This window comes from Micromonospora sp. R77, assembly GCF_022747945.1.
Lineage (GTDB): Bacteria > Actinomycetota > Actinomycetes > Mycobacteriales > Micromonosporaceae > Micromonospora.
Map to the genome: position 1 here is coordinate 3,533,641 of NZ_JALDST010000001.1, position 227,593 is coordinate 3,761,233.

Annotated in this window: 196 protein-coding genes, 3 tRNA genes and 17 pseudogenes (2 of these 216 running past the window's edge); 124 read left to right on the top strand and 92 right to left on the bottom strand. The window is 72.9% G+C overall.

Going from position 1 to position 227,593, the window contains the following annotated elements; all coding sequences use genetic code 11:
• The 5 genes in view from MRQ36_RS16605 to MRQ36_RS16625 are tightly spaced (at most 53 nt apart) and all read left to right on the top strand, a layout consistent with a single transcriptional unit that may run on beyond the window.
• Nucleotides 1–321 carry the 3' portion of a SigE family RNA polymerase sigma factor gene (locus MRQ36_RS16605; protein WP_242796595.1) on the top strand. Its footprint begins 777 nt before the window's first position, so only the last 321 of its 1,098 coding nucleotides appear in the window; the start codon falls outside the window, past its left edge; it ends in the stop codon at nt 319–321.
• The gene (locus MRQ36_RS16610; protein ID WP_242796597.1) at nt 276–1,451 is read left to right on the top strand and encodes a hypothetical protein; all 1,176 of its coding nucleotides are present in this window, start codon (nt 276–278) and stop codon (nt 1,449–1,451) included. The genes MRQ36_RS16605 and MRQ36_RS16610 overlap by 46 nt, the downstream gene beginning before the upstream one ends.
• Nucleotides 1,452–1,460: 9 nt before the next feature.
• Nucleotides 1,461–2,324: a PHP domain-containing protein gene (locus MRQ36_RS16615; protein ID WP_242796599.1), complete on the top strand. Its 864-nt coding sequence runs from the start codon at nt 1,461–1,463 to the stop codon at nt 2,322–2,324.
• A 31-nt stretch (nt 2,325–2,355) separates the two neighbouring features.
• A complete protein-coding gene (locus MRQ36_RS16620; RefSeq protein ID WP_242796601.1) occupies nt 2,356–2,970 on the top strand; it encodes a MarC family protein in 615 nt (204 codons plus the stop codon).
• Between the two features lie 53 nt (nt 2,971–3,023).
• Nucleotides 3,024–3,953: a RecB family exonuclease gene (locus tag MRQ36_RS16625; RefSeq protein WP_374250287.1), complete on the top strand. Its 930-nt coding sequence runs from the start codon at nt 3,024–3,026 to the stop codon at nt 3,951–3,953.
• Nucleotides 3,954–3,975: 22 nt separating this feature from the next.
• Here MRQ36_RS16625 and MRQ36_RS16630 read toward each other — a convergent pair whose 3' ends face one another.
• Together MRQ36_RS16630 and MRQ36_RS16635 are read right to left on the bottom strand one after the other, a co-directional pair.
• Nucleotides 3,976–4,833, bottom strand: a complete 858-nt coding sequence (locus MRQ36_RS16630; RefSeq protein WP_242796603.1) for an oxygenase MpaB family protein — start codon at nt 4,831–4,833, stop codon at nt 3,976–3,978.
• Nucleotides 4,834–4,893: 60 nt separating this feature from the next.
• Nucleotides 4,894–5,322, bottom strand: a complete 429-nt coding sequence (locus MRQ36_RS16635) for a Fur family transcriptional regulator (RefSeq protein ID WP_242796605.1) — start codon at nt 5,320–5,322, stop codon at nt 4,894–4,896.
• 192 nt (nt 5,323–5,514) lie between these two features.
• Between MRQ36_RS16635 and MRQ36_RS16640 the strand changes: the two genes are divergently transcribed.
• Entirely contained in the window at nt 5,515–5,997 is a 483-nt protein-coding gene (locus MRQ36_RS16640; RefSeq protein WP_242796607.1) for a DUF2231 domain-containing protein, read from the top strand.
• A gap of 41 nt (nt 5,998–6,038) precedes the next feature.
• Here the strand turns inward: MRQ36_RS16640 and MRQ36_RS16645 are convergent, their stop codons facing one another.
• Nucleotides 6,039–6,383: a hypothetical protein gene (locus MRQ36_RS16645; protein ID WP_242796609.1), complete on the bottom strand. Its 345-nt coding sequence runs from the start codon at nt 6,381–6,383 to the stop codon at nt 6,039–6,041.
• A 41-nt stretch (nt 6,384–6,424) separates the two neighbouring features.
• On the opposite strand from MRQ36_RS16645, the gene MRQ36_RS16650 reads away from it, so the two are divergent.
• The gene (locus MRQ36_RS16650) at nt 6,425–6,625 is read left to right on the top strand and encodes a hypothetical protein (protein WP_242796611.1); all 201 of its coding nucleotides are present in this window, start codon (nt 6,425–6,427) and stop codon (nt 6,623–6,625) included.
• A gap of 40 nt (nt 6,626–6,665) precedes the next feature.
• Here MRQ36_RS16650 and MRQ36_RS16655 read toward each other — a convergent pair whose 3' ends face one another.
• The 3 genes and pseudogenes from MRQ36_RS16655 to MRQ36_RS16665 all read right to left on the bottom strand — a co-directional run bounded on the left by MRQ36_RS16655 (nt 6,666) and on the right by MRQ36_RS16665 (nt 8,458).
• Nucleotides 6,666–7,235 (bottom strand): flagellar biosynthesis protein FlgA, encoded by a 570-nt coding sequence (locus MRQ36_RS16655; RefSeq protein WP_242796613.1) that lies wholly within the window; start codon nt 7,233–7,235, stop codon nt 6,666–6,668.
• 164 nt (nt 7,236–7,399) lie between these two features.
• The gene (locus tag MRQ36_RS16660) at nt 7,400–7,732 is read right to left on the bottom strand and encodes an FmdB family zinc ribbon protein (RefSeq protein ID WP_242796615.1); all 333 of its coding nucleotides are present in this window, start codon (nt 7,730–7,732) and stop codon (nt 7,400–7,402) included.
• Between the two features lie 61 nt (nt 7,733–7,793).
• A pseudogene (locus MRQ36_RS16665) lies at nt 7,794–8,458 on the bottom strand (5-formyltetrahydrofolate cyclo-ligase).
• 84 nt (nt 8,459–8,542) lie between these two features.
• Between MRQ36_RS16665 and MRQ36_RS16670 the strand changes: the two are divergent.
• The 6 genes and pseudogenes from MRQ36_RS16670 to MRQ36_RS16695 all read left to right on the top strand — a co-directional run bounded on the left by MRQ36_RS16670 (nt 8,543) and on the right by MRQ36_RS16695 (nt 14,908).
• Nucleotides 8,543–10,743, top strand: a pseudogene (locus MRQ36_RS16670) (diguanylate cyclase).
• A gap of 9 nt (nt 10,744–10,752) precedes the next feature.
• Entirely contained in the window at nt 10,753–11,706 is a 954-nt protein-coding gene (locus MRQ36_RS16675; RefSeq protein WP_242796617.1) for a UTP--glucose-1-phosphate uridylyltransferase, read from the top strand.
• The gene (glp, locus tag MRQ36_RS16680) at nt 11,703–13,016 is read left to right on the top strand and encodes a gephyrin-like molybdotransferase Glp (protein ID WP_242796619.1); all 1,314 of its coding nucleotides are present in this window, start codon (nt 11,703–11,705) and stop codon (nt 13,014–13,016) included. The genes MRQ36_RS16675 and glp overlap by 4 nt, the downstream gene beginning before the upstream one ends.
• Entirely contained in the window at nt 13,013–13,657 is a 645-nt protein-coding gene (locus tag MRQ36_RS16685; protein ID WP_242796621.1) for a GNAT family N-acetyltransferase, read from the top strand. Before glp ends, MRQ36_RS16685 begins: the two co-directional genes overlap by 4 nt.
• Before the next feature lie 178 nt (nt 13,658–13,835).
• Nucleotides 13,836–14,631: pseudogene (locus MRQ36_RS16690) on the top strand (hypothetical protein).
• 203 nt (nt 14,632–14,834) lie between these two features.
• Nucleotides 14,835–14,908, top strand: a tRNA-Ala gene (locus MRQ36_RS16695).
• Nucleotides 14,909–14,994: 86 nt separating this feature from the next.
• On the opposite strand, the gene MRQ36_RS16700 is transcribed toward MRQ36_RS16695, so the two are convergent.
• Nucleotides 14,995–15,888 (bottom strand): hypothetical protein, encoded by an 894-nt coding sequence (locus MRQ36_RS16700; RefSeq protein ID WP_242796623.1) that lies wholly within the window; start codon nt 15,886–15,888, stop codon nt 14,995–14,997.
• Between the two features lie 289 nt (nt 15,889–16,177).
• On the opposite strand from MRQ36_RS16700, the gene MRQ36_RS16705 reads away from it, so the two are divergent.
• Genes MRQ36_RS16705 through MRQ36_RS16715 form a run of 3 tightly spaced genes read left to right on the top strand, consistent with a single transcriptional unit; the run spans nt 16,178 to nt 18,396 of the window.
• Complete coding sequence (locus MRQ36_RS16705) at nt 16,178–16,789, top strand: dihydrofolate reductase family protein (RefSeq protein WP_242796625.1); 612 nt, start codon at nt 16,178–16,180, stop codon at nt 16,787–16,789.
• Nucleotides 16,790–16,794: 5 nt separating this feature from the next.
• On the top strand, nt 16,795–17,148 hold the full coding sequence (locus tag MRQ36_RS16710) for a YciI family protein (protein WP_242796626.1): 354 nt from the start codon (nt 16,795–16,797) through the stop codon (nt 17,146–17,148).
• 3 nt (nt 17,149–17,151) lie between these two features.
• Nucleotides 17,152–18,396 (top strand): RNA polymerase sigma factor, encoded by a 1,245-nt coding sequence (locus tag MRQ36_RS16715; protein WP_242796628.1) that lies wholly within the window; start codon nt 17,152–17,154, stop codon nt 18,394–18,396.
• A gap of 64 nt (nt 18,397–18,460) precedes the next feature.
• On the opposite strand, the gene MRQ36_RS16720 is transcribed toward MRQ36_RS16715, so the two are convergent.
• The 5 genes from MRQ36_RS16720 to MRQ36_RS16740 all read right to left on the bottom strand — a co-directional run bounded on the left by MRQ36_RS16720 (nt 18,461) and on the right by MRQ36_RS16740 (nt 24,402).
• Entirely contained in the window at nt 18,461–19,348 is an 888-nt protein-coding gene (locus tag MRQ36_RS16720) for a hypothetical protein (protein ID WP_242796630.1), read from the bottom strand.
• Between the two features lie 163 nt (nt 19,349–19,511).
• Nucleotides 19,512–20,168, bottom strand: coding sequence for a 4'-phosphopantetheinyl transferase (locus MRQ36_RS16725; protein ID WP_242796632.1), 657 nt, complete (start codon nt 20,166–20,168; stop codon nt 19,512–19,514).
• A 158-nt stretch (nt 20,169–20,326) separates the two neighbouring features.
• A complete protein-coding gene (locus MRQ36_RS16730) occupies nt 20,327–21,085 on the bottom strand; it encodes a peptidase (RefSeq protein WP_242796634.1) in 759 nt (252 codons plus the stop codon).
• 2 nt (nt 21,086–21,087) lie between these two features.
• Nucleotides 21,088–22,371, bottom strand: coding sequence for a VWA domain-containing protein (locus MRQ36_RS16735; RefSeq protein ID WP_242796636.1), 1,284 nt, complete (start codon nt 22,369–22,371; stop codon nt 21,088–21,090).
• Between the two features lie 261 nt (nt 22,372–22,632).
• Entirely contained in the window at nt 22,633–24,402 is a 1,770-nt protein-coding gene (locus MRQ36_RS16740) for a phospholipid carrier-dependent glycosyltransferase (RefSeq protein ID WP_278187527.1), read from the bottom strand.
• 11 nt (nt 24,403–24,413) lie between these two features.
• On the opposite strand from MRQ36_RS16740, the gene rsmI reads away from it, so the two are divergent.
• The gene (gene rsmI / locus MRQ36_RS16745) at nt 24,414–25,253 is read left to right on the top strand and encodes a 16S rRNA (cytidine(1402)-2'-O)-methyltransferase (RefSeq protein WP_278188368.1); all 840 of its coding nucleotides are present in this window, start codon (nt 24,414–24,416) and stop codon (nt 25,251–25,253) included.
• Nucleotides 25,254–25,319: 66 nt separating this feature from the next.
• On the opposite strand, the gene MRQ36_RS16750 is transcribed toward rsmI, so the two are convergent.
• A complete protein-coding gene (locus MRQ36_RS16750; RefSeq protein WP_242796642.1) occupies nt 25,320–26,018 on the bottom strand; it encodes a hypothetical protein in 699 nt (232 codons plus the stop codon).
• Between the two features lie 309 nt (nt 26,019–26,327).
• Between MRQ36_RS16750 and metG the strand changes: the two genes are divergently transcribed.
• Nucleotides 26,328–28,130, top strand: coding sequence for a methionine--tRNA ligase (gene metG / locus MRQ36_RS16755; protein WP_242796644.1), 1,803 nt, complete (start codon nt 26,328–26,330; stop codon nt 28,128–28,130).
• A gap of 54 nt (nt 28,131–28,184) precedes the next feature.
• Here metG and MRQ36_RS16760 read toward each other — a convergent pair whose 3' ends face one another.
• The gene (locus MRQ36_RS16760) at nt 28,185–29,036 is read right to left on the bottom strand and encodes an alpha/beta fold hydrolase (protein ID WP_242796646.1); all 852 of its coding nucleotides are present in this window, start codon (nt 29,034–29,036) and stop codon (nt 28,185–28,187) included.
• A 56-nt stretch (nt 29,037–29,092) separates the two neighbouring features.
• Entirely contained in the window at nt 29,093–30,343 is a 1,251-nt protein-coding gene (locus tag MRQ36_RS16765) for a hypothetical protein (protein WP_242796647.1), read from the bottom strand.
• Between the two features lie 81 nt (nt 30,344–30,424).
• Here MRQ36_RS16765 and MRQ36_RS16770 point away from each other — a divergent pair, with 81 nt between their 5' ends.
• From MRQ36_RS16770 to MRQ36_RS16795, 6 genes and pseudogenes are all read left to right on the top strand, one after another.
• The gene (locus tag MRQ36_RS16770) at nt 30,425–31,324 is read left to right on the top strand and encodes a TatD family hydrolase (protein ID WP_242796648.1); all 900 of its coding nucleotides are present in this window, start codon (nt 30,425–30,427) and stop codon (nt 31,322–31,324) included.
• 13 nt (nt 31,325–31,337) lie between these two features.
• Nucleotides 31,338–32,206: pseudogene (rsmA, locus tag MRQ36_RS16775) on the top strand (16S rRNA (adenine(1518)-N(6)/adenine(1519)-N(6))-dimethyltransferase RsmA).
• A gap of 84 nt (nt 32,207–32,290) precedes the next feature.
• Nucleotides 32,291–33,246: pseudogene (locus tag MRQ36_RS16780) on the top strand (4-(cytidine 5'-diphospho)-2-C-methyl-D-erythritol kinase).
• Between the two features lie 237 nt (nt 33,247–33,483).
• On the top strand, nt 33,484–35,286 hold the full coding sequence (locus MRQ36_RS16785; protein WP_242801163.1) for an ABC-F family ATP-binding cassette domain-containing protein: 1,803 nt from the start codon (nt 33,484–33,486) through the stop codon (nt 35,284–35,286).
• Between the two features lie 92 nt (nt 35,287–35,378).
• Nucleotides 35,379–35,834 (top strand): DUF4383 domain-containing protein, encoded by a 456-nt coding sequence (locus MRQ36_RS16790; RefSeq protein WP_242796649.1) that lies wholly within the window; start codon nt 35,379–35,381, stop codon nt 35,832–35,834.
• Nucleotides 35,835–35,947: 113 nt separating this feature from the next.
• A complete protein-coding gene (locus MRQ36_RS16795) occupies nt 35,948–36,424 on the top strand; it encodes a DUF4383 domain-containing protein (RefSeq protein WP_242801165.1) in 477 nt (158 codons plus the stop codon).
• A gap of 30 nt (nt 36,425–36,454) precedes the next feature.
• Here MRQ36_RS16795 and MRQ36_RS16800 read toward each other — a convergent pair whose 3' ends face one another.
• Entirely contained in the window at nt 36,455–37,141 is a 687-nt protein-coding gene (locus MRQ36_RS16800; protein ID WP_242796650.1) for a TetR/AcrR family transcriptional regulator, read from the bottom strand.
• 163 nt (nt 37,142–37,304) lie between these two features.
• Between MRQ36_RS16800 and MRQ36_RS16805 the strand changes: the two genes are divergently transcribed.
• The 9 genes from MRQ36_RS16805 (at nt 37,305) to cysN (ending at nt 45,937) form a co-directional block, all read left to right on the top strand.
• The gene (locus MRQ36_RS16805) at nt 37,305–38,261 is read left to right on the top strand and encodes a helix-turn-helix domain-containing protein (RefSeq protein ID WP_242796651.1); all 957 of its coding nucleotides are present in this window, start codon (nt 37,305–37,307) and stop codon (nt 38,259–38,261) included.
• Between the two features lie 8 nt (nt 38,262–38,269).
• Nucleotides 38,270–38,341: transfer RNA gene (locus MRQ36_RS16810), tRNA-Gln, on the top strand.
• 114 nt (nt 38,342–38,455) lie between these two features.
• A complete protein-coding gene (gene glmU / locus MRQ36_RS16815) occupies nt 38,456–39,991 on the top strand; it encodes a bifunctional UDP-N-acetylglucosamine diphosphorylase/glucosamine-1-phosphate N-acetyltransferase GlmU (RefSeq protein WP_308194876.1) in 1,536 nt (511 codons plus the stop codon).
• A 53-nt stretch (nt 39,992–40,044) separates the two neighbouring features.
• Nucleotides 40,045–41,025 (top strand): ribose-phosphate diphosphokinase, encoded by a 981-nt coding sequence (locus tag MRQ36_RS16820; RefSeq protein ID WP_242796652.1) that lies wholly within the window; start codon nt 40,045–40,047, stop codon nt 41,023–41,025.
• A gap of 277 nt (nt 41,026–41,302) precedes the next feature.
• Nucleotides 41,303–42,010, top strand: a complete 708-nt coding sequence (locus tag MRQ36_RS16825) for a 50S ribosomal protein L25/general stress protein Ctc (RefSeq protein ID WP_242796654.1) — start codon at nt 41,303–41,305, stop codon at nt 42,008–42,010.
• 100 nt (nt 42,011–42,110) lie between these two features.
• Nucleotides 42,111–42,701: an aminoacyl-tRNA hydrolase gene (gene pth / locus MRQ36_RS16830; RefSeq protein WP_242796656.1), complete on the top strand. Its 591-nt coding sequence runs from the start codon at nt 42,111–42,113 to the stop codon at nt 42,699–42,701.
• A gap of 101 nt (nt 42,702–42,802) precedes the next feature.
• Complete coding sequence (locus tag MRQ36_RS16835; protein ID WP_242796658.1) at nt 42,803–43,636, top strand: inositol monophosphatase family protein; 834 nt, start codon at nt 42,803–42,805, stop codon at nt 43,634–43,636.
• A gap of 79 nt (nt 43,637–43,715) precedes the next feature.
• Nucleotides 43,716–44,627: a sulfate adenylyltransferase subunit CysD gene (gene cysD / locus MRQ36_RS16840; protein ID WP_242796660.1), complete on the top strand. Its 912-nt coding sequence runs from the start codon at nt 43,716–43,718 to the stop codon at nt 44,625–44,627.
• The gene (gene cysN, locus MRQ36_RS16845; RefSeq protein ID WP_242796662.1) at nt 44,627–45,937 is read left to right on the top strand and encodes a sulfate adenylyltransferase subunit CysN; all 1,311 of its coding nucleotides are present in this window, start codon (nt 44,627–44,629) and stop codon (nt 45,935–45,937) included. The genes cysD and cysN overlap by 1 nt, the downstream gene beginning before the upstream one ends.
• A 112-nt stretch (nt 45,938–46,049) precedes the next feature.
• On the opposite strand, the gene galK is transcribed toward cysN, so the two are convergent.
• Nucleotides 46,050–47,228, bottom strand: a complete 1,179-nt coding sequence (gene galK, locus MRQ36_RS16850) for a galactokinase (RefSeq protein WP_242796663.1) — start codon at nt 47,226–47,228, stop codon at nt 46,050–46,052.
• Nucleotides 47,225–48,232 (bottom strand): UDP-glucose 4-epimerase GalE, encoded by a 1,008-nt coding sequence (gene galE, locus MRQ36_RS16855; RefSeq protein WP_242796664.1) that lies wholly within the window; start codon nt 48,230–48,232, stop codon nt 47,225–47,227. Before galE ends, galK begins: the two co-directional genes overlap by 4 nt.
• A gap of 143 nt (nt 48,233–48,375) precedes the next feature.
• Between galE and MRQ36_RS16860 the strand changes: the two genes are divergently transcribed.
• The 6 genes and pseudogenes from MRQ36_RS16860 to MRQ36_RS16885 all read left to right on the top strand — a co-directional run bounded on the left by MRQ36_RS16860 (nt 48,376) and on the right by MRQ36_RS16885 (nt 53,063).
• Nucleotides 48,376–49,401 (top strand): hemolysin family protein, encoded by a 1,026-nt coding sequence (locus tag MRQ36_RS16860; protein WP_242796665.1) that lies wholly within the window; start codon nt 48,376–48,378, stop codon nt 49,399–49,401.
• A gap of 33 nt (nt 49,402–49,434) precedes the next feature.
• Entirely contained in the window at nt 49,435–50,460 is a 1,026-nt protein-coding gene (gene trpS / locus MRQ36_RS16865; protein WP_242796666.1) for a tryptophan--tRNA ligase, read from the top strand.
• A 23-nt stretch (nt 50,461–50,483) separates the two neighbouring features.
• Entirely contained in the window at nt 50,484–51,068 is a 585-nt protein-coding gene (locus MRQ36_RS16870; RefSeq protein WP_242796667.1) for a 2'-5' RNA ligase family protein, read from the top strand.
• Nucleotides 51,069–51,125: 57 nt separating this feature from the next.
• A complete protein-coding gene (locus tag MRQ36_RS16875) occupies nt 51,126–52,073 on the top strand; it encodes a YhjD/YihY/BrkB family envelope integrity protein (RefSeq protein WP_242796669.1) in 948 nt (315 codons plus the stop codon).
• A 1-nt stretch (nt 52,074) separates the two neighbouring features.
• Nucleotides 52,075–52,434: pseudogene (locus MRQ36_RS33330) on the top strand (GntR family transcriptional regulator); the annotation flags it as partial.
• A gap of 185 nt (nt 52,435–52,619) precedes the next feature.
• Complete coding sequence (locus MRQ36_RS16885; RefSeq protein ID WP_242796671.1) at nt 52,620–53,063, top strand: hypothetical protein; 444 nt, start codon at nt 52,620–52,622, stop codon at nt 53,061–53,063.
• Nucleotides 53,064–53,210: 147 nt separating this feature from the next.
• Here MRQ36_RS16885 and MRQ36_RS16890 read toward each other — a convergent pair whose 3' ends face one another.
• Entirely contained in the window at nt 53,211–54,848 is a 1,638-nt protein-coding gene (locus MRQ36_RS16890) for a glycoside hydrolase family 13 protein (RefSeq protein ID WP_242796673.1), read from the bottom strand.
• A 203-nt stretch (nt 54,849–55,051) separates the two neighbouring features.
• Nucleotides 55,052–56,134 carry a LacI family DNA-binding transcriptional regulator gene (locus tag MRQ36_RS16895; protein ID WP_242796675.1) on the bottom strand — a complete coding sequence of 361 codons (1,083 nt, stop codon included), beginning with the start codon at nt 56,132–56,134 and terminating at the stop codon, nt 55,052–55,054.
• Nucleotides 56,135–56,332: 198 nt separating this feature from the next.
• Here MRQ36_RS16895 and MRQ36_RS16900 point away from each other — a divergent pair, with 198 nt between their 5' ends.
• The 9 genes from MRQ36_RS16900 to MRQ36_RS16940 all read left to right on the top strand — a co-directional run bounded on the left by MRQ36_RS16900 (nt 56,333) and on the right by MRQ36_RS16940 (nt 68,435).
• Nucleotides 56,333–57,589 (top strand): maltose ABC transporter substrate-binding protein, encoded by a 1,257-nt coding sequence (locus MRQ36_RS16900; protein ID WP_242796678.1) that lies wholly within the window; start codon nt 56,333–56,335, stop codon nt 57,587–57,589.
• The gene (locus MRQ36_RS16905; protein WP_242796680.1) at nt 57,589–59,229 is read left to right on the top strand and encodes an ABC transporter permease subunit; all 1,641 of its coding nucleotides are present in this window, start codon (nt 57,589–57,591) and stop codon (nt 59,227–59,229) included. Before MRQ36_RS16900 ends, MRQ36_RS16905 begins: the two co-directional genes overlap by 1 nt.
• The gene (locus MRQ36_RS16910) at nt 59,226–60,125 is read left to right on the top strand and encodes a sugar ABC transporter permease (RefSeq protein WP_242796682.1); all 900 of its coding nucleotides are present in this window, start codon (nt 59,226–59,228) and stop codon (nt 60,123–60,125) included. The genes MRQ36_RS16905 and MRQ36_RS16910 overlap by 4 nt, the downstream gene beginning before the upstream one ends.
• 209 nt (nt 60,126–60,334) lie before the next feature.
• A complete protein-coding gene (locus tag MRQ36_RS16915; RefSeq protein ID WP_242796684.1) occupies nt 60,335–62,146 on the top strand; it encodes a glycoside hydrolase family 13 protein in 1,812 nt (603 codons plus the stop codon).
• A 174-nt stretch (nt 62,147–62,320) separates the two neighbouring features.
• On the top strand, nt 62,321–62,662 hold the full coding sequence (locus MRQ36_RS16920) for a hypothetical protein (protein WP_242796686.1): 342 nt from the start codon (nt 62,321–62,323) through the stop codon (nt 62,660–62,662).
• A 277-nt stretch (nt 62,663–62,939) separates the two neighbouring features.
• A complete protein-coding gene (locus tag MRQ36_RS16925) occupies nt 62,940–64,010 on the top strand; it encodes a BMP family protein (protein ID WP_242801169.1) in 1,071 nt (356 codons plus the stop codon).
• Between the two features lie 264 nt (nt 64,011–64,274).
• Nucleotides 64,275–65,822, top strand: coding sequence for an ABC transporter ATP-binding protein (locus tag MRQ36_RS16930; protein WP_308194971.1), 1,548 nt, complete (start codon nt 64,275–64,277; stop codon nt 65,820–65,822).
• Nucleotides 65,823–65,920: 98 nt separating this feature from the next.
• Nucleotides 65,921–67,150, top strand: a complete 1,230-nt coding sequence (locus tag MRQ36_RS16935) for an ABC transporter permease (RefSeq protein ID WP_374251142.1) — start codon at nt 65,921–65,923, stop codon at nt 67,148–67,150.
• Between the two features lie 4 nt (nt 67,151–67,154).
• A complete protein-coding gene (locus MRQ36_RS16940; protein WP_242796691.1) occupies nt 67,155–68,435 on the top strand; it encodes an ABC transporter permease in 1,281 nt (426 codons plus the stop codon).
• Between the two features lie 182 nt (nt 68,436–68,617).
• Here MRQ36_RS16940 and MRQ36_RS16945 read toward each other — a convergent pair whose 3' ends face one another.
• The 4 genes from MRQ36_RS16945 to MRQ36_RS16960 form a co-directional block, all read right to left on the bottom strand.
• Entirely contained in the window at nt 68,618–69,577 is a 960-nt protein-coding gene (locus MRQ36_RS16945) for an AfsR/SARP family transcriptional regulator (protein ID WP_242796693.1), read from the bottom strand.
• Between the two features lie 203 nt (nt 69,578–69,780).
• Nucleotides 69,781–70,479, bottom strand: coding sequence for a hypothetical protein (locus tag MRQ36_RS16950; RefSeq protein WP_242796696.1), 699 nt, complete (start codon nt 70,477–70,479; stop codon nt 69,781–69,783).
• Nucleotides 70,480–70,517: 38 nt separating this feature from the next.
• Nucleotides 70,518–70,934: a hypothetical protein gene (locus MRQ36_RS16955; RefSeq protein WP_242796698.1), complete on the bottom strand. Its 417-nt coding sequence runs from the start codon at nt 70,932–70,934 to the stop codon at nt 70,518–70,520.
• A 17-nt stretch (nt 70,935–70,951) separates the two neighbouring features.
• Nucleotides 70,952–73,336, bottom strand: coding sequence for a glycoside hydrolase domain-containing protein (locus MRQ36_RS16960; RefSeq protein ID WP_242796700.1), 2,385 nt, complete (start codon nt 73,334–73,336; stop codon nt 70,952–70,954).
• Nucleotides 73,337–73,565: 229 nt separating this feature from the next.
• On the opposite strand from MRQ36_RS16960, the gene MRQ36_RS16965 reads away from it, so the two are divergent.
• The 4 genes from MRQ36_RS16965 (at nt 73,566) to MRQ36_RS16980 (ending at nt 77,071) form a co-directional block, all read left to right on the top strand.
• On the top strand, nt 73,566–74,045 hold the full coding sequence (locus tag MRQ36_RS16965) for a hypothetical protein (protein ID WP_242796702.1): 480 nt from the start codon (nt 73,566–73,568) through the stop codon (nt 74,043–74,045).
• A gap of 113 nt (nt 74,046–74,158) precedes the next feature.
• Nucleotides 74,159–74,866: a cytidine deaminase gene (locus tag MRQ36_RS16970; protein ID WP_242796704.1), complete on the top strand. Its 708-nt coding sequence runs from the start codon at nt 74,159–74,161 to the stop codon at nt 74,864–74,866.
• A gap of 136 nt (nt 74,867–75,002) precedes the next feature.
• Complete coding sequence (locus tag MRQ36_RS16975; protein ID WP_242796706.1) at nt 75,003–76,283, top strand: thymidine phosphorylase; 1,281 nt, start codon at nt 75,003–75,005, stop codon at nt 76,281–76,283.
• Nucleotides 76,284–76,390: 107 nt separating this feature from the next.
• Nucleotides 76,391–77,071 (top strand): DUF4272 domain-containing protein, encoded by a 681-nt coding sequence (locus MRQ36_RS16980; RefSeq protein WP_242796708.1) that lies wholly within the window; start codon nt 76,391–76,393, stop codon nt 77,069–77,071.
• A 6-nt stretch (nt 77,072–77,077) separates the two neighbouring features.
• Here the strand turns inward: MRQ36_RS16980 and MRQ36_RS16985 are convergent, their stop codons facing one another.
• The gene (locus tag MRQ36_RS16985) at nt 77,078–77,950 is read right to left on the bottom strand and encodes a putative RNA methyltransferase (protein WP_242801173.1); all 873 of its coding nucleotides are present in this window, start codon (nt 77,948–77,950) and stop codon (nt 77,078–77,080) included.
• A gap of 106 nt (nt 77,951–78,056) precedes the next feature.
• Between MRQ36_RS16985 and MRQ36_RS16990 the strand changes: the two genes are divergently transcribed.
• Nucleotides 78,057–79,133 (top strand): adenosine deaminase, encoded by a 1,077-nt coding sequence (locus MRQ36_RS16990; protein WP_242796710.1) that lies wholly within the window; start codon nt 78,057–78,059, stop codon nt 79,131–79,133.
• Here the strand turns inward: MRQ36_RS16990 and MRQ36_RS16995 are convergent, their stop codons facing one another.
• Nucleotides 79,134–79,589 (bottom strand): ATP-binding protein, encoded by a 456-nt coding sequence (locus tag MRQ36_RS16995; RefSeq protein ID WP_242796712.1) that lies wholly within the window; start codon nt 79,587–79,589, stop codon nt 79,134–79,136. It abuts the gene before it with no gap.
• Between the two features lie 342 nt (nt 79,590–79,931).
• Between MRQ36_RS16995 and MRQ36_RS17000 the strand changes: the two are divergent.
• The 4 genes and pseudogenes from MRQ36_RS17000 (at nt 79,932) to MRQ36_RS17015 (ending at nt 85,057) form a co-directional block, all read left to right on the top strand.
• Nucleotides 79,932–83,583 (top strand): annotated as a pseudogene (locus MRQ36_RS17000) (nitrate- and nitrite sensing domain-containing protein).
• Nucleotides 83,580–83,984 (top strand): roadblock/LC7 domain-containing protein, encoded by a 405-nt coding sequence (locus MRQ36_RS17005; RefSeq protein WP_013283992.1) that lies wholly within the window; start codon nt 83,580–83,582, stop codon nt 83,982–83,984. The pseudogene MRQ36_RS17000 and the gene MRQ36_RS17005 overlap by 4 nt, the downstream one beginning before the upstream one ends.
• Nucleotides 83,985–84,084: 100 nt before the next feature.
• Nucleotides 84,085–84,462, top strand: coding sequence for a DUF742 domain-containing protein (locus MRQ36_RS17010; RefSeq protein ID WP_109948040.1), 378 nt, complete (start codon nt 84,085–84,087; stop codon nt 84,460–84,462).
• 1 nt (nt 84,463) lies between these two features.
• Complete coding sequence (locus MRQ36_RS17015; protein ID WP_242796714.1) at nt 84,464–85,057, top strand: ATP/GTP-binding protein; 594 nt, start codon at nt 84,464–84,466, stop codon at nt 85,055–85,057.
• A 119-nt stretch (nt 85,058–85,176) separates the two neighbouring features.
• Here the strand turns inward: MRQ36_RS17015 and MRQ36_RS17020 are convergent, their stop codons facing one another.
• The 4 genes and pseudogenes from MRQ36_RS17020 to MRQ36_RS17030 all read right to left on the bottom strand — a co-directional run bounded on the left by MRQ36_RS17020 (nt 85,177) and on the right by MRQ36_RS17030 (nt 90,117).
• On the bottom strand, nt 85,177–86,403 hold the full coding sequence (locus MRQ36_RS17020; protein ID WP_242796716.1) for an ABC transporter substrate-binding protein: 1,227 nt from the start codon (nt 86,401–86,403) through the stop codon (nt 85,177–85,179).
• A gap of 133 nt (nt 86,404–86,536) precedes the next feature.
• Nucleotides 86,537–87,001 (bottom strand): annotated as a pseudogene (locus MRQ36_RS34460) (transposase); the annotation flags it as partial.
• Between the two features lie 219 nt (nt 87,002–87,220).
• A pseudogene (locus tag MRQ36_RS17025) lies at nt 87,221–89,149 on the bottom strand (transposase); the annotation flags it as partial.
• Nucleotides 89,150–89,190: 41 nt separating this feature from the next.
• Nucleotides 89,191–90,117, bottom strand: coding sequence for a DNA primase (locus MRQ36_RS17030; protein WP_242796718.1), 927 nt, complete (start codon nt 90,115–90,117; stop codon nt 89,191–89,193).
• A 148-nt stretch (nt 90,118–90,265) separates the two neighbouring features.
• Between MRQ36_RS17030 and MRQ36_RS17035 the strand changes: the two genes are divergently transcribed.
• A complete protein-coding gene (locus MRQ36_RS17035) occupies nt 90,266–90,607 on the top strand; it encodes a PadR family transcriptional regulator (RefSeq protein ID WP_242796720.1) in 342 nt (113 codons plus the stop codon).
• Between the two features lie 202 nt (nt 90,608–90,809).
• On the opposite strand, the gene MRQ36_RS17040 is transcribed toward MRQ36_RS17035, so the two are convergent.
• The 11 genes and pseudogenes from MRQ36_RS17040 to deoC form a co-directional block, all read right to left on the bottom strand.
• A complete protein-coding gene (locus MRQ36_RS17040; protein ID WP_242796722.1) occupies nt 90,810–91,475 on the bottom strand; it encodes a permease prefix domain 1-containing protein in 666 nt (221 codons plus the stop codon).
• Between the two features lie 55 nt (nt 91,476–91,530).
• Nucleotides 91,531–93,378, bottom strand: coding sequence for a thiol reductant ABC exporter subunit CydC (gene cydC, locus MRQ36_RS17045; RefSeq protein WP_374250308.1), 1,848 nt, complete (start codon nt 93,376–93,378; stop codon nt 91,531–91,533).
• Complete coding sequence (gene cydD, locus MRQ36_RS17050) at nt 93,375–95,057, bottom strand: thiol reductant ABC exporter subunit CydD (RefSeq protein ID WP_242796724.1); 1,683 nt, start codon at nt 95,055–95,057, stop codon at nt 93,375–93,377. Before cydD ends, cydC begins: the two co-directional genes overlap by 4 nt.
• On the bottom strand, nt 95,054–95,290 hold the full coding sequence (locus MRQ36_RS17055; protein WP_374250310.1) for a cytochrome d ubiquinol oxidase subunit II: 237 nt from the start codon (nt 95,288–95,290) through the stop codon (nt 95,054–95,056). The genes cydD and MRQ36_RS17055 overlap by 4 nt, the downstream gene beginning before the upstream one ends.
• The gene (locus MRQ36_RS17060) at nt 95,203–96,060 is read right to left on the bottom strand and encodes a cytochrome d ubiquinol oxidase subunit II (protein ID WP_242796725.1); all 858 of its coding nucleotides are present in this window, start codon (nt 96,058–96,060) and stop codon (nt 95,203–95,205) included. The genes MRQ36_RS17055 and MRQ36_RS17060 overlap by 88 nt, the downstream gene beginning before the upstream one ends.
• A 10-nt stretch (nt 96,061–96,070) precedes the next feature.
• The gene (locus MRQ36_RS17065) at nt 96,071–97,318 is read right to left on the bottom strand and encodes a cytochrome ubiquinol oxidase subunit I (protein ID WP_242796726.1); all 1,248 of its coding nucleotides are present in this window, start codon (nt 97,316–97,318) and stop codon (nt 96,071–96,073) included.
• A gap of 103 nt (nt 97,319–97,421) precedes the next feature.
• Nucleotides 97,422–98,327 (bottom strand): M56 family metallopeptidase, encoded by a 906-nt coding sequence (locus MRQ36_RS17070; RefSeq protein WP_242796727.1) that lies wholly within the window; start codon nt 98,325–98,327, stop codon nt 97,422–97,424.
• Between the two features lie 178 nt (nt 98,328–98,505).
• Nucleotides 98,506–98,860, bottom strand: a pseudogene (locus tag MRQ36_RS17075) (BlaI/MecI/CopY family transcriptional regulator); the annotation flags it as partial.
• Between the two features lie 254 nt (nt 98,861–99,114).
• On the bottom strand, nt 99,115–99,939 hold the full coding sequence (locus tag MRQ36_RS17080) for an aldehyde dehydrogenase family protein (RefSeq protein WP_242796728.1): 825 nt from the start codon (nt 99,937–99,939) through the stop codon (nt 99,115–99,117).
• On the bottom strand, nt 99,932–101,362 hold the full coding sequence (locus MRQ36_RS17085) for an aldehyde dehydrogenase family protein (RefSeq protein ID WP_242796729.1): 1,431 nt from the start codon (nt 101,360–101,362) through the stop codon (nt 99,932–99,934). Before MRQ36_RS17085 ends, MRQ36_RS17080 begins: the two co-directional genes overlap by 8 nt.
• Before the next feature lie 5 nt (nt 101,363–101,367).
• Entirely contained in the window at nt 101,368–102,327 is a 960-nt protein-coding gene (gene deoC, locus MRQ36_RS17090) for a deoxyribose-phosphate aldolase (RefSeq protein WP_242796731.1), read from the bottom strand.
• A gap of 138 nt (nt 102,328–102,465) precedes the next feature.
• On the opposite strand from deoC, the gene upp reads away from it, so the two are divergent.
• Together upp and MRQ36_RS17100 are read left to right on the top strand one after the other, a co-directional pair.
• The gene (gene upp / locus MRQ36_RS17095) at nt 102,466–103,098 is read left to right on the top strand and encodes a uracil phosphoribosyltransferase (RefSeq protein WP_242796733.1); all 633 of its coding nucleotides are present in this window, start codon (nt 102,466–102,468) and stop codon (nt 103,096–103,098) included.
• A gap of 229 nt (nt 103,099–103,327) precedes the next feature.
• Nucleotides 103,328–104,005, top strand: coding sequence for a GPP34 family phosphoprotein (locus tag MRQ36_RS17100; RefSeq protein ID WP_242796735.1), 678 nt, complete (start codon nt 103,328–103,330; stop codon nt 104,003–104,005).
• 108 nt (nt 104,006–104,113) lie between these two features.
• Here the strand turns inward: MRQ36_RS17100 and MRQ36_RS17105 are convergent, their stop codons facing one another.
• The gene (locus tag MRQ36_RS17105) at nt 104,114–105,781 is read right to left on the bottom strand and encodes a phospho-sugar mutase (RefSeq protein WP_242796737.1); all 1,668 of its coding nucleotides are present in this window, start codon (nt 105,779–105,781) and stop codon (nt 104,114–104,116) included.
• 49 nt (nt 105,782–105,830) lie between these two features.
• Nucleotides 105,831–107,907: pseudogene (locus MRQ36_RS17110) on the bottom strand (serine/threonine-protein kinase).
• Nucleotides 107,908–108,109: 202 nt separating this feature from the next.
• Here MRQ36_RS17110 and MRQ36_RS17115 point away from each other — a divergent pair.
• Entirely contained in the window at nt 108,110–109,693 is a 1,584-nt protein-coding gene (locus MRQ36_RS17115; RefSeq protein ID WP_242796738.1) for a methylmalonyl-CoA mutase, read from the top strand.
• 464 nt (nt 109,694–110,157) lie between these two features.
• On the top strand, nt 110,158–111,417 hold the full coding sequence (locus tag MRQ36_RS17120) for an amidohydrolase (RefSeq protein WP_242796739.1): 1,260 nt from the start codon (nt 110,158–110,160) through the stop codon (nt 111,415–111,417).
• Here MRQ36_RS17120 and MRQ36_RS17125 read toward each other — a convergent pair.
• Nucleotides 111,374–112,354, bottom strand: a complete 981-nt coding sequence (locus tag MRQ36_RS17125; RefSeq protein ID WP_242796740.1) for a DUF4349 domain-containing protein — start codon at nt 112,352–112,354, stop codon at nt 111,374–111,376. The two genes, MRQ36_RS17120 and MRQ36_RS17125, sit on opposite strands and share 44 nt — an antisense overlap.
• A 120-nt stretch (nt 112,355–112,474) precedes the next feature.
• Between MRQ36_RS17125 and MRQ36_RS17130 the strand changes: the two genes are divergently transcribed.
• The 4 genes and pseudogenes from MRQ36_RS17130 (at nt 112,475) to MRQ36_RS17145 (ending at nt 115,880) form a co-directional block, all read left to right on the top strand.
• Entirely contained in the window at nt 112,475–113,104 is a 630-nt protein-coding gene (locus MRQ36_RS17130; RefSeq protein ID WP_242796741.1) for an MBL fold metallo-hydrolase, read from the top strand.
• Between the two features lie 6 nt (nt 113,105–113,110).
• Nucleotides 113,111–114,048 (top strand): annotated as a pseudogene (locus MRQ36_RS17135) (hypothetical protein).
• Between the two features lie 62 nt (nt 114,049–114,110).
• Nucleotides 114,111–114,862: pseudogene (locus tag MRQ36_RS17140) on the top strand (hypothetical protein).
• Between the two features lie 52 nt (nt 114,863–114,914).
• Nucleotides 114,915–115,880 (top strand): GNAT family N-acetyltransferase, encoded by a 966-nt coding sequence (locus MRQ36_RS17145; protein WP_242796742.1) that lies wholly within the window; start codon nt 114,915–114,917, stop codon nt 115,878–115,880.
• Nucleotides 115,881–115,949: 69 nt separating this feature from the next.
• On the opposite strand, the gene MRQ36_RS17150 is transcribed toward MRQ36_RS17145, so the two are convergent.
• Nucleotides 115,950–116,405, bottom strand: coding sequence for a gamma-glutamylcyclotransferase (locus tag MRQ36_RS17150; protein WP_242796743.1), 456 nt, complete (start codon nt 116,403–116,405; stop codon nt 115,950–115,952).
• A 106-nt stretch (nt 116,406–116,511) separates the two neighbouring features.
• Here MRQ36_RS17150 and MRQ36_RS17155 point away from each other — a divergent pair, with 106 nt between their 5' ends.
• On the top strand, nt 116,512–117,915 hold the full coding sequence (locus tag MRQ36_RS17155; RefSeq protein ID WP_242796744.1) for an NAD(P)H-quinone dehydrogenase: 1,404 nt from the start codon (nt 116,512–116,514) through the stop codon (nt 117,913–117,915).
• A 52-nt stretch (nt 117,916–117,967) separates the two neighbouring features.
• Here MRQ36_RS17155 and MRQ36_RS17160 read toward each other — a convergent pair whose 3' ends face one another.
• The 9 genes from MRQ36_RS17160 to MRQ36_RS17200 form a co-directional block, all read right to left on the bottom strand.
• On the bottom strand, nt 117,968–118,804 hold the full coding sequence (locus tag MRQ36_RS17160) for an NAD(P)H-binding protein (protein ID WP_242796746.1): 837 nt from the start codon (nt 118,802–118,804) through the stop codon (nt 117,968–117,970).
• Nucleotides 118,805–118,844: 40 nt separating this feature from the next.
• Nucleotides 118,845–119,477 (bottom strand): DUF998 domain-containing protein, encoded by a 633-nt coding sequence (locus MRQ36_RS17165; protein ID WP_242796748.1) that lies wholly within the window; start codon nt 119,475–119,477, stop codon nt 118,845–118,847.
• A gap of 105 nt (nt 119,478–119,582) precedes the next feature.
• Nucleotides 119,583–119,915 (bottom strand): helix-turn-helix domain-containing protein, encoded by a 333-nt coding sequence (locus MRQ36_RS17170; RefSeq protein ID WP_242796750.1) that lies wholly within the window; start codon nt 119,913–119,915, stop codon nt 119,583–119,585.
• Nucleotides 119,912–120,280, bottom strand: coding sequence for a type II toxin-antitoxin system RelE/ParE family toxin (locus MRQ36_RS17175; RefSeq protein ID WP_242796752.1), 369 nt, complete (start codon nt 120,278–120,280; stop codon nt 119,912–119,914). The genes MRQ36_RS17170 and MRQ36_RS17175 overlap by 4 nt, the downstream gene beginning before the upstream one ends.
• Before the next feature lie 59 nt (nt 120,281–120,339).
• Nucleotides 120,340–120,948: a DedA family protein gene (locus MRQ36_RS17180; RefSeq protein WP_242796754.1), complete on the bottom strand. Its 609-nt coding sequence runs from the start codon at nt 120,946–120,948 to the stop codon at nt 120,340–120,342.
• A gap of 357 nt (nt 120,949–121,305) precedes the next feature.
• Nucleotides 121,306–123,237 (bottom strand): ABC transporter ATP-binding protein, encoded by a 1,932-nt coding sequence (locus MRQ36_RS17185; RefSeq protein WP_374251144.1) that lies wholly within the window; start codon nt 123,235–123,237, stop codon nt 121,306–121,308.
• A gap of 107 nt (nt 123,238–123,344) precedes the next feature.
• Entirely contained in the window at nt 123,345–125,078 is a 1,734-nt protein-coding gene (locus MRQ36_RS17190; protein ID WP_242796756.1) for an ABC transporter ATP-binding protein, read from the bottom strand.
• Entirely contained in the window at nt 125,072–125,593 is a 522-nt protein-coding gene (locus tag MRQ36_RS17195; protein ID WP_242801177.1) for a MarR family winged helix-turn-helix transcriptional regulator, read from the bottom strand. Before MRQ36_RS17195 ends, MRQ36_RS17190 begins: the two co-directional genes overlap by 7 nt.
• Before the next feature lie 63 nt (nt 125,594–125,656).
• Nucleotides 125,657–126,184 (bottom strand): MarR family winged helix-turn-helix transcriptional regulator, encoded by a 528-nt coding sequence (locus MRQ36_RS17200; RefSeq protein WP_242796758.1) that lies wholly within the window; start codon nt 126,182–126,184, stop codon nt 125,657–125,659.
• Nucleotides 126,185–126,242: 58 nt separating this feature from the next.
• On the opposite strand from MRQ36_RS17200, the gene MRQ36_RS17205 reads away from it, so the two are divergent.
• Nucleotides 126,243–127,865, top strand: coding sequence for an MFS transporter (locus tag MRQ36_RS17205; RefSeq protein WP_242796760.1), 1,623 nt, complete (start codon nt 126,243–126,245; stop codon nt 127,863–127,865).
• Between the two features lie 59 nt (nt 127,866–127,924).
• Here the strand turns inward: MRQ36_RS17205 and MRQ36_RS17210 are convergent, their stop codons facing one another.
• Both MRQ36_RS17210 and MRQ36_RS17215 read right to left on the bottom strand, forming a co-directional pair.
• Nucleotides 127,925–129,364: a GuaB1 family IMP dehydrogenase-related protein gene (locus tag MRQ36_RS17210; RefSeq protein ID WP_242796762.1), complete on the bottom strand. Its 1,440-nt coding sequence runs from the start codon at nt 129,362–129,364 to the stop codon at nt 127,925–127,927.
• Nucleotides 129,365–129,425: 61 nt separating this feature from the next.
• Nucleotides 129,426–130,025, bottom strand: a complete 600-nt coding sequence (locus MRQ36_RS17215) for a LysE/ArgO family amino acid transporter (protein ID WP_242801179.1) — start codon at nt 130,023–130,025, stop codon at nt 129,426–129,428.
• Nucleotides 130,026–130,102: 77 nt separating this feature from the next.
• On the opposite strand from MRQ36_RS17215, the gene MRQ36_RS17220 reads away from it, so the two are divergent.
• Nucleotides 130,103–130,999 carry a LysR family transcriptional regulator ArgP gene (locus MRQ36_RS17220; protein ID WP_242796764.1) on the top strand — a complete coding sequence of 299 codons (897 nt, stop codon included), beginning with the start codon at nt 130,103–130,105 and terminating at the stop codon, nt 130,997–130,999.
• Between the two features lie 114 nt (nt 131,000–131,113).
• Here MRQ36_RS17220 and MRQ36_RS17225 read toward each other — a convergent pair whose 3' ends face one another.
• Complete coding sequence (locus tag MRQ36_RS17225) at nt 131,114–132,865, bottom strand: biotin carboxylase N-terminal domain-containing protein (protein WP_242796766.1); 1,752 nt, start codon at nt 132,863–132,865, stop codon at nt 131,114–131,116.
• Nucleotides 132,866–132,997: 132 nt separating this feature from the next.
• Here MRQ36_RS17225 and MRQ36_RS17230 point away from each other — a divergent pair, with 132 nt between their 5' ends.
• From MRQ36_RS17230 to MRQ36_RS17245, 4 genes are all read left to right on the top strand, one after another.
• Entirely contained in the window at nt 132,998–133,624 is a 627-nt protein-coding gene (locus MRQ36_RS17230; protein ID WP_242796768.1) for a PadR family transcriptional regulator, read from the top strand.
• Nucleotides 133,625–133,744: 120 nt separating this feature from the next.
• Nucleotides 133,745–134,704, top strand: coding sequence for an ATP-binding cassette domain-containing protein (locus tag MRQ36_RS17235; RefSeq protein WP_242796770.1), 960 nt, complete (start codon nt 133,745–133,747; stop codon nt 134,702–134,704).
• Between the two features lie 17 nt (nt 134,705–134,721).
• Nucleotides 134,722–135,477: an ABC transporter permease gene (locus MRQ36_RS17240; protein ID WP_242796772.1), complete on the top strand. Its 756-nt coding sequence runs from the start codon at nt 134,722–134,724 to the stop codon at nt 135,475–135,477.
• Nucleotides 135,478–135,591: 114 nt separating this feature from the next.
• Nucleotides 135,592–136,917, top strand: a complete 1,326-nt coding sequence (locus MRQ36_RS17245; RefSeq protein WP_242796774.1) for a sugar MFS transporter — start codon at nt 135,592–135,594, stop codon at nt 136,915–136,917.
• 88 nt (nt 136,918–137,005) lie between these two features.
• Here the strand turns inward: MRQ36_RS17245 and MRQ36_RS17250 are convergent, their stop codons facing one another.
• The 5 genes and pseudogenes from MRQ36_RS17250 to MRQ36_RS17275 all read right to left on the bottom strand — a co-directional run.
• The gene (locus tag MRQ36_RS17250) at nt 137,006–137,659 is read right to left on the bottom strand and encodes an O-methyltransferase (protein ID WP_242796776.1); all 654 of its coding nucleotides are present in this window, start codon (nt 137,657–137,659) and stop codon (nt 137,006–137,008) included.
• A 9-nt stretch (nt 137,660–137,668) separates the two neighbouring features.
• A complete protein-coding gene (locus tag MRQ36_RS17255; RefSeq protein WP_242796778.1) occupies nt 137,669–138,325 on the bottom strand; it encodes a nucleoside triphosphate pyrophosphatase in 657 nt (218 codons plus the stop codon).
• A gap of 10 nt (nt 138,326–138,335) precedes the next feature.
• Nucleotides 138,336–139,406 (bottom strand): type VII secretion-associated serine protease mycosin, encoded by a 1,071-nt coding sequence (mycP, locus tag MRQ36_RS17260; RefSeq protein ID WP_242801181.1) that lies wholly within the window; start codon nt 139,404–139,406, stop codon nt 138,336–138,338.
• 1,468 nt (nt 139,407–140,874) lie between these two features.
• Nucleotides 140,875–141,324, bottom strand: a complete 450-nt coding sequence (locus MRQ36_RS17270) for a hypothetical protein (protein WP_242796780.1) — start codon at nt 141,322–141,324, stop codon at nt 140,875–140,877.
• Between the two features lie 103 nt (nt 141,325–141,427).
• A pseudogene (locus MRQ36_RS17275) lies at nt 141,428–141,634 on the bottom strand (acyl-CoA carboxylase subunit epsilon); the annotation flags it as partial.
• Between the two features lie 91 nt (nt 141,635–141,725).
• Between MRQ36_RS17275 and MRQ36_RS33945 the strand changes: the two are divergent.
• Nucleotides 141,726–143,727, top strand: a pseudogene (locus tag MRQ36_RS33945) (protein kinase).
• 89 nt (nt 143,728–143,816) lie between these two features.
• On the top strand, nt 143,817–144,047 hold the full coding sequence (locus tag MRQ36_RS17290) for a hypothetical protein (protein WP_242796784.1): 231 nt from the start codon (nt 143,817–143,819) through the stop codon (nt 144,045–144,047).
• Between the two features lie 93 nt (nt 144,048–144,140).
• Here MRQ36_RS17290 and MRQ36_RS17295 read toward each other — a convergent pair whose 3' ends face one another.
• The gene (locus MRQ36_RS17295; protein ID WP_242796786.1) at nt 144,141–144,893 is read right to left on the bottom strand and encodes a GH25 family lysozyme; all 753 of its coding nucleotides are present in this window, start codon (nt 144,891–144,893) and stop codon (nt 144,141–144,143) included.
• Between the two features lie 270 nt (nt 144,894–145,163).
• Between MRQ36_RS17295 and MRQ36_RS17300 the strand changes: the two genes are divergently transcribed.
• The 3 genes from MRQ36_RS17300 to MRQ36_RS17310 all read left to right on the top strand — a co-directional run bounded on the left by MRQ36_RS17300 (nt 145,164) and on the right by MRQ36_RS17310 (nt 147,465).
• Nucleotides 145,164–145,907 (top strand): M50 family metallopeptidase, encoded by a 744-nt coding sequence (locus MRQ36_RS17300; protein ID WP_242796788.1) that lies wholly within the window; start codon nt 145,164–145,166, stop codon nt 145,905–145,907.
• Between the two features lie 133 nt (nt 145,908–146,040).
• Nucleotides 146,041–146,541, top strand: a complete 501-nt coding sequence (locus MRQ36_RS17305) for a SigE family RNA polymerase sigma factor (RefSeq protein ID WP_242796790.1) — start codon at nt 146,041–146,043, stop codon at nt 146,539–146,541.
• Between the two features lie 294 nt (nt 146,542–146,835).
• Nucleotides 146,836–147,465 carry a hypothetical protein gene (locus MRQ36_RS17310; RefSeq protein ID WP_242796793.1) on the top strand — a complete coding sequence of 210 codons (630 nt, stop codon included), beginning with the start codon at nt 146,836–146,838 and terminating at the stop codon, nt 147,463–147,465.
• Nucleotides 147,466–147,533: 68 nt separating this feature from the next.
• On the opposite strand, the gene MRQ36_RS17315 is transcribed toward MRQ36_RS17310, so the two are convergent.
• On the bottom strand, nt 147,534–149,117 hold the full coding sequence (locus MRQ36_RS17315) for an acyl-CoA carboxylase subunit beta (RefSeq protein WP_242796795.1): 1,584 nt from the start codon (nt 149,115–149,117) through the stop codon (nt 147,534–147,536).
• A 110-nt stretch (nt 149,118–149,227) separates the two neighbouring features.
• On the opposite strand from MRQ36_RS17315, the gene MRQ36_RS17320 reads away from it, so the two are divergent.
• Together MRQ36_RS17320 and MRQ36_RS17325 are read left to right on the top strand one after the other, a co-directional pair.
• The gene (locus MRQ36_RS17320) at nt 149,228–150,103 is read left to right on the top strand and encodes a biotin--[acetyl-CoA-carboxylase] ligase (protein WP_242796797.1); all 876 of its coding nucleotides are present in this window, start codon (nt 149,228–149,230) and stop codon (nt 150,101–150,103) included.
• 79 nt (nt 150,104–150,182) lie between these two features.
• Nucleotides 150,183–150,755: a PH domain-containing protein gene (locus MRQ36_RS17325; protein ID WP_242796799.1), complete on the top strand. Its 573-nt coding sequence runs from the start codon at nt 150,183–150,185 to the stop codon at nt 150,753–150,755.
• 34 nt (nt 150,756–150,789) lie between these two features.
• Here the strand turns inward: MRQ36_RS17325 and MRQ36_RS17330 are convergent, their stop codons facing one another.
• Nucleotides 150,790–151,524 carry a GtrA family protein gene (locus MRQ36_RS17330; protein WP_242796801.1) on the bottom strand — a complete coding sequence of 245 codons (735 nt, stop codon included), beginning with the start codon at nt 151,522–151,524 and terminating at the stop codon, nt 150,790–150,792.
• 63 nt (nt 151,525–151,587) lie between these two features.
• Entirely contained in the window at nt 151,588–152,178 is a 591-nt protein-coding gene (locus MRQ36_RS17335; RefSeq protein WP_278188387.1) for a GtrA family protein, read from the bottom strand.
• A gap of 426 nt (nt 152,179–152,604) precedes the next feature.
• Here MRQ36_RS17335 and MRQ36_RS17340 point away from each other — a divergent pair, with 426 nt between their 5' ends.
• The 4 genes and pseudogenes from MRQ36_RS17340 to MRQ36_RS17355 all read left to right on the top strand — a co-directional run bounded on the left by MRQ36_RS17340 (nt 152,605) and on the right by MRQ36_RS17355 (nt 157,484).
• The gene (locus MRQ36_RS17340) at nt 152,605–154,449 is read left to right on the top strand and encodes a phosphoenolpyruvate carboxykinase (GTP) (RefSeq protein ID WP_242796805.1); all 1,845 of its coding nucleotides are present in this window, start codon (nt 152,605–152,607) and stop codon (nt 154,447–154,449) included.
• Nucleotides 154,450–154,489: 40 nt separating this feature from the next.
• On the top strand, nt 154,490–155,341 hold the full coding sequence (locus tag MRQ36_RS17345) for a hypothetical protein (protein ID WP_242796807.1): 852 nt from the start codon (nt 154,490–154,492) through the stop codon (nt 155,339–155,341).
• Between the two features lie 178 nt (nt 155,342–155,519).
• Nucleotides 155,520–156,682 (top strand): annotated as a pseudogene (locus MRQ36_RS17350) (geranylgeranyl reductase family protein).
• 31 nt (nt 156,683–156,713) lie between these two features.
• Nucleotides 156,714–157,484 (top strand): isoprenyl transferase, encoded by a 771-nt coding sequence (locus MRQ36_RS17355; protein ID WP_242796809.1) that lies wholly within the window; start codon nt 156,714–156,716, stop codon nt 157,482–157,484.
• Nucleotides 157,485–157,614: 130 nt separating this feature from the next.
• On the opposite strand, the gene otsB is transcribed toward MRQ36_RS17355, so the two are convergent.
• From otsB to MRQ36_RS17370, 3 genes are all read right to left on the bottom strand, one after another.
• A complete protein-coding gene (gene otsB / locus MRQ36_RS17360; protein WP_242796811.1) occupies nt 157,615–158,439 on the bottom strand; it encodes a trehalose-phosphatase in 825 nt (274 codons plus the stop codon).
• 69 nt (nt 158,440–158,508) lie between these two features.
• On the bottom strand, nt 158,509–158,862 hold the full coding sequence (locus MRQ36_RS17365; RefSeq protein ID WP_242796813.1) for a hypothetical protein: 354 nt from the start codon (nt 158,860–158,862) through the stop codon (nt 158,509–158,511).
• Between the two features lie 176 nt (nt 158,863–159,038).
• The gene (locus MRQ36_RS17370; RefSeq protein ID WP_242796815.1) at nt 159,039–159,479 is read right to left on the bottom strand and encodes an XRE family transcriptional regulator; all 441 of its coding nucleotides are present in this window, start codon (nt 159,477–159,479) and stop codon (nt 159,039–159,041) included.
• A gap of 263 nt (nt 159,480–159,742) precedes the next feature.
• Between MRQ36_RS17370 and MRQ36_RS17375 the strand changes: the two genes are divergently transcribed.
• The 6 genes from MRQ36_RS17375 (at nt 159,743) to MRQ36_RS17400 (ending at nt 165,186) form a co-directional block, all read left to right on the top strand.
• Nucleotides 159,743–160,087 carry a hypothetical protein gene (locus MRQ36_RS17375; RefSeq protein ID WP_242796817.1) on the top strand — a complete coding sequence of 115 codons (345 nt, stop codon included), beginning with the start codon at nt 159,743–159,745 and terminating at the stop codon, nt 160,085–160,087.
• A 91-nt stretch (nt 160,088–160,178) separates the two neighbouring features.
• Nucleotides 160,179–160,589 carry a hypothetical protein gene (locus MRQ36_RS17380; protein WP_242796819.1) on the top strand — a complete coding sequence of 137 codons (411 nt, stop codon included), beginning with the start codon at nt 160,179–160,181 and terminating at the stop codon, nt 160,587–160,589.
• 345 nt (nt 160,590–160,934) lie between these two features.
• A complete protein-coding gene (locus tag MRQ36_RS17385; RefSeq protein ID WP_242796821.1) occupies nt 160,935–162,350 on the top strand; it encodes a PhoH family protein in 1,416 nt (471 codons plus the stop codon).
• A gap of 287 nt (nt 162,351–162,637) precedes the next feature.
• Nucleotides 162,638–163,339: a lytic transglycosylase domain-containing protein gene (locus MRQ36_RS17390; protein ID WP_242796823.1), complete on the top strand. Its 702-nt coding sequence runs from the start codon at nt 162,638–162,640 to the stop codon at nt 163,337–163,339.
• A gap of 115 nt (nt 163,340–163,454) precedes the next feature.
• Nucleotides 163,455–164,111, top strand: coding sequence for a rhomboid family intramembrane serine protease (locus tag MRQ36_RS17395; protein WP_242796825.1), 657 nt, complete (start codon nt 163,455–163,457; stop codon nt 164,109–164,111).
• 106 nt (nt 164,112–164,217) lie between these two features.
• Nucleotides 164,218–165,186 (top strand): NAD(P)/FAD-dependent oxidoreductase, encoded by a 969-nt coding sequence (locus tag MRQ36_RS17400; RefSeq protein ID WP_242796827.1) that lies wholly within the window; start codon nt 164,218–164,220, stop codon nt 165,184–165,186.
• 12 nt (nt 165,187–165,198) lie between these two features.
• On the opposite strand, the gene MRQ36_RS17405 is transcribed toward MRQ36_RS17400, so the two are convergent.
• Complete coding sequence (locus MRQ36_RS17405; RefSeq protein WP_242796829.1) at nt 165,199–165,894, bottom strand: TetR/AcrR family transcriptional regulator; 696 nt, start codon at nt 165,892–165,894, stop codon at nt 165,199–165,201.
• Between the two features lie 143 nt (nt 165,895–166,037).
• Here MRQ36_RS17405 and MRQ36_RS17410 point away from each other — a divergent pair, with 143 nt between their 5' ends.
• Nucleotides 166,038–166,973, top strand: a complete 936-nt coding sequence (locus tag MRQ36_RS17410; RefSeq protein ID WP_242796831.1) for an NAD-dependent epimerase/dehydratase family protein — start codon at nt 166,038–166,040, stop codon at nt 166,971–166,973.
• A gap of 63 nt (nt 166,974–167,036) precedes the next feature.
• Here MRQ36_RS17410 and MRQ36_RS17415 read toward each other — a convergent pair whose 3' ends face one another.
• Nucleotides 167,037–167,969: a DMT family transporter gene (locus tag MRQ36_RS17415; protein WP_278188391.1), complete on the bottom strand. Its 933-nt coding sequence runs from the start codon at nt 167,967–167,969 to the stop codon at nt 167,037–167,039.
• A gap of 29 nt (nt 167,970–167,998) precedes the next feature.
• Nucleotides 167,999–169,030: a class II fructose-bisphosphatase gene (gene glpX / locus MRQ36_RS17420; RefSeq protein ID WP_242796835.1), complete on the bottom strand. Its 1,032-nt coding sequence runs from the start codon at nt 169,028–169,030 to the stop codon at nt 167,999–168,001.
• Nucleotides 169,031–169,413: 383 nt separating this feature from the next.
• Between glpX and MRQ36_RS17425 the strand changes: the two genes are divergently transcribed.
• Nucleotides 169,414–170,199 carry a DUF4245 domain-containing protein gene (locus MRQ36_RS17425; protein WP_242796837.1) on the top strand — a complete coding sequence of 262 codons (786 nt, stop codon included), beginning with the start codon at nt 169,414–169,416 and terminating at the stop codon, nt 170,197–170,199.
• A gap of 179 nt (nt 170,200–170,378) precedes the next feature.
• Nucleotides 170,379–171,239 carry a hypothetical protein gene (locus MRQ36_RS17430; RefSeq protein WP_242796839.1) on the top strand — a complete coding sequence of 287 codons (861 nt, stop codon included), beginning with the start codon at nt 170,379–170,381 and terminating at the stop codon, nt 171,237–171,239.
• A 61-nt stretch (nt 171,240–171,300) separates the two neighbouring features.
• On the opposite strand, the gene MRQ36_RS17435 is transcribed toward MRQ36_RS17430, so the two are convergent.
• Nucleotides 171,301–171,513: an exodeoxyribonuclease VII small subunit gene (locus MRQ36_RS17435; RefSeq protein ID WP_242796841.1), complete on the bottom strand. Its 213-nt coding sequence runs from the start codon at nt 171,511–171,513 to the stop codon at nt 171,301–171,303.
• 70 nt (nt 171,514–171,583) lie between these two features.
• The gene (xseA, locus tag MRQ36_RS17440; protein WP_242796843.1) at nt 171,584–172,825 is read right to left on the bottom strand and encodes an exodeoxyribonuclease VII large subunit; all 1,242 of its coding nucleotides are present in this window, start codon (nt 172,823–172,825) and stop codon (nt 171,584–171,586) included.
• Between the two features lie 155 nt (nt 172,826–172,980).
• On the opposite strand from xseA, the gene MRQ36_RS17445 reads away from it, so the two are divergent.
• Entirely contained in the window at nt 172,981–173,970 is a 990-nt protein-coding gene (locus MRQ36_RS17445; RefSeq protein WP_242796845.1) for a 4-hydroxy-3-methylbut-2-enyl diphosphate reductase, read from the top strand.
• A gap of 36 nt (nt 173,971–174,006) precedes the next feature.
• The gene (locus MRQ36_RS17450; protein WP_242796847.1) at nt 174,007–174,432 is read left to right on the top strand and encodes a hypothetical protein; all 426 of its coding nucleotides are present in this window, start codon (nt 174,007–174,009) and stop codon (nt 174,430–174,432) included.
• A gap of 301 nt (nt 174,433–174,733) precedes the next feature.
• On the opposite strand, the gene MRQ36_RS17455 is transcribed toward MRQ36_RS17450, so the two are convergent.
• The gene (locus MRQ36_RS17455; RefSeq protein ID WP_242796849.1) at nt 174,734–178,045 is read right to left on the bottom strand and encodes a S8 family serine peptidase; all 3,312 of its coding nucleotides are present in this window, start codon (nt 178,043–178,045) and stop codon (nt 174,734–174,736) included.
• Nucleotides 178,046–178,195: 150 nt separating this feature from the next.
• Nucleotides 178,196–179,386, bottom strand: coding sequence for a DNA recombination protein RmuC (locus tag MRQ36_RS17460; protein WP_242796851.1), 1,191 nt, complete (start codon nt 179,384–179,386; stop codon nt 178,196–178,198).
• 55 nt (nt 179,387–179,441) lie between these two features.
• On the opposite strand from MRQ36_RS17460, the gene MRQ36_RS17465 reads away from it, so the two are divergent.
• The gene (locus tag MRQ36_RS17465) at nt 179,442–180,287 is read left to right on the top strand and encodes a hypothetical protein (RefSeq protein WP_242796853.1); all 846 of its coding nucleotides are present in this window, start codon (nt 179,442–179,444) and stop codon (nt 180,285–180,287) included.
• 80 nt (nt 180,288–180,367) lie between these two features.
• On the opposite strand, the gene ppc is transcribed toward MRQ36_RS17465, so the two are convergent.
• Both ppc and MRQ36_RS17475 read right to left on the bottom strand, forming a co-directional pair.
• Nucleotides 180,368–183,154: a phosphoenolpyruvate carboxylase gene (gene ppc / locus MRQ36_RS17470; protein ID WP_242796854.1), complete on the bottom strand. Its 2,787-nt coding sequence runs from the start codon at nt 183,152–183,154 to the stop codon at nt 180,368–180,370.
• A 125-nt stretch (nt 183,155–183,279) separates the two neighbouring features.
• Entirely contained in the window at nt 183,280–184,326 is a 1,047-nt protein-coding gene (locus tag MRQ36_RS17475; RefSeq protein ID WP_242796855.1) for a hypothetical protein, read from the bottom strand.
• 79 nt (nt 184,327–184,405) lie between these two features.
• Between MRQ36_RS17475 and MRQ36_RS17480 the strand changes: the two genes are divergently transcribed.
• Together MRQ36_RS17480 and MRQ36_RS17485 are read left to right on the top strand one after the other, a co-directional pair.
• The gene (locus MRQ36_RS17480) at nt 184,406–184,813 is read left to right on the top strand and encodes a VOC family protein (RefSeq protein WP_242796856.1); all 408 of its coding nucleotides are present in this window, start codon (nt 184,406–184,408) and stop codon (nt 184,811–184,813) included.
• 33 nt (nt 184,814–184,846) lie between these two features.
• Entirely contained in the window at nt 184,847–185,887 is a 1,041-nt protein-coding gene (locus tag MRQ36_RS17485; protein ID WP_242796857.1) for a S66 peptidase family protein, read from the top strand.
• 32 nt (nt 185,888–185,919) lie between these two features.
• On the opposite strand, the gene MRQ36_RS17490 is transcribed toward MRQ36_RS17485, so the two are convergent.
• On the bottom strand, nt 185,920–186,834 hold the full coding sequence (locus MRQ36_RS17490) for a cyclase family protein (protein WP_242796858.1): 915 nt from the start codon (nt 186,832–186,834) through the stop codon (nt 185,920–185,922).
• 283 nt (nt 186,835–187,117) lie between these two features.
• Nucleotides 187,118–188,026, bottom strand: coding sequence for an AraC family transcriptional regulator (locus MRQ36_RS17495; protein WP_242796859.1), 909 nt, complete (start codon nt 188,024–188,026; stop codon nt 187,118–187,120).
• Nucleotides 188,027–188,164: 138 nt separating this feature from the next.
• On the opposite strand from MRQ36_RS17495, the gene mfd reads away from it, so the two are divergent.
• The 4 genes from mfd (at nt 188,165) to MRQ36_RS17515 (ending at nt 195,391) form a co-directional block, all read left to right on the top strand.
• On the top strand, nt 188,165–191,809 hold the full coding sequence (gene mfd / locus MRQ36_RS17500) for a transcription-repair coupling factor (protein WP_242796861.1): 3,645 nt from the start codon (nt 188,165–188,167) through the stop codon (nt 191,807–191,809).
• A gap of 53 nt (nt 191,810–191,862) precedes the next feature.
• Nucleotides 191,863–192,639 carry a hypothetical protein gene (locus MRQ36_RS17505; RefSeq protein WP_242796863.1) on the top strand — a complete coding sequence of 259 codons (777 nt, stop codon included), beginning with the start codon at nt 191,863–191,865 and terminating at the stop codon, nt 192,637–192,639.
• Between the two features lie 2 nt (nt 192,640–192,641).
• Entirely contained in the window at nt 192,642–193,631 is a 990-nt protein-coding gene (locus MRQ36_RS17510; RefSeq protein WP_242796865.1) for a nucleoside triphosphate pyrophosphohydrolase, read from the top strand.
• Between the two features lie 140 nt (nt 193,632–193,771).
• The gene (locus MRQ36_RS17515; protein WP_242796867.1) at nt 193,772–195,391 is read left to right on the top strand and encodes a DUF885 domain-containing protein; all 1,620 of its coding nucleotides are present in this window, start codon (nt 193,772–193,774) and stop codon (nt 195,389–195,391) included.
• A gap of 52 nt (nt 195,392–195,443) precedes the next feature.
• On the opposite strand, the gene mgtA is transcribed toward MRQ36_RS17515, so the two are convergent.
• The 3 genes from mgtA to MRQ36_RS17530 all read right to left on the bottom strand — a co-directional run bounded on the left by mgtA (nt 195,444) and on the right by MRQ36_RS17530 (nt 199,739).
• Entirely contained in the window at nt 195,444–198,053 is a 2,610-nt protein-coding gene (gene mgtA, locus MRQ36_RS17520) for a magnesium-translocating P-type ATPase (protein WP_242796869.1), read from the bottom strand.
• A 127-nt stretch (nt 198,054–198,180) separates the two neighbouring features.
• Entirely contained in the window at nt 198,181–199,050 is an 870-nt protein-coding gene (locus MRQ36_RS17525) for an NAD(+) diphosphatase (RefSeq protein WP_242796871.1), read from the bottom strand.
• On the bottom strand, nt 199,047–199,739 hold the full coding sequence (locus MRQ36_RS17530) for a hypothetical protein (protein WP_242796873.1): 693 nt from the start codon (nt 199,737–199,739) through the stop codon (nt 199,047–199,049). The genes MRQ36_RS17525 and MRQ36_RS17530 overlap by 4 nt, the downstream gene beginning before the upstream one ends.
• A gap of 244 nt (nt 199,740–199,983) precedes the next feature.
• Between MRQ36_RS17530 and eno the strand changes: the two genes are divergently transcribed.
• From eno to MRQ36_RS17555, 5 genes are all read left to right on the top strand, one after another.
• On the top strand, nt 199,984–201,267 hold the full coding sequence (gene eno, locus MRQ36_RS17535; RefSeq protein WP_242796875.1) for a phosphopyruvate hydratase: 1,284 nt from the start codon (nt 199,984–199,986) through the stop codon (nt 201,265–201,267).
• Nucleotides 201,268–201,295: 28 nt separating this feature from the next.
• Nucleotides 201,296–201,910 (top strand): septum formation initiator family protein, encoded by a 615-nt coding sequence (locus tag MRQ36_RS17540; RefSeq protein ID WP_242796877.1) that lies wholly within the window; start codon nt 201,296–201,298, stop codon nt 201,908–201,910.
• A gap of 14 nt (nt 201,911–201,924) precedes the next feature.
• Nucleotides 201,925–202,482, top strand: a complete 558-nt coding sequence (locus tag MRQ36_RS17545; RefSeq protein ID WP_242796879.1) for a DUF501 domain-containing protein — start codon at nt 201,925–201,927, stop codon at nt 202,480–202,482.
• Nucleotides 202,479–202,988, top strand: coding sequence for an amino-acid N-acetyltransferase (locus MRQ36_RS17550; RefSeq protein ID WP_242796881.1), 510 nt, complete (start codon nt 202,479–202,481; stop codon nt 202,986–202,988). Before MRQ36_RS17545 ends, MRQ36_RS17550 begins: the two co-directional genes overlap by 4 nt.
• Before the next feature lie 411 nt (nt 202,989–203,399).
• Complete coding sequence (locus MRQ36_RS17555; protein WP_308194972.1) at nt 203,400–204,341, top strand: Ppx/GppA phosphatase family protein; 942 nt, start codon at nt 203,400–203,402, stop codon at nt 204,339–204,341.
• Between the two features lie 4 nt (nt 204,342–204,345).
• Here MRQ36_RS17555 and MRQ36_RS17560 read toward each other — a convergent pair whose 3' ends face one another.
• Nucleotides 204,346–204,537, bottom strand: a complete 192-nt coding sequence (locus MRQ36_RS17560) for a hypothetical protein (RefSeq protein ID WP_278189083.1) — start codon at nt 204,535–204,537, stop codon at nt 204,346–204,348.
• Nucleotides 204,538–204,625: 88 nt separating this feature from the next.
• Between MRQ36_RS17560 and MRQ36_RS17565 the strand changes: the two genes are divergently transcribed.
• The 12 genes from MRQ36_RS17565 to MRQ36_RS17620 all read left to right on the top strand — a co-directional run bounded on the left by MRQ36_RS17565 (nt 204,626) and on the right by MRQ36_RS17620 (nt 214,347).
• The gene (locus tag MRQ36_RS17565) at nt 204,626–204,946 is read left to right on the top strand and encodes a hypothetical protein (RefSeq protein WP_242796885.1); all 321 of its coding nucleotides are present in this window, start codon (nt 204,626–204,628) and stop codon (nt 204,944–204,946) included.
• A 44-nt stretch (nt 204,947–204,990) separates the two neighbouring features.
• Nucleotides 204,991–205,323, top strand: a complete 333-nt coding sequence (locus MRQ36_RS17570) for a PadR family transcriptional regulator (protein ID WP_242796887.1) — start codon at nt 204,991–204,993, stop codon at nt 205,321–205,323.
• The gene (locus MRQ36_RS17575; protein ID WP_242796889.1) at nt 205,320–206,336 is read left to right on the top strand and encodes a hypothetical protein; all 1,017 of its coding nucleotides are present in this window, start codon (nt 205,320–205,322) and stop codon (nt 206,334–206,336) included. The genes MRQ36_RS17570 and MRQ36_RS17575 overlap by 4 nt, the downstream gene beginning before the upstream one ends.
• 99 nt (nt 206,337–206,435) lie before the next feature.
• Nucleotides 206,436–206,891: a hypothetical protein gene (locus MRQ36_RS17580; protein WP_242796891.1), complete on the top strand. Its 456-nt coding sequence runs from the start codon at nt 206,436–206,438 to the stop codon at nt 206,889–206,891.
• A gap of 193 nt (nt 206,892–207,084) precedes the next feature.
• Nucleotides 207,085–207,771, top strand: a complete 687-nt coding sequence (locus MRQ36_RS17585) for a dienelactone hydrolase family protein (protein WP_242796893.1) — start codon at nt 207,085–207,087, stop codon at nt 207,769–207,771.
• 19 nt (nt 207,772–207,790) lie between these two features.
• The gene (locus MRQ36_RS17590) at nt 207,791–208,504 is read left to right on the top strand and encodes a uracil-DNA glycosylase (protein ID WP_242796895.1); all 714 of its coding nucleotides are present in this window, start codon (nt 207,791–207,793) and stop codon (nt 208,502–208,504) included.
• 19 nt (nt 208,505–208,523) lie between these two features.
• Entirely contained in the window at nt 208,524–209,270 is a 747-nt protein-coding gene (locus MRQ36_RS17595) for a DUF4129 domain-containing protein (protein WP_242796897.1), read from the top strand.
• Complete coding sequence (locus tag MRQ36_RS17600; RefSeq protein ID WP_242796899.1) at nt 209,267–209,848, top strand: hypothetical protein; 582 nt, start codon at nt 209,267–209,269, stop codon at nt 209,846–209,848. The genes MRQ36_RS17595 and MRQ36_RS17600 overlap by 4 nt, the downstream gene beginning before the upstream one ends.
• Before the next feature lie 20 nt (nt 209,849–209,868).
• Entirely contained in the window at nt 209,869–210,855 is a 987-nt protein-coding gene (locus MRQ36_RS17605) for a MoxR family ATPase (protein ID WP_242801188.1), read from the top strand.
• Nucleotides 210,855–212,225: a DUF58 domain-containing protein gene (locus MRQ36_RS17610; RefSeq protein ID WP_242796901.1), complete on the top strand. Its 1,371-nt coding sequence runs from the start codon at nt 210,855–210,857 to the stop codon at nt 212,223–212,225. The genes MRQ36_RS17605 and MRQ36_RS17610 overlap by 1 nt, the downstream gene beginning before the upstream one ends.
• A 126-nt stretch (nt 212,226–212,351) precedes the next feature.
• Complete coding sequence (locus tag MRQ36_RS17615; RefSeq protein WP_374251148.1) at nt 212,352–212,912, top strand: hypothetical protein; 561 nt, start codon at nt 212,352–212,354, stop codon at nt 212,910–212,912.
• A gap of 103 nt (nt 212,913–213,015) precedes the next feature.
• On the top strand, nt 213,016–214,347 hold the full coding sequence (locus tag MRQ36_RS17620; RefSeq protein WP_242796903.1) for an NAD(P)/FAD-dependent oxidoreductase: 1,332 nt from the start codon (nt 213,016–213,018) through the stop codon (nt 214,345–214,347).
• Nucleotides 214,348–214,417: 70 nt separating this feature from the next.
• Here the strand turns inward: MRQ36_RS17620 and MRQ36_RS17625 are convergent, their stop codons facing one another.
• Complete coding sequence (locus tag MRQ36_RS17625) at nt 214,418–216,244, bottom strand: hypothetical protein (protein WP_242796905.1); 1,827 nt, start codon at nt 216,242–216,244, stop codon at nt 214,418–214,420.
• Between the two features lie 94 nt (nt 216,245–216,338).
• On the opposite strand from MRQ36_RS17625, the gene MRQ36_RS17630 reads away from it, so the two are divergent.
• From MRQ36_RS17630 to MRQ36_RS17640, 3 genes are all read left to right on the top strand, one after another.
• Nucleotides 216,339–216,419 (top strand) — tRNA-Leu (locus MRQ36_RS17630).
• Nucleotides 216,420–216,530: 111 nt separating this feature from the next.
• Nucleotides 216,531–217,367 carry a Bax inhibitor-1/YccA family protein gene (locus tag MRQ36_RS17635; protein WP_242796907.1) on the top strand — a complete coding sequence of 279 codons (837 nt, stop codon included), beginning with the start codon at nt 216,531–216,533 and terminating at the stop codon, nt 217,365–217,367.
• 126 nt (nt 217,368–217,493) lie between these two features.
• The gene (locus MRQ36_RS17640) at nt 217,494–217,814 is read left to right on the top strand and encodes a hypothetical protein (protein WP_242801192.1); all 321 of its coding nucleotides are present in this window, start codon (nt 217,494–217,496) and stop codon (nt 217,812–217,814) included.
• A 223-nt stretch (nt 217,815–218,037) separates the two neighbouring features.
• Here MRQ36_RS17640 and MRQ36_RS17645 read toward each other — a convergent pair.
• The 4 genes and pseudogenes from MRQ36_RS17645 to MRQ36_RS17660 all read right to left on the bottom strand — a co-directional run.
• A pseudogene (locus tag MRQ36_RS17645) lies at nt 218,038–219,297 on the bottom strand (CHAD domain-containing protein); the annotation flags it as partial.
• 39 nt (nt 219,298–219,336) lie between these two features.
• Nucleotides 219,337–220,599: an acetyl-CoA C-acetyltransferase gene (locus MRQ36_RS17650; protein ID WP_242796909.1), complete on the bottom strand. Its 1,263-nt coding sequence runs from the start codon at nt 220,597–220,599 to the stop codon at nt 219,337–219,339.
• A gap of 77 nt (nt 220,600–220,676) precedes the next feature.
• On the bottom strand, nt 220,677–221,474 hold the full coding sequence (locus MRQ36_RS17655; protein ID WP_242796911.1) for an SGNH/GDSL hydrolase family protein: 798 nt from the start codon (nt 221,472–221,474) through the stop codon (nt 220,677–220,679).
• A 105-nt stretch (nt 221,475–221,579) separates the two neighbouring features.
• Nucleotides 221,580–222,626, bottom strand: coding sequence for an SGNH/GDSL hydrolase family protein (locus MRQ36_RS17660; RefSeq protein WP_242796913.1), 1,047 nt, complete (start codon nt 222,624–222,626; stop codon nt 221,580–221,582).
• 174 nt (nt 222,627–222,800) lie between these two features.
• On the opposite strand from MRQ36_RS17660, the gene MRQ36_RS17665 reads away from it, so the two are divergent.
• Nucleotides 222,801–223,157 carry a YkvA family protein gene (locus MRQ36_RS17665; RefSeq protein WP_242796915.1) on the top strand — a complete coding sequence of 119 codons (357 nt, stop codon included), beginning with the start codon at nt 222,801–222,803 and terminating at the stop codon, nt 223,155–223,157.
• Nucleotides 223,158–223,232: 75 nt separating this feature from the next.
• Entirely contained in the window at nt 223,233–224,603 is a 1,371-nt protein-coding gene (locus MRQ36_RS17670) for a cystathionine beta-synthase (protein ID WP_242796917.1), read from the top strand.
• A gap of 164 nt (nt 224,604–224,767) precedes the next feature.
• Here the strand turns inward: MRQ36_RS17670 and MRQ36_RS17675 are convergent, their stop codons facing one another.
• The 3 genes from MRQ36_RS17675 to MRQ36_RS17685 all read right to left on the bottom strand — a co-directional run.
• On the bottom strand, nt 224,768–225,277 hold the full coding sequence (locus MRQ36_RS17675) for a GNAT family N-acetyltransferase (RefSeq protein ID WP_242796919.1): 510 nt from the start codon (nt 225,275–225,277) through the stop codon (nt 224,768–224,770).
• The gene (locus tag MRQ36_RS17680) at nt 225,274–226,203 is read right to left on the bottom strand and encodes a ribonuclease Z (protein WP_242796921.1); all 930 of its coding nucleotides are present in this window, start codon (nt 226,201–226,203) and stop codon (nt 225,274–225,276) included. The genes MRQ36_RS17675 and MRQ36_RS17680 overlap by 4 nt, the downstream gene beginning before the upstream one ends.
• A 328-nt stretch (nt 226,204–226,531) precedes the next feature.
• Nucleotides 226,532–227,593, bottom strand: the 3' portion of a protein-coding gene (locus tag MRQ36_RS17685; RefSeq protein ID WP_242796923.1) for an osmoprotectant NAGGN system M42 family peptidase. 114 nt of this gene lie beyond the right edge of the window; only the last 1,062 of its 1,176 coding nucleotides appear in the window; its start codon lies off the right edge, out of view; its stop codon occupies nt 226,532–226,534.

Genomic DNA, 227,593 nt, shown 5'->3' on the forward strand with positions numbered 1-227,593 from the left:
GCGATCGCCGCGTCCGGAACCGCTCCGGCGGCGCGACCGGCGGCGTTCGCCGGGGTCCGGCCGCTGCCGATCGTCCGGCCTCGGGTGCGCGGGCGGAGACCCGATGAGCCACCACGACAACCGACCAGCAGGTCGCAGCGTCCATTCACAGTGACCGAGGACGAACCGGTGCGTGCCGACGGGCCGGTGGGCGAGGACGAGCTGGCGCGGCCCTGCGCGCCACCTTCGCCGACCGGGTCGCCGCGCCCCGCCCGCTCGCCGTCGACCCGGCCGGAGTGGCGATCCGGCGGGCCCGGCGCATCGGTCGCCGACGCACCCTGACCGGGCTGGCCCTGGCCGGCGTCGCCACCGTCGTGGTGACCACCGGCATGGCGCAGCTCGGCGAGCGCCCCGGTCAGCAGGTCATCCCCACGGTCGTGCTCGGTGACCCGCCCGACCGGTCGGCGGCCCCGTCGCCCACCGCCACCGCGTCGGGCCGCCCGGCCGACGGACCGGTCCGCGCCGGGGTCGACCTGGTCCTCGGCTCCACCCTCGAGACCACCGGTGGCGAGCAGCGGCCGCTGCCCGGAGTGGACCTGGTGGACCGGGCCCAGCGGATCAGCGGTGACGGCGGCTGGCTCCTCACGTCGGCCGCGACCGCAGCCGGTCGTACCCTCTGGTGGGTGCCGCCCGTCGGCGGCGACCCGCAGGTCGTGCTCGCCGCGGCGGACGCCGTCGCGCTGTCGCCGGACGGGCGACAGGTCGCCTGGCGCGACGGCCGCGACATCGCCGCCGCCGGCGTGATCGGCGGGCAGTTGATCGCCGTGGTCCGGACGCCGGCGGCGGCGGACGCGGTGCCGGTCGGCTTCGCCGGCGACACCGTCCTGGTCCGGCAGCCCGGCACGTCCGGCTTCAGCGCCTGGCGCCCGTCCGCCGGTCCGCTCGCCGCCCACGCCGAGCGGGACGTCCTGGGCGTCTACGGCACGCTGCCCGACGGGCGGGTCGTCGGGCAGGTCTCCGCCGGCACCCCCGCCGGCCCTGCCGGCGCTGCTCGACCCGGCCGACCGGCTCGCCCCGGTGCGTACCGGCTGCGGCCCCGACCTGGCCACCGACGGACGCGGCGGGATCTCCACCGACGGGCGGTGGCTGCTGGCCAACGGCGGCGGGAAGCAGGGCGCCGTGCTGGTGGACCTGACCCGGCTCACCGCCGACCCCGCGGTCCACGCCGCCGGTCCGGCGGTCACCGGCGCCGTCACCTGGACCAGGGACGGTACGGCGCTCCATGTCGACGACCAGGGGCGCCTGGTCCGGCTGCGGGTCGACCAGCTCCTCGCCGGGCATCCGGCCACCGCGACGCCACTGGCCGGGGTCACGCCCGACCGGCACCCGGTGCTGGTGACGGATGTGACCTCCTGACCCGCCCACCGGACGACGCCCGGGACCGCCCGGCGGCGCTCGGGTCCGGCCGGTAGCGTCGGCGGATGACCGCTGCCCGGATCGACCTGCACGCCCACTCCACCGCCAGCGACGGCACGCTGGGCCCGGCCGAGCTGGTGCGGGCCGCCGCCGAGGCGGGGCTGGACGTCGTCGCGATCACCGACCACGACACCACCGCCGGCTGGGCGGCCGCCGTGGACGCGCTGCCGGCCGGGCTCGACCTGGTCCGCGGTGCCGAACTCTCCTGCCGCTGGTACGGGGTGGGACCGGCGATCCCGCTGCACCTGCTCGCCTATCTGTTCGACCCGGCCGAGCCGGAGCTGGCCGCCGAACTGGCCCGGGTCCGGCTCGCCCGGGAGGTGCGCGGCGAGCGGACCGTCCGACTGCTCCAGGCCGACGGGATCGACGTGAGCTGGTCGGAGATCCTGGCCGGCGCGGCCGGCGGCACGGTCGGACGGCCGCACATCGCCCAGGCGCTGATCCGGGCCGGGCTGGTGGCCACCACCACCGAGGCGTTCGGGCCGCAGTGGCTGGGGGAGCGTTACCGGCTGCCCAAGGACGACATCGAGGTCTTCCGGGCGGTGGCGCTGGTCCGGGCGGCCGGCGGGGTGCCGGTCTTCGCCCATCCCCGGGCCAGCCGGCGCGGGCGGATCGTGCCGGACGAGCTGATCGTCGAGCTGGCCGGGGCCGGGCTGGCCGGTCTGGAGGCCGACCACGAGGACCACTCGCCGGCCGAACGCGCCCACGTCCGCGCCCTCGCCGCCGACCTCGGCCTGCTGGTCACCGGGTCGTCGGACTTCCACGGCACGCACAAGACGGTCCGGCTCGGCGCGCACACCACCGACCCCGAGGCGTACGAGCGGATCGTCGCGGCGGCCGGCGGGGTGACCCCGGTCGCTTCCGGCTGATCCGCCTGGACGGCACGACTACGGTGGCCGCGTGGATCTGAAGCTTTTCGGCGAGGTCTTCGTGACCCTGCTGGTCATCGTCGACCCGCCGGGCATGATGCCGATCTTCCTCGCGCTCACCGGGCCGTTGCCGGCCCGGGACCGGAACCGGGCCGCCTGGCAGGCGGTCGCGCTGGCGCTCGGGGTCATCGTGGTCTTCGCGGTGGCCGGCCAGACGATCCTGGCGTACCTGCACGTCGACCTGCCCGCGTTGCAGGCCGCCGGCGGACTGCTGCTGATCCTCGTCGCCCTGGAACTGCTGACCGGCAAGGCCGACGACCCCGGTCAGCAGGTCACCTCCAACATCGCCCTGGTGCCGCTGGGCACCCCGCTGCTGGCCGGGCCGGGCGCCATCGTCGCCACCATGCTCTTCGTGCAGCAGGCCGGCGGGATCGGGGACTACACCGCCATCGCCGCCGCGATCGTCGCGGTGATGGTCGCCGTCTGGGTCGTACTGCGCTTCTCCGGCGTCATCGTCAAGATCCTCCGGCCGGGCGGGATCGAGGTGCTGACCCGGATCGCCGGCCTGCTGCTGGCCGCCATCGCGGTGCAGCTCATCGCGGACGCGATCGCCGCGTTCGTCACCCAGTACCTCGCCGTGGGCTGACCGCCCGGCCCGTCGCCGTCGGGCTGTCGTACCGGGGTGGCAGGATCTCAGGCGTGCGACGAGCCTCCTCCACCGGACGATCCGGCGGCCGGCCGCCCCGGCCCCGCGCCGAGCAGACCGAGCAGCTCGGCTTCGAGGGCATGCCGGAACGGCTCTTCGTCTGCACCCCCAGCAAGCTCGGGGCGTACGCGGACTGCCCCCGCCGCTACCGCTACTCCTACGTCGACCGGCCCGCGCCGCCCAAGGGCCCGCCGTGGGCACACAACTCGCTCGGCGCCAGCGTGCACACCGCCCTGAAGAACTGGTACGCCCTCACACCCGAACGCCGCCGGGTCGAGGCCCTGCCCCAGCTGCTCAAGGGCACCTGGGTGCGCGAGGGCTACCGCGACGACGAGCAGGAGCGGGCGGCCTACCGCCGGGCACTGGCCTGGCTGGAGTCGTACGTCGCCGGGCTGGAGCCCGGGGACGAGCCGGTCGGAGTGGAGCGGGTGGTCGCCGTCAAGACCGGCGTGCTCGCCTTCAACGGCCGCGCCGACCGGATCGACTCCCGACCCGGCCCCGACGGGCCCGAGCTGGTCATCGTCGACTACAAGACCGGCCGCACCGGGCTGGACGCCGACGACGCACGCGGCTCGCAGGCCCTGGCCCTCTACGCGTACGCGGCCGAACGGGTCTTCCGCCGGCCCTGCCGCCGGGTCGAGCTGCACCACCTGCCCACCGGCACGGTCGCCGGCCACGACCACACCGTCGAGTCCCTGGCCCGGCAGCTCACCCGGGCCGAGGAGACCGCCCGCGACATCATGGCCGCCGAGCGGGCGGTCGCCGACGGCGCCGATCCGGACGAGGCGTTCCCGACCACCCCCGGTCCTCGCTGCGGCTGGTGCGACTACCGCCGCAGCTGCCCGACCGGTGCCCAGACACCCGGCAAGGATCCGTGGGCGGCCGTGGAACGCGTCGCCGAGCCGGCCGCCGGCCAGGACTGACCCGGCCGGCCCCGGTGACGGCTCAGGCGGCCGTCGCCGTGTGTCGGGCCGCGCGTTCCTTGGCGGTCTGCTGCAACGGCCCCTCCCGGAAGCGGCGGGGCAGCGCCGTCAGGGCGAGCCGGAGCGCGCGGACGCTCAGGTCCGCCGAGAGCTCGGTGGTGGGCAGGCCGAGGCCGCCGTACAGCCTGCGGGCCCACGGCGGCAGCAGGGCGAGCGCGGTGCCGGCGATCCCGAGGTACGCCCAGCGCGGCGGCCCGAGGTGCAGCCCGAGCTTCACCGGCAGGCTGAGCTTCCACGGGATCGGCGGCGCGGTGAGGAACAGCGCGGTCTCCGCCGCCTCCTTCGTCATCCGCAGGTCACTGCGGACGCGCCGGTAGTAGTCGTCCACCTCGGCGGCGGTGCCCGGCACGTCGGCCGGGTCCAGACCGACCAGGGCGGCGGACCGGCGCTGCTCGGTGTAATAGCCGTCGACCTCGGCGTCGGTCAGCGCCAGGCCGGCCCGGCGGGCGGTGCTCACGAACGACTCCACCTCGGTGACGTGCACCCAGCGCAGCAGTTCCGGATCGTCGATGCGGAACTGCTCGCCGGTGAACGGGTCGGTGGCCCGCAGCCGGGCGTGCAGCGTACGCAGCCGGCGACCGGCCTCCTCGGCCTCCGCGGTGGTGCCGTAGATGGTCGTCGCGACGTAGGTGGCGGTCCGGGCCAGGCGGCCCCACGCGTCGCTGCGGTAGTTGCTGTTCTGCGCCACCCCGGCCATCGCCCGGGGGTGCAGCGCCTGGAGATAGAGCGAACGTAGGCCGGCGACGATCAGGATCGGCTCCTCGTGCACCTTCCACGTGACCGATCCCGGACCGAACAGGCCGAGGTCATCGGAGTTCACCGCCCAAGAGTGCCACGCGCCCGGCCGGTACGTCCGGCCGCCGGAGTCGGCGGCCGGCTGTCAGTCGTCGGCGTGGCGGCGGGCCTGGCAGGCGGGGCAGAGCCCCCAGAACGTCACTTCCGCCTCGTCCACCTCGAAACCGTGTGCGCTGCTCGGGTCCAGGCAGGGTGCGCTGCCGGTGGCGCAGTCGACGTCCGCGATCTCACCGCAGCCCCGGCAGACCACGTGGTGGTGGTTGTCGCCGGCGCGGGCCTCGTACCGGGCGGGACTGCCGGCCGGCTCGATCCGGCGGGACAGGCCGGCCCGGGAGAGCGCGCCGAGGACGTCGTAGACGGCCTGGGTGGAGACCGAGTCGAGGCGTTCCCGCACCTGTCGGGTGATCTCGTCGACCTCGAGGTGGCCCCCGGCGGCGAGCACGTCCAGTACGGCGAGGCGCGGTCGGGTGACCCGCAGGCCCCTCGACCGGAGCAACTCCTCGGCACTGGACATGGGGTAATGACAGCACGGGCCCATCGGGCCGACAAGCGAGCCGGGAGCGAGGGTGTCCCCGGCCACAACGGGCCGGCGAAGGGTGAACCGGGACGGGTCGGCCCGCGTGTGTCCCAGGTGACGAAGGGCGCAGCACGGTCACCCGTCGTACGCTGATCGCCCGCGGTACCCGTCCACTCGCCGGAGGTGTCGGTGTTCAGGGAAGTCAATGGTCTGCCGGTCCACATCCTGGTGATCCACGCCGCGGTGGTGCTGGTGCCGCTGCTGGCGCTGCTCTCCGTCGCGTACGGGGTGCTGCCCCGCTGGCGGGGCCGGTTCGGCTGGGCGGTGGCCGCTCTGGCGGTGGTGACGCCGATCGCCACCTGGGTGGCCACCGAGTCCGGTGAGGCGCTCGAGGAGGCCTTGGAGGAGCGCGGCTACCCGGCCGAAGGGCTGCGGAAGATCCATGAGCACTCCGAGTACGCCGACACCCTGTTCTGGCTGGTGGTCGGCCTCGCCGTGCTGGCCCTGGTGCTCCTGGCGGTGACCAGCGGCCACGAGCGGGTCCGCCGACTGCCCACCTGGTTGCCCTGGGCGCTCACCGCCGTGATCGCCGTGCTCGCCGTGTTCGCCCTGGTGTACGTCTACCTGACCGGGGACAGCGGCGCCGCCATGGTCTGGACCAACGTCATCTGACCAACGTGGTCCGACCGGCGACGGCGTGCCGGCCGGGCCGCTCAGAAGAGCAGCCGTGAGCAGAGCAGGCAGGTCAGGATCACCAGCACGGCGGCGGCCACGGCGCCCACGCCGTAGGTGAGCCGTTGCGCCTGCTGCTCCGCGCTGTCGATGGCGGCCATGTCCTGCGGCGGCAGCTGCCGGGGCGGCGGCACCCGCAGGTGCACGGGGGGACGCCAGCCGGGCGGTGGCGGGACGGTCCGCGGCGGACCGGCGTATCCCGGGGCGACCGGCCCGGAGCCCGGTACCCCGCCCGCCGGGGCCTCGCCGGCTGCTGCCGGCTGCTGCTCCGGGGCGGGGCGCCGCCAGAACTCGTCCTCGGGGCTGGCACCGCTGGGCGTCGTCACGCCGACCGACGCTACCAACGGGCCGGTCGGCGTGCCGGCCGATGCGCGGCGCGGCGGGCGTATCCTTACCGCTCGTGAGCGATCCCGGCAGGCGCGGCGACGACGACCGAGCGGTCGACCTCGGCGAGGACTTCGTGGTCCTGCCCGAGCAGACGGCCGACGACACCGACCGTGGTTGGGGCGAACGGGCCGGCGGCAACGACGACTGGCTCCTCGCGGAGCGTCCCCCGCACTGGGACTGACCCGGTCTCTCCACGCGGCGGCCCACGGGGGCGCGGCCGGTCAGCTGCGGACCACCACCGCGAAGCGGCTGCCCGCCGGCATCCCGATCGCGTGCCGGGCCTGCTCGGGCGGCAGCGCCAGATAGAGCGCCGACGGCCCGTCGACCGGGTCCGCGCCCACCACGTCCAGCACCAGCGCCCGGGACGCGAGCAGGGTGGGCCCGGCGGACGCCTCGGGCACGACGAGCAGGTCCACCCGGGAGCCGGGACGGAGCACCGCGAGCGCGGCCGGCTCGGCCAGCCGCACCGGCACCCCCACCGACCCGATCGGCAACGGCAACGCCCCGCCCGTTCCTGTCCGACCCCCGTCCGCCCCGGCCGGGGCCCGATCGCCGTCAACCGGGTCGCGTGCGGTGGCCGGGGCCCGATTCCCGCCAGCCCGGTCTCCCGGGGCGGCAGGGGCGGCGCCCGAGGTGCCGGGAGTCGCCTCGGGCCGACATTCGCCGGGGCTCTCCAGTACCGCCGCGGCCAGGCCGAGCAGTGCCGCGACCAGCGCCACCCGCAGCAGCGTGCCGCCCCGGGGCAGGCCGCGCCAGCGGACCGGACGCAGTGAGCCCTCGTTCGCCGTCACCGCTGCCTCCCGAACTCGGTCCGGGCGTCGCCGTCAGGACGACGCCCGGTCAGAGGCTAGGAGCAGAGGGAAGGTCGGTGTCGGCCCGACCGGCGGGCCTGTGGAAAACCTGTCCGCCTGTGGACAACTCCCGCGCCGCGCGATGATCTGCTAGCGGGACACGGTCAGGAGGGCGACGAGTTGGAGGTGCTGGCCGCCGGGGTCTTGGTCGAGCTGCCGCCGGTCGAGGAGGTCGAGCCGCCGCCCGACGACGACTCGGACTTCGACGACTCGGACTTCGCGGGCTTGGCCGGCGCGCTCTTGGCGGCCTCCGAGCCGGACGAACGGGAGTCGGTGCGATAGAAACCGGACCCCTTGAAGACGACGCCGACCGAGTTGAAGACCTTGCGCAGCCGCCCCGCACACGCCGGGCACTCGGTCAGCGGCTCGTCGGAGAAGGACTGCACCGCCTCGAGCTGCTGGCCACACGCGGTGCAGGCGTACTGGTACGTGGGCACGTTCTCCTCCGGATCTGGCACGGCCGGTTGGCACTCGACATCTTCGAGTGCCAATGGTGCGTCATGGGACCCGGGTTCGTCCAGCGGAAGCGGGCCGTTCCACACCGGGTGCCCCGGCAAGGGTACGCAGCCCGTCGGCGGGCGTGATCACGGCGCGGACCGGACGGTCGTGCGGCTCGGCGGGCAGCCGCTCCACCAGCTCCCGTCGTGCAGCAGGGCCACCGTCACCGTGGCCGCCGGCACCCGGGCCAGCGCCCGGTCGTACGAGCCGCCGCCGCGGCCCAGCCGCCGGCCGCGCCGGTCCACCGCCAGGGCCGGTACGACCACCAGGTCGGCGCCGGCCACCGCCGAGGGCCCCAGCCGTGGGCCGCTCGGCTCGCGCAGCCCACGACCGGCCGCCACCAGCGACTCCCCGTCGACGTACGCCGCCCAGTCCAGGTCGAGGTCGTCGCGGAGCACCGGCAGCAGCAGTTCGGCCGTGGGCTCCAGCGCGGCCCGCAGCACCTCGGGCAGGTCCGGACCGCCCGGCTCGGAGCCGACCGGGACGTACCCGGTGATCCGGGTCGGGCGCAGCCGGCGTACCAGGGAGACCAGCTCGGCCTGGACGCGCGCCGCCGCTTCGGCGCGGCGCGGCGCGGTCAGCGCCCGGCGGGCGGTGAGCAGCGCGATCCGGGCGTCCCGCTTCGCCTCAGGCGTCACTTCCGCTCCATCAGATAATTCCGGCATCGCAACACTCCTGACGCAACGCTTGTCTCCCCGTCGCTCTGTGTCAGCATCGCAGGATCGGGCGCGGAACTTCCGGGGGAAAGCTTGACGCTACGCGGGCGGTTGACGGCGGCCTTCCTCGCGGTGGTGCTCGGTCCCGTCCTGCTCGGCGCGTTCTTCGTCGGGTCGACCATGTCGGCCGTCGACCGGAGCCGGTCCACCGAACGCCTCGGCCTGGCCGCCACGGCGGTGCGGACCTCGGTGGACGCCCTCTGCCAGCAGTTGCGCGCGGCGGCGGACGCGGTGGCGTTGGTCGCCGACCCGGCGGCCCGGCCCGGTGCGGCGACCCAGGTGGTCGGCCGCGGCCTCGCCGCCGCCGTCCGGATCACCGACACCGCCGGCCGGACCAGCTTCGCCACCCCGGGGCCGGCCGAGCCCTGGCAGGACTGCTCCGGCGCGTCGGCCGCCGGCCCGGTCCGCGCGCTCGCCGCCCGCGTCCAGCTCCGCGACCCGGCCGGCGTCGACCTGGGCACGGTCGCCGCCGCCCAACCCGTCGACCGGGCCTTCGTCGCCCGGCTCGCCGCGGTGACCGGGGTGGCGGTCACCCTCGTCGACGACGCCGCCGGGCCCGTCCGGGTCACCCACACCACCGAGAACCAGGAGGTACGCGAGGCGGTGCTCGCCGCCGCCGAGCGGGCCGCCGGGAACCAGGTCACCGAGACCGGTGACGGCCGGTACGTCCGCCGGCTCGACCCCGATGCCGGTCAGCCGCTGCCGCTGGTGCTCTCCGTTCCCGGCGAACGCCCGCCCGGCCTCCATGCCGCGCTGGTCGGCGCGGTGGTGCTGGCCGCGCTGCTGGCCGTGCTGGCGGCCGGGCGGCTGGCCCGGGTCACCACCCGGCCGCTGGTGGAGCTGGCCGGCGCGGTGGACCGGGTGGCCGACGGTGACCTGACCGCCCGCGTCCCGGTGCGCAGCCGGGACGAGATCGGCCGGCTGGCCCACGCCTTCAACCGGATGACCCGGGAGACCGGCAGCTATGTGACCGCGCTGACCAGCAGCCGGGACCAGCTCCGTGGTCACCTGGCGGTGCTCGGCGACACCCTGGCCAGCACCCACGACCTGCACCGGATCCTGCGGGTGATCCTGCGCAGCGCGATCGCGGCGACCGGCGCGCGGGCCGGGGCGGTGCTGCTGCTCGACGGTGGCGGGGTGCTGGTCGGCAAGTGCGTCGAGGGCCTGGCGGGGCGCTGGCCGGCGGGGAGCACACCGACCCGGGCGCGCTGCGGGTGCCGGTCGGCACCGGGGTGGTGGGCGCGGTGGCCGCCACCGGGGAGCCGCGACGCGGCCGGTGGTCCCCGGGCGGTACGCCCACCGGGGAGCCGACCTGCGAGACGTACGTGGCGGTGCCCTTCGCCCGGCCCGGGGCGACGGACCCGGCCGGACGCGGTGGCCCGGAGCGGCCCGGGCACCCGTCGGCCGGCGACGGCGGCGCGGCCGGCGGCGCGCTCGGCGTGCTGGCCCTCTACGACCGGCTCGGCGGCGACGGCTTCGACGACGACGACCTGGTGACCCTGCGGACCTTCGCCGGGCACGCGGCGGTGGCGGTGGAGAACGTCCGGGTGCACGAAGAGGCGCAACGGCTGTCGTTGACCGACCCGCTCACCGGGCTGTGGAACTACCGCTACCTGCGGGAGTCGATCCGCCGGGAGGTGGAACGGGCGAACCGGTTCGGTCGGATGCTCAGCGTCCTCGCCCTCGACCTGGACCGCTTCAAGAACGTCAACGACACCTGGGGGCACGCCGCCGGGGACACCGTGCTGGTGGAGTTCGCCCGCCGGGTACGCGGTGAGATCCGCGAGGTGGACCTGGCCTTCCGGCACGGCGGCGAGGAGTTCGTGGTGCTGCTGCCGGAGACCGACGCCCGGGGCGCGGCCATCGTCGCCGAACGGCTCGGCGCGGTGGTCCGGGACAGTCCGGTCCTCATCGACGCGCACGGCGGGGAGCGGGTGCCGGTGGCGGTGACCGTCTCCATCGGTATCGCCGTCTATCCGGACCACGCCGCGACCGGTCAGCAGGTGCTCGACGCCGCCGACGACGCCCTCTACGCGGCCAAGGCCGGCGGCCGGGACTGCTATCGGCTGGCGCGGGTGCCGGACCCCGCGCCGACGCAGGAACTTCCCGTGGTGCCGGTGGCGGTCAGCCCACCCGACGGGCTGCCCCGGGCGGGTGCGACGGACGTCGCGGGCGCGGGTTCGGGCGGCGCGTCTTCCGGTCCTCACCCGCCGCGGCAGAGCCGTGGCCGATAGTCTCGCGACATGTCGGAGCACTCAGCGAACCCCTCAACGACCGCCGCGACCGGTCGTCCACGCGCGGTCAAGGCCGTCATCCCGGCCGCCGGCCTGGCCACCCGGTTCCTGCCGGCCACGAAGGCGGTGCCCAAGGAGCTGCTGCCGGTGGTCGACCGTCCGGTGCTGCAGTACATCGTCGAGGAGGCGACCCAGGCCGGCATCACCGACGTGCTGCTGATCACCGGGCGGGGCAAGACCGCCATGGTGGACCACTTCGACCGCCGGCCCGACCTGGAGGAACGGCTCGCGAAGAAGCCCGAGCTGCTGGCCGCCGTCAAGCGCACCGAGGAACTGGCCGACATCTACACCTGCCGGCAGCCCGAGCAGCTGGGCCTCGGTCACGCCGTCGGGTACGCCGAGGCGCACGTCGGCGACGCGCCCTTCGCGGTGCTGCTCGGCGACGAGTTCGTCAAGCCGTCCGAGCCGCTGCTGCCGGCGATGCTGGAGCTGCAGGCCCGCACCGGCGGCGTGGTGCTGGCCTTCTTCGAGGTCGACGCGGCCGAGACCAGCCGGTACGGCATCGCCTCGGTCGAGCCGGCCGAGCCGGAGTTCGGCGACATCGCCGAGGTCGTCAAGGTCACCGGCATGGTGGAGAAGCCGAAGCCGGAGGATGCCCCCAGCAACCTGGCCGTTCTCGGCCGGTACGTGCTGCCGGGCCGGATCTTCGACGCGATCCGGCGTACGCAGCCGGGCAGCGGCGGCGAGATCCAGCTGACCGACGCGATGGAGCTGCTGCGTACCGAGGGGGTGCCGGTGCACGCGATCGTCTACCGCGGCACCCGCTACGACACCGGCCAGCCGCTCGGCTATCTGCAGACCGTCGTCCAGATCGCCAGCGAGCGGGACGACCTGGGCGCCGAGTTCCGCAAGTGGCTGGCCGAGTTCGTCAACACCGACGCGTCCGGCGGTGCCAATACATGACCGCGACGGCCGACGCCGAGGCGGCCGCGAACGGGTTGACGCCGCTCGCCGACTACCTGGGCAGCGTGCTGCGCAGGTTACGCGCGCTGCCTCCGCTCGACCTCGACCTGACCCAGGCGTACGGCAACGTCCTCGCCGAGGACGTCGTCGCCCCGCACTCGTTCCCCGCCTTCGACCAGGCGGCGGTGGACGGGTACGCGGCGCGTTGGGAGGACATCTCCGGGGGGAGCCGGGGCCCGGGTTACGTCCCGGCACCCTCCGGTGCCCGTGGTGGGCACAGCATCCGGCTGAACGTGGTCGGTGACCTGGGCGCGGCGAGCTGGCGGCCGGTCCGGCTCACCCCCGGCTCGTGCTTCTCGGTGGCCGCCGGGGCGCCGCTGCCGATCGCCGCCGACGTGGTGGTGCCGGTGGAGTGGACCGACCAGGGCATGGCCGCGGTGGAGATCTTCCGCGCCCCCAAACGGGGGTACGGGGTCCGCCGCGCCGGTGAGGAACTGCCCGCCGGCAGCCTGCTCGCCCGCGCCGGCACGTACGTGTCGCCGGCGCTGGTCGCCGTCTTCGCCGCCACCGGCATCGGGCACGTGGTGGTCCGGCCCAGCCCGCGGGTGGTCATCGTGGCGACCGGCGACGAACTGGTCGACGTGGGCAGGGGCAGCCAGCCCGGGCAGGTGGTGGACGCGAACTCGCACGCGCTGACCGCCGCCGCGGCCGAGGCGGGCGCGCTGGCGTACCGGGTGGGGATCTGCGACGACGACCCGGAGGGGCTGCGCGGTCTGCTGGAGGACCAGACCCTGCGGGCCGATCTGATCATCACGACCGGTGGCACCGGCACCGGTCCCGGCGACATGGTCCGCCGGATCCTGTCCCGCCGGGAGGGCGGCCGGGCCGGGCCGGTGGCCTTCACCGAGGTCGCCCTCTATCCCGGAACGGCCCTCGGGTTCGGTACGGTCGGCGCCGAGGAGGTGCCGGTGGTCTGTCTTCCCGGTGAGCCCGGCGCGGCACTGATCGGCTTCGAGGTGCTGGCGCGACCCGCCATCCAGCTGTTGGCCGGGGCGGAGCCGGTGTTCCGGCCGAGCGTCCGCGCGCACCTGTTGGAGACGGTGTCGTCCCCGGTGGGGCTGCGCGAGTTCCGTCCGGCGCACGTCGCCGAGCGGCGCGGCGGCGGCTACACGGTCCAGCCGCTCAGCGGTGGTCCGTTCACGTTGTCCGGTCTCGCCGAGGCGAACGGCCTGCTGGTGCTCGGCGAGCGGGTCACCACCGCCGCGGCGGGCTCGACTGTGGACGTGTTGTTGTTGGACCGACGCCGGTGAGCTGGTTCGGGCGGGCGCCGGGATGGCCGGTGACCCTGGTGGACGGTCCGGTGGTGCTGCGGCCGTACCGGCGGTCGGACGCGTCGGCCTGGTCGGAGATCCGGCGGGCCAACCAGGCCTGGCTGTCCCCGTGGGAGTCGCACCTGCCCGGTAGCTGGGACGAGTCGAACTCGCCGTCGGCGTTCCGCTTCGTCCACGCCGATCAGCGGCGGTCGGCGCGTACCGGTGACGGGATGCCGTTCGCGGTCTGCCTGCGGGAGGAGGGCCGGGAGCGGCTCGTCGGGCACCTCAACGTGGGCAGCATCGTCCGGCGCGCGTTCTGCTCCGGGTACGTCGGGTACTGGGTGGACGCCCGGGTGGCCGGTCGGGGGGTGACGCCCACTGCGGTGGCGCTCGCCGTGGACCACGCCTTCGGCCCGGGTGGACTGCACCGGGTCGAGGTGAACATCCGGCCGGAGAACCGGCCGTCCCGGCGGGTGGTGGAGAAGTTGGGCTTCCGTGAGGAGGCGTACCACGTCCGCTACATGCACATCGACGGTGCCTGGCGGGACCACATCGGATACGCGATGACCAGCGAGGAAGTGGCCGCCGAGGGCGGTCTGCTGGCCCGCTGGCACCGCGTACGTGACAGCGTCGGGTGAAGCGTCCCACCTGCTGTCCTCGGCGCGGCGCACAATCAACCGGGTCGGCGGCCCGTAACCTCAAGTAACTGCAAGCTGCGGCAAGCGCTGCCCACCCGCATTATCTGCGCCGTAAACGACGGACCGCGGAATATGTTGCGGCCGGCCGGCGGTTGCCCCGAATTCGGTGACGGGAGGGGTGAGGGTGCCGACCTCGGTGCTCCTCGCCGTCCTCGCCGCCGCCGGTCTGCTCGCCCTCGCGCCGGCGCTGGTCCGCCGGTACGACGCCACCGAGCGGCTGGTGGCGGAGCGGGCGCAGTCGACGGCGCGGGTGCTCCAGCGCCGGCGACGCCGTCGCACTGTGCCCGGACGGCGACCGGTCAACCCGTCCCGCGCACTTGTGGTAACCCTCAGTGAGGATGTGAGCACGGGCGGTCTGACCGCGCCGGTCTCCGCGCCTCCCGCGCCGCGCCGGTCCAAGCGGCTGCGCGCGGTGCCGCCCGCCCCGGCCGGGTCCCGCCGACGGAACCCGCCGGAGCGCCGGCACCACACCCCGGCGATCTACCGCCGTCGTCGGGTCCTCGCCGCGCTGCTGCTGCTCAACTTCGTCGAGCTGATCGGCGTGGTGCTGGTCAGTCCCGGGTTCTGGATCAGCTTCTCGGTCACCGGCACCCTGCTCGGGGCGTACGTCGTACATCTGCGGAAGCGGGCCCTGGCGGAGCGCCGGCGGCGGCGCGCGGAGGCCCGTGAGGCGGCGTGGCTGGCCGCCCGGCAGGCCGAGGTGCGCCGGGAGCAGCGCGGCGCGCGGCGGCCCGTCGGGAGGCCCAGCGCCGGCTGGCCGCGCAGCGCGCGAGGCGGTCCGGCGTACGGCGATGGGCCTGGACCGGCCGGCGGACCTGCCGCCGGCGGCGTCCGGTGGCTCGGTCTCCTACCGGCGCACCGGCGGCCTGCGGGGGCGGCCCTACCAGTCGGGGCGAGGCTCCCACTCCGCCTGACCCGCCCCGAGTTTCATGATCGACCCGCCGGGTCGTCGGCCTGGCGGTCCCGTCCGGGGTGGGACCCGCCAGGTCGCCGACGTGGAGTCGATCAACCGGGTGGGGCGGAGGGGTGATTCGCGGGAGGGGTCGGCGACCTGTTAATCTAGGCGCCGGCCCGCCCGGTGAAAGCCGGGTGGGACCGAAGCCGGTTCGCCGGCGGAGGGGTTGTGGCGCAGTCCGGTAGCGCACCTCGTTCGCATCGAGGGGGTCAGGGGTTCGAATCCCCTCAACTCCACCCAGTTCAAGGCCGTTTCCGCTCGTCGGAGACGGCCTTTCCGCTCTGACACGGGCGGCCCGCAGTAACCGAGACGGTCGTCGGCGTCAGTAGAAGCCCCCTGCCTGGGCGGCCGGCGGGCTGTCCAGTCCGGCGATGATCGAGAGGCACGCGTCGTAGGACGCAGACTGCTCCGGTGACAGGACATCGGCAATCGCCCGTTTGGACTGGCTCAGTCGCAGACACATGAGTGAAGCGCCCTCGTAGTTGCTGAGCTTGACCTTCGATTCGCGTCGACGCTGACGGGCGAGATCCTTGGGGGTCAGTTGCAGGTACGCCTCCGTCACTATCTTTGATACGTCGTTCAGTGTGGTGAGAAGCGCATTGCAATACTGTTGGCGACGCAGGAGCTGCTCGGTCAGGAACTTTCCGAAGGCAACCCTCATCCCCCATGCGTCGCTGTACTGCTTGACCGGCCAAAGCCGCACGAGGGGCTCGCCCCACTTCTCACTGTCCCGGGCGGCGATGACGTACCTGTCGATGACGAACCCGAAGCCGTAGTTCACGGTTGACAGGGCCAAGTAGAGGCCCGGGTGGTCGGCTCGGTGGCCGGAGGCCAGCTGGTTGATCTCTATGAGGCTGTCGTAGTAGCTCTCGTACGTCTTCGCGTGCACGGCCGCCGGTATGGAAATGCTTGTCCCTATCTGTCGTGCCCGCTCGAAGAACTCCTCTTGGCTCTCGCTCCCGTAGAGGTTCACGAAGAAGCTGTCGAGGCGCTCGCTCTTGACCGTGTCATGGGCGACCTCGTCCGGATAGGTGAAGGAGATCGCAGTCTGGAGTCGGCTGAACTTGCCCATCAAATTCGTTATGTCTGCCTTGAAGCGGGTGGCTCGCTCGTCGTGTATTCGCCGCCGATAAAGCTCGAAGGCGGCATACAGGCTTCCCGCGGCGGCCAGAGCGCCGAAGGCGCCGATGATCGACGAGACAGCCTGCCAGCTCACGCCGTCGTCCCCCGCTCGGTCAGCGGCAAAAACGTCTGTTGCCGAGAGTGCCGAGACTAGTGTCGCTCGATTCGCCGGACACGGTCGACCGATGCCGTCACTCGGAAGGGTGAAGCTGTTTCATCTGTCCGAACCGGACAAAGCGTGTGCGACGGGTCGTGACGCCAGCAGGCAAATAATGTGATCCAGGTCACATCAGTTGCCGGGTCGACGTGTCGATTCGGTGGTCACGCCGGTCGTGGACAGGGTGAAGGCCGGCGCGAGGCCGGCAACCGAAGGAGGCACCACCGTGCGACTCACGCTCACCACGTTCCTGACCCTGGACGGCGTCGTGCAGGGCCCGGGCAGCCCGGACGAGGACCGCACCGACGGCTTCGACCTGGGCGGCTGGGTGCCGCCGCACTTCGACGAGGCGGTCGGCGAGCGGATCACCGGGATCTTCGAGCAGGCCGACGCGTTCCTGCTCGGCCGCCGCACGTACGACATCTTCGCCGCCTGGTGGCCGAACGTCACCGATCCGGCCGACCCGGTCGGCGGCAGACTCAACAACCTGCCCAAGTACGTCGCCACCGGCCGGGACGACGAGCTGACCTGGTCCGGCAGCGAGCGCCTGGACGGTGACCTGGTGAAGGCGGTCACCGCGCTCAAGGAGCAACCGGGTCGGGAACTGCAGGTGCACGGCAGCGGCCGGCTCGCCCAGTCGCTGATGCGGGAGGGCCTGATCGACGCGTACCATTTGATGATCTTTCCGGTGGTCCTGGGCCGCGGCCGGCGACTCTTCGCCGACGGCCTGCCGCCCACTGGGCTGCGCCTGGCCGACAGCCGGGCGTCCGGCAGCGGCGTGACCATGCTGACCTACGAGAACGCCGGCGCTGCGGCGTTCGGCTCGGTGGAGGGCTGACGACGATGGCAACCAAGTACATGCTGTCCGTGCACGGCGTCGAGGGCGCGCCCGCGCCGTCGGCGGAGGAGATGCAGCGCGCCTTCGCCCAGGTGGACGCGTTCAACAAGCAGTTGCAGGAGAAGGGTGCCTGGGTGTTCGGCGGTGGGCTCTGCCCGCCCGACACCGCCACCGTGGTCACCGTGTCGGACGGCCAGGTGATGACCACCGACGGGCCGTTCGCGGAGAGCCGGGAGCACCTCGGCGGCTTCTGGGTCATCGAGGCCGCCGACCTCGACGAGGCGCTGGAATGGTCCCGCCTGGCGAGCGAGGCCTGCGCCAACCCGGTCGAGGTGCGCCCGTTCCAGGCCGACACCTGACCGGTGACCGACCCCGCCGACGCCATCGCCGCCGTCTTCCGCGCGGAACACGGCCGGGTGGTGGCCACGCTGGTCCGCCTCCTCGGCGACATCGACCGCGCCGAGGAGGCGGTCCAGGACGCCTTCGTGGTGGCCGCCGACCGGTGGCCCCGCGAGGGGCTGCCCCCCAACCCGGGCGGCTGGCTCGTCACCACCGCCCGCCGCCGCGCCATCGACCGGCTGCGCCGCGACGCCATGCGCTCCGACCGGCAGGCGACCGCCGTACGGCTGACCGAACGCCTCGCCGACCAGCCGGAGGAGGACACCGCCGTGCCGGACGACCGCCTCCGACTGATGTTCACCTGCTGCCACCCGGCGCTCGCCCAGCCCGCCCAGGTGGCGCTCACCCTGCGGCTGCTCGGTGGCCTGGACACGCCCACCATCGCCCGGGCGTTCCTGCTGCCCGAGGCCACCCTGGCGCAGCGGCTGGTCCGGGCCAAACGGAAGATCCGCGACGCGCGCATCCCGTACCGGGTGCCCACCGACGCGGAACTGCCGGACCGGCTCCGACCCGTGATGGCCGTCGTCTACCTCGTCTTCAACGCCGGCTGGATCGCCGAGGGCGGCACCCTGGTCGACACCCGGCTCTGCGGCGAGGCGATCCGGCTGGCCCGGCTGCTCGTCGAGCTCATGCCGGACGAGCCGGAGCCCCGGGGGTTGCTCGCGCTGCTGCTCCTGCTCCAGGCCCGGCAGCCGGCCCGGACCGCCGCCGACGGCACGCTGGTGCTCCTGCCCGACCAGGACCGCAGCCGCTGGGACCCGGCGCTGCTCGCCGAGGGCCGCGCGCTGGTCCGCGGCTGCCTGCGCCGGGGTGCCCCGGGGCCCTACCAGATCCAGGCCGCGATCAACGCGGTGCACAGCGACGCCGCCACCGCCGAGCAGACCGACTGGGCGCAGATCCTGGCCCTCTACGACCACCTGCTCACGCTGCAACCCACCGCCGTGGTCGCGCTCAACCGGGCCGTCGCCGTCGCCGAACTCTCCGGCCCGCGGGCCGCCCTCGACCTGCTCGACGGGCTCGACGGGCTCGACCTGGCGGCGTACCAGCCGTACCACGTGGTGCGGGCGGAGCTGCTGGGCCGGGCGGGCCGGACCGCCGAGGCGGCGACGGCGTACGACCGGGCCCTGACGTTGACCACGAGTGACGTGGAACGCGCCCACCTGACCCGCCGCCGGGCCGAACTGCCCCGCGCCGGGCGGAACGCCTGAGGTCCCGTACGCCGACGGGGGCCGGTCCCCGCTGGGACCGGCCCCCGTCGTCCACGTGCGCGGGTCAGGGCTTCCAGGACCCGGCCGTCTTGAACTTGTGCTCGTACTCCAGGGTGCCGTTCTTGTCCTTCACGTCGAAGACCAGCTGGCCGGCGCGCTTGCTGCCGGTCGGGAGGTCGTTGCCGGAGGGGAGCAGCTTGCCGCAGCCGGAGAACGCCCCACCGATGCCGGTGGTCTCCGTGCCGTCGCTGGCGATCCACTTGAAGTAGAACGGGTTGATCGAGCTGGTCCCCTTGGTGACCTCGGCGGTCACGTCGGCGATCAGGTACATGCCCTCGTCCGGCGCCGGGAAGTACTTCTTGCAGGCCGTGGTGGTGGTGCGGAAGTTCCCCACGGTGATCCGGATGGTGCCGTCGTCATCGTTGATGATGAGGGTGTCACCCGGCTTCATGTTGGTCGTGTTGCCGTCGGTGACGCCCGCGTCCGGCGTGGACGTCGCCGACGGTTCGGTGGTCGCCGGGTCGGTGGTGGCCGGCTCGATCGGCGCCGTGGTGGGCAGGTTCTTGGCGACGTCCTCGGCCTTCTTCGCACCGCTGTAGACGGCGAACGCGCCGCCGCCGCAGCAGAGCAGCAGCAGCACGGCCGCGACGATGCCGACGATCAGCCAGACGTTCTTCTTCGAGCCACTCTTGGCGGGCGGCGGGCCGAACGGCTGCCCCGGTGCCGGCGGGTACGACTGGCCGGGCGGCGGCGGGTAGCCACCACCGGGCGGCGGCGGGAGCGGCGAGCCGGAGACCGGCGGGTACGGCGAGCCGGAGACCGGCTGCTGCGGCGCGTACGGGTCGGGCGCGTACGGGGAGCCGGAAACCGGGGGCTGCGGGGGCGGGTACGCACCACCCGGCGGCGGGTAGCCACCGGCCGGGGGCTGCGGCGCCCCCGACACGGGCGGCATCGGGGCGGTCGGGAACGGCTGCGTCGGCGGTTCGTATGGCGGCTGGTTCGGGTCGTGCGGTCCGAACGGAGGCTGAGGGTGGCTCACCGTACTCCTTGGCACCTTCGAGAGGTCTTCAGTCGCACAGACGGTACCGGGCCGGGGCAAGCCGCTCCGCGACGCCTCAGCGCGGCAGCAGCACGGCGGCGGTGCGGACCAGTCCGGCGTCGACCACGAACCGGCCGGTGACGCGGGTCGGCGGGTCGGCGACCGGGGCGGCGTCGACCCGGGCCGGTGCGATCCGGGCGGTGAACGTCCCCGCGTCCGGGTCGAGGTCGACGTGCGCGTCGTGGAAGTCCAGCCAGGTGCCGACGGTCGGGTGCCAGACCTTGTAGACGGTCTCCTTGGCGCTGAACACCACGGCCGGCCAGGACACCCCGGCGGGCAGCCGGCGGAAGGCGGCCTCCTCCTCGGGCAGGCAGATCAGCCGGCGTACCCCGGCGTCGAGCTCCTTGTGCCGCTCGGCGTCCATGCCCACCGAGCGGACCTCGGTGCGGCGGGCGACGGCGGCGGCGCAGTAGCCGTGCGTGTGGGTGATGGTGCCGACCACTTCGGTCGGCCAGACCGGCGAGCGGTCGGCCGCCGACGGCACGGCGGCGGCCGGCAGGCCGAGGTCGGTCAGCGCCCGCCGGGCGCAGACCCGGCCGGCGGTGTAGTCGCGCCGCCGGCTCTGGACCGCCCGCTCGCTGAGGCAGGCCAGCTCCGCGGGGAGCAGCTCACCGCACCAGTCGTCGGGCCCGGCCACCGCCACCGCCACCGCCGCTGGCAGCAGGTCACGCATCGCCCTCTCCCTCCGGTACGACCCCAGCCGCCCGGCCGTCGGTCATGGGTGGTGAACGTACCGCAGTCGGTCAACGTCGGAGCGTCCCGTGGCGGTGCCGGGGTCCACAGGGGAGGCCGACCGGTGGCCGTCCGGCGGGGACGGCCACCGGTCGGCGGTCAGCGCCGCCGGGGTCGCCGGGTGAGGGCGAAGCCGACGACGCCGCCCACCGCGGCGAGGATCCCGCCGACCGTGGTCCAGATCCAGCGGGAGCCGAGTGCCGGGAGCCAGCCGGTGAGGCTGCTCGCCTCCTCCTCGGCCGGTGGGGCGGTCGGCTCGGCGGTCAGCACCGTCCCGGCCCGGTCGTTCGGCACCAGCGGCGCCGCCAGCTCACCGTCGTCACCCGAGGCGCCGCCCTCGCCGTCGGCGGCGACCAGCAGGTCCACGTCGACCGGCTGGCCCAGGTCCGGCTCCGGCAGGTCGACCACCGAGAGGCGGACGTAGTAGGTGCCGGGCAGCGGGTCGCCGGACCACGGCTCGGCCCAGGGGCGGACCCGGCGCAACGTGCAGCCGAGGGTGACGCTGGTGGCCGCCTTGTCGACGGTCGGGGTCTGCGCGCCGGCCGTGCAGGCCTGCCGGCGGCGCAGCCCGTCGAAGACCTCGACCGTCCAGGTCGAGGGGCCGCCGCGGGCCTTCGGGAAGGTGACCGTGGCGGCGATCTCGTGGGTCTGGCCGGCCTCGGCGGGGAACGACCAGTAGAGGTAGTCACCGGTCGAGGCGCCCACCCGGACCGGCTGCCCGGCGGTGATCGCGGTGGCGGTCAGGAACGAGGTGCCGGCCTTGGTGACGGTGGCGGCACCCGGTGAGGGGGTGGGCGCGGGGGCGAGGGTGAGTCCGCCGGCGGCCAGCGCCGCGGCGGACCAGAGCAGGGTACGCATCCTCAGTTCTCCCTCCAGGTGGCGACCCACCAGCGGGTGAGCAGCCCGGCGACCAGCCCGGTGAGCAGGCCGGCCAGGGTGAGCAGGAGCAGCAGCGCCCAGCCGCGACCGAGGTCCGGCCCGTCCGGCGCGGGCGACGCGGCGACCACGTCGACGGTCAGCTCGACCGGCATGCCGGGCGAGGTGCCGGTGCCGGGCCGGGGGGCGAAGGCGTTGCTGACCACCAGGCAGACGGTCTGCGCGGCCTGCGTACCGCTCGGTTCCGGGGTGGGGGTGGCGGACTCCTCGGCCGCCGACCAGCGCAGCCCGGCGGAGACCACGTCGGTACGACCGCTGCCCGCGTCCACGCCGCGGACGAGTTCCCGGCCGTCCGGCGCGACGGCCCGCAGCAGCACCCCGTAGTCGGGGTTGACCGGCCGGTCCAGCCCGACGCTGACCGAGGCGCGCAACTCCTGCCCGGCCCGGACGGGCACCCGGTACCAGCGGTGCTCGGCGAACGCCTCCCGGTCGGTGTAGACGCCGGGCGCGAGCAGCGGCGCGTTGTCGCACTCCGCCGACCCGCCGACCTTGGTCGGGGTGGCGGTGTAGGTGTCCCGGGCCCGGTCGACCAGCTGCTTGATCCGCCCGGTGAGTTCGTCGGCGCTCTGTGCGGCCGTGTAGGTGCCGCCGGTCGCGCCGGCGATGCAGAGCAGCTGCCGGCGGACCTTCTCGTCCGGCGCGAGGCCGAGGGTGTCGACGACGAGTCGGGTGCCCTGGGCGGCGAGTTCCCGGGCGACCTCGCACGGGTCGGGCGGGGCGCAGGTGTCCTCGCCGTCGGTGATCAGCACGATCCGCCGGGCGGTGGTGCCGGTGCCGAGGTCCTGCGCGGCCGAGCGCAGCGCCAGCCCCACCGGGGTGAAACCGGTCGGGCGCAGGGTCGCCACCGCGGCCTTGGCCTGGCTGCGGTCCACCGGGCCGACCGGCACGATCTGCTGGGTGTCCAGGCAGCCCTGCTTCTTGTCCTTGCCGCGGTAGGTCGCACCGAGCACCCGGATGCCGAGCTGGGTCTCGTCCGGGAGCGCGTCGACCACCTCGTTGAACGCCTGCTGCGCCACCGCGATCCGGCTGCGTCCGTCGATGTCCCGGGCCCGCATCGAGCCGCTGACGTCGAGCACCAGTTCGACCTTGGGTGGTTCGGCGGGCGTTTCCGGGGTGTCGTCGTCGGCGGCGGCGGGCAGGGGGCCGATCAGCGCGGTCGCCGTCAGCAGCCCCAGCAGGACGGCCGTCGATCGTCTCTTGTTGATCACCGGCCGAAGTGTAGTGAGATCCACATTGGATGATCATCCGGGTGGCCGGTGGGGAACCCGGATGGTCCCGGTGGGGTGACCGACCGTTAAATGTCAGATGTAAACCATTTGGCGGGTGGCGCAACGGTCGGAAATCTGACCCAACCTCACCCGTTGTGCCACTGGTTCAGTGTGGTTAAGCTCTTCTTGCGCGCCCCAATCGCCCGCTTCCCCCGTGGCAGGCGATCGGGGCGCGCTTCTATGTCCCCAGGTCCGGACGGGTCAGATCCAGCGACCGTCCAGCCACATCCGGGCGGACCAGTCGGCGTACGGCAGCAGCTTCCCCACGAAGATCGGGTAGAAGTAGCCGAAGCAGAGCGCCACCAGCAGCACGTACGCCCCGGCGATGATCCCGCCCACCATCCGCCGGTCGGAGACGTCCTCCTCCGACGCGGCCCTCGCAGCCGGAGCCCCGGCCGGCGAGATGATCGCGCCGAGCACGTAGACCACCGCCAGCACCAGGAACGGCAGGGCGGGCGCGGCGTAGAAGGAGAACATCGTCCGCCCGTCCAGGGCGAACCAGAACCACGGCAGCAGACCGGCGGCCACGCAGAGCAGGATCGCCCCGGCCCGCCAGTCCCGTCGGGCCGCACCCAGCCAGGCCAGCGCGCCGAGCGCGGGCAGGAACGACCACCAGAGCAGCGGCGTGCCGAGCAGCAGGATCTCAGAGGCGCAGGTCGGTGCCCCGCAAGCGCCCTCGCCCGACCAGTAGAACGCGACCGGCCGGCCCAGCAGCAGCCACTGCCACGGCCAGGACTGGTATTTGTGCGGGTCGTCGAGCTGGGTGTGGAAGCCGTACGCGGCCTTGTGGTATTCCCACAGGTTGATCAGCGCGCCGACCACCGGGGTGTCGCTGAGCGGGGCCTGCGGGTAGCGACTGGCCAGCCGGTAGTAGCCGTCGTCGCTGAGCAGCCAGCCCGACCAGGTCGCCAGGTAGGTGCCGACCGCCAGCACCCCGGCCAGCAGCAGCCAGGGCAGTTCGTCGAGGAGGGTGTCCCGCCACGGGCGCCGTACGCCCGCGGAGCGGCGGACGCCCACCTCCCAGAAGATCACCAGCAGGCCGAAGGCCGGCAGGAAGTAGAGGCCGCTCCACTTCACCGAGCAGGCGCAGCCGAGCAGCACCCCGGCGAGCAGCCGCCACCAGGGCCAGTCCCGCCAGGTCGACGGCGGCCGGCCGGCCCGGCCGGGGCGGGAGACGTCCAGCCCGGCGTCCAGCGCCCGCGCCCAGCGGCGTCGCCGGGCGTCCCGGTCCAGCACCAGCGCGCCGAACGCGGCCAGCACGAACAGCAGCAGGAAGATGTCGAGCAGCGCGGTGCGGGACAGCACCAGGTGGAAACCGTCCAGGGCGAGCAGCAGCCCGGCCGCGCAGCCGAGCGTGGTGGAACGGAACATCCGCCGGCCGATCCGGACCAGCAGCAGCACCGAAAGCGTGCCGGCGACCGCCGCCGCGAAGCGCCAGCCGAACTCGGGGGCGGTGGTCATCAGGTGTCCCGGTACGGAGATCTTCGTCTCCGCGTCCTGGTAGCCGAAGGCCCACTCACCGAGCCCGATCAGCCACTTGCCCAGCGGCGGGTGCACCACGTACGACGGGCCGTTGTCCTTGTAGTTCCACTCGACGCCCCGGTCGATGAGCCCGTACGCGTCCCGGGCGTAGTAGATCTCGTCGAAGATCTTGCCCTTGGGGCCGCTGAGCCCGACGAACCGCAGGATCGCCGCGATCGCCACCACGACGGTGGTGGCCAGCCAGGCGTGTCCGTCGAGCCGCGCGTCGACGCCTGCGAGCCGGCGCCGCACGACGGCCGGCACCCTGCCCCCGCCGCTCGGGGCGGCCTGGTCGGCGGCGGAGCCGCCGTCGGTCGTCGGGTCCGGTTCGGCCCGGCCCGCGCTCTGCGCTGTCGACGCACTCGTCACCCGGCGATCGTAGGCTGCGGAGGTGCCCGGTGGCGCCCGTCGTCTCCGAGATTGGTACGGCCGTCGATGAAGGAGCAGCATTCGTGGGTGAAATGTCCGAGATCGGACGCCTGATCCTGCTCGGCGCGCCGCTGGGCAATCCCGCCGACGCCTCGGCCCGCTTTCGCGAGGTGCTCGGCACGGCCGACGTGGTCGCCGCCGAGGACACCCGCCGGCTCACCCGGCTCGCCCGCGACCTCGGCGTCACCGTCCCCGGGCGGATCGTCTCCTACTTCGAGGGGAACGAGGAACGCCGCACCCCCGAACTGGTCGACGCGCTCACCGCCGGCTACACGATGGCACTGGTCACCGACGGCGGCATGCCCAGCGTCTCCGACCCGGGCTACCGGCTGGTCACCGCCGCGCTCGACGCCGGCGTGCCGGTCACCGCCGCGCCCGGGCCGAGCGCGGTGACCACCGCCCTGGCGCTGTCCGGGCTGCCCAGCGACCGGTTCTGCTTCGAGGGCTTCCTGCCCCGCACCCCCAGCGCCCGCCGGTCCCGGTTGCGCGCGCTCGCCGCCGAGGAGCGCACCCTGGTGCTCTTCGAGGCACCGCACCGGATCACCGCCGCGCTGGCCGACCTGGCCGCCGTCTTCGGCGCCGACCGGCCCGCCGCGCTCTGCCGGGAACTCACCAAGACCTACGAGGAGGTCGTCCGCCGGCCGCTCGGCGAGCTGGCCGAGTGGGCCGCCGAGGGGGAGCCGCGGGGGGAGATCACCCTGGTGGTGGCCGGGGCGCCGCCGGCCGTCGCGAGCCGGCCCGACGACGACACGCTGCGCGCCGCGGTCGCCGAGCGGGAGGCCACCGGCCTGTCCCGGCGGGACGCGATCACCGAGGTCGCCACCGAGTACGGGCTGCGCCGCCGGGACGTCTACACCGTCGTGCACAGCTGAAAGGAGGGGCCCCTTGTTAACGCCTGCGGTATAGCAGGGGCCCCTTCTCACCACTCCGAACCCGGGTCACCAGGCGGCGACCAGGAAGCCGACGGTGATCATCGCCGGGCCGGCCAGCGCGACGCCCACCGCCCAGCGCCGGTGACGCGGGTCGGGCAGCCGGGTCGCGCCGGTCCACCGGGCGATCCCCGCCGCGCAGGCCAGCACCAGCAGCAGGCCGAGCAGCCAGCGCAGGTGCCGGCCGATCCCGGTGTCGGCGTACGCGGTGCCAGCGTCCGGGCCGGTCATCCGCGCCGGCAGCGTCGAGCCGGTGGCGGTGCGCCCGGCCGGCACGCCGCTGACCCGTACCCCGTGGGCCACGAAGCGCTCGCCGTCGGCGACGAAGATGCCCCGGCAGCGCTGGGTCAGCCCGGCGCCGGTGCAGCCGGTGACCCGTACCGTCCCCGGGGTGGCGTGCCCGACCGCCAGCCAGAGCGGACCCGCGCTGACCCAGGCGAAGAAGGCGGCCAGCAGGCTCAACGCCAGCAGCGCGGTCAGGCCGCGCACCGGGGTCGGTGGGTGGCGGGGACGCCGGACGCGAACCCGTCGGAGCCGGCCGGCGGAGCGACCCGGACGGTGGGGCTCCTCGCGCAGCGGGGTGCCGTCCCAGTGCACCTCCTCAATCGGCGCCCACAGGGCCGGCTCGCCGTCCGGCGTATCCGGGGCGGACCACCGGCGGTGCCAGCGCGGCTGCCGGACCGGCACCCGGCGCGGCACCGCGTCCACCGGCGCCCCGGTGGTCGGCTCGACCTCGACCGCCGGGGCGGGGCGGGATCCGGCCGCGGCTGCGGGGCCACCGTCCCGCCCCGGGCGGGCGCCGCCGCGAGCCGACGGTGGTCACCGTCCGCCGGGCCGTCCTGCTCCGGGGCCGCTCGTCTGCTGGTCACGGCGTTCATTCCACACCTGCGGCGGTACGTCCCCGGGCAGCTCAGGCCGCGTGTCGGCGACAAATCGGGCGAGCGGTCGGGGGATCCGCCACCCCGGAGCGCCTATTGGTTCGCAACCGCCGGGCAGCGGTCACTAGGCTTGCTGGTCATGAGTCACGTTCTCGCCGCGGTCGCCTGGCCCTACGCCAACGGCCCGCGCCACATCGGCCACGTATCCGGATTCGGCGTTCCCTCCGACGTCTTCGCCCGGTACATGCGGATGGCCGGTCACGACGTGCTCATGGTCTCCGGCACCGACGAACACGGCACCCCGATCCAGGTGCAGGCGGACGCCGAGGGGGTCACCCCGCGCGAGCTGGCCGACCGGTACAACCGGGTGATCGCCGAGGACCTACGGGCGCTGGGTCTCTCCTACGACCTGTTCACCCGCACCACCACCCGGAACCACTACGCGGTGGTGCAGGAGCTCTTCACCGGGCTGCACCGCAACGGCTACATCATCCCCAAGGTCACCACCGGGGCCATTTCCCCGTCCACGGGCCGGACCCTGCCCGACCGCTACATCGAGGGCACCTGCCCGATCTGCGGCTACGACAGCGCCCGTGGCGACCAGTGCGACAACTGCGGCAACCAGCTCGACCCGATCGACCTGATCAACCCCAAGTCGAAGATCAACGGCGAGACGCCGGAGTTCGTCGAGACCGAGCACTTCTTCCTGGACCTGCCCGCCCTGGCCGACGCGCTGCGGCAGTGGCTGGACACCCGGGAGGGCTGGCGGCCCAACGTGCTGCGGTTCTCGCGCAACCTCCTCGACGACCTCCAGCCCCGGGCCATCACCCGCGACCTGGAGTGGGGCGTGCCGATCCCCCTGGAGGGCTGGCAGGACCGGAACGACAAGCGCATCTACGTCTGGTTCGACGCGGTCATCGGCTACCTCTCCGCCTCCATCGAGTGGGCCCGCCGCACCGGCGACCCCGAGGCGTGGCGCAAGTGGTGGTCCGCCGACGGGGAGGGCAAGGACGCCCTCGGCTACTACTTCATGGGCAAGGACAACATCGTCTTCCACTCGGTGATCTGGCCGGCGCTGCTCGGCGGCTACTCCGGCGCGGGCGCCAAGGACGGCGAGCCGGGTGAACTGGGCCGGCTCAACCTCCCCACCGAGGTCGTCTCCAGCGAATACCTGACCATGGAGGGGCGGAAGTTCTCCTCGTCCCGCAAGGTCGTCATCTACGTCCGGGACTTCCTCGAACGCTACGACGCCGACGCGCTGCGCTACTTCATCGCCGTCGCCGGCCCGGAGAGCAACGACACCGACTTCACCTGGGCCGAGTTCCTGCGCCGCAACAACGACGAACTGGTCGCCGGCTGGGGCAACCTGGTCAACCGCTCCATCTCGATGGCGGCGAAGAACTTCGGCGCGATCCCGCCCGTCGACCCGGCCGGGCTCACCGAGGCCGACGAGGCGCTGCTCGCGGTGGCCCGCGCCGGCTTCACGACCGTCGGCGACCTGATCGCCAAGCACCGGCAGAAGCAGGCCATCGGCGAGGCGATGCGGGTCGTCGCCGAGGCCAACAGATACCTCTCGGACCAGGCGCCCTGGAAGCTCAAGGGCGAGGACGACAAGCCCCGGATGGGCACCGTCCTGCACGTCGCCCTCCAGGTGGTCAGCGACGCCAACACGCTGCTCACCCCGTTCCTGCCGCACTCCGCGCAGCAGATCCACGAGCTGCTCGGTGGCACCGGGGTGCACGCCCCCATGCCGGTGATCGAGGAGGTCGAGGACCTCGACGGCGGGCCGGCGTACCCGGTGCTGACCGGGGACTACACGGTCGGCGCGCGCTGGGAGTCCGTACCCCTGGAGGTGGGCCGACCGCTCGCGGCGCCGAAGCCGGTGTTCCGCAAGCTCGACCCGTCCATCGTCGACGAGGAACTGGCCCGGCTGGCCGGCTGAGCCCGACCTCGACGCGGCCCCGGGGGATCCCCCGGGGCCGCGGTCGTCGGCGGATCAGGCGCGGGCCATCTTCGGCGCGCCGATGAACTCCATGATCGCCCGGTTCACCTCGGTCGGGTGCGTCCACGGGGTGCCGTGCGGCGCACCCTGGAGGGTGACCAGCCGGGCGTCGGAGAGCATGTTCTGCAGCCGCTGACCCGTCTTCGGGTAGGGCAGCACGTTGTCCTTGTCGCCCTGGATGATCAGCACCGGGATGTTGATGTTCGGCAGGTCGCCCCGGAAGTCGGTCTGCCAGGCGTCGACGCAGTCGTGGGTCGCCTTCGCCGACGCCTGCGCGCCGATGTTCCAGTGCGCCCGGTACGCCTCCTCGCTCACCCACCGGCCCTTGTTCTCCGAATAGTTGAAGAACGCGTCGCAGAACTGGGTCAGGTAGGCGAACCGGTCGGCGACGATGGCCTGCTGGAACCCGTCGAAGAGGCCCTTCTCGACACCTTCCGGATTGTCCGCCGTCTTCAGCAGCATCGGCGCCAACGGGGCCATCAGCACCGCCCGGTCCACCCGGTCCGAGCCGTACGCGCCGAGGTAGCGGGTCACCTCGCCGGTGCCCATCGAGTGCCCGACCAGGATCGCGTTGCGCAGGTCCAGCTCGGTCATCAGCACGTCGAGGTCGGCGGCGAAGGTGTCGTAGTCGTAGCCCATCGCCGGTTGGGCGGAGGCACCGAAGCCGCGCCGGTCGTACGTGATCACCCGGTAGCCGGCGGCCTGCAACGGTCCGCTCACCTTCTCCCAGGTCGCGCCGTTGAACGGGAACCCGTGGATGAGCACGATCGGCTGACCGGAACCGTGGTCCTCGTAGTACAGGTCGATGGGGGCGGAGTTCTCCGTCCCCACGGTGATGAAGGGCATGGGCGTCTCCCCGTGGGTGCGTCTCGGACGCCCGCGCATTCCCGGGGTGGTCCCCGTTATGCCAGCTCGTACGGCAGGTCCACGATCCGGTCGTCGGTCACCTCGGCACCCGGCGCCCACGTCTCGTAGACGCCCCGCTCGTGGCACTGCGCGCCGGTGAGCGCCACCGCGTCCGCGTCCGGCCGGCACAACCGCAGCCGCAACCAGCCCGACTCCTCCCGCAGCACCAGGCAGGGCACGCCCCGCCAGTCGGCCCGGCGCAACCGGCGGGCGGCCGAGTCCACCGGGTAGCGGGCCGCCCGGGTCATCGCCAGCACCCGGAACCCGCCCGGCAGGTCGGCCACCGCCTCGTACTCGCCGCCCGCGTAGCCGCCGACGAGCTGGGTGGAGCGGGGCGCGTCGCCGGTCGGGACGTACTCCTGGTCGGGGGAGAGGCCCGGCACCGCGGCCAGCAGGTGCCGCCACTGCGGGCCCACCATCCGCAGCCAGCCGCGCTGCTCCGCCTGATAGCTGTAGAGCACCACCTCCACCCCCTGCGCCGGATAGGCGAGCAGGGTGGCGTTGGCCGGCATCGGCAGGTCGGCGAAGTCCCGGGTGACGAACTCGGGGACGAGCTGCGCGGTGCTCGGCACGAAACCGGTGCCCAGCACCGGCGGTCCGAGCCGGTCCCTGGGCGGCAGCGTGGTCAACCCCCGGTGCGCGGGGCCCACCGGCACGTCGTAGTCGGCCGGGTCCGCCGCCCGCCAGCGCAGCGCGTACGCCACGTCGGTGCCGTTCCGCCCGCCCTCGGAGTCGCCCCGCAGCACCGACAGGGCGGCCGGGGTGCGCAGGTGCGCCACGTCGTGCTCGCGGTAGCAGAAGCCGTGCGGCAGCCAACCGCGTACGTGACCGGCGAGCTGCCGGGCGGAGAGCACCTTGACCATCCGGGTGCCCGGCCGGACCACCGCCGACGCGCGGACCGCCGCGAGCACCGGGTCACCCGCCGCGGCCGGCTGCTGGCTGAGCTGGTGCAGCTGCGCCCAGCCCCGCTCCCGGTGCACCGGCATCAGCAGCGGCGCGTCGGTGTCGTCGCCCGGCGGGGCCGCCCCGTGCACCGCGGTCACCTCGGTGACGTGCACGAACCTGCGCCACGGGTACGCCGCACCGGGGCGGGGCGCCAACTCGAAGCCGGGCGCCTCCTCGGCGCTGAACAGCTCGTACGCCGCGCCCCGGGCGATCTCCTCCGCCGGGTGGACGCGGCCGTCGTACGTCACGTGCAGCCCGGTCCGCTCGGAGGCGGTGCCGCTGGCCTGGGGGGTGACGGTCACCCGGGCACGCTAAGCGGCACAGATGTTGTCGGTGTGAACAGTCGATGGCGGTCCGGGAACGCCACCCGACGGCGGTGTGTGATGCTGGCCGCGATGACCGAGCAGACCGAATCCCGCAAGCAACGGGCCGCCCGCCGGGCCGGGGAGTTCCCGCCCGCGCCGGAGGCGCTGCCCCGTCCCGTCCTGGACAGCCACACCCACCTGGACATCACCGTCAGCGAGGCGGGTGTGCCGGGGGGAGGGTCCGCCGACGACCCGGTCGCCGCCACGATCGAGGTCGCCGCCGCCGTCGGGGTGGACCGGCTGGTCCAGGTCGGCGTGGACGTCGCCTCCTCCCGCTGGGGCGCCGACGTCGCCGAGCGCCACCCGGCCGTGCTGGCCACCGTCGCGCTGCACCCCAACGAGGCGCCCCGACTGGCCGACCTCGACGAGGCGCTGCGCGAGATCGAGACGCTCGCCGGCCGGGACCGGGTCCGGGGCGTCGGCGAGACCGGGATGGACTTCTTCCGTACCGGGGACGAGGGGCGGGCCGCGCAGGAGGAGAGCTTCCGCGCGCACATCGCCATCGCCAAGCGGCACGGCAAGGCGCTGGTCATCCACGACCGGGACGCGCACGCCGACGTGCTGCGCATCCTCGACGACGAGGGTGCCCCGGACACGGTGGTGCTGCACTGCTTCTCCGGCGACGCCGAGTTCGCCGCCCAGTGCGTCCGCCGGGGGTTCCTGCTCAGCTTCGCCGGCACGGTCACCTTCGGCAGCGCCGGTGCGCTGCGGGAGGCCGCCGCGCTCACCCCGCTCGACCAGATCCTGGTGGAGACCGACGCGCCCTACCTGACCCCGATGCCGCACCGGGGGCGGCCGAACGCGTCGTACCTGATCCCGCTGACGGTCCGGTCGCTCGCCGCGACCACCGGCGCCGACCTGGACGAACTCTGCGCCGCGATCTCCGCCACCGGTGACCGCGTCTTCGGCCCGTGGTGAAAGGATGCCCGGCGTGAGCGGTCTCCTCGGCCCGGCGGAGATCCGGGAACTCGCCGCGCGTCTCGGCGTCGCGCCGACCAAGAAGCTCGGCCAGAACTTCGTGCACGACCCGAACACGGTCCGCCGCATCGTCACCGCCGCCGGCCTGACCCCGGACGACGTGGCGCTGGAGGTCGGCCCCGGCCTCGGCTCGCTGACCCTGGCCCTGCTGCCGGTCGCCGCGCACGTGCACGCCGTCGAGATCGACCCGACGCTGGCCGCCGCCCTGCCGGAGACCGCCGCGCGGCACGCCGGCCCGGACGCCGCCCGGCTGCGGGTGCACCGCGCCGACGCGCTGCGGGTCACCGCCGCCGACCTGGCCGACCCCGCGCCGACCGCGCTGGTGGCCAACCTGCCCTACAACGTCGCCGTGCCGGTGGTGCTGCACCTCCTCGCCGAGCTGCCCACCCTGCGGCACGGCCTCGTGATGGTGCAGAAGGAGGTCGCCGACCGGCTCGTCGCCGGTCCCGGCTCCAAGGTGTACGGCATCCCGTCGGTGAAGCTCGCCTGGTACGCCCGCGCCCGCGCCGCCGGCAAGGTGCCGCCGAACGTGTTCTGGCCGGTGCCCAACGTCGACTCCGGCCTGGTGGCCTTCACCCGGCGCGAACCGCCCGTCGCCGACGTACCCCGGGAGCGGGTCTTCGCGGTGGTGGACGCGGCCTTCGCGCAGCGCCGCAAGACCCTGCGCGCGGCGCTGGCCGGCTGGGCCGGCGGCGCCGACCGGGCCGCCGCCGCGCTCACCGCCGCCGGGGTCGACCCCGGCGCCGTGGGGAGTCCCTCACCGTCGAGCAGTTCGCCGCCATCGCCGCGTCGGCCCCGACCGCCGCGTCGGCCGCCCAGTAGGCTGGCGCCGTTGTCCGACGCCGCCGAGGAGCTGACCGTGGAGAAGCCGTTCGACATCCGCCCGCGCCGGCGGGACCTCGTCCCGTGACCGAGGCCTGGCGACCGGACGACGAGGACGAGCAGCGGCGGCGGGGAGCCGGCGGGCCGGTCCGGGTACGGGTGCCCGCAAAGGTCAACCTGCACCTCGGGGTGGGTCCGCTGCGCCGCGACGGCTACCACGAGCTGAACACCGTCTATCACGCGATCTCGATCCACGACGAGCTGACCGCCCGCCGGGGCGACACCCTCACCCTGACCATGGAGGGTGAGGGCACCGGCGAACTGGCCCTGGACGACACCAACCTGGTGATCCGGGCCGCCCACGCCCTCGCCGGGTACGCGGGCGTCCTGCCGCACGCCCGGCTGCACCTGCGCAAGCAGATCCCGCTCGCCGGCGGACTGGCCGGGGGCAGCGCCGACGCGGCCGCCGCGCTGGTCGCCTGCGACGCGCTCTGGGGCACCGGGCTGTCCCGCGACGAACTGGCCGGCATCGCCGCCGACCTCGGCTCCGACGTGCCGTTCCTGATCCACGGCGGCACCGCGTTGGGCACCGGCCGCGGCGAGGCGGTCAGCCCGGTGCTGGCCCGCCCCACCTCCTGGCACTGGGTGGTGGCGGTCGCCGACGGCGGTCTCTCCACCCCGCCGCCTACGCCGAACTCGACCGGCTCCGCGACGCCGGCACCGCAGGTGAGCCGCTGGGCAGCACCGACGCGCTGCTCGCCGCGCTGCGCCAGCGGGACCCCCGGGTGCTCGCCGCCGCGCTCGGCAACGACCTGCAGGCCGCCGCGCTGGCCATGCGCCCGTCGCTGGCGGAGACACTGAAGGCGGGGGAGGCGGCCGGCGCGCTCGCCGGTCTCGTCTCCGGCTCCGGCCCCACCTGCGTCTTCCTCGCCACCGACGAGTCCCACGCCACCCGCATCGCCGCCGACCTGGAATCCGCCGACGTCTGCCGCGAAGCCCGCATCGCCCACGGCCCCGTGGCCGGCGCCCGCATCATCTGACCCCCTCGGCCCTGCCCCCTCCGACCGGCCTCCCTTCGACCCGGTCGATCATGGAGTTGTGGTGGCGCATCAGATGGACATAAGCCTCTCTCTGGGCGCCCCGACTCCATGATCGCGCGCTGGGGGGGTGGGGAGCGCGGCGGGGAGGTGAGCGGGGGTCCGCGTACCCTGGGGGGAGGCGTCCCACGTGCCGGCCGGCACCTGCGGGACGCCTTGATCATGGAGGTGGGTGAGGTCGTGGCCAACATCGTCAACCTGGACCGGGTGTCCAAGGGGTACGGCGCCGCCGGGCCGCTGCTCACCGACGTCTCACTCGGCCTCGACGACGCCGACCGGATCGGCGTGGTCGGCCTCAACGGTGCCGGCAAGTCCACCCTGCTGCGCCTGCTCACCAAGCAGGAAGGGCCCGACGACGGGCGGGTCACCCACCGTCGCGACCTGCGCGTCCTCTGGCTGCCGCAGAGCCTCACCCTGGCTCCCGAGGCCACCGTCCGGGACGTGGTGCTCGGCACTGCCTGGCTCGGCGAGAGCATGGGTGCCGAGCACGAGTGGGCCGGCGACGCGGGCGTCCGGGCCATCCTCGACGGGCTGGGCATGCCCCACCTCGGCCTCGACCAGCCGGTCGGCCCGATGTCCGGTGGCGAACGCCGCCGGGTCGCCCTGGCCGCCCTGCTGGTCCGCGAATCCGACCTGCTCATCCTCGACGAGCCCACCAACCACCTCGACGTCGGCGGCGTCGACTGGCTGGCGAAGTACCTGGTCACCCGCAAGGGCGCGCTCGTCGTGGTCACCCACGACCGATGGTTCCTCGACGCGGTCTGCACCACCACCTGGGAGGTCGCCGACCAGACCGTCCGGGCGTACGAGGGCGGCTTCGCCGCCTGGACCCTCGCCCGGGTCGAGCGGGAGCGGGTCGCCGCGGCCACCGAGGCGCGCCGGCAGAACCTGCTCCGCAAGGAGATCGCCTGGCTGCGTCGCGGCCCGCCGGCCCGCACCTCCAAGCCGAAGTTCCGCATCGACGCCGCCAACGCGCTCATCGACGACGTCCCTCCGCCGCGCGACACCATGTCGCTGCAGCGGATGGCCACCGCCCGGCTCGGCAAGCAGGTGTACGACCTGGAACACGTCCGGCTGCACGCCGGACCCAAGGAGATCCTGCACGACACCACCTGGCAGGTCGGCCCCGGCGACCGGATCGCCATCCTCGGCCGCAACGGCGCCGGCAAGACCACCCTGCTGCGGATGCTGGCCGGGGTGACCCGCCCCGACGGCGGCCGGTTCGTCACCGGGTCGACCGTCAAACCGGCGTTCCTCTCCCAGGAACTGGCCGAACTCCCCGGCCACCTGCGCGTCCTGGAGGCCGTCGAGGAGGTCGCCCGCCGGGTGCAGCTCGGCGACCGGGAGATCTCCGCCGCCCAGCTCGCCGAGGTGTTCGGCTTCGACGACCGGCGGCTCTGGACGCCCGTCAGCGACCTCTCCGGCGGAGAACGCCGCCGGTTGCAGATGCTCCGGCTGCTCGCCGGGGAACCCAACGTGCTGCTCTTCGACGAGCCCACCAACGACCTGGACACCGACACCCTCGCCGCGCTGGAGGACCTGCTCGACTCCTGGCCGGGCACGATCGTCGTGGCCAGCCACGACCGGTACCTGATCGAGCGGGTCACCGAGGTCGCGTACGGGATGTTCGGCGACGGCCGGCTGGTGCACCTGCCCGGCGGCGTCGACGAGTACCTGGCCCGGGCCGACGGCGCCCGGTCCGGCGCCGCACCCGCCCTGACCACGCCGGCGCCGGCGGCCGGGGCCGCCAGCGGCATGTCGGCGGCCGAGGTCCGTGTCGCCCGCAAGGAACTCGGCAAGCTGGAGCGGCAGATCGGCAAGCTGGAACAGAAGGAAGCCACCCTGCTCGACCAGCTCGCCACGCACGCCACCGACTACGCCAAGGTCGCCGAACTCGACGCGCAGCTCAAGGAGTTGCGCGCCGAACGGGAACGCACCGAGGAGACCTGGCTGGCCCTCGCCGAGGAGCTGCCGGCCGACTGACCCGCCGCGGGTGGGGGGTGTGCGGCGTCACAGCTCGGCGTGCGGGACAATCGCTGTCGACCCCTCACCCGAACGGTCTTGGAGACACAGACATGGCCCACACCCCCGTCAACCACCCCGCGCGGCCGATCTACCGGGCGATCGGCGGGCTCGTTGGTCTGTACTTCGTGGTCTTCGGAGTGCTCGGCATCATCGCCAGCGCCGGCAACGACGTGCTCGCCCAGGACGACACCCAGGTCCTCGGCCAGGGCACCAACCTCGGCTTCTCGCTCCTGGCCATCGTGCTCGGGGCCGCGATCCTCGCCGGCACCGTCATCGGCCGCAACCTCGACGTGGCGATCAACCAGTGGCTGGCGTACGCCCTGATCGTCCTCGGCCTGGCCTCGCTGGCCTTCATCCGGACCGATGCCAACATCTTCAACTTCTCCATCGTCACCGTGATGGTGGTGCTGGTCCTGGCCCTCGTCCTGCTGATGGTCGGCATGTACGGCAAGGTCGGCACCGAGGAGGAGAAGGAGGCCTGGCAGAAGGCCCGCCTGGTGCTCTGAGCAACTCCCGCTGCGAGGCCCGGCCCGGTGCCGGGCCTTCGGCGTTTCCGGGGACAGGTGGTCGCCGGCCAGGGGACAATGTGGCGAAATCGGTCATCTGGCTGGAGGAGTTCATGCCGCACTTTCCGGTGAACCATCCCGCGCGGCCGCTCTACCGGGTCCTCGCCGGGCTCGTCGGCCTCTACATCCTGGTCTTCGGGGTCTACGGCGTGTTCGAGACCTGGGGCGACGGGCTCTTCGACCGGGGCAGCAACTGGGCGCTCGGACTCCGTACCAACCTGGCCTTCTCGCTGGTGTCCGTGGTGTTCGGCATCGTGCTGATGGTCGGCGCGTCCCGGCGCGGCAACCTCGGCCACTACATGAACCTGACCGCCGGCGTGGTCTTCCTGGTGACCGGGATCCTGATGATGTCCGTGCTGCAGACCCCGGCGAACTTCCTCAACTTCTCCATGTCGACCGTGCTCGTGTCGCTGCTGTTCGGGCTGATCCTGCTGGCCACCGGCCTCTACGACAAGGTCGGCACCGACGAGCACGCCGCGGCGGAACGCAGCCGGCGCGAGCACCCGGTTTCGGGGCTGCCCAGCCCCTGAGCCGCCGGCCCGCCCGGCCCGCCCGCCCGGTCAGGCCGGCTTGCGGCCGGTGATCAGCCCCGGCTTGGCCTCCAGGTGCGACAACCCGTTCCAGGCCAGGTTCACCAGGTGCGCGGCGACGGTCTCCTTGCGCGGCTTGCGCACCTCCAACCACCAGCGGCCGGTCAGCGCCACCATGCCCACCAGCGCCTGCGAATAGAGCTCCGCGAGCTTCGGGTCGTAGCCCCGGCTGGAGAACTCCGCGCCCAGGATGTGCTCGACCTGGTGCGCGACGTCGTTCATCACGCTGCTGAAGTTCCCCGTCGCCGACATCAGCGGTGACTCCCGGACCAGCACCCGGAACCCGCTGGTCTCCTCCTCGATGTACGTCAGCAGGGTCATCGCCGCCTGCTCCAGCAACTCCCGGGGATGCCCGGCGGTGAGCGCACCGGTGACCCGGTCCAGCAGCGAGCGGACCTCCCGGTCCACCACCACCGCGTACAGGCCCTCCTTGCCGCCGAAGTGCTCGTAGACCACCGGCTTGGAGACCTTCGCCCGGGCCGCCACCTCCTCGATCGAGGTGGCGTCGAAACCGCGCTCGGCGAAGATCTGCCGGGCGATCGAGATCAGCTGCTCACGCCGCTGCCCCGCCGACATGCGTACCCGGGAGGAGGGCTTCGCCGCCGGGACCGCCCGCCGCCGGGCGGCACCGGCGTCCTTGCCGGGAACCTCGGTCATCTCGTCACCTCGCCGGCGCTCGGTGACGCCCTGTCGTGGAATGGGAGCGGTCACGTGGTGGCCCCGCCGGCGCCGCGGACGGGCCCCGGCCGGCCGTCGTGCCGCCCCGTCGGGCCGCGCCGTGGAAGCTGGGTCACCCGGCCATCCTGCCAGGCGGCCGACGGTGCCACCGACCGGTTTACCGCTCCACGGCCGGTTCCTCCGGCGCGACCCGTTCCGCCGGAGGCTGTCGTACACCCGTACTAACGTGCGGAGCGTGACCGATCCCCTCGCCGCCGAGGCGCGCCGGCTGCGCGTCGTGGAGCAGCTGTCCGTCCGTGCCATCCAGGCCCGCACCGGCCTCGGCCGCAACCGGGTGTACGCACTGCTGCGCGGGGTTCCGCCGCCCGAGTGGACCCGGCGGCCCAACGCCAAGGACGACCTGCGCGCCGAGGCGCTGGCGCTGCGCGCCGAAGGCTTGTCGGTCAACGCCATTGCCGAGCAGCTCGGCGTCGCGAAGTCGACCGCGTACCAGTGGGTGCGGCACCTGCCGCTCGACCCGGACGACGCCGCCGAGCGTCGACGGGCCCGGTCGAAGGTCATGACCGATGCCCGGTGGGCCGCTCATCGGGAGGCGCAGAACGCGGCGATGGCAGCCGAACGGGCTCGCGGGGCCGAGGTGGTCGGTTCGCTCGGCGAACGGGACACGCTGCTCCTCGGTGCGGCCATCTACTGGTGCGAGGGCGGCAAGTCCAAGCCGTGGCGACAGCAGGACCGCCTCCAGTTCATCAACAGCGACCCGGGGCTGCTCGCCCTGTTCCTCCGCTTCCTCGGCGCCTGTGGGGTCGGGCCGGACGCGCCGAGCTACCGGGTCAGCATCCACGAGTCGGCCGATGCCGAAGCGGCGGTGCGCTGGTGGGCGGCGACCTTGAGGCTGCCACCGGAGCGGTTCGGGCGAACGGCGCTGAAGCGGCACAACCCCACTACCGTCCGCCGGAACACCGGGGCCGACTATCACGGCTGCCTGGTGATCACCGTGCCGCGCAGTCGCGCGCTCTACTGGCGGATTGAAGGTATGATCGCCGAGCTGTTCCGGATCGGGGATGTGCGCGGGCCCGGCTTGGCGGGCCACAATCCTTGACAAGGCAATGGGGTATGGGGTAACGGCAACCCGCAGACCTTTGGAGTCTTGAGCTCCTGGTTCGAATCCAGGTACCCCAGCTCAGCCCCGGTCAGCAGGCTTGTCGGCGGCATTGTCCGGCCGGCTGGGAATTGTGACGGGCCGCGTGGTTAGCATGGCCGCGAGACTGTCGCCGTCCCGACGGGAGCCACGTCGTGCCCCAGCCCCACCCTCGCACCGTTGTCGTGCTCGCCGCCGGTGAGGGCAAGCGGATGAAGTCTGCCCTGCCCAAGGTGCTGCACCCGCTGCTCGGTCGTACCCTCGTCGGGCACGTGCTGGCGGCGGCGGCGCCGCTGCGCGCGGACCGCACCGTGGTCGTGGTCGGGCACGGTGCCGACCAGGTCCGTGCCCACCTGGCCGAGGTCGCCCCGGCGGCGACCCCGGTGCTCCAGGCCCAGCAGCTCGGCACCGGGCACGCGGTCCGGATCGCGCTGGAGGCCGTCCCGGAGGCCACCGGCACCGTCGTGGTGATCAACGGGGATGTGCCGCTGCTGCGCGCGGAGACGGTCGCCGCGCTGGTCGAGGCGCACGAGGGCGCGGGCGCCGCGGCCACCGTGCTGGCCGCCGAGGTGCCCGACCCGACCGGCCTCGGCCGGATCGTGCGGGACGACGCCGGCCGGTTGGCGCAGATCGTCGAGGAGCGGGACGCCACGCCGGAGCAGCGCGCGCTGCGGGAGATCAACGCCGGCATCTACGCGTTCGACGTGGCGCGGCTACGCGACGGGCTGGGCAAGCTCTCCACCGACAACGACCAGGGCGAGGAATACCTCACCGACGTCTTCGGCCTGCTCCGCGACGCCGGGGAGCCGGTGGCCGTGCACGTCGCCGCGGACCACGTGGAGACGCTGGGCTGCAACGACCGGGTCGAGCTGGCGGCGCTGCGCGGGCTGCTGCGCGACCGGGTCAACGAGTCCTGGATGCGCAGCGGGGTGAGCATCCTGGACCCGCACACCACCTGGATCGACGTGACGGTGACCGTCGAGCGGGACGCGGTGGTCGACCAGAACACCCAGCTGCGGGGTGCGACCGTGGTCGGGGCCGGCGCGGTGGTCGGGCCGGACGTGACGCTGATCGACACCACGGTGGGCGCGGGCGCGACGGTGCTGCGCAGCCACGCGGTGAGCGCCGAGGTGGGCGCGGGCGCCAGCGTCGGCCCGTACGCCTACCTGCGGCCGGCCGCGCGGCTGGCCGAGAAGTCGAAGGTCGGCACGTTCGTCGAGGTGAAGAACTCCGAGCTGGGCGTCGGCGCGAAGGTGCCGCACCTGACGTACGTGGGTGACGCGACGATCGGGGCGAAGGCGAACATCGGCGCGGCGACGATCTTCGTGAACTACGACGGGGTGAACAAGCACCGCACCGTGGTCGGCGAGGGGGCCTTCGTCGGCTGCGACACCAGCCTCATCGCCCCGGTCGAGGTGGGTGACGGGGCGTACGTGGCGGCGGGCAGCGCGATCGCGCAGGACGTCCCGCCGGGTGCGCTCGGGGTGACCCGGGCACCGCAGCGCAACATCGACGGCTGGGTGGCCCGGAAGCGCCCGGGCACGGTCTCCGCGGCGGCCGCCGAGCGGGCCCGGCAGGCTGCGGAGGGTGCGCCGTCCGGTGTCGCCGCCGCAAGGGAAGGTGAGCGAATCCACGAGGGTGGCCGGAGCGTGGGTGGACCGTCCGACGCGGGGGATACTGCAACCGAATAGTCCCCGGCGCCACCGCCGCCGGGAACCACCGACCAACGGGAGCAGACGGGCCCATGGGCAGCATCGTCGCCGAAAACCGCAAGAGCCTGATGCTCTTCTCCGGACGTGGCTTTCCGGAGCTGGCCAAGGAGATCGGCGAGGTGCTCGGTGTGGCACCGACGCCGGCCGACGCGTACGAGTTCGCCAACGGCGAGATCTTCGTACGGTTCAAGGACTCGGTGCGTGGTTCGGACGCCTTCGTGGTGCAGTCCGTGACGCACGGGGTCAACACCTGGGTCATGGAGACCCTGATCATGATCGACGCGCTGAAGCGGGGTTCGGCCAAGCGGATCACCGTGGTGCTGCCGTTCTACCCGTACGCGCGGCAGGACAAGAAGCACCGCGGCCGGGAGCCGATCTCGGCCCGGCTGGTGGCCGACCTGCTGAAGACCGCGGGCGCGAACCGGATCCTCACGGTGGACCTGCACACCGCGCAGATCCAGGGCTTCTTCGACGGTCCGGTGGACCACCTCTTCGCGATGGACGTGCTGGCCGAGTACGTGGAGCACCGGTACGCGGGCCGGCCGATGACCGTGGTGGCGCCGGACTCCGGCCGGGTGCGGGTGGCGGAGCGGTGGACGGACCGGATGGGTGGCTGCCCGCTGGCGTTCATCCACAAGACCCGGGACCCGATGAAGCCGAACCAGGTGGTGGCGAACCGGGTGGTCGGTGAGGTCGAGGGTCGGGTCTGCCTGATCGTCGACGACATGATCGACACCGGTGGCACGATCACCAAGGCCGCCGACATCCTCAAGGAGCAGGGCGCGGCGGAGATCGTGGTCGCCTCGACCCACGCGCTGCTGTCGGACCCGGCGACCGAGCGGTTGAAGAACAGCCCGATCAGCGAGGTCGTGGTGACCAACACGCTGCCGCTGCCGCCCGAGAAGCAGCTCGACAAGATCACCGTGCTCTCCATCGCGCCGCTGCTGGCGCGGGCGATCCGCGAGGTGTTCGACGACGGCTCGGTGACCACCCTGTTCGGTGGTCTGAGCTGACCTTCCGCGCTGTGCGCGGCACCGTTCCCGCCGGCCTGCGTGCCGGCGGGAACGGTGATATGGGGACTGCCGGAAGGCCGGGAAATCGCTCGGGTAGACTGGTGCGGTTGCCACGGCGAGGGTGCCCGGCGGGCCGCTGAAAAGCACCGCACCGGAAGCACCGTGATCGACGCGGTGCTCCGGGCAGTCGTTCATGACGCTTGAGCCCCAGCGAGCCCCTCGCCCCAGCACCGCCAGTCGACAAGCCGCCGCAGCGAAAAGCATCAGGAGTTTCCCCGTGTCCGAGGTAAAGATCAGCGCCGAGCCCCGTACCGAGTTCGGCAAGGGTGGTGCCCGTCGTACCCGCCGGGCCGGCAAGGTGCCCGCCGTGCTGTACGGCCACGGCGAGAAGCCGAAGCACATCGCGCTCCCGGCGCGGGAGTTCGCCGCCGCCATCCGTAAGGGCGGCGCCAACCAGCTCTTCGCGATCGAGGTCAGCGACGGCACCCAGGTGCTGGCGCTGCCGAAGGCGATCCAGCGTGACCCGATCAAGGACAGCTTCGAGCACGTCGACCTGCTGCTGGTCCGCCGTGGCGAGAAGGTCACCGTCGAGGTCCCGGTCCAGCTGACCGGCGACGCCGCCAAGGACACCCTGATCGTGCACGACCACGACACCCTCTCGGTGACCGCCGACGCCACCAAGGTGCCGGACCACCTGGAGGCGTCGATCGAGGGCCTCGAGGCCGGCACCCAGGTCACCGCCGCCGACGTCGAGCTGCCGTCCGGCGTCGAGCTGGCCGCCGACCCGGAGCTGGCCGTCGCGTCGGTCACCGCCGCGCCGACCGCCGAGCAGCTCGAGGCCACCCTCCCCGAGGTCGAGACGGCCGACGAGGAGACCGAGGCCGGTGTCGGCGAGGAGACCGCCGAGGGCGCCGAGGGTGCCGAGGCCGGCGAGCCCGCCACCGCCGGTGGCGGGGAGACCGCCGAGGCCAAGACCGAGGCCTGATCGGTCCGCAAGCTGTGCGACAGGCGCTCCCGGTTCCCGGGGGCGCCTGTCGGCGTATCGGGACGGCCGCCGGGTGGCGGCGGCGCGGGAGGGGCGAGGCGTGACGGACGAGGCGGGGCCGTGGCTGGTGGTCGGCCTGGGCAACCCGGGCCGGGAGTACGCCGGTAACCGGCACAACGTCGGCTTCATGGTGGCGGAGCTGCTCGCCGGTCGGGTGGGCGGGAAGTTCGGCCGGCACAAGCGGGCGGTGGCGGAGGTCGCCGAGGGGCGGCTCGGCTTCGGTGGCCCGAAGCTGGTGCTGGTGAAGCCGTTGACGTACATGAACCTCTCCGGTGGGCCGGTGGCCGGGCTGGCGCAGTTCCACAAGATCCCGCCGGACCGGGTGATCGCGGTCCACGACGAGTTGGACATCGCGTACGGGCAGGTGCGCTGCAAGTGCGGCGGTGGCGAGGGCGGGCACAACGGCCTGCGGTCGATGTCGAAGTCGCTGGGCACGAAGGACTACGTCCGGGTGCGGTTCGGCATCGGCCGGCCGCCGGGGCGGCAGGACCCGGCGGACTACGTCCTGTCGGACTTCTCCGCCGCCGAGCGCAAGGAGTTGGACTTCCTGGTCGACCGCGCGGCGGACGTGGTGGAGTCGGTGATCACCCGTGGGGTGGAGCCGACGCAGAACCTCTACCACGGCGGTTGAGCCGGGCGGGGCGTACCGGAACGGGCGGTTCCGGCCGGTAGTCTGCGCCTTTCCGACGCCGGGCCGGTGCCGGCGACGGCGAGCGACGGGAGCGGAAGAGCATGGGCAGTCCTCCGATGATCGACGGCGCGTTCGCCCGCTGGCTGGCGGCGCGGGCCGGTCAGGCGCTGATGAACCTGCGCGCGGAGCTGGGCTTCACCGATCCGGGGGCGCTGAAGTCGGCCGGGGACAAGGTCTCGCACGACCTGATCCGGACCGAGCTGGCGAAGTGGCGGCCGGCGGACGCGGTGCTCTCCGAGGAGGACGAGGGTTCCCGGCTGGCCTGGACGGCGGAGGTGACCGCCGAGGCGGTGCCCCGGCTGGCCGCCGACCGGGTGTGGATCATCGACCCGCTGGACGGGACCCGGGAGTTCGCCGAGGAGGGGCGTTCGGACTGGGCGGTGCACGTGGCGCTCTGGGCGCGTACCGCGCCGACGCCGCACGGGCTGGTCGCGGGCGCGGTGGGCCTGCCGGCGCAGCACCGGGTGCTGGGCACGGACTACCCGCCGGCGTACCCGCCGATGACGGTGGAGGCGGCCACGGCGGCCGGTACCCGAACCATCCGGTTGGCCGCCAGTCGTAGCCGTCCGCCGGTTTTCCTGACCGACCTGGCGGAGGATGTCGGCGCTCATCTGGTTCCGATGGGCTCGGCGGGCGCGAAGATCGCCGCTGTGGTCACCGGTGAGGTCGACGCGTACATCCACGCCGGCGGTCAGTACGAGTGGGATTCCGCCGCTCCGGTCGCTGTGGCGACGGCCACCGGACTGCACGCTTCCCGGATCGACGGTTCTGCGCTGAAATACAACGAGGCCGACCCCCGGCTGCCGGATCTGCTGGTCTGCCGCAAGGATCTCGCCAGTCGGTTGCTTGCAGCGCTGCAGCGGCACAACGGGTAACCTGAGCAGTCTTCTTCACGAGTCCGACCGGAAAGGTCTGGAATCCCATGAGCGGATCCGAGCGAATCGAGCCCGTGTCATGACCGCGTCCGCCGCATACCAGGTGTCCCACCTCGACGCGCTCGAGGCGGAGAGCATCTTCGTGATGCGCGAGGTGGTCGCCGAGATGGAGCGGCCCGTGCTGCTCTTCTCCGGTGGCAAGGACTCGATCGTGATGCTGCGCCTGGCGCAGAAGGCCTTCGCCCCGGCCAACATCCCCTTCCCGGTGATGCACGTGGACACCGGCCACAACTTCCCCGAGGTCCTGGAATACCGGGACCAGCGGGTGGCCGAGCTGGGTCTGCAGCTGATCGTGGCGAGCGTGCCGGAGGCGTTGGCCAAGGGGATGGTCCGCGAGGCCGCCGACGGGACGCGCAACCGGATCCAGACGCCGGTGCTGCTGGAGGCGGTGGAGAAGCACCGCTTCGACGCGCTCTTCGGCGGGGCCCGGCGCGACGAGGAGAAGGCGCGGGCCAAGGAGCGGGTGTTCAGCTTCCGCGACGAGTTCGGCCAGTGGGACCCGAAGAACCAGCGTCCCGAGCTGTGGTCGCTCTACAACGGGCGGCACCACCCGGGCGAGTCGATCCGGGTCTTCCCGCTCTCCAACTGGACCGAGCTGGACGTCTGGCACTACATCGCGCGGGAGCGCATCCCGCTGCCCTCGATCTACTACGCGCACGAGCGCGAGGTGATCGAGCGGGACGGCATGTTCTACGCGGTGAACGAGTTCTTCCGCCCCCGGGCGGGCGAGGAGCGGTTCAAGGCCCAGGTGCGGTACCGCACCGTGGGTGACGCCTCCTGCACCGCGGCGGTCCGCTCGGACGCCGACACGGTGGAGAAGGTGATCGAGGAGGTGGCCGCGACGCGGATCACCGAGCGCGGCGCGACCCGCGGTGACGACCGGGTCAGCGAGGCCGCCATGGAGGACCGCAAGCGGGAGGGCTACTTCTGATGAGCGTCGACACCGCGGCTCCGGCCGTCGACTCCGGGCTGCCCGAGGGGCGGGCCATGGACCTGCTGCGGTTCGCCACCGCGGGCAGTGTGGACGACGGCAAGTCGACCCTGATCGGCCGGCTGCTGTACGACACCAAGTCGCTCTTCACCGACCAGCTCGCCGCCGTGGAGGCGGTCAGCGCGGCCCGGGGCGACGAGTACACCAACCTGGCGCTGCTCACCGACGGTCTGCGGGCCGAGCGGGAGCAGGGCATCACCATCGACGTGGCGTACCGCTACTTCGCCACCCCGCGGCGGAAGTTCATCATCGCCGACACCCCGGGGCACACCCAGTACACCCGGAACATGGTCACCGGCGCCTCGACCGCCGACCTGGCGCTGATCCTGGTGGACGCCCGCAAGGGCCTGGTGGAGCAGTCCCGCCGGCACGCGTTCCTCTGCTCGCTGCTGCGGGTGCCGCACCTGGTCCTCTGCGTCAACAAGATGGACCTGGTGGACTGGTCGCAGGAGGTGTTCGAGCGGATCGCGGACGAGTTCACCGCGTTCGCCGCGAAGCTCGACGTACCGGACCTGACCGTGGTGCCGATCTCCGCGCTGCAGGGTGACAACATCGTCACCCGCTCGGAGAACATGCCCTGGTACGAGGGCCCGTCGCTGCTGCACCACCTGGAGCGGGTGCACATCGCGTCCGACCGCAACCTGGTCGACGTCCGCTTCCCGGTGCAGTACGTGATCCGTCCGCAGTCCACCACCGTCACCGACTACCGGGGTTACGCCGGTCAGGTGGCCTCCGGCGTGCTGAAGGCCGGCGACGAGGTGATGGTGCTGCCGTCCGGCTTCACCAGCCGGATCGCCTCGGTGGAGACCGCCGACGGCCCGGTCGACGAGGCGTTCCCGCCGATGTCGGTGACGGTGCGGCTGACCGACGAGATCGACATCTCGCGCGGCGACATGATCTGCCGGCCGAACAACGCCCCGTCGGTGGCGCAGGACATCGAGGCGATGGTCTGCTGGATGGACGAGACCCGCCCGCTCCAGGTCGGCGGCCGGTACGCGATCAAGCACACCACCCGCTCGGCGCGGGCGATCGTGCGAGGGCTGCACTACCGGCTGGACGTCAACTCGCTGCACCGGGACGAGGCGGCGGCCGAGCTGAAGCTCAACGAGATCGGCCGCGTCCGCCTGCGCACCACCGTCCCCCTGCTCGCGGACGAGTACCGCCGCAACCGCACCACCGGCGGTTTCGTCATCATCGACGAGACCACCAACCGCACCGTCGGCGCCGGCATGATCGTCGAAGCCGCCTGACCGCACCCCTCTGCGAGGACGCAGATTCACGGAAAGAGTGGCCATCCGAGCCTGGATGGCCACTCTTTCCGTGAATCAGGGCGCCGGGGTGGACCGGGGTGGGGGTGGCCGGTCAGTCGAGGCGGTGGGCGCCGGGGGCGGGGGTGACGGTGACGGTGCCCGGGGCGGTGAAGCCGCGGGCGGCGTACGCGGCGGCGACGGCGTCCGCCACCGTGTCGGCGGCGGACGCGTCGACCAGGGCGAGGACGCAGCCGCCGAAACCGCCGCCGGTCATCCGGGCCCCGTACGCGCCGGCGGCCAGGGCCGCCTCGACGGCGGTGTCGATCTCGGGCACGGTGATCTCGAAGTCGTCCCGCATCGAGGCGTGCGAGGCGGTCAGCAGCGGGCCGATGTCGCGTACCCGGCCGGCGCGCAGCAGCGCGACGGTGTCGAGCACCCGCTGGTCCTCGGTGACCACGTGCCGGACCCGGCGGCGGGTCTCGTCGTCGTCGAGCCGGGCCAGCGCGGCGTCCAGGCCGTCGGTGGCCACGTCCCGCAGGGCGGGCACCCCGAGCTGCGCGGCGGCCCGCTCGCAGGACTTTCGCCGGGAGGCGTACTCGCCGTCGGCGTGCCGGTGCGGGGCGCGGCTGTCGATCACCAGCACGGTCAGCCCGGCGGCGGCCAGGTCGAACGGGATGTGTTCGACCTCCTCGCTGCGGCAGTCCAGGAAGAGCGCGTGCCCGGCCCGGCAGCGGATCACCGCCGACTGGTCGAGGATCCCGGTGGGCGCGCCGACGTAGTCGTTCTCGGCGCGCTGGGCGAGCCGGGGCCACCGGTCGGCGGGCAGGTCCAGTCCACCCAGGTCGACACACGCGGCGAGCACCGCCGCCTCGATGGCCGCCGAGGAGGAGAGCCCGGAGCCGACCGGCACGTCGGAGGCGATGGCGAGCCGGGCGCCCGGCACGGGGTGACCGGCGGCGCGCAGCGCCCACACCACCCCGGCCACGTACGCGGCCCAGCCGGTGACCCGGCCGGGCTCGTCGGCCTCGGCGGCGTCGAACTCGACCGGGGTGTCGGAGAGCTCGGACCAGACGGTCCACCGGTCGCCCTCCTGCGGACCGGCGGCGACCACCGTGCCGAGGGGCAGCGCGAAGGGGAGCACGAAACCGTCGTTGTAGTCGGTGTGCTCGCCGATCAGGTTGGCCCGGCCGGGAGCCGCCCAGCGGCCCGCCGGCTCGGTGCCGTACCGCTGCCGGAAGCCGGCGGTGGCGCGGGCCGCGACGGCGTCGAGGGCCGTGCCCTGGTCGGTCATCGCTGCTCCAGCACGTTGCTGCGGTAGAAGGCCCAGGCGTCGCCGATCATGTCCTGGAGGGTCGGCTTGGCCGGCACCCAGCCCAGCTCCTCGTGGGCCAGCGCGGACGAGGCGACCAACTCGGCGGGGTCGCCCTCGCGGCGGGGCGCCACCTCGACCGGCACCGGGTGGCCGGTGACCTCGCGGACCGCCTCGACCACCTGGCGGTTGGTGAAGCCGTTGCCGTTGCCGAGGTTGTAGATCCGGTGCCGGCCGGGCACCGCGGCGGTCAGCGCCAGCAGGTGGGCCCGGGCCAGGTCCTCGACGTGGATGTAGTCGCGGACGCAGGTGCCGTCGACGGTGGGGTAGTCGTCGCCGAAGAGCTGGAGCTTCTCCCGCTTGCCGGCGGCCACCTGGAGGGCGATGGGGATGAGGTGCGTCTCCGGGTCGTGCCGCTCGCCGATGGCGTGGTCGCCGTGCAGGTACGCCCCGGCGACGTTGAAGTAGCGCAGCGAGACGGCGGCCAGGTCGTGGGCGATCGTCTCGGAGGTGAGTGCCATGTCGACGGCCAGCTTGGTGGCCCCGTAGGTGCTGGTGGGGGCCTTGACGGCGGTCTCCGGGATGGGCAGCTCGGTGGGGTTGCCGTAGACGGCGGCGGTGGAGGAGAAGACCATCCGGCGCACCCGGGCGGCGCGGACCGCGTCGATCAGGGCGAGCGAGCCGATCGTGTTGGTGTGCCAGTACAGCTCCGGCTTGAGCATCGACTCGCCGGCGGCGATCAGCGCGGCGAAGTGCAGCACGCCCTCGAAGCCGGCGTCCGGGGTGAGCACCCGGGCGGCCTCGTGGATCGGCAGGTCGACGTGGGTCGCCTCGGGGGCGAGTGCCTCCCGGTGCCCGGTCCGCAGGTCGTCGAGGACCGTCACGTCGTGGCCGTTGTCGAGCAGCATCCGGGTCACCACGCTGCCGATGTAGCCGGCGCCGCCGGTGACGAGCAGTTTCACGTCGGGTTCCTCCTGCCTGGCCACGTCCCGCCGCGGCCGTCCGTGGTCACCCTACGGCGGGGCCCGGCGCCCACGCTCTCCGCCGGTATTCCATCATAATCCGCCACGACTGAACAGATCCAAACATCAGGGCGGCCGTCGGGCACCGGCTGTCTACCATCCTTGTCATGCGGGAAGCAGGCGCTCCCGGATCCCGGCGACGACCGCCGGGACGGCCGCGACGCGAACCCGGCCCGGTCGCCAGGACCGTCGCCCGGCTCGTGGTCCGCGCCGCGGACGGGGCCACCAGACTCGTCACCGACCTGCTCGGGGCCAGCCCCACCGCCGGCCGGGAGCAGATCAGCGAGGCCGAACTGCGCGACCTCGTCGCCGCGAACACCGTGCTCGACCCCGACGAGCGGCGGATCATCGACGAGGTGCTGGTCGCCGGCGTGAGCCTGGTCCGCGAGGTGATGATGCCCCGCACCGAGGTCGTCTTCCTCTCCGCGCGGCTCACCATCGCCGAGGCGGAACGCCTCGTCCGGGCCGAGCCGCACACCCGCTACCCGGTGGTCGACGGCACCCACGACGACGTGGTCGGCTTCGTCCACCTGCGCGACGTGCTGCTACGCCCCGACCGCGACCCGTGCACCACCATCGGGGAGCTGACCCGTGAGGTCAAGCAGCTGCCCGGCAGCAAGCGGGTGCTCGCCGCGCTCACCGAGATGCGCCGCGAGGGCCACCACCTCGCCGTGGTGGTCGACGAGTACGGCGGCACCGCCGGCATCGTCACCTGCGAGGACCTGATCGAGGAACTGGTCGGCGAGATCCACGACGAGTACGACAGCGCACCCGACCCGGCCCACGCGGGCCTGCCCGCCGTCGTCGACGGCCGGCTCAACCTCGCCGACTTCGCCGAACGCACCGGCGTACCGCTGCCCGCCGGTCCCTACGAGACGGTCGGCGGGTACGTGATGGCCGCCCTGGGCCGGCTCCCGGTGGCCGGCGACGAGGTCCCGGTGACCCCCGGCGCCGACGGCCCCGGCGGGACCGACCCGGACGATCCGCCCGGCGGCTGGCTGCTGCGGGTGCTGGCCCTGGACGGTCGGCGGGTGTCCCGGCTCGCCGTCTCCGCGGCCCGCCTGCCGGAGCAGCGGCGCGAGGTCACGGCCCCGGCGGCGCCGGCCGGGACCCGACGCGCCGGCCCGTCATGACGTACGCCGTGCCTTGCTGACAGAATTGCCGGCATGCCCGACGTACCCGCCCGCCCCCGCGTCTTCTCCGGCATCCAGCCGACGGCCGACTCGTTCCACCTCGGCAACTACCTGGGCGCGGTACGACACTGGGTGGCCCTGCAGGACACCCACGACGCGTTCTACTGCGTGGTCGACCTGCACGCGATCACCGCCGGGCACGACCCGAAGGTGCTCAAGCAGCGCACCCGGGTGGCCGCGGCCCAGCTCTTCGCGGTCGGCCTCGACCCCGAGCGCAGCACGCTCTTCGTCCAGTCGCAGGTGCCGGAGCACCCGCAGCTGGCCTGGGTGCTGGGTTGCATCACCGGCTTCGGCGAGGCCAGCCGGATGACCCAGTTCAAGGACAAGTCGCAGAAGCAGGGCAGCGAGCGGTCCAGCGTCGGCCTCTTCACATACCCGATCCTGCAGGCCGCGGACATCCTGCTCTACCAGGCCCACGCGGTCCCGGTGGGCGAGGACCAGCGCCAGCACCTGGAACTCTCCCGCGACCTGGCGCAGCGGTTCAACTCGCTGTTCGGGTCCACCTTCACGGTCCCGTCGCCGCACATCGTCAAGGACACCGCGAAGATCACCGACCTGCAGGACCCGACGGCCAAGATGTCGAAGTCGTCCTCCTCGCCGGCCGGCATCATCGACCTGCTGGAGGAGCCGGCCCGCTCGGCGAAGAAGATCCGCTCCGCGGTCACCGACACCGGCCGCGACATCGTCTTCGACGCCGAGGGCAAGCCCGGCATCTCCAACCTGCTCACCATCTACTCCGCGCTCTCCGGCCGGGGCATCGACGACCTGGTGGCCGCGTACGCGGGCAAGGGTTACGGCGACCTGAAGAAGGACCTCGCCGAGGTGGTGCGGGACTTCGTCACCCCGATCCAGGAGCGCACCCGCGGCTATCTGGACGACCCGGCCCAGCTGGACAAGCTGCTCGCGCAGGGCGCGGAGAAGGCCCGCGCGGTCGCGGCGGAGACGCTGCGGACGGCGTACGAGCGGGTCGGGTTCTTCCCGCCGGTCCGCGTCCACTAGCGGGCCGGGCGCGACGGGAACGGGTGGGAACGCAGTCGGTGGCCGGAGGGGTGGCGCGGAGCGTGGATCACAGGGACGGGGCACCGGAGGTCGGTGACACGATCCAGATCGGGATCGCGGTGGACATCCCCGAGCCCTGGGGCGGCATCCTCACCCGCCGCCGGGTCGAGGCCGGTGACCCGCAGGTGGTGCCGGCCCACGTCACCCTGCTCGGGCCGACCGAGATCCCGGTGGCGGCGCTGCCGACCGTGGAGACGCACCTCGCCACGGTGGCCGCCGCGCACCTGCCGTTCACCCTGCACCTGCGCGGCACCGGCACGTTCCGGCCGGTGACCCAGGTGGTCTTCGTGACGGTCGCGGCCGGGATCAGCGAGTGCGAGCTGCTGGCCGCCGCGATCCGGGCCGCCCCCGAACTGCACCGGGAGACCCGCTTCCCCTACCACCCGCACGTGACGGTGGCCCAGGACGTCGCGCCGGAAGCGCTGGACCGGGCGTACGAGGACCTGGCCGACTTCTCGGCGCTCTTCGAGGTCGAGGCGTTCACCCTCTTCTCGCACAGCGGGCAGACCCGGTGGCAGCCGCGCCGCGACTTCCGCCTCGGCGGCTGAGCTGACCAGCCGGCCCGCCTGCCCGCGCGCCACCGACGGATCGGCGAGGATGACGGGGTGAACGTGATCGGCCGGATCGAGGCCGGCCTGGAACGCCGGATCGACGCGGTACGCGACCGCTCGGCGACCTTCGACCACCTGTGGCGGGCCGGCACGCTCTACACCGACGTGCTGGCCGGTCGACTCGCCGCGGCCATCGCCTACTACGGCTTCTTCGCGGTCTTCGCGCTCGCGCTGGTGGCGTACTGGGTCTTCGGGGCGATCCTGCAGGACAACGACGAGGTCAGCGCCGCCGCCGCCGGATTCCTCGAGGAGAACCTGCCCTTCCTCGACCCGCAGCAGATCGCCCAGAGCAGCAACACCGTCGGGGTGATCGGTCTGGTCATCCTGGTCTTCACCGGCATCGGCTGGGTGGAGGCGATCCGGTCCTCGCAGCGGCTGATGTACGGGCTCAACCAGCAGCCCGGCAACCTGGTGGTCCGCCGCCTGGTCGACCTCGGTGTGCTGGTGGCGGTCTTCGTGATGCTCGGGGTGTCGGTGGCCGCCGTCGACGCGCTGGAGTCGGTGCTGCGGTTCCTGCTGCGCAGCACCGGGTCGGTCGGCCTGACCACGATCAGCGCGGTGCTCAGCATCCTGGTCAACGCGGTGCTGGCGACCGCGCTGCTGGTGGCGGTGCCCCGGCTGCGGATGAGCCGCCGCCGGCTGCGACCGGTGGTGCTGCTGGTCGCCGTCGGGATCACCCTGCTGAACACCGTCGGCCGCTACTACGTGGTACGCACCGAGCGGAACCCCGCGTACACCGTGGTGGCGACGGCGGTGGGGCTGCTGCTCTATCTCTATCTGCTCAACCAGTTGGTGCTCTTCGGGGCCGCCCTGGCGGCGACCAGCCGGGCCGGTCGGGTGGTGGACCTGGCCGAGGGGGGCGCGGCGGCGGCCGAGGTGGACGTGGAGGCGGACGAGATCGACCCGGACACCGATCCGGGTGCGCCGGGAGGGGCGGGCTGAGGTGCGGATCAAGATCGACCAGTTCTCGGCGGTGCCGCCGTACGAGCAGGTGCGGGCGCAGTTCGCCGCAATGATCGGCGACGGTCGACTGGCGGTCGGCACCCGGCTGCCGGCCGTCCGGCAGCTCGCCGGCGACCTCGGGCTGGCGGTGAACACGGTGGCCCGGGCGTACCGGGAACTGGAGACGGCCGGGCTGGTGCAGACCCGGGGCCGGCACGGGACGGTGGTGGCCCCCGGCCGCGACGACGCGATCGACCGCCTGCACCGCGCCGCCACCGAGTACGCCGCCGAGGCGGCCCGCCTCGGCGTCCCCCCGGACCGCGCCCTCGCCCTCGTCCGCGCCGCCCTCACCACCCCCACCCCTGACCCACCCCCACCCCCACCCCCACCCCCGCCCCACCCGCCGGCAAATTCAGAGAAACTGTCGTCTCCCGCGCCCCGGAGGGCACTCTTTCGGAGAATCTGCGCGGATCTCGGGGGAGGGGAGGAGGGGGAGATCAGGTGAATGGGGTCCACGTTCGGGGTGGGGTCGACCATGATGGGGCCGTGGGGGCACTCGTGACGCTGGACCTGCCGGACGACTCGCCGATGCTGGGGCTGCCGTGGATCATCACCTTCGGGCCGCTCGGTGACGCCGACGAGTGGGAGCCGGTGGTCTGCGGGCCGTACGAGCGACCGCACGCGCTCGCCCTGGCCGAGGCGGTGGTGGCGGAGGAACAGCTGATGGCGGTGGTCGAGCCGCTGCTGCCGGCGCTCTCGGCCGAGGAGATCCGGGGTGAGATCGCCGCCGCGCAGATCGCCGCCGAGGACGAGGCCGCCCGGACCGACGAGGCGGACCTCTACGGCGACTTTGAAGACGTCATCGACGAGGAGCTGGAGCTGGCCGCCGAGCGGGAGCCGGCCCCCGAACGGGTGGTCGCGCCGAGCGAGGCGGAGCTGCGGGACGGCTTCGCCCGGATCGCGGAGCTGCTGCGGACCAGGGGCGCCTGAGGGGGCCCAGACGGACGCCGGCACCCCGGGAAGCGGACTCCCCGAGGCGCCGGCGCCACCTCACCCCCCACCACAAGGGGTCGGTAGCCCAGCCGCCCGTCGGCGCGGGGCACAACGGACGACCAGGTCAATGGCGGGTTACCCGGCTCAGCGCCGTTCGAACCACGCAGCTGCGTCCACCGGCAGGACGTGTCCGTCGCCCCGCTCGGTGAGGTCGGCGCTGGCCACCAGGGGCCGGCCGTAGCCGGCGACCGTGACCTCGGCGCCGCTGAGGTTGACCACGCAGGTCAGCTCGGTGTCCCCGGCGGCGCGCCGGAACGCCAGCACGCCGGGCTCGGTCTCCAGCCAGGTGATCCCGCCGGTGGTGCCGGCCAGCGCCGGGTGCGCGTGCCGGATCCGCAGGGCCGCCCGGTAGAGCTCCAGGGTCGAGCCGGGCACGCCGGTCTGGGCGGCCACCGAGAGGGCACGCCAGGTCGCGGGGGCCGGCAGCCAGCTCAGCTCGCTGCTGGCCGGACCGAAGCCGTACGGGGCCAGCTCGCCGCTCCACGGGATCGGCACCCGGCAGCCGTCCCGGCTCTCGCCGGTGCGCAGGAACGCCGGGTCCTGGCGCAGCTCGTCGGGGATGTCCAGCACCTCGGGCAGGCCCAGCTCCTCGCCCTGGTAGACGTAGGCGCAGCCGGGCAGGGAGAGCATCAGCAGGGCGGCGGCGCGGGCGCGGCGCAGGCCGACCTCGCCGTCGCCGTAGCGGGTGACGTGGCGCTGCCGGTCGTGGTTGGAGAGCACCCAGGTGGTCGGGGCGCCGACGATGGTCGACTCGGCCAGCGCGGTGTCGACCACCTTGCGGAACGAGTCGGCCGACCAGGTGGCGTCGAGGAAGTCGAAGCTGAACGCCTGGTGCAGCTCGTCCGGGCCGATGTAGCGGGCCAGCCGCTGCGGGGTCTCCGCCCACGCCTCGGCGACCGCCATCCGCCCGCCCGGGTAGCTGTCCAGGATCGGCCGCCAGGCGCGGTAGATGTCGTGCACCTCGTCCTGGTCGAAGTACGGCAGCCGGCCCTTGCCGAGCAGCTCGGACTGGCGCCGCCCGGTGGTCATCGAGTTGAAGCCGACGTCCGGCAGCCCCTCGGCCTTGATCATGCCGTGGGCCACGTCGATCCGGAAGCCGTCCACGCCCCGGTCGAGCCAGAAGCGCAGCACGTCCTCGAACTCGGCGCGCACCTCGGGGTGTCGCCAGTTCAGGTCGGGCTGGGCCGGGTCGAACAGGTGCAGGTACCACTGGCCGTCCGGCACCCGGGTCCAGGCGGGACCGCCGAAGATGCTCTCCCAGTCGTTCGGCGGCAGCTCGCCCTGCTCGCCCTTGCCGTCGGCGAAGAGGTAGCGCGCCCGTTCCGGGGAGCCCGGCGCGGCGGCCAGGGCGGCGGTGAACCAGGGGTGCGCGCTGGAGGTGTGGTTCGGCACCAGGTCCACGATGATCCGCAGGTCCAGCGCGTGCGCGTCGGTGATCATCGCGTCGAAGTCGGTGAGCGTGCCGAAGAGCGGGTCGACGTCGCGGTAGTCGGCGACGTCGTAGCCGGCGTCGATCTGCGGCGAGGTGTAGAAGGGGGTCAGCCAGAGCGCGTCCACCCCGAGGTCCCGCAGGTACGGCAGGCGTTCCCGGATGCCCTGGAGGTCACCGACGCCGTCACCGTTGGCGTCGGCGAAGCTGCGGACATAGACCTGGTAGACGACCGCGGAGCGCCACCAGTCGTCGTCGGAGGTCAGCGGGGTGGGGGTGGGGGCGGAGGTCATCGGTGTCGAACCCCGTTCTCTGGCGCGGGACCGCCGCGCGGGCGTGGGTGGTGGGCGCGGGTGTCAGAGCAGGATGCCGCGCTGACGCTGCAAGAGTCAAGCATTCCTTGCGCAAGAAATGATGCCCGTCACCCATCGGTCAGCCCGCGGTCGCCCGCCGTGCCGTCCCACTGGGCAGGACGCGGGCTGCGGGCGGTGGCAGGTCAGGCCGGGACGGCGAGGGTGGCGGCGGACGGCCGTTGCCGGGTGGCACCGGGGTGCGCCGCGGCCGGCTGGCGCAGCACCGCGGTGGAGCCGCGTACCACCAGCTCGGGACGGAACAGGTATTCCGAGTGCGGGGCGGCGTGTCCGTTGATCTCGTCGACCAGCGCCCGGACGGCGGCCACCGCCATCGCCGCGACCGGCTGGCGCATGGTGGTCAGCGGCGGGTCGGTGAAGGCCATCAGCGGCGAGTCGTCGTAGCCGACCACGGAGACGTCCTCCGGTACGGCGAGCCCGCGCTGCCGGGCCGCCCGGATGGCGCCGAGGGCCATCAGGTCGGAGCCGCAGACGATGCCGGTCACGCCGCGCTCGATCAGCCGGCCGGCGGCGGCCTCGCCGCCCTCCACGCCGAAGAGCGAGAGCTCGGCCAGGTCGTCCAGCTCGCTCTCCGGCACGCCGGCGAGCCGGGGCACGGCCGCCCGGAAGCCGGCCACCCGGCGCTGCACGGGCACGAACCGGTCCGGACCGGTGATCAGGCCGATCCGCCGGTGCCCGAGCGCGACCAGGTGGGCGACGGCCAGCTCGGTGGCCTCCCGGTCGTCGCAGGAGACGAAGGGGGCGGGGATGCCGGGGGCGTACCCGTTGATCATGACGACCGGCAGCGGCCGGGCGATCAGCGCCCGGTAGCGGTCGTGGTTGGCCGCGGTGTCGGCGTGCAGCCCGGAGACGAACACGATCCCGGAGACCTGCCGGTCCAGCAGCATCTCGACGTACTCGTCCTCGGTGACGCCGCCGGGGGTCTGGGTGCACAGCACCGGTGTGAAGCCGCTCTGCGCCAGCGTCGACTCGATGACCTGGGCGAACGCCGGGAAGATCGGATTCTCCAGCTCCGGCACCACCAGGCCGACCAGGCCCGCGCTGCGCTTGCGCAGCCGGGCGGGGCGCTCGTAGCCGAGCACGTCGAGGGCGGTCAGGACGGCTTGCCGGGTCTCGGGGGCCACTCCGGGGCGGTCGTTGAGCACCCGCGACACCGTGGCCTCGCTGACTTCGGCCTGTTGGGCGATGTCGGACAGTCGAGCGCGCATGGCGGCACTTTAGCTCAAGGGCAAGTTCTTGCGTACACTTCTGCAAGCCCTTCCATTCTCTGCAACCTCTTGCTAACGTCCCCGCAACATGCGAGAGCAGCGGCGCAGCACCCCGGCGCCGGTCGGCAAGAACTTTCAGAGCTTTCCACTGGCGGGCCGCCCTTCCCCCGGCGGGCCGCCATGACGACAGGAGTACCGATGCGCATCCGTACCGCGGGTGTGGTCGCCGTCCTCGGCCTGGCGCTCGCCGCCTCCGGCTGTGGCGGTAGCGACAGCGACAAGCCGGCCGCCAAGGAGTCCGCCAAGCCGGCGGGCGCGAGCGGCAAGCTGGTCATCTGGGCCGACGACAAGCGGACCGCGGCCCTCAAGCCGTTCGCCGAGCAGTTCGGCCAGGAGAACGGCGTCACCGTCGAGGTGCAGGCCGTCTCCAAGGACCTGCAGACCAACTTCGTCACCGCCTCCCAGCAGGGCAGCGGCCCGGACGTCGTGGTCGGCGCGCACGACTGGATCGGCAACCTGGTCCAGAACGGCGCCATCGACCCGGTTCAGCTCGCCGCCGAGCAGAAGAGCGCGTTCAACGAGACCGCCATCAAGGCGGTGACCTTCAACGGTCAGCTCTACGGCGTGCCCTACGCGACCGAGAACATCGCGCTGATCCGCAACACCGAGCTGGCCCCCGAGGCGCCGAAGACGATCGAGGACCTGGTCGCCACCGGCAAGAAGCTCAAGGCCGACAAGAAGGCCAGCGAGATCCTCTGCCTCCAGTCCGGCCAGAACGGCGACGCGTACCACATCTACCCGCTGTACACCTCCGGCGGCGGCTACCTCTTCGGCACCGGCGCCAACGGCGACTACGACCCGAAGGACCTGGGCGTGGGCAAGCCGGAGTCGATCGCGGCCTTCCAGAAGATCGCCAAGCTCGGCGAGAAGGGCGACGGTGCGCTGAAGCGCTCCATCACCGGCGAGAACTCCATCGCCACCTTCACCGGCAAGAAGTGCGCCTTCCTGGTCTCCGGCCCGTGGGCCATCGCCGACGCCAAGAAGGCCGGCATCAAGTACGACATCTCCCCGGTCCCCGGCTTCGCCGGTGGCAAGGAGGCCCAGCCGTTCGTGGGCGTCCAGGCGTTCTACGTCGCCGCCAAGGGCAAGAACAAGGCCCTGGCCCAGGAGTTCGTCAGCAACTACGTGACCAAGCCCGAGCTGGCCGTCGCGCTCTACAAGGCCGAGCCGCGCCCGCCGGCGCTGACCGCCGCCTTCGACCAGGTCAAGGGCGAGGACCCGGACCTGGCGAAGTTCTCCGAGGCCGGTAAGAACGGCCAGGTGCTCCCGGCGATCCCGGCCATGGCCGCGATCTGGGACCCGTTCGGCAAGGCGGAGGCCGCCATCATCGGTGGCGCCGACCCGGCCAAGACGATCACGGCCGCTGGCAAGACCATCCAGGGTCAGATCAAGTAATGAGCACGTCGCTGTCCGGCCCGGGTTCCGCCACGCGGAACCCGGGCCGGGAGCCCGTCGGCTCCGGGCTCCCGCGCAAGTCCCGTACCGCGCGGAACCACGCGCCGATCACCCTGACCGGCCTCATCGTCAAGGTGGTCCTGCTCGGCCTGGTGGCCGGGATCGCGCTCTGGGCGGCCTTCCCGCTCATCGAGGCCAAGATGTGGACCGGCCTGGCCATCCTGGTGGCCACCACCGCCGTCCTGTTCTACCTCTACCTCACCCGGCGGCACATCCCGGCGAAGTACCTGGTCCCCGGCACGCTCTTCCTGATCGCCTTCCAGATCTTCCCGGTGCTCTACACCGCCAGCACCGCCTTCACGAACTTCGGCGACGGCCACCGCGGCAGCAAGGACGACGCGATCGTCGCCATCCAGAGCTCCTCGGTGAAGCAGGTCCCCGGCTCCGCCGAGTACGCGCTCTCCATCGCCACCAAGGGCGACCCGGCCACCGGCCCGCTGGTCTTCCTGGTCACCGACCCGAAGACCCGTGAGGTCTCCGCCGGTGACGCCGGTGGGCTGCGCAAGCTCGACCCCGGCCAGTTCACGGTCACCCCGACCGGCAAGGTCACCGCCGCCGACGGCTACACCGTGCTCAACTTCGGCCAGGCCAGCGCCCGCAGCAAGGAGATCACCGACCTGGTGGTCCCCACCGCCGGCGGCGCGCTGCGCTCCTCCGGCCTGTCCCGCGCCTACGAGGGCAAGGCCATCCGGGCGTACGACGCCGGGTGCGACTGCATCAAGGACAGCGAGAGCGGCAAGACCTGGGCCGCCGACGAGGCGACCGGCTCCTTCGTCGCGGCGGACGGCGACCGGCTCACCCAGGGCTGGAAGGTCGCCGTCGGGCTGCAGAACTTCAGCCGGGTGCTCACCGACCCCGGCATCTCCGGGCCGTTCTTCGGCACGCTGGCCTGGAACTTCGCCTTCGCGCTCGGTTCCACCGGCTTCACCTTCCTGCTCGGCATGGCCATCGCCCTCGCCCTGCACTCGCCCCGGATGAAGGGCACCAACTTCTACCGGGTGCTGCTGATCCTGCCGTACGCCATGCCGTCGTTCGCGATGCTGCTGGTCTGGCGGGACATGTTCAACACCGACTTCGGTCTGATCAACAACCTCTTCGGGGTCGGCGTCGACTGGTTCGGCGGTAGCTGGTCGGCCCGGATCGCGGTGCTGCTGGTGCAGCTCTGGCTCGGCTACCCGTACATGTTCCTGGTGGCCACCGGCGCGCTCCAGGCGATCCCGCGGGAGCTGACCGAGGCCACCTCGGTCGACGGCGCGTCGCCCTGGCAGTCGTTCAAGGCGGTCACCCTGCCGCTGCTGCTGGTCGCGCTCTCGCCGCTGCTGATCGCGTCGTTCGCGTACAACTTCAACAACGTCAACGCGATCCTGCTGACCACCGAGGGCGGCCCGTTCGCGCCGGACAACCCGGCCAACGGCGCCACCGACCTGTTGATCACCTACACCTACCGGCTCGCCTTCGGTGCCCAGGGCGCCGAGTTCGGGTTGGCGGCCGCCGTCTCGATCTTCATCTTCGCGATCGTGGCCACGGTGTCTGCGGTCAGCTTCGCCCGGACCCGCAAGCAGGAGGAGGTCTACTCGTGACCACCTACGCGGACGCCCCGATCGCCAACCGCAACGCGACCGGGAAGTCGAAGAACCGCTGGTTCGTCCGGGTGGGCTGGCGGCACCTGGTCGGGATCCTGGCGGTGGCGTTCAGCATCTTCCCGATCCTGTTCGTGATCTCCGCGGCGCTCAACCCGCTCGGCACGCTCTCCTCGACGGAGCTGCTGCCGACCGGCGCGTCGGTGGAGAACTTCACCAACCTGTTCCAGAAGACGGCCTTCGGGCACTGGTTCCTCAACTCGCTGCTCCTGGCGGGGGTGGCCAGCTTCGCGTCGATCTTCCTCTCCTCGCTCGCGGCGTACGCGTTCTCCCGGATGCGCTTCGCCGGCCGCCGGGTCGGGCTGCTCACGCTGCTGCTGATCCAGATGTTCCCGCAGTTCCTGGCCATCGTGGCGATCTTCCTGATCTTCACGACGATCACCGACCTGTACCCGGCGATCGGCTTCAACACCCCGTGGGGCCTCTTCCTGCTCTACATGGGTGGCGCGCTGGGCGCGAACACCTGGCTGATGAAGGGCTTCTTCGACACCCTGCCGAAGGAGTTGGACGAGTCGGCGACGATGGACGGGGCCTCGCACGTGCAGGTCTTCTTCCGGATCATGCTGCCGCTGGTGGCGCCCATCCTGGCGGTGACCGGCCTGCTCGCCTTCATCGGCTCGATCAACGAGTTCATCATCGCCAACGTGTTCCTCACCGAGCCGAACTCGAAGACCCTCGCGGTCGGCATGTTCGGCCTGGTGGCCGGTGAGCGCAACAACAACTTCGGGATGTTCGCGGCGGGCACCCTGCTCACCGCCATCCCCACGGTGCTGGTGTTCCAGATCCTCCAGCGCTACATCGTCTCCGGCCTGACAGCTGGAGCAGTAAAGGGATGAATTCGATGGGTGGGCGCCCTCCGCGGAGGGCGAGGACAGTGGTCCGGGTCCGGACCGGCCACTGATCCCACCCCGACAAGCAGCGCTGCGGCAAGGGCGTCGGGACGACGTACACCGGAGCAGTTTCGGGTTGGCCGCCGCGGCCGGGAGACCGGTCGCGGCGGGCGACCCACTCATCTCCCCGTCCGACCGACGCGAAAGGCATCGTCATGTCCCTGCAGCCGCACCACGACGGATCCGCGACCTACGTCCCCGAGCAGGAACCCGGGCTCGGGGAGACCGTGCCGGTCTTCGTCCGGGTGCCGGCGGGCGCCGACGTCCGCCAGGTGCACGTCCGGACCACCGGGGACGGCGAGCCGCACTTCGCCGAGGCCACCGTCGACCGCACCGAGGGCGGCGACGTCTGGTGGCGGGCCGACGTCGAGGTCCGCAACCCGGTCAGCAACTACCGCTTCATGCTCACCGGCACGACGGGCTACCGCTGGCTGAACGCCGCCGGGCTCGTCGACCACGACGTGCCCGACAACGGTGACTTCAAGCTGGTCAGCCACGCCCCGCCGCCGGCCTGGGCGCGGGACGCGGTGATCTACCAGATCTTCCCGGACCGGTTCGCCCGCTCCGCCGCCGCCGACGGCCGGACCCCACCGGACTGGGCCATCCCCTGCGACTGGGACACCCCCGTCATCGGGCGCGGCCCGGAGACCCCGTACCAGTTCTACGGCGGTGACCTGGACGGCATCACGGCGAAGCTGGACCACCTGGACCGGCTCGGCGTGAACACCGTCTACCTCACCCCGATCTTCCCGGCCCGCTCCAACCACCGGTACGACGCGGCCAGCTTCGACACCGTCGACCCGCTGCTCGGCGGGGACGCCGCCCTGGCCCGGCTCGCCGACGCGGTCCGCGCCCGCGGCTGGCGGCTGCTCGGCGACATCACCAGCAACCACACCGGCGACGCGCACGAGTGGTTCACCCGCGCCGTCTCCGACGTGCACGCCGACGAACGGGAGCTGTACTACTTCGACCTGCCCGGCGGGGACTATGAGTCCTGGAACGGCGTGAAGTCGCTGCCGAAGCTGAACTGGGGCAGCGCCGAGCTGCGCCGCCGCTTCGCCACCGCCGAGGACTCGCTGCTGCGTCGCTGGCTGCGCCCGCCGTACGGGCTGGACGGCTGGCGGGTCGACGTGGCCAACATGACCGGCCGGCGCGGTGCGGACGCGTACACCCACGAGGTGGCGCGGCTGCTGCGTGAGGTGGTCGCCGACACCCGCCCAGACGGGCTGCTGCTCGCCGAGCACGGTCACGACCACACCGGGGACCTGGACCGGGACGGCTGGCACGGCACCATGAACTACGTCGGCTTCACCGACCCGGTCTGGTCCTGGCTGCGGCACGGCGACGACCCCGTGCCGAACTTCCTCGGCACCCCGGGCGGGGTCCGACGGCGGGACGCGGGCGCGGTGCTGGCCACCATGAACACCTACCGGTCGCTGATCTCGTGGCGGTCGTACGTGCACTCGTGGCAGCTGCTCGGCTCGCACGACTCGGCCCGGATCCGGACCGTGGTCGGCGACGCCGCCCGGCAGGAGGTGGCCGCCGGACTGCTCGCCACCATGCCGGGCACCCCGGTGGTCTTCGCCGGTGACGAGCTGGGGCTGACCGGCACCAACGGGGAGGGCTCGCGCACCCCGATGCCGTGGCACCGGCCGGAGAGCTGGGACCGGCGCACGTTCTCCGCGTACCGGTCGCTGCTGGCGCTGCGGCGCGGCGAGCCGGCGCTGCGGCACGGTGGCCTGCGCTGGGTGCACGCCGACGCGGACACCCTGGTCTTCCTGCGGGAGGCGCCGACCGGCGCGGTGCTGGTGCTGGCCCGCCGGGCGGCCGGCGCCCCGGTCCGGCTGGCCGGCCTCCCGGCCGGGGAGAACGTGTACGGCGGCGCGCCCGCCCTGCGTCCCGACGCCGACGGCACGGTCGCCCTACCCGCCGACGGCCCCACCTTCCAGGTCTGGCGCCTGGGCTGACCGCGCGGGAGATCGCGCTCGTACCGTGAGCCAGTGGCCTTCCGACGCCAGGGAGGCCACTAGTTCCGGGTCCGGGGCCGGTCGTCCCGGCGCGCTGGCCGCCCGGGTCACGGTATGGGATCACTCGGCGGGCCGGCTACTACACACCGTCGTTGATGGGGGAGGATGGCCCGCGTGGAAGCTCTCCGGTTGGTACTCCTCTACGTCCATCTGATCGGGTTCGCGCTGCTGCTCGGCGGCTCGATCGCCCAGTACGTCGGCGGTCGGCTGCGGATCAACCCGGCCATGCTCTGGGGCTCGGTGATCGGTCTGCTGACCGGTCTGGGCCTCGCCGCGCCGCTGCGCGACGGCGACGAGCCGGCACCGGCCAAACTTGTTACCAAGTTGGTGCTCGCGTTGCTGATCTTTGTCATGGTCTTCTTCTCCCGTAAGCGGGAGTCCGTGGCCCGTGGCCACTTCCTCGCCATTGTCGGGTTGACCCTGGTCAACGCGGCTGTGGCGGTCTTCTGGCGGTAGCGCTCCGACCAGCGGAAAGGCCGCGGGAAACCGGACGTTCGTGACACCGATCCGGAACGAGCACGACACGAAAAGTGATCTGGCCCACCCAAGGGTTACGTAGGGGTAACAGGCACTCAACAGTCGTGCACGATTGTCGGCCGGTGGGTGGGCGCGGGCGTACGCTCCCGTCCGTAACGTGGGACGCCGGCGGCGCAGGGCAGGCCGGCTCAAGGGCTGCCACCGCTTTGAACGCGGTGTGCAATGGGAAGGAGACGTCTTGCGCTCTGTGCGTGGGATGCGGATCGCCTCCGCTTTCGTGGCGGGTGGGCTCGTGCTGGGCGCCGCCGCATGTGGTGAGGCCCCCAAGGACGACAACAACGCCGGTGGCAACGGCGGCAAGAAGTACAGCGCCTGCATGGTGACCGACGTCGGCGGCATCGACGACAAGTCCTTCAACACCTCGGCCTGGAAGGGCCTGCAGGAGGCGGCGAAGGAGAACAGCAACATCGACGCCAAGTACGTCGCGTCGAAGGCCGAGGCGGACTACGAGGTCAACCTCAACGGCTACGTCAACCAGAAGTGCGACTTCATCCTGGCCGTCGGTGGGCTGATGGCCAAGGCCACCACCAAGGCCGCCGAGGCGCACAAGGACCAGCAGTTCGCGATCGTCGACGCGAACCCGGGCGTGGACAACGTCTACCCGATGCAGTTCGACACCGCCCAGGCGGCCTTCCAGGCCGGCTACCTGGCCGCCGGGATGAGCAAGACCGGCAAGGTCGGCACCTACGGTGCCATCCCGATCCCGCCGGTCACCATCTTCATGGACGGTTTCGTCGACGGCGTGGCCTACTACAACAAGGCCAAGAGCAAGAACGTCCAGGTGCTGGGCTGGGACAAGGCGACCCAGAAGGGTTCCTTCTCCAACTCGTTCACCAAGCAGGACGACGGCAAGAAGGTCTCCGACACCCTGGTCGCCCAGGGCGCGGACATCATCATGCCGGTTGCCGGTGGCGCGGGCCTCGGCACCACCGCCGCGGCCAAGGCCTCCGGCGGCAAGTTCTCGGTGATCTGGGTGGACGTCGACGGCTGCGAGAGCACCCCGGACTGCGCCGCGCTGCTGACCACCGTGGTCAAGAACATCCCGGACGCCGTCAAGGAGGCCGTGCTCAAGGCCGCCGGTGGCGAGAAGCTGGCTGCCAAGCCCGGCTTCGTCGGCACCCTGGCGAACAACGGTGTCTCGATCGCCCCGTACCACGACTTCGACAGCAAGGTCCCCGCGGACCTGAAGGCCGAGGTCGAGAAGCTCAAGGCGGACATCGCCGCCGGCACCATCACGGTCACCTCGAAGGCCCAGCCGACCAAGTGACCATCCGTCCGGCCCTCGCGGTGGAAACATCGGCAGCGGGGGCCGGCGGGCACCAGGCATGACGATCGGCCGCTCCGGCGTACGTGGGGAGACCCGCGACCGCCGGGGCGGCCGATCCGCTCCACCCCTCGGCCGGCCCGCCCCGGGCGGCCGGCCAGGCAGCGGCTACGCTGCACACCCTCGCTCGCACTCCAGGAGGTTGCGCTGAGACTCGAACTGCGCGGCATCACCAAGCGGTTCGGTGATCTGGTCGCCAACGACCACATCGACCTGACGGTGGAGCCTGGAGAGATTCACGCCCTGCTCGGCGAGAACGGTGCCGGCAAGTCCACCCTGATGAACGTCCTCTACGGGCTCTACCAGCCCGACGAGGGCGAGATCCTGGTGGACGGGAAGCCGCTGAAGCTGAAGGGCCCGTCGGACGCCATCGCGGCCGGGATCGGCATGGTGCACCAGCACTTCATGCTGGTGCCGGTCTTCACCGTGGCCGAGAACATCATGCTCGGCGCCGAGCAGGTCCGGGGCGGCATCGCCGGCTTCCTGGACCGGCGGCGGGCCCGGCGCGAGGTTGCCGAGGTCTCCGAGCGCTACAACCTGCGGGTCGACCCGGACGCGGTGATCGAGGACCTGCCGGTCGGCATCCAGCAGCGGGTGGAGATCGTCAAGGCGCTCACCCGCGACGTCGACCTGCTGATCCTGGACGAGCCGACCGCCGTGCTCACCCCGCAGGAGACCGAGGAACTGCTCACGGTCATGCGGTCGCTGAAGGCGGCCGGCAAGTCGATCGTGTTCATCACCCACAAGCTCGGCGAGGTCAAGGCGATCGCCGACCGGATCACGGTGATCCGGCGCGGGAAGACGGTCGGCACCGCCTCCCCCGAGGCGAGCCGGGACGAGTTGGCCGCCCTGATGGTGGGGCGCAGCGTCCGGCTGACCGTCGACAAGCAGCCGGCCACCCCCGGCAAGCCGATCCTGGAGGTCGCCGGCCTGGTCGTCGACGACGACCGGCACATCCGGGCGGTGGACGGCGTGGACCTGACCGTGCACGCCGGTGAAGTGCTCGGCGTGGCGGGTGTGCAGGGCAACGGCCAGACCGAGCTGATCGAGGCGATCATGGGCCTGCGGCCGGTGCTCGCCGGCACGGTCACCCTCGACGGGCAGCCCGTGCACGGCTGGTCCACCAAGAAGGTGCTCCGCGCCGGGGTCGGCTACGTCCCCGAGGACCGCAGCGTCGACGGCCTGGTCAAGGAGTTCTCCGTCGCGGAGAACCTGGTGCTGGACATCTACGACCGGCCGCCGTTCGGCAAGGGGATCTCACTCAAGCCGGACGCGATCGAGAAGTCGGCGGGGGAGCGGATCGAGCAGTTCGACATCCGTACCTCCTCGGCCGACGCATCGGTCGGCACCCTCTCCGGTGGTAACCAGCAGAAGGTGATCGTGGCCCGGGAGCTGTCCCGGCCGCTGAAGCTCCTGATCGCCGCCCAGCCGACCCGGGGCGTGGACGTGGGCTCGATCGAGTTCATCCACGGCCGGGTCATCCGCGAGCGTGACGTCGGCACCGCCGTCATGGTCGTCTCCAGCGAACTGGACGAGGTGATCGGCCTGGCCGACCGGATCGCGGTGATGTACCGCGGCCGGATCATCGGCATCGTCGGCCCGGACACCCCGCGCGAGGAGATCGGCCTGCTGATGGCCGGCATCACCCCGGACGCCGCCGGCGGCGACACCGCCGGCACGGCCAGCCCGGCCGGCGCTGCCGACGGCACCGTGGCCCCGGCCCCCGAGGGCCCTGGTACTGAGGACGAGGCATGAGCAACCCGAACCCGGTGTCCGGCTCCCCGGACAAGGAGCCGGCGACCGAGGCGCAGGTGGCGGAGAGCGTGGGAGGCGGCACCGACCGTGCCGCGGCGATGACCGCCCCGAAGCGGCCCGACGAGGAGCCCCGTCCCTCGCTGGGCCGGCTGTTCCTGGACAATCTCTGGGCCGCCAACACGGTGACCGTCACCCTGCTGGCGCTGGTGCTGGCGATGGTGATCGGCGCGATCCTGATCATCGTGTCGGATCCCGAGGTGCTGGCCACCTACGGCTACATCACCGCCCGCCCGGCCGACGCGCTGACCTCCAGCTGGACGGTGGTCAGCGAGGCGTACGCGAACCTGTTCAAGGGCGCGGTCTTCGACCCGGAGGCCTCCGGTTTCACGGCGGCGCTGGGCCCGATCTCGGAGACCCTCACCTATACCGCGCCACTGGTCTTCACCGGCCTGTCGGTGGCGCTGGCGTTCCGCGGCGGCCTGTTCAACATCGGCGCCCAGGGTCAGGCCATCATCGGCGTCATCCTCGCCGCGGTCGCCGGCTTCGCGCTGCCGTTGCCCCCGGTGCTGCACCTGCTCGTCGCGCTGCTCGCCGGTGCGGTCGGCGGCGCGCTCTGGGGCTTCATCCCGGGCATCCTCAAGGCGCGCACCGGCGCCCACGAGGTGATCAACACGATCATGCTCAACTACGTCGCCGTCTACTTCCTGTCCTGGATCCTCGTCCAGAACGCGGTGAAGGACCCGGCCCGGGCGGACGCGATCAGCAAGCCGGTCGAGTCGTCCGCCCAACTGCCCCGGCTGCTCGGCGCGGACCTACGGGTGCACGCCGGCATCCTGCTCGCGGTGCTCGCCACCTGGTTCGTCGCCTGGTTGCTCAACCGCTCCACGCTCGGCTTCGAGCTGCGGGCGGTCGGCGCCAACCCGGACGCCGCGCGGACCGCCGGCATCAGCGTCACCCGGACGTACGTGCTGATCATGGTGGTCGCCGGTCTGCTCGCCGGCCTCGGCGGCTCGAACATGGTGCTCGGCTCGACCGCGGACGCGCTCACTCCGGAGGTGATCGCGCAGATCGGCTTCGACGGCATCCTGGTCGCCCTGCTCGGCCGGGTGAAGCCGTGGGGCGTGCTGCTCGCGGCGCTGCTCTTCGGCGCGCTGCAGGCCGGTGGCAACCGGATGCAGTCGTACTCGGGGATCTCGCTGGAGCTGGTCACCGTGCTCCAGGCGCTGATCGTCATCTTCATCGCCGCACCGGCCCTGGTGAAGGCGATCTTCCAGCTCCGGGCCGCCCGCGCCGCCCGGTTGCAGACGAGCCTGGCGAAGGGCTGGTAAGGCGATGTCCACCACCGCTGTCCCCGACGTCGCTGTCGCGACGGTCGACGAGGGCTTCTGGACCCGTACCCGCAAGGTCGGTGCGGTCCTGCTGGGGCTGGGCGTGCTGGCCGCCGTGCTCTTCGGTGCGCTCGCCACCGGCCAGGCGGCCCGCTTCACCCTCAGCGAGACCGAGGGCGGCGCGGCTCTGGAGATCAACGGCACGATCGGCGCGATCGCCTTCGGGATCATCGCGGCCGTGGCCGGCGCCGCCCTGCTCGCCGGGGTGCCGAAGCGCTGGTTCACGGTGCTGCTCGGCGTCGGGCTGCTCGCCTTCGTGCTGAGCTTCCTGTGCTGGCAGGTCTCCGCCGCTCCCGCCGGGCGTAACTTCATGCCGCTGGTCAACATCATCCGGGGCACCTTCGTGCTGGCCCTGCCGCTGATCTTCGGCGCGCTGGCCGGCGTGCTCTGCGAACGGTCCGGCGTGGTCAACGTGGCGATCGAGGGGCAGCTGCTGATGGGCGCCTTCAGCGGCGCGCTCTTCGGCAGCCTCTCCGGCAACGTCTGGGTCGGCCTGGTCGCCGCGGCGATCGGTGGCGCGTTCATCTCGCTGCTGCTGGCCGTCTTCGCCATCCGCTACCTGGTCGACCAGGTGGTCATGGGCATCGTGCTGAACCTGCTGGCGGTCGGCGTCACCGGCTTCCTCTACGAGCGGCTGATGCAGACCGACGCGACGAAGTACAACAGCGCGCCGCGCTTCTCCAACTGGGAGATCCCGCTGCTGAAGGACATCCCGCTGATCGGGCCGGCGCTGTTCCGGGGGAACATCTTCCTCTATCTCGGCCTACTGCTGGTGCTCGTCATCCACATCGCGCTGTTCCGTACCCGGTGGGGTCTGCGGACCCGGTCGGTCGGTGAGCACCCCACCGCCGCCGACACGCTCGGCGTGAAGGTGCTCCGGCTGCGCTACCGCAACGTGCTGCTGGCCGGGCTGGTCGCCGGCGTGGGCGGCGCCTCCTACACCCTGGCGCTCTACTCGTTCACCAAGAACATGATCGGCGGTAAGGGCTTCATCGCCCTCGCCGCGCTGATCTTCGGTCGCTGGAGCCCGACCGGTGCCCTGCTGGCCGCGCTCTTCTTCGGCTTCGCCGACCAGCTCGCCACCTACCTGGGTGCGATCGGCAGCGGCATCCCCAGCCAGTTCCTGGCGATGCTGCCCTACCTGGCGACGATCCTGGCGGTGGCCGGCCTGGTCGGCCGGGTCCGGGCGCCGGCGGCGGACGGCAAGCCGTACATCAAGGGCTGACCAGGACCTGGCCGTGATGCCCGGCAGGCTGGTCGGCCGGGCATCACGGTGAGCCAGGAGACCTCCGGCCCGGTGTGGGCGTCAGCACCGCACACCTCGCCGGAGGTCTCGCCTCGTCTCAGGCCGTCACGCCGTCGACAACGCTCATCGGCACGGCCCTGGCCAGGGGCCGCTGCGAAGCGTCAGGCCGCTCGGCCGGGCCGCGGCAGCCGTTCGACAGCTGCGCTCCGGTGGCCCGTTCCGATGAGTGAATAGGCCGCGCGGATGTGGGACATGGCCTCTTCGAGGTGGCGTACCAGCTCCGACTCGTGGCTCACCACGTTGTTGACGTGCGGTTGCATCGAGGCGAACGCCGACAGGTCGGTGTCGATCCGACCACGACGCGAGCCCGACGCGGGCGAAGGGGTGTCGGAGGCCAAGGCCTTCTGAATTCGCCGTTCCGCCCCTCGGGCCGCAGGCCCTGGGCGACTGCCGAAGTCTTCAGCCAGGCCCGTCGCGAAGGCGCGATAGGCGGCCAGGGCCTCCGGATACCGATGGCTCAGCAGCAGGGCGTCGACCAGTAGCACCAGGTAGCGTTCGTCCGCAGGATGCAGTCGGGTCTGACACCGCAGGTCTGCCACAGCCTCGTCCAGACGCCCCAACTCGATCTGCGTCTCGATCAACCGCTCGGTGGCGGCCGCCCGCAGTTCGTCGAGACGGTGTGCACAGGCCCGGAGCTCGACGCCGTCCATGCCCTCGAGTGCCGGGCCCCTCCACAGCGCGAGGCTGTCACGATACGTGGCGACCGCCGACTCCGCCCGGCCTGCGGCGAGGTGTTCGGCAGCGGTACGCAGGTCGCGCTCGAAACAGTGGGCGTCGATCTCGCCAGGATCCACGTTGAGTTGGTAGCCGCGCCCGCTCCGGCTGATGTCGACGGCGTCGGCTCCACCACCGAGGACCCGGCGGAGCATCGACATGCAGTTCTGGACCTGCTCACGAGCGGTTGCCGGAGGCCGCTCATCCCAAACGGCGTCGACCATCCGGTCGACGGACACACTCTTGTTGACGTTCGCCGCGAGCATGGCCACCAGCACGGTGGCGCGACGTCCTGTTACACCGGCTGTGTTCTCGACGCATGGAGCGCCCAGGATTCTGAAACGCATTGTCTTTCCCCCGTTGTGCCGGCTGTTACGGAACCGGCTCGAGCCATCCTGCAGGCGGCCCTAACGGAGTGTCAAGATCTGCTCACGACGAAGAGGTCATTCGGGACGGAGGGTCCGAAGGGGGTGGATCGGCGTGAAGCGTGACCGGGTGCCCCCGGTCACGCTTCACCCGGCGAACGGGTTCGACGAGATCCGGTCAGCGCCTACGACTGCTGTCGGGTGGCGAGGGTGGAAGCCGCCCGCCGACGACCGGGGGAGTAGATGTCGGCGGGGGTACCCGCTCCGTTGCCCGGCGTCGCGTCCCACGAGCCGATCTTCCGGGCCACGCGAAGCAGCCGACCGTCACCGGGTCGTACGTCGATCTGGAAGTGTCCTTCCTTCGGCCGGGCCCGGTGGTCGCCGCCCCAGCGAACGACACCCTCGCACTCGGCCAGAATGTCACGCACGACCGCCACCTCGTGGGCGAAGAAGCCGCCGCGTACCCCGGCCGGGTAACGGTCAGGCCAGATGGCGACGGCGGTACCCGAGAGGTAGTTCGACTCGTACGGAGCCGAGATCCGGCGGTTCGTGTGGTGGCCGGAGACGGCACCCACCGTCACCGCGCTGATCTCGTAGTGGAACCTGCGCACCACGTGCAGCAGGACGGTCGCTACCTCACCGGTCAACAGGGCCACCGAGGCGTTGGACCCCTCCACGTGGTACGTGCGGGTGGCCGTCGAGCCGATCACCGGCCAACCGTTCTGCGAGGTGGCTCGGGTCCACGGCTGCCCGGCGGACGTCGCGGTCGGTGACGCCGCTGCGGCGGGACTGCCGGCGAGCGCGACGGCCCCCGCACCGGCCACCCCGGCGAGAAGAACATGGCGGCGGTGCCACCCGTTACCGGAGTTGTCAGACTCAATCATGTGTTGGTACTCCTGGGCTGCTTGCCTGCGGATCGATGTCACAGCGAAGTGGGCGAGCCCCTACGGCGGCGCCGTACGAGTTGGACCGCCCCGATGAGCGCACAGCTGAGCGCACCGGTCAGCAGGAGGATGATGAGGGGATTGACGTAAGCGGGCACCATGTCGACGTACTCGGTGCACTTGCGTTCCAGCGGCCAGTACCGCGCGTGGCCGTGCATGCCGTCCCAGTTGTCGTAGCGGGACACGCATGCGTCCCGGGGACTCGCACCCCAGTACGCCTGCATGTGCACGAGGCCGAACAGGTACATCTCGCCGGCCGCCAGGAGAAGGTAGGCGGCCGTGCGTGTCCATCCCCTCGCCGGTCCCTCGATTCGGCGGGTGGCCCGATGCAGTGCACGGGCCGCCGGCAGAACGAGGACGAGCGCGGTGAACAGGACCATCGCCAAAGCGAGCACGGTCGCTCCTTCTCGAGCTAACGCTGGGCGGCGCGCAGGCGTGCCATCCTGGCGTCCTGGTTGACCAAATTCTGGAGGGTGTCCACGTACCCCTTCAGGAAGGGGTCGAGTTTGCTGGCCGGTAGTGCGCTCGGCGGCAGGGCCCCCGAGGTCTCCAGCTGAACGGCGGCCGTCTTCAACGCGTCGGTCACGAGGTCGTGGGTGCCACAGAGCATGGTTCTCGCCGCGGTCGTCACGTCGGCGGTGCTGCCGTTGTAGCGCTTGGTGAAGAACTGCCGGAACCGGGTGAGGTAACCGGTGCCACCGAGGTGACCACGCAGGGCCGCCTTGACCGTCGATCCTCCGCGCAGTGCCTTGCCGAGCAGGTAGCCGTCGACGTCCTCCACCAGGTCACCGAAGCTGAAGGACGACACGACGTTGATCTTCGCAAGCCGATCCATGCAGAAGGCGTAGCCGGAGGCGTACTCGTCCTCGTTGTTCCACCAATCGGCGTAGAACGTGGTCAGGTCGCCACCCCAGCCGCCGAAGTCTCCGCGCCAACCGACGGAGCCGTTCGCCGTCAGACCGCCGCTGCCCTTCGCGTAGACGGCGCAGGCCGTGGCGGCGAGGTGGTCGACGTTGATCTCCACTCCGTAGCCGGGGTCGACGAAGATCGGTTGGCGCCGAGGACCGTTCGCCTGTGCATAGGACAGCCAGGACTGGTCCACGCCGGTGGTGTCGAGCAGCGTGTTCCAACCGCTCTTCTCACCGTCGTAGACGGGGTAGCGCAGGAAGTCCAGAACCAGCCGGTTGGGTTCACCCTTGGCGTACGCCACGGCGGTCGCCTGAAGTTGATCGATGTAGGTGAGGAACTGCTCGATCGGCGTACCGGTGGCACCGACGTTCTCGGCGCCCACGCCCGGGTCGCTGAAGGGGCGTTGGACGTCGCGATCGAGGTCGAACGAGTCGGTGCCCGTCGTGTAGCGGAATTCCTTGATCTGGTTGAAGGACCAGTTGGCGGGCATCGAGAAACCGAGGTTGCCGGAGAACCCCCACGACATTCCCGATACGAAGGAGTAGCGGGCATACGTCTCGTCGCTGACCCGCGAGCACACGTTACGTGATCCGTAGACGCCGGCGAGGTACCGCTTGCCCTGACTGGAGAGTCCTGCCTGCACGCCCCTGAAGTACGGGACGATGTTGCTCGTGATCTCCTCGTCCGTGGCGTCGTAGTCGACTGCGAAGTAGATGACGGTGCCCCGGTTGAACCCGTATCCGAGGGCTCGCGCGTGGGCACGTACCGCATGGCTGTAACCCTGCGAATAGGTGAAGTCCTCAAGGCCGCGGCCGTTGTACTGGGAGATCGGGAACATCCGCATTCCGCCGGCGAAGATGGCATTGAGTTCGCCGGGCTGAATTTCCTTCTGCAGACTCTTCGGCTCGTCCTCGTCGAGGTATCGTCCGACCGTGTAGTACCCGGATGCGACGAGAGCGCGGGCACGGGTCTCGCTGATGTGGTAGCGGGTGTCGCAGGCGTGCGCCGGCCGGTCCGGATCGCCCGTGGAGACGAGCAGCTGAGCCCACGTCTGGTAGTCGCCGCGTCCGTTGACGGTCAGGGCGGAGAATCGCTGGAACTCCCCGACGTAGGTGGCGAGCGCCGCGTCGAACACGCTCTTGAAGGTCGTGCTGTAGGAGCCCGTCGCGCTGAGCACCACGCCGTTGAAGACGCAGGCGGCGCTGAACAGCTGGACGAAGATGCCCGACGAGCCCTGGGCGACGGGGTGATCGCGCAGGCCCTGCTGCGTACCGGGGCCGAAGTTCCCGTTGACCTGGTCCTGCGGGATGCCGATCTCGTACTGGATCGCCTTCATCAGGGCCTGCTGCACGTCACGGGAGTAGTGGCCGTCACACGGCACGATGAAGAACGTCGACTTGCTGAGGTAACGGCCGTTGAGCCACCGTTGGATCTCCCGGACCTCGGGCCGGCCGCCGGAGAGCAGCACGTACGCGTCCATGGTCAGCAGAGACTTGAAGACCTTCGGCTGCACGTCGGTGTTCGAGGCGTCCAGACCGGCGTCCGCCTTGAGCTGGGCGATGGCCGAGGCCGTGTCGGTGCCGTACACGCCGTCGCCGGGGCCGCCCCAGTAGCCCTTGCAGAAGAGCGCGTACTGGACAATGTTGACGATGTTCCCGTTGGTGGTGTCAGGGCCGATGTCGCCGAGCGTGGAGAGTCGCGACATGGTGGTGGGACCGAAGGCGTCGGACAGCACCTCGATCCCGAGTTCGTGCTGCAGTGCCCGGGTGAGGGAGTACATGGTGGCCCAACCGGTCTGACCGTTCTCCGGGCACGGATTGTAGTACGGCACTGATTGGTAGGTGGAGTTCACCCACTTCTGGGCCTCCAGCACCTTGGCGTCTGCCATCTTTCACCTGTTTCCGTTGAAACGCGGCGGGGAATAGGTGCCGCCGACGGGGCGGATGCCTTCTAAGAGGCACCCTCGGTAATCGTCGGTGAAGCGTACTTTCGTTTTCCACCGCTGGATCATCGATTTCCCATCTCGCGCCGGTGGGCCGAAGGTGGCCGCACGATGTCCATTTGATGAGCGGCTCTTCTAGCCTCTGATCCAGCGACGTCACATCGGCGTCTCTGGTGTGAAGAAGTGGAAGGTGCACGACTCGATGCGTAATCGACGTATGGCCGGCGCGTTCGCCGCAATCGGGGCCATCGCGGGTCTGACGGCGGTCGTACTGCCCGCCGGCCCGGCCTCGGCATCCTGCAGCACGGTGCAGTACGCCCACTACGAGGCGTCCGGGGAGCACGGCTGGAAGTTGATGGGTGACGGCAGTTGCAGCGAGCGGTGGGGACAGTTGGTGATCGACAGTACCTATCCGACCGCCCCGGGTTTCTCGATCAAGATCGAGCGTCAGATCAAGTCGCCGTACGGTTACGCCACGCAGGCGGCGTACACGGCGACCTTCGGCAGTGGCGCCACGGGCTCCAAGAGCACCACCCACACGGCGAACAGCTCGGGTGACGCCGACCGCCACCGCGTGTGCTGGGACTACGCCCACTACAACGGCTCCAAGTGGGTGCCGGACGGCAGCTGGACGTGCTCGGGCTGGTACTACTGACAGTTGTGACGAAGCGGCCGACGGAGCACTCTCCGTCGGCCGCTTCGTGCTGTGTGCCGCCGCGTCGTCGGGCCCGCCGCAGCTCAGCCCCGGCATGCGGCAGAATCGGTGCCATGGAGATCGACTGGGAGCGGCTGCGGGCCGCCGCCACCGAGGTGATGCGGCACGCGTACGTGCCGTACTCGAAGTTCCCGGTCGGGGCGGCCGCCCTGGTCGACGACGGCCGGATCGTGGTCGGCTGCAACGTGGAGAACGCCGGCTACGGCGTCACCCTCTGCGCCGAGTGCGGGGTGGTCTCCTCGCTGCACGCCACCGGGGGCGGCCGGCTGGTCGCCATGTCCTGCGTCGACGCCACCGGTGAACCGCTGATGCCGTGCGGCCGCTGCCGGCAGCTGCTCTGGGAGAACGGCGGCCCGGAGTGCCTGGTCGAGGCGAAGGGCGGGCCGCTGCGGATGGCGGAGCTGCTGCCGCACGCGTTCGACGTCGCCGACCTCGAGGCCGTGGTCGGCGGGACCCCGGTGCCGGTGGTGCCGGACCGGCTGGCCGCCTGGCGCGGGCGCGGCAGCGTCTTCGTCCACCCGGACCTCTCCGCCGGGCAGCAGGTCTGGACGGCGTACTGGGAGCGGTCGGCCGGGGACACCGAGGGCGCCGAGACCGGTGTGCTGGAGGAGGGCCCGACCTGGGACGACCCGGCCGAGGCGATCACCTGGGGGTTGGCCCGAACGCCGCGCGTGGTGGTGGTGGACGCGTCGGGCACGATCTTCTGGGCCGGTGAGGGTGAGCCGCCGATGGAGATCCCTGTTCGCTGGTCTGCTTCTTGAGCTGGGGGGCCGGGGCCGACCGTCCCCGGCTCCGGGCGGTCAGGCTTGATCCCTCCGCCGGGGACGGTCGGCCCCGACCCTCGGTGGTTGCGGCCGTCGGGCGGAATCTGCGATGACGACGAGGAAAAATCATCTGATGAGTGCTTTCACGGCGGTTGATGTCATTCGGGCGAAGCGGGACGGCGGGGTGCTCTCCGACGCCCAGATCGACTGGGTGGTCGACGCGTACACGAAGGGGCTGGTGGCCGACGAGCAGATGTCGGCGCTGGCCATGGCGATCCTGCTGCGCGGCATGACCGGGCCGGAGATCGCCCGGTGGACCGCCGCGATGATCGCCAGCGGCGAGCGGCTGGACCTGTCGTCCGTGGCCCGGCCCACCGTGGACAAGCACTCCACCGGCGGGGTCGGTGACAAGATCACCCTGCCGCTCACCCCGCTGGTCGCCGCGTGCGGCGGCGCGGTGCCGCAGCTCAGCGGGCGCGGGCTCGGTCACACCGGCGGCACCCTGGACAAGCTGGAGTCGATCCCGGGCTGGCGGGCGGCGTTGAGCAACGACGAGTTCATCGCCCAACTGCGGGACGTGGGCGCGGTGATCTGCGCGGCGGGCGAGGGGCTGGCCCCGGCGGACCGCAAGCTGTACGCGCTGCGCGACGTCACCGGCACCGTGGAGGCGATCCCCCTGATCGCCAGCTCGATCATGAGCAAGAAGATCGCCGAGGGCACCGGTGCGCTGGTGCTGGACGTGAAGGTCGGCTCGGGCGCGTTCATGAAGAACGTCGACGACGCCCGCGAGCTGGCCCGGACCATGGTCGAGCTGGGCGGAGCGCACGGGGTGCGGACGGTGGCCCTGCTCACCGACATGTCGACCCCGCTCGGCCTGACGGTCGGCAACGCGGTCGAGGTGACCGAGTCGGTGGAGGTGCTGGCCGGTGGCGGTCCCGCCGACGTGGTGGAGCTGACCGTGGCGCTGGCGCGGGAGATGCTCGACGCGGCCGGGCTGCCGGACGCCGACCCGGCGGCGGCGCTGCGCGACGGCCGGGCGATGGACGCGTGGCGGTCGATGATCCGCGCGCAGGGCGGCGACCCGGACGCCCCGATGCCGACGGCGAACGAGGTCGAGGTGGTGCGCGCGACCGAGGACGGGTTCGTCGCCGAGGTCGACGCGTACGCGATCGGGGTGGCCGCGTGGCGACTGGGTGCCGGTCGGGCGCGCAAGGAGGACCCGGTGAGCATCCCGGCGGGGGTGGTGCTGCACAAGCGCCCCGGTGATCCGGTCCGGGCCGGCGAGCCCCTGTACGAGCTGCGGGCCGAGCACGCGTCCCGGATCCCGGCGGCGCTGGCGGAGGCCGAGCGGGCGGTCCGGATCTCGCCGGACGCCCCCCGGGTGACGCCGCTGGTCATCGAGCGGATCGGCTGATCGATTCCGGTCTTGCGGTGCCGTGGTGCCGGCCACCCGGAACCGCTATCCTCCCTGCCCAGGGGGACCGACCGGCATTGCGATGCGAGCAGACAGGGGCCTGAGCCTTGCGTGTATCCGCCCCCGATCCCCGGGCCGTCCGCGAGGCGAGCCTGGACGAGCTGGATCGGCTGGGGCTTCCCCTGCCGCCACCGCAGTTCCCGCTGGTCTGGGAGCCGGGTGACGAGATCGAGCTGCGCCCGATCGTCGAGATCGAGGCCAGGATCGCCGTTCTGCACCTGATCCTGGCCCGGTGCTTCGGGATGCCACCGCAGGCGGCCATGACCTGGCTGCTCGGGTCGCACCTGGTCGACATGGTGACCCCGCCCGAGTGGCAGTTCGTGATGGGCGGCAAGGGCGACCACCGGTCGTTCGTGCTGCACCACGACGCGCTCTTCTCGCTCTGCTGGGTGCTCGGGTTGACCAAGGAACTGGACCCGACGGTGCCGGTGGACGAGCGGCTGGTGGAGCGGATGCCGCACATCCCGACGGGGGAGACCTTCGCCGACTGGCGGTCCCGGATCCTGGCCGCCCCGCAGCACCCGGCGGACGCGGCCGCCCTGCTCGACCTGCACTACTGCCTGGACTGGGCCTATCTGGAGACGGAGAAGGCGGGGCTGCGGCCGCCGGGGCTGGTGGACGCGAACGCGATCGGGCAGCGCCGGTGGGCGCTGGAGTGGGCGGTGGTCCTGCGCGGGCCGTACCACGACGAGCCGCCCGGGTGGGAAGAGGTCGACCTCTCCACCTGAGCGCGGTCAGCGGGGCCGGTGCACGCCGAGCCGTACGGCGAGGGTCACGCCGACCGGCTCGGGCAGGGCGGCGATCCGGGCGCCGAGCCGGGCCGGGTCGGTGTGCCAGGCGCTCGGCCCCATCCCGACCAGGGTCGCCACCTCCGCCCGGCTGAGCATGAGCCCGGTCCGGTGCAGCTGGTGCGACTCCTCGGTGAAGTGCGCGGCGAGACTCCCCGCCACCCGGTCGGCCTTGGCCGGGTCGACGCGCAGCAGGTCGAGCGCGTCGACCAGTTCGGCGAGGTGGTCCTCGGCGGGGGTGACCACCAGCAACGCGCCGGCCGGGTCGAGCACCCGGTGGAACTCGGCGCCGTTGCGCGGGGCGAACACGTTGAGCAGCACGGTGGCGGAGGCGTCGGCCAGCGGCAGCCGCTGCCAGGTGTCGGCGAGCGCCGCGGCGGCCCGGGGGTGGGCGCGGGCCGCGCGGCGCAGCGCCGGCTTGGAGACGTCCAGGGCGAGACCCACGGCGTCCGGCAGCGCCGCCAGCACCGCCGCGAGATACCACCCGGTCCCGGCCCCGGCATCCACCACCAGGGGGTACGCGCCGCGGTCCGGCGGTGCTGCGGATGCGTACCCGATCTGCCGTGCGGCGGCGGCCAGCGCGGCGGCGACGGTGTCGTAGTGGCCGGCGGCCAGGAAGTCCGCACGGGCGGCCACCATCTCGGCGCTGTCCCCGCTGTGCGGGGCGCGGCCGGCGAGCAGGTTCACGTACCCCTGGCGGGCGACGTCGAAGCTGTGCCGGCGCGGGCAGGACAGGGCCCGCGCGGTGCCCGCGGTGGTCGCGGCGAGCGGCCCGGCGCAGATCGGGCAGCGCAGCCGGTCCACCACGCGGGGGTCCAGCTCGCCGGTCGCACTCCTGCTCATCCGCCCATTGTCCCGGTGCGGACCGGCGCGGCCCCGGGCGGTCGGCTGCCGGCGCGGGCCCGGCGGTGACTAATGTCGGAGCATGGTCGCAATCTCGTACGAGGACATCGTCAAGGTCCCCAAGGCACTGCTGCACGATCACCTCGACGGGGGGCTGCGGCCCGCCACGATCGTCGAGCTGGCCGCGGAGATCGGCCACGAACTGCCCGCCACCGGTCCGGAGGCGCTCGGCCGCTGGTTCGTCGAGGCGGCCAACTCGGGTTCGCTGGAGCGCTACCTGGAGACGTTCGCGCACACGGTGGCGGTCATGCAGACCGCGCCCGCGCTGCGCCGGGTGGCCCGGGAGTGCGCGCTGGACCTGGCCGCCGACGGGGTGGTCTACGCGGAGGTCCGGTTCGCCCCCGAGCAGCACCTCGAGCAGAACCTGACCCTGGACGAGGTGGTCGAGGCGGTCGTCGCCGGCTTCGCCGAGGGCAGCGCGGAGGCCGCCGAGGCGGGCCACCGGATCCGGGTCGGCACCCTGCTCACCGCGATGCGGCACGCCGCCCGGTCGCAGGAGATCGCCGAGCTGGCGGTCCGGCACCGGGACACCGGGGTGGTCGGCTTCGACATCGCCGGCGCGGAGGCGGGCTTCCCGCCCACCCGGCACCTGGACGCCTTCGAGTACCTCCAGCGGGAGAACTTCCACTTCACCATCCACGCCGGCGAGGCGTTCGGGCTGCCGTCGATCTGGCAGGCGATCCAGTGGTGCGGCGCGGACCGGCTCGGTCACGGCGTCCGGATCGTCGACGACATCACCCCCGGCCCGGAGCCGGTGCTCGGCCGGCTGGCCGCGTACGTGCGGGACAAGCGCATCCCGCTGGAGCTCTGCCCGTCGTCGAACGTGCAGACCGGTGCCGCCGCCTCGATCGCGGAACACCCGATCGGGCTGCTGCGCGACCTGCGGTTCCGGGCGACGGTGAACACCGACAACCGGCTGATGAGCGGCACGTCGATGTCGCGGGAGATGGCGCTGCTGGTGGAGGCCTTCGGCTATGGCTGGAAGGAACTCCAGTGGTTCACCATCAACGCGATGAAGAGCGCCTTCATCCCGTTCGACGAGCGGCTGGCGATCATCGACGAGGTGATCAAGCCGGCGTACGCGAAGCTGATCGGCTGATCAGTGCCGGGTCGGGTGGCCGGCGACCAGCGCGGCCACCCGGTGCAGCACCTCCCGGGCCCGGGCCGCCTCCGCGCCCAGCCCGGTCTGCCGGCGCAGCACCGCGGGCTCCGCGCGCAGCAGCGCCACACCGCGGGTCAGCAGCACCCGGGGCGCCTTGCGCTGCTCGGCGAGGTCGCGGGCGAGCCGGCGGAGGAAGGTCGCCCCGCGGGGCCGGCGCAGCGCGTACGCCCCGGCGAGCAGGCCCCGGCGGCGGCACTCCTCGACGATCTCGGCGGCAAAGATCCCTTCGGCCACGAAAAGTGGCGATCCGGCCACTTCGAACGGCCGGGTGGTCACCCGACGGTCCGCGCCGATCGCATAAACCGGCACATCGGCCTTGCCGTGGCGGGCCAGTCGGGCAATTGTTTCCACCGCCGCGTCGGAGTCCCAGGACAGGGGCGATTCCCAGTCCACCTGACCGTTTCGGCGCGGCAACGTAGGGTCATCGCCGTCCTTGTAGAAGTCGTCCAAACAGAGGACGGGAAGTCCGGTTCGTTGTGCTACATACGACTTTCCGGAGCCGGAAGGGCCAGCGAGCAGGACAACGCGATGCGGGTGTTCCATTACCTTCAGTGACTCCGGCCAGACGGATTGCGATCAAATTGCATCAACATCTCATCACACCTCCGGTGAGGGACAACCTGGGCTTTCTCTTTGCGGGGCGGCGTGATGGAATCTCGGAGGTCCGACCCGCCGGGTCGGTCGCTCGGCGTTGCCCAGGGCAACGTGCGGACGCTGTGATGCGAGGGCGGTGACGTGAGCAAACGGCCAAAGACGGCGGGCTCCTTCCTGTCGCGGCTGAGTCGGCCCGCCAGCCGGCTCCGCGACATGCCGATCTGGTCCAAGCTCGGTCTGATCATGATCGTGCCGACCATCGCCACGGTCGTGGTCGGCACCAGTGGTCTGGTCGACCACCTGGAGACGCTCAACAGTGCCAACCGGACCGGGGACCTGGCCACCCTGATCGGCCGCTCGGGTGACCTGGTCGACACCCTCCAGGACGAGCGGACCGCCGCGGTCCTCTTCCTCGGGGCCAACGACCCGAAGAACGTGCAGGCCAAGGCCCAGTACCAGGAGGCGTACAACCGGGCCGGCACCCGGGTGGACCAGGCCAAGAGCCCCTACCTGCAGCAGCGGGTCGAGATCGACGGCCTGCCGAAGAACTTCGAGACGCTGCTCGACAAGATCGACGGCGACCTCACCAACCTGCCGGGCACCCGCAGCCAGGTCTTCAACGGCAAGCTCAAGCTGACCGACGCCAACTCGGTCTACGAGGGCCTGATCGACGAGCTGCTCTCGGTCCGCGACTCGGCCACCCAGCTCGCCGGCGACAACGACCTGAGCGACCACATGCGAGCCGTCGCCGCGGTCGCCCGGGAGAAGGAATACCTCTCCCAGCGCCGCGTGGTGGGCCACCGTGCGCTCGGCGCGAAGCAGCTCTCCCCGATCCTGCGGGACGACTTCATCGCCACCACGACCGGTCAGCTCCAGTCGCTGCAGAGCTTCCAGTCCGTCGCCACCCAGAGCGACCGCGAGTTCTACCAGCAGACCGTCGCCGGCTCCGACCTGCGCGAGGCGAAGCTCTACAGCGACAAGATCGGCCAGAGCATCAACGGTGAGCTGACCGGCCTGCCCTTCGGGGCCGACCAGTGGGACGCCGCGATGGTGGCCAACGCCAAGCTGATCCGTACGGTCGAGGCGCAGCTCGACGCCAACGTGGTGCGGCAGGCCGACCGGCTCCGCTCCGACGTGCAACGTCAGGTCTTCCTGGAGACCGGCCTGCTGCTGAGCATGCTGCTGCTGGCCATCCTCTTCGCGTACCTGGTCGCCCGCTCGATGGCGCGGTCGTTGCGCGACCTGCGTCAGGGCGCCCTCTCGGTGGCCCAGTACGGCCTGCCCCAGGCCGTCGCCCGACTGCGCGACCCGCAGGTCACCGGGCAGCTCTCCCCGGTCCAGCTGGCCAACCAGATCGCCGAGCCGCTGCCGGTCCGCAGCCGGGACGAGTTCGGCCAGGTGACCGAGGCGTTCAACGCGGTCCACCTGGAGGCCGTCCGGACCGCCGCCGAGCAGGCCGCTCTGCGGGCGTCCGTCGCGACCATGTTCGTCAACCTGGCCCGCCGCTCGCAGATCCTGGTCGACCGGCTGATCGGTCACCTCGACCGGCTGGAGCGCGGCGAGGAGGACCCGGACCGGCTGGCCGAGCTCTTCCAGCTCGACCACCTGGCCACCCGCATGCGCCGTAACGACGAGAACCTGCTGGTGCTCGCCGGTGCCGACTCCACCCGGGTGCAGCGCGAGCCGGCCGCCCTGATCGACGTGCTCCGCGCCGCCCAGTCCGAGGTCGAGCACTACACCCGGATCGAGTTCGGCGTCATCGACCGCGACATCGAGGTCTCCGCGCACGCGGTCAACGACCTGGTGCACCTGGTCGCCGAGCTGTTCGACAACGCCACCGCGTTCTCCCCGCCGGACTCGGCCGTCATGGTCGAGGCGCGGCGGGTCGGCGACCGGGCCTCCCTCTACGTCGAGGACCGGGGCATCGGCATCAGCCCCGATCAGCTCCACGACCTCAACGAGCGGCTCGCCACGCCGCCGCAGGTCGACGTGGCGGTCTCCCGGATGATGGGCCTCGTCGTGGTCGCCCGGCTGGCCTCCCGGCACGGCGTGAAGGTCGAGCTCCGGCCCGGCGTCGACCGGGGCACGGTCGCCGACGTCACCCTGCCCACCTCGGTCCTGGTGCCCCGCGCCCTCGCCGGCCGGGGACCGGGGGCTCCGGCCCTGCCCGCGGCCAACGGCCCGGCACCCACCTTCGGTGGCCAGCCGTCCGGTCCCGCCCCCAGCTTCGGCGGCCAGCAGCCGGCCGGCCCGACGCCCGCCTTCGGCGCCCTGGCGGCGCTCGGCCACGGCCCGAGCAACCCGCCGGGCCCGCGTCCGGGCGAGTCGGGCAACCAGGTGACCCTGGGCGGTCGTCCGTTCGACCCGGCCCCGCGCAACGGCTCGGGGACGCCGGTCTCCGGTGGCGCACCGCGCTCGATGCCGGCCTGGTCCGACCTGACCGGTGCCAGCGCCCTCAACGGCGGTGACCCGTTCACGCCGCGCCCCACCAACGGCCAGCCGATCGATCCGCTGCCCCAGCGGCGTAACCCCGGCGACGGCGACCCGGCGGCCACCGGCCAGCAGCCGGTGATCCCGGCAGCTGCCCAGCAGCCCGGAGGCGCGGCCCTACAACCCGCCGCCGGTCTCGGCGCCCCCGATCCCGCCGGTGTCCGCGCCGCCGTTGCCGCCGGTCTCCGGCGTCCCGGTCTCCGCCTCGCCGGTCTCCGGGCAGCCGGTCTCGGCCGCGCCGGTCTCCGGTCACCCCGTGTCGGCCGCGCCCGCCGGTCAGCCGGTCTCCGCCGCGCCCGCCCCGGGCCAGCCGGTCTCCGCGCCGCCCTCCTACGGCCAGCTGCCGCCGCGTCCGGCCCCGCCGGCACCCGCGCCCGGCGCCGCCGCACCGCCGGCCTGGCCGCCGGTGGCCGCCCCGGACCCGGCGACCCCGCCGGTGCCCGAGCGACTGTCGGCCGCCCTGGACATGACCACCGAGCTGCCCCGGATGCCGCGCGGCACCGAGAGCCCGGCCCCCGCCCCGCAGCCGGCCGCCAGCCGACCGCCGGTCGCGAACCGGCCGCCGGCCCCGCCGCAGCAGGCCCCCAACCGCCAGCGGTACGCGGACGAGACGATGGAGCTGCCGATCTTCCGGGAGCTCGAGTCGGCCTGGTTCCGCACCCGTCGGCCGGGGCCGGAGGAGGCCGCCACGCCGGCCGCCGCCCCGCAGCCGGCGAGCCCGCAGCCGACCGCACCGCAGGCCCCGCCGCAGCCCGGTGGTGCGGCCGCGACACAGCAGTTCGCCAGGGTCGACGCCGCCGGCCGGGCCGTCCAGCAGCCACCATCCGGGACGACAGGTAACACGCCGATGGCACACACCCCGACGGCCGGCGCCGCCGCGCGCGACAACGGCCCGACGACGAACGGGGGCACCCGCCCCGGGCTCGCCGACGCCCTGCCCAACCGGCGGACCCAGCCCCCGGCCGGTGGTTGGCAGACGGCGGCCGACGACGGCTGGCGCGCCGCCTCGGCGGCCACCGAGGTCCCGGTCGAGGCGACCACGCCGAAGGGCCTGCCCAAGCGGACCCCGATGGCGCAGCTCGTTCCCGGCGGCGTCGAGAAGCCGAGCACCTCGGTGCAGAAGCGGACGCCGGAAGGGGTCCGGGGCCTGCTCTCGGCCTACCATCGAGGCGTGCAGCGCGGGCGTACCACCCCCACCGACAGCAACTCGACCGGCCCGGAGGCGACTCCGGGTGGGCAGCAGTCCTCGCAGTCTGGCTCAGGCCCGGTGGCCGGGAGCGGGCAGAAGGAGCAACAAGGATGACAACTACGCAGGATCTCGGTTGGCTGCTCGCCAACTTCGCCGACCGGGTGCCCGGTGTCGCGCACGCGGTCGCCGTCTCCGCGGACGGCCTGCTCCTCGCGTCGTCCCGGGACCTTCCGCGGGACCGGGCCGACCAGCTGGCCGCCATCGCCTCCGGCCTGGTCAGCCTCACCCAGGGCGCGGCGCGCTGCTTCGAGGGCGGTGCGGTGCTGCAGACCGTCGTCGAGATGGACAACGGCTTCCTGTTCCTGATGTCCATCTCGGACGGCTCGTCCTTCGCGGTGCTCGCGGCGCGTAGCTGCGACGTCGGGCAGGTCGGGTACGAGATGGCCCTGCTCGTCGACCGGGTGGGTGACGCCCTGACCCCGCAGCCGCGTACGGCTGTCGGGATGATGGGCTGATCCACGCGCCGACCGGTGGGTCAGGGGCGGCAACAAAAACGACAACGACGGGTTCCACCGACGCGAGCCGGTGCCGGGTACGAAGGAGGTGAGCGGCGACATGGCCGATCGTGACGAACCGACCGGAGCGTTGGTCCGTCCATACGCCGTCACCCGAGGTCGTACCCGTCCCCGGCTCGACATCGCGCTGGAGGCGCTCGTCGAGACGACGGTGCGCGGTCGGGCCGCTGCCAGTGGATCTGGCGGCGGCGGCCGGGAGCACCAGTACATCGCCGCGCTGTGTGACGGACGCGTGCAATCGCTCGCGGAGATCGCGGCGCGGATGCAACTTCCGCTCGGCGTGGCCCGGGTGCTCATCGCCGACATGGCGACGGACGGCCTGGTCGCGGTCCACGAGCCGACCATTTTGGACGACTCCGATGACGCGGTGGGCACTGAACTGCTGGAGAGGGTGCTGAGTGGACTTCGCAGGCTCTGACATGTCGCACCGGCCGCCGGCCCCGAGCGGGCGCGTGACGTCGGCGAAGATCGTTATCGCCGGTGGATTCGGCGTCGGCAAGACGACGCTGGTCGGCTCGGTCTCGGAGATCACGCCGCTGACCACCGAGGCGATCATGACCTCGGCCGGCGTGGGCGTCGACGACACCCGGCAGGTGCCGGGCAAGACGACGACCACGGTGGCGATGGACTTCGGTCGTATCTCGATCGACCGGGACCTGATCCTGTACCTGTTCGGTACGCCGGGTCAGACGCGGTTCTGGTTCATGTGGGACGAGCTGGTCCGCGGCGCGATCGGCGCCGTGGTGCTGGTCGACACCCGCCGACTGGCCGACTGCTTCGCCGCGATCGACTTCTTCGAGCACCGGCGGCTGCCGTACCTGGTGGCCATCAACTGCTTCGACGGGATGCAGTACCACGACCCGCAGGACGTCCGGGACGCGCTGGCCATCTCCAGCGAGGTGCCGGTGGTCGCCTGCGACGCGCGGAACCGGGAGTCGACCAAGCACGTGCTGATCTCGCTGGTCGAGTACGTGCTGACCATGCGTCGTTCGCGGGCGGTCGCGCCCGCCTGACCGGCGTGCTGAGCGCCCGGTGACCGCTCCGGCCGTCACCGGGCGCTTCCTGTTGTCCGCCCGCGAACTGCTGGCCGCCGGATGCCCGGTCGGGCCGCCCTGAGCCGGCCCGGTCCGGCTCAGGCGTGCCGGACCCAGGCGCCCTGCTCGACCCGGTAGACGCCGAGCGAGTCGCGTTCCATGCCGCCGTGCCGGATGGGGGCGAACGCGTACCCACCGGCGATGCCCTCGGTCACCTGCGTCTGCAGGTACGCCCGCAGCCGCCCCCGGTCGACGCTGCTGGCCAACCGGGCCGCCGTGACGAGCAGCTGGACGCCGTCCGAGGCGTACGGGGCGAAGCCACTGAAGCCGCCGTGCCGCTGCGCGTACCGGAAGATGAAGTCCCGACGGGCCAGCGCGGCGGTGGTGGCGGTCGTCAGGGTGGAGTTGCCGAGGCAGGCCGGGTGGACGGCGTACGCGCCCTCCACGGCGGCGGCGTTGCTGCCGGCCAGGGTGTCCTCGGCGACCGCCCCCGCGTCGAAGAAGAGCGGCCCACGGTAGCCGGCCCGGCGCAGCTCCCGCGCGGCGCTCCCGCTGTCCGGGGCGGTGCCCCAGACAACCACGCCCTCCGGGTCGCCCGACAGGGCCCGCTCGACCGCGCCGCTGAGGTCGGCCCCGGTACGCGGCAGGCGTACGGCCCGCTGCAGCTTCACGTCGGCGGCGCGGAGCGCACCGGTCATCGCCCGGACCCCGGAGTCGCCGTGCAGCCCGTCAGCGGCGAGCAGGGCCACCCGCTGCAGCTGCTGCGAGCCGATCAGCCGGGCCAGCCGGCGGGCCACGTCGGGGGCGTCCGGGGTGAGCTTGTAGACGTAGGTCCGCTCGGCCAGCGGCAGCACGAGGCCGTCGCCTGCGGCGAGCGAGAGGAAGGGGACCTGGAGCCGCTGGGCCACCCCGATGATGGCCATCGAGGTCTCCGCCAGGGTGCCGCCGAGCAGGGCGTGCACCTTCGCCTGGCGGGTCAGCTCGGTGGCCTGGCTGGCCGCCACCCGGGGATCGCTGCCGTTGTCCCGCACTTCCAGCCGTACGGTCCGGCGTAGGTTGCCGACCGGGATGCCGGTGGCGTTGAGCGACTCCACGGTGATCGCCAGCGCCCGCTCCTGGAGCACGCCCAGGGCGGCTCCCCGACCGGTCAGTTCCAGGCTGACGCCGATCACCAGTTCCTGGCCACCGGGTGCGGCGGTGCGGCCGGTGTCAGTCCCGGCCGAGCGGCCGGTCTGTCCGCAGGCACTGAGCAGCAGGCTGCTCGTCGCCGCGGTGAGGACGCCCCGCCGGGTCAGCGCGGAGGAATCTGTTACCGGTGTCGCCATTGCCAGTCGCCTTCCCGCCCCGGCGACGTCCGCCGCCGGCTGTTCCGCGGGTATGCTCCCGGCCGCCACGACCCGGCGTCAAATTATCCGGGTGTGGGTAGGAACACGCAGGTGGAAGGCGGTGTGTGCCCAATCAGGACCGGTAGCCGGCGGAACGGTACTCGTATTCCCGCTCGTCGTCCCGGTCGCCGGTGTCGCGACTGAAGTCCCAGCCGCCGGCGGCTTCCCGGCCCGGCCGGCCGCCCACCGCGAAACCGCCGATCTCCTGGCCACGGCGCCAGCCGCGGAAGTAGCCGGTGGTGTTCTCAGCCAGGCTGGCCGCGTTCCGGACGATCCGCAGTGGACGCTCCTCGCGCAGCGGGGAACCGGGAACCAGGTTGGCCTGCGGCACCCGCTTGGGCAGGCCCGCCGTGGTCTCCTCGCCCACCGCCGGCCGGGCCGCCTGCTCGGCGGCCTGCCAGCCCGTGTCGGCGGTGGTGGACCAGTCCAGTTCGGACTCCTCGGCATGACCGACGAACCAGGCGGACTTGGCCGCGGCGAAGATGAGCAGGTCGCCGTCGCCCTCGTCGGACACCGGCGGCGGCCGGTGCTCCTTCGGCGCGGGCCGTCGTTCCGCCGGGCCGCGCAACTCACTCCGCCCGGGGAACTCGCCCCGGCCGGGCAGTTCGCCCCGACCGGGCAGTTCGCTGCGGCCGGGCAGTTCGCTGCGGCCGGGCAGTTCGCTGCGGCCGGGCAGTTCGCTGCGGCCGGTCAGGTCGCCGCGACCGGGCAGTTCGCTGCGGCCGGTCAGGTCGCCCCGGCCGGTCAGGTCGCCCCGGCTGGGCAGGTCACTGCGGCCGGTCAGGTCGCCCCGGCTGGGCAGGTCACTGCGGCCGGGCGCGTCGGTGCGGGGGGTCGGGCGGCCGGTACGGGACGCCTCGTGGTCGACCAGCCGCAGCGGGGGAGCCTCCAGGCCCGGGTCGGTCGGCGGGTTCAGCCCGTCCCGCAGGGCCCGATCGGCCAGCGGCGGCGGCTCGACGAGCCGCAGCATCGGTGGCTCCTGCGGCAGGTCGTCGGCGAGCCACGGCGGGGTGACCCGCCCCTGGCCGGGATCGGTCGGCGAGTCCACCTTGCGCCCGGGGCGGTCGCCGTACCCGAAGGCGGGCGGGTCGGCCGGCGCGTCGGCCAGGTCTTCGTTGGTGTTGACCAGCGGCCAGTTGGCCCGCGAGCCGGGCGGCGCGGCCGGCGCGGACGGCTCCTGGCCGGGACGCGGGGCGGGCACCGGCACGCTGAGGTCGGTGGCGCTGAAGCCGCCGGTCGGCGGCGCCTGCTCCGGGGTGGTCTTCGGTCGCGGCGGGATGATGGTCCGCTGCCGTTCCGCCCGCGCGCTGTTGATCGCGGCGGTGGTCAGGGTGGGCCGGAACGGCTCGCCCGCCTCGGCCGGCGGGACGTTGCCGCGCTGTGCCGGCGCGATCGGGGTGATCCCGGGCGGCGGCGGGGGCGGCGCGGAGACCGGCCGGTTGGTCGGCGCGTCCACCCGGTGCGGCAGGCCCGGCTCGGGACGCGACGGTGGCGCGGAGGTCGGTCGGCCGGTGGCGGCGGCCGAGGTGACCGGGGCCGGGGCCACGGGCGGCGGCGCGACCGGGGCCGGGGCGACCGGCGGTGGGCCGAGCGGACGGGGGAGGGCGGCGCGGCAGGGCCGGAGACCGGCTCGGGGCGGTTACGCGCCCCACCGGCTCGGGCCGCCGGTGCGGACCGCCCGCAGGCCGGTGCCGGTGTTGTTCAGGGCGGCGGAGAGGTCGCTCACCTGCTCGCCGCGTCGGGCGGCGGCCCGTCGGCCGGCTGTCGGGGCCGGGGCGGTGAGCCGGGCGTGGAGCGCGCCGACCAGCGCTTCGCAGCCCGCGTCGCAGGCGCGGACCGCAGCGACGGCCTGGCGGACGGTCTCCGCCACCGCCGAGGTGAGCGCCCGGCTGACCGCGGCCCGTCGGGGCGTCTCGGAGATGGCGACCCGCAGCGCGGTGACCGCCTCGTCGACCTCGTTCTCGTCGGCCACCCCGTCGGCGACGAGGTGCGCCGCGACGGCGTCCACCGCGACCGGGACCTCGCGGCCCCGGGCGGCGGTGCCGGTGAGCATGCCGGGCTCCGGCAGTGCGTCGAGGATGGCGAGGGAGACCGGCTCGGCCGGGTCCGGGTAGGCCCGGAGGGCGGCCGGGTAGAGCTCGCGCAGCACCTCGCGCAGCGCCACCGCTGCCGAGTGCCGGCCGCTGGCCAGCGCGGCGTGCGCGGAGAGGACCTGCTTGTAGCCGGCGAGGTCGCGGGGGGCGGGGAGGGTGACTGCGGAGAGCGCGCCGGCCTGCAGCGCCCGGGCCAGGCCGACCGCGCGGCGCTCGGCCTCCGGCGACTGCATCTCCTCCAGGGAGTCGTCGTCCGCGAAGCGCTCGGCGAAGTCGTCGACCGAGTCGTCGTCGGCGATCGCGAGTGGACGCCCCGCCGCGCTCAGCAGCGAGGTGACCGTGTGGTCGTCGCTGTCGGCCGCGATCGCCGCGCCGCTCGGGCCGCCCGACCGCTCCACGAGCAGCGCGACCAGCTGGGCGTAGCCACCCGGGTCGTCGCCGATCTCGCAGACATGCAGCAGACGGCCTGCGTCGTCGACCACAGCGGACGTCAGCGTCGATCCGGCCGAAGCCGGTCGGTCGGCCGGATCCGCCGAGGCCAGACCGCAGTACACGCGCACGAGCGCCACGGCGTCGTCCTCCTCCCGGGACACAGGGCTATCTTCTGCCAGAGACTGATGCTCCCCGCTCGGGGTCAGTCGCGCCAGTCCACGACAGCAGAGATCTTGCCGACAATGGTGCGCCAACCCAAACTTGCGGTTTGTGCCCCGATTTTCTTGAGTCGCCGCCGCCCCATGAAGCCGCCGATCCCGCCGTTGACGGTGGCCCGCAACGCCTCGTCCAGGTCGTCCAGGCTGGAGCCGGCGGAGAGCATGTCGAGCACGGCCGGTAGGCGCAGCGCGTACGCCAGGTCACGGGCGACCTCGCCGGCCTCGATCAGGAGCGCGGGGTCCCAGGTGTCGTGCCCGCCCCGCAGGTTCTCCACGACCAGGTCGAGCTCGTAGGCGTCCTCGTCCAGCGGCGCGATGTCGGCCGGTTCCACCCGTTCGGACAGTTCATTCCAGCTGTCCAGTTGAGACAGGTCGTTGGGTGCGCCGGACCGGATGAAGCTCACCAGCGACTCGGGCGTCTTGAACAGCAGCAGTCGGCCCCGGTGGCTCAGGAAGACCGGCACCTCCTCGTCGCCGGCCTCGTCGTCGTCGGCCTCGTCCTCGGTGTCGTCGTCCGCAGCCTCGTCGTCGGCCTCGTCGGCGTCCGCCTTGCGGCGCCCCTCGGGCTGCTCGTCCTCCTCGGCGGAGAGGGCGGCGAACTCCTCGTCGAGGATCACCACCTCCTCGTCGTCCTCGGTCTCGACGACCTGGCGGCGGGCCAGGAACGGGTCGTCCTCGTCGCGCTCGGCGACGTCGGTCGGGGTCAGCTCCCGCGCCGGCCGGTACGCCCGCAGGGTGAAGCCGCTGCCGGCGGGGAGGGCGATCTCCACCGGGTCGATCCGCAGCTCGTCCCAGAGCGCGCGGTCGGCGGCCGGACGGTCGACGTCGACCTCGTCTGCTGTGGCCGACGCGGTGGTGTCGTCGAGCTCGGGCTCGTCGGCGTCGGGCCGGTGGGGCGACTGGCGGGCCACGCTGACCTCCGTGTGCTGTCGGATTGCCCACCCGGCGGCAGCTTCGGCCGCCGAGTGACTCTGGGCACATACCCTAGTGGTCGCCCCGGCACGTCCGGGACCGCACCCCGGTGGCGTGCCGCCCGGCCGACAAGTAGCGTTACTACGCATGAAGGCGCAGGAGCTGCACGGACACCTGGACGCGCTGCTGCTGGCGGTCCTGGAACAGGGCGAGCTGCACGGCTACGCGATCATCGAGGCGCTGCGGGCGCGCAGCGGCGGCGCCCTCGACCTGCCCACCGGCACCATCTATCCGGCGCTGCGTCGACTGGAGCGCGCCGGCCTGGTGGCGAGCTCCTGGAGCACGGTCAACGGGCGGGAGCGCCGGACGTACCAGCTGACCGAGGCGGGTGGGCGGGCGTTGGCGGGCGAGCGGGCCGGCTGGCGCGAGTTCAGCGCCACCATCGGCCGCTTCCTCGGCACCACCCCACCCCCCACCGCCCCCGCCTGACCCCGGCCCGGCCCGCCCGGCTCCCCCGCTCGAACTCTCCTCGCGAAGATCGTCTGCACGTCCCGGCAACGACACGCCGGAGGACCGCACCGCCAAGTGCAGACGATCATCCAGCCCAGCCCAGCCCTCAAGCCCAGCCCCCAGCCCAGCCCTCCAGCCCAGCCCTCCAGCCCAGCCCTCCGGCCTGCGGGCTCCGGGAGAGTCAGGGGGTGGCGGCGAGCCAGAGCCGGGCGGCCCGGCCGAGCGCGACGTCAGCCGTGCCCACCAGCGCCGCCCCGATGATCATCGGCGGCCAGGTCAGGGCCTCGTCCCAGAGCGCGACCGACCAGGCGAAGACGCCGACCCCGGCCCCCGCCCCGAGCACGAGCACACCGGTCAGGCCCAGTCCCCAGGCGCGGACGACGGTGGGGACGTCGCCGCGCCGCGCCGACCACCCGGCGAGCGCCAGGCCGGCGAGGGCGAGCGCGGCGACCACCAGCCAGATCCAGTTCAGCGCGGCGGAGAGCAGCAGGTAGCCACCGGGTGGTCGGGGGCCGTCGCTCCAGCTCGACCCGCGCCAGGTGAGGTCGCCGCCGACGGTCAGCACCAGCGCCACCACCAGTGCGCGCCACGCCAGCCCACGCGACGCGCCGGCCGCCAACTCGGCCTGGTAGGCCGGCGCGAGCTGCGCCGCCGTGCCGAACTCGGCCACCGCCCGCCGCTCGGCCTCCGCCGGCGACAGGCCACCCTTCCGGTACGCCTCGGCGGCGTCCAGCAGCGCGTGCCGCGCCTCGGTCAGCAGGTCGGCCTTGAGTCGTGCCGGTCCGGACAGCCGCCCGGACAGCTCACGCAGCCGGTCCTGGACGCGTACGTCCTCGCAGCCCCCCATGCGCCCACCCTGCCACCCGGCCCCGGGCGGGCGCGTCCGGGAATTCCCCGGAGAATCAGGGGTTCAGGGCCAGGTAGCCGCGTTCCGCCGCGGCCTGGAGCCGCCACTGGTCCCGGTACCAGCCGGGCTGCGCCACCAGCTCGTCGTGCCGGCCCCGCTGCACCACCCGGCCGGCGTCCAGCACCACGATCTCGTCCAGCCCGGCCAGGCCGGTGAGCCGGTGGCTGATCAGCAGCACCGAGTGCCCGGCCGGGGTGGCGGCCAGCGCCGAGGCGAGCACCGTGTCGGCGGCGGCCGGATCGAGCCCCTCGGTGGGTTCGTCCAGCACCAGCACGCCCGGTGCGGCGAGCAGCGCCCGGGCCAGCGCGAGCCGCTGCCGTTGGCCGCCGGAGAGCTGTCCGCCCTGCTCGCCGACCACGGTGTCCCAGCCGGCGGGCTGGGCGCGTACCCAGTCCAGCAGTCCGGCTGCCCGGGCGGCGTCGGCCAGCGCCTCCTCGTCCGCCTGCGGGCGGCCGAGCAGCAGGTTCTCCCGCACCGTGGCGTGGAAGACGTACGCCTCGGCGAGCAGGCCGCCGATCGCCCGGGGCAGCTCCTCGGCGGGCCAGCCGGCCAGCTCGACCCCGTCCAGGGTGACCCGACCGGCGTCGGGCCGGACCGCGCCGGTCAGTACGCCGGCCAGGGTGCTCTTGCCGGCCCCGCTGGGCCCGACCACGGCGATCCGCCGTCCGGCGGGCAGGTCGAGGCTCACCCGGTCCAGGGCCGGCGCGGCCCCGGCCCGGTACCGGACGAGCACCTCGTCGAACCGCACATGGTGCCCGCCGCCGACCGCCCCGCCGCCGACCGCCCCGCCGGGGACCGCCCCGCCGGGGAGTCGCTCGTTGGGGACTGCCGCCCCTTCGGAGGCGACCAGCCCCGGGACGTCGGCGCCGGCGGCGGGGACCGGTGCGGTGGAGCCGGGGACCGGGGCGGGCTCGGTGAGCAGGTCGGCGACGCGGGCCAGCCCGGCGCGGAGCTGGGTGTGCTGGCGGGCGGCGCCGACCAGCGCGAGGGCGCTCTCGACGGCGGCGAGGGTGCCGACGGCCAGCACCCCGACCAGCACCCCGCCGACCCCGGCGCGGAGCGCGACGAGCACCACGGCGGCGGCGGTGAGCCCGGAGACGAGCACCCCGGTCGCGTCGACCGCGAAGCCGGTGGCGGCGAGCCGGCGCTCCAGCCGGGCCAGCCGGCGGGCCCGACCCTCGGCGGTCGCCAGCGCCGTGCCGGTGGCGCCGAAGGCGGCCAGGTCGGCGGCCCCGTGGGTGAGGTCGACGGCGTCCACGGCGAGCGCCCCGCGCAGCGGGGCCACCTCGTCGGCGGCGCGGCGGGTGAGACCGGTGGCCAGCGCGGGCAGCGCCACCCCTGCGACCAGCAGTCCGGCCGCCAGGACGCCGGCCGCGGGCGGCGAGATCAGCGCGGCGACGCCGACGGCGAGCAGGCTGACCAGCGCGGCGGCCGCCCCGGGCACGAGCACCCGCAGCAGCAGGTCCTGGACGGCCTCTACGTCGGAGACGAGCCGGCTCAGCGCGTCCCCGGACCGCTGCCCGGTGTCCCGGCGGCCGGCCAGGGTGGCGAAGACCCGGGCCCGGACGTCGGTGATCATGCGCAGCACGGCGTCGTGGCCGGCGAGCCGTTCGGTGTAGCGGAACACGCCCCGGCTGATGGCCAGCGCCCGCACCGCGACGATCGCCACGGTCAGCCGGTCCAGCGGGGGACGGCCGGCGGCGCTCATCAGCAGCCAGGTGGCGGTGGCCATCAGGGCGAGCCCGGCGAACTCGGTGGCGGCGGCGAGCAGCCCCGCCCCGACCAGCCGCCCCAGATAGGGCCGGGCCAGCCGCAGCACCGCCCGTTCCGTCCGGCCGCTCATCGGCTCGCCTCGCCGGCGGGTACCGGGGTCAGCTCGGTGACCCGGCCGTCGGCGACCCGCAGGATCCGGTCGGCGTCCTCCAGCAGCGCCGGCCGGTGCGCGACCAGCAGCGCCGTCCGCCCCGCGACCAGTCGCCGGGTGGCGGCCAGTACGACGGCCTCGCTGGCACTGTCCAGCCGGGCGGTCGGCTCGTCGAGCAGCACCAGCGGGGCGTCCCGGAGGAACGCCCGGGCCAGCGCCACCCGTTGCCGCTGACCGCTGGACAGGCCGTGCCCGCGTTCGCCGAGCACGGTGCCGAGCCCGTCGGGCAGGGCGGCGACCACCTCGTCCAGTGCGGCGTCGGTGACCGCGCCGGCCAGGACGTCGTCGGGGGTGTCCGGTGCGCCGAGGCGGATGTTGTCGGCCAGCGTGGCGGCGAAGAGGTGTGCCCGCTGCGGCACCCAGGCGACCTGCCGGCGCCACTCGTCGAGGTCGACGTCGGCGAGGTCGACGCCGTCCACGGTCATCCGGCCGGCGGTCGGGGTGACGAAGCCGAGCAGCAGGCCGAGCAGTGTGCTCTTGCCGGCGCCGCTGGGCCCGATGACGGCGATCCGCTCGCCGGGGCGGATGGTCAACGTGACGTCCCGCAGCGCGGTGGTCCGCTCGTACTGGACGGTCACCGACTCGAAGCGGATCTCGCCGCGACCGTCGGGCGCGGGCCGGGACCCGCCGGCGGCCCGGCCCTCGGCGGCGGCCGGGACGGCGGAGACGGTGAGCGCCTCGTCGAGCGCGGTCAGCCCCTCCATGCTGGCGTGGAACCGGCTGCCGGCGGCCCGCAGCGGCAGGTACGCCTCCGGGGTGAGCAGCAGCACCAGCAGCGCCGTGGAGAGGGTGATCCCGCCGCCGAGCAGCCGGATGCCGACCGGCACGGCGACCAGCGCCACCGAGAGGGTGGCGACGAGTTCCAGCACCAGGGCGGAGAGGAAGGCGATCCGCAGCGTCTTCATGGTGGCCTGGCGGTGCCCGTCGGCCATCCGGCGGACCACCTCGGTCTGGGCCCGGTGCCGGCCGAACGCCCGCAGCGTGGGCAGCCCGGCGACCATGTCGAGGAAGTGCCCGCCGAGCAGGGCGAGCCGCCGCCACTGGCGTTCGGTGGCGGCCTGCGCCTGCCAGCCGAGCAGCGCCCCGAAGACCGGGATGAGCGGGATGGTCACCGCGATGATCAGCGCCGAGCTCCAGTCCGCGAGGACGATCCGGGCGAGCACGGCGATCGGCACGGTCACGCTCAGCACGAGCTGGGGGAGATAGCCGGTGAAGTAGGCGTCCAGGGCGTCCAGGCCGCGCCCGGCGAGGGTGGCGAGCTGGCCGGCCCGCTGGCCGGCGACCCAGCCGGGACCGTGCCGGCCGACCGCGCCGAGCAGGTCCGCGCGCAGCGCCGCCTTCACGGTGGCCGCGGCCCGGGCCGCGACGGTGCCCTGGGCCCAGCCGACCAGCGCGCGGGCGGCCACCGCCGCGACGCCGGCCAGCGCCGACCGGTGCAGCCGCCCGTCGACCGCGTTCGCCAGCACCGTCGCCAGGGTGGTGGCCTGCGCGACCACCAGCAGCGCGGTGAGCCCGCCGAGGACCGCGAGCACGGCGAGGTCGCGCCGGGCCGCGGGGACCCGGCGCAGCAGACGCGGGTCGAACGGGCGGCGGCTCACCAGTACACCGGTGCCCTACCGTCGGTCCGTCCCCGGAACACCCACCAGCACATCGCCTGAAAGCCTAGTAGGGCCGGCAGGAGCGGCAGCGCGAGCCAGCCCAGCAGCCGCAGCGTGGGCCCGCTGGCGGCGGCCTCGGCGACGGTCAGCCCGGCGTCCGGCTCGACCATGGAGACCAGCACCCAGGGCCAGAGGGCCGCCCCGACCAGCACCACCGGCAGCGCCAGCGCCACGCCGGTGGCCGCGAAGGCGACGCCCGGCCGCCGCCTCCCGAGCGCCGCCGCGCCGCCAGCAACGCCGCCACCAGCACAGACAGCAGGAGTACGGCGGCAGCCGGCTGCGCCACGGCGGCGCGTACCCGGTCGGAGAGCGCGCCGAGGAGGGCGGCCGTGCCGACCGCGGCGACCGCCACCGGGATCAGCCGTCGGGCCAGCCGGGCGACCCGGGCGGCGTCGGCGGCCGGGAGCCGGAGGGTGAGGAACGTCGCACCCTGCGCGGCGACCAGCGTCACCATCGCGAGCCCGGTGGCGGCGGCGAACGGGGTGAACAGGTGACCCAGCCCGGCGACGTGCCCGTCGGCCCGCAGCGGTACGCCCTGGAGCAGCCCGCCGAGCAGCGCGCCCCAGCCCAGCGCGGCGAGTGCACTGCCGGCCGTCACCACCCGGTCCCAGCCGGCCCGGGCCGCCCCGCCGGCCGGGCGGCTGCGCAGCTGCACGCCGGCGGTGACCAGGACGACGCCGACCAGCGCGCCGAGCACCGCCGGATAGAGCCCGGAGAGCAGTTCGCCCTCCAGGGTGGGGAAGGCCCCGAAGAGGATGCCGAGGGCCGCCACCAGCCAGACCTCGTTGCCGAGGAAGAACGGCCCGACGGCGGTGAGCGCGGTGCGGCGGGCGGCCGGCGTACCGGCCCGGGTCAGCAGCAGCCCGACGCCGTAGTCGTAGCCGCCGAGGACCAGGTAGCCGGCGAGGAAGAGGCCGAGCAGGGCGTACCAGGCGAGTTCCACGATGCCCTCCTCAGGCGAAGACGGGGTCCGGGTGGGGGTCGGTGTCGGGTGCGGGGGGCCGGCCGAGGGCCGGGTCGGCGGCGCCCCGGGCGGCGTGCCGGGCGAGCAGCACCCAGTTGGTGCCGGCGAGGGCACCGAGCAGCAGGGTGAAGCCGATCAGCGAGGCGAGCATCACGCCGGGACCGACCGGGGAGACCGCCTGACCGGTGGGCAGCAGCCCGTACGCCACCCAGGGCTGGCGACCCACCTCCCGGGCGATCCAGCCGAGCAGCACCGCGACGAAGGGCAGCGGCAGGGCGAGCAGGATCAGCCAGAGCGGGAAGCGCAGCCGGATGATCGCGTCCCGGGCGAGCAGCGGCACCAGCAGCAGGCCGGCGAAGAGCGCGAACCCGATCAGGATCATGAAGCCGAGCCCGACGCTGGAGAGCACCGGCGGGGTGTAGTCGCCGGGGCCGAACCGCGCGGTCCACCCGGCGACCAGCGCGTCCCGGCCGGGGCCGCCGCCGTACTTCGTCGGCTGCACCCGGTTGATCGGGCCGAACTGGGCGAAGCCGAAGCCGATCAGGAAGACCACCGAGACCGCGGCGGTGAGCACCCCGAGCCGCAGCGCCGTCCGGTGCAGGTCGAAGTCTGGGGTACGCCGGAGCAGGTGCCAGGCGCTCACCGCCGCCATCAGCATGCCGCCGGCGACCAGCCCGGCGGAGACCACGTGGCCGAGGGCGAAGCCGAGGGTGGGGTTGGTGAGCAGCGCGCCGAAGTCGGTGAGGTGGGCGACGCCGTCGCGCAGTTCGTAGCCGACCGGGTGCTGCAGCCAGGAGTTGGCCACCATGATCCAGAACGCCGAGGCGTACGCGGTCAGCGCCACGCCCCAGAGCAGCGCGAGGTGTACGCCCCGACGCAGCCGGTGCCAGCCGAAGATCCACATGCCGAGGAACGTCGACTCGAGGAAGAACGCGACCAGCGTCTCCATGGCCAGCGGGGCACCGAAGACGTTGCCGACGTAGCGGGACAGCCCGCTCCAGTTCAGCCCGAACTGGAACTCCATCACGATGCCGGTGGCGATGCCGAGCACGTAGTTGATCACGTAGAGCTGGCCCCAGAAGCGGGTCAGGCGCTCGTAGACCGGCTTGCCGGTGACGAGGGCTGCGGTCTGCAGCCCCACCAGCAGGGTGACCAGACCCAGGGTGACCACCACGAAGAGGAAGTGGATCGAGGTGGTGGTGGCGAACTGGAGGCGGGCGAGGAGCAGGGTGTCCATGGTCGATCTCCCCACGGGTTGGCTCGCTTTAGATAGGCACCCTACACGTAAGATCGCTACCTATGGGGACCGCCGGTCGCCGGGTGGGGTGCGGACCGTGAGGTCAGCTCAGGAACATCGAGATCGGCATCGCGACCAGGGTGGCCGCCACCGTCAGCGCGGTCGCGCCGATCAACCGGGGCGGCCGGCCCGCCACCAGCAGTCGCCGCACCCGTACGTCCAGGTCGCGGTCGCCCAGGCCGAGCGTCCCGGCCGGGGTGATCCGGTCCCCGCAGGCGGCGAACCGGCGCAGCGCACCGGCCAGCGGCGCCTCGGCGTGCAGCTCGCGGGCCTTGTCGTCGGCGCGCATCTCGACCAGCAGCGCCACCCGCTCGTACGCCTCCCGGACCCAGCCGAACCACGGCAGCGCCCGGCAGAGCGCGGTGAACGGCAGCAGCACCAGGTCGTGCCGCTCCTGCGCGTGCGCCCGCTCGTGGGTGAGCACCGCCGCCAGCTCGGCGCGGTCCAGCAGGCTCAGCGTGCCGGCGCTGACCACCACCCGAGGCTTCATCCCCGGCAGGCAGTACGCCGCCGCACTCGGGTGGTCCAGCACCAGCGCGCCGGGCACCGTGGGGTCGCGGCGGGCGACCAGGGTGAGTAGGTCCCGGTGCCGGCGCTGGGCCCGTACGCTCGCGTGGACGCTGCGGACGGTCGTGGTGACCAGCACCGCGCCGATGCCGAAGCCGACCCCGACCAGCCCGAGGTGCACGGCGCCCAGCCCGGCCGGGAGGGTGCCGTGCAGCAGGTCGGTGGCGAGTGCCAGCAGTGCGCCGCCGGTCGGCCGGTCGTAGGCGGCCAGGCCGAGCGCCATCGGCACGCCCATCGCGGAGAGGCCGAGCGCCAGCCCGACCGCCTGCCAGCAGACGATGGCGACCCGGGGTGCGGCCCACGGCCAGGTGGAGTGGGACAGGGCCTGCGCGGTGAGATAGCAGGCCAGCATCGACGCGGCGAAGTGCAGGGCGTACGCCACGGTCGTCGCCCTACCGGTCCGTCGCCTCGTCGGCGGCGCGGGCCCGCCCGGCCCGGGGATCCCCGACGCGGTCGGTCAGCCCGGCCGGTCGGTCGGCGGGCCCGGTCGGCCCGGCCTGTCGCTCGGTGGACCCGGCCCGTCCCGCCGGTCGGTCGGCGGGCCCGGTCAGCCCGGCCGTCGGCACCCAGGGCGGCGCGCAGCACCTCGGCCTCGGTGCCGGTGACCGAGCGGGCGAAGCGCACCAGCGCGGCGTCCCGGCTGCCGCCCAGGTCGAGGGCGTCGAGCATGAGCTGGGCGATGTGCGCCTCGCGGCTGGCGGCCGGCCGGTAACGCCAGGCCCGCCCCTCGCGTTCGCGCTGCACCATGCCCTTGCCGGCGAGCCGGTCGAGCACCGTCATCACCGTCGTGTACGCCAGCTCGCGCCCGTCCAGCGCGTCGGCGACCTCCCGCACGGTGACCCCGTCCGACGTGCCCGGGACCACGTCCCACAACACGTCCATCACCGCCCGCTCAAGATCCCCCAACCGCGTCACACCCCCAATCCTACCTCCCGTAGTAGACCCCCACCGCCCCACCCGACCCGCCCCACCCGACCCGCCCCATCCCGCCCCGCCTCGGCCTTCGAAGGGCCTCGAACACGGAAAGAGTGGCCTCCGCCCACGCGGAAGCCACTCTTTCCCTGAACCAGTGCGGATCTTGAGCGCACTCCCGCCCCGAAGGACAACGGGAGGCGGCCCTCAGCAGGGACTCAACGAGAGGCAACCCGGCTGACCGGACCCTCCACAGCTCACACCCCCTTGGGATGCCAGACCGTCTTCGTCTCCAACAGCACAGTCATCCGGCTGACCCCCGGACCGGCGAACCAGTCGTGGTCGGCCGGTGCGGGCCGGAGCACCCGCTTCAGGTTCTCCGCGGCCTTGACCTCCAGGTCGACGGCCAGCTCGGCGTCGGTCACCCCGGTCAGGTCGATCGCGTTGACGTCCATGTGCGCGGCCAGCGTCGGCACCGTCTCGGTGATCCTCCCGGTGAGGATGTTGACCACACCGCCGGGCAGGTCGGAGGTGGCCAGCACCTCGGCCAGGGTCACCGCCGCCAGCGGCGCCGCCGGGGAGGCGGCCACCACCACCGTGTTGCCGGTGACGATCGCCGGGGCGATCACGCTGACCAGGCCGAGCAGTGCCGGCTGCTCCGGGGCCACCACGGCCACCACGCCGGTCGGCTCGGGCGCCGAGAGGTTGAAGTACGGCCCGGCGACCGGGTTCGCGCCGCCGTACACCTGGGCGAGCTTGTCGGCCCAGCCGGCGTACCAGACCCAGCGGTCGATCGCGGCGTCGACCTCGTCGGCCGGCAGGCCGAGGGCGACGAACTGGTCGCGCCGGCCCTCCAGCATCTCGGCGACCCGGTAGAGGATCTGACCCCGGTTGTACGCGGTCGCCCCGGCCCACCCCTTCACGGCGGCGCGGGCGGCGACGACGGCGTCCCGCGCGTCCTTGCGGGAGGCCAGGGAGACGTTGGAGTCCTGCACGAGATACGACCGTCCCGACTCACTGCGGGGGAACTTGCCCCCGATGAAGAGCTTGTACGTCTTGCGTACCGCGACCCGCTCAGACATTGAGGTAGCCCTCCAGCCCGTGCCGGCCGCCCTCGCGACCGTAGCCCGACTCCTTGTAGCCGCCGAACGGCGAGGTGGGGTCGAACTTGTTGAACGTGTTGGCCCAGACCACCCCGGCGCGCAGCCGGTCGGCCAGCCAGAGGATCCGGGAACCCTTGTCGGTCCAGATCCCGGCCGACAGCCCGTACGGCGTGTTGTTGGCCTTCTCGACGGCCTCGGCGGGCGTGCGGAACGTGAGCACCGACAGCACCGGCCCGAAGATCTCCTCACGGGCGATCCGGTGCGCCTGGGTGACCCCGGTGAAGATGGTCGGCGCGAACCAGAAGCCCCGCTCGGGCAGCTCGCAGGCGGGCGACCAGCGCTCGGCGCCCTCGGCGGAGCCGGCGTCCGACAGCTCGCGGATCCGCTCCAGCTGGGCGGCCGAGTTGATCGCGCCGATGTCGGTGTTCTTGTCCAGCGGGTCACCGACCCGCAGCTGGGCCATCCGCCGCTTCAGCGACTCCAGCACCTGCTCGGCGACGTTCTCCTGGATCAGCAGCCGGGAGCCGGCGCAGCAGACGTGCCCCTGGTTGAAGAAGATGCCGTTGACGATCCCCTCGACGGCCTGGTCGACCGGGGCGTCGTCGAAGACGATGTTGGCGGCCTTGCCGCCGAGCTCCAGGGTGAGCTTCTTGCGGGTGCCGGCGACCGACCGGGCGATGGCCCGGCCGACCTCGGTGGAGCCGGTGAAGGCCACCTTGTCGACGCCCGCGTGCTCGACCAGCGCGCGGCCGGTGTCGCCGGCGCCGGTGACGATGTTGACCACGCCGGCCGGCAGGTCGGCCTGCTGGCAGATCTCGGCGAAGAGCAGCGCGGTCAGCGGGGTCGTCTCGGCCGGCTTGAGCACCACCGTGTTGCCGGCGGCGAGCGCCGGGGCGATCTTCCAGGCCAGCATGAGCAGCGGGAAGTTCCACGGGATGACCTGCGCGGCGACGCCGAGCGGCTTCGGGTCCGGCCCGAACCCGGCGTGCTCCAGCTTGTCGGCCCAGCCCGCGTAGTAGAAGAAGTGCGCGGCGACCAGGGGCAGGTCGACGTCGCGGGACTCCTTGATCGGCTTGCCGTTGTCCAGCGACTCCAGCACGGCCAGCTCGCGGGAGCGCTCCTGGATGATCCGGGCGATCCGGTACAGGTACTTGGCCCGGTCGCGGCCCGGCATCGGACCCCAGACCTGCTCGTACGCCGTCCGGGCGGCCCGGACCGCGCGGTCCACGTCCTCGGCGTCGGCCTCGGCGACCTCGGCGAGGACCTCCTCGGAGGCCGGGTTGATCGACTTGAAGCTGCCACCGCCGGTCGGGTCGACGAACTCACCGTCGACGAAGAGCCCGTAGGAGGCTTTCAGGTCCACCACCGAGCGGGACTCGGGGGCGGGTGCGTACTCGAACATCACGCTCAGTCCAGGGTGAAGTAGTCGGGACCGGAGTAGACGCCGGTCGTCAGCTTGGTGCGCTGCATGAGCAAGTCGTTCAGCAGGCTGGACGCGCCGAAGCGGAACCAGTCCGGGTCCAGCCAGTCCGCGCCGACGGTCTCGTTGACCATCACCAGGTACTTGATCGCGTCCTTGGTGTTCTTGATCCCGCCGGCCGGCTTCACGCCGACCTGCCGGCCGGTGGCGGCGCGGAAGTCGCGGACCGCCTCCAGCATCACCAGGGTCACCGGCAGGGTGGCCGCGACCGGCACCTTGCCGGTGGAGGTCTTGATGAAGTCGCCGCCGGCCAGCATGGCCAGCCAGGAGGCCCGCCGCACGTTGTCGTAGGTGGCCAGCTCGCCGGTCTCCAGGATCACCTTGAGGTGGGCGTCCCCGCAGGCTTCCTTGGTCGCGACGATCTCGTCGTAGACCTCGGAGTAGCGGCCGGCCAGGAACGCGCCCCGGTTGATCACCATGTCGATCTCGTCGGCGCCGGCCTCGACGGCCGCCCGGACGTCGGCCAGCTTGATCTCCAGCGGGGCCTGGCCGGACGGGAAGGAGGTCGCCACGCTGGCCAGGTGGACGGCCGAGCCGCGCAGCACCTCGGCCACGTACGGGACCATCGCCGGGTAGACGCAGACCGCGCCGACGTGCGGGCAGGACGGGTCCGCCGGGTCGGGGCGCAGCGCCTTGGTGGCGAGCGCCCGCACCTTGCCGGGGGTGTCCGCGCCTTCCAGGGTGGTCAGGTCGACCATCCGGATCGCCAGGTCGATGGCCTGGGCCTTGGCGGTGGTCTTGATGGAGCGGGTGCCGAGCTGTGCCGCCCGCTGCTCCGCGCCGACCTGGTCCACGCCGGGCAGGCCGTGCAGGAAGGTCCGCAGAGCGGTCTCGGATCGTCCCAGCTCGGAGAGGTCCGACCGGGCCGACGTCGCTGTCGCCGTCATGCCCCGAATACTACGCATCCGTGCGTCGCGTGATCTTGGTCACGTTCGCTCGGTCGCGGACGCCACACACGTGAGCGGCGTCGCTGGTCACCCCGCACCCGCCGTGCCCCGGGCCGGGGACCGGTAGGTTGAGCGATCGTGGACGTACACGTCATTGACCACCCGCTCGCCCAGTCGCGGCTGACCGCCATGCGGGACGCCCGGACCGACTCGTCGACGTTCCGGGCCGCGCTGCACGAACTCACCACCATGCTGGTGTACGAGGCCGCGCGCACCTTCCCCGTCGAGAAGTACCCGGTGCAGACCCCGGTCACCGGCACCGAGGGCACCCGACTGGCCAACCCGCCGCTGCTGGTGCCGGTCCTGCGGGCCGGTCTCGGCATGGCCGACGCCGCGCTCGGGCTGCTGCCGGAGTCGTCGATGGGCTTCGTCGGCCTGGCCCGCGACGAGCAGACGTACGAGCCGCGCGCCTACATGGAGTCGCTGCCCCGGGACCTGTCCGGCCTGCCGGTGCTGGTCCTCGACCCGATGCTGGCCACCGGCGGCTCCCTGGAGCACTGCTGCCGGCTGCTCGCCGACCGCGGCTGCACCGACATCACCGTCCTCTGCGTGCTGGCCGCCCCGGTCGGCATCGAGCGCCTGGAGCGGTCCGGCCTGCCGCTGCGCCTGGTCACCGCCTCCATCGACGAGGGCCTCAACGAGCACAAGTTCATCGTCCCCGGCCTCGGCGACGCCGGCGACCGCCAGTTCGGCGGCATGCCCCGCTTCTGACCCCCACCCCGCCGTCCTCCCGCTCCCCGCGCTCCCCGCGCGCCGCTGCGGAAGCGCCAGTTTCACGGAAAGAGGGCCCATCCCGCCACGGATGGGCCCTCTTTCCGTGAATCGGCGCGGTGAACCGGCGGCGTGGTGGGGCGGCGGCGCGGTGGGGCGGCGTGGTGGATCGGCGTGGTGGGGCGCGTTGGTGCGCGAGGGGTGCGGGGAGGGGATAGCCTCTCGGGCCATGACTGGTGTTGCGCTCGCCGAAGAGCTGCTGCTCCTCGCGTATGACGACGAATCCGGCAAGGCGACCATGCCGCGGATCAGCCTCGACCTCGGCATGGCCGCGGCGGTGCTGATCGAGTTGGCGCTGGCCGGGCGGATCGCGTACGCCGAGGGAAACCTGGCGGTGACCGATCCGGCTCCGGTCGGTGAGCCGATCATCGACGAGGTGCTGGCGCGCGTTGCCGCCGACACCCCGCACAGCCCGTCGTCCTGGGTGCAGCGGCTCCGGCACGGCCTGCGCGACCGGATCCTCGGCGACCTGGTCGCCCGGGGCGTGGTGCGGGACGTCGAGGAGACCGAGCTGGGCTTCATCACCGTGCACCGCTATCCGGTGGTGGACGCCACGGTGGAGAAGGACACCCGGGACCGGCTCGCCGCCGCGCTGACCAGCGGTCAGCTCCCCGACGAGCGGACCGCCGCGCTGGCCACCCTGGTCGCCGTGCTGCGGATGGAACCGGCGCTCGGCCTGACCGGCACGGCGGCGGACGACGCCCGCCGCCGGCTGGAGGAGATCGCCAGCGGCGCCGGCTTCTCCGGCAACGTCAGCCTCGACGACTCAGTCGTCCGCCCCTCCATCGGCCTGGTCGTCGCCGCCCTCGGCCAGGCCGTCGACCAGGCCCTCGGCAAACGTCCCTGACCCCACCCCCCACCGGCCCCACCCGGGCCCTCAGCAGAGTCGATCATGGAGTTGGCGCGGAGAGCGATCTCCGACGCCGCCAACTCCATGATCACCGGGGGAAGTGGGTCAGAGGCCGAGGGCCTGGGCGATCTCGGCGCGCAGCGCCGTGATCGCGGCGTGCGCGCGGGTGCGGGCCGCCGGGACGTCGCCGTCCGTGACCGGTTCCACGACCTCGAGGTACGCCTTGAGCTTCGGTTCGGTGCCGGACGGGCGGATCACCACGCGGGCGGCGGCGGTGCGCAGGATCACCACGTCCGACTCGGGGAGCAGGTCGGTCGACTCGGTGACCGGCTGTCCGAGCAGGCTGACCGGGACGGCGGCGCGCAGCCGGGTCATCATCTCCGCGATCAGCCGCAGGTCGTCGACCCGTACGGAGAGCTGGTCGGTGTGGTGCACGCCGAACTCGGCGGCCAGCTCGTCCAGCCGGTCGGTGAGCGTACGGCCCTGTGCCTTCAGCCCGGCGGCCAGCTCGGCGACGGTCAGCGCGGCGGTGATGCCGTCCTTGTCGCGGACGTGCTCCGGGGCCACGCAGTAGCCCAGCGCCTCCTCGTAGCCGAAGACCAGCGGCTGCGCCCCGCCCCCGGCCCGCACGATCCACTTGAACCCGGTCAGCGTCTCGTCGTACGGCAGGCCCCGGGCAGCGCACATGGCCCGCAGCAGGGACGACGACACGATGGTGGTGGCGTAGAGGCCCCGCACGCCGCGGCGCATCAGGTGGTCGGCGAGCAGCGCGCCCACCTCGTCGCCGCGCAGCATCCGCCAGCCCGTGTCACCGGTCCGGACGGCCACCGCGCACCGGTCGGCGTCCGGGTCATTGGCGATCGCCAGGTCCGCCCCGGTCGAGTCGGCGAGCGCCACCAGGTGGTCCACCGCGCCGGGCTCCTCCGGGTTGGGGAAGCTCACGGTCGGGAAGGCCGGGTCCGGCTCGGCCTGGTCCGGTACCACCCCCGGCACCGGGAAACCGGCCCGGGCGAACGCGGCGGTCAGCACCGCCGCCCCCACCCCGTGCAGCGGCGTGTAGGCCACGTTCAGGTCGCGGGGCCCGTCCGGGTCGATCACGGCGGCGGCCCGCGCCACGTACGACGCGACCAGGTCGTCGCCGAGCACCTCGCCCGCCGGACCGAGCGGCACCTCGGCGAGCGCGCCGACCGACCGGATCGCCGCCTCGATGCCGGCGTCGGCGGGCGGCACGATCTGCGCGCCGGCCCCCAGCTCACCGCCGAGCCGGGCACCCAAGTAGACCTTGTAGCCGTTGTCCTGGGGCGGGTTGTGGCTGGCGGTGACCATCACGCCGGCCACCCCGCCGAGGTGCCGCACCGCGTAGGCGAGCACCGGGGTGGGCAGTGGTCGGGGCAGCAGCAGCGCCGGCCGACCCGCGCCGGTGGCGACCTGGGCGGTCCGCTCGGCGAAGGCCCGGGAGCCGTGCCGGGCGTCGTACCCGATGACCAGCGGACCGGTGCCGCCCTGGGCGGCGAGCCAACCGACCAGCCCGGCGGCGGCCCGGGTGACCACCGCGAGGTTCATCCCGTTGGGGCCGGCCCGCAGCGGGCCGCGCAGCCCGGCGGTGCCGAAGGTCAGCGGCCCGGCGAAGCGGTCGGCCAGGTCCGGCGCGCTGCCCGGCAGCCGGTCGAGCACGTCACGCAGCTCGTCCCGGGTGGCCGGGTCGGGGTCGTCGTCGAGCCACCGTCGGGCCTGCTCGCGAACGTCGTCAAGGTCAGTGGTTTCCGCCGCCATTGCCTCTTGATAGCACGGCGGCGGATCACCACTGACCGTCGGCCTCGACTCAGTTGTCCCCGGAGAGCCGGAAGGAGGCGGCCATCGCGTCGAAGATCGGCCGGCTCGCGGCGAACCGGGCGTCGGTCGAGGAGAGGTAGAACGAGTAGACCTTGCCGTCCTTCACCACGCCCCGCCACACCCCGTGCCGCATGGTGTCGCCCTCGCCGCAGGTGTATTCCAGCTCGGCCGCCTGCCCACCCGCCAGTGGCTGCTCTTTCACCGACAGCTGCCGGTACGGCTGCGGACAGGTCTTGCTGGTGTCGCTCTTCGACTTGAGGTTCCGCGAGGCGAACTCGGCCCAGCTGATCGAGGTGCCGCCCCACTTCTCGGCGATGATGCGGACCTTCCGGCCGCTGTCGTCCGGGTCGACGAAGTCGACGTACAGGCCGCCGGTCTGCCGCTCCCAGCCCTTCGGCACCTGCACGGTGATGCCCTTGGCCGAGTGTTCCTGCATCTCGACGCCGGGGTCGGCCGGTGCCGTCGCGGTCGGCAGCGACGTGACGATCGGCCGGGTCGGCTCGTCGTCGCCGCTGAACATGACGACCGCGCCGATCAGCAGCAGCACCGCCACGCCGCCGGCCGCCGCGAGCTGGACCTTGCGGGGCCAGCCCTTGACGGTGCCGACCAGTTGGCCGGCGACACCCTTCGCCTTGCCGACCGCCCCGCCGGGCTGGGCGGGTGCGGTGCTCGGCGAGGTCCACGGCTGGCCGGTGCCCGGCACCGACCACTGGTTGCCGGCGTAGCCGCCGCCGATCCGCTGCGTCGCCTCCGGCGCGCCGCCCGGCACCCGCTGGGTGGCGTCCGGGTGCCCGCCGATGCGCTGGGTGGCGTCGGGGTGCCCGCCGCCGATCCGCTGGGTCGCGTCGGCCGGACCGCCGATCCGTTGGGTCGCCTCGGGTACGTCGCCGTAGACCCCGCCGGAGGACATCGCGCCGGTCGGGGTGTGCAGCGGGCCGGCCAGGGCGTCGGCGCTGGTCTCGTCGAGTGCGGCGGCTCCTGCGGCGGAGCGGCGGCGGGGCGTTCCCCCGGCGCAACGCGGCCAGCCGGTCGGTGAGCGACTCGCCGGGGCCGATCATCGCCCGGCCGCCGATCTGCCCGGTCGGCTTGGGTTCCGGCTTCGCGGCGGGCGGCGGGGGCGCGGCGGGCCGCTGCACCGGCACCACGGCGTACGGGTCGGTGACCGAGTTGACCGCGGTGGCGGTGCTGGTCAGCGGGCCGGCCAGCAGCTCGCGCAGCATCCGGCGGGCGCCGTGCACGTCGAGCCGGCGGGCTGGGTCCTTCTCCAGCAGCCCCATCAGTACCCCGGTCAGCGCGCCGCTGCGCTGCGGCGTGGCCGGCGGGTCCTCGACCACCGCGTGCATGGTCTCGATCGGGTCGCCCTTGTCGAACGGGGGCCGCCCCTCCACCGCCGTGTAGAGCGTCACGCCGAGCGAGAAGAGGTCGCTGGGCGGGCCGAACTCCTGGCCCATCGCCCGCTCGGGCGAGATGAAGTGCGGCGAGCCGAGCACCATGCCGGGGGTGGTGAGCTGCACGTCCGTCGGCATCCGGGCGACGCCGAAGTCGGTCAGCACGCAGCGGCCGTCGGTGCAGATCAGCACGTTGGCCGGCTTGACGTCCCGGTGCAGTACGCCGATCGCGTGCGCCACCTCCAGCGCGCCGAGCAGCGCGATGCCGATCTTCGCGACCGCGCGCGGCGCCACCGGGCCGTCCTCGATCACCATGTCGGCGAGGCTGCGGGCGTCCAGCAGCTCCATCACGATCCACGGCCGGCCACCCTCGGTGACCACGTCGTACACCTGGACCACGGCCGGGTGCTGGATCGCGGCGGCGGCGCGGGCCTCGCGGAGGGTGCGCTCGTACATCGCGTCACGGTCGCTGGGGGCCAGCCCCGGCGGGAGGACGACCTCCTTGACCGCGACGTCGCGGCGCAGCAGCGTGTCTGTGGCACGCCAGACCGTGCCCATGCCACCGTTGCCCACCGGCGACCGCAGCGAGTAGCGACCACCGATGGTGGTGCCGGGCGCCGCGCGGCCGTTGGAGGGAGTGTTGACTGGTCCGCCGCTCCACGTCGGGATCTGAGTCACAGAAAAGCCACCGGGGGATATCGAGGGGGCTGGGACACAACCCCCCTATCTTGCTGGTTCCGACGGCCGATGCGAAACCCGACGCGGCCGTCGATTGCCTACCGAACGGTACGTGGCCAGCCGTTCACCTCTCGTCGACCTGGGCGACGGGTGTGCGGTATCCCTCACCCATCGAAGCCCGCTCCCGTCCTACCATCCGTTGATGAGCGAACGGCGGTCAAGCGAGTCCGGTTTCCCGATCAAGGCCGTCTACACGGCGGACGACCTCCCGGCGGAGCTGGACCACCGGCTGGGCGCCCCCGGCGAGTTCCCGTACGCCCGTGGGGTCTACCCCACCATGTACACCTCCCGTCCGTGGACCATGCGGCAGTATGCCGGGTTCGGCACCGCCACCGAGTCCAACGCCCGTTACCACCAGTTGTTGCGGGCCGGCACCATGGGTCTCTCCGTCGCCTTCGACCTGCCCACCCAGATGGGGTACGACTCCGACGACCCGATCGCGCACGGCGAGGTGGGCAAGGTCGGCGTCGCCATCGACTCCATCGAGGACATGCGGCTGCTCTTCGACGGCATCCCGCTGGACAAGGTCTCCACCTCGATGACCATCAACGCGCCCGGCTCGGTGCTGCTCCTGCTCTACCAACTCGTCGCCGAGGAGAACGGGGTCGCCGGGGGCGCGCTCAACGGCACCATCCAGAACGACATCCTCAAGGAGTACATCGCCCGGGGGACGTACATCTTCCCGCCGAAGCCCTCGCTGCGGCTGGTCGCGGACACCTTCGCGTACTGCCGCAAGGAGGTGCCGAAGTGGAACACCATCTCCATCTCCGGCTACCACATGGCGGAGGCCGGCGCGACGCCCGCGCAGGAGATCGCGTTCACCCTGGCCAACGGCGTGGAGTACGTCCGCGCCGCGCTCGCCGCCGGGCTGGCCGTGGACGACTTCGCGCCCCGGCTGTCGTTCTTCTTCGTCGCCCGGACCACCCTGCTGGAGGAGGTCGCCAAGTTCCGCGCCGCCCGGCGGATCTGGGCCCGGCTGATGCGCGACGAGTTCGGCGCCAAGGACCCGAAGTCGATGATGCTGCGGTTCCACACCCAGACCGCGGGCGTGCAGCTCACCGCCCAGCAGCCCGAGGTCAACCTGGTCCGGGTGGCGATCCAGGGGCTCGGCGCGGTGCTCGGCGGCACTCAGTCGCTGCACACCAACAGCTTCGACGAGGCCATCGCGCTGCCCACCGAGAAGGCGGCCCGGCTGGCGCTGCGGACCCAGCAGGTGCTGGCGTACGAGACGGACCTGACCGCCACCGTCGACCCGTTCGCCGGGTCGTACGTGGTGGAGGCGATGACGGCCGAGATCGAGGCGGCGGCCGACGACCTGATGCACCGGGTGTTCGACCACGGGTCGGCGGTGGACGCCATCGAGGCCGGCTTCCAGAAGCGGGAGATCGAGCAGTCCGCGTACCGGATCGCGCAGGAGATCGACGCGGCCGAGCGGGTGGTGGTGGGCCTCAACCGGTTCGCGGTCGAGGAGGAGGAGCCGTACGAGCCGCTGCGGGTGGACCCGACGATCGAGGCGGCCCAGGCCGAGCGGCTGGCCAAGCTGCGTGCGGAGCGGGACAACGGCGCGGTCGAGCGGGGTCTCGCCGAGCTGCGGGACGCGGCCTCGGGTTCGGCGAACGTGCTCTTCCCGATGAAGGAGGCGCTGCGCGCCCGGGCCACGGTCGGTGAGGTCTGCGGGACGCTCCGCGAGGTGTGGGGGATCTACCGCCCGACCGACCGGTTCTGACCGACCCGCGCCGCGGCGCGGTGCGTGTGCGATTCCCCGAATGCGGGTAACCCGTTCGGGTGAACGGGACGGACAGCGTGTGCGGTCGCGTGCCGCGCTGTCGTGTAACCGTCGGGAGTCACCCGACCGCCCTCCGTTGTCGGGCAATTGTCGGACCGGCAGTTAATTGCAGCGACTAATGCGACAATTCGGAACGACGGCCCGAAGTCGAGGGTTTATCTGGTGGGCCGTAGAACCGGTTACGCGTTGTAGGAGGTGTGGGGCAGATGACAGCGTTCGACCGCGATCTACCTGCTGTCCCGCAGATAATCGACCCTTCCCACCAGGGCATTCACGAGGGGATTCGTGACGCTGTGCGGTCCGACCGCTACGCGAAAGATGTTGCGCAGCGTCACCGTCGGAGGTCTAGGCTGTCTGCTGTCCTGCCCGATGATCCATCCATCTCTAGTGATCGAGAAAACAACGTGACGAGTGCGTTGACGCTGCCCGTGAGCGGCCAATCGGCGTCGTCCTGGCCGGACGCGCCTTCCGGGTCCCAGCCGCTGCCGTTCGAGCTCGACCATCTGCTCGCCCTCCGGGTGCCGGGGCTGATCGCCACCCGCCGTCACATCCACTCCCACCCGGAACTGTCGGGTGAGGAGTTCGAGACGGCCGCGCTGATCGCCCGGGAACTCTCCCTGGCCGGGCTCAACCCGCGAATGCTGCCCAAGGGCAACGGCGTCATCTGCGACATCGACGGACGCCCCGACGGGCCGGTCATCGCCCTCCGGGCCGACATCGACGCGCTCCCGTTGACCGACCCGAAGGACGTGCCGTACCGCTCCACCGTGGAGGGTGTCTGCCACGCCTGCGGCCACGACGTGCACACCACGGTGATGCTCGGCGTCGGCATGCTGCTGGCCCAGCTCGCCGACCTGGGCCAGCTCGACGGCCGGGTCCGGCTCATCTTCCAGCCGGCCGAGGAGATCCTGCCCTGCGGCTCACTGGAGGTCATCGAGGCCGGCGGCCTGGACGACGTGGTGCAGATCTTCGCCGTGCACTGCGACCCGAACCTGCCGGTGGGCAAGGTCGGCCTGCGGGTCGGCCCGATCACCGCGGCGGCCGACAACGTCACCGTCCGGCTCACCGGCCCGGGTGGACACACCGCCCGCCCGCACCTGACCGTGGACCTGGTCGACGCGCTGGGCCGGCTGGTCACCGAGGTGCCCACGCTGGTCAGCCGCCGGGTGCCGGCCAACAGCGGGCTGCTGCTGGTGTTCGGCCACGCCTCGGCCGGCACCCGTTACAACGTCATCCCGTCGGAGGCCTGCGCCGCCGGCACCCTGCGGGTGATGGACCGCGACACCTGGGAGCAGGCCCCCAAGATCGTCGCTCAGGTGGTCCGGGACGTCATCGCGCCCACCGGCGCGACGGTCGACCTGGAATATCTGCGCGGTCGGCCGCCGGTCAGCAACGACGCCCGGGCCATCGGGGTGCTGACCGCCGCCACCGCCGCCGCGCTCGGCCCGGAGGGCATCGCGGAGACTCCACAGAGCATGGGCGGCGAGGACTTCTCCTGGTACCTGGAGCACGTGCCCGGCGCGCTCGCCCGCCTCGGCGTCGGCCGGGCCGGGCCCAACGTCGACCTGCACCGGGCCTCGTTCGACGTGGACGAGCGCGCCATTCCCGCGGGCGTACGCCTCATGGTGCAGACCGCGTTGCGGGCACTGGCGGCGGCGCGCTAGGCAGCGGACCACCCGCCGGTCCGGTCGGCTGCGGCCCGACCGGCGGGGTGGGCCGACGCCGCGTGCCGCGGCGGCGCAGCACGACGACCAGCGCCGCCACCGGCAGGCCCAGCAGCACCAGCCAGGGCAGCAGCGCGCCGAGTACGGTGAGCGCCACGGTCAGCGACGCGAGGAACGCCGACCAGCCACCGCGCAGCCCCGCCAGGAAGCCGGTCTCGCTCTTCTCGTCCTCCTCCGCCGGGGCGTCCTTCCCGACGAAGGTCACCGTGATGGTGGAGAGCGCGGTCAGGTCGGCCAGCCGGCGCTTCTTCGCCTCCAGCGACGCCAGGTCGGCCTCCCGTCGGCCCAGTTCGTTCTCCAGCGAGACGAGTTCGCTGGTCGAGTTGGCGCGGCCGAGCAGCTTCCGGGCGCTCTCCACCCGGGCCCGCTGACTGGTGATCCGCGCGTCCAGGTCGACGGTCTCCTCGGTGACGTCCTCGGTGTGCACCTCCCGCTGCTGCTGCCGGCCGAGCTTCGCCAGGTCGTCGACGACCGGGGTGAACTTCGCCGCCGGCACCCGCAGTTCCAGTTCGGCCCGGGCGTGGTTCTCGTCGCTGCGTCGCTGGTCCCCGCCGACGAAGCCGCCGGCCGCGGTGACCGCGACGATCGCCGCCCGGGCGGCGGCCTCCACGTCGTCCACCTGTACCCGCATCGTGCCGGTGTAGATGATCGACCGCTGGTCGACCCGCAGGTCCGGCGCCTTCGCGCCGCCCTGCTCCGGTGCCCCGCCTGCGGCGCGACCGCCCCGGGCGGCGGCGTCCCCGGCGGGTGCCTCCGCGGCCGGCGCGGACCTGTCACGCGTCCCGCTGCTGCCGCCGCATCCGCCGGCGACCAGCACCGTCGACAGTCCCACCACCGCCAGGGCCACGGCCCTGCGGCGTCCACGTCGTACGCCCATCCCCGCTCCTATCCTCCACGCGCCCCGAGCCGGGGCCGATACGTCGGACGTGACGCGACACCGCGTCGGTTCCGGCAGACTGCGCTGAGGACATCACGATTCGATAATCGAGGAGTCACGATGCAGGTCACCAAGTACGCCCACTCCTGTCTGCGGGTGGAACACGACGGGGGAGTGCTCGTCGTGGACCCGGGAGTGTTCAGCGACCCGGCGGCGCTGGACGGGGCGGACGCGGTGCTCATCACGCACGAGCACCCGGACCACGTGGACGTCGAGGCGCTGACCCGGGCGCTGGACCGGCGACCGGTCCCGGTCCACGGGCCCGCCTCGCTGACCGCGTTGCTCGGCGACGCCCGGGAGGCCCTGACGGTCGTCGGGCCGGGGGAGTCGTTCACCGCCGCCGGCGTGGCGGTCCGCACCTACGGCGGTCGGCACGCCGTCATCCACCCCGACATCCCGGTGATCGACAACGTCGGCTACCTGCTCAACGACGTGGTCTACCACCCGGGGGACTCGCTGGTCGTGCCCGAGGACGTCCAGGTGGACACCCTCTTCGCGCCGATCCACGCGCCCTGGTCGAAGTTCTCCGAGGTGGTCGACTTCATTCGGGCGGTGGCCCCGCGTCGGGCCTTCGCCCTGCACGACGGGCTGCTCAACGCCAACGGCTTCGGCGTGCTCGACCGGCAGTATACCGCCCTGTCCAGGACCGAGTACCGGCGCCTGGAACCCGGCACCCGCGTCGACGCCTGACCGGCGATGACCGGCCCGTCCCCGGAGCAGGTCCAGCAGCTCTACGCCACCCCGCCGGACCGGTTCGTCGCCGCCCGGGACGCCGCGGTCGCCGAGGCCCGCCGGGCCGGCGACCAGGCCACCGCCCGCCAGCTCGCCCGGCTGCGACGGCCCACCGTGGCGGCCTGGCTGGTCAACCTGCTGGCCATCCGCCGACCGGACCTGGTGGCCGACCTGGTGCAGCTCTCCGGGTCGCTCCGGGCCGCGCAGCGGGAACTGCGCGGCGCCAAGCTGCGCGAGCCTCCGCGCAGCGCCGGGCCGTGGTGGGCGCGCTGGTGGCCGAGGTACGCAAGCTGGCCGCCGCTGAGCCCGCCGCCCCGCCCGCCGCGCGGCTGCCGCTGGCCGAGGTGGAGGCCACCCTCAACGCGGCGCTCTCCGACGCGGAGGTGGCCGAACAGGTCCGCGCGGGCCGGCTGCTCCGGCCCACGCACTACGCCGGCTTCGGTGAGGTGCCCCGACCCCAGCTGCGGCTGGTCACCGGGGGCACGGAGGAACCGCCCGTACCGGACCGGGCGGCCGGGCGGGCGGAGACCCGGCGGGCCCGGGACGAGCGGGCGGCCGAACGTACCGCCCGTGCCGAACGGGCGAAGCGGCGCCGGGCGTTGGAGCGGGAACTGGCGAAGGCCCGGACCGACCAGGAGCGGGCCGAGGCCGAGTTGACCGGGGCGGTCCGGTCCGAGCAGGAGGGCGCGGCGGCCCTGGACCGGATCGAGACGGAACTCGCCGAGCTGGAACGCCGCCGGGCCGTCGCCGAGCAGGAACTGAGCCGGACCCGGTTGGCCCGCCGCGCCGCCGAGCGGTCGGTCAGCCTGGCGCGCCGACGCACCGGTGAGGTCGAGGGCGCGGTCGAGGCGCTGGAGTCCGAAGAGGGGGCTGCCGCCGAGGGCGGTGAGCGGGCAGACTGATCGACGATGGCTGACCACGTTGGACGGACGTCGTCCGCACCCCTGACCGAGGTCTCCGACGGATGACCCCGGAACAGGTCGCCGCCGCGGGCAAACCCCTGGTGCTGGAGCTGGGCGAGGCGTTCGGTCGTTGTCCGGCCACGCTGCGCCGGGCGCGGCTGCTCGGGATCTCCGGCTGGGCGTTCTACATCACCGGCCGGGCCGGCGCGCTCGGTGACGTCCGGGCCGAGACGGCCGCGGCGGCGCTCGGCTTCATCGCCCCGGACGCGGTGGCCGACGGCTGGGACGCTGCCGCGCGTACGGTCCGGCCGGCGGAGGTGGCTGCCGCGAACCTGGCCGAGTGCTGCCGCTGGGGTGCGCAGCACCTGGCCGAGGTGCCGGGACTGCCGCGACTGGTCGGGCTGCTGGAGCGGGCGGTGGACGCGGCGGACGCCAGCGGCATGCCGCTCTTCGCCGCCTGGCGGCCATGCCGGTGCCGTTGGACGTGCCCGGCGCCCGGGCCGCGGTCGGGCTGCTGCGGCTGCGCGAGCACCTCGCCGGCGCGCACCTGTTGGCCGTCCGGGCCGGCGGGATGACCCCGCTGGAGGCGGTGCTGGCCGGGCCGGAGGGCGAGACGGGTGCGGCGGCCTGCGGCTGGCCGCCGCCGTACCCTCCGGTGGCCCCGTTGGTCCGGCGGCGGCTCTGGGCCGAAGCGGTGACCGACCGGCTCGCCTCGGCCGCGTTCCGCACGCTCGCCCCCGGCGAGGGGGCGGAGTTGATCGACCTGCTCACGGCCACCCGGCTGCACCTGCGCCGCCCCGGGACGCCGGGCTGACGCGCCGAAAATCGGCGGCGCGGGCGACGGGTGGCCTGTCAGGATCTGCGGCGTGACGCTTCCCGCCGGCTGGACCGCCCGCCGCCCCACGCTGGACGACGTACCGGCGATCCTGAAGGTCGTGCACGCCGCCGACACCTTCGCCGTCGGCTACCCCGACTTCGACGCCGAGGACGTGACGGCCGTGCTGACCGCGCCGTTCTGCGACCCGGCGCGCGACTCGTGGCTGGTCACCGACCCGGACGGGGCAGTGGTGGGCTGGGCGATCGTGGACAACCCGACCGGGGTGGGCCGCGAGTGGGTGGAGGTCTACGTCGATCCGGAACGCGGCGAGGCACTGCGGGCCCCGCTGCTCGCCCGGCAGCTCGACCGGATCGCCGAACGGGCGGCCGAACGCGGTCTGCCCGGGCTCACCGTGCGTACCGGTGTGTACGCGCCGGAGACCCGCTGGGCGGCGGAACTGACCGAGGCCGGCTTCACCCGGCTCAAGCGCTACGTACGGATGACCCGAACGCTCGCCGACCTGTCCGCCGAGCCGCCGCTCCCGGCCGGGGTGACGGTCCGGCCGCTGCGCGCCGACGACGAGACCGACCTGCGGGAGTTCCACCGGATCTACGACGCGGCGTTCCGGGACACCCTGGACTACGAGCCGCTCGGTTTCGACGCGTGGCGGCAGCGGCTCGGCCGGTCCGCCCCCACCTGGGACGAGTGGTTCGTCGCCACGGTCGACGGGGTGCCGGCGGGGGTGCTCCAGTCCTCCGACCAGGCGCTCGACCAGAACACCGGTTGGGTGAGGACCCTGTCGGTGCTGCCGGAGCACCGGCGGCGCGGAGTCGGGGCGGCCCTGCTCCGGCGGGCCTTCGCCGTCTATGCCGGGAAGGGCCGGACCGCCGCCGGGCTGGGTGTCGACCTCGCCAACCCGACCGCCCCGGTCACCCTCTACCGCTCGGTCGGGCTGCGCGAGGTGCGCTGGACCGACATGTACGAGCGGACCGTCCCCGCGGTCGGTGTGCGCTAGGCGACCCGTTCCGGGGTCGGCCGCCGGTCGTACCCGGGGCGGGAGCAGACTGGTCGGGTGGGATACGCGCTACGCCGACGCGGTGCCGGTGGGGCGGGACCGCAGCTCGGTGACGTAGTCGTCCGGCGCGCCCGCCTTCTCCGCCGCGTTCGCGATCTCCGACAGGTACCAGGACGTCGGCAGGCCACCCTCGTACCCGTCGAAGACGTAGACCCAGGCGGTCACGTCGCCGTCCAGCGTCGAGACGCGTACCGTGATCTTGCGATAGGTCCCGGCGGTGACGCCCTCGATCTCGTCGAGCTGCGCGGCGTCGTACGGGTGGATGTCGTAGAGCGCCACGAAGACCCGGTCGCCCGGAGACTCGACCACGGTGCTGACCGAGCCCTCCCAGCCGATGACGTCCTCGCCCGCGAAGGTGAGCCGCCAGCCCTCCAGCCAGCCGGTGCCCACCATCGGCGAGTGCGGGCAGTAGGCGCGCATCCGGGCGGGGTCGAGGTTTGAGCCGTAGGCGGCGTAATGACGCACGGCGATGACGATAGCCCGACGGACGGGTGGGGGAGAATACGACGGTGCGTGTCGAACACGTTCGGGAGAAGAAAGTCACTGTGAGCACTGACGAGGGGCGAGCGTTGTGAGCCAGATCGTGATCATCGGCGGCGGACCGGCCGGGTACGAGGCCGCGCTGGTCGCCGCCCAGCTCGACGCCGATGTCACCGTCGTGGAGGCCGAGGGTGCCGGCGGCGCCTGCGTGCTCTCCGACTGCGTCCCGTCGAAGACCTTCATCGCCAGCTCCCAGGTGGTGACCGGCTACCGGGACACCGAGGAGTTCGGGGTGCACTCCGACGGTCTGGAGGCGGTCACCGTCGACGCCCGCACCGTGCACGAACGGGTGAAGCGGCTCGCGCTGGCCCAGTCCGCCGACATCCACGACAAGCTGGTCAAGGCCGGCGTGGAGTTCGTCGCCGGCAGCGCCCGGTTGGGCGAGGACGCCCTCGGTCACACCCACAGCGTGCTCGTCACCCCGACCGGCGGCGGCGAGGAGTACTCGATCGCCGCGTCGACCGTCCTGGTCGCCACCGGCGCGACGCCCCGCCAGCTCCCCACCGCCCTACCGGACGGCGAGCGCATCCTCACCTGGCGCCAGGTGTACGACCTGCCGGAGCTCCCCGAGCACCTGATCGTGGTCGGTTCCGGTGTGACCGGTGCCGAGTTCGCCAGCGCGTACCTGGCGATGGGCGTCCAGGTCACCCTGGTGTCCAGCCGGGACCGGGTGATGCCGCACGAGGACGCCGACGCGGCGATGGCCATCGAGCGGGTCTTCCGCAACCGGGGGATGAGCATCCTCAACAACTCCCGCGCCGACGCGGTCCGCCGGATCGGCGACGGGGTCGAGGTGGTGCTCGCCGACGGCCGGGTGGTGGTCGGCTCGCACGCGCTGATCGCCGTCGGCTCGATCCCCAACACCGCCGACCTGGGCCTGTCCGAATACGGCGTCGAGCTGGCCCGGGGCGGCTACGTCACCGTCGACCGGGTGTCCCGGACCAACGTGCCGGGGATCTACGCCGCCGGCGACTGCACCGGGGTGCTGCCGCTGGCCAGCGTCGCCGCCATGCAGGGCCGGATCGCGATGTGGCACGCGCTCGGCGAGGCGGTCCGGCCGCTGCGGCTGCGTACCGTCGCGGCGAACGTCTTCACCGACCCGGAGCTGGCCACCGTCGGCGTCTCCCAGGACGAGGTGGACGCCGGCAAGGTCCCGGCCCGCCAGGTGATGCTGCCGCTGTCGGGCAACGCCCGGGCGAAGATGGACGACCTGGCCGACGGCTTCGTCAAGCTCTTCTGTCGCCCGGCCAGCGGTCAGGTCGTCGGCGGCGTGGTGGTGGCCCCCAAGGCCAGCGAGCTGATCCTGCCGATCACCATGGCGGTGGAGAACAACCTCACCGTCAACGAGCTCGCCCAGACCATCACCATCTATCCGTCGCTCTCCGGCTCGATCACCGAGGCCGCCCGCCAGCTGATGCTGCACGAGTTGGAGTGACGGCCACCCGCCGCCGCCGGCCCCGGCCCGGGCCGGTCGCGGCGGGCCACCCTCAGCGGAACGCGTCGGCCCGGTCGGCGACCCATTCCGGGTACGACCGGGCGGGGTGCCCGGTGACCTGCTCGACCGTGTCGGTGACCTGCTCGGGTCGGTCGACGAAGGCGGCCCAGCCGGCCAGGGCCACCTCGGCGAACGCGGGATCACCGAAGGCGGCGGCCAGCATCTGCCGGGCCTCGTCGAGCGGCATCTCCGACCAGCGCAGCTCCCGGCCGAGCACGCGGCCGATGGCGTGCACCTGCTCCTGTTGGGTCAGCGTGGTCGGCCCGCTCAGCACGTACCGGGCACCGGCGTGGCCGTCGGAGGTCAGCGCTGCCACGGCCACCTCGGCCAGGTCCCGCTCGTGCACCAGCGACCGGGCCGCCCGCCCGTACGGCCAGCGCACCACGTCACCGGCGCGGATCTGGTCGGCCCACATCAGGGTGTTGGCGGCGAAACCGACCGGCCGGAGGAAGGTCCACTCCGCGCCGGACGCCTCGACGGCCCGCTCGACGAGCGCCCAGAACGACTCCGGCTGGTCGGCGGCGCCCGGCGCAGAGAGGTAGACGATCCGGGGCACCCGGTCGGCGATCACCCGGGCCACCTCCGGTGCCGTCGTCCGGGCCACGGCGGGATCGGTGAACGGCCAGATCAGGAAGACCGCGTCCACGCCGACCAGGTGCGGCGCGAGCGACGCCGGATCCGCCAGGTCGGCGGCCACCACCTCGACCCCCGGCGGCAGCCCTGCCGTCGCCGGGTTCCGGCTGACCGCGCGTACCTTCTCGCCACCTGCCACCAACAGCGACACGACCTGCCGGCCCACCGTGCCGGTCGCCCCCGTCACCAGGATCATCTCCGCCTCCTCGCCTGCGGGCCGCTGCCGGCCCGGTCGCTCAGACCCTAGGAGCTGAACCTTCCTTGAGGTCAAGGGCGGCACCGTGCCCCGCCCGGTCTCCCGGTCGGGCGAGCGTCGCCGCGACCACGGCGAGCAGGGCCACCTCGGTGAGGAGCAGCAGGCGTTCGACCAGCCCGATCAGCATCCGGTCACCGGGGTACGCGGACCAGGCCATCGCTCCCGCCAGCAGCAGACCGACCACGGCGAGGCCGCGGACCGGTCGGCCGCGGGCCGGCAGTCGCGGGGCGAGCAGCCAACCGGCCGACGGGAGGGCGAGGAAGGCGACCACGGAGGCGTACCGGTGCACGTAGGCGGCGGTGTCCATGGGCAGACCCGGCTCGTTGGTGGGTACCACCGCGGCAGTCACCAACCCGGCGGCCCAGACCGCGAGCAACAGACCCGCCGGCCCGCCGTATCGGCGTACCGCGGGGATGAGCAGGGCGGTGGCCGCGGCGACCAACACCATCGCCACGTCGACCACCCCGCCCCGGTCGGAGACGGCGAAGTCGCTGACGGTCAGCGACCAGGGATTCAGGTCCTCGTTCACCTCGAGGTGGCCGAGCACGACGAGGGTGGCCGCCAGGGCGATCCCACCGAGGGCCAGCAGGCCACGCATCCGCGTTCCAGGCATGCCCCCAGCCTGTCGTCGCCGGCACCCGAAGCGGATCCGGGACACCCACCGACCCCGATCCCCGGGACGACCCCTAGGCAGCCGCTGCCGCGCCGACGACCTGGTTCAAGCGACGTTCAGGTGAATGTTGCCGATCCGAGCCACCACGTCGAGATGCCCACCCAGGCCGGTCACGTAGGCGCGCAGGGTCTCCAGGTTGGTGCTCTCCCCGTTCTCGATCTGACTGATCCTGGCCTGGGAGAGGCCTGCTGCCTCGGCGAGTTGGGTCTGGGTCACGCCAAGTTGCTTTCGGATCTCAGCGAGTTGGGCACCGCTGACCGCGGCGAGCATCTGCTCGCGCATTTCTCCGCGCCGCGCCACCCGCTCAGCGTCGTCCCACGCGGGATCCAGCTCCCGTGCTTTCGCCTTGACGTCCCGCCAGTCGGATCCACCGGTCATCGTTGGGCTTCCTTCAGGCTGATCAGGTGTTCCTGGAACCGTTCATCCGCCAAGGGTATGGCCGTCCGGTACCAACTTTGCCATTGGCCGGACTTGTCGCCGGCAACCAGGAAAACCGCTTTCCGTAACGGATCGAACGCGAAGATCATGCGCACCTCCGTCGAGCCGGTCGACCCGGGCCGCAGCTCCTTCATGTGGTGGAAGGCGCTGCCCTTCAAGCGGTCGACCAGTGGTCGGCCGAGCCCGGGACCGTGCTCCGACAGCAGGTCGATCGCCTCGGCGACCCGGTCTGCGGTGACCGAATCGACCGAGCACAGATCGAGAAACCATGCTTCGACCTCAGGGTGAAGTCTGACTTCCCACACCTGGTCAATATAAGAGCAGCTTATATCGGATTAGGTGAAACACGCCGGTGGTCCGGTCTTCAGTCGACGGGGATCTCGGTGCGGGCGTTGCGGGCGGCGAGCGCCGTCATCGCCCAGCCCGCGCCCGCGAACCCGGCCGCCGCGGCCGCCCCGATGACCGCCAGCCGCCATGCCGACTCGGTCAGTGCCGTCCCGCCCAAATGCCCGACCAGCGTCCCGTACGCCGCCCAACCGGTCGCCGCCGCGCCCTCGTAGAGCAGGAAGAGCCGGTACGGGTAGCGGCTGCGGCCGGCCGAGAAGCAGGCCGCCATCCGGCCGCCGGGCACGAAGCGGCAGAGCAGGATCACCAGTGGTCCGGGCTCGCGCAGACCCCGGGTGACCCGGCCGGCGACCCGGCGGGCCCGGCCCGGCACGGCGTGCCGGGGTGCCCGACGATCGGGGGCACCCCGCCCGAGCAGATAGCAGGCCAGGTCCCCGGCGAAGACACCGGCCGCGCCGACGGCGATGGTCAGCGGCAGGCTGAGCACGCCGTACACGGTGAGCGCGCCACTGGTGATCATGACGGCCTGGGTGGGGATGACCGGTACGAAGGCGTCCGCGACCAGCAACCCGAGCAACGCCAGGTATGCCCAGGTCGGTGACACGATGTCAGTGAGTAGTTGGGCCACGACCGCCACCTCGACGAATTCCCCCGCTTGCCTGCCCCGAGCCTGGCCCCGTGTCCGGCGTCACCTCGGGCTGACCCGCCCCCGGGTGACGGCGCACACGGTGGGGCCCCGGATTCACAACGACACCACGACACGGAACGTGACCGAATTTCGGTGTGCCGCGGAGCACGGTTCCGGACGGCGGATCCGCGTCGGGCGGCGTACCGTTGTCGGCGCGCGGCCCCACGGACGTCGGGTCCCCCGTTCCTGACGACCGGGCCGCCGCGGGTCGCCGGCAGGTCCCGTGCCGGCGGCCCGCCCCCTCTCCCTGGTCCCCGTCCCCGCCCGCTTGCCCGACCTGCTGCCGGCCGGCCATCCTCAGCTCCCCACCGTCGTCTGCCGGGGGAGCGGGTCGGCCACCTGATCGGTGACGGGCGCGGTGAACTGCGACCGGTACAGGCGGGTGTAGGCGCCGTCGGCGGCGACCAGTTCCTCGTGGGTGCCCTGCTCGACGATCCGGCCGTGCTCCATCATCAGGATCAGGTCGGCGTCGCGGATGGTGGAGAGCCGGTGCGCGATCACGAAACTGGTCCGGTCCGAGCGCAGGGCCGCCATCGCGCGTTGCAGCAGCACCTCCGTCCGGGTGTCCACCGAACTGGTCGCCTCGTCGAGGATGAGCAGCGACGGCTCCGCCAGGAACGCGCGGGCGATCGTGATGAGCTGCTTCTCGCCGGCGCTGACGTTGCTGCCCTCCTCGTCGATCACGGTGTCGTACCCGTCGGGGAGGCTGCGCACGAAGCGGTCCACGTAGGTGGCCCGGGCCGCGGCGAGGATCTCCTCCTCGGTCGCGTCCGGCCGCCCGTAGGCGATGTTGTCCCGGATGGTGCCGTGGAAGAGCCAGGTGTCCTGGAGCACCATGCCGATCCGGCCGCGCAGCTCGTCCCGGGGCATCGCGGTGATGTCCACCCCGTCCAGGGTGATCCGGCCGGAGTCCAGTTCGTAGAAGCGCATGACCAGGTTGACCAGGGTGGTCTTGCCGGCGCCGGTCGGACCGACGATGGCCACCGTGTGACCGGGCTCGGCCACCAGGGACAGGTCCTCGATCAGCGGGGTGTCCGGGTCGTACCGGAAGTGGACGTGCTCGAACTCGACCCGGCCGGTGACCCGGGCCGGCGCGGCGGCCGGGTCCGGGCTCTGCTCGTCGGCGTCGAGCACGGCGAAGACCCGCTCGGCGGAGGCCACCCCGGACTGGAGCAGGTTCGCCATCGAGGCGACCTGGGTGAGCGGCTGGGTGAACTGCCGGGAGTACTGGATGAAGGCCTGCACGTCGCCGAGGGTCATCGTCCCGGAGGCCACCCGCAGGCCGCCGACCACGGCGATCGCGACGTAGCTGAGGTTCCCGACGAACATCATCGTCGGCATGATGATCCCGGAGATGAACTGGGCGCTGAAGCTGGCCTGGAACAGCTCCTCGTTCTTCGCCGCGAAGGCGGCCTCCACCTCGCGCTGCCGGCCGAAGACCTTGACCAGCTCGTGGCCGGTGTAGGCCTCCTCGATCTGGCCGTTCAGCTCGCCGGTGTGCCGCCACTGGGCGATGAACCTGCGCTGCGACCGCTTGGCGATGAGCTGGGTGACGACCATCGACAGCGGCACCGCCACCAGCGCGACCAGCGCCAGCAGCGGCGAGATCCAGAACATCATCGACAGCACGCCGACCAGGGTCAGCAGCGAGGTGAGCAGCTGGCTGAGGGTCTGCGCGAGGGTCTGCGAGATGTTGTCGATGTCGTTGGTGACCCGGCTGAGCAGTTCCCCGCGGGGCTGCCGGTCGAAGTAGGGCAGCGGCAGCCGGTTCAGCTTCTCCTGCACCTCGGCGCGCAGCCGCAGCACGGTCTCCTGCACCACCCCGTTGAGCAGCCAGCCCTGCGCCCACATGAGCACGCTGGCGGCCAGATAGAGCGCGAGGGTCAGGGCGAGCACCCGGCCGAGGGCGGCGAAGTCGATGCCGGCCCCGGGCACCACGCCCATCCGGGTGAGCAGGTCGGCGAAGTTGTCGTTGCCGGCCGCCCGGGCCGCCGCCGCGGCCTGCTCGGTGCTGGTCCCGGCGGGCAGTTGCCGGCCGATCACCCCGCTGAAGATCAGGTCGGTGGCGTGCCCGAGGAGCTTCGGCCCGGCCACGCTGAGCCCGACGCTGACCACGGCCAGCGCGATCACGGCGGCGAGCCGGAACCGGTGCGGTCGCAGCCGGCCGAGCAGCCGCCGGGCCGACGGCCCGAAGTTCATCGACTTCTCCGCGGGCATCGCGGCGCCCATCCACGGCGGGCCGCCGATGCGCCGACCGGCGGCCGGCAGCCGCGTCGGCACCGCCGCCTCCGCCGCCTGCTTCTGACCGGGTACGCCGTCCCGGCCGTTCCTCGCGCTCATGCCGGCACCTCCGCCGTCTGCTGGGACGACACGATCTCGGCGTACGTCGGGCAGCTCGCCAGCAGTTCCTGATGCCGTCCGATGCCGACCACGCTCCCGTTCTCGAGCACGATGATCTGGTCGGCGTCGACGATCGTGGAGACCCGCTGGGCCACGATCACCACCGCCGCGTCCGCGGTGACCGGCCGCAGCGCCGCCCGTAGTCGGGCGTCGGTGCTGAGGTCGAGCGCCGAGAACGAGTCGTCGAAGAGATAGATCTCCGGCCGCCGGACCAGGGCCCGGGCGATCGCGAGCCGCTGCCGCTGACCGCCGGAGACGTTCGTGCCGCCCTGCGCGATCGGGGCGTCCAGCCCGCCGGGCATCGCGGTCACGAAGTCCCGTGCCTGGGCGATCTCCAGCGCCTGCCAGAGTTCCTCGTCGGTGGCGTCCGGGTCGCCGTACCGGAGGTTGCTGGCGACCGTGCCGCTGAACAGGTACGGCCGCTGCGGCACCAGCCCGATCCGCCGCCACACCTCGTCCGGTTCCAGCAGCCGGACGTCCACCCCGTCGACCAGCACCGCGCCGGCGGTCGGGTCGACCAGCCGGGGGACCAGCGTGAGCAGGGTGGTCTTGCCGGCGCCGGTGGAGCCGATGATGGCGGTGGTACGTCCCGGGCCGGTCCGGAACGAGACGTCGTGCAGCACCGGCGCACTCGCCCCCGGGTACTGGAAGGTGACGTTCCGCAGTTCCAGTTCGGCGCGCCCGGTCACCGCCAGCACCGGATCCTTCGCCGGCACCACCGACGACTCGGTGTCCAGCACCTCGACGATGCGTTCGGCGCAGACGGCCGCGCGGGGCACCATCATCAGCATGAAGGTGGCCATCATGACCGCCATCAGGATCTGCATCAGATAGGCCAGGAACGCGGTGAGCGCGCCGACCTGGATCTGGCCGGCGTCCACCCGGTCCGCGCCGAACCAGAGCACGGCGACGCTGGAGGCGTTGAGCACCAGCATCACGATCGGGAAGATCAGCGCCTGGAGGCGGCCGATCCGCAGCGCGGTGGCGGTCAGGTCGGCGTTCGCGACCCCGAAGCGGCGGGTCTCGTACGGCTCGCGGACGAAGGCGCGGACCACCCGGATGCCGCTGATCTGCTCGCGCAGCACCCGGTTCACGGTGTCGATCCGGGTCTGCATGAGCCGGAAGCCCGGCATCATCCGCCGGATCACCAGGCCCAGCGCGATCGCCAGCACCGGCACGCTGACCAGCATCAGCCAGGAGAGCCCGAGGTCGGTACGGAGCGCCATCACCACCCCGCCGACGCTCATGATCGGCGCGGAGACCAGCATGGTGCAGCTCAGCAGGACCAGCATCTGCACCTGCTGGACGTCGTTGGTGTTCCGGGTGATCAGCGAGGGTGCGCCGAAGCGGTTCACCTCCCGGGCCGAGAACCGGTTGACGTGGCCGAAGATGGCCGCCCGGACGTCCCGCCCGAAGCCCATGGCGGTCCGCGCGCCGAGATAGACCGCGGCGATGGAGCAGGCGATCTGGAGCAGGCTGACCAGCAGCATCCACCCGCCCGTACGCATGATGTAGCCGGTGTCGCCGCGGGCGATGCCCCGGTCGATGATGTCGGCGTTGAGGCTCGGCAGGTAGAGCGAGGCGATCGTGCCGACGAACTGGAGCAGCACGACCCCGGCCAGCACCCGCCGGTACGGGCGCAGCCGGTCGCGGAGCAGACGGATCAGCATGGACAGCCCCCCGGTGTGGTGTCGTCGGTGGAATCCCGCTCACTGTTCAACCTGCGCAGGTCCCCCTCGGACATGGTCGTGATCACTTCGATCAGGAACTCGCGGATCACCTCCTTCTTCGCCGGGTCGGCGTCGACGGAGGTGAGCGGGCGATCGCTGTGGATCATGTCGATGAGGGTGCGGGTGTGTTCCCGCCCCTTGTCGGTGAGGGTCAGCTGGACGGTGCGCCGGTCGGCGCTGTCCCGGCGACGTTCGACGAAGCCGTCGCGTTCCAGGGTGTCGACGATGCCGGTGAGGGTGGCGGGCCGGACGAAGCAGCGTTCGGCCATCTCCCGGTGGGTGCTGTCGCCGACCCGGGCGAGGATCAGCAGCACCCGCATGCCGGCCGAGGTGAGCCCGTGGTGCTCGGTGAGGTAACGCCCCCAGCCCTGTTCGACGACGTGACCGGCGATCGAGAGCAGTCGGCCGAGCGGCGCCTGACGCACCAGGTCGGGGAAGCTGACGAGCGGTTCCATCTTCACGGACGTCAGATTAGCTCCCGGACCGTAAGGCCCCAAACTATTTTCCGGCGGGACGGCTCAGTCGCGGGGGGTGGGCCGACGTCCGGCGGCGGGGTCGTCCGGGGCGGTGGCGATGTAGTCGCGCATCACCTCGGCGACCTCGTGCAGGAACGCCGCGGTGGCCGCCGCCTGCTCCGGGGTGAGCCGGGCGACCGCCTGTTCGACCCCGGTCAGCATCGGCCGCAACGCCGCCAGCACCTCGGTGACGGCGTGCTCGGTGACCTGGAGCGAGAGCCGACGCCGGTCGCTCGGGTGTGGTGCCCGCTCGACGTGACCGGCCTGCACCAGGCGGTCGACCAGGGTGGTGGCCGAGGCGGACCGGATGCCGAGCCGGTTGCCGAGTTCCACCGGCCCGAGCGGGTCGGTGCTGGAGACGAGGTGGTCGATGGCGGCGGCGTCGGTCATGCCGATGCCGAGCCGCCGGGCCAGCGCCGAGCGGGTGTCCCCGGCGATGCGGAGCACCTCGCGCAGCGCGCGGGCGGCCTCGCTGCTCGTCGGCGGGCGGCCCGCCGGTGGCGGTCCTGCGGTTGACGAAACCCCCTCCATGGGTAAAAGCTAGCAGGCCGGGTAGCTAGAAAATCTAGCTAAAGTCGAGGAGGTCGTGATGCGGAGCGACGGACGCGGACGCTGGTGGGGGCTGCTCGCCATCAGCCTCGGCGTGGCGATGATCATCGTGGACGCCACGATCGTGAACGTCGCCGTACCGCAGATCATCCGGGACCTGAAGATCACCGCCACCGACGCGCAGTGGGTGCAGGAGGCGTACACCCTGGTCTTCGCGGCGTTGCTGCTGGTGGCCGGGCGCTTCGCCGACCGGTCCGGACGCCGCCGGATGTTCGTCACCGGGGTGACCGTCTTCGTGCTGGCCAGCGTGCTCGCGGCGCTCGCCGGCTCCGGCGAGACGCTGATCGCCTCCCGGGTGCTGCAGGGCGTCGGCGGCGCGATGATGCTGCCCACCTCGCTCTCCCTGCTCAACGCCAACTTCACCGGGCGGGAGAAGGGCATCGCCTTCGCCATCTGGGGCTCCACCATCGGCGGTGCCGCAGCCCTCGGCCCGCTGCTCGGCGGCTGGCTCACCACCACGTACTCGTGGCGCTGGGCGTTCGGCATCAACATCCCGGTCGGGATCGCCGTCGTCGTCGCCACCCTCCTGCTGGTCGCCGAGTCCCGCGACGACCGGGCCGAACGCGGCGTCGACCTGCTCGGCGCGCTGCTCTCCGTGGTCGGCATGACCGGCGTCGTCTTCGCCCTCATCGAGGGGCGCACCTACGGCTGGTGGCAGCGGGAGAAGCCGTTCAGCCTCTTCGGCCTCGACTGGACCGCCGCGATCTCCCCGGTCCCGGTCGCCGGCCTGCTCGGTCTCGCCGCGCTCGGCGTCTTCCTCGCCCAGCAACTGCGCCGCAACCGGGCCGGCCGTCCCGCACTGCTCGACGTGTCGCTCTTCGGCATCGGCTCGTTCCGCAACGGCATCCTGGCCGCCGCGATCGTCAGCCTCGGCGAGTTCGGCCTGCTCTTCGCCCTGCCGCTGTGGTTCCAGAACGTGCTCGGCTACAGCGCCTTCCGCACCGGCCTGGCGCTGCTGCCGCTGGCCGTCGGCAGCTTCCTGGCCAGTGGGCTCGGCGCCCCGCTCACCCAGCGCTGGGGACCGGCCCGGGTGGTCCAGCTCGGCGTCGCCGCCGAACTGGTCGGCGTGGCCGGCCTCGGCTTCGTGGTCGCCCCCGACACCGCCTGGTGGGCCCCGGTGGGCTTCCTCTTCGCGTACGGGGTGGGCGTGGGCCTGGCCACCGCGCAGCTCACCGGCGTCTCGCTGTCCGAGGTGCCGGTGCAGCGCAGCGGCCAGGGCTCCGGCCTGCAGAGCACCGCCCGCCAGGTCGGCTCGGCGCTCGGCATCGCGGTGCTCGGCACGGTGCTCTTCGCCAGCCTCGGCGGCATCCTCACCGACCGGCTCGCCGACCAGCCCGGGGTGCCTCCCGCCCAGCGCGACCAGGTGGTGACCGCGGTCAAGGAGAGCGCCGGCGCGGCGATCACCGGGCTGGCCGCCGACCCGCGTACCGCACCGATCGCCGAGGAGGCGAAGGTGGCCTTCTCCGACGCCACCCGGTACGCGGCCTTCTCCGCCGCCGGCTTCCTGTTGCTCGGCCTCGTCGCCTGCCTCCGGCTGCCCCGGGTACGCACCGAGGCCACCGAGGCCACGCCGCCCCCCGCCGCCGAACCCGCTCAGGTGTAAGGAGGGGCCCCCTGTTAACGCCTCGCGTTGTACAGGGGGCCCCGCTTAACGCGTAGCCTTCACCAGCTCGTCGGCAGCGGCATGCCCTCGGTGTAGCCGGCGGTGCTCTGCACGCCGACCAGGGCGCGCTCGTGGAACTCGTCCAGGTTGCGCGCGCCCGCGTAGGTGAAGGCGCTCCGGACCCCGGAGATGATCTCGTCGATCAGGTCCTCCACGCCGGGGCGGGTCGGGTCCAGGTACATCCGGGCCGAGGAGATGCCCTCCTCGAAGATCGCCTTCCGGGCCCGGTCGAAGGCGCTGTCCTCGGCCGTCCGGGCGCTGACCGCGCGGGACGACGCCATGCCGAAGCTCTCCTTGTACCGCCGGCCGTCGGCGTCGGTGTAGAGGTCGCCGGGGGACTCGTAGGTGCCGGCGAACCAGGAACCGATCATCACGTTCGAGGCACCCGCGGCCAGCGCCAACGCCACGTCGCGCGGGTGCCGTACGCCGCCGTCGGCCCAGACGTGCCGGCCCAGCGCGCGGGCCGCCGCCGCGCAGTCGAGCACCGCCGAGAACTGGGGTCGGCCGACGCCGGTCATCATCCGGGTGGTGCACATGGCACCCGGCCCGACGCCCACCTTGACGATGTCGGCACCCGCCTCCACCAGGTCGCGTACGCCCTCGGCGGTGACCACGTTGCCGGCCGCCACCGGGACCTGAGGGTCGAGCTTGCGGACCGCCCGCAGTGCGGAGATCATCCGCTGCTGGTGGCCGTGCGCGGTGTCCACCACCAGGGTGTCCGCCCCCGCCTCCAGCAGGGCCGCCGCCTTACCGGTGACGTCCCCGTTGATGCCGACCGCCGCGGCGATCCGCAGCCGGTTCCGGTCGTCGACGGCCGGCCGGTAGAGCGTGGCGCGCAGCGCGCCCTGCCGGGTGAGCACCCCGACCAGACGCCCCTGCGCGTCCACCACCGGGGCGAGCCGTCGCCGCCCGGCCGAGAGCCGGTCGAAGCCGGTACGCGGGTCCGCGTCCGCCGGCACGGTGTGCAGCTCGGTCGACATCACGTGCCGGAGCTGGGCGAACCGGTCCACGCCGACGGTGTCCGCCTCGGTGACCACGCCCAGCGGTCGGCCCTCCGGGTCGACCACGATCACCGCGCCGTGCGAGCGCTTCGGCAGCAGGTGGATCGCGTCGCCGACGGTGTCGGTCGGGCCGAGGGTGATCGCCGTGTCGTGCACCAGGTGCCGCTGCTTGACCCAGGCGACGACGTCGGCCACCACCTCGATCGGGATGTCCTGCGGGATGACCGCGATCGCGCCACGCCGGGCCACCGTCTCGGCCATCCGTCGGCCGGCGACCGCCGTCATGTTGGCCACCACCAGCGGGATCGTGGTGCCGGTGCCGTCACCCGTGGCCAGGTCGACGTCGAGCCGGGAGGCCACCTCCGAGTGGTTGGGCGCCATGAAGACGTCGTTGTAGGTCAGGTCGTGCGCGGGAACCGCGCCATGAAGGAACCTCACCCGGCCATCATTCCTGGCCGGCGGCGGCACCGCCGCCGGTGGTCGCGGAAAACACTCCGGCTCAGCCGCCCAGCAGCAGGGCCACCGCCACCGCCGCCATCACGGCGGCGACCGCGCCGTCGAGCACCCGCCAGGCTCCGGTACGGGCGAGCAGCGGAGCGAGTCGCCGGGCTCCGCCACCCAGCGCGGCGAACCAGAGCAGGCTGGCCGACGCCGCGCCCGCGCCGAACGCCCACCGGTGCTCGTGCTGCTGGGCGACCCCACCGAGCAGCAGCACGGTGTCCAGATAGACGTGCGGGTTGAGCCAGGTGAACGCGAGGCAGGTCAGGACGGTGGCGCCGAGGGTGGCCGACGGCCGGTCGGCCGGCCGCAGGGCGCCGGGGCGTACCGCGCGGCGGGCGGCGAGCACGGCGTAGCCGAGCAGGAAGGTGGCGCCGGCCCAGCGGAGCGCCGTCAGCAGTCCCGGCCGGTCGGCGACCACCGTCCCCATGCCGGCGACGCCCGCGGTGATCAGGACGGCGTCGGAGAGCGCGCAGATGGCGACGACGGGCGCGACGTGCTCCCGGCGCAGGCCCTGCCGGAGCACGAAGGCGTTCTGCGCCCCGATGGCGACGATCAGGGCGGCGGAGACGGTGAGCCCGGCGAGGGCGGAGGCGAGGATGTCCGGCACGACCCGACGCTACGAGCGCCCGATCCACCAGTCCAACTAAAGATTCTGTACTTCCATAAGCTCAACTGATGGACGGTGTCGACTCCACCCAGCTCCGTACCCTCGCCGCGGTGGTCGGGGAGGGCAGCTTCGAGCGCGCCGCCCGGGTACTGCATGTCACCCAGTCGGCGGTGAGCCAGCGGATCAGGGCCCTGGAGGTGACGGTCGGCCAGGTGCTCGTCCGCCGGGGCCGGCCGTGCCGGATCACCGAGGCGGGCCGCCCGCTGCTGCGGCTCGCCAGCCAGCTCCAGCTGCTGGAGAGCGAGGCGCTCGCCGAGGCCCGGGGGCCGCTGACCGGCGCGCCGGACGGCACCCGGGTGGCCGTGGCGGTCAACGCCGACTCGCTCGCCACCTGGTTCGTCGGCGCGCTGGCCCGGGTGCCGGCGGAGCTGGCGCTGCTGTTCGACGTACACCAGGACGACCAGGACCACAGCGCGGAGCTGCTGCGCGACGGCTCGGTGCTGGCGGCGGTCACCGCCCAGCGCGAGGCGGTCCAGGGCTGCCGGGTACGCCGGCTGGGTGCGATGCGGTACCGGGCGCTGGCCGCCCCGGCGCTGGCCCGGCGGTGGTTCGCCGACGGGCCCACCGCCGAGGCGTTCGCCACCGCGCCGGTGCTCGTCTTCGACCGCAAGGACCGGATCCAGCACCGCTTCATGCACGCGGTGACCGGTCGGGACCTCGACCCGCCGACGCACTACCTGCCGTCGGTGCCGGCGTTCAGCGAGGCGGTGCGGCGGGGGCTCGGCTGGGCGCTGATCCCGGAGCCGCTCGCCCGCGCGGATTTCGCCGCCGGGGTCTGCGTCGACCTGGACCCGACCCGCCACGTCGACGTGCCGCTGTACTGGCAGCACTGGCGGCTGGAGTCGACGGTGCTGGACGCCCTCACCACCGCGGTCCGGGCGATCGCCGCCGAGACGCTGCACTGACCGCCGCCCGTCGGGTCGGCCGGGCTCGCCGGGTCGGGCGGGCTCGCCGGATCGGGCGTCAAGAGGGGGCCGTTCCTATACCTGAGGCGTTAAGAGGGGGCCCCTCCTTACGCCTCAGGCGATGGTGCAGATCGCCGCACCGGCGGTGATCACCGCGCCGACCTCGGCGGAGAGGCCGCTGATCGTGCCGGCCTTGTGGGCGTGCAGCGGCTGCTCCATCTTCATCGCCTCCAGGACGACGACCAGGTCGCCCTCGGCGACCGTGTCGCCGTCCGCGACGGCGATCTTGACGATGGTGCCCTGCATGGGGGAGGCGAGCGCGTCGCCGCTGACCGTGGTGCCGGCCTTGGCCCCGCCACCCCGGCGGGCCGGCTTCTTCGCGGCGGGTGCGGCGGCTGCCGTACCCGCGCCGAGGCCGGCGGGGAGGACGACCTCCAGCCGCTTGCCGGCCACCTCGACCACGACGGTCTCGCGCTCGGCCGCCGCCTCGGCGGGGCCGGCGGCGGCGGTGAACGGCGGCACGGTGTTGTCGAACTCGGTCTCGATCCACCGGGTGTGCACGGTGAACGGCTCGGCGGTGAACGCCTCGTCGCGGACCACCAGCCGGTGGAAGGGCAGCGCGGTGGCCATGCCGTCGACGACCATCTCGTCCAGCGCCCGGCGGGCCCGCTCGATCGCCTCGGTACGCGTCTCGCCGACGATGATCACCTTGGCCAGCAGCGAGTCGAAGTTGCCGCCGATCACGTCGCCGGCCGAGATGCCGGTGTCGACCCGGACGCCCGGGCCGCTGGGCAGCCGCAGCGCGGTGACGGTGCCCGGGGCGGGCAGGAAGCTGCGGCCCGGGTCCTCGCCGTTGATCCGGAACTCGATGGCGTGCCCGCGCGGGGTCGGGTCCTCGGTGAGGCGCAGCTTCTCGCCGTCGGCGATCCGGAACTGCTCGCGGACCAGGTCGATGCCGGCGGTCTCCTCGGTGACCGGGTGCTCCACCTGCAGGCGGGTGTTGACCTCCAGGAAGGAGATGGTGCCGTCCACCCCGACCAGGTATTCGACGGTGCCGGCGCCGTGGTAGCCGGCCTCCCGGCAGATCGCCTTGGCGCTGTCGTGGATCTGGGCCCGCTGGGCGTCGGTGAGGAACGGCGCGGGGGCCTCCTCGACCAGCTTCTGGTGCCGCCGCTGGAGCGAGCAGTCCCGGGTGCCCACCACGATCACGTTGCCGTGCTGATCGGCCAGCACCTGCGCCTCGACGTGGCGGGGCTTGTCGAGGTAGCGCTCGACGAAGCACTCGCCCCGGCCGAACGCGGCGACCGCCTCGCGGGTGGCCGACTCGAACAGCTGCGGGATCTCCTCCATGGTCCGGGCCACCTTGAGGCCGCGACCGCCGCCACCGAAGGCGGCCTTGATGGCGACCGGCAGGCCGTGGTCGACGGCGAAGGCCATCACCTCGTCGGCGTTGTTGACCGGGTCCGGCGTGCCGGGCACCAGGGGCGCGCCGGCCCGCTGGGCGATGTGCCGGGCGGTCACCTTGTCGCCCAGGTCGCGGATCGCCTGCGGGGTCGGGCCGATCCAGGTCAGCCCCGCGTCGATGACCGCCTGGGCGAAGTCGGCGTTCTCGGAGAGGAAGCCGTAACCGGGGTGCACGGCGTCGGCGTCGGCCTTGCGGGCCACGTCGATCAGCTTGTCGATCCGCAGGTAGCTCTCGGCCGCGGTGTCGCCGCCCAGGGCGTACGCCTCGTCGGCCAGGGTGGCGTGCAGGGCGTCCCGGTCCGAGTCCGCATAGACGGCGACGCTGCCCAGCCCGGCGTCGCGGCAGGCGCGGATGACGCGGACGGCGATCTCGCCGCGGTTGGCGATGAGTACCTTGCGCACCTTGGGGGCTCCTCCCGGGAGGTCGATGCCGGGAGTGTATCGGCCACCCTGGCCGGCCTAACGATCGCTCAGTGTGGGATGCCGCACTGTCGGGCCCACCCCCTAGTCAAACTTGTCTATTACGCTTGTTCGATGTCAGCGACGCGGATGATGATTCTCGGTCTGGTCCGGTGGATGCAGCCGGTGCACGGCTACGACGTACGCCGGGAACTGCTTAGCTGGGGCGCCGACCGGTGGGCCAACGTCCAGCCCGGCTCGATCTATCACGCCCTGCGCAAGCTGGCCGACGAGGGACTGCTCCGGGAGGTCGCCACCGAGCAGGTGGGCGCCCGCCCGGCGCGGACCACGTACGAGGTGACGCGGAAGGGCGAGGACGAGTTCGAGAGCCTGCTGCGGGCCCAGTGGTGGCAGGTCCAGGAGCGGCCCGACCCGTTCACCGCCGCCTTCTCCTTCCTGCCCGCGATGCCGCGCGACGAGGCGGCGGCCGCGCTGCGGAACCGGGCCAACCTGCTGCGCGCCGGGATCGAGTCGATGCGCGCCTCGCTGGCGTCCGACTGGATCCGGGCCAGCAAGCCGGTGCACGTCGGGTGGATGTTCGAGCTCTGGTCCGCCCGGGCCGAGGCGGAGATGACATGGTGCGAACGGATCGCCGAGCGGATCGACTCCGGGGTGTCGTACCTGCCTGCGGGGCTGGAGCCGACCGAGCAGTGGTCCGGCTGGTCCGACGGTCGGCCCGCCGCCGACCATGACGCGAAATAATCAACGTTGACCAAAGAAGTTATATCGCGTTAGCCTCGGCGCGAACGCGAAGGAGGGGTGCGTCCCCGTCGCGGACGATCGGCGGCCGGTCCCCTCCGGCCCGGACGACCAGGAGCACACATGATCGAGACCAGGGGGCTGCGGAAGTCCTTCCGCTCCCGGGCGGGTCGCGAGACGAAGACCGTGGACGCGGTCCGGGGCGTCGACCTCGACGTCACCGAGGGGGAGATCTTCGGGTTCCTCGGCCCCAACGGCGCCGGCAAGACCACCACCCTGCGGATGCTCGCCACCCTCATCGAGCCGGACGGCGGCGAGGCCACCGTGGCCGGCGCCGACCTGCGCACGGACCCGGCCGGAGTGCGCCGCCGGATCGGCTACGTGCCCCAGGGCGGCAGCACCTGGGACGAGTCCACCGCCCGCGAGGAACTGGTCCTCCAGGCCCGGATGTACGGCATCGGCAAGGCCGACGCGGAACGCCGGGCCGCCCGCGCCCTGGCCGCCTTCCAGCTCACCGAGTACGCCGACCGCAAGTGCAAGACCTACTCCGGCGGCCAGCGCCGCCGCGTGGAGATCGCCCTCGGCATCATCCACGCCCCCGCCATCGTCTTCCTCGACGAGCCGACGACCGGCCTCGACCCGCAGAGCCGCGCGCACATGTGGGACGAGATCCGCCGGCTACGGGCCGACGGGATGACCGTCTTCATCACCACGCACTACCTGGACGAGGCCGACGCGCTCTGCGACCGCATCGCGATCATGGACAACGGCGAGATCGTCGCCGAGGGCACCCCGGCGGAGCTGAAGCGCGAGATCTCCGGTGACGTGGTGCTCGTCGGCCTCGACCGGGCCGCCACCCCCCGCGCGGCGGAGCTGCTCGACACCGAGCCGTACGTCACCAAGCTGGAGACTGCCGACGAGGGCGGCCTGCGCCTCCATGTCGACGAGGGTGCCACCGCCATCCCGCAGGTGCTGCGCCGTCTCGACCACGCCGGGCTGGACCTGCGCTCCATCGAGCTGCACCGCCCCAGCCTCGACGACGTCTTCCTCACCAAGACCGGCCGCTCGCTGCGCGAGTCCTGAGAACCGGAGACCCCACCATGAAGCTCCTCCGCGACACCTGGCTGATCTTCCAGCGCCAGATCCTGCTGCTGCTGCGCAACCCGGTCTGGGTCTTCGTCGGCGTCTTCCAGCCGGTGATGTACCTGCTGCTCTTCGCCCCGCTGCTCAAGCCCGCCCTGAACGCGCCCAGCCAGGCGGCGGCCTACAAGATCTTCGTACCCGGCCTGCTGGTGCTGCTGGCCATCTTCGGCGGCCTGTTCCAGGGCTTCGGCCTGATCGCCGAGCTGCGCGCCGGGGTCATCGAACGCTCCCGGGTCACCCCGGTCAGCCGGCTCGCCCTGCTGATCGGCCGCGCGCTGCGGGACGTCGTCTCGCTGATCGTGCAGGCGGTCATCATCACCCTGCTGGCGCTCCTGTTCGACCTGCGCGTCACCCTCGGGCACCTGCTGCTGGCGTACCTGATGCTGGCGTTGATCGCGCTGATGACCTCGGCGGTCTCCTACGGCGTCGCGCTCAAGGTGAAGAGCGAGGACGCGCTCGCCCCGCTGATGAACACCGTCGCCCAGCCGGTGCTGCTGCTCTCCGGCATCCTGCTGCCGCTCACCTTCGCGCCCGGCTGGCTGCAGGGCGTCGCGAAGTGGAACCCCTTCTCCTGGGCCGTCGACGGCACCCGCGCACTCTTCGCCGGCGACCTCGGCAACGACAAGGTCTGGCAGGGCCTGAGCATCATCGCGGTCCTGGCCGTCGCCGCCGTGGTCTGGGCCGCCCGCCAGTTCGCCCGCAGCGTCCGGTGAAAGGAGGGGCCCCCTGTTAACGCCTGCGGTATAGCAGGGGCCCCCTCTTAACACCGAGAGAGCTGCCTCTCAGCTGGGGCGGGGCACCGGTGAGACGGCTGTAGCGTAAGGCCAGTGCCCCGCCTCACCCGTGACAAGATCACCTGGCTGACCTACGCCCAACTGGGACTGTGGGGCTTCTTCCTCTACGGGTTCGGTCCCGTCGTACCCCTGCTCCGCGACGAACAGGGCACCAGCGCCGCCGTCGCCGGTCTGCACAGCACCGGCATCGCGGTCGGCGCGATGCTCGGCGGCGCGCTCTTCGCGCCGCTCGCCCGGCGGTTCGGTCGCGGCCCCGCCACCTGGGTCGGCCTCGCCGGCGTGGCCGTCGGCGCGGCGGCGCTGGGCCTGCTGCGGCCCTTGCCCGCCACCATCACCGCGGTCGCCGTCATCGCCACCTTCGGCATGATGGTGATCAGCGGGGTGTCCGTGGTGCTCACCGACCGGCACGGCCCGGCGGCGCCCGCCGCGCTCACCGAGGCCAACGCCGCCTGCGCCGGCATGGGCATCCTCGCCCCGCTGGTGATCGGCGGGTCCGTGGACACCGGCCTCGGCTGGCGGCCGGTGATGGCCGTCGAGGTCGGGCTGATCACGCTGGTCGCCCTCGCCGCCCTGACCTTCCGGGTACGCCTGCCGCAGCCCACCCGGGCTGCCGCCGGCCCGGTCGGCGTGACCGCCACCGCCGCTGCGGAACCCGCCGCCGTCGGGGTGGCCGCCACCGCCGCTGCGGCGGAACCCGCCGCCGTCCACCCCGTCGCCGATGGCCGGCCTGCTCCCGCTGTCGGCCGGTCGGCAGGCCGGGGCGACCGGCTGCCCCGGTCGTACTGGATCGCCTGGGCGTTGATGGCGGTGACCGGGTCGATCGAGGTGTGCCTGTCGCTCTGGACGGCCGACGTGCTGCGCAGCCACGCCGGGCTCAGCGCGGGCGGGGCGTCCGCCGCAGTGGCCGCCATCGTCTGCGGCATGTTCGTCGGTCGCGTCGTCGGTGGCCGGTTCGCGCTGCGCTGGCCGCCGGTGCCGCTGCTGCTGGCAGCGCTGACCGTCTCCCTGGCCGGCTTCACCCTTTTCTGGGTCGCGTCGACCGGCTGGCTCGCCGTCACCGGGCTGGTCGTACTCGGCCTCGGCAACGCGCTGCACTATCCGCTGGTGATCTCGATCGCGCTGGCCGTCGCGGGGCCGGCCGCCGACAAGGCGGCCGGCTGGGCGTCGTACTCGATGGGGGTGGGTTTCGGGATCGCGCCGGTGGTGCTGGGGTGGGTGGCCGACGGGGTCGGGCCGCACCTGGCCTTCCTGCTGCTGCCCGGCTTCATCGCGGCGGCCCTGCTGCTCGCCGTGCGCCTCGGTCGGGCCCTGCGCGTCGCCGCCCGGCCCACCCGCGACCCGGCCCTGGCCGGCCTCTGACCGCCGCCCCTTGGTCGACCCCACGTCGCCGACCTGGCGGTGTCCGGGGTGTGCGGTGGCCGCCGTGTCGGCGGCGTGCCGTCGGACGTCAGCGGACCCGGGCGAGGGTGACGCCGTCGGCGATGGGGAGCATGACCACTTCGACGCGGACGTCGGCCAGGATCTCGTCGTTGAAGGCGGCGATCGCGCGGTCGTCGGCGTTCTGCGGCGCGAGGACCCGGCCGCCGCGCAGCGTGTTGTCCACCGCGACCACCGCACCCGGTCGCATCCGCGGCACCAGCTCGTCCCAGTAGACCGGGTAGCCGACCTTGTCCGCGTCGATGAACGCGAAGTCCAGGTGGCGCTCCCGGGGCAGCGCCCGCAGGGTCTCGGCGGCCGGGCCGATGCGCAGCTCGATCCGATCCTCCACCCCGGCCCGCGCCCAGTAGCGGCGCGCGACGCCCGTGTACTCCTCGGAGATGTCGAAGCACGTCAACCGGCCGCCGTCGGCCAGCCCCCGGGCGATCGCCAGCGACGACAGGCCGGTGAAGGTGCCCACCTCCACCGCCTGCCGCACCCCGAGCAGCCGGGTGAGGAACGTCAGGAACGCGGCCTGCTCCGGGGCGACCTGCATGTCCGCCTGGTCGGGCAGCGCCGCCCGGGTCTCCTCGGCCAGCTCTCGGACGATCTCATCCGGCGCGGACCCGTGCGCGACGAGATAGGCGTGCAGTTCCGGCGTCAGGGGCAGCGGCTTCGTGGTCATGCCCGGACGCTAGCCGAGGTGCTCGACCTCCTGGCCCCCCGGCGCGACCTTCGTCCACAGATCGGTGACGCTCAGCTCCAACTCGGCCAGCAGCGTACGCAGCAGCGGCAGGCTCAACCCGACCACCGTGCCAGGATCACCCTCGATGCCGGTCAGGAACGCCCCGCCCAGCCCGTCGATGGTGAACGCGCCCGCCACCGCCAACGGCTCGCCCGTCGCCACGTACGCGGCGATCTCCTCGTCGCTGACGTCGGCAAAATGCACGGTCGTCGACGCGACCGCCTCCGCGCGCGCCTCGTGCGTCACGTCGATCAGGCAGTGCCCGGTGTGCAGCACCCCGCTGCGCCCCCGCATCCGCTCCCATCGCCGGGTCGCGTCCGCCGCGTCGGCCGGCTTGCCGAAGATCTCGCCGTCGAACCCGAGCACCGAATCGCAGCCCAGCACCAGCGTCCGCTCGTCCGGCGTGGCACGCAGCCGCCCGGCCACCGCCTGCGCCTTCAACCGCGCCAGCTCCAGGCACAATTCCTCCGCCCGGTCACTGACCACCTGCGACTCGTCCACCCCGCTGACCAGCACGTCGGGTTCGATCCCGGCAGCGTGGAGCAGCTTGCGGCGGGCGGGACTCTGAGAGGCGAGGACGAGGCGCAGCGGTACCGAGTTCAACACCCCGCCGACGCTACCGGCTGATCCGGGGCGGCGGGTCGTCGGCACGTCGACGCCGCCGCCAGAGCAGATAGCCGCCACCCGCCGCGGTCAGCACACCCAATGTGGCCAACCCCCGCGCCGTCGCGCCGCCGTCCCCGTCGCCCGACGCCGGCTCCGCCGCGGTCGAGGAAGCCGGCGCGGTCACCGCCGACGACTCAAAACCCAGCGGGGGTACGCCTGCCGTCAGCGCGGCAACCAGGTCGATGACGCCGTAGCCGTACTCGTCGTCGCGGCCGGGCGGACCCTTGTCGATGGCAGTGGCGGTCAGACGGTGCGCGACCTCCTGAGCCGGCAGGTCGGGATACTTGGACCGGATGAGGGCCGCAGCCCCCGCAACGATCGCCGTGGCGTCTGAAGTGCCCGTGCCTGTGCGGTACCCGCCATTGATGCTGGTGCTGTAAATATCAACAGATGGGGCTGCGAGGTCCAGCTCTGGCCCTGTCACCGATACATTTGCATGCTTGCCGACCCTGTCTATCCCACCAACTGCGATAACGTCTGGTTCGCTAGCCGGATAGCCGACTCCACTGTCCACCGGGGCGTTCCCTGCTCCCGCGACCACAACAATGTCGTTTTGCAGCGCTTGCTTAACTGCTTGCTGGAGCCGGGTGGTCGGACTAGCCACGGCGGAGATGCTTATAACATCCGCGCCGTGGGATATGGCGAATTCAATTCCGGCCGCAAGATTGTCGGTATCCCCACCCAGATTCGTGCGCTTTCCTCTGATTGGCAGAATCTTTGCTTCTGGGGCGATGCCAAGCGCTCCAACGCCTCGTTCGCCGCCGTTTGCGGCAATTAGACCAGCCATGCCAGTGCCGTGGCCATCGAGATCCTGCCACCCGTTTCCGGTGCTGCCCGAAATTGAGTCCGTACCGGGTAGCAAATTTCTTTTTAGATCGGGATGAGGAAAGACGCCCGTATCTGGAACCGCCACAGTTACGCCCGCACCCCTTGTTATTTCCTGCGCTTTATGCACGTTTAGGTAGCGCAGGTGCCACTGAGCCGATCTCCTAAATTCGGAGGCGTGAGTCGAACGTGGCAGAGGCGCCGGTGGTGCTTGAAGCGCCGCATTTACACAGGCAAGAAATACGCCTATGGTGACGTGTATTAGTGTCCGGCTCACCTATCAAATCCGATTGCAGGCCCGGGATCTATGGGTCCCTCTTCATCTGGAGGACGGACGATTGGATCCACGCCTTGATCGACCTCCCACGGGTGATCCGGGTCCCAACGGCGTGGCTCGCTCTCGTCATTTTCTCGCCGAGTTGGCCGAAGAGGCGGAGTGCCGGAGCCAGCGTAGCTGCCTGCGCCCGGTGCGCCGCCGAGGGGAGACGTTCCGTGTAAAACCCCGGAGGGAAAAGCGCGGCCAGCCCCGGGTCGTGAACCCGCGGCACCTGTCGGGGCGGTGCCAGCGCCGCCGCCTCCAATGACTCCACCGACAGGGTTGACGCGACGTGGGGGAACCGCCCCTCCAGGTTGGCCCATAGCCATGCCCGGCGGCCCGCCGATCAGGCCTCCAAGAGGTGTTGATCTAGGTGGAATTGCATGAGGAGGTTCTCTATTGATGCTGCCTGGCAGGGGTCGGCCCCCCGGCTCTGCTGGGTTGCGAAATTGGCCGGGGAAAGTGGTTCGACTGGGCATGTTTGGGAGGGTTGGAAGCGAGGGTGCGCCCGCTGCGGATGTAGGCGGTGGCGCCGAAGGTGTCGCGCTTAGGCCTGGATTGTTTGGGGCTGGCGCCAATCCCGTTCCTGCTCCACCAAGGACTGGGCCCACACCCGGTGCTGCAGGCGTTGGCAAAGGTTGTCCTGTCGCAGCTGGCTTAGTAGACCTCAAAGGGGTATTGGAGATAGCCAACGGCATGGGAACGATAGGAGGAACTGTTGGGATGGATGCGGGGGGAGGCTGCTGGTCGGGAGGCAGATGATCAACGCCGGGCCACGTTTTGGGGGTAGGGGGCCTCCGGAGCATTACCTGGGCTTGTTGGAGTTCGCCGCTGAGCCCGGTCATCAACTCCCGCGCCTGCACGTTCAACCGCTCCAGGTCCGCCGCCGTCACCGGCTGGTCCGGCAGTCGGCTCCCTGCCAGCGCCTTGGGGTCGGCGACCGTCGCCTCGTACGACTGCTTCTGCTGGAGCTTGGTGGCGTACTCCTGGTAGATCGGCTCGAGGCCGGCGCGGGCGCTGCCGAGCGCGCGGGCGGCGGCGGAGAGCGCGTCGTGGTTCGCAGCGGCCGCGTCGTGGGTGCGCTGCACCTTGTCGATGAGCTGGTCCAGCTCGACGATGTACGTCCGCGCGGCGGCGTTCGTCTCCGGGGGCCACGCCTCGGCGAGCCCGCGGCGGTATTCGCGCAGCCGGCCCAGGTGGGTCTGGGCGAGGTCGCAGACCTTGCGCCAACCGGCGACCTGCTTCCAATGGCCGGTGGTCTCCTGGTCCTGGAGGCAGGCCCACATGCTGAGCACGTCCATGAGCTGCCAGTCGGTGAGGCCGGAGGTGCGGCCGCCTTCTCGTTTGATCACGGCAGCACCACCCGCCCGTTCTCGGGGGCGGTCGGGTCGGGGAGTGCGGGCAGCGGTCGGGACGTGCCGTGCGCCTGGGCGAGGGCGCTCTCGACGTCGGCGACGCGGGCGGAGGCGAACGCGTCGGTGTGTTCGTGGCTGCTGGCGATCTTGCCGGCGGCGCCGGCCAGGAAGCCGGTGGCCCGGCCGACGTCCCACACCATGTTGACGGTGGCCTGCTGGGTCTCGTTGTGCGCGTGGAGGAACTGGACCAGCTCGACGAAGGCGTCGGCGGGGTTGGGCACCGGGGCCCGCATGTCGTCCGCGATGTAGGACAGGTGCGGCGCGTAGTTCCGGTCGACCTCGGCCTGGAGCCGGTCGGCGAATTCGCGCATCCTGCGGATGTCGGCCTCGATGCCGGCGTAGTCGCGCAGCCAGGACGCTGGGCGATCCTCCTCGGGGATCATCGATCCTCCCTACCCGTCACGGAGCCGTTTCCCTGAGTGAGGTTAATGGCTGCGCCGCGATACCGGCAGCCCCAGGGAGCAGGCGTACCCGGGGAAGCTCAGCGGGGAGGCCGGACGCGCGCCACGCTCCGCGACCGGCGGCGAGCGCCGCGGCGGCGGGTCGGGCGCTGCGCGTCCACTGCGACACGGGGGTCGGCGCGGGCGCGGCGGCGGGTCGGGTCCGGACGACGATGGCACCGACCAGGGCGGCCAGTTCCTCGGCGGTGGGCACGCCGCGCACGACCCGGAACAGCGGCTCTTCGGCAGACATGACGACAGGGTACGCGTCGAGAACTTGACCTTCGCCGCACAGTGGCGTGCCGGCGGTGTGACGGTCGCACCCGCCGGGTACCGTCTTCTCGATGTCGAACGCGCTTCCCCAACTCGTCGCTGACCGATACCGGCTCATCTCGCCGCTCGGCCAGGGCGGCATGGGTCGGGTGTGGAAGGCGCGCGACGAGGTGCTGCACCGGGACGTCGCCATCAAGGAGCTCGTCCCGCCGCCCAGCCTCACCCCGGAGGAGCGCCGCGAGATGCGGGAACGCTCGCTGCGTGAGGCGCGGGCCATCGCCCGGCTGAACAACATCAACGTGGTCCGCATCTTCGACGTGCTGCGCACCGACGGCGACCCGTGGATCGTCATGGAGTACGTCCCGTCGAAGTCGTTGCAGGACACCCTCGCCGAGGACGGGCCGGTGTCGCCGGCCAAGGCGGTGGAGATCGGGCTGGGTGTGCTCGGTGCGCTGAAGGCCGCGCACAAGGCCGGCGTGATGCACCGCGACGTCAAGCCGGGCAACGTGCTGCTCGGTGACGACGGCCGGGTGGTGCTGACCGATTTCGGTCTGGCGACCATTCCCGGCGACCCGAACGTGACCCGGACCGGCATGGTGCTGGGCTCCCCGGCGTACATCGCCCCGGAGCGGGCCAAGGACGGCACGGCCGGGCCGGAGGCCGACCTCTGGTCGCTGGGCGCGACCCTCTACGCGGCCGTGGAGGGCAAGTCGCCGTACGCGCGCCCGTCGGCGATCGCGACGCTGGCGGCGCTGGCCACCGAGCCGATGCCGCCGCCGAAGAACGCCGGGCCGCTCAAGCCGGTCCTCAACGGCCTGCTCCGCAAGGACCCGGCCGAGCGGATCACCGCCGAGGTGGCGGAGCGCCTGCTCCGCAAGGCCGGCGGCAAGCGGGCCAAGAGCATCTCGCTGCTGGACGGCGTACGCCGGCCGGGCCCGAACGGCCCGCGCGAGCCGCGCCCCCACTGGTGCCGGCACCGCGCCCGGCCGAGGACCGTTCGACCAGCGGTCCGTCGCTCCCGCGCCGCGCAAGCCCGAGGTGAGCGCCGCCGCCGCTTCGGGTGCCGCCGCTGCCGGTGCCGTGGCCGCGGACGACGCCACCGCCAAGGTGCCCGCGAGCGCCGACGCGGCACCCACCGCGAAGGTCGACCTGCCCACGTCGGCCACTGTGGATGCTCCCGATCCCGCCCTCGACGACACCCGGCTCGACGGGTCGCCGGTCGCCGCCGACGACACCTCGGTCGACGACACCTCGGTGGGGGCGCCGCCGCCGGCCCGCCCGGCGAACCCGACGTCGGTCATGCCGGACCAGGTGAGTCCGGCGCCGACGACCGGCCGGGCCACCGTCGTGTCGGGCACGAAGCCGGACCACACGCGGCGCAACGTGCTGATCGGCGTCGCGGTCGCGCTGCTGCTGCTCGGGCTCGTGGTGATCGTGCCGCTGCTCAACCGGGGCGGCGACCAGAAGGGTGACGGCGGCGGCCAGCAGGCCGGTGCCACCACGCCCGCACCGGCGGCCTCGTCGGCAGCGCCCACCACGGCGTCGGCCGCGCCCCCGCCGACCAGCGCCGCCCCCAGCCCGACCCCGTCCGCGAGCGCTTCGGCCAGCCCGTCCGCCGGTGGTTTCACGCTGCCCGCCGGCTGGCGCTACTACCGGGGCCCGAACGGCTTCGAGGTCCCGCTGCCGGACGGCTGGCGCAGCAGCAACGGCAACAACTCGGTGACGTTCACCGACCCGGCCGGTGGGCGACGGCTCTACATGCAGTGGACGGACAGCCCGAAGAAGGACGCGTACACGGACTGGCGGCAGCAGGAGCCGGCTCGCCGTAACTACGTGAGCAACTACAAGCTCATCGGGATCACGCGCTGCGACGGCTACTACCGCACCTGCGCCGACTGGGACTGGTACCAGACGTCGAACGGGACGCGGACGCACGTGCGCAACCGGGGCGTCGCCACCGCCAGCAACCGTGGGTACGCGCTGCGCTGGGAGGTGGCGGAGAAGGACTGGCAGGCGAACCTGGCCACCTGGGACCTCATCACCAAGGGTTTCAAGCCGGACCGGGTGAACTGAGCGCGGGAGTTCCCACCGCCACGAAACTGATTCGCATGGCTTTCCGTCGAACGGGGTAGTTGATCCTCGACGACGGAAGGAGGTGCGACATGGGTTACCGACGCAAGGACACCACGCCCCGGCTGGCGCTGTGGATGCTGGTCGCGCTGGGGGACATCGTCCTGCTGCTGGTGAGCGCGGGAGTCTCCGCGCCGGCCGCGGTGATCGGTGTCGTGGTCCTCACCGTCGCGGCGGTGGCGGGCTGGCGGTTGAGCCGCCGGGCCACCGTGGCCGGGCGGGGCACGCTGCCCGTCCCGGTCGCCGCGCGACGGAGGGCCTGACCCGGGTACGTACGACGGTGGCGGCAGCCGGACCAACTGGGCACCCCGAGGGGTGACAGTCGATCCCGCTGCCGCCGACCTGTCTGCGGCGGATCAGGTGTTGTTGGCCAGCGCCACCAGGCGGGTCCGGTCGCCGTTCCAGTAGTTGCGGTCGACGTTGCCGCTGATCCCGGAGACGCTGCCGCTGGACGTGTACTGCCAGAAGCTCCAGACCGGCGCGCCGGCCGGCAGGCTGCCCGGCGTGCTGGACCAGCGGGCCAGCCAGAGCGGGTGGTTGGCCCACGGGGCGGTCCAGCTGCCGGTGCACTGGTTCCACCAGCTGGTGGTGGTGTAGATGACCGCGTACCGGCCGGTGCGGGACTTGTAGCGGCTCAGGAAGTCGCTGATCCAGGTCCGCATCCCGGAGGTGGTCTTGCCGTAGCAGTAGCCGCCGCTGTACGGGTTGGCCTCGATGTCGAGTGCGGCGGGCAGCGTACGGCTGTCGGCGGACCAGGCGCCACCGTTGCTGGCCAGGTAGTCGGCCTGGGTCGCGCCACCGGAGATGTTCGGCCGGGCGAAGTGGTACGCCCCGCGGATCACGCCCGCGTTGTAGGCGTTGGTGTAGTTGCTGTTGAAGTTGGCGTCCTTGTAGCTGGTGCCCTCGGTGGCCTTGATGAAGGCGAACTGGATGCCCGAGTTCTTCACGCTGGTCCAGTTGATGCTGCCCTGGTAGCGCGAGACGTCGATGCCGGGGGTGGTGGCCGCGGCCGCCGGTCCGGCGGTGGCGACCAGGGCCGCCGCCGCGGTGGCGGCGACGGTGAGGCCGGCGGCCAGCAGCCGGCGCAGCGAGAATCGGGTACGGGTCATTGATGCCTCCAGGGACGCCAAATCGATTGACGACAATCTTTGGAGGTAAGTGCCTCGTAATGCAAGAGATACTAAAGAAATTTTCATAGACACCGGTCGACGCTGCGGTGACTGATCGGTGTCGGTCAGCGGAGCGTGACCGGGTCGAGCACCCAGCGGAACGGCTCAGTGATCGTCAACGTCTCGCCGGACTCGGCCCCCGGTCAGTCACACACGATACGAGCCGCCGGCTAGGCATGACACCAGGTCGTGGCGGTAGGCTCCCCGCCCATGCCCCTGATCGACGGCCTCACCACCATCTGGGACACGCTCCTGGGCGCGCAGCCCGATCCGCCGCCGTTGCTGGTGCTGCTCACCGCCGTCGTCGCGCTGCTGGTCGTGGCCACCCGGACGCCGTGGCGGATCGCCCGGAACGCCGTCACCATCGCGCACGAGGGTGGGCACGCCCTGGTGGCCCTGCTGACCGGCCGGAAGCTGCGCGGCATCCGGTTGCACTCGGACACCTCGGGGCTCACCCTCTCCGCCGGCCGCCCCACCGGCCCGGGAATGATCCTCACCCTGCTGGCCGGCTACGTGGCCCCGTCGCTGGTCGGCCTCGGTGGTGCCTGGCTGCTCGCCGGCAACCGGATCACCCTGCTGCTCTGGGTGGCCGTGGCGCTGTTGCTGGCCATGCTCGTCATGATCCGCAACGTGTTCGGCGTGCTGTCGCTGCTGGTCACCGGCGGCGTCGTGCTCGCCGTCTCCTGGTACGCCCCGCCGCAGGTGCAGGCCGCGTTCGCCTGGACCTCGGTCTGGTTCCTGCTCTTCGGCGGCGTACGCCCGGTGGTGGAGCTGCAACGGCAGCGCAGCCGGGGCCGGATGCCGGAGTCCGACGCCGACCAGCTCGCCCGGCTCACCCCGTTCCCGGCGCTGTTCTGGGTGACCGTCTTCGCCCTGGTCAGCCTCGCCGCCCTGGGCGTCGGCGCGCTGCTGCTCGCCGGCCAGTACCTGACCGACGCCGGCCTCCGGTTCTGACCCACCGGCCCACCCGACCGCCACAGGAGAGGGCTTCCCGATCGCCGAGCTGGAGAAAATGATCGGCTGAGCCGGCAACCGGCGTCGCCGCGCCAGGCGTGTCCCCTGCGACCGCCACGGGGGAGGTAGCAGGGTGCCGGACGTCGACGGGTTCGACGAGTTCTACCGGGGGAGCCGGCAACGGCTGCTCGGCTTCGTCTGCGTACTCACCGGCAACCTGGCCGAGGCCCAGGACGCGGTGCAGGAGGCGTACATCCGGGCCTGGCAGCGCTGGTCGACGGTGCGTGACTACGACGACCCGGAGGCCTGGGTACGGGTGGTGGCCAGCCGGATCGCGGTCAGCCGCTGGCGCAGCCTGCGCAGCCGGGCCCGCGCCTACCTGCGGCACGGGGCGGAGGAGAGCATCCCCGGCCCGGGCACCGACACGGTGGAGGTGGTGGCGGCCCTGCGCCGGCTGCCGGAGGAGCAACGGATCGCCCTCGCCCTCTACTACCTGGTGGGCATGCCGGTCGCCGAGGTGGCCCGGGAGACCTCGGCCCCGGTCGGCACGGTCAAGGCACGACTGTCCCGGGGGCGGACCGCGCTCGCCGGACTGCTCGCCGTCGTGGACCTGGAGGAGGCCACCGATGCGTGACGACGACCTCACCTTCGTCGCACTGGTGCAACAGGAGTTGCGGAACGTCCGCTGGGCCGAGCCGGCCGAACTGCGGGCCCGGGCCCGGCGGCGGAGCCGACGCACGACGCTGGTGGCGGCGGTCGCCGTCCTGCTCGTCGCGTCGGCCGCCACCGCGGTCGCGGCCGACCGCGCCGGCGGTCCGCTCGGCCCGGTGGCGGCCGGCCCGACTCCTCCTCCTCGGCCCGATCGGCCGACCCGGCGGCCTCGCCGGTCGCGCCGACACCGTCCGGCCGGGCCGAGATCCCCGACACCGTGCTGCTGGAACCGCGCGACCTTTCCGTCAAGACAGCCGTACGGCTCGGCGACAGCGGCCTCGGCGAGTCGGTACGGGTCGACGCGCGGTTGGAGACCTGCGCCCGCGAGAGGCAGATCTACCTGAAGCCGACGGCTTCCCGCTACTCCCGGTCCCGCACCCTGCTGCGATCCCCGGCCGGTGAACCGGTACTCAGCCAGGACGTGTACCGGGTCGACCCGCCGTGGGGCCTGGGACTCTTCGGGGACATCGACCGGATGGTGCAGGCCTGCCCGGAGTGGCGGACGACCGCGGCCCGGTCGCTGACCGGCCGCGCGGTCTCCGGCGAGTTGGTGGACCGCTGGGAGACGGCGCTCGACGGCTTCGCCGGTGACCAGTCGGTGCTGCTGCGGCACGTGGTGGGCGAGCCCGCCGACCTGGCCGGCGACGGGCCGGCGGGTCCGGCCGCGTCCGTCGACGTGACGCTGGTGATCCGGGTCGGTGACCTGGTGACGGTAATCGCGCCGGGGCCGGGGACTATCGCCGACCGGATCGACGGCACCGGCCCGGGAATGAGCTACCCCGACCTGGAGGCACTGGGCCGGCGGGCCGCCGCCCGCCTCTGCCCCGTCGCCAACTCGGCCTGCTGAGCCTCCACGCGTGTTAACAGGGGCCCCCTGCTATGCAGAATGCGTTAACAGGGGGCCCCTCCTTACACCTACAGCGGGATGTTGCCGTGCTTCTTCGGGGGCAGGGTCTCCCGCTTGGTACGCAGCACGCGCAGGGCCCGCACGATCTGCGTACGCGTCTCGTGCGGCGGGATCACCGAGTCGACGTAGCCCCGCTCGGCGGCGATGTACGGGTTGGCGAGGGTGTCCTCGTACTCGGCGATCTTCTCGGCCCGGACGGCGGCCGGGTCGTCGGCGTTCGCCAGCTCCGAGCGGTAGAGGATGTTCACCGCGCCCTGCGCGCCCATCACCGCGATCTGCGCGGTCGGCCAGGCGAAGTTCAGGTCCGCGCCGAGGTGCTTGGAGCCCATCACGTCGTACGCGCCGCCGTAGGCCTTGCGGGTGATCACGGTGACCTTCGGGACGGTCGCCTCGGCGTACGCGTAGATGAGCTTCGCGCCGCGGCGGATGATGCCGTCCCACTCCTGCCCGGTGCCGGGGAGGAAGCCGGGGACGTCCACGAAGGTCAGCACCGGGATGTTGAACGCGTCGCAGGTGCGGACGAAGCGGGCGGCCTTCTCCGACGCGGCGATGTCCAGCGTGCCGGCGAAGTGCATCGGCTGGTTGGCCACCACGCCCACCGGGCGGCCCTCGACCCGGCCGAAGCCGACCACGATGTTCTGCGCGTAGAGCGGCTGGACCTCCAGGAACTCGCCGTCGTCGACGACGTGCTCGATGACCCGGTGGATGTCGTACGGCTGGTTCGCCGAGTCCGGGATCAGCGTGTCCAGCTCCCGGTCCTCGTCAGTCACGGAGAGGTCGGCCGGGGCCTCGTAGACCACCGGCTCGTCCAGGTTGTTCGACGGCAGGTACGACAGCAGCGCCTTGACGTACTCGACCGCGTCGGACTCGTCGCTGCCGAGGTAGTGCGCGTTGCCGCTGCGCGCGTTGTGGGTGCGCGCGCCGCCCAGCTCCTCCATCCCGACGTCCTCGCCGGTGACCGTCTTGATCACGTCGGGGCCGGTGATGAACATGTGCGAGGTCTGGTCGACCATCACGGTGAAGTCGGTGACCGCCGGCGAGTAGACCGCGCCGCCCGCGCACGGGCCCATGATCAGCGAGATCTGCGGGATGACGCCGCTGGCCCGGACGTTGCGGAAGAAGATCTCGCCGTAGAGGCCCAGCGAGGCGACGCCCTCCTGGATCCGGGCGCCACCGGAGTCGTTGATGCCGATCACCGGGCAGCCGATCTTCATGGCCAGGTCCATCACCTTGACGATCTTCTCGCCGAAGACCTCGCCGAGGGAGCCGCCGAAGACCGTGAAGTCCTGGGCGAAGACGCAGACCTGCCGGCCGTCCACCGTGCCGTAGCCGGTCACCACGCCGTCGCCGTACGGGCGGTTGCGCTCCAGCCCGAAGGCCGTCGACCGGTGCCGGGCCAGCTCGTCCAGCTCGACGAAGGAACCCTCGTCGAGCAGCATCTCGATGCGTTCCCGCGCGGTCTTCTTGCCCCTCGCGTGCTGCTTGGAGACCGCGCGCGCCGACCCGGCGTGCACCGCCTCGTCGACCCGACGGTCCAGGTCCGCCAGCTTGCCCGCGGTGCTGTGGATGTTGATCCCGGTCTCGGTAGTCACCCAGGGAATATAACGATGGTTCAGGGCGCCGCCGTTGTGCAGTGCGCCTCAGTGCGCCCGGGTGCGGTGCGGTCGCGGCGACGGGCCGGGCCGGGCCGTAGGCTGGCGGGATGCCCGGCTCGCCGTACACCGACCTGGACCGACCGCCGCTGTCGGCGGTCCGGCTGCGGCGCGCGCTGCTCGCCCCGCACGGCCCGTGGCGCCGGCTGGAGCTGCGCGCGGAGACCGGCTCCACCAACGCCGACGTGGTCGCCGCCGCCCAGGCCGGCGAGCCGGAGGGGCTGGTCGTGGTCGCCGAGCGGCAGACCTCGGGACGTGGCCGGCGCGGCCGGGTGTGGCAGTCGCCGCCGCGCGCCGGCATCGCGACCAGCGTGCTGCTGCGCCCCGGCGAGGCCGTCCCGGAGCGCGGCTGGTCGCCCGTGCCGCCCGCCGGGTACGGCTGGCTGCCGCTGCTGGCCGGGGTGGCGCTGGTCGAGGCGGTGGCCCGGCTGGCCGAGCTGGACGCCCGCCTGAAGTGGCCCAACGACCTGCTGATCGACGGCGCGAAGGTGGCCGGGGTGCTCGCCGAGGCGGTGCCCGGCCCGTCCGCCGCCCAGCCGCCGGCGATCGTGGTCGGCGTCGGCCTGAACGTCACCCTCCGCGCGGACGAGCTGCCGGAGAACCCGACCGGCCTGCCGGCCACCTCGCTGCAGCTGGCCGGCGCGGCGGCGACCGACCGGGACCCGCTGCTGCGGGCCCTGCTCCGCTCGCTCGCCGACTGGTACGACCGGTGGCGCGCGGCCGGCGGCGACGCGGTGGCCAGCGGCCTGCGCGACGCCTACCTGGCCGGTTGCGCCACCATCGGCCGCCAGGTCCGGGTGCTGCTGCCCGACGGCCGGGACGTGCGCGGCACCGCCACCGGCGTCGACCCCGACGGTCAGCTCCAGGTCGACACCGCCACCGGCCGCCTCGCGCTGGCCGCCGGGGACGTGCTGCACCTTCGGTGACCGCACCCGCCGCGCGGCCGATCCCCGGGGGAGCGCCGACCGGTTACGGTCAGCGCGTCCGTTCTGCGAGGAGGTTCCTGTGGCGTTTCCCGAAGACGTGCTCACCGAGGACGAGCACGTCGTGCTCCACCTGCACCCGCACTGGAAGGCCCTGATCCGGCCGATCCTGGTGCTGGTGCTCACCGTCGCGGCGGTGGTCGCCGGCTGGGCGTTGCTGCCCGCGGGGGACGGCGGCACGATCGCGCTCTACGCGATCGCCGTGGTCGGTCTGGTGCTGGTGGTCTCGCTGGGGCTCTGGCCGTTCCTGATCTGGCGCACCACCCACTACCTCTTCACCAACGAGCGGGTGCTGCTCCAGGAGGGCGTCTTCTCCCGCAACCGGCGTGACCTCCCGCTGACCCGGATCAACGACCACTCGATGCACCAGAAGTTCGTGGAGCGGCTGCTCGGTTGCGGCACCCTCACCATCGAGTCGGCGGGGGAGCGCGGCCAGTCGGTGCTCAAGGACGTGCCCCGGGTGGACCGGGTGCAGACCACGCTCTACGAGCTGGTCGAGGCGCAGCACGACAAGCACAGCCTCGGTGACGGCGAGATGCGCGAGATCATGGCGGACCTGCGGGACGGCAAGCCGCTGCGCGACCCGTCGGCCTGACCTTTCCGGCCGCTGCCCGCCGGGACGCGGTGGGTCAGCGGCGCGGGGAGCGCCGGGTGCCGGCGTGGAACTCGGCGGCGAGCTCCGCGTCCAGATCGGCATCGAGGGTACGGCCCAGCGCGGCGTCCGCCGCGGCGGGCCGGCCCTGGGCCGGTGCGCCGTACGCCGGCTCCGTCCCGCGTCGACCGGTGCCGCGTTCGGGCTGCTCGCCCGGGCGCGGCTCGGTCTCCTCCAGCTCGCTGACGGACTCGGCCAGCTCGGCCACCGGGTCCATCTCGGCCATGGTGTCCCACTCGTCCCGTGGGATGGTGTGCCAGGTCTCGGCCGCGTGCTGGGGCACCGGCTGGAAGACGAAGGTCCGGTAGGACCAGAAGCGGAACATGGTGGCCAGCAGCACGCCGCCGGTCTTCGCCACGTTCAGCGCGAGCAGGCCGTTGACGCCGAGGCCGTACTTCGCGGCGGCCAGGACACCGAGTTCGATGACCAGACCGGTGGCGTTGAAGACGAAGAAAAGGACGTACTCCCGCCGCATGGCAGATTTCGGGCGATCCCGGTACGTCCAGTGACGATTCATCAGATACGACGTGATCGTCGCCACGATCGTCGCGATCACCGTCGCCTTGAGCTGACCGTCGCGGAAAACGGTGAGTGCCAGCGCATTGAACACCGCGTAATTGATCGCGGTGTTGATGCCCCCGACGATGCCGAATTTGAGCGCCTCGTGGATGAACTTCTGCCAGCGCTCGGGTAGCAGACGGACAAGACGCATGCGGAACACCTTAGGGCAGTGGGCGGGGCCGGCTCGGCCCGGCGGGACGGGGTGGGCGCTGGATCACGCCGTGGACTCGGGATCGTGACCAGGTGCCGGAACGACGGGAGTTCCCGCTTCCACGAAAACGAACCGCCGGTACGACCAGAACCGGAACAGCGTCCCCAGGCCGGTGCCGACGAGGAAGCTGGCGACGTTGTCGGCCAGCGGCGTCTGGAACACCGCCGGCCAGATGGCGCCCAGGCCGTAGTGGCTGAGTGCGAGGCAGCCCACCGTGATGCCCAGGCCGACCCCGTTGAAGAAGAAGAACAGTGCGTACTCGCGGGCCGGGTGCGAGCGTTCGCGGTGCCGCCAGGTCCAGAACCGGTTGCCCAGGAAGGCCAGGGTCGCGGCGACCACCGTCGAGATGGTCTTCGCGGCCACCGGCGGCAGGTGCTGCCCGCTGGCCAGATAGTTGAACAGCGCGAAGTCCACCAGGAAGGCCAGGCCGCCGACGGTGGCGAACTTGCTGACCTCCCGCACCAGGTGGCCGAAACGCTCCACGAGGGAGCGGACCAGACCCGGCCGGGTCTGTGGGGTGCCCGGTTGGTCCCCGGTCGTCGTCACGGCCACCCGCCGAGCGTACCGGGTGTCCGCGCGCGCGACGGGTAGCAACGACGACCCGTCGACACCCGGTTCGGCCGGGCGTCGGAGCGTCGTGGTGCCGTGACGGGGTGCCACGACCGGGCCGGTACGCCGATGAACGCAGCGTAACCGGATGTGGCGGAATTGCGGATCGGATCACCGAATCGTCTCGCCCGACCGTGGCGCGTACTTCCACTCGCGGGTGGCCCGGCCCGCCGACGGGTGTCGAAGGTTCGCCGCAGGATTTGCGTGAAACTGCGCGCGAAAGCGGGTATTAGCTCGTGATACCGCAGCGTGGCCGTACCTTGTGCAGTTCTTCACAACCAGTCCCACTGACTCGCGAGGCAGCCCGGTTTACGCTGAGGCCAATCCCAGGTTTCCACGAAGGCGACGCCTCGCTCGCCAGAACTCGTGCATCCCATAGATCGGTCAGCGTCGACCACAAGGAGATGTGACATGGTTGCTCCGGCTGCTGTTCGGGGTATCGATCAGGCCCCGACGTCCCACCCCAAACTGCTCGCCTGGGTCCGTGAGGTCGCGGAACTGACCACCCCCGACCGGGTGGTCTGGGTGGACGGGTCCGACGAGGAGTGGCGCCGCCTCACCGACGAGCTAGTCGACAACGGCACCCTGATCCGGCTGAATCCCGAGAAGAAGCCCAACTCGTTCTACGCGCGTACGGACCCCACGGACGTCGCCCGGGTCGAGGAGCGCACCTTCATCTGCTCCGTCGACGAGGCGGACGCCGGCCCCACCAACAACTGGATGGCGCCGGCCGAGATGAAGCGGACGATGACGGAGCTGTACCGCGGTTCGATGCGCGGACGCACCATGTACGTCATCCCGTTCTGCATGGGTCCGGTCGAGGCCGAGAGCCCGATGTTCGGCGTCGAGATCACCGACAGTCCGTACGTGGTCGCCTCGATGCGGATCATGACCCGGATGGGTGTCAAGGTCCTCGAGGCGATGGGCGACGACGCCGACTTCGTGCACGCGCTGCACTCCATCGGTGCCCCGCTCGACGCCGGCCAGCAGGACGTGGCCTGGCCGTGCAACGACACCAAGTACATCTCGCACTTCCCGGAGACCCGGGAGATCTGGTCGTTCGGCTCCGGCTACGGCGGCAACTCGCTGCTCGGCAAGAAGTGCTACTCGCTGCGGATCGCCAGCGTGATGGGGCGCGACGAGGGCTGGCTCGCCGAGCACATGCTGATCCTCAAGATCACCTCGCCGGAGGGCAAGGTCTACCACGTCGCCGGCGCCTTCCCGTCGGCCTGCGGCAAGACCAACCTCGCCATGCTGGAGCCGACCATCCCGGGCTGGAAGGTCGAGACCATCGGCGACGACATCGCCTGGATGCGCTTCGGCCCGGACGGCCGCCTCTACGCCGTCAACCCGGAGTACGGCCTCTTCGGCGTCGCGCCGGGCACCGACTGGAAGACCAACGCCAACGCCATGCGGACGCTCGACCGCGGCAACTCCATCTTCACCAACGTCGCGCTCACCGACGACGGCGACATCTGGTGGGAGGGCATGGGTGAGCCGCCGGCGCACCTGATCGACTGGAAGGGCAACGACTGGACGCCGGAGAGCGACAACCTCTCCTCGCACGCGAACAGCCGGTTCTGCACCCCGATCACCCAGTGCCCGATCCTCGCCGAGGACTACTACGACCCGAACGGCGTGCCGATCGACGCGATCCTCTTCGGCGGCCGTCGTCGGGACACCATCCCGCTGGTCACCGAGGCGCGGGACTGGGTGCACGGCGTCTACCTGGGTGCCACCCTCTCCTCGGAGACCACCGCCGCCGCCTCCGGCGCGGTCGGTGTGGTCCGCCGCGACCCGATGGCCATGCTGCCGTTCATCGGCTACAACGCCGGTGACTATTTCCGGCACTGGATCGAGATGGGCAAGGGCGCCGACGGTGACGCGGCCAAGCTGCCCAAGATCTACTACGTGAACTGGTTCCGCAAGGACGCCGAGGGCAGCTTCCTCTGGCCCGGCTTCGGCGAGAACTCGCGGGTGCTGAAGTGGGTCATCGAGCGGATCGAGGGCACCGCCGACGCGGTGGAGACCCCGATCGGCATGGTCCCCGCCCAGGACGCGCTGGACGTCGAGGGTCTGGACATGACCCCGGAGGACGTCCGGATCGCCCTCAAGGTCGACCCGGAGGAGTGGCGCAAGGAGCTCCCGCTGGTCACCGAGTGGTTCGAGAAGTTCGGGGACAAGCTCCCGGGCGTCCTCTGGGCCGAGCTGGACGCGCTGCGCGCCCGGCTCGACGCGGAGCAGCCGCAGCGGTAGCAGGTGTGACGGTTGCCCGTACCGGGCAACATCGGATCCCATGAGGACGGCCGCCGAACCTGTCGAGGTCCGGCGGCCGTCCGCCGTCCGGGCGCTGACCACCCTGCTCGCCGTCACGGCGGCGGCCACCGTCGTGGTCGAGCTGCTCAACTACTGGTACGCCCCGGAGCAGGAGTTCGGCCTCGCCGTACGCACCGGCTGGGCGATGCTCCGGTCGCTGGGCTTCCTGGTGCTGATCGGGCACGTCAACCGGGGCCGTACCGTGGCGAAGCCGTTCGGGCTGATCCTCGCGGTGACCACCGTCTTCGCGGTCGGCCGGCTGGTCGTACCCCGGGAAGGCGTGCCGGCGTTGCCCGGCCTGCTGGGATTCGGGCTGCTCACCGCGCTCTGCGTGGCGGTGGTCGCGCTGCTCTACCGCTCCGACGGGGTCGGTGGGCACCTGGTCCGGCACCGCAAGGGCCTGGTCGTGGAAGGCGGGACGATCTCCTGGCGGGAGGTCGCGCCGAAACGCGCCCCGGTCACCGGTTGGCTGCTCACCAGCCGGGTCGCCGCGTTCACCTACAGCCCGCTGATGCTGGTGCCCGCGCTGGTTGCCGGCGGTTCCGTCCTGGACGGGCAGCTCAGCGCGGTGCCGGCCGTGCTGTTCTGGTTCGTCGCCGGCATCGCGGTCAGCTATCTGGTTCTCTTCTGCACCGCGTTCCTCATGCGCGGCCGCCCCTGGGCCCGCCGCCTCCTGGTGATGATCACCCTCGGCGTGCTCGCGGTCGACCTCCCCCTCTGCTGGTGGCTCCTGGGCCTGGACGGCCTCATCCGCGACGGCGCCCCCCTCCTGTCGGCCGCCCTCCTCGCCCTCTACGCCCTCCACCGCGCCACCCACACCGAGGCGGCCTAACCCCCCACCCCCACCCCTTCCCGTCGATCATGGAGTTGTGGTCCCTCGCGAAAGGTGTGAAAGAGGGCGAAACGGGTGCCACAAGTCCATGATCGATCGGGTGGGGGGTGGCGTGGCCGCTTCCCGTCACCGGTGGGGGCGGTGAGGATGGGGAGGGGCGGGGTGGGGGGAGGGGCGGGTGGGGGGAGTGCGGGTGGGGGCGGACGAGTTCGATGTGGTGGTGGTGGGGGCGGGGCCGGCGGGGGCGGCTGCCGCGTTGAGCGCCCGGCGGGCGGGAGCTCGGGTGCTGTTGCTGGACCGGTCCGACTTTCCCCGGGACAAGGCGTGCGGGGACGGGATCGCGGCGCACGCGTTGGACGTCCTCGCCGAACTCGGGGTCACCGGGGCGGTCGACGGGTACGCGCCGCTGCCCGCGCTGCGGCTGGTCGGCCCCGGTGGCGGGGCGGTGGCCCGGGCGCTGCCCCGGCCGGCGTACACGGTGCCCCGGGAGGTGTTCGACGCCCGCCTCGTCGCGGCGGCGGTCGCGGCCGGGGCGGAGCTGCGCCGGCACACCGTACGCCGGGTGGAGCTGCGCGCGGACCGGGTGGTGCTGGACGGCGAGCTGTCCGGGCGGGCGGTGGTCGGGGCGGACGGCGCGGGCTCGGTGCTCCGCCGGGCGCTCGGTCAGCCGGCGAACCCGGACCGTCACCTGGCGCTGGCCATCCGCGGCTACGCGCCGGCCCGGCCCGGGCCGGCCGAGCAGCTCATCGTCACCTCGGCGGCGCGCTGGCCGGCGTACGCCTGGTCCTTCCCGATCGGCGACGGTCGGGCGAACGTCGGGTACGGGGAGGTGCTGCGCGGTGAGCCACTGACCCGGGCGCACCTGCTGGACCGCCTCGCCGCGCTGCTGCCCGACACCGATCCGGCCACGGTGACCGGGCTGCGCGCCCACCACCTGCCGCTCTCCACCCACCGGCCGGTGCCCGGTCGGGGCCGGACGGTGCTGGCCGGCGACGCCCTCTCGCTGATCAACCCGTTCACCGGGGAGGGCATCTTCTACGCGCTGCGCTCCGGGGCCCTCGCGGGTGCGGCGGCGGCGGCGACGTCCCCGACCGGGCCGCCGGCCGGTACGCGGACACGCTGCGCCGCCGGCTCGGCACGCACCTGCGGCACAGCTCGGTCGCCGCCTGGCTGGCCCGGCACCGTCGGGTGGTCGACGCGGCCGTCCGGGCGGCCGGACGGGACGACCGGGTCTACCGGACGGTCGTGGAGCTGGGGCTGGGCGACGGACGGCTCGACGCGCGTACCCTGGCCATGATCGGCATCGGTCTCCCGGCCAGGGATCACCCACCGCGGCACTGATCTTCCAGCCGGCTCGCTACCCTGCAAGGTGATGACTCTGCGGAAACTCCTCTACTCCGTCTACGAGCGCCGGCTGACGGCCAGGCTCGCGGGTAAGCCGGTGCCCCGGCACGTCGGTGTGATGTGCGACGGCAACCGCAGATGGGCCCGCGAGATGGGCTTCGTCGACCCGAACGACGGCCACCGGATGGGCGCCGAGCGGATCAAGGAGCTGCTGCGCTGGTGCGACGCGGCGGGCGTGGGCCACGTGACGCTCTGGCTGCTCTCCACCGACAACCTGACCCGGCCGGCGGCCGAGCTGGACCCGCTGCTCCAGATCATCGAGGACCTCACCACCGAGCTGGCCGAGGAGGGCAACCCCTGGCGGCTGCGGATGGTGGGCGCGCTGGACGTGCTGCCCGCGCAGCACGCCGCCGCGCTCAAGGCGGCCGAGGAGCGGACCCGGGACCGCAGCGGTGGTGCCCAGGTCAACATCGCGGTCGGGTACGGCGGCCGGCGGGAGATCGCCGACGCGGTCCGCTCGTTGCTGCTGGAGCACGCGGCGAACGGCGGCACCGTCGAGGAGCTGGCCAGCTCGATCGACGTGGACCACATCTCCGAGCACCTCTACACCAAGGGCCTGCCGGACCCGGATCTGATCATCCGGACCAGCGGTGAGCAGCGCCTCTCCGGCTTCATGCTCTGGCAGAGCGCGCACTCGGAGTTCTATTTCTGCGAACTCAACTGGCCCGACTTCCGCCGCGTCGACTTCCTCCGCGCCCTACGTTCCTACGCCACCCGCCAACGCCGCTTCGGCGCCTGACCCCCCACGCCCCACGCCCCGCGCGTCGATCATGGACGTGTGGTGCCCGTTTCACGCCCCGTGCGGCTTTCGTCACCCGCCACGACTCCATGATCGACCGCGACCACCGGCCGGGAGGGGCGGGATGGGGTCAGGTGAGGTGGGGGAGGGCGTCAGTCAGGAAGTCGCCCAGGGCGGCGGGCGAGTCGAGGGTGAGGTCGGCGGCGTCGGCGACCTCGTGGCCGGTCTCCGGGTTCGCCACCGCCACGCAGACGCCCACGAAGTCGGGGTCGGCGGCGGCCCGCGCGCGCAGGGCGGCGAAGGCCTTGATGTCGGAGACGTCGTCGCCGAAGTACCAGGCCCCGCCGGCGTCCCGGATGATCTCGCCGATGACCAGGCCCTTGTCCCGGTCGACCGGGGGCTTCAGCTCCAGCACCATCCGGCCGGCCTGGCAGCGCAGTCCGAGCCGGTCGGCCCGGGCCCGGCCCCACTCCTGCACGATCTCGCCGAGCTGCGGCGCGGTGCGCCAGTGCAGGGCGACGGAGAGCCGCTTGAACTCGACCAGGACGCCCGGCGGCAGCTCGGCCCGGGCCTGGTCGGCCAGCTCGGCCATGGTCGGCACCCAGGGCAGCGCGGCCGGCTCGGTGACCGTCTCGCCGCCGGAGTGGCTGTGCTCCAGGCCGTACAGCCCGTAGAGGTCGATGCCGGCGAGCCCACCGAAGTGGTCGCGGAGGAACTCCACCGGTCGCGCGGAGACGATCGCGATCCGGCGTACGACGGGAGCGAGCGCGGTCAGGGCGGCGAGCACCTTCGGCGCGGGCTGGACCGCGGCCGGGTCGTCGTCGACCGGCGCGAGCGTGCCGTCGAAGTCGAAGAAGAGCACGGTGTCGCCCGCACGCTCGGCGGTCGTACGCCAGGCGTGCACGGCGTCCAACGGGGTCTTCGGCTGCTGGTTGCCCAGATTCAACGGCGGCACGCGCGACAGCGTACCCCGCGCGGGGGCGCTCATTCGTGGCCGCGATGTGACGTTCGGCGGGCGGGAAGGTCAGCGTTCGGCGGCTCCCCGTCCCCGACGCCCGAACGGCACGACCTCCGCCTCCTGGCCGTGGCTGAGCAGGTAGCCCTCCACGAACCCGGTGTTCCGGTCGCCGGTGTGCGCCTCGATCTCGTTGAGCCGCGCCACCAGGAACTCGGTGAGCGCGCTGACCCGGTCGTTGAGCCGGTCGTGCAGTTCGGCGACGACCGCGAGGACCACCGCGGTGCCGGCCGTGGTGAGCGCGAAGAGATTGACGACCAGGGGAAGCTGACCGCCGTTGAGGACTCCGACCACCACGTTGCCGGTCACGCACGAGGTCAGTGAGACCACCGCGACCACGACTGCCAACCATTTCAGGGTCATGGACAGACCCCTCCTTCTGTCCCGCAGGGCTGGGTTCGGCCTTGTCCCGTCCCCCCGCCGATGACGAGCCCAAGCAGTACGAGTGGACGCTAGCGTGCTCGTTTCCGCCCGGTGGGTAAACGATCGGGTCTGCCCGACCGTTCTTTCGCCATCTGAGCAAACCGCCGGACGGGCCGTCAGCCGGCCTGCCTGCCTCGTTTTCCCACGTCAACCGGCATGGTCGGGCGGTAGGCGAGGTATCTGATCGTCTCCCGGATGTGGAACTTCTCCGCGTCGGAGACGGTCGGGTCGACGAGCCGACGCAGCAGGGCCTCGACGTCCGGGTCCATCGGCGGCGCGGTGGGGCCGGCCGGCTGCGGGGCGGCCCGGTCCCAGCCGAGGGCGGTGAAGGCGGCGGTCGGGTTGAGCCCGAGCCCCTCGCAGAAGGCGACCACCCGCTCGACCTCCGGGTCGCTGGCCCAGTCGCCGCGGACCCACCGGTTGATGGTCTGCCGGGAGACGCCGGTGCGCCGGGAGACCTCGGTGCCGCTCCAGGCCCGCATGGCGCGGGCGTCGTCGAGTGCCCGGCGGACGAAGGTGGCGAAGGCGATCTTCCGGGCGTTGGTCGTCTCGGTCACCCCGTGACGGTACGACCAGTCGTCCGCGCCGGGCTGGCCCGGCACGCTGCTGTCACGCGAACGTGACGACTCTCTCGGGTTGACCGCCAACGATCCGGTACCCTCTTGAGGGGTGTCACCCGGCCAGAATAGATGACCGCCGGTACGGCGGCAGCGGGCCGAAAAGCTGATACTGTCACGCGCATGAGACAACTTACGGTGTGTCACGTGCATGAGACGACGAGTGCTCACATGCGTCACCCCGCAGGTGCCGAGGGGGTCTCGTGACCGAGCTCGCGACCCGCGCCCAGGCCTTCGGTCTGATCGCCGAGGGGGTCGCCGCCGGCCTGAGCGCCCCCTGGCGCCTCTACCTCGCCCGGGGCTGCCGCTACGTGTCGCTGAGCGTCGGCGACCGGGAGGAGTGGGACGCCTGGCGTACCCACCTCGGCTGTCCGGAGCTGAGCGTCCGGGTCTACGACGCCGGCGGCGAGATCCGGCGGTCCTCGGTGGCCGAGGTCGTGCTGGACGGCTGCCGGATCAGCGTGGAGCTGGTCGAGGACGTCAGCACCGCCGACCTGGAGCGGCTGCTGGTCGCCGAGCCCAGCCCGAGCGAGCCGGAGGAGCGATGACCCGGCCCGCCACCGCGACCCGGCCCGCCACCGCGACCCGGCCCGCCACCGCGACCCGGTCCGGAGTCGGTGCGCCGACGGGAGCCGCCGGATGAGCCCGTCCCTCGTCGTCGTCCTCGTCCTCCTGCTCGGCTCCACCAGCTATGCGGCGGGCCGGTTGCACGGCCAGCTCAGCTACCGGATCGGTTACCGCTTCGGCTACCGCCAGGGCTATTTCGACGGCGACCGTGGGGCCTGGAACCGGCGTCGCCGGGACGCCCAGGCCGTGATCGCCTCGGCCCTGGCCCGCCCGGTCGCCGTACCGCCGTCGACGACGCCGGTGCGCGGGGCGACGGGTGCGGTACCGCTCGCTGGTCGGGCCGCCGCCGGCCCGTCGGCGCGCGCTGGCACGGCCCCGCAGCTCGGTGCGGTCGCCGCCCGGCAGGGCACCACCTACACCGGATCCTCGTTCGCGGCGGCCGGACCCCACCCCACCGGGATGCTGGTCCGCCGGCACGGCTGAGATCCGCCTCGACCCGGTGCGTCGTCCGCGGCGGACACGCACCGTGGGGCCAGGTCAGACCGGTGACCCTGGCCCCGGCCGGCCGGGATGCGCGCAGGGGGCATGCATCCCGGCCGGCTCCGCCGTGTCCCGGCCCCGGCCCTCGATCGGAGGGCATCGGCGGCGACCACTAGCCGAGGCGCGTCCGCGCGGCTAGCGTCTAGTCATGGCACGGGGTTCTCCCGGGCCAGCCGGCCAGCCCGGACCTGCGACCTCGCGCACGGGGCCCGCATCCGACCCCGTGTCCACCGGGCACCGGACGAGGCGGAACACGGGTGGCCGGGTGCCCATCCGCGGAGCAGGCCTGTGACGACTCGCCGTACCCCTGCCGGTGCCGAACAGACTCCGGCCGCGACTGCCACGACCCGCCGGGCCACCCGGAGCCGCCGCGCGCCGGCCGCCCCGCCGGCCGACGCAGAGGAGCCCCGACCAGCCGGCCAGGCCTTCGTCCTGGACACCTCGGTCCTCCTCTCCGACCCCGCGGCGTTCCACCGCTTCGCCGAGCACGAGGTGGTGCTGCCGCTGGTGGTGATCTCCGAGTTGGAGGGCAAGCGCCACCACCCCGAGCTGGGCTGGTTCGCCCGGCAGTCGCTACGCATGCTGGACGAGCTGCGCGTCGCGTACGGCCGGCTGGACCGGCCGGTGCCCGCGAACGACCAGGGCGGGACCCTCCGGGTGGAGCTGAACCACACCGACGACGGGGTGCTTCCGCCCGGCTTCCGCAACGAGTCGAACGACGCGCGGATCCTCTCCGTGGCGCTCAACCTGGCCGCCGAGGGGCGGGACGTCACGCTGGTCAGCAAGGACATGCCGCTGCGGGTGAAGGCCGCCTCGGTGGGCCTGCGCGCCGACGAGTACCGGCACGGCCAGGCCAGCGACCCCACCTGGACGGGCATGGCGGAGCTGGAGCTGGCCGAGGAGCAGATCGGTCAGCTCTATGCCGGCGAGACGCTCGACCTGGACGAGGCGGCCGGGCTGCCCTGCCACACCGGGTTGGTGCTGCACTCCGCCCGGGGTTCGGCGCTCGGCCGGGTGCTGCCCGACAAGACCGTACGGCTGGTCCGCGGCGACCGGGAGGCGTTCGGTGTGCACGGCCGCTCGGCCGAGCAGCGGGTGGCCCTCGACCTGCTGCTGGACGAGTCGATCGGCATCGTCTCGCTCGGCGGTCGGGCCGGCACCGGCAAGTCCGCCCTGGCGCTCTGCGCCGGGCTGGAGGCGGTGATGGAGCGGCGCCGGCACAAGAAGGTGATCGTGTTCCGCCCGCTCTACGCGGTCGGCGGCCAGGAGCTCGGCTACCTGCCCGGCTCGGAGTCGGAGAAGATGTCGCCCTGGGCCCAGGCGGTCTTCGACACGCTCGGCGCGGTGGTGCACGAGAACGTGCTGGAGGAGGTCACCTCCCGGGGGATCCTCGAGGTGCTCCCGCTGACCCACATCCGGGGCCGGAGCCTGCACGACGCCTTCGTGATCGTGGACGAGGCCCAGTCGCTGGAACGCGGGGTGCTGCTCACCGTGCTGTCCCGGATCGGCCAGGGGTCGCGGGTGGTGCTGACCCACGACGTGGCCCAGCGGGACAACCTGCGGGTGGGCCGGCACGACGGGGTGACCGCGGTCATCGAGGCGCTGAAGGGGCATCCGCTCTTCGCGCACGTCACGCTCAGCCGTTCGGAGCGTTCTCCGATCGCCGCGATGGTCACGGATCTGTTGGAGGACGTCCCGCTCTGAGTAGGACCTGCCGTCCGGTCTGCGCCACTTTTAGCACCTTTTGAAAGTGGCGCAGATCACATTTGGCCCCTGCGGTTTCCCAACTGTCTCACTGTGCGCGATGGTGTCCAACGAGCGCCCACGCCCCGGAAAGATCGTCGAGCATCATTCGTCACAGCGGTGACGGAGCCCGGCGGGCCCCGGGGGCGTCGGCTGCGGCCCGTGGGGTCGGGGCGCTCACGGCGCGGGCGGGGCCATCGAGGGCCGGCCGCCGCGCCGTGTCATTGCCCCCGACGAAGGGACACTTCGTGAGTCGGCTGTGGAGCCGGTTCGGTGCCCGTACGGCTGCTGTCGCGCTGCTCTCCGTGGGCGTCGCCGGTGGCTTCTACCTGGGCGAGGACCGAGAGACCCAGCAACAGGGCCTGACCGCACAGGTCGGCCTGGAGGTCGACCAGGCGGAGTACGCGTACCAGCGCGACCGGCAGGCCGACCACCGCGTCGCCTCCGCCAAGCAGCGGGCCGCCGAGTACCAGGCGCGGCAGCGGGCCGCCGAGGCGGCGAAGGAGGCCGCCGAGCGGGCCCGCGAGGCCGAGGCCGCGGCGGCGTCCCGGAAGAAGGAGCGGGTCGAGGCGGAGGCCAAGGCGAAGGCCGAGGCCGAGACGGCCGCCAAGCCGTACGCCGGGCCGATCCCGTCCTCCTGCTCGGAGTACAGCGGCAACCGGGCGATCGGCTGCGCGTTGATGCTCCAGGAGGGCTTCGGCATCGACCAGTTCCCGTGCCTGGACAAGCTCTGGACCCGGGAGAGCGGCTGGAACCACAAGGCCTACAACTCCGGCTCCGGCGCGTACGGGATCCCGCAGGCGCTGCCCGGCAGCAAGATGGGCACGGTCGCCGACGACTGGAAGACCAACCCGGCCACCCAGATCAAGTGGGGCCTCGGCTACATCGAGGGCCGGTACGACAACCCGTGCGGCGCCTGGGCGCACTCGGAGAGCAGCGGCTGGTACTGATCGACGTCGACGACGGCGGGGCGTGCGGGAGGCCGTACACCCCGCCGTCGTCGTGTTCCGGCGTGGCGCGGTCCTCCGGTGGCGGTGCGCGACGATTGCTGGTAGCTCTTGGTGCGTGAACTGGCGAGGCCCTGCGGGCGGCGACCCCCACCGGTTCGGCACCGAGGCGTTCTACGCCGCGCTGGGCCGGGCCTTCGTCGCCATGTGCGCGGTGGTGCCGGTGCTCTTCCTCATCGAGGCGCTCGACGTCGGACTGGACGCCAACTTCGACGTCGCCGCCGGGATCATCCCGCACCGCCTCCAGGGGCTGGACGGCGTCTTCTTCTCGCCGTTCCTGCACGCCGACTTCAACCACCTCTACAGCAACAGCGTCCCGCTGATCCTGCTCGGCACCTTCGTGCTCGCCGCCGGCACCCGCCGGTTCCTCTGGTCGACGCTGGTGATCATTCTGGTCAGCGGGCTCGGGGTCTGGTTCACCGGCTCGCCGAACTCGGTCGTGGTGGGTGCCAGCGGGGTCATCTTCGGTTATCTCGGCATCCTGCTCACCCGTGGCATCGTCGAGCGGAGCTGGTGGAACTTCGCCGTGGTCCTGCTGGTCGGCCTGCTCTACGGCTGGCAGCTGCTCGGCATCCTCCCGACCGACGAGCGGATCTCCTGGCAGGGGCACCTGTTCGGGCTGCTCGGCGGGATCGTGGCGGCGGTCCTGTTCCGGCGCCGCCGCGCCGAGCTCCACCCGACCGAGCACTCGGAGCCCCCGCTCACGCTCCCCTGACCGCCGCCGGGACACGGTCCTGGGACGTGCTTGCCCGGGGGTGCCCGTCCGCCTAGCGTCGGCATCAGCACGCGTTGATCCGTGAGGCGAAAGTGACGGTGCGCCGATGCGCGAGGTCGATGTCGCGGTGATCGGGGCCGGCCCGACCGGGCTCTTCGCCGCGTACTACGCCGGGTTCCGGGGGCTCTCCGTCGCGGTCGTCGACGCGCTGCCCGAGCCGGGTGGCCAGGTGACCGCGATGTATCCGGAGAAGCTGATCCTGGACGTCGCCGGCTTCCCCGCGATCAAGGGCCGGGACCTGGTGGCGAACCTCGTCGCGCAGGCCGCGCCCTTCCAGCCGGAATACCTGCTGGGGGTGCGGGCCGAGAAACTCTCCCACCCGGACGGACGGCCGCTGCTCGGCCTCGCCGGGGGCGAGCAGCTGCGCTGCGGGGCGGTGATCGTCACGGGCGGGCTGGGCAGCTTCACGCCCCGGCCGTTGCCGGTGGCGGAGAGCTTCGTCGGGGCCGGGATCGTCTACTTCGTGCCGCAGCCGACCGAGCTGGCCGGCCGGGACGTGCTCATCGTCGGTGGGGGCGACTCGGCCTTCGACTGGGCGGTGACGCTCCAGCCCATCGCCCGGTCGGTGACCCTGGTGCACCGCCGGGAGAAGTTCCGCGCCCACGCCTCGACCGTCGCCCGGGCGCTGGGCCTGCCGATCCGCGTGATCGTGAACGCCGAGGTCACCCGGCTGCTCGGCGACGATCGGGTGACCGGCGCGGAGATCACCGTACGCGGCGCGGCGCCGGAGGAGCTGCCGGTGGACACGGTGGTGGCCGCGCTCGGCTTCACCGCCGACCTGGGCCCGCTCGCCGAGTGGGGACTGCGGCTGGACCGCCGGCACATCGTGGTGGACAGCGCGATGGCCACCAACCTGCCCCGGGTCTTCGCCGCCGGCGACATCACCGAATATCCGGGCAAGGTGCGGCTGATCGCCACCGGCTTCGGCGAGGCCGCGACGGCGGTGAACAACGCGGCGGTGGCCATCGACCCGGCCGCCCACCTCTTCCCCGGTCACTCCTCCGACGGGAGCTGACGACGGCCCCGGTCAGTCGTCCCGGGGCAGGCCGATCAGGTCGGCCATCAGGCCGGTCTGGTGGTCGAAGTACTCGTCGCGGTGCGGGACGGCCCGGTCCAGCCGGCCGAAGAGTTCGAAGCTGATCAGTCCGAAGAGCTGGGTCCAGCCGGCCATGCCCCGGGCGAGCAGCGACTCGGCCAGCCCGGGGAAGACAGCGTCGGCGATCTCCGCCAGGTCGGCGCGGACCGGCTCGGGCAGCTGGTCGTCCGGTGGGTCCAGCCGGCCGGTGGCGAGACCGTCCCGGAGGATGCCGATCAGCACCTCCGGCGGGCGTTGGGCCGGTGCGACGGTGTCGTCGGGGGCGGCGTACCCGGGGACCGGACTGCCGTAGAGCAGGGCGTACTCGGCCGGGTGGTCCAGCGCCCAGCGGCGGGCGGCCCGGCACACCGCGTGCCAGCGTCCGCGCAGGTCGGCGCGGTCGACGCCGGTGTCGGCCGTCTCCACCGCGTCCCCCAGCACCGCGTACGCCTCGAGGATCAGCGCGGTGAGCAGGTCGTCCCGGCTGGGGAAGTAGCGGTAGATGGCCGAGGAGACCATGCCCATGTCCCGGGCGACCGCCCGCAGGGAGAGGTTGGCGCCGTCGGTGGCCAGGTGGCGGCGGGCGACGGCCTTGATCTCGTCCATCATTCCGGCGCGCACCCGGGCGCGGATCGTGTGGGCGACCATGGCCCCACTCTGCCATGGGTGAGAGCAGCAATCAAAACCGAGAGCAGTGCTCTTGACGGGGGCCGTTCCGCAGGCCATGCTGATGTCGTCATCGAGAGAGCAGTGCTCTCCGATCGGATCCCTGCTTCGAAAGGTGACCCCTGATGTCGCTGCACGTGATCGTCGGCGCCGGCCCCGTCGGCACCGCCACCGCCCGCCTGCTCGCCGACCGGGGCGACCGGGTGCGGGTGGTCACCCGACGCGGGACCGGGCCCGCGCACCCCGGCGTCGAGCGGGTCGCCGCCGATGCCGCCGACGTCGACCGGCTCACCACGCTGACCGAGGGCGCCGTGGCCCTGCACAACTGCGCCAACCCGGCGTACCACCGGTGGGCCACCGACTGGCCGCCGCTGGCCGCCGCGCTGCTCACCGCCGCCGAGCGGACCGGCGCCGTGCTCGCCACCGTCGGCAACCTCTACGGGTACGGCCCGGTCGACGGCCCGATGACCGAGGCCACCCCGCTCGCCGCCACCGGCACCAAGGGGCGGGTCCGCAACCGGATGTGGACCGACGCGCTGGCCGCCCACCGGGCCGGTCGGGTCCGGGTCACCGAGGTGCGGGGGTCCGACTACCTCGGCACCGAGGCCAACTCGCTGACCAGCATGGTGATCCCCCAGGTGCTCGCCGGGCGGCGGATGGTCCTGCCGGTCGACCCGGACGCCCCGCACACCTTCACGTACGTGCCGGACGTCGCCCGTGCCCTCGTCACGGCCGCCACCGACGAGCGGGCCTGGGGACGGGCCTGGCACGTGCCCAGCCCGCCGGCCCTGTCGGTGCGGGAGCTGGCGGCGCGGACGGCAGCCCTGACCGGCGCCCCCGTGCCGAAGCTGACCCGGCTGCCCTACGCCGCGCTCTGGCTCGGCGGGCTGGTCAACCCGATGGCACGGGAGATGCGCGAGACCGCCTACCAGTTCGACCGGCCCTACCTGCTGGACTCGACCGCCTTCACCGCCACCTTCGGCCTGGCACCCACCCCGCTCGACGACGCCCTGACCGAGGTGATCGCCGGCCTGCGCACGCCCGTGGCGGCCGGGCGCTGACCCGGGCCCCTGTGTTAGCAGGGGGCCCCTCCTATGCCGGAGGCGTTAGCAGGGGGCCCCTCCTTACCGGCGGGAGCCGAGGGCGGCGACGAGGACCGCGACCATGGTCAGCGCCGCCCCGGCCAGGGTCGCCGGGCCGGGGTGCGAGGCCGCCGTCGGCAGCAGCAGGTCCAGCAGGACGGCACCGACGACCTGCCCGGCGATGGTCGCCAGGCCGAGCAGCAGCACCCCGGTGAAGCGGACGATCGCGGCGGCCAGCGCGATGAAGAGGATGCCGATGGGGCCACCCAGATAGAGCCACGGCTCCGGCGGGAAGCCGCCCGACGGGCGGCCGCGTACCGCCACGTCGATCGCGAACGTGACCAGCAGCGCCAGCGTGCCGACGGCGAAGTTGACCAGCGTGGCGGTCAGCGCACTGCCGGCGGCCCCCCGGACCCGCCCGTTCACCGCCTGCTGCCAGGCAATGCCCACCCCGGCCAGCAGCGGCAGCACGGCCAGCGCCAGGGCGCCCGGGTCAGCGAGCCGGTCGCCGACCGCCAGCAGCACCGCCAGCACGGTCAGCACCGCGCCGACCAGCCGGGCCGGGGTGACCGGCTGGCGGCCCAGCGGGCCCACGCCGGCCCGGTCGACCAGCAGGCTGCTGCCGGACTGCCCGGCCACCACCGCCACCGTGAAGACGGCCACGCCCAGCGTGCCGATGGTCAACCCCTGCGTGGCCACCAGGAACGCCCCGCACACCCCGCCCAGGCACTGCCACGGCCGGAGCGTCCCGCCGCGCAGGGCGGTCCGCAGCGCGGCCACGCCCCGCCGGCCGCCCGGGGTGGCGGGAACCAGCACCAGCAGCACCAGCAGGCCCAGGCCGAACGAGACCACCGCGGCGGCGATCCCGTCGCCGAGGCGTACGCCCAACTCGCCGTTGATCCGGGACTGCACGGCCACCGCGACCCCGGAGGCGGTGGCCAGCCCGACGCCGGCGATCCGCCGCGCGGTCGACAGCGTGGGCGGCGCCGTCGTCGCGGTCGCGGTCACTCCTGCTCGGCCAGCGGGCGACCGTCGAAGTCGATCGCCGAGTAGAGGGCCAGCTTCTCCAGCCGGTGGTACGAGTCGATCACCCGGATCGTGCCGCTCTTGGAGCGCATCACGATCGACTGGGTGTACGCCCCACCGGCCCGGTACCGCACCCCGCGCAGCAGGTCGCCCGAGGTCACCCCGGTCGCCACGAAGAAGCAGTTGTCCCCGGTGACCAGGTCGTCGGTGAGCAGCACCCGGTCCAGGTCGTGCCCGGCGGCGAGCGCCTTCTCCCGCTCCTGCGCGTCCCGCGGCCAGAGCTTCGCCTGCATCGCCCCGCCCATGCACTTCAGCGCGCAGGCGGAGATGATCCCCTCCGGCGTGCCGCCGATGCCCATCAGCACGTCGACGTCGGACTCACCCCGGGCAGCGGCGATCGAGCCGGCGATGTCCCCGTCGGAGATGAACCGGATGCCCGCCCCGATCCGCCGGATCTCCTTCACCAGGTCGTCGTGGCGGGACCGGTCCAGGACGCAGACCGTCACCTCGGAGACGTCGGTCCCCTTCACCTTGGCGATCCGCCGGATGTTCTCGGCCACCCCGGCGTTGATGTCGACCACGTCGGCGTACGCCGGGCCGACGGCGAGCTTCTCCATGTAGAAGACCGCGCTCGGGTCGAACATCGCACCCCGCTCGGAGACCGCGAGCACCGCGAGGGCGTTCGGCATGCCCTTGCTCATCAGGGTCGTGCCGTCGACCGGGTCCACCGCCACGTCCACCTCGGCGCCGGTGCCGTCACCGACCTCCTCGCCGTTGAAGAGCATCGGGGCGTTGTCCTTCTCGCCCTCGCCGATCACCACGACGCCCCGCATCGGGATCGAGTTGATCAGCTTGCGCATGGCGTCGACGGCTGCCCCGTCGCCGCCCTCCTTGTCGCCCCGGCCGACCCACCGGCCGGCGGCCATCGCCGCGGCCTCGGTGACCCGGACCAGATCGAGGGCGAGGTTGCGGTCGAGATCCTGGGGGATCCGCGTCCTGGTGTTCGTCATGACGGCTTCCTCCTCGCGACGTTGCGGGGTGGACCGGCAGGATGCGGCCGTCGCCGCCGCCGGTTTGTCGCTGATCCTCACACGGTGGCCAACGTAACGCCGGGGCGGGTCACGCCGGACCCGCTTCCGGTCAACCCGCGAAACGACCCCTGACCTGGCCGGTCGTTCCCGGCCCGGGCCGAGGGCCGGATCGGTTGTGAGAAAGTTCGCTCCGCGTGGTCGGTGCGGCCGGTCTCCGTCGGCGGACGGCGGTGTGCGCGGCCCGTCCCGCGGTGGGCGGGCCGGGTAGGGCACGGCTCGACTCCGGGTGCTCGGGCGGGGGTGGGCGCGGCCGGGCGACGGTGGTCGGGCGCCACCGGCCCGGCGGCTGCGAGAATGGGTACGTGGAACCCGCACAGCCAGCCGACCGCGTACCCGCCGATGCGACCCCGCCGGACGGCCAGCCGCCGGTCCCGCCGACCGCCGGGCCGGGCTCGCCGGCCGGCAGACCGATCCCGCAGGTCGGCGAACCGGCCCTGGTGGAGCCGACCGGGCCGGCGCCGCTCGCCGACGCCGGCGAGCCGGCGCTCGTCGAACCGGTCGACGGCCCGGCCCGGGGTGGGGCCGGCCCCCACCCGGCCGTCTCCGGCGACCAGCCCGCGCCGCCCGCCCGCCGGGAGAAGGCGCGCTCCGAGCGGTCGCCGAAGGACATGGCGCTGTCCCTGCTGGTCCTGCTGGTCCCGATCGCGCTGCTGCTCGCCTTCTACCGGGGCTTCCTCGGCGGCGACGAACCCAGCACCGTCGACCCGGCACCGGCGATCGCCGAGGCCCGGGCGGCCAACACCTTCCCGGTCAACCAACCCGAGGGCCTCGGCTCCGACTGGCACCCGGTCAGCGCCCGCTACCAGACCGCCGACGGGGGCGCGACGCTTCGGATCGGCTACGTGACGCCCGAAGGGCGTGGCGCGCAGCTCGTGCAGAGCAACGTGCCCGCCGACCGGCTGCTGAAGACCGAGCTGAGCGGCGGGCAGCCGCAGGGCCCGGCCGCCCTGCCCGGGGGAAGCTGGCAGCGGTACACCGCCCGCGGCAACGAGCAGGCCCTGGTGCTCCTCGAACCGAACCGCACGGTCATCGTCATCGGCGACGCGGGGGAGGCCGAGCTGCGTCGGCTCGCCGGCTCACTGCGCTGAGCGGTCGGGCACCGGACCGGACAGGGATTGCCGAAGACCGCTTCAGGGAACAGAAGGGGTACGACCTCGTCCGCCGGACACCTCGACCGGGCGGGTCGTGCGCCGGAGCCGGCGTCAGGGCTGCGGCGCGACGCCTCCGGCGCCTTCCGTGGGCCGGACGACCACCTGGAGAGGTTCACGTGACGATTCGACGCTTCAGCGCGGCGGCCTTCGCCGCAGCGTTGCTCACTCCCGGTCTGGCCGCCTGCAACAGCACCGGCACCGGCACCGGCGCAGCGGGGACGACCTCCGCGTCCCCGACCGTCTCCGGCAGCATCGCCCCGAGCGGCGCGACCCCCGGCGCCGGTGATCCCGCCGCCAAGCAGGCCCTGCTCGACTCGACGAACGAGATCAAGAACGGCAACTTCCGGTTCACCATGTCCGGCGTGGGGTCCAGCGCCGAGGGGCAGGTGCACGAGCCCAGTCAGAGCGCCGAGATGAAGATGACCATCGGCGACCAGTCCTCCGACCTGATGCTGAAGCTGGACGTGATCCACTTCAAGCCGGACAGCTGGGTGAAGCTGGAGGTGGGCGGCAAGACGGCCAGCAGCGTGCCGGCGATTCAGAAGATCAACACCGGCAAGTACCAGCATCTCGACCAGACCCGGATCAAGGGCAACCGGGCGCTGGGCTTCGACTTCGACACGTTCGACCCGGCCGGCAGCGCGGTCATCACCCAGGGCATCACCGAGGTCCGCAAGACCGGCGACGGCACGTACGCCGGCACCGTCGACGTGTCGAAGGCGGCCCAGGCCGGTTCCGTCGACCCCACCCTGATCACCGCCCTGGGGGCGCAGGCCCAGCAGGTGCCGTTCACCGCCAAGGTGGACCCGCAGGGCCGGCTCAGCGAGCTGGTGCTCCAGGTCCCGGCCGCCGGGCAGAGCGCCGCGCAGGAGATCAAGATGACCTACTCGGACTACGGTTCCGCCACCGCGGCCCAGAAGCCGCCGGCCGACCAGGTCGTCGAGGCGCCGCCGGAGCTCTACAACCTGTTCAACTGAGGCGGTACGCGCAGACGCGGGGCGGCTCCGGCCGCCCCGCCCGCGTTCCGCCCTGCGGTGGTCAGGCGTCGGTGCGCTGGCGGGCGGCGTCGATCCGGGCCCGGGCCCCATCGAGCCAGCGCTGGCAGATCTGGGCCAGCTGCTCGCCGCGCTCCCAGAGCGCCAGCGACTCCTCCAGCGACGTGCCGCCGGCCTCCAGCCGCTCGACCACCGAGGCCAGCTCGGCGCGGGCCTGCTCGTAGCTGAGCCGCTCGTCCTTCTTCTCGTCAGTCATCGCCGACATCCCACCACACCCCTCCGACGTCGCCCGTGTTCCCCTACCGCCCGGTGCTCCGGTCGCCCGGTCAGCCGTCCACCGTGGCGGTCAGCTCGCCCTCGGCGAGGCGTACCCGCAGGGGGTCGCCCTTGGTGACCTCGGCCGCCGCGCGGACCACGTGGCCGTCGGCGCGCTGGACGATCGCGTAGCCCCGGTCGAGCGTGGCCGCGGGGGAGAGGGCGCGCAGCCGGGCCAGCGTGTGCCGCAGGTCGTCGTCGGCGGCGCCGAGCCGGTGGTCGAGGCAGCGACCGCTCCGGTCGCGCAGCGCGGTCACCTCCACGACCCGCTGGTCCACCATCACCTGCGGGCGGGCCAGCACCGGCCGGGAGCGGAGCAGGTCGAGGCGGTGCGACTCGCGGTCGACCAGATTGCGCACGGCCCGCTCCAGCCGGGACCGGGCCTGGCCGATCAGGCGTACCTCCTCGGTGAGGTCGGGCACGATCCGCTTCGCCGCGTCGGTCGGGGTGGAGGCACGCACGTCCGCGACGTAGTCGACCAGCGGCGTGTCCGTCTCGTGACCGATCGCGCTGACCACCGGCGTACGACAGGCGAAGACCGCCCGGCAGAGCGCCTCGTCGGAGAAGGGCAGCAGGTCCTCGATGCCGCCGCCGCCGCGGGCCAGCACGATCACGTCGATGGTCGGGTCGGCGTCGAGGACCTTCAGCGCGTCGACGATCTGCGGGACCGCGCTCGGCCCCTGCACCGCGACGTTGACCGTGCGGAACTCCACCGCCGGCCAGCGCCGCCGGGCATTGGTCAGCACATCCCGCTCGGCGGCCGAGGCGCGGCCGGTGATCAGCCCGATCCGGCCCGGCAGAAACGGCGGGCGGCGCTTGCGGGACCGGTCGAACAGGCCCTCGGCGGCGAGCAGCTTCTTGAGCTTCTCCAGCCGGGCCAGCAGCTCACCGAGGCCGACCTGGCGGATCTCGTCGGCGCGCAGGCTCAGCGTGCCCCGGGCCGCATAGAACTCGGGCTTGGCGTGCAGCACCACCCGGGCACCCTCGCGCAGCTCCGGCGCACCCGCGTCGAGCACGTCCCGGTTGGTGGTGACGGTGAGGCTCAGGTCGGCCGACGGGTCGCGCAGGGTGAGGAAGACGGTGGAGGCGCCGGGCCGCCGGCTGATCTGCGCCACCTGGCCGTCGACCCACACCCACCCCAGCCGCGCGATCCAGGCCCCCACCTTCTGGCTGACCACCCGCACCGGCCACGGCTCGTCCGACGTGCTCCGCCCGCCCTGCCCGCCCTGCCCGCCCTGCCCCGCCTCGCTCACCCACCCACCCTACGGCCCACCCCTGACGCCCCCGCTGATCATGGGGTTGGCGGCGGTGTCGATCTGGGGAACTGCCGCCAACCCCATGATCAGCAGGACCGGGGGCGGGTGCGCGGTCGGGGGTGGGGGGAGGGAGGGGTCGTAGGATGGGGGGCGTGACTCAGGCTCAGGCGACTCCCCGGACCGGCAAGCGCGTGCTCCTGGCCAAGCCCCGCGGCTACTGCGCGGGCGTGGACCGGGCGGTGCAGACCGTCGAGGAGGCGTTGAAGCTCTACGGCGCCCCGATCTATGTCCGCAAGCAGATCGTGCACAACAAGCACGTGGTGCAGACCCTGGAGGCCAAGGGCGCGATCTTCGTGGAGGAGAACGAGGAGGTGCCCGAGGGCGCCACCGTCATCTTCTCCGCGCACGGCGTGGCCCCGGAGGTCTACGAGCAGGCCCGGGAGCGTTCGCTGAAGGCGATCGACGCCACCTGCCCGCTGGTCACCAAGGTGCACCAGGAGGCCAAGCGGTTCGCCGCCGAGGACTACGACATCCTGCTGATCGGCCACGAGGGGCACGAGGAGGTCATCGGCACCGCCGGTGAGGCGCCCGCGCACATCCAGCTGGTCGACGGTCCCGACGGGGTCGACAAGATCACCGTCCGTGACCCGAACAAGGTCGTCTGGCTCTCCCAGACCACCCTGTCGGTGGACGAGACGCTGGAGACGGTGGCCCGGCTCAAGACGCGGCTGCCGCTGCTGCAGTCGCCGCCCAGCGACGACATCTGCTATGCCACCTCCAACCGTCAGCACGTGGTGAAGGAGATCGCCCCGGAGTGCGACGTGGTGATCGTCGTCGGCTCCCGGAACTCCTCCAACTCGGTCCGGCTGGTCGAGGTGGCGCTGGACGCGGGCGCCCGCGCCGGCCACCTGGTCGACTTCGCCCACGAGATCGAGGACGACTGGCTCGCCGGGGCCGACACGGTCGGCGTCACCTCCGGTGCCAGCGTCCCGGACGAGCTGGTGCAGGAGGTGCTCGCCCACCTCGCCGAGCGGGGCTTCACCGGCGTCGAGGAGATCACCACCGCCAACGAGCGGCTGACCTTCTCGCTGCCGCAGGAGCTCAAGCGGGACATGAAGGCCGCCGCGACCGCGCGCGGCTGAGGAACCCCACACCCACTCCGGTACGTCCAACCGGTCATGAAGACTCCTCGGAGGGTGCTCGCCGTCCTGGTCGTGTGCGCGGCGCTGAGCGCCTGCGGCGGCCAGGGTGGCGGCCCCGCCAGTCCCAGCCCGACGGGAGCCGCCCCGGTGCCCAGCTCCACCAGCCCCGACCCCAGCGCGTCGGCGACCCCGAGTGCCCCGGCGGACCCGCTGCCGACCCTGCCGCCGAGGGGCGGCCCCTCGAAGCCTCCCGGCCCCGGCGGCACCACGCTCACCGGCACCGTTCAGGGCGGCGTCGAGCCCAACTGCCTGCTGCTCGACGGCAACCTGCTGATCGGCGGCCCCCGCGACCTGCTCAGGCCCGGCGCGAAGGTGACGGTCACCGGTCGTCCCCAGCCGGACATGATGACCACCTGCCAGCAGGGCACCCCCTTCGTCGTCGAGTCCGCCCGCCCCGCCTGACCCTCCCTCCTCCCTCCCCCTCTCCCTTCCAGGCGGGCCAGCTCTCGCACCCCAGCGCCCCCTCCTGCCCCCCCAGCCCAGACCCACCCCCCTCAGCCCAACCCCATCCCCTCAGTCCGGTTGATCAAGAAGTTTGCGTCATCAGCGCCGGTATTTCCGACCAAAACTTCTTGATCAACGGGCTCTGGGGGGGCGGAGGGGGAGGGGCCTGGGGCGGGAGCGGGGGTGGGGATGGGCGTCGGGAAAGGGGGAGCCCCGCCCCCACGGGTGGGGGCGGGGCTCCGGGTGGTGGTGGGTCAGGTCAGTTGACCGCGCCGATCGCCACCGAGCCGCGGCCGACGACCGCGCCGTCGACGGTGGTGACGGCCAGGTCGCCGTAGAGCTCCCGGCCGGCGGCCGGGGCCGCCAGGGCGGTCACCGTACCGGTGAGGGTGGCGGTGGCACCGTTGGTCAGGGCCAGCGGGGTGGCCGGGGCGGAGAGCGAGCCCAGCGCCGCCGCCGAGAACGAGTCCCGGTAGTCGTACGCGGTGCTGGTGCCCGGACCGTCGACGGCGTAGCCGTCGATCCGCACCCGGTAGGTGCCGGCGGCCGGGCTCTTCAGGGTGACGGCCTCCTCCGAGTCACCGTCAGCCGAACGCCCGACCTCGGTGGTGCCGAGGAAGACGTACAGGTCAAGGTCGGCGCCGAGGTCGGCGGTGTTGCCGATCCGCGCGGTGAACGAGGTCGCCCCCGCCGGGACGTCCACCAGGTATTCCTGGCTGGTGCCCTCGGCGATGGTCGGCCGCTCGGCACGCACGCTGGACAGCGGGCCGCCGACACCGGTCACCTGGACCGGGCCGAACGTGTTGGTCAGGCCCCAGCTCACGTCGGTCGGCGTGCCGGCGGTCACCGACGGCAGCTCGACCGTGGCCGGCTCGACCTTCACGCCCTGCACCCGCGCCTGGAGCTGGAACGGGTTGTCCAGCGCCGGCGAGGTCCGGCGGGCCTCCACCTCGATCTCCCAGACGCCCGGGATCGGGTTCTGGTAGTCCCGCTCCTGCGGCTTGCAGACGGCGGCGTCGGAGAAGTTGGTGTAGCAGGCGGTGCTGGCGGTGCTCTCGACCGGCACGCCGTACGGGTTGATGGCGATGAACCGGGTCTGCGAACCGGTGGCGATCCCCGAGAGGTTCACCTGGAGCGCGCCCGCGCCCTGCGGCACGGTCACGAAGTACGACGTGAAGCTGTTCCGGTCGACCGAGCCCTCGGCGGAGAAGGCGTAGTCCGGCGCGGTGACCGGGTTGGAGGCGACCACGACGGCGCTGACCTCGAAGTCGACCACCGAGGTGGCCGGGTCGTCGACGGTCATGATGGCGCCGTGCGCGCCGGCGGTCAGCGGCTTGGCCTTGACCTTGACGGTGACGGTCTTGTTCAGCGGCAGCCACACCACCTGCGGAGCGGTGTAGGTGCCGTCGTTGCCCCGGAAGGCGACGTTGTGTGCGACACCCTTGTTCGGGCCGCTGGTACGGGTCAGCTTGACCTCGTAGTAGCGCCCCTCCTTGACCTTCTGCCCGCCCTGCTCGGCGGCGCAGTCGTTGTAGATGCCGGTGCCCATGTTCGGGTTCGGCTCGAACGTCCCGGTCGTCGGGTCGTACTTCGTCAGGTTCGCCGACAGCGCGGTGCAGACCGGCGCCGCGGAGGTGTAGGTCCGGGTCTGCACGCCCTTGTCCAGCAGGTTCCACGCGCCGTTCACGTCGAACATGCCGTAGCCCTGCGCGTACGTCGGGACGCCGGCGATCGGCTTGGCGGCGGTGTAGATGGCCCGGCGCAGCGCGGCCGGGGTGACCGCCTGGCCCTTGGCCTTACCGGCCGAGAGCAGCAGGGCGGCAGCACCGGCGGCCTGCGGGGAGGCCATCGAGGTGCCGTTCAGCATCTGGTAGCCCGGGGGCAGCGGGTAGCCGGCCTCGGCGACCGGGCCGCCCGGCTGCCAGGTCGGCGCGGTGGAGATCGCCGAGCCGGGAGCGGTGATGTTCGGCTTGAAGCCGCCGTCCTCACGCGGGCCGCGCGAGGAGAAGTTGAACAGGGCGTTGTCCTTGCGGACCACCGAGCCGTAGTTGGCCAGCCAGGTGTCCTTGCTGACGCTGGCGGCGACGCTGACCACGTCGGTGGCGACGGAGGGGTCGCCGACGGTGTTCAGGCCCGGACCGGAGTTGCCGGCCGAGATGAACATCTGCACGCCGTACGTGTTGATCAGCGTGTTGTAGAGGTTGGCGCGGGCGTTCGCGCCGTCGTTCAGCGCCGGCAGGCCACCGATCGACATGTTGACCACGTCGACCTTGCGGTTGACCACCAGGTCGACCATGCCGGTGGTGAGCGCCGCGGCGGTGCAGCCGCCGCCCCAGGAGCAGGCCCGTGCGGAGACCAGCTTGGCGCCGGGGGCCGCGCCGTTGAAGGCCTTGTTGCCGAGCATGCCGTTGGCGGCGGTGATGCCGGCGACGTGCGTGCCGTGGGTCGCCTCGATGATGCCGATGTTCACGTAGTCCGAGGTGCCCGGGACGCCGGCCGGCGTGGTGTCGACGTTGCGGCGGTACTCGACGACGAACGGCATCTGCTCGCGTACGGCCGTGTCGGGGTTGTCCGTGCCGAAGTGGCCGACCTGGAACTTCTCCTTGTACGGCCGCATCACCTCGTCGTCGGTGAAGTCGTTGTTCTGGTTCACGTCGACCCGGATGTCACCGTTGACGGGGTTGTAGAGGATGCCCCAGGCGTCCGTGGTGTCACCGTCGCGGTTGACGTCACCCTTCGGGTCGCTCGCGGAGGTGATGGCCTCGCGGAACAGGTTGAACCGGTAGGTGCCGGCGGGAGCCGTCCACACCGTCGCCCCGGACAGGGTGGAGGTGAAGGTCGGTCCGACGACCTCGTTGTTCATCCGGCGCCAGGTGAGATCCTCGAGCGGGTCGGTGGCGGTGACCCAGTCGACGATCTTGCGCTCGCCCGTGGTGGTCGTCTGCAGCGCCGGCTGGTCCAGGTCGATGCCCGAGTCCATGATGCCGATGGTGACGCCGCGGCCGTCCCACTCCGGGTGGGCGGCCTTGAAGGACTCCGCGCCGGTCTCGTTGGTCGGCATGTACGGGTTGACCGCACCGGTGTCCGCACCCGGGCCGGCCAGGGTCTCGCCCTGCTCGGCGGTCTTCGCGCCGGCCGGGGCGGCCTCGGGGGCCGGGTCGGGGAGCTTGATGGTCTCGTCGAGGTCGACGGCGGCGACGCCGGGCAGCATGGCCGCCTTCAGCACCTTGGCGGTGGGCACCTTGGCCAGCACGTAGCCGACTTGGTCGTACCGCTGGCTGATCGAGGCGCCGAGACCCTTCAGGCCGTCCGCGACCTTCTTGGCCGAGCCCTTCCTGGCGGCGATGATCAGGGTGACGGTCGGGGCGTGCTTCGCCTCCGCCTCGTCGAGGAGCTTGGCGTCGTGCGCGCCCAGCGTCTCGACGGCGGTCGGCTGCGAGACGTCGGGGGTGGACGCGGGGGCGGCGCTCGCGGTCGCGGCGCCTCCCCCGACGGTCATGGCGCCGGCCGCCAGGACCGAGGCGAAGAGCGCGGCGGAGGTACGCCGGCTCCGGTTGCGGGGTTGACTCACGTTCTCTTCCTCCAGAGAACAGGGCCCTACTCAGAAACAGGGCACGCGTGAGCGTGATCCTGTCCCGGTGCCCGAACCGGTGTCACTACTCCGGAGTAGGTTGTGACCGGTCCGTGACGGGGATCGGCCTTCATCGTCACGTCGGTCGTGTTAAACGTCGATGTCCAATGGCCGTTCGGCCGATGTGGACGGGCCGCCCACGCCACCGTCCAGCAGCTCCGGGGCCTGCGGCTGCCGGGGTGCCAGCTCGACCTGGGCCGGCGTGACCAGATCCTGGTCGGACACCCCCAGCTCGGCGAGCTTGCGGGCACTGACCAGCACCCGCGCCTCCAGCGACCCGACCGCCCGGTTGTATGCCGTCACCGCCCCGCCGAGTGACGAACCGAGCTTGCCGACGTGCTCGCCCAGGGTGGACAGTCGCCCGTACAGCTCGCGGGCCAGGGAGTGCACCGCCACCGCGTTGCGGGCCAGCACCTCCTGCCGCCACGAGTAGGCCACCGTGCGCAGCAGCGCCACCAGGGTGGCCGGCGTCGCCAGCACCACGTTGCGGGCGAACGCGTGCTCCAGCAGCGTCGGGTCGCGCTGCAACGCCACGTCCAGGAACGGGTCGGCCGGCACGAAGAGCACCACGAACTCGGGCGTCGAGTCGAAGGCCGCCCAGTAGGACTTGGCGGCGAGGGCGTCCACGTGCGCCCGCAGGTGCTTCGCGTGCGCGTCCAGGTGGGTGTCCCGGCCCCGCTCGTCGCGTGCCTCCATCGCGGTCAGGTAGGCGTCGAACGGCGCCTTGGCGTCGACCACCACCGTCCGGCCGCCGTGCAGCCGGACCACCAGGTCGGGGCGTACCCCCTGGTGGTCGGTGGCGGCCGTGACCTGCTCGCTGAAGTCGCAGTGCTCCAGCATGCCGGCGGCCTCGACGATCCGGCGCAGCTGGTGCTCACCCCACCGGCCGCGCACCTGGGGGGCGCGCAGCGCCGCCACCAGCTGCTTGGTCTCGGTGCGCAGCTCGCCGGAGACCGCGCCCATCGCCCGCACCTGCTCGCGCAGCTCGGCGTAGGCGTCGACCCGGTCGTGCTCCAGCTCGGCCACCCGGGCCTCGTAGCGGCGCAGTGTGTCGTGCAGCGGGGCGACCGCCCGGGCGACCGCCTCCTGCGACTGTGCGGTCGCCTCGTAGCTGAGCGCCCGCATCGACTGCTCCAGCCGCCCCTCGCCCGCCCGGGTGGCCTCCAGGGTCGCCTCCAGCCGGGCGATGTCGGCCGCCGCGCGCGACCGGGCGGCGAGCCACCCGACCGCGCCGCCCGCGGCGAGGCAGAGCACCACCACGGCCAGCGTCGAGAAGCTCATGGCAGAGAGCTTGCCAAACGGGTACGACGAGCGCCCGCTGGGTACGTTCGAGGTCATGGAAAGTGCCCTGTGGGTGATCCTGGTGCTGATGCTCGGAGGTGCGTTCGTGTTCTGGCGATGGGGGAGCAGGTCCCGGCGGGCGACCGAGCTGGCCGACGCGCGCGCCGAGGCGCAGCGGTGGTACGAGCGGCTGGGCGGGCAGCTGATGAACCTGCACGGCGACGCCCCGGCGGTACGCCAGGCGCTGGCCGACGCGGGTGAGCGGTACAACGCGGCCGGCTCCCAGCTGGAGCAGGCGCGGACCCCGCACCAGCTCGCGCTGGCCCGGGAGACGGCGCTGGAGGGGCTGGCGTACATCCGGGCGGCGCGGACCGCGATGGGTATCGACCCCGGTCCCGAGCTGCCGCCGCTGGCCGCCGCCCGGGGTTCGGGTCAGCTCACCCGGGAGCGTGAGGTCAACGTGCAGGGGCAGACCTTCCGGGCCGGCCCGCAGCCCGGCCAGGGCACGCCCTACTACTACCCGGGCGGGCGCTACCAGGGCCGGTCGGTGCCGGCCGGCTGGTACTCGACGCCGTGGTGGAAGACCGCGCTGGGCACCGGCGCCGGCGTGCTGGGCGGCATGTTGATCGCCGACGCGCTCTTCTCGCCGGCCTTCGCCGACCCGGGGTACGGCTACGACGAGGGCTACCAGGAGGGCTTCCAGGACGGGGCCGACTACGGCGACAACAACGACGGCGGCGACTTCGGCGACCAGGGCGGCGGCGACCAGTTCGCCGGTGACCCGGGCGGCGGCGACTACGCCGGTGACTTCTCCGGCGGTGGCGACTTCGGCGGAGGCGGCGGGGACTTCGGCGGCGACTTCGGCGGCGGCGGTGACTTCGGTGGTGGCGGCGACTGGTGACGCGCCGCCCGCGCCGTGCGGGCGTTAAGAGGGGCCCCCTGCTATGCAAAATGCGTTAACAGGGGGCCCCTCCTTACACCTCAGCCGGTGTTGCGCATGCCGGCGGCGATGCCGTTGACGGTGGTCAGCAGCGCCCGCTCCAGGGCCGTACCGTCGCTGGGGGCCCGACGGCCGCCCGGTGCGGTCGCCACCGCCCGACCGGCGGCGCCGGACTCGCGGTACTGGCGCAGCAGCGCCACCTGGAGGTGGTGCAGCGGCTCCAGGTAGGTGTCCCGGACGGCCAGGGTGCGCTGGAGCACCGGCGAGTTCTCCAGCAGGGCCGGTGAGCCGGTGATCGCCAGCACCTCCTGCTTGGTCAGCTCGTACTCCTGCTCGATCTTGTCGAAGATCGGGTGCAGCTTCTTCGGGACCAGCGTCTCCACGTAGCGGCGGGCGATGCTCAGGTCGGTCTTGGTCAGCATCATCTCGACGTTCGACAGGAACGTGCGGAAGAAGTGCCAGTTCCGGTTCATCTCGGCGAGCACGTCCTCCAGCCCGGCCGCCCGCGCGGCGGCCAACCCGGAGCCGACCCCGAACCAGCCCGGCACGATCTGCCGGGTCTGCGTCCAGCCGAACACCCACGGGATGGCCCGCAGGCCGGACAGACCGGCCCCGGTGTTCGGCCGCTTCGCCGGCCGGGAGCCGATGTTCAGCGCGCCGAGCAGCTCGGTCGGGGTGGACGCCCAGAAGTACGCCGGCAGGTCCGGGTCCTCGACCAGCGACCGGTAGCACCGGAAGGCGGAGTCGGAGACCACGTCCATCGCGGCGTCCCAGCGTTCCAGCTGCTCGGCCGGCTGCCGGGGCGCGGTGTGCAGCAGGGTCGCCTGGAGCACCGCGGCCACCGTCAGCTCCAGGTTCTCCCGGGCCAGCGCGGGCAGCGTGTACTTGTCGGAGATGACCTCGCCCTGCTCGGTCACCTTGATCGCGCCGTCCAGCGTGCCGTACGGCTGGGCCAGGATCGCGTCGTGGGTCGGGCCGCCACCCCGGCCCACCGTGCCGCCCCGACCGTGGAAGAGCCGCAGGTGTACGCCGTGCCGGGCGGCCACGTCCCGCAGCGCGCGCTGCGCCCGGTGGATGGACCACTGGCTGGTGGTGATGCCGGCCTCCTTGTTGGAGTCGGAGTAGCCCAGCATCACCTCCTGCACGTCGCCCCGGGCCGCGACGAGCGCCCGGTAGGCCGGCAGGGAGAGCAGCTCGTCGAGGAGCTCACCGCCGGCGTTCAGCTCGGCCGGGGTCTCCAGCAGCGGCACGATGCCGATCCGGGCCCGACCGGAGTGCACGTCCAGCAGGCCGGCCTCGCGGGCCAGCACCACCGCGGCGAGCACGTCGTCGACGCCCAGGGTCATCGAGATGATGTACGACTCGATCACCTCGGCGCCGAACCGGTCCTGCGCCTCGCGGATGGTGGCGAAGACGTCGAACGTCTTCTGCGCCGACTCGGTCAGCGGGGTGTCCAGGGTGGAGAGCGGCCGGCGGCCGGTCAGCTCGTCGGCGAGCAGCTTGGTCCGCTCCAGCCGGGTCAGCGACGGGTAGTCCGACACCTCGCCGACCGCCTCGTAGAGCTGGGCCAGCACCTCGTGGTGCTTCTCGGCGTGCTCCCGGACGTCCATCGTCGCCAGGTGCAGGCCGAACGCGGAGACCGTACGGATGGTGGAGGCGAGCCGGCCGACGGCGGTGAGCTGCCCGGAGTTGCGGGCGAGGGAGGCGCGCAGCAGCTCCAGGTCGGCGATCAGCTCGGCCGCGCCCCGGTAGTCCCGCCCCGGCGCGTGCGCGGTGCCGGTGCGCAGCCGCTCCCGGGTGTTGGCCAGCTTCGCCTTCACGCAGCGCGCCTTGAGCCGGTAGGGCTCCTCGGCGTTGACCCGGCGGAACCGGGGCGCCACCTCGGGCAGCGCGTCCAGGTCGGCGGCGAGGCTGGCGGAGAGGTCCAGCGACACCGCGCGCAGCCGGCGGGAGACGGAGACCTCGTTGATGAGCTGGTCCATCGCCTTCTCGGTGGCGGCGATGCCGTGCTCGTGCTGGATCCGCAGCACCTCGCGGGTGACCACGGGCGTGACGAACGGGTTGCCGTCCCGGTCGCCGCCGATCCAGGTGCCGAAGGTCAGTGGGCGGGACGTCGGCGAGGTCTCCACGCCGAGGGTGCGCAGCGTGTCGGCGAGGTCGTCGAGGACCTGCGGGGCGGCCTCCGCATAGAGGTCGCGCAGGTAGTAGATGGCGTTGCGGGCCTCGTCGGTCGGGTCGGGCCGGTCCAGCCGCAGCTCGTCGGTCTGCCACATCAGGTCGAGCAGTTCGGCCAGCCGCCGGTTGGCCGGGCCCTCGTCGCTGGCGCCGTAGAGGATCGCGTTGGCGGTCTCGGCGTCCAGCTCGTCGGCGATCGCGCGCAGCTTCGACAGGATCGAGCGGCGGGCCGCCTCGGTCGGGTGGGCGGTGAAGACCGGGCGGACCGCCAGGCGGCGGGCCGCGGCGGCGATCTCCTCGGCCGGCACCCCGCGCTCGGCGATCATCTTGGCGGCCTGGTCCAGCCAGCCCCCGTGGGTGGCCCGACGGCGACGCAGGTCGCGGGCGCGGTGCACCTGTTCGGTGATGTTGGCCAGGTGGAAGTAGGTGGAGAAGGCCCGGGCCAGCTTGGTGCCGGTGCTGACGTCGAGGCCACCGAGTCGCTGGGCGGCGGCGGGTGCGTCGGAGCGGACCTCGGCGCGGATCTCCTCGACCAGGTCGAGCAGGGGGCGGCCCTCCTGGCGGGCGAGGGTCTGCCCGAGCAGGGTGCCGAGGCGGCGGATGTCGGCCCGCAGCGCGGCGTCCGGGCCGTCGTGGTCGTGCTGGTCGGTCACGGGTGCGCTCCTTACGTGAGTACGAAGGACAGCGCTGTCCGACTCCCTGGATCGTATCCGCGTCGGGCCGGACAGGAGCAGCCGGATTCCGTGATGATCTGCACTCTGGGACGGATCAAGTCGGCTCAACCGTCGGTGGACGGCGCTCCGGTGCTGGTCCGGGCGGCGCGGACGGCGCGCCGACGGGCATGGAAGATCGTGGCGGTGACCAGGCCGAGCGCGCCGAGCAGTGCCCAGATGGTCAGCCCGGACAGCGTCCAGCCCATCGACCGGCGGTCGAAGTAGACCGCCGACTTGATCAGGTCGGTGGCCAGTCCGGGGACGTTCCACCGGTGCATGCCGCGCATCCACGTCGGCAGGAACTCCGGGGCGTAGATGCCGCCGGAGCCGGGGTTGCCGAGCACCACCAGCAGCAGGATCACCAGGCCGGTGCCGAGCAGGCCGAGCCACGCCTGTACGGCGGTGGCGACCATCGCGGCGGCGAAGACCGCCAGCGCGCCGACCGCCGCGACGGCGGGTATGTCGTGGTGCCAGACGTCGAGGATCGGGCCGACGATGGTCGCGCCGATGATGCCGAGCACCACCGAGTAGACGGCGAGCGCGGCCACCCGCAGCCCGGCCCGGGGCAGGCTGACCGGGCTGGTGCCGGTCTTCAGGCCCAGCGCGGTGGAGGCGAGATAGCCGCCGAGCACCAGGCCGACCGCCAGATAGAACGGGACGAGGCCGCGCGGGTCGCTCCGCTCCACCGGCACCTCGTCGGTGACCTGCAGCGGCAGGTTCGCCTGCCGGGCCGCCTGGGTGAGCACCTGGGTGACCAGCTCGGCGGCGGCCGGGGCGGAAGCGCTGGCGGTGGTGAGGCGCAACCCGTTGTCGGGGCCCGTGGTGAGCACCCCGTACACCTCGCGGGCGGTGAGGCCGTCGGCGGCGGCGCCCGGGTCGTCGTACTCGATGGGCTTGATCTTGTCGGTCTGGCCGCGCACGGCGGCCAGCACCGCCTGCGCGCGCTGGTCGCCGAGGACCACCCCGACCGGCACGTCGCGCGGCGTGGGCTGGTGCAGCGCCCCCACGTAGGCCGCGATGAACGCGGTGGCCAGGGCCAGCGTGCCGACCAGCAGCGCCGCGGTGCGCGGCAGCCAGTCGCGTACGGAAAGCTCCTGCTCCTCCTCGTCCACACGGTCAGCCTAGGGCTGCGGTTCGCCGGGATCGGATGGTTTCGCCGTCCTGCCCGGCCGATGCTGCCAGGCTGGGTCCGTGGCACACGACGACCTGCCGGTCCCGGCCGAGGGCATCCTGCTCACCCACTTCGTGGTGGCCGCCGACGTGCCCCGGTCGGCGGCCTTCTACGCCGACGTCCTCGGCGGCACGGTGGTGCGGGAGGGCGAACCGTCGATGGTCCGGTTGGCGAACAGCTGGATCATCATCAACGTCGGCGGCGGGCCCACCGAGGACAAGCCGGACGTCGTGCTGGAGACGCCGCCCGACCCGCACCGGACCAGCGCGTTCCTCAACATCCGGGTGGCCGACATCCGGGCCGTGCACGCCGAGTGGACCGCCCGCGGCGCGGTCTTCCTCACCCCGCCCCAGGACCGGGGTGCGGAGATCCGCTGCTACCTGCGCGATCCCGACGGCCACCTCATCGAGGTCGGTCAGACCGTCTGAAAATCACTTGGCCGGGCCCGATAGCGTCCCGACATGGACGTGCCGCGCTATCCGCCGAAGCCCCGGCCCGGTGACCGGGTCGCCGTCGTGTCACCCTCGCGCGGGCTGCCGGCCCTCTTCCCGCACGTGCACGAGCTGGGGCTGCGCCGGCTGCGCGAGGAGTTCGACCTGGAACCGGTCGAGTATCCGACCACCCGGGTGATGGGCGCCGACCCGCGCGACCGGGCGCGGGACCTGACCGCCGCGTTCGCCGACCCGACGGTCACCGCCGTGCTCGCCACCGTGGGCGGGGACGACCTGATCACCGTCATCCCGCACCTGGACGACGCGGTGCTGCGCGCCAACCCGAAGCCGTACTTCGGCTACTCCGACAACACCAATGTCCTCAACCACCTGTACCGACTGGGTCAGGTCGCCTACCACGGCGGTTCGGTGCTGGTGCACCTCGGTCGGCCGGGGAAGCCGCACCCGCTGACCTTCGACTCGCTGCGCGCCGCCCTCTTCACCACCGGCTGGTACGAGCTGACCCCCGCCCCCGAGTGGGGCGACCGGCCGAACCCGTGGGACCGGCCGGAGACCCTGGCGGACGAGCCGGAGATGCTGCCCGGCGAGGGCTGGCGCTGGCAGGGGCCGTCGAGGGTGGTGCAGGGCCGGACCTGGGGCGGCTGCCTGGAGATCCTGCACTGGCTGCTGGCCACCGACCGGGTGCCCTCCGCTGCGGAGCTGGCCGGCTCGGTGCTGGTCTTCGAGACCTCCAACGAGCTGCCCTCGGCCCAGGAGGTGTTCCGCATCCTGCGCAACATGGGCGAGCGCGGGCTGCTCGCCGGCTTCCCCGCGGTGCTGGTCGGCCGGGCCAAGGCGTGGGACTTCGACCGGCCGCACACCGTGCCCGAGCGGCGGACGTGGGCCGACGACCAGCGGGCGGCGGTCACCCGGGTGCTGGCCGACTACGCGGACGACCCGGTGGTGGTCTTCGACGTCGACCTGGGCCACACCGACCCACAGCTGATCGTCCCGTACGGCGGCGAGGTCCGGGTCGACGCGGTCGAGCGGCGGATCTCGGTGCGCTACTGACGGTCACCATCGACTCCGGCCGGGCGGAGGCTTCAGTCGATCGTGGCGAAGGCGCGGACCGGGAAGGTGCCCATGCCGGCCACCCGGGGCGGGGCGGCGGTGAACCGGAAACCGGTCGGCGGCAGCGCGTCCAGGCCGGTCAGGTGCTCCACGATCGGGACGCCGGCGGCCAGCAGCGCGCTGTGCGCGGGCCGTTCGCCGCGCGCCGCCGGGCTCATGTCGTCGATGTTGATCGAGTCGATGCCGACCAGGGCGGCCCCCGCCTCGACCAGCCACCGGGCGCCGTCCCCGGACAGGTAAGGCGCGTCGGGGGCCGCGTACCGGTCGGTGCCGAAGTGCGCGTCCCAGCCGGTGTGCAGCAGCACCGCCCGCCCGGCGACCTCGTACGGGGCCAGCAGCAGCGGGTCCACCGCGCGGGTGCCGGCCGGCACCCGGACCAGCACCCCGGGCAGGTCGGCGAGGCGGTCCAGCGGGGTGCCGGCGAGGTCGGGCCCGTCGGCCCAGCGGTGCGCGGGAGTGTCCAGGTAGGTGCCGGTGTTGGCGATCATGTCGATCCGGGCGACGTGGAACTCGACGCCCGGGGCGTAGTTCACCCGGGACGCCTCCCGGGTCAGCCAGTCGGTGATCCGTGGCCCGGGCCAGCCGGGCAGCGTGGTCATCCCGTCGGTGACCAGGTGACTCAACTCGACCAGCCGGCGCGGGCCGGGGACGGCGGCGGTGGCCACGCCCCGGCCGCCCTTGTGCGGTTCCTCGATGATCGTCTTGTCGGTGATCCGCACCTCGGCCACCATGAGCAGCCCGAGGTGCCGGACCAGGAGCGCGGCCAGCTCGTCGTCGGCGATGTCCGATCCCGGGATGTCCAGCCGGAAACCCTCGGTCCGCAACCCGCCGCCGTTGGCGAAGGTGATCTCCGCGGCGAACTGCGCCCGGTACTGCTGCCCCGTCATGGCTCCAGCGCACCACGCCCGCCGTACCCGGTCAAGATCCGCCCGCGCGGACCGGCGGCCCGGGGAAAGAGTGAAGGTGCCGTGCAGGGGGCTGCACGGCACCTTCGCCGGTCGCCACGAGGTGGGCGACCGGGGGGCCCGGCAGGGGGGTGTCGGACCCCCCCGAAAAGGTCCGCGTGCCCCCGTCCGGCCGCCTTCCCGGGCGGCCCGTTCCGGGCTGACGCGATCAATCTTCGCCTTCGGGTGCGGCCGTGCTCTTGTAAAAATGTGCGCGGATCCGGGGTCAGTCGGCGGTCGGCTGCTTCGGGATGAGCAGCTTGCGCAGCCGGGCCGGCGGATGGCCGACCTGGTCCCGGACCACCCGGGTCAGGTGCGCCTGGTCGGTGAAGCCGTAGTCGCTGGCCAGCCGGCCCAGCGGCGGCCCGTCCGGCTCGGCGAGGTTGTCCAGCACCGCCCGGACCCGCAGCCGGTTCCGGTAGGCGGTGAGGCTGCTGCCGGTGACCCGCTGGAAGACCCGGCTGAGGTGGTGCGGCGAGGCGCCCACCTCCCGGGCCACCTCGGCGAGGCCCAGGGTGAAGTCGGAGGTGGCCAGCACCTCGCGGGCCCGGTCGGCGAGGCGCCGGTGCGCGGCCATCGTCGCCGGTCGCCGCCGTACCGCCCGGTCGATCTCGGTACCGGCGTCGTCCCCGGCCAGGGCACTGTGCTGGAGCAGCCGGCCGAGGAACCGGTGCAGCCGCTCGGCCATCTCGAACCGGTCCAGCCCGCGCATGCACTCCGCCACCAGCAACCGGTGCGCCAGGTCCAGCGAGGCGTCCGAGTGGCCGTTCCAGCCGGACCGGTCGAGCCAGCCGGCCCCGTCCGGCCGGTCCGCCAGCACCTCCCGGTCGATCTCCAGGCAGGTGTACGAGTCGCCGCAGCCGTACGGATGGGCCGCCGCCTGCTCGTCACCGGGCCGGGTGATCAGCACCGAGGTGGGGTCGATGACCGTCGTCCGCCCGTTGAGCCGGTGGTGGTACGCGCCGGAGCGGCCCAGGACGATCTTGTAACGGCCGTCGTCGACGGTTTCCGTCCAGCCGTGGTTCTCGACGATGCACCGGACCTGGTAGACCAGCATCCCGTCCGGGTGGCCGAGCACCCGCCACCGGGCCGGCGTGGTCCTGCGGCGCGGATCGCTCCCGGTTCCCTCAGGCATTCGTTCCCCCCAGGTGTTCCGCCGACCGTCGTGGCGGCCGATCGTCCCCCGGAAGAGATAGTGTCGAATCCGCAGACCCCCCGTCCAGACCGGGCGCGGGGTGATCGTCGTGTGCCATCCGCGGGAAGTGAAGAACGCATGCTCACCGGACTGTTCACCGCCGCCCTGGCCGATCCCGGGCTGGCCCGGGCCCGCGACCTGGCACGCTCCGGTGCCGCCCAGGTCGACGGCCTGGACCTGACCGCCCCGGCGGCGCTGCGCCCCTTCGCGGTCGCCGCCGTCGCGGTCGACGAGGCCGGGGGCGGCGCCGGGCGACCGGTGCTCGCGGTCACCGCCACCAGCCGGGAGGCCGACGACCTGGCCGCCGCGCTGGGCAGCCTGCTGCCGTCGGAGCAGGTGGCGGTCTTCCCGTCCTGGGAGACGCTGCCGCACGAACGGCTCTCGCCCCGCTCCGACACCGTCGGGCGGCGGCTGGCGGTGCTGCGCCGGCTGGCGCACCCGGAGTCCGCCGACGCGCACGGCCGTACCGGGCCGCTGCGGGTGGTCGTGGCGCCCGTCCGGTCACTGTTGCAACCGCAGCTCAAGGGGCTCGGCGACCTGGAGCCGGTGCAGCTCGCCGCCGGCGACGAGGCGGACCTGGAGGAGGTCGCCCGCCGGCTCACCGACATGGCGTACGCCCGGGTGGACCTGGTCACCAAGCGCGGCGAGTTCGCCGTGCGCGGCGGCATCCTGGACGTCTTCCCGCCCACCGACGAGCACCCGTCCCGGGTCGAGTTCTGGGGCGACGAGGTGGAGGAGATCCGCACCTTCGCCGTCGCCGACCAGCGGACCATCGAGGGCGTGGCCATGCTCTGGGCACCGCCCTGCCGGGAGCTGCTGCTCACCCCGTCGGTGCGGAAGCGGGCCGCCGCGCTCGCCCAGGAGCACCCCGAGCTGGCCGAGATCCTCGACAAGCTGGCCGAGGGCATCCCCGTCGAGGGGATGGAGTCGCTGGTCCCGGCGCTGCTCGGCGACGAGAGCCTGGAACTGCTGCTGGACTGCATGCCGGCCGGCACCCACGTCCTGCTCTGCGACCCGGAGCGGATCCGCACCCGGGCGCACGACCTGGTGCGTACCTCCGAGGAGTTCCTCCAGGCCAGCTGGGCCGCGGCCGCCGTCGGCGGCCAGGCCCCGGTCGACCTCGGCGCCGCCGCCTTCAAGACCCTGGCCGAGGTACGCGCCACCGCCCGCGCCCTGCGCCAGCCGTGGTGGACCCTCGCCCCGTTCGGGCTCGTCGAGGCCGACTCGGCGACCGCCCGGCAGCCGTGGGAGGACGCCCCGACCGAGGTCGACGTCACCCCCGACGACGCGATCGCGGTGAGCCTGGCCGCCCAGCCCGCCCCGCTCTATCACGGCGAGACCGCCCGGGTGGTCGAGGACCTGACCCGCTGGGCCGGCGAGGGTTGGTCCATCGCGCTGGTCTTCGAGGGGCACGGCCCCGCCCAGCGGGCCGTCGAGGTGCTCCGCGACGCCGGCCTCGGCGCCCGGCTCACCGACCAGGTGCCGGCCGCGCCCGCCCCCGGCGAGGTGCTGGTCTCCTGCGGCTGCCTGACCGCCGGCTTCGTCGACGAGGCGTCGAAGTTCGTGCTGCTCACCGGCAACGACGTCAGCGGCGGTCGGGGCACCTCCATGCGGGACGTGCGCAAGATGCCCAGCCGGCGGCGCAACACCATCGACCCGCTGGAGCTGAAGGCCGGCGACTTCGTCGTGCACGAGCAGCACGGCATCGGCCGGTACGTCGAGCTGGTGCAGCGCACCGTCAACGGCGCGAGCCGGGAATACCTGGTCATCGAGTACGCCGCCAGCAAGCGCGGCCAGCCCGGCGACCGGCTCTTCGTCCCCACCGACCAGCTCGACCAGCTGAGCCGGTACGTCGGCGGCGAGCAGCCCACCCTGCACAAGATGGGCGGCTCCGACTGGCAGAAGTCGAAGGCCCGGGCCCGCAAGGCGGTCCGCGAGATCGCCGCCCAGCTGATCCAGCTCTACGCCGCCCGCAAGGCGTCCAAGGGGCACTCGTTCGCACCCGACACCCCGTGGCAGCGGGAGCTGGAGGACGCCTTCCCCTGGCAGGAGACGCCCGACCAGTTGGCGGCCATCGAGGAGGTCAAGCGGGACATGGAGCAGACCGTCCCGATGGACCGCCTGATCTGCGGCGACGTCGGGTACGGCAAGACCGAGATCGCGGTCCGGGCCGCGTTCAAGGCGGTGCAGGACGGCAAGCAGGTCGCCGTGCTGGTGCCGACCACCCTGCTGGTGCAGCAGCACTACAACACCTTCGCCGAGCGGATGAGCCAGTTCCCGGTGACGATCCGGCAGCTGTCCCGGTTCCAGACGCCGAAGGAGAGCGAGCGGACGTTGGAGATGGTCGCCGACGGCACCGTCGACATCGTCATCGGCACCCACCGGCTGCTCCAGACCGCGACCCGGTTCAAGCAACTCGGCATGGTGATCATCGACGAGGAGCAGCGGTTCGGCGTCGAGCACAAGGAGCACCTGAAGACGCTGCGCGCCTCGGTCGACGTGCTGAGCATGTCGGCCACCCCGATCCCGCGGACGCTGGAGATGGCGATCACCGGCATCCGGGAGATGTCCACCATCGCCACCCCGCCGGAGGAGCGGCACCCGGTGCTGACCTTCGTCGGGGCGTACGACGACCGGCAGGTGGCCGCCTCCATCCACCGCGAGCTGCTCCGCGACGGGCAGGTCTTCTACCTGCACAACCGGGTCGAGTCGATCGACCGGGCGGCCCGCCGGATCCGCGAGCTGGTGCCCGAGGCGCGGGTCGCCGTGGCGCACGGGCAGCTGGGCGAGGACGCCCTGGAGAAGGTCATGGTCGGCTTCTGGGAGAAGGAGTTCGACGTCCTGGTCTGCACCACGATCGTGGAGTCCGGCATCGACATCCCGAACGCCAACACCCTGATCGTGGAGCGGGCCGACCTGCTCGGCCTGGCCCAGCTGCACCAGATCCGCGGCCGGGTCGGCCGGGGCCGGGAGCGGGCCTACGCGTACTTCCTCTATCCGCCGGAGAAGCCGCTCACCGAGCACGCCCACGAGCGGCTGGCCACCATCGCCCAGCACACCGAGCTGGGCGCCGGCATGTACGTGGCGATGAAGGACCTGGAGATCCGGGGCGCCGGCAACCTGCTCGGCGGCGAGCAGTCCGGCCACATCGAGGGCGTCGGTTTCGACCTGTACGTCCGGATGGTCGGCGAGGCGGTGTCGGCGTTCAAGGGCGAGAGCCCCGAGGAGGAGACCGAGGTCAAGGTCGACCTGCCGATCGACGCGCACCTGCCGCACGACTACGTCGCCGTGGAGCGGCTGCGCCTGGAGATGTACCGCAAGCTCGCCGAGGCCCGCGACGCCGAGCGGCTGCGCGAGGTGGTCGCCGAAATGACCGACCGGTACGGCGAGCCGCCCGCCCCGGTGCAGAACCTGGTCGCGGTGGCCCGGTTCCGGCTGCTGGCCCGCCGGTACGGCCTCACCGACGTCAGCATGCAGGGCAAGCACATCCGGTTCGGTCCGCTGCCGCTGCCGGACTCGAAGCAGCTGCGGCTCAAGCGCTACCACCCGGACTCGGTCTACAAGCAGGCCCTGGACCAGGTCAGCGTGCCCCGCCCGAGCACCCGCCGCGTCGGCGGCGAGCCGCTGCGCGACCAGGCGCTGCTGGAGTGGTGCGCCCAGCTGCTCTCCGACGTCCTGGGCGAGCCGGCGAAGGCCGAGCCGGCGAAGGCGGGGGCGCGGTGAGAGGGCGGTGGGCGGCGTCACAGCCGCGTACCGGGCGTGAGAGAGTGACCGTCATGCGTGCTCGCCGTCTCATCGCCGCCGCCAGCGTCGCGGCCCTCGCCGTGCTCCCGCTCGCCGCTTGCGGGCGGACGTCGCCGGACGTCGCCGCCTACGTGGGGAACACGACGTACTCGATCGACCGGGTGGACGCCATCCAGGCCGAGGCCCAGACGACGTACGAGAAGTCGGTCCGGGCCGCCGCCGCGCAGACCGGGGCGACCCCGAAGCCGGAGCAGCTCAAGATCAACGTGGATCGGCAGGACATCCTCAACCTGCTCGTCGGCATCGACCTGGGCAAGCGGGTCGCCGAGGAGAAGAAGGTGGAGGTCAAGGACCAGCTCACCGCCGAGCAGCTCGGCAAGGAGCTGGGCGTGCCGAACACCGAGTACGCGAAGCTGGCCGCCGAGTGGTACGACCTCTACCTGGCGCTGGAGGCCGGCCTGCCGCCGGCCGACCTGACCGACGCCTCCCGCGCCAGCCTCTACCAGGCACTGGTGAAGGCCGGCATCGCCCCGGCCGGCTGGTCGGTCGAGGAGCAGCGCCAGCAGTTCGAGCAGGCGACCTTCACCCGCCAGGTGTCGGCGGTGAGCGTGGCACTGCAGGGCGAGGCGGAGAAGCTCGACGTCAACGTCAACCCGCGCTACACCCTCGCCGTCCCGGCGCTGCTGCAGACCCAGAACGGCTTCCGCCAGTACGACCTGCCGTACGTCGAGGGCGGTGACCAGGTCACCGAGGTATCCACCCCGGAGCCGGAGGCCACCCCGGCGGCGACCGCCCCGGACGCCTCCTGAGCATGACCGCGCGGATCGTCCTGCTGGTCACCTCGCCCCGGTTGCCGGCCGGTCTGCTGACCGCCGCCGCGTGGGACGTGGTCCGCTCCGCCCCGGTGCTGGCCGGTGCGGAGAGCGAGCTGACCACCGCGATCCGCGCGGCGGGCGCCGAGGTCGAGGTGGTCGACGGCGGCGCCACCCAGGCGCTGCTGGACGCGGTGGCCGCGCACGGCACGGCGGTCTGGCTGGCCGGCCCGGCCGGCGACCAGGCGCTGGCCCGTGAGCTGGGGCTGCGCCTGGCCCGCGAACCGGGCCTGGCCGAGCTGGAGCTGATGTACGGCTCGTGGGACCCGCCCGGCGCCCGGCTGCTCGACGCGGTCGAGGTGATGGACCGGTTGGCCTCGCCGGGTGGTGACCCGTGGAAGCTGGCGCAGACGCACCGCAGTCTCGCCGGCTTCCTGATCGAGGAGTGCTACGAGGCGTACGACGCGATCAGCGCCGACGACACCGACGCGCTCCGCGAGGAGCTGGGTGACGTGCTGCTCCAGGTGCTGCTGCACGCCCGGCTGGCGGAGAACCTGCCCGAGGGCGAGCGGTGGAACGTCGACGACGTGGCCGGCGTGCTGGTCGACAAGATGGTCCGCCGCAACCCGCACGTCTTCGCCGGCGCGGCGACCGGTTCGCTGGAGGAGATCGAGGCGAACTGGGAGCGGATCAAGCGCGCCGAGAAGGCCCGCGACTCGGTGCTGGACGGCATCGCCCTGAGCCAGCCGGCCCTCGCCCTCGCCGCCAAGATCCTCGACCGCGCCAACCGGATCGGCCTGACGGTCCCACCGCCGCTCGCCGACCCCGAGGCCGACCCGGAGGCACACCTCGGCGCCACCCTCCTGGCCACCGTCGCCGCCGCCCGCGAGGCCGGCCTCGACCCTGAGGCCGCCCTCCGCCGCACCACCCTCGCCCACGCCCAAGCCATCCGCCTCGCCGAACCCACCACCCCCGACACCTCCCGGTGATCATGAGGTTGGCGGGGTGAAATGCCCGTTCCTGTGCCGCTAACCTCATGATCACCAGGGCGGGTGGCGGGGTGGGCGCAGGGCGGGTGGCGGGTGGGCGCGGGGCGGGTGGGGAGCGTGGGGGTGGGTAGGGTCGGGGGGTGGAAGAGTTCGTGCCGCTCGCGGAGCGGATCGTCGAGGCGGTGTTGGAGAGTCGGCCGGGGTTGGCCACCTCCGTCGGTGACCACCGGTACGACGGTCGGCTGCCGGACCTGTCCGTGGACGGGGTCGCCGCCGACCAGGCGATGCTGCGGGACGCGGCCGACGCGCTCTCCGAGATCGACGCGGACGCGCTGGACGTCGAGGAACGGGTCGACCACGCGCTGCTCAGCTCCCTCGTGGACCGAGGGCTGTTCGAGTCGACGGAGATCCGCTCGCACGAGTGGGATCCGCTGCGGCACAACCCGGGCCCGCTGCTGCACGCCCTGCTCGCCCGCCCGTACGCGCCGGTGGACGAGCGGCTGACGCACCTGGCCGGGCGGCTGTCGGCCGTACCGGATGCGTTGGCGACCGCGCGCGCGACGCTGCGCGACATGCCGCGGATCCACGCCGAGACGGCGGTCGGGCAGTTCACCGGCGCGGCGGCGCTGGTCCGCGACGAGGTGCCCCGGCTGCTGGCCGAGGCACCCGCGCTGCACGACCGGGTGGCGCCGGCGGCGGCCGGGGCGATCGCCGCGCTGGAGGAGTTCGTGGCCTGGCTGCGGATGGGCCTGGCGGCCGATGCCGGGCCGGGGCGTGACCCCCGGCTGGGCCGGCGGCGCTGGGAGGCGCGGCTCTGGCACACCCTCGACACCGAGCTGGGCGCCGCCGAGGTGCAGCGCCGCGCCTGGGCCAACCTGGAGCGGGTCACCGACGAGATCCGCGCGGCGGCCGTCGAGCTGGTCGGCGGTCCGGCCGACGACGGGACGGTACGCCGGGCGCTGGACCTGCTCGCCGCCGAGCACCCCGACGACCACTCCATCGTGGATCTCGCCTCGGTCACCCTCGACGAGGCCAGCGACTTCGTCCGGGCGCACGACCTGATCAGCCTGGTCGACGACCCGTGCGTGATCCAGGAGATGCCGGAGTTCGCCCGGGGCGTCGCGGTCGCCTACTGCGACTCGCCCGGCCCGCTGGAGACGGCGAACCTGCCCACCTTCTATTGCATCGCACCCACCCCGGCGGAGTGGCCCGCGCAGCGGGTCGAGTCGTTCTACCGCGAGTACAACGACCACATGATCCGCAACCTGACCGTGCACGAGGCGATGCCCGGCCACTTCCTCCAGCTCGCCCACGCCCGCCGGTACGCCGGCCCCACCCGGGTCCGCGCGCTCACCGAGTCCGGGGTGTTCATCGAGGGCTGGGCGGTCTACACCGAGGAGCTGATGGCGGGGCTCGGCTTCGGTGGCCTGCCGGTGCGTCTGCAGCAGCTCAAGATGCAGCTCCGGATGACCATCAACGCGCTGCTCGACCAGCTCGTGCACTGCGAGGACATGTCCGAGGCCGAGGCGATGGCGCTGATGACCGGGCGCGGCTTCCAGGAGGAGGGCGAGGCGGCCGGCAAGTGGCGGCGCGCGCTGCTCACCTCCACGCAGCTCTCCACCTACTTCGTGGGTTACAGCGAGATGGCCGACATCGCCGCGGCCCGCCCCGTCGAGGTGCCGGTACGCGACTGGCACGACGCGATGCTCGCCCACGACTGCCCCCCGCCCCGCCACCTGCGCACCCTGCTGGGGGTGTAAGGAGGGGCCCCCTCTTAACGCCTCCCGTAGAGAAGGGTTCCCCTCTCACTCCTCACCGGGTGCTGAAGCGCGCCGCCCGACGGTGCGTACGGCGGCGGCGTACCGCCTCGGGCGGGCGGCGGCTGGGGCGCAGCAGGTCCGACGACGCGAACAGGGCCCGCTTGGTGAACTCCACCAGCGCCAGGTACGCCAGCACCAGCCCGACCAGCACCGCCAGGAAACCCACCGGCAGCGGGTGGAACCCGAGCGGCCCGGCCACCGGCAGGTAGGGGATCAGCCACGCCACCGCCACCGCGGCGAGCGCGGCGGCGAACAGCGGACGGCTGGGCCGGCTGCGCCAGAACGGGCTGGTGTGGGTGCGGATGGCGAAGACCACCAGGGTCTGGGTGGCCAGCGACTCGACGAACCAGCCGGTGCGGAACTCCACCGGGCCGGCGTGCAGCACGCCGAGCAGCAGCGCGAAGGTGAGGAAGTCGAAGAGCGAGGAGAGCGGCCCGAAGGTCAGCATGAACCGGCGGATCTCCCGCAGGTCCCAGTGCGCCGGCCGGGCGAGCTGGTCGGCGTCGACCCGGTCGGTGGGGATGGCGACCTGGCTCAGGTCGTAGATCAGGTTGTTGAGCAGGATCTGCGACGGCAGCATCGGCAGGAACGGCAGGAACGCCGAGGCCCCGGCGGCGCTGAACATGTTGCCGAAGTTGCTGGACGTGCCCATCAGCACGTACTTGATGGTGTTGGCGAAGATCCGCCGCCCCTCGGTGACGCCGTCGGCGAGCACGTCGAGGTCCTTCTCCAGCAGTAGCACGTCGGCCGCGTCCCGGGCCACGTCGGTGCCGGTGTCCACCGAGATGCCGATGTCGGCGGCGTGCAGGGCGAGCGCGTCGTTGACGCCGTCGCCGAGGAAGGCCACGTCGCGTCCGGCGGCCCGCTGGGCGCGTACCAGCCGGGCCTTGTCCTCGGGGGAGACCCGGGCGAAGACGCTGGTCCGGCCGATCGCGGCGCCCAGCGCGGCGTCGTCCAGCCCGGCCAGTTCGGCGCCGGTCAGCACCCCGGTCACCGGCAGGCCGAGCTGCTGGCAGACCCGGACCGCCACCGCCGGATGATCACCGGTGAGCACCTTGACCGTGACGCCGAGGCCGGCGAGCCGGTCCAGCGCCGCCCGGGCGTCCGCCTTCGGCGGGTCGAGGAAGACCAGCAGGCCGCCGAAGGAGAGGTCCCGTTCGTCGTCCGGGCCGAGCGTGGTCGCTCCGGGAGCGGGGCGGCGGGCCACCGCGACCACCCGGCCACCGCCGGCCAGCCGCTCCGCGAGCACCGCCCGCGCCGCATCGGGTACGTCGTGGCAGAGCGCCAGCACCTCCTCGGCCGCGCCCTTGGTCACCAGGATCCGCCCGTCCGGCCCGTCGACCAGCACGCTCACCCGCCGCCGCTGGTGGTCGAAGGGCAGCAGCGCCACCCGCCGGTACGCGGCCACCGGCTGCCCCGCCGCGCCGGGCGCCGCCCACAGCGCCCGGTCCATCGGGTTGCCGTCGGCATCCGTGGCCGCCTCGTTGGCGAGCAGCCCGGCCAGCAGCGGCGCGTCCGAGGGGTGTCCGTCCGGGCCCAGCGTCTCGGCGAGGCTGAGCCGACCGTCGGTGAGCGTGCCGGTCTTGTCGGTGAACAGCACCTCGACGTTGCCCAGGTCCTCCACGCAGACCAGCCGCTTCACCAGCACCCGCCGCCGGGCGAGGCTGCGGGTGCCCGCCGCCAGGCTGGCGGTGACGATGGCGGGGAGCAGTTGCGGGGTGATGCCCACGGCGATGGCCAGGCTGAACAGCACCGCGTCGATCACCGGCCGGTGCAGCACCAGGTTGATCACGAAGATCACCGCGGTCAGTACGCCCGCCACCCGGGCCAGCATCAGCGAGAAGCGGCGCAGTCCCCGCTGGAACTCCGTCTCGCCCTGCCGTTCGCCGAGCCCCACCGCGATCCGCCCGAACGCGGTGTGCCCGGCCGTCGCCACCACCACCCCGACGCCGGATCCGGCCCGGACCACGGTGCCCATCAGCGCGCAGCAGGCGAGGTCGTCCAGGGGCGTACCGGCCGGCACCGGGGCCGGGTCCTTGGCCACCGCCGCCGACTCGCCGGTGAGCACCGACTCGTCGCACTCCAGCCGGTTCGCCGCGGTCAGCCGCAGGTCGGCCGGGACCACCATGCCCAGGTCGAGCCGGACGACGTCGCCGGGAACCAGGTCGACGACGTCGACCTCCCCGGTCCGGCCGGCCCGGATCACCGGCGCGGTGTGGCGTACCCGGTCGTGCAGCGCCGCGCCGGCCCGTTCGGCCCGGTATTCGTTGCCGAAGCCGAACCCGACGCTGACCGCCAGGATCACCCCGATGACCAGGGCGTCGGTCCGCTCGCCGACGAAGTAGGAGACGGTCGCGGCGACCAGCAGCAGGCCCAGCAGCGCGGAACGGAACTGGCGGGCCAGCACGGCGAGGGCAGAGACCCGGTGGGTCCGGACGGCGTTCGGCCCCAGCCGGGCCCGGCGCCGCAGCACCTCCTCGCCGGTGAGGCCGGCAGGCTCGCTGTCGAGCGCCGCGAACACCCGGTCGACCGGCAGGCTCCCGGCCTCGGTGACCGGCAGCCAGCCCTCGTCGCGTACCGCCCCGGCTCCGCGCACCGCCACCGTTCCCGCCGTCCGAGCCACTGACCGGCCCCCTCACCCATTGCACACCGGGCCTGACCGCCCCGCTCAGCATCCGCCGCACGCCACCCACCCGGTCAGGGCCGTCCGACCCGGAAAGGAGGGGCGGTCAGCGCGGCGGGCGGGCGGCGACGGCGTCGATCAGCCAGCGCGAGATCGAGTACGCGGGCGGCAGCTCCGCCGGCAGCGCGTCCAGCGGGAACCAGCGGGCCTGCGCCAGCTCCCGACCGTCCACGACCGGCTCGGCGTCGGGGTCGGTGACCACGGCGGTGAAGCCGGCCAGCAGGGTGCCCGGACCGGACATCGCCCAGGGCTGGCTGCCGAAGTAGGCGGGCGGCCCGATCGTCAGGCCCACCTCCTCGCCGACCTCCCGGTGGGCGGCCGCCTCCAGCGACTCGCCCGCCTCGACGAAGCCGGCGACCAGCGCCCACAGCTCGGTCGGGCCGTACGTGTGCCGGACCAGCAGCAGGTCTTCGACGCCGCCGGGGCGGGATCGGGTGATCGCGACGAGCACGGCGGCGGAGAGCGGCATCGGCACGTACAGGTCGCAGCCGGGGCAGCGTCGGGCGGTCTCGCCGGGCACGTCGGCCAGCTCGGTCCGGCAGGCCCCGCACCAGCGGTGGGTACGCTGCCAGGTCATCACCGCCAGCGCCCGCCCGGCGAGCGTGGCGAGGGGTTCGGGCAGTTCGGCGGCGAGCTCACGCCAGCTCCGCCACCGCCCGGGCAACTCCTCGGCGTCGGCCACCTCCGCCGCCCAGGCCGGTACGCCGTCCAGCGTCCCCACCGGCACCCGGCGGAGGTCCGACGGCAGGTCACCGACGCGGGGGAAGGAGCCGTCGACACCGGTCAGCAGTTTGCGCCCGGCGACCGGCACGGCGATGTCCTGCGGTGCTGCTGGCATGCTGCCGTCGGCACCCGGCACGAACCCGCCACCGGGCGGGCCGGTGGCCGTCGGAGCGGTGGTCGCCGGGACGGTCACGACTTCGGGTTGCGGCGGTCCACCACGCCGGCGCCCGGCGGCGGCTCGAACGCGCGCGGGTCGACCGTGTCGGTCCAGGTGGTCAGCGCCAGTTCCTCCGGCCGGCCGTCGAGGGTGCCGGTGAAGCTGCCGAGCACCCCTTCGGGGGTGACGCAGGCGGTGAACCGGTCACCGGCTCCGGAGACGTCCACGCAGGTGGCGGGGCTGCCGGCGAGGGTGGTGTCGTGCTGCGCGATGCTGGCCTCGGGGTCGAGGGCCGCCGTGGTCAGCAGGTGGATCACGGCGGGCGGGGTGACCAGGCCGCGCCGCCCCGCCTCCCGGTACACGGCGACCGAGGGCCGGCCGGCGGTGAGCACCGGGGGTCGTACCGTGCAGGAGGTCCGGGCGGCGGCGACCGCGCAGGTCGTGACCGCCTCCTGGGTCACCGTGATCTTGCCGTCCGGCCAGGTGTACGACGAGCGGAGCGGCTCCTTGGTCTGGGCGATCGAGGCGGTCCGCCCACCGGCGAGCTGGTAGTCGGCGGCCCAGGTCTGCTCCAGCGCCCGGTCCATCCGCGCGGCCAGGTCGTTGACCAGGTCGGCGCGACCGAGGGCGGTTCCGGCGTCGTCCAACGACTGGCAGCCGGTGACCGTGAGCGACGCGATGACCGAGGCGGCGAGCACGCGGAGAGTGGTCGAGGCGGCGGGCATGGCACCCAGCCTTGTCGATGTGGAGGATGTCTCGCAAACCCGTTGTCGGTTGACGCCCGAGAATCGGGGAATGTCCGGGTCACCCACGGTGACCGGGCGGTGGCGGTCTCGCCCCCGTACGCCTGCCGGGGACCGGGTGGAGACGTGCGACCGGGCGCGGCCCGATACGCTGCGTTCAACACCTGCCTCAGCCGCACCGTCGCGGCCCAATACGGACCGGAACACACAAACGAGGAGCGACTCAGTGGCAACCATCGAAGGAATCGTCGCCCGGGAGATTCTCGACTCGCGGGGCAACCCGACGGTCGAGGTCGAGGTCGGGCTCGACGACGGCACGATCGCCCGCGCCGCGGTGCCGTCCGGCGCCTCCACCGGCGCCTTCGAGGCGGTCGAGCTGCGCGACGGTGACGCCGACCGCTACCAGGGCAAGGGTGTCGAGAAGGCGGTCTCGAACATCGAGGACAAGATCGTCGACCAGCTCATCGGGTACGAGGCCAGCGAGCAGCGGCTGATCGACCAGAAGATGATCGACCTCGACGGTTCGGACAACAAGGGCGAGCTGGGTGCGAACGCCATCCTCGGCGTCTCGCTGGCGGTGGCGAAGGCGGCGGCCGGCAGCGCCGAGCTGAGCCTCTTCCGCTACCTGGGCGGCCCGAACGCGCACCTGCTGCCGGTGCCGATGATGAACATCCTCAACGGTGGCGCGCACGCCGACTCGAACGTCGACGTCCAGGAGTTCATGATCGCGCCGATCGGCGCGCCGACCTTCCGCGACGCGCTGCGCTCCGGCGCCGAGGTCTACCACGCGCTCAAGTCGGTGCTGAAGAAGCAGGGCCTCTCCACCGGCCTGGGCGACGAGGGCGGCTTCGCGCCGAACCTGCCGACCAACGCCGCCGCCCTGGACCTGATCTCCGAGGCGGTGGAGAAGGCCGGCTACCGGGTCGGCACCGACATCGTCTTCGCGCTCGACGTGGCCGCGACCGAGTTCTTCGACAACGGCACCTACACCTTCGAGGGCAGCGCCAAGTCCGCCGAGGAGATGAGCAACTACTACACGAAGCTCATCGGCGACTACCCGATCGTGTCCATCGAGGACCCGCTGGCGGAGGACGACTGGAGCGGCTGGGCCACCCTGACCGCCGCCGTCGGCGACCGGATCCAGATCGTCGGCGACGACCTGTTCGTCACCAACCCGCAGCGTATCGCCCGGGGCATCGCCGAGAAGGCCGCTAACGCGGTGCTGGTGAAGGTCAACCAGATCGGCTCGCTCACCGAGACCCTGGACGCGGTGGACCTGGCCCACCGGGCCGGCTTCAAGTGCATGATGAGCCACCGTTCCGGCGAGACCGAGGACACCACCATCGCCGACTTGGCGGTGGCCACCGGCTGCGGCCAGATCAAGACCGGCGCCCCGGCCCGCTCGGACCGGGTCGCGAAGTACAACCAGCTGCTCCGGATCGAGGAGGAGCTGGCCGACGCGGCGCGGTACGCCGGCGCGGGCGCGTTCCCGCGCTACCGTTCCGCCTGACGCGTAGCTCCGGGGGAGGGGTGTGACGATGCAGCAGCGCCGCACACCGGGTGGTCAGCGTCCCGCCCGTCGACCGGGTCAGGCCGGTCGACCGGGCGGTGCGCGGGTCCGCTCGGCGGTCCGCGACGCCGGTGTCCGCGCCGAGCCGCGTGGCACCGCCGGTCGGTCCCGCGCCGACGGCGTACGCTCCGCGAGCCGGCCGGCCGCCGCCCGTCGTACCGCGGCGGGGGGCAGCGTCAAGCGGCTCTCGGCACCCCAACCCCGGCGCTTCACCGGGCGGGCCACCGTGCTCTTCGCGGTGCTGATCGCGCTCGCCCTCGGCTACACCTATCCGGTCCGGGTCTATCTCGACCAGCAGGCGGACATCGAGCGGATGGAGGCCGCGCAGGCCGACCAGCGCCGGCGGATCGAGGACCTCTCCGCCGAGGCGGCCAAGTGGCAGGACCCGGCCTACATCGAGAGCCAGGCGCGGGAGCGGTTCTTCATGGGCAAGCCGGGCGAGACCCTGCTGGTGGTGCTCTCCGACCCGGAGGGCGCCGCCAAGGACGCCGGCAAGGGCGCGAAGCCGACCGCCCCGCGGGCCCCCGACCCTTGGTACGACACGCTCTGGTCCAGCGTGCAGGCGGCCAACGCCGACAAGTGAACGAAAGGCACACCGTGAGCGTCGTACCACCGCAGGAGCCGGCGGCGGATTCCGTACCCCCGCCGGAGCGGCAACCGGCCACCGAGGCCGACCTGGCCGCGGTGGCCGCGCAGCTCGGCCGCCCGCCCCGCGGCACCCGGGCGGTGGCCCACCGCTGCCCGTGCGGCCTGCCCGACGTGGTGGAGACGACCCCGCGGCTGGCCGACGGGACGCCCTTCCCGACGCTGTTCTACCTGACCTGCCCGCGGGCGACGGCGGCGTGCAGCCGGCTGGAGTCGGCGGGGCTGATGAAGGAGATGGCCGACCGGCTGGCCTCGGACCCGGAGCTGGCCGCGCGGTACCGGGCGGCGCACGAGGACTACCTGGCCCGCCGGGAGGCGATCGGCGAGGTGCCGGAGATCGCCGGTATCTCCGCCGGTGGCATGCCCGGCCGGGTGAAGTGCCTGCACGTGCACCTGGGGCACGCGCTCGGGGCCGGGCCGGGGGTCAACCCGTTCGGTGACGAGACCCTGGCCCTGGTGGAGAAGTGGTGGGCCGCCGGCCCGTGCGTGGACGTCCCGGCGGCCGAGTGACCGGGGAGGACATCGTCGTCCGGCGGGCCCGCACCGGCGACGTACGCGGGATCCGCCGGCTGGTCGACACCTACACCGACGACCGCCGGCTGCTGAGCAAGGCCACCGTCACCCTCTATGAGGACGTGCAGGAGTTCCGGGTGGCGGTCACCGGCGACGGCACGGTGGTCGGCTGCGGGGCGCTGCACGTGATGTGGGAGGACCTGGCGGAGATCCGTACGGTCGCGGTCGACCCGGCCTGCCGGGGGCGGCGGCTGGGGCACCGGATCGTCGGCGAGCTGATCGACGCGGCCCGGGAGCTGGGCGTCGCGCGGATCTTCGTGCTCACCTTCGAGACCCGCTTCTTCGGCTCGTTCGGCTTCCGGGAGATCGACGGTGCGCCCGTGCCGCAGCCGGTCTACGAGCAGCTGCTGCGCTCCTACGACGAGGGTGTCGCCGAGTTCCTGGACCTGGAGCGGGTCAAGCCGAACACCCTCGGCAACACCCGGATGCTGCTACGCCTCTGACCCGAGCCGTCGGTCGGTGCCGTTGGCCGCTCCCGCCGCTGGTCCGCCGTTGGCCTGCGCCGCATCCGCTCGTCAGCGTCGCTGACCTGCCTTAGGTTTTTGTGGCTCTGCGTAGTCGAGGCTGTCGGGGTCGATGCCGCCTTGCGTCGCCTTTGCTCTGCAGCCATCGACGCAGCAGTAACCGACAGTGCTGGTTGGGCCGTGTCGCGTGTTCCTCCCTCCAGGTAGAAAGAGCAGCTCAGGTTGGTGCTGCGTATCTGGCTGCAGAGCAAAGGGAACGGGCGGTCCCACCCGGCCCGGCGAAGTTTGGTAGCGGTGGGTGACGGAGGTGGGACGTGACGGTGGGTGAGCGAAGCGGGGTCGGCCCGCCGGGGTCCGGCCTGCCGTAGGGTTGCTGCCGTGACGACGCGTGTGGCCGCCATCGACTGCGGGACCAACTCCATCCGGTTGCTGGTCGCCGACCTGCCCGACGCCGACGCCGGCCCGGAGGCGCCGCTGGTCGACCTGACCCGCCGGATGGAGATCGTCCGGCTCGGCCAGGGCGTCGACCGCACCGGCCGGCTCGCGCCGGAGGCGATCGAGCGCACCCGGGTGGCGCTCGCCGACTACGCCGCCGAGATCGACAAGTTGGGTGCCGAGCGGGTCCGGATGTGCGCCACCTCGGCGTCCCGGGACGCCTCCAACGCGGCCGACTTCCGGACCATGGTGGAGCAGACCCTCGGCGTGGCACCCGAGGTGGTGACGGGTGACGAGGAGGCGCGGCTCTCCTTCACCGGCGCCGTGCGGGGACTGCCCGCCGACGCCGAGGCGCCGTACCTGGTGGTCGACATCGGCGGCGGCTCCACCGAGTTCGTCGTCGGCACCCGCGACGGTGGGGTCGAGGCCGCCGTCTCGATGGACATCGGCTGCGTCCGGATGACCGAGCGGCACCTGCACGGCGATCCGCCGGGCCTCGACGAGATCGCCGCCGCTCAGGCCGACATCGCGGTCGCGGTGGACCGGGCGCTGGCGACCGTGCCGGGCCGCGGGGCGGCCACGCTGGTCGGGCTCGCCGGATCGGTCACCACCGTCGTCGCCCTCGCCCAGGGCCTCACGGAGTACGACCCCGCGCGCATCCACCACGCCCGGGTCCCGTACGAGCAGGTCGCCGACGTCACCGCGGACCTGCTGGCGAAGACCCGCGAGCAGCGCCTCGCCAGTCCCGTCATGCACCCCGGCCGGGCCGACGTGATCGGCGCGGGAGCGCTGGTGCTCCGGGTCATCATGGAGCGCGCCGGGATGTCCTCGGTGGTCGCCTCCGAGCACGACATCCTCGACGGCATCGCCTGGAGCCTCGCCCCGGCCACGGCCTAGCCGGTCAGTCGGTCGCCAGGTCCGGCCGGTGCTGCCTGATCCACCGCTCGACGTCCGACTTCCGCCAGATCTGGCCCATCCTCAACACCTGATAGGGCTCCGGGAAGTCGCGCCGCGAGGCGACCACCGACGCGCGGGCACGGCTGACCCCTCCGAGCATGTCCCGGATCTCGGCGATACCCACGAACTCGACCACAGGTTGACGGTAGGTACCGGCGATTGTTCGACGATCGGTAACAGCGATAGGGGTTGACGATCGCTAACAGCATCCGCACGATTGGGGGATGGTTGCCCAGAACGCTTCGCCGGTGCCGGACCGCAATCGTCGGGCGGTGCGTCCGCACGTGCCCATCCGGCCGTTGTGGCTGTGCCGGGTCTGCGCGGCCCCGTGGCCGTGTCAGCCGGCGCGGCTGTTGCTGCTGATGGAGTACCGGCGGGACCGGCCGGGCCTCTCGGTCCATCTGGCCGGGTGCCTCTTCGACGCCACGGCGGACCTGCTCGCCCTCAACCCGAACCCCGGACCCTCCCCGGCGGAGTTGTTCGAGCGGTTCCTGGCCTGGACGCGCGGACGACCCGGGTCGGGCGCGCTCGATGGCGAGAGCTAGCGTGTCGTTGACGGTACTTTGTAATGCACAGTAGTGTGCATCGCGTGGACACCACACAGTTGTTGAAGGGCGTGCTCGATCTCGCCGTCCTCGCCGTGCTCCGTGCGGAGGACGGCTACGGCTACGACATCCTGCGCCGGTTGCGCGAGGCCGGCCTGGAGGAGGTCGGCGACGCCTCGGTCTACGGGACCCTGCGCCGGCTCTTCGCCGCCGGCCTGCTCACCACGTACGTCGCGCCGAGCGAGTCCGGCCCGCACCGGAAGTACTACGCGCTCAATGCCGCCGGGCGGGACCAGCTCACCCGCTCCGGCAAGACCTGGCGCTCGTTCGCCACCACCATGGACGCACTGCTCGACGATCGGGGGATGGCGGCATGACCGTCACTGGGCAGGAGATCGCGGACTACGTCGACCGGGTGCGGGCCGCACTGGCCGACCTGTCACCCGCCGTCCGCGACGAGTTGACCGAGGACCTGCCGGAGCACCTGGCGGAGGTGGCCGCCGAGCCGGGTGGCTCGCTGGTCGACCGGCTCGGCGAGCCCGAGGCGTACGCGGCCGAGCTGCGCGCCGCGGCCGGTGCGGACGTACCGGTCGACGGCCGGCGTCGCGACCGGCGGCTCGCCGACCTGCGGGCCCGCTACGGTCCCCGGCTGCGCGCCCTCGACACCCGGCTCGGCCCGGTGCTCGGGTACGCCTCGGCCGGCGAGTTCCTCCGGCTGCTCCGCCCGGCCTGGTGGGTGCTGCGCGGCTGGCTGGCCGCCCTGCTGGTCTCCGCGGTGCTCGGCGAGCCGTCCGGCCTGCTGCCCCGGCTCGGGGACAGCCCGGTGACGGGACTGTTCCTGCTCGTCGCCGGGGTGCTCGCCTCGATCTGGCTCGGCCACCGTTCGGCCGGGCTGCGGGGCTGGCCGCGCCGGCTGCTGCGACTCGGTACGGCGGTGGTGGTGTTCTTCGCCTTCGTCGTCCTGGTCGACCTGGACCGGCGGGCCGGCTCCGACGACTTCGGCTATCAGGAGGTCTCGGTCGGCAACCCGTACGACGGCATCCAGGACGTCTACGTCTATGACGGCGAGGGGCGGCTGGTGCAGAACGCCCGGCTGTTCGACCAGAACGGCACCCCGATCCGGCTCGGCTATCCGGCCTGCCCCGACCCGCTCCGCCCGGACGACTACGACCCGATGCGGCGCGGCTACCCGTACTGCCCGGAGCAGGCGCCGTTCCTGCCCCGCCCCCCGGCCACCGCCCCGGTGCCGGCCACTCCGGCCCCGCCCGCGACCCCGGCCCCGCCGGCGACCGTGACCGCGACGGCGACCCCGGCCCCGACCGTGACGGCGGCCCCCGCTCCGCCGACGGCACCGACCGGACCTGTCCCGGCACCCAGCGTGACCGGCTGAACGGCGTGAACCTGGGAACTGGCTGAACGGATGAGGGGAGTGGACGACCATGATCGTTTACGGTGTCGTCTGCTCGTCAACTCCTCGGAAGGAACACCAGTGTCTGAGCAGGTCGCACCCCCCTCCGCGCCGTACCCCGGCCAGCCCGAGCCGGCCGCCCCCGCGGAGCCGAAGAAGTCCCGCGGCCGCAAGGTGCTCGGCATCGTCGGCATCATTCTCGCCGTCCTCGTCGTGGGCGGGCTCAAGGGAGCCTGGAAGCTCTACCAGAACCAGGACGACACCGTCCAGGCGAAGGTCGGCGACTGCCTCGCGCAGCTGCCCGAGGTGACCGGCGACAAGCAGGAGGACGCCGATGACGCCAAGGTCGTCAAGTGCACCGCCACCGACGCGGTGTACACGGTGGTCGGTCGGGTCGAGGGCCAGACCGCGGCGCAGACCAAGACCGGCGACGGGTGCACGCAGTACTTCAAGGAGGGCGACGACGGCTACGTCTTCTCCGGCCCGGAGCGCACCGGTGGCAAGTTCTATCTGCTCTGCCTGACCAAGAAGGCCTGAACCGGCCCGCCTGCGGACATCGACGGCGGCGCGGACACCTCCGCGCCGCCGTCGCCGTGTCCCGGGGGTGAACAGGAGGCGAATGCCACTGTTCCGGCGTCTTCCCCGGCGCGGTCACCGCGTGGCAGGCTACCGGCACGTAGGACCACTGGGCGACCAGCCAACGATGACTGACCGCTAGGAGGACGGGCCCATGGGCGAGATGGTGAGCTTCACCGGCAACGGGGGGACGGGCGAGGGGTATCTCGCGATACCCTCCGGCGGTGCGGCCAGCCCGGCGGTCATCGTCATCCAGGACTGGTGGGGTCTGGTGCCCCACGTCCGGGCCGTGGTGGACCGGTTCGCGGAGGCGGGCTTCGTCGCCCTCGCCCCGGACTTCCGGCACGGCGGGCCGGCCAGCCGGCCGACGGAGCCCCGGCAGATGCTGAACGGGCCGCAGATGAACGAGGCGGCCACGGACATCGCCGCCGCGGCCGAATACCTCGCCGGCCGTCCCGAGGTCACCGGCAAGGTCGGGTGCGCCGGCTTCTGCGCCGGTGCCAGCCTGGCCCTCTGGTCGGCGACCCGCTCCGAGCGGATCGTCGCCACCGCCGGCTTCTACCCCCGGCTGCCCTGGGAGGGCATGGGCGCCGAGTGGGCCGACTACGCCGGCAAGGCCGCCCTGATCCACTGCTCCGAAGAGGACGGACTCTCCTCCGCCGAGGGCGTACAGGCCGCCCGCCGGGCCATCGAGGCGGCCGGCGGCACCTGCCAGACGTACGACTACCCGGGCACGTCCCACGCGTTCTTCAACGAGGACCGGCCGGAGAAGTTCGACCAGCGCGCCGCCGCCAGCGCCTGGGCCCGCACGCTGGAACTCTTCCGGGCCAAGCTTGGCTGAGTCGCGTACCCCGCAGCAGGTGGTCGCACGCGCCGCGCGGGCCATCGACCTGCCCGACCTCGACGGCGCGGTCAGCGACTGTTTCGCCTGCCCCCGGCTGGTGCGGTGGCGGGAGGAGGTGGCCCGCACCAAGCGGGCCGCCTTCCGTGACCAGGACTACTGGGGCCGGCCGGTGCCCGGCTTCGGCACCGCCGACCCCCGCATCGCGATCCTCGGGCTGGCACCGGCCGCGCACGGCGGCAACCGCACCGGGCGTATCTTCACCGGCGACCGCTCCGGTGACGTCCTCTTCGCCGCCCTGCACCGGGCCGGCCTGGCGAACCAGCCGACCAGCGTCGCCGCCGACGACGGCCTGACCCTGCGGGACACCCGGATCTTCTCGGCCGTGCGCTGCGCGCCGCCGGACAACAAGCCCACCCCGGCCGAGCGGGACACCTGCGCGCCGTGGCTGCACCGGGAGGTCGCGCTGATCCGGCCCACCCTGCGCGTCGTGGTCGCGCTGGGTGCCTTCGCCTGGGCCGCGTGGTGGCCGGTGCTGCGCGACGTGTACGGCGTCCGCCCGCCCGGGGCCCGCCTGAAGTTCGGTCATGGGGCACACTGGTCCGGCACGTCCGGCCCGGACCTGCTCGGCTGCTATCACGTCAGCCAGCAGAACACCTTCACCGGGCGGCTGACACCAGCGATGTTGGACGACGTGTTCACCCGGGCGAAGCAGCTCGCCGGGGTGGACTGACGATGCGTGGGGCGGTGGGATGGACCTCGGGGTGCTGCGACGGTGGTGGCCGGTCGCGTCGGTGACCGTACTGCTGGCCGGCGCAGCGTTCGCCGCGGGGCACTCCTCGCTCGGGGCCAGCCGGATCCCGCCCGCCAGCGACACCATCCCGTACGTGCCGGACTACCCGTCGGCCGAGCCCGCCGCGTCGATCCCCGTCGAGCCGCGCAACGGCGCCGAGGCCACCCAGGCGCGGATCCCGCCCTGGATCCTCGACGCGGCCCTCGTGCTGCTCGGCCTCGCCGTCCTGCTGGCGCTCGGCTATCTGGTCTGGACGCTGGTCACCGGCGCGCTGCGCCGGACCACCCGGGCCCTGCCGGTCGCGCGGGCCCGGCGGACCGCCGAGGGCACCGCCCGGGAGGTGGTCGCCGCCCTCGACGCCGGACTGGTCGAGCTGGACGACCGCTCCACCGACCCGCGTACCGCGGTGATCGCCTGCTGGGTGCGGCTGGAGGAGACCGCCCAGGAGGCCGGCGTGCCGCGGCTCGCCGGGGACACCCCGACCGACCTGGTCGGCCGCCTGCTGCGGGGTGACGCGGAGGCCGGTGTCCCGGCGATCGCCAGCGCCGACGTGCTGGACGGCTTCGCGCACGTCTACCGCGAGGCCCGCTACGCCACGCACGCCGTCGACGAGCGGATGCGCGACCAGGCCCGCGCCGCCCTGCGCCGGCTGCGCGGCGAGCTCGCCACACTGGCCACCGGCCCCGCCGCCGGGGTCCCGTCATGAGCACCAGCATCGAGGACCTGCTCTCCTTCGAGGAGGAGCCCGCCGGGCCCGCCGTCGAATCGCGGGGCGGACGGCTGCGGGCGGTGCTGCGTACGCTCCTGGTCACCGCGGCGGTGGTCGTGGTGGTGATCGTCGGCCTGCGCGCGGTCGGCCTGAAGCTGTCGGTCTGGATCATCGTGGCCGCGGTCCTCGCGGTCCTCGCCGTCCGGCGGGTGACCCGCGCACTGGCCCCGCCGCCCCCGCCCCGGGCCGGCGGCCGGGCACCCGCCGGCGAGGAGCCGGGTGCCTGGAACTGGGCGGCCCGGGACGCGCTGCGCGCCGCCATCAACGGTTGGGAACGCCCGCTGGACTGGTGCGGGGGCAACCGGGAACGGTTCACCGAGCGGGTGCTGCCCCGGATCGGTGAACTGGCCGACGAGCGGCTGCGCCAGCAGCACGGGATCACCCGGGAGTCCGACCCGGGCCGGGCCCGCACCCTGCTGGGGGAGCCGCTGTGGACGTTCCTCGACACGCCTCCCCGCCGCCCCCCGTCGCCGCGTGACCTCGCGGTGATCGTCGCCGAACTGGAGAAGCTGTGAAGAACGACGTGGACCGGAGCATGCCCCCGGCCGAGGTGGGCCGGCTGGCCCGGGCCGTGCTGGACGCGGTCGGCACGGTCGTGGTCGGCAAGCGGGAGTCGCTGGAGTTGGTCCTCGCCGGCATCCTGGCCGGCGGTCACGTGCTGCTGGAGGACCTGCCCGGGCTGGGCAAGACGCTGACCGCGCGCTCCTTCGCCCAGGCCCTCGGGCTGGACTTCCGTCGCCTCCAGTTCACCCCCGACCTGCTGCCCGCCGACGTCACCGGCTCGTTCCTCTACGACCAGCGCAGCGGCGACTTCTCGTTCCGCGCCGGCCCGGTCTTCACCAACCTGCTGCTCGCCGACGAGATCAACCGCACGCCGCCGAAGACCCAGTCGGCGCTGCTGGAGGCGATGCAGGAGAAGCAGGTCTCCGTCGAGGGCGTCACCTACCGGCTGGACGAGCCGTTCCACGTGCTCGCCACCGCCAACCCCATCGAGTACGAGGGGACGTACCCGCTGCCGGAGGCGCAGCTCGACCGGTTCCTGCTCCGGGTGTCGTTCGGCTATCCCGACCACGACGAGGAGTGGGAGGTGCTGCGCCGGCGAATGGCGCGCCGCCGCGAGGAGGCCGAGATCAAGCCGGTGGTGGACGCCGCCACGCTGCGGACCATGCAGGCGGCCCTGGAGGACGTGGTGGTCGAGGACTCCATCGGCCGCTACATCGTCGCGTTGACCGCGGCCACCCGGGAACACCCGTCCGCGCTGGTCGGCGCGTCGCCGCGCGGCTCGCTTGCGTTGCTGCTGCTGTCCCGGGTCCGGGCGGTGCTCTCCAACCGCGACTACGTGGTGCCCGAGGACGTCAAGGCGGTGGCGGTGCCCGCGCTGGCGCACCGGATCACCCTGCGGCCGGAGATGTGGCTGCGCCGGGTCGACCCGTCCTTCGTGGTCGGTGAGGTGCTGGAGTCCACCCCCGCCCCGGCCAGCGGAGCGCTGCCCAGCCACGCGGCCGGCCGGCCGGGACGCTGATGGCCAGCCGTGACGAGCCGGGGCCGGCGGCGGGCTGGGCACCCACCTGGGCGCTGGGCCGGGCGGTGCTGCTCACCGGGCTGCTGCTGATCGGGGCGGTGCTGCTGGGCCGGGTCGACCTGGTGGTGCTGGCGGCGCCGTTCGCGCTGGGCACCGCGTACGCGCTGCGCCGCCGACCCACCGCCGCACCGCTGCTGGAGATCGCCACCACCGACGTGCACCTGGTCGAGGGCGGTCCGCTGGCGGCCACGGTCACCGTCGGCAACCCCGACACCGTCCCGTACGACGTGGCGGTGGTGCGCAGCCGGGTGTCGCGGTGGCTGCGGGTGGAGCGGGCCGGCCTCGGCGGCGTCGACCGGGACGTGCGCAACTCCGGGGGCGCGGACCGGCCCTTCGTCACGGCCGTGCCGACCGGCTCGGCGGTCGACCTGACGCTCTCCGGCACCGCGCTGCGCTGGGGCCGGCACCCGTTGGGCCCGGCCGGGGCACGGGTGGCCGTCGCCGACGGGCTGCTGGTGTCCCGCGCGGTGATCACCGATCCGGTGCGGGTCCGGGTCTATCCGAAGACCGAGCCGTTCGAGGCGGTGGAGGCGATGCCCCGGGCCGCCGGGCTGGTCGGCGCGCACCACTCCCGCCGCCCGGGGGAGGGCGGCGAACTGGCCGGCGTACGGGTCTTCGCTCCCGGTGACCGGCTGCGCCGGATCGACTGGCGGGTGTCGCTGCGGGCCCGGCAGCTGCACGTGGCGTCGACGCTCTCCGACCGGGACGCCGAGGTGGTGGTGCTGCTCGACGTGCTGGCCGAGGCCGGTCGCTCGGGCGGGATCGGCGGCGCGGCATCCGTGCTGGACACCACGGTTCGGGCGGCCGCCGCGATCGCCGAGCACTACCTGCACCGCGGCGACCGGGTGGCGCTGCTGGAGTACGGCCCGGCCGCCCGCCGGCTGCGCCCGGCCACCGGCCGCCGGCAGTACCTGACCGTGTTGGAGTGGCTGCTCGACGTGCACGCCGAGTCCTCCCCGCACGAGCCGTACGACCAGGTCTTCGGCCCGCAGGTGCTCTCCGCCGACGCGCTGGTGGTGGTGCTCACCCCGCTGCTGGACGAGCGCTCCGCGCAGATGCTGGCCCGGCTGGCCCGGGGCGGACGGTTCGTGGTGGCGGTGGACACCCTCCCCGTCGACCTGCCCGCCCCGAAGGACCGGGGCTGGGCGGAGGTGGCGTACCGGCTGTGGCGGCTGGACCGGGACACGATGATCGGCCAGCTCCGGGAGCACGGGGTGCCGGTGGTCGGCTGGGCCGGTGCGGGCAGCCTGGACCAGGTGCTGCGGGACGTCGCCCGCCTGGCCACCGCCCCCCGGGTAGGTGTCCGGTGAGCGCGAGGAACGCAGCGCAGCGGAGTCCCGCAGTCGCGAACGAAGGCAGGCTCCGGTGAGCGCGAGGAACGCAGCGGAGCGGAGTCCCGCAGTCGCGAACGAAGGCAGGGTCCGGTGAGCGATCTGCTGGACGGGGTGACCGAGCGGGTCCGCGCGCTGCGGTACGCGGTCACCCGGGTCACCCTCGCCCCGCTGCTGGTCCGGTTCGGGATCTTCGTCGTCGTGCTGGCGGGGTTGCTGGTGGCGTACCCCGTGCAGCTGCTGCGGCCGCGCGGGCTGCTCGCCCTGCTGGTGGTGGCGGTGTTGCCGGCCGTCGCCCCGCGCCGGGTGTGGCCGACCTTCGCGGCGTTGGTCACGGTCGGCGGCTGGTTGGTCGCGGAGACCGGTTTCGACCGGCCCGTGGCGCTGTGGCGGTTGATCGCTGTGGCGTCCCTGCTCTATCTGTCGCACACGCTCTGCGCGCTCGCGGCGCTGCTGCCCCACGATGCGGTGGTCGACCCGGACCTGGTCTCCCGCTGGCTGACCCGGGCCGGCGGGGTGGTGCTCGCCGGAGCGGTGCTGGCGGTCCTGTTGACGGCTGTCGGGCGGTTCGGCGGCGACCGTGGGTTCCAGACCGTGACGGTGGCCGGACTGTTCGTCGCGGTCGCGCTCAGCGCCCTGTTGGGCTGGTTGCTGCGTCGCAGATAGCGGGACGATCCCGGGACGTTGCGCAGGTCACAGGGGTTGTGCTCAGTCACATCTGGGGGTCTCGAAAGGGGTTAGCGGAGCCGCCCGGGGAAAGATAGATGACGTGAACCCGAAGCGGATCCTTGTCGTGGGTGCCGGGCACGTCGGCCTGTACGCTGCTCTGCGCCTGTCCAAGAAGCTGAGCTCCCGTGAGGCCGAGGTCGTCGTCGTCGACCCGCAGCCGCACATGACCTATCAGCCGTTCCTGCCCGAGGCAGCGGCCGGCAACATCTCGCCCCGGCACTCCGTGGTGCCGCTGCGGCGCGAGTTGCGCAAGTGCAAGGTCGTGGCCGGCACGGTGACCCGGATCGACCACGACCGGAAGACCGCGGTGGTGCAGCCCATCAGCGGCCCGGCCCGGGAGATCACGTACGACCACGTGGTCGTCGCCCCCGGTTCGGTCTCCCGGACCCTGCCGATCCCGGGCCTGCACGAGCAGGGCATCGGCTTCAAGACCATCGGTGAGGCCATCTTCCTGCGCAACCACGTGCTGGACCGGCTCGACGTGGCGGCCTCGACGACCGACCCGGAGGTCCGCAGCCGGGCGCTGACCTTCACCTTCGTGGGCGGTGGCTACGCCGGCATCGAGGCGCTCGCCGAGATGGAGGACATGGCCCGCGACGCCCTGCGCTACTTCCCCGAGCTGTCGCCTGCGGACATGCGCTGGGTGCTGGTCGAGGCGACCAACCGGGTGCTGCCCGAGGTCGACCGGGACATGGGCGCCTACACGGTGCAGCAGCTGCTCAAGCGGAACATGGACATCCGGCTGGACACCCGGCTGGAGTCCTGCGTCGACGGGGTGGTCAAGCTCTCCGACGGCGACAGCTTCGCCTCCGACACCATCGTCTGGACGGCCGGCGTGAAGCCGTCGCCGATGCTCGACGCCACCGACTTCCCGCGCGACGAGCGCCGGCGGGTCACCTGCCTGCCGACCCTCCAGGTGGTCGACGGTGACCGGGTCGTCGAGGGCGCCTGGAGCGCCGGTGACTGCGCGGCGGTGCCGGACCTGACCAAGGAGCCGGGCAACTTCTGCTCGCCGAGCGCGCAGCACGCCGTGCGGCAGGCCGCCCGGATGGCCGACAACATCGCCAACGTGATCCGTGGGCGTGAGCCGGTCGACTACAAGCACAAGCACGCGGGCAGCGTGGCCAGCCTCGGCCTCTACAAGGGCGTGGCCCAGGTCTACGGGGTCAAGATGACCGGCTGGCCGGCGTGGTTCATGCACCGGACGTACCACATGTCCCGGATCCCGTCGTTCAACCGGAAGGTCCGGGTCGTGGTCGACTGGACGCTGGCCTTCTTCCTCAAGCGTGAGGTGGTCGCGCTGGGTCAGTTGCACGACCCGCGCGAGGAGTTCGAAGAGGCCTCCCAGCCGGTCGGCACGGCCCGCGTCTGAGCTGTAAGCAGGGGCCCCTTCTTAACGCCTGGCGTAGAGAAGGGGCCCCTTCTCACACCCGCTTCCGGGATCAGACCCGCCAGGTCCAGGCGTCGGCGACCCGGGTGGGTGGGCCGAAGAGCTGCTCCAGGGTGCCGCGCAGGGTCTGCGCGTGCGGCGCGTCGTCGGTCAGCGCCACGCAGGACGCCCCCCAGAAGCGGACGTCCCGGGCGGCCTGCCGGCGCTGGACGTCCCCGACCGCCGGCGCGACCCCCCGCTTCGCCACGTCGGCGAGCAGGGCCGAGGTGGGGCGCTTGAAGGTGCCCATGGTCGCCGAGCCGCCCCGCCCGTACGGGCCGATGAAGAAACCCTCCGGCATGCCGAACCCGGCGTCGGCGGCGGTCGCCCAGGCCATCGGCCACGGCTCCTTCGGGGTGGCCACCGGCACCGGCACCAGCACCCCGCCGGGGCGTACGCAGTCCCGCCAGTGGCCGCCGCTGATGAACTCGGGCACCGCCGGGCGGTCGGTGGTGGGCAGCGGCGACGGGAAGACGCTCAGCAGCGCGGCGGCGACGCCCAACGGCACCAGCCGACGGGCCCGTCCCGGCTCCCGCAGCGCCCGGTCGACGGCGAGGGTGAGCAGGGTGGCGGCCAACGGCAGCACGGCCAGGCCGAACCGCATCGGCAGCGCGCCGTCGACCACCGGCAACGTGCCCAGCAGGGCGTACGGGCCGGGCAGTCCGGTCCGGGTGCCGCCGAGGACCACCTCCGGCCCGAGCGAGAACGCGGCCATCACCACCGCCCCGGCGACGCAGGCGAGCACCACCGCGCGTCGCCCGAGCCACCCCGCGCAGGCGGCGGTGACCAGCAGCAGCGGCCAGCCGAGGAAGGTGTTGAACTCGGCCGGGCCGGTGGTGAGCCGGGACGCCCGGTCGCCGCCCAGCACCGAGAGCGGGGAGATCGTCGACCAGCTGCTCAGGTCGGCGGAGAAGTAGTGCGGGCTGAACATCCCGTCGGAGACGCCCTGCGGCCCGGCGAACTGGAACCACAGCGGGTACGCCAGCACGAGCAGCGCCGACCCGGCGGCCACCAGCAGTCCACCGGCGAAGGCGGGCAGCGCCCGGCGCAGCAGCGCCCGGTCGGCCACCCCGTACGCGACCGCCATGACCAGCAGGGTGAGCGCGGTGAGGAAGAGCACCTCCTCGCCGACGAAGACCTGGACGGTGACCGCGCCGGCCAGGCCCAGCGCCGACGTGGCGAGCCGACGGCGGTCCGGCCCGTCCGGGTGGGCGGCCGGGTCGGCGGCCCGCAGCAGCCGGACCACCAGCCAGACGATCACCGGGACCAGCCACTGGGCGGTCATGTGCAGGTGGGCGTTGCTCTGCGAGACCATGCCGGGCCCGAAGCCGCAGAGCGCCGCGCCCAGCCCGGCGGCGAGCCGGCGGGCCCGCAGCAGCCGGGTGAGGAGCAGGTACCAGGCGACCGCCGTGCCGGCGAGGTTGCCGGCGACCAGCAGCGCGAACGTCACCGGGGCGCCGACGGCCAGGGTGACCGGGGCGAGCAGCACCCCCAGCGCGATGACCGTGGTGTTGGCCATCAGGTTGACCCCGTCGGGCGCATTGAGCCGGTCGGTGAGCAGGCCGAAGTCGCCCAGCAGGGCACGCGAGTCGACGGCGAGGAACCACTCGTAGAGGGTCTGGTCCGCCGGGTTGAGGGCCAGTATCCGCTGCCCCGGGGCTGGCCACAGGCCGTGGGTGAGCCAGCCGGCCAGGACCACGAAGAGCACTCCGACCAGCAGGTCCGTACGGTGCCGGACGAGGCCGGCCCGCAGCCGGGCCGCCCGGGACGGACCGGCGACGGCCGGGCGGACGCCCTGGTCGGGATCGGGCCCGGGGGCCGTACGGGCTGTGCTGGTCACGGCCTCGACCCTAGTGGCGCGGCCCCCTCGGGGTACGCCGGGTCGCCGCGCAGCGGTTACGGTGACACTGCACCGCGTGTCGACACGGTGCGACGCCCGGGTGGTGGAACGGCAGACACGGCCGCCTTAAAAGCGGCTGCCGCAAGGCGTGCGGGTTCGAGACCCGCCCCGGGCACCGAGACTCTCAGCTTTCCCACAGCTTCGCGCACGGCGCGGGTATCCAGGCCCGTTTACCCTTGAGGGTGCACGTTCATCGTGCGACGACCCCCTGAGGGAGGCCTGAACAGTGAAGACCACGAACCCGGTGCTCGCCCGGCTCGGCCAGGCGGCCGAGCGTGAGCGGGCGGCCGGGTACGCCCAGCCCGGGCCGTACGGACAGCCCGGTTACCCCCAGCAGTACGCGCCGTACCAGCAGCAGCAGTACCCCGGGGTCGGCTACCCGGCCGCCCCGCCCACGGTCACCCCGATGACCCTGGACGACGTCGTCGTCAAGACGGTGCTGCTCCTGGGCGTCCTCGGCGTCTCCGCCGCGGCTGCCTGGGTGCTGGTGCCGGACGCCCTGGTCGGCGTCGCCTGGATCGGGGCCGCGGTGGTCGGCCTGGTGCTCGGCCTGATCATCTCGTTCTCCCGGATGGCCAACCCGGCGCTCGTCGTGGCGTACTCGATCGTCGAGGGCGTCTTCGTCGGCATGGTCAGCAAGGCCTTCGACACGCTCTACGACGGCATCGTGCTCCAGGCCGTGGTGGCCACCTTCGGCGTGTTCTTCCTGATGGCGACGCTGTACAAGGCGCGTGTCATCCGGGCCACCCCGAAGTTCGCCCGGATCATGATCTCGGTGATGGCCGGTCTCTTCGCGGTCATGCTGATCAACCTGGTGCTGGCCCTGTTCGGGGTCAACACCCACCTGCGCGACGGCAGCCCGCTGGCCATCGGCTTCAGCCTGGTCTGCATCGTGGTCGCCTCGCTGAGCTTCGTGCTCAACTTCGCCGAGATCGAGGACGGCGTCCGGATGGGGCTCCCGCAGCGCTACTCCTGGACGGCCGCCTTCGGCATCGTGGTCGGCCTGGTCTGGCTCTACCTGGAGGTGCTGCGCCTGCTCAGCTACTTCCAGGGCGACGACTGACCGCCCCGGCACACCCGGGCGACGCCCGCCTCCGCAACCGCGGCGGCGGGCGTCGCCGTTTCCCCGCCGGGCCGTCCGGGGTACGTCGGCGGCCCGGCCCGTGGGCAGCGCCTAGACTCGGCCCCGATGAGCGCAGCGGAACTTCTCCGGGTGGTCGGCCTGCTGGTCGGCCAGGTGGGGCACTGGCAGCAGCCCCGCTGGGCGGCGGTGGCCACCGGCGGGAACGTGTCCCGGGCCGACCTGGTGCACAAGCTGGTGCAGGAGATCGCCAACCTGGCTGCCGACGCCGAGGGCGAGCCGCGTCGGGACGTACCCCGGTCGGGGAACGACCTGGCGCTGCCCGATCAGCTCCGGGTGGTCGCCGCCGACCTGGTGGCCGCCGGCCCGCCGGACGAGGTGTTGGCCCGGGCCGCCGCGGCGGTGGCGGCGACCCGCGACGCGCTCTGACGCGGTCAGCCGCGCAGCCAGCGCCGCAGCTTCCGCCGCCGGACCCGGTCCCGGGCCGCCGCGACGGCCGGCAGGTCCCGGTCGGCGGTGGCCGCCTCCCGCGCGTGCAGCAGCCCGTAGGTGAAGGCGTTCTCCCCGTCGGCGTACGCGCGCAGCGCCTCCGCCGCAGCACCTCGCGGGCGACCGCCGAGTCCTGGTGGCCGCCGAGCCGGTCCTGGAGCTGCTTGAGCCGCCGCACGAGGGTGGCGGCCGGGCGGCCGGCGTCCGGCCGGCGCACCTCGACGGCGTACCGGGCGGTCTTGTACGCCTTCCGTGCCTCGTGCAGCGCGTCGTCGGCGGCCTCGGCGAGGGCGCGGTCCAGCCGGTCGTCGGCCCGGGTCAGCGCGCGGCGTACCCGCCGGTCGATCCAGCGCGGACCGACCGGGCGTGCCGGCGGCTCCTCGACCAGGGCGTCCAGCCGGCGCAGCAGGTCGGTCCATTGGTCGGCATCGAGCGCCTCCCGCAGGTCGGCCACGGCGGTGGCGAGGTCGGCGGCGAAGCGTGCGGTGAGCCGCGCCGCGACCGGCCCGAGCACCAGTTCGGGCGGTTCGGCGTGCACCGCGCCGGTGAGCCGCGCGGCCAGCACCTGGATGTCGCGCACCGCACCGAGCTGCGCGCCGACCCGGCGCAGCTCGGCCCGTACCGACTCGCTCTCCCGGCGGTCCCACAGCCCCCGGAAGGTCCGCAGGGTGGCCCGCAGCCGGCGGACCGCGACCCGCATGTCGTGGACGGCGTCCTCGTCCCCGCCCCGGGCAGCGGGGTGGCAGGTGACCAGCACGTCCCGCTGGGCGGCGGCGTAGCGCAGCACGGGTGCCGGTCCGGCGTCGACGTCCCCGCTCCGGAGGGCGGCGAGCCGGCCGGCGAGCGCCCGGTGCGACTTCGACACGGGTACGGGTCGCGCGCCGGCCGCCCGCAGCCGCTCCTCGACCGCGTCGAGCACCCCGTCGTCGCCCTCGACCAGCTCGACCTCGATCTCGTGCCACGCCTGCCGTTCGCCGGTGACCAGGTCCCGGCCCTCGACGGTGTCCTCGGCGACCTCGGCCAGCACCCGACCCTGCGCGTCGAGCAGCCGGCGTTCGACCCGGCGGGTGGTGACCCGGGCCGCCGGGGCGACGTCCCGGCCGCGGGCGGCGGCCCGGAACAGCGCGACGAGTTCCTCCGGCGGCCCGTCGTGGTCGGTGCCGGCGGGGAACTGGTGTTCGGTGCGGGCGCCGCCCGCCGCCCCGACCTTCAGGTGCCAGCCCGCGTCGTGCCCCCCGGTACGCCGGCGCAGCGCGAAACCGCTGCGGGCCAGCCGCAGGTCCGCCGTGTCCAGGTAGACGGCATCCAGGTCGAGGGCGGCGGCGTCGGACGTCGTCGCGACGCCACCGCACCCCGTCAGGTCCGGCAGCCGGAACCCGGCGTCACCGGCGTACTTGCGTTCCCGCTCCACGACCGTCGCCATGCCGGACCGGTACCCGGGCCGGTGTCCGGCGAACCGGTGTCAGCTGAGCCGCTCCAGCACCATGGCCATGCCCTGGCCGCCACCGACGCACATGGTCTCCAGGCCGATGGTCTTGTCGTGCCAGTCCAGCGCGTTGAGCAGGGTGCCGGTGATCCGGGCGCCGGTCATCCCGAACGGGTGGCCGACGGCGATCGCGCCGCCCATCACGTTCACCTTCTCCTCCGGGATGCCGAGCTGGCGATAGGAGGGGATGACCTGGGCGGCGAACGCCTCGTTGATCTCGACCAGGTCGACGTCGTCGACGGTCATGCCGGCCCGCTCCAGCGCCTGCTTCGATGCCTCGACCGGGCCCAGGCCCATGATTTCCGGCGAGAGCGCGGTAACCCCGGTGGAGATGATCCGGGCCAGCGGGGTGAGCCCCAGGTCCTTCGCCCGCTGGGCGCTCATCACCACCACGGCGGCGGCGCCGTCGTTCAGCGGGCAGCAGTTGCCGGCGGTGATCCGGCCGTCCGGCCGGAAGACCGGCTTGAGGCCGGCGACCGCCTCCAGGGTCACCCCGGCACGCGGGCCGTCGTCGGCGCTGACCACGGTGCCGTCCGGCGTGGTGACCGGGGTGATCTCCCGGGCCCAGAAGCCGTCGGCGATCGCCTTCTCGGCCAGGTTCTGGCTGCGGACGCCGAACGCGTCCATGTCCTCGCGGGTGATGTCGTGGACCTGGGCCAGGTTCTCGGCGGTCTGCCCCATGGCCAGGTAGATGTCCGGCAGTTGACCGGCCTCGCGCGGGTCGGTCCACACCTCGGCGCCGCCCTGTGCGCGGGCCGTCGACCGCGCGTGGGCCTCGGCGAAGCGCGGGTTCTCCCAGCGGCCACCGACCAGCGCCTGCGCCTCCGGCGGCAGCGTGTCGGAGTTGCCCCGGGCATAGCGGGAGACCATCTCCACGCCGGCGGAGATGAAGACGTCACCCTCGCCGGCCCGGATCGCGTGCATCGCCATCCGGGTGGTCTGCAGCGAGGACGCGCAGTAACGGGTCAGGGTGGCGCCCGGCAGGCCGTCCAGGCCCATCAGGGTGGCGACCACGCGGGCCATGTTGAAGCCCTGCTCGCCGCCGGGCAGCCCGCAACCCAGATAGAGATCGTCGATCTCGGTCGGGTCGAGCTGCGGGACCTTGCCCAGGGCGGCCTGGACGATGGTGGCCGCGAGGTCGTCCGGGCGGACCTCACGCAGCGAACCCTTGAACGCGCGCCCGATGGGGGAGCGGGCGGTGGCGACGATGACGGCGTCGCGGGACGACTCAATCGGCATGAGCCAACGTTAACGCGCGGGTAACTTGACGCGGAAGCTGGTCGCCCGGCGGGAAATGTCACCCCGCCGGGCGGTGGTCAGTGGTGCCGGGAGGCGACCGTCGCCGCCGCCTCGACGGCCGGCAGCAGGGCGTGCGCCCAGACCCGGTAGCCGTCGGCGGAGGGGTGGAAGCCGTCGTGGCAGAGCGTACCGGCGTCCGCCCGGAACACCGGGCCGGTCTCGGTGGCCAGGTCGACCACGCTGCCGCCCGCGTCCAGCACGGCCGTGGTCTGCGCGCGGGCCACCCGCCGCCCGGACCAGCCGAGCACCTGACGCAGCGGGGCGGCCACCGCGCGGACCGCGCCGAGGTCGGGGCAGGTGCCCACGACCACCTCGACGTGGGCCTCGCGCAGCCGGCGTACCGCCGACGCGAGATAGGCCGCGGCATCCGCCGGCCGGGCCAGCGCGGTGGCGTCGTTGGCGCCGATCAGGATCAACGCCACGTCGGGGCGCTCGCCGAGCAGCGCCCGGGCCACCTGGGTGGCCAGGTCGGTGGAGCGGGATCCGGCCACCCCCACGCTGGACAGGTGCACCTGGCGGCCGGTCGGACCCTCGGCGAGCAGGTGGGCGAGCTGCCCGCCGACGGTCTCGTCGAAGCGTTCGACGCCCACGCCGAGCGCGGAGGAGTCGCCGAGCAGCACCAACCGCAGCGGCGGGGCGCCCACCCGGCCGACCGTGGCGCGCAGGGCCAGGCTCAGCTCCGGCTGGGCGTACCGGCGGTTGCGGGCGGCGATGGCCTGACCGGCCAGCACGGCGGCACCGCCCACTGTGCCGGCGACCAGGGAGAGCGCCGCGGCCCGCCCGAGCCGTACCGCCAGCTCACTGCGTTCGTCCATCACGCCACCTCCCCGTGCCGGCCCTGCGCCCGTGCCCGCCACCGCCACCCTGACGGTCGACGCCGGCATGGGCCCGGACCGGGGGATGCCCGCCGATCCGCCCGCTCATGCCAGTTCCTCCAGTGTCGAGGAGTCGGCGGCGGCGCCGGCCTGCGGCACCGCCCCGACGCCGAAGAAGGCCCGCCGGCGCAGCTGCGCCCAACGCCCGCCCGGCCCCCGGTCCCGGCCCCGGACCTGGGTGCCGCTGACCTCGGTGCCGGCGTGCCGGGCCGCCTCGTGGGCCGCCTCCGGCAGCGACCGTACGCCTTCGCGCCCGGCGAGCGGCGCGCGGCGGTCCGGTCCGGTGCCGAGCGCCGACAGCACGGTCGGCAGCAGTGCCGCGGCGGCCATCGCGTACCCCTCCGCGGACGGGTGGAACCGGTCCCAGGCGAACATCCGGGCCGGCTCGGCCGCGAACCGGGGACCCAGCATGTCGCCCAGGGAGACCGTCCAGCCGCCCGCCTCGACCACCGCGACCGTCTGGGCGGCGGCGAGCTGCCGGCTCCAGCGTCGGGCCAGCCAGCGCAGCGGCGGCTGGATCGGCCGGATCGCACCGAGGTCGGGACAGGTGCCGACGACCACCTCGCAGCCGGCCGCCCGCAGCGCGCGGACCGCGTCGACCAGATAGCGCACCGCCACCGACGGCGGGGTGCGGTTGGTGACGTCGTTGCCGCCGATCAGGATGACCGCGACGTCCGGCGCGCACTCCAGGGCCGACTCGACCTGCGGTTTCAGCCCGGCCGACAGTGAGCCGACCACGGCGAACCGGTGCACCCGGACCGGCCGGTGCAGCCGCCGGGACAGGCCGGTGGCCAGCAGTGCCCCCGGCGTCTCCCGGCGGCGGTGCACGCCGTAGCCGGCGGCCGAGGAGTCGCCGAGGATGACCATGGTGAGCGGCCGGCCGGGAAACTTCGGGCCGTAGACGCCGTCGCAGCGGGGCGGCGGCGCCTCGGCCATCGGGATGGTGCGGCGGGCCTGGCGGGCCTGCCCGAGCAGGACCCCGCCGGTGGCGACCGTGGCCGCCACCGTGGCGCCCGTGCCGACCGCCGCGATGCGGGCGATCCGCCGGGCGCGCTGCCAACCCGCCGGTGCGACGGAACCAGCGTCCCCCATGAGCCGACAGTATCGCGCCGCCCCGCCACCCGCTCTCCCCGTGACAGCCGGAAGGTGGCTGGGAGGCGACGGTTCTGGGTACGACTTCCGACAGGGCCGCCGACGGACGGTCCGGCCGGCGGACCGGGGGCTTGCGCCCGGGGCGCATGCTGGTCGAGCGGAGAGGGGCGGACCATGGGGAAGACGTTGAAGCGGACGGCGGCGTTCACCGCGCTGGCCCGGGCACTGGCGGCCGGCGCACGGGGCGGTCCGTCGCTGGGTGAGCGCCTGCTGGCGTTGCCCCGGATGATGCGGGCCACCGCCCGGGGCGAGTACGACGGCGGGCTGCGGCTGGCCATGATGGCGGCCGCGACGGCGTACGTGGTCTCCCCGATCGACGTGGTGCCGGAGCTGTTCCTGGCCGTCCTCGGCCTGGTCGACGACGCGGTGATGGTCACCTGGCTGGCCGGCAGCGTGCTGTCGGAGACCGAGCGGTTCCTCGCCTGGGAGGCCGCTCGCGGCTCGGTCATCCCGGGGCATGTGACGCCCTGACGACACGTACCCTGGGCGACGAGAAGAAGTCTGCCCGGCCGCCGTCGCCGGCGCCGCAACGAAGGGCACAACGAGGTGCAGTACTACGACAACGTCGTCGACATGATCGGCAACACCCCGCTGGTACGGCTGCGTAACGTCACCGAGGGCATCCGGGCGACCGTCCTGGCAAAGGTGGAGTACCTCAACCCCGGCGGCTCGGTGAAGGACCGGATCGCGCTGCGGATGGTGGAGGACGCCGAGGCCGCGGGGATCCTGCGGCCGGGCGGCACCATCGTCGAGCCGACCAGCGGCAACACCGGCGTCGGGCTGGCCCTGGTGGCCCAGCTCAAGGGCTACAAGTGCGTCTTCGTCTGCCCGGACAAGGTCAGCCAGGACAAGCAGGACGTGCTGCGTGCGTACGGCGCCGAGGTGGTGGTCTGCCCGACCGCCGTCGCGCCGGAGGACCCGCGCTCCTACTACAACGTCTCCGACCGGCTGGCCCGGGAGATCCCCGGCGCCTGGAAGCCCGACCAGTACAGCAACCCGGCCAACCCGCGCTCGCACTACGAGACCACCGGGCCGGAGCTGTGGAAGCAGACCGAGGGTGGGCTGACCCACTTCGTGGCGGGCGTCGGCACCGGCGGCACCATCTCCGGCATCGGCCGCTACCTCAAGGAAGCCTCCGACGGGCGGGTCAAGGTCGTCGGCGCGGACCCGGAGGGCTCGGTCTACTCCGGCGGCACCGGCCGGCCGTACCTGGTCGAGGGCGTCGGCGAGGACTTCTGGCCGGAGACGTACGACCGCGGCATCGCCGACGAGATCGTGGAGGTCTCCGACAAGGAGTCCTTCGAGATGACCCGGCGGCTGGCCCGCGAGGAGGGGCTGCTGGTCGGCGGCTCCTGCGGGATGGCCGTGGTCGCGGCGCTGGAGGTGGCCCGCAAGGCCGGCCCGGACGACGTGGTCGTGGTGCTGCTGCCCGACAGCGGCAAGGGCTACCTGTCGAAGATCTTCAACGACACGTGGATGGCCCGGTACGGCTTCCTGGACAACTCGGGCACCGAGCCGACCGTCGCCGACGCGCTCGCCAACAAGCCGGGCGGCCTGCCCGAGCTGGTGCACGTGCACCCGACCGAGACGGTCCGCGACGCCATCGACTACATGCGGGAGTACGGCGTCTCCCAGCTCCCCGTGCTGAAGGCCGAGCCGCCGGTGGTGACCGGCGAGGTGGCCGGCTCGATCGCCGAGAAGGACCTGCTCGACGCGCTCTTCACCGGCCAGGCGCACCTGCACGACACGATCGAGCGGCACATGGCCGAGCCGCTGCCGATGATCGGCGGTGGTCAGCCGGTGAGCGAGGCGGTCGGCCTGCTGGAGAAGTCCGACGCGGCCCTGGTGCTGGTCGACGGCAAGCCGAAGGGCGTGCTCACCCGGCAGGACCTGCTGGCCCACCTCGGCGCCCGCTGACCGCAGGTAAGGAGGGGCCCCCTGTTAACGCCTCGTGCATAGCAGGGGGCCCCTCTTAACGCCCGGCACCAGCCCAGCCCACCCGGCCTCAGCCAGCCCCACGCGGTGCCACGTGTTAACAGGGGGCCCCTGCTATACCGCAGGCGTTAACAGGGGGCCCCTCCTTACACCTCTCGGGTGTAGCGGAGCTGGGGGACCAGGGCGGTGCCGATGTGGTCTTCGCGGCGCGCGCCGGTGGGTGTCCAGCCGCCCCGCTCGTAGAAGGTGCGGGCGGCGTGGTTGCGCTCCAGCACCCAGAGCACCGCCCGGGACCAGCCGCGCGCCCGCATGGCGGCCAGGGCGTCGACCATCAGCGCCCGCCCGGTGCCCCGGCCGCGTTCCTCCGGCGTCAGGTGGATGGCGTTGAGCAGCCCGGTCGCCGGGTCGCCCTCGTCGTCGGGGCCCAGATAGCTGAAGCCGACCAGCCGGCCGTCCCGCTCGGCCACGGTCATCCGGTGCTCGTCGCGTTCCCAGGTCCACCGTTCCGCCCAGTACGCCCCCATCGCCTCGGGGCTCGGGTCGGCCAGCGCCTCCGCCGGCAGGAACGACGAATAGGCGGCCACCCGGGACCGCTGGTGCAGGGCACCGACCGGGAGCAGGTCGTCGACGGTGGCGGGACGCAGCGTGACGGTCACCGGGCCGAGGGTACCCGCCGGGGCGGGACGGGCACGGTCGTCAGGTCCTCGGCGATCACCAGCTCCCCGGCGAAGTGTTCGCGGGCCTCGTCGTGGAAGCGGCGGGGGTCGGCGTACCGCTGGGAGAAGTGGGTGAGCACGAGGGTGCGTACCCCCGACTCGGTGGCCACCCGCGCGGCCTGCGCCGCGGTGAGGTGGCCGACCTCGGCGGCGAGGGCGGCCTCCGAGCTCAGGAACGTCGACTCGATGACCAGCAGGTCGGCGTGCTCGGCGAGGGCGTACACGCCGTCGCAGAGGCCGGTGTCCATGACGAAGGCGAACCGCTGGCCGGGTCGGGTCACGCTCACCTCGTCGCGGGTGACGCGACGCCCGCCGACGTCGAGGTGGCCGACGCGGAGCAACTCGCCGACCGCCGGACCGGCGATCCCGTACGCGGCCAGCCGCTCCGGCAGCATCCGGCAGCCGTCCGGCTCGACGAGCCGGTAGCCGTACGTCTCGATGGGGTGCCGCAGCCGGCGGGCCTCCAGCGTGCCGACGCCCAGGGTGATTCGCTGACCGTCCGCCTCGATCGGGGTGACGGCCAGCTCGGCGGTCTCGTGGAAGCTCGACGCGTGCCGCAGCCGGGCGAAGTATTCGGCGCCACCGGCGGGGAAGTGCACGGCCACCGGGTGCGGCACCCGGTCCAGGGAGAGCCGCTGGATGGTGCCGGGCAGGCCGAGGCAGTGGTCGCCGTGGAAGTGGGTGACGCAGATCCGGGTGAGGTCGGTCGCGGTGACCCCGGTGTGCAGCAGCTGCCGCTGGCTGCCCTCGCCCGGGTCGAAGAGGATGACCTCGTCGTCCCACCGCAGGACGTAGCCATTGTGGTTGCGGACCCGGGTCGGCGTCTGGCTGGCCGTCCCGAGCACCACCAGTTCACGCATCGACACGCTGGTCCCGTTCGCAGAAAGGGTCGACCCCCGGGGCGCTCCGCGCTGGTGCACGGGCCGACTGGACTGGGTCGGCACCCCGGGGGTCGGGTGGCTGTCTGGTATTCGCCGCACCGCTGCCACACGGTCTCGACGATGGTGCTGTGCCCGCCTCGCGGCGGACGAGTTCTCACTGTCGAGGACAGCGGCTAGCGGACAGCCACCTCACGAGTCCGATTGCTATACAAGTCTGGACCACCTCCTTTCACGTGTACCGCCACGCTATCCACTTCTCCGGGTCGGCGACAACGGATTTCTGATCACAGACCGACGGGGAATACCGGCGGGGTCAGTCGATGCCGATCGGGCCCTCGCGCGGGCCCTCCTCGGACGCCGGCTGGACCGCCAGGGACGGGAAGTCCGCCAGGTCGCCCTCCGGCTCGGCGTCCCACTCGGGGAAGACCAGGTCGCTCTGGAGATAGAGGCAGAGCAGCTGGGTGAGGTGGCGCAGCCCGTCCAGGTGGGTGCGCTCGTGCCCGTGGGTGGCGTCCACGCCGAAGCCGAGCAGCGCCACCCGGGCGTGCGCGCCCGCCTCGACGGCCGCCGCGACGTCCGAGCGGTAGTACTCGAAGACGTCCCGGACCAGGTCGACGTCGTGCTCCCGGGCGATGGCGGCCAGGTTGCGGGTCAGGTGGTAGTCGAACGGGCCGACGCCGTCGCCCATCGCGAGGGTCGCCGCGTCCTCCCGGGACTGCTGCCCGGGGGCGACCACCGCCGCGTCCACCGAGACGATCTCGGCGACGTCGGGATCGAGGCCGTGGCTGGCCCCGTGGCCGATCTCCTCGGTGACGGTGACCAGCAGGTGCGCGGTGACCGCCGGGGTGATCCCCGCGTCGACCAGCGCCTTGAACGCGGTGAGCACGGCGGCCACACCGGCCTTGTCGTCCAGGTGCCGGGACTTCACGTAACCGGCGGGGGTGACCATCGGGTTGGGCAGGAACGCCACGAAGTCGCCCGCGTCGATGCCGAGCGCGCGCAGGCCGGCGATGTCCTCGACCGGCTCGTCGAGCCGTACCTCGACGTGCTGCCAGCCGACGCCCTGGAGGTCGACGTCGTCGTTGTAGCGGTGCCCGCTGGCCTTGAGCGGCAGCACCTGGCCGGTGATCACCCGGTCCAGGTCGTCGGTGAAGATCCGCACGTGGGCGCCCTCGGCGAAGCGGGCGCTGTGCGTACCGATCGTCTTCAGCTCCAGCCGGCCGTTCTCCTTCAGCCGCTTCACCATCCCGCCGATGGTGTCGGTGTGCACCACGATCGCCCGGTCCGCACCGGTCTGCCGGGGGCCGGGCAGGCAGGCGCTCAGCGCGCCGCGCCGGGTCAGCGTGGAGGAGATGCCGAGGGCGGAGAGCCGTTC

Excerpts from the sequence above, each read along its gene's own strand:
- MRQ36_RS16760 (WP_242796646.1), bottom strand. The coding sequence starts at position 29,036 with ATGCCCTTCATCACCGTGGGGACGGAGAACTCCGCCCCCATCGACCTG.
- mfd (WP_242796861.1), top strand. The coding sequence starts at position 188,165 with ATGCTCACCGGACTGTTCACCGCCGCCCTGGCCGATCCCGGGCTGGCC.
- trpS (WP_242796666.1), top strand. The coding sequence starts at position 49,435 with ATGCCCGACGTACCCGCCCGCCCCCGCGTCTTCTCCGGCATCCAGCCG.
- MRQ36_RS16970 (WP_242796704.1), top strand. The coding sequence starts at position 74,159 with ATGGAGATCGACTGGGAGCGGCTGCGGGCCGCCGCCACCGAGGTGATG.
- MRQ36_RS16720 (WP_242796630.1), bottom strand. The coding sequence starts at position 19,348 with ATGCCGCCCGTGTCGGGGGCGCCGCAGCCCCCGGCCGGTGGCTACCCG.
- MRQ36_RS17010 (WP_109948040.1), top strand. The coding sequence starts at position 84,085 with ATGGCCGATCGTGACGAACCGACCGGAGCGTTGGTCCGTCCATACGCC.
- cysN (WP_242796662.1), top strand. The coding sequence starts at position 44,627 with ATGAGCGTCGACACCGCGGCTCCGGCCGTCGACTCCGGGCTGCCCGAG.
- MRQ36_RS17575 (WP_242796889.1), top strand. The coding sequence starts at position 205,320 with ATGACCGTCACTGGGCAGGAGATCGCGGACTACGTCGACCGGGTGCGG.
- MRQ36_RS16725 (WP_242796632.1), bottom strand. The coding sequence starts at position 20,168 with ATGCGTGACCTGCTGCCAGCGGCGGTGGCGGTGGCGGTGGCCGGGCCC.
- rsmI (WP_278188368.1), top strand. The coding sequence starts at position 24,414 with ATGTCCGAGATCGGACGCCTGATCCTGCTCGGCGCGCCGCTGGGCAAT.
- MRQ36_RS17400 (WP_242796827.1), top strand. The coding sequence starts at position 164,218 with ATGCGCGAGGTCGATGTCGCGGTGATCGGGGCCGGCCCGACCGGGCTC.
- MRQ36_RS17565 (WP_242796885.1), top strand. The coding sequence starts at position 204,626 with ATGGTTGCCCAGAACGCTTCGCCGGTGCCGGACCGCAATCGTCGGGCG.
- MRQ36_RS17125 (WP_242796740.1), bottom strand. The coding sequence starts at position 112,354 with ATGGGCGTACGACGTGGACGCCGCAGGGCCGTGGCCCTGGCGGTGGTG.
- MRQ36_RS17100 (WP_242796735.1), top strand. The coding sequence starts at position 103,328 with ATGACTGGTGTTGCGCTCGCCGAAGAGCTGCTGCTCCTCGCGTATGAC.
- MRQ36_RS17595 (WP_242796897.1), top strand. The coding sequence starts at position 208,524 with ATGGACCTCGGGGTGCTGCGACGGTGGTGGCCGGTCGCGTCGGTGACC.
- MRQ36_RS16740 (WP_278187527.1), bottom strand. The coding sequence starts at position 24,402 with ATGCTGCTCCTTCATCGACGGCCGTACCAATCTCGGAGACGACGGGCG.
- MRQ36_RS17485 (WP_242796857.1), top strand. The coding sequence starts at position 184,847 with ATGGACGTGCCGCGCTATCCGCCGAAGCCCCGGCCCGGTGACCGGGTC.
- MRQ36_RS17540 (WP_242796877.1), top strand. The coding sequence starts at position 201,296 with ATGCAGCAGCGCCGCACACCGGGTGGTCAGCGTCCCGCCCGTCGACCG.
- MRQ36_RS17450 (WP_242796847.1), top strand. The coding sequence starts at position 174,007 with ATGAAGACTCCTCGGAGGGTGCTCGCCGTCCTGGTCGTGTGCGCGGCG.
- MRQ36_RS17340 (WP_242796805.1), top strand. The coding sequence starts at position 152,605 with ATGGTTGCTCCGGCTGCTGTTCGGGGTATCGATCAGGCCCCGACGTCC.
- MRQ36_RS17345 (WP_242796807.1), top strand. The coding sequence starts at position 154,490 with ATGAGGACGGCCGCCGAACCTGTCGAGGTCCGGCGGCCGTCCGCCGTC.
- MRQ36_RS16730 (WP_242796634.1), bottom strand. The coding sequence starts at position 21,085 with ATGCGTACCCTGCTCTGGTCCGCCGCGGCGCTGGCCGCCGGCGGACTC.
- MRQ36_RS17185 (WP_374251144.1), bottom strand. The coding sequence starts at position 123,237 with ATGGGCGCCGCGATGCCCGCGGAGAAGTCGATGAACTTCGGGCCGTCG.
- glp (WP_242796619.1), top strand. The coding sequence starts at position 11,703 with ATGACCGCGACGGCCGACGCCGAGGCGGCCGCGAACGGGTTGACGCCG.
- MRQ36_RS17465 (WP_242796853.1), top strand. The coding sequence starts at position 179,442 with ATGGAAAGTGCCCTGTGGGTGATCCTGGTGCTGATGCTCGGAGGTGCG.
- MRQ36_RS17365 (WP_242796813.1), bottom strand. The coding sequence starts at position 158,862 with ATGACCCTGAAATGGTTGGCAGTCGTGGTCGCGGTGGTCTCACTGACC.
- MRQ36_RS16820 (WP_242796652.1), top strand. The coding sequence starts at position 40,045 with ATGGGCAGCATCGTCGCCGAAAACCGCAAGAGCCTGATGCTCTTCTCC.
- MRQ36_RS17410 (WP_242796831.1), top strand. The coding sequence starts at position 166,038 with ATGTCGCTGCACGTGATCGTCGGCGCCGGCCCCGTCGGCACCGCCACC.
- glpX (WP_242796835.1), bottom strand. The coding sequence starts at position 169,030 with ATGACGAACACCAGGACGCGGATCCCCCAGGATCTCGACCGCAACCTC.
- MRQ36_RS16635 (WP_242796605.1), bottom strand. The coding sequence starts at position 5,322 with ATGTCCAGTGCCGAGGAGTTGCTCCGGTCGAGGGGCCTGCGGGTCACC.
- MRQ36_RS17240 (WP_242796772.1), top strand. The coding sequence starts at position 134,722 with ATGAAGCTCCTCCGCGACACCTGGCTGATCTTCCAGCGCCAGATCCTG.
- MRQ36_RS17015 (WP_242796714.1), top strand. The coding sequence starts at position 84,464 with ATGTCGCACCGGCCGCCGGCCCCGAGCGGGCGCGTGACGTCGGCGAAG.
- MRQ36_RS17640 (WP_242801192.1), top strand. The coding sequence starts at position 217,494 with ATGAGCGCAGCGGAACTTCTCCGGGTGGTCGGCCTGCTGGTCGGCCAG.
- MRQ36_RS16800 (WP_242796650.1), bottom strand. The coding sequence starts at position 37,141 with ATGACCGAGGTTCCCGGCAAGGACGCCGGTGCCGCCCGGCGGCGGGCG.
- MRQ36_RS17655 (WP_242796911.1), bottom strand. The coding sequence starts at position 221,474 with ATGGACGAACGCAGTGAGCTGGCGGTACGGCTCGGGCGGGCCGCGGCG.
- MRQ36_RS17510 (WP_242796865.1), top strand. The coding sequence starts at position 192,642 with ATGACCGCGCGGATCGTCCTGCTGGTCACCTCGCCCCGGTTGCCGGCC.
- MRQ36_RS17435 (WP_242796841.1), bottom strand. The coding sequence starts at position 171,513 with ATGACTGACGAGAAGAAGGACGAGCGGCTCAGCTACGAGCAGGCCCGC.
- MRQ36_RS16960 (WP_242796700.1), bottom strand. The coding sequence starts at position 73,336 with ATGGCAGACGCCAAGGTGCTGGAGGCCCAGAAGTGGGTGAACTCCACC.
- MRQ36_RS16915 (WP_242796684.1), top strand. The coding sequence starts at position 60,335 with ATGTCCCTGCAGCCGCACCACGACGGATCCGCGACCTACGTCCCCGAG.
- MRQ36_RS16795 (WP_242801165.1), top strand. The coding sequence starts at position 35,948 with ATGCCGCACTTTCCGGTGAACCATCCCGCGCGGCCGCTCTACCGGGTC.
- cydC (WP_374250308.1), bottom strand. The coding sequence starts at position 93,378 with ATGAGCGGCCGGACGGAACGGGCGGTGCTGCGGCTGGCCCGGCCCTAT.
- MRQ36_RS17270 (WP_242796780.1), bottom strand. The coding sequence starts at position 141,324 with ATGATCCCCGAGGAGGATCGCCCAGCGTCCTGGCTGCGCGACTACGCC.
- MRQ36_RS17490 (WP_242796858.1), bottom strand. The coding sequence starts at position 186,834 with ATGACGGGGCAGCAGTACCGGGCGCAGTTCGCCGCGGAGATCACCTTC.
- deoC (WP_242796731.1), bottom strand. The coding sequence starts at position 102,327 with ATGACGGCGACAGCGACGTCGGCCCGGTCGGACCTCTCCGAGCTGGGA.
- MRQ36_RS17080 (WP_242796728.1), bottom strand. The coding sequence starts at position 99,939 with ATGTCTGAGCGGGTCGCGGTACGCAAGACGTACAAGCTCTTCATCGGG.
- MRQ36_RS17600 (WP_242796899.1), top strand. The coding sequence starts at position 209,267 with ATGAGCACCAGCATCGAGGACCTGCTCTCCTTCGAGGAGGAGCCCGCC.
- MRQ36_RS17650 (WP_242796909.1), bottom strand. The coding sequence starts at position 220,599 with ATGCCGATTGAGTCGTCCCGCGACGCCGTCATCGTCGCCACCGCCCGC.
- MRQ36_RS16975 (WP_242796706.1), top strand. The coding sequence starts at position 75,003 with ATGAGTGCTTTCACGGCGGTTGATGTCATTCGGGCGAAGCGGGACGGC.
- MRQ36_RS17605 (WP_242801188.1), top strand. The coding sequence starts at position 209,869 with ATGCCCCCGGCCGAGGTGGGCCGGCTGGCCCGGGCCGTGCTGGACGCG.
- MRQ36_RS17250 (WP_242796776.1), bottom strand. The coding sequence starts at position 137,659 with ATGACCACGAAGCCGCTGCCCCTGACGCCGGAACTGCACGCCTATCTC.
- MRQ36_RS17115 (WP_242796738.1), top strand. The coding sequence starts at position 108,110 with ATGAGCGAACGGCGGTCAAGCGAGTCCGGTTTCCCGATCAAGGCCGTC.
- MRQ36_RS17290 (WP_242796784.1), top strand. The coding sequence starts at position 143,817 with ATGGGTTACCGACGCAAGGACACCACGCCCCGGCTGGCGCTGTGGATG.
- MRQ36_RS17020 (WP_242796716.1), bottom strand. The coding sequence starts at position 86,403 with ATGGCGACACCGGTAACAGATTCCTCCGCGCTGACCCGGCGGGGCGTC.
- MRQ36_RS16900 (WP_242796678.1), top strand. The coding sequence starts at position 56,333 with ATGCGCATCCGTACCGCGGGTGTGGTCGCCGTCCTCGGCCTGGCGCTC.
- MRQ36_RS17200 (WP_242796758.1), bottom strand. The coding sequence starts at position 126,184 with ATGGAGGGGGTTTCGTCAACCGCAGGACCGCCACCGGCGGGCCGCCCG.
- MRQ36_RS16860 (WP_242796665.1), top strand. The coding sequence starts at position 48,376 with ATGCGGGAAGCAGGCGCTCCCGGATCCCGGCGACGACCGCCGGGACGG.
- MRQ36_RS17165 (WP_242796748.1), bottom strand. The coding sequence starts at position 119,477 with ATGCCTGGAACGCGGATGCGTGGCCTGCTGGCCCTCGGTGGGATCGCC.
- MRQ36_RS16675 (WP_242796617.1), top strand. The coding sequence starts at position 10,753 with ATGTCGGAGCACTCAGCGAACCCCTCAACGACCGCCGCGACCGGTCGT.
- MRQ36_RS17505 (WP_242796863.1), top strand. The coding sequence starts at position 191,863 with ATGCGTGCTCGCCGTCTCATCGCCGCCGCCAGCGTCGCGGCCCTCGCC.
- MRQ36_RS16710 (WP_242796626.1), top strand. The coding sequence starts at position 16,795 with ATGGCAACCAAGTACATGCTGTCCGTGCACGGCGTCGAGGGCGCGCCC.
- MRQ36_RS16945 (WP_242796693.1), bottom strand. The coding sequence starts at position 69,577 with ATGCGTTTCAGAATCCTGGGCGCTCCATGCGTCGAGAACACAGCCGGT.
- MRQ36_RS17300 (WP_242796788.1), top strand. The coding sequence starts at position 145,164 with ATGCCCCTGATCGACGGCCTCACCACCATCTGGGACACGCTCCTGGGC.
- MRQ36_RS16790 (WP_242796649.1), top strand. The coding sequence starts at position 35,379 with ATGGCCCACACCCCCGTCAACCACCCCGCGCGGCCGATCTACCGGGCG.
- MRQ36_RS17130 (WP_242796741.1), top strand. The coding sequence starts at position 112,475 with ATGCAGGTCACCAAGTACGCCCACTCCTGTCTGCGGGTGGAACACGAC.
- MRQ36_RS17295 (WP_242796786.1), bottom strand. The coding sequence starts at position 144,893 with ATGACCCGTACCCGATTCTCGCTGCGCCGGCTGCTGGCCGCCGGCCTC.
- galK (WP_242796663.1), bottom strand. The coding sequence starts at position 47,228 with ATGACCGACCAGGGCACGGCCCTCGACGCCGTCGCGGCCCGCGCCACC.
- metG (WP_242796644.1), top strand. The coding sequence starts at position 26,328 with ATGAGTCACGTTCTCGCCGCGGTCGCCTGGCCCTACGCCAACGGCCCG.
- MRQ36_RS17105 (WP_242796737.1), bottom strand. The coding sequence starts at position 105,781 with ATGGCGGCGGAAACCACTGACCTTGACGACGTTCGCGAGCAGGCCCGA.
- MRQ36_RS17355 (WP_242796809.1), top strand. The coding sequence starts at position 156,714 with ATGACTCTGCGGAAACTCCTCTACTCCGTCTACGAGCGCCGGCTGACG.
- MRQ36_RS17235 (WP_242796770.1), top strand. The coding sequence starts at position 133,745 with ATGATCGAGACCAGGGGGCTGCGGAAGTCCTTCCGCTCCCGGGCGGGT.
- MRQ36_RS17660 (WP_242796913.1), bottom strand. The coding sequence starts at position 222,626 with ATGGGGGACGCTGGTTCCGTCGCACCGGCGGGTTGGCAGCGCGCCCGG.
- MRQ36_RS17040 (WP_242796722.1), bottom strand. The coding sequence starts at position 91,475 with ATGGGGGGCTGCGAGGACGTACGCGTCCAGGACCGGCTGCGTGAGCTG.
- MRQ36_RS16925 (WP_242801169.1), top strand. The coding sequence starts at position 62,940 with ATGCGGATCGCCTCCGCTTTCGTGGCGGGTGGGCTCGTGCTGGGCGCC.
- MRQ36_RS17085 (WP_242796729.1), bottom strand. The coding sequence starts at position 101,362 with ATGTTCGAGTACGCACCCGCCCCCGAGTCCCGCTCGGTGGTGGACCTG.
- MRQ36_RS17495 (WP_242796859.1), bottom strand. The coding sequence starts at position 188,026 with ATGCCTGAGGGAACCGGGAGCGATCCGCGCCGCAGGACCACGCCGGCC.
- MRQ36_RS16615 (WP_242796599.1), top strand. The coding sequence starts at position 1,461 with ATGACCGCTGCCCGGATCGACCTGCACGCCCACTCCACCGCCAGCGAC.
- MRQ36_RS16940 (WP_242796691.1), top strand. The coding sequence starts at position 67,155 with ATGTCCACCACCGCTGTCCCCGACGTCGCTGTCGCGACGGTCGACGAG.
- MRQ36_RS17065 (WP_242796726.1), bottom strand. The coding sequence starts at position 97,318 with ATGGACACCCTGCTCCTCGCCCGCCTCCAGTTCGCCACCACCACCTCG.
- MRQ36_RS16905 (WP_242796680.1), top strand. The coding sequence starts at position 57,589 with ATGAGCACGTCGCTGTCCGGCCCGGGTTCCGCCACGCGGAACCCGGGC.
- MRQ36_RS16950 (WP_242796696.1), bottom strand. The coding sequence starts at position 70,479 with ATGATTGAGTCTGACAACTCCGGTAACGGGTGGCACCGCCGCCATGTT.
- MRQ36_RS16935 (WP_374251142.1), top strand. The coding sequence starts at position 65,921 with ATGACCGCCCCGAAGCGGCCCGACGAGGAGCCCCGTCCCTCGCTGGGC.
- MRQ36_RS17005 (WP_013283992.1), top strand. The coding sequence starts at position 83,580 with ATGACAACTACGCAGGATCTCGGTTGGCTGCTCGCCAACTTCGCCGAC.
- MRQ36_RS17610 (WP_242796901.1), top strand. The coding sequence starts at position 210,855 with ATGGCCAGCCGTGACGAGCCGGGGCCGGCGGCGGGCTGGGCACCCACC.
- MRQ36_RS16650 (WP_242796611.1), top strand. The coding sequence starts at position 6,425 with ATGCGCGGCGCGGCGGGCGTATCCTTACCGCTCGTGAGCGATCCCGGC.
- MRQ36_RS17530 (WP_242796873.1), bottom strand. The coding sequence starts at position 199,739 with ATGCCCGCCGCCTCGACCACTCTCCGCGTGCTCGCCGCCTCGGTCATC.
- MRQ36_RS16990 (WP_242796710.1), top strand. The coding sequence starts at position 78,057 with ATGGTCGCAATCTCGTACGAGGACATCGTCAAGGTCCCCAAGGCACTG.
- MRQ36_RS17220 (WP_242796764.1), top strand. The coding sequence starts at position 130,103 with ATGGACGGTGTCGACTCCACCCAGCTCCGTACCCTCGCCGCGGTGGTC.
- MRQ36_RS16890 (WP_242796673.1), bottom strand. The coding sequence starts at position 54,848 with ATGACCTCCGCCCCCACCCCCACCCCGCTGACCTCCGACGACGACTGG.
- cysD (WP_242796660.1), top strand. The coding sequence starts at position 43,716 with ATGACCGCGTCCGCCGCATACCAGGTGTCCCACCTCGACGCGCTCGAG.
- MRQ36_RS17160 (WP_242796746.1), bottom strand. The coding sequence starts at position 118,804 with ATGATCCTGGTGACGGGGGCGACCGGCACGGTGGGCCGGCAGGTCGTG.
- MRQ36_RS17195 (WP_242801177.1), bottom strand. The coding sequence starts at position 125,593 with ATGGAACCGCTCGTCAGCTTCCCCGACCTGGTGCGTCAGGCGCCGCTC.
- MRQ36_RS17230 (WP_242796768.1), top strand. The coding sequence starts at position 132,998 with ATGTCAGCGACGCGGATGATGATTCTCGGTCTGGTCCGGTGGATGCAG.
- MRQ36_RS17035 (WP_242796720.1), top strand. The coding sequence starts at position 90,266 with ATGAAGGCGCAGGAGCTGCACGGACACCTGGACGCGCTGCTGCTGGCG.
- MRQ36_RS16835 (WP_242796658.1), top strand. The coding sequence starts at position 42,803 with ATGGGCAGTCCTCCGATGATCGACGGCGCGTTCGCCCGCTGGCTGGCG.
- MRQ36_RS17205 (WP_242796760.1), top strand. The coding sequence starts at position 126,243 with ATGCGGAGCGACGGACGCGGACGCTGGTGGGGGCTGCTCGCCATCAGC.
- MRQ36_RS17380 (WP_242796819.1), top strand. The coding sequence starts at position 160,179 with ATGAGCCCGTCCCTCGTCGTCGTCCTCGTCCTCCTGCTCGGCTCCACC.
- MRQ36_RS17665 (WP_242796915.1), top strand. The coding sequence starts at position 222,801 with ATGGGGAAGACGTTGAAGCGGACGGCGGCGTTCACCGCGCTGGCCCGG.
- MRQ36_RS17190 (WP_242796756.1), bottom strand. The coding sequence starts at position 125,078 with ATGCTGATCCGTCTGCTCCGCGACCGGCTGCGCCCGTACCGGCGGGTG.
- MRQ36_RS16770 (WP_242796648.1), top strand. The coding sequence starts at position 30,425 with ATGCTGGCCGCGATGACCGAGCAGACCGAATCCCGCAAGCAACGGGCC.
- MRQ36_RS16895 (WP_242796675.1), bottom strand. The coding sequence starts at position 56,134 with ATGCGCGCTCGACTGTCCGACATCGCCCAACAGGCCGAAGTCAGCGAG.
- MRQ36_RS17460 (WP_242796851.1), bottom strand. The coding sequence starts at position 179,386 with ATGAGCTTCTCGACGCTGGCCGTGGTGGTGCTCTGCCTCGCCGCGGGC.
- MRQ36_RS17405 (WP_242796829.1), bottom strand. The coding sequence starts at position 165,894 with ATGGTCGCCCACACGATCCGCGCCCGGGTGCGCGCCGGAATGATGGAC.
- MRQ36_RS17170 (WP_242796750.1), bottom strand. The coding sequence starts at position 119,915 with ATGACCGGTGGATCCGACTGGCGGGACGTCAAGGCGAAAGCACGGGAG.
- MRQ36_RS17320 (WP_242796797.1), top strand. The coding sequence starts at position 149,228 with ATGCCCGGCTCGCCGTACACCGACCTGGACCGACCGCCGCTGTCGGCG.
- MRQ36_RS17330 (WP_242796801.1), bottom strand. The coding sequence starts at position 151,524 with ATGCGTCTTGTCCGTCTGCTACCCGAGCGCTGGCAGAAGTTCATCCAC.
- MRQ36_RS17585 (WP_242796893.1), top strand. The coding sequence starts at position 207,085 with ATGGGCGAGATGGTGAGCTTCACCGGCAACGGGGGGACGGGCGAGGGG.